This window comes from Sorangium sp. So ce362, assembly GCF_051519845.1.
Classification (GTDB): domain Bacteria; phylum Myxococcota_A; class Polyangia; order Polyangiales; family Polyangiaceae; genus Sorangium.
Window position 1 is genome coordinate 9,885,172 of record NZ_CP150332.1, and the last position, 230,686, is coordinate 10,115,857.

At 72.1% G+C, this 230,686-nt stretch carries 182 protein-coding genes and 1 other RNA gene (2 of these 183 running past the window's edge); 84 read left to right on the forward strand and 99 right to left on the reverse strand.

The window, feature by feature from the left end; genetic code table 11:
• The 6 genes in view from WMF17_RS38065 to WMF17_RS38090 are tightly spaced (at most 33 nt apart) and all read left to right on the forward strand, a layout consistent with a single transcriptional unit that may run on beyond the window.
• Nucleotides 1-1,952, forward strand: the 3' portion of a protein-coding gene (locus tag WMF17_RS38065; protein WP_437598295.1) for a type VI secretion system Vgr family protein. 247 nt of this gene lie to the left of the window's left edge; 1,952 of the gene's 2,199 nt are visible here — the last part of the coding sequence; its start codon lies off the left edge, out of view; its stop codon occupies nucleotides 1,950-1,952.
• Entirely contained in the window at nucleotides 1,949-4,105 is a 2,157-nt protein-coding gene (locus tag WMF17_RS38070) for a type VI secretion system Vgr family protein (RefSeq protein WP_437645896.1), read from the forward strand. Before WMF17_RS38065 ends, WMF17_RS38070 begins: the two co-directional genes overlap by 4 nt.
• The gene (locus WMF17_RS38075) at nucleotides 4,098-4,592 is read left to right on the forward strand and encodes a hypothetical protein (protein ID WP_437598297.1); all 495 of its coding nucleotides are present in this window, start codon (nucleotides 4,098-4,100) and stop codon (nucleotides 4,590-4,592) included. Before WMF17_RS38070 ends, WMF17_RS38075 begins: the two co-directional genes overlap by 8 nt.
• Nucleotides 4,589-7,129, forward strand: coding sequence for a type VI secretion system Vgr family protein (locus WMF17_RS38080; protein WP_437645898.1), 2,541 nt, complete (start codon nucleotides 4,589-4,591; stop codon nucleotides 7,127-7,129). The genes WMF17_RS38075 and WMF17_RS38080 overlap by 4 nt, the downstream gene beginning before the upstream one ends.
• Nucleotides 7,126-9,573 (forward strand): hypothetical protein, encoded by a 2,448-nt coding sequence (locus WMF17_RS38085; RefSeq protein ID WP_437645900.1) that lies wholly within the window; start codon nucleotides 7,126-7,128, stop codon nucleotides 9,571-9,573. The genes WMF17_RS38080 and WMF17_RS38085 overlap by 4 nt, the downstream gene beginning before the upstream one ends.
• A 33-nt stretch (nucleotides 9,574-9,606) precedes the next feature.
• Nucleotides 9,607-13,668 (forward strand): DUF6531 domain-containing protein, encoded by a 4,062-nt coding sequence (locus WMF17_RS38090; protein WP_437598300.1) that lies wholly within the window; start codon nucleotides 9,607-9,609, stop codon nucleotides 13,666-13,668.
• Between the two features lie 11 nt (nucleotides 13,669-13,679).
• Here the strand turns inward: WMF17_RS38090 and WMF17_RS38095 are convergent, their stop codons facing one another.
• From WMF17_RS38095 to WMF17_RS38125, 7 genes are all read right to left on the reverse strand, one after another.
• Nucleotides 13,680-14,675, reverse strand: a complete 996-nt coding sequence (locus WMF17_RS38095) for a hypothetical protein (RefSeq protein ID WP_437598301.1) — start codon at nucleotides 14,673-14,675, stop codon at nucleotides 13,680-13,682.
• A gap of 49 nt (nucleotides 14,676-14,724) precedes the next feature.
• Entirely contained in the window at nucleotides 14,725-15,921 is a 1,197-nt protein-coding gene (locus WMF17_RS38100; protein ID WP_437645902.1) for a hypothetical protein, read from the reverse strand.
• Nucleotides 15,914-16,903 (reverse strand): DUF2169 family type VI secretion system accessory protein, encoded by a 990-nt coding sequence (locus WMF17_RS38105; protein ID WP_437645904.1) that lies wholly within the window; start codon nucleotides 16,901-16,903, stop codon nucleotides 15,914-15,916. Before WMF17_RS38105 ends, WMF17_RS38100 begins: the two co-directional genes overlap by 8 nt.
• A gap of 262 nt (nucleotides 16,904-17,165) precedes the next feature.
• Nucleotides 17,166-18,497, reverse strand: a complete 1,332-nt coding sequence (locus WMF17_RS38110) for a monooxygenase (RefSeq protein WP_437645906.1) — start codon at nucleotides 18,495-18,497, stop codon at nucleotides 17,166-17,168.
• A gap of 19 nt (nucleotides 18,498-18,516) precedes the next feature.
• Nucleotides 18,517-19,224: a potassium channel family protein gene (locus WMF17_RS38115; protein ID WP_437598306.1), complete on the reverse strand. Its 708-nt coding sequence runs from the start codon at nucleotides 19,222-19,224 to the stop codon at nucleotides 18,517-18,519.
• Between the two features lies 1 nt (nucleotide 19,225).
• Nucleotides 19,226-20,752 carry a cation:proton antiporter gene (locus tag WMF17_RS38120; RefSeq protein WP_437598307.1) on the reverse strand — a complete coding sequence of 509 codons (1,527 nt, stop codon included), beginning with the start codon at nucleotides 20,750-20,752 and terminating at the stop codon, nucleotides 19,226-19,228.
• 317 nt (nucleotides 20,753-21,069) lie between these two features.
• Complete coding sequence (locus WMF17_RS38125) at nucleotides 21,070-22,908, reverse strand: SLC13 family permease (RefSeq protein WP_437645908.1); 1,839 nt, start codon at nucleotides 22,906-22,908, stop codon at nucleotides 21,070-21,072.
• 146 nt (nucleotides 22,909-23,054) lie between these two features.
• Between WMF17_RS38125 and WMF17_RS38130 the strand changes: the two genes are divergently transcribed.
• On the forward strand, nucleotides 23,055-23,918 hold the full coding sequence (locus WMF17_RS38130) for a class I SAM-dependent methyltransferase (protein WP_437598310.1): 864 nt from the start codon (nucleotides 23,055-23,057) through the stop codon (nucleotides 23,916-23,918).
• A 136-nt stretch (nucleotides 23,919-24,054) separates the two neighbouring features.
• Here the strand turns inward: WMF17_RS38130 and WMF17_RS38135 are convergent, their stop codons facing one another.
• The gene (locus tag WMF17_RS38135) at nucleotides 24,055-25,350 is read right to left on the reverse strand and encodes a hypothetical protein (protein ID WP_437598312.1); all 1,296 of its coding nucleotides are present in this window, start codon (nucleotides 25,348-25,350) and stop codon (nucleotides 24,055-24,057) included.
• 360 nt (nucleotides 25,351-25,710) lie between these two features.
• On the opposite strand from WMF17_RS38135, the gene WMF17_RS38140 reads away from it, so the two are divergent.
• From WMF17_RS38140 to WMF17_RS38155, 4 genes are all read left to right on the forward strand, one after another.
• On the forward strand, nucleotides 25,711-25,923 hold the full coding sequence (locus WMF17_RS38140; RefSeq protein ID WP_437598313.1) for a hypothetical protein: 213 nt from the start codon (nucleotides 25,711-25,713) through the stop codon (nucleotides 25,921-25,923).
• 259 nt (nucleotides 25,924-26,182) lie between these two features.
• Complete coding sequence (locus tag WMF17_RS38145; protein WP_437645910.1) at nucleotides 26,183-26,707, forward strand: hemerythrin domain-containing protein; 525 nt, start codon at nucleotides 26,183-26,185, stop codon at nucleotides 26,705-26,707.
• Between the two features lie 182 nt (nucleotides 26,708-26,889).
• Nucleotides 26,890-27,153 (forward strand): hypothetical protein, encoded by a 264-nt coding sequence (locus WMF17_RS38150; RefSeq protein ID WP_437598315.1) that lies wholly within the window; start codon nucleotides 26,890-26,892, stop codon nucleotides 27,151-27,153.
• A 313-nt stretch (nucleotides 27,154-27,466) separates the two neighbouring features.
• Nucleotides 27,467-28,417 (forward strand): CAP domain-containing protein, encoded by a 951-nt coding sequence (locus WMF17_RS38155; RefSeq protein WP_437645912.1) that lies wholly within the window; start codon nucleotides 27,467-27,469, stop codon nucleotides 28,415-28,417.
• Nucleotides 28,418-28,432: 15 nt separating this feature from the next.
• Here WMF17_RS38155 and WMF17_RS38160 read toward each other — a convergent pair whose 3' ends face one another.
• Both WMF17_RS38160 and WMF17_RS38165 read right to left on the reverse strand, forming a co-directional pair.
• Complete coding sequence (locus tag WMF17_RS38160; RefSeq protein WP_437645914.1) at nucleotides 28,433-29,134, reverse strand: tRNA-uridine aminocarboxypropyltransferase; 702 nt, start codon at nucleotides 29,132-29,134, stop codon at nucleotides 28,433-28,435.
• Nucleotides 29,135-29,297: 163 nt separating this feature from the next.
• The gene (locus tag WMF17_RS38165; RefSeq protein ID WP_437645915.1) at nucleotides 29,298-29,867 is read right to left on the reverse strand and encodes a hypothetical protein; all 570 of its coding nucleotides are present in this window, start codon (nucleotides 29,865-29,867) and stop codon (nucleotides 29,298-29,300) included.
• Nucleotides 29,868-29,879: 12 nt separating this feature from the next.
• Between WMF17_RS38165 and WMF17_RS38170 the strand changes: the two genes are divergently transcribed.
• Nucleotides 29,880-30,440, forward strand: coding sequence for a hypothetical protein (locus tag WMF17_RS38170; RefSeq protein ID WP_437645917.1), 561 nt, complete (start codon nucleotides 29,880-29,882; stop codon nucleotides 30,438-30,440).
• Between the two features lie 115 nt (nucleotides 30,441-30,555).
• On the opposite strand, the gene WMF17_RS38175 is transcribed toward WMF17_RS38170, so the two are convergent.
• From WMF17_RS38175 to WMF17_RS38185, 3 genes are all read right to left on the reverse strand, one after another.
• Entirely contained in the window at nucleotides 30,556-31,752 is a 1,197-nt protein-coding gene (locus WMF17_RS38175; protein WP_437598322.1) for an alpha/beta hydrolase family esterase, read from the reverse strand.
• A complete protein-coding gene (locus WMF17_RS38180) occupies nucleotides 31,742-32,740 on the reverse strand; it encodes a hypothetical protein (RefSeq protein ID WP_437598323.1) in 999 nt (332 codons plus the stop codon). The genes WMF17_RS38175 and WMF17_RS38180 overlap by 11 nt, the downstream gene beginning before the upstream one ends.
• A gap of 164 nt (nucleotides 32,741-32,904) precedes the next feature.
• The gene (locus WMF17_RS38185) at nucleotides 32,905-34,179 is read right to left on the reverse strand and encodes a hypothetical protein (RefSeq protein WP_437645919.1); all 1,275 of its coding nucleotides are present in this window, start codon (nucleotides 34,177-34,179) and stop codon (nucleotides 32,905-32,907) included.
• A 377-nt stretch (nucleotides 34,180-34,556) separates the two neighbouring features.
• Between WMF17_RS38185 and WMF17_RS38190 the strand changes: the two genes are divergently transcribed.
• The 4 genes from WMF17_RS38190 to WMF17_RS38205 are packed head-to-tail and all read left to right on the forward strand — an operon-like array spanning nucleotide 34,557 to nucleotide 38,161.
• A complete protein-coding gene (locus WMF17_RS38190; protein WP_437645921.1) occupies nucleotides 34,557-35,675 on the forward strand; it encodes a hypothetical protein in 1,119 nt (372 codons plus the stop codon).
• A gap of 6 nt (nucleotides 35,676-35,681) precedes the next feature.
• Entirely contained in the window at nucleotides 35,682-36,032 is a 351-nt protein-coding gene (locus tag WMF17_RS38195) for a hypothetical protein (RefSeq protein WP_437645923.1), read from the forward strand.
• 12 nt (nucleotides 36,033-36,044) lie between these two features.
• Entirely contained in the window at nucleotides 36,045-36,686 is a 642-nt protein-coding gene (locus WMF17_RS38200) for a hypothetical protein (protein ID WP_437645925.1), read from the forward strand.
• Nucleotides 36,671-38,161, forward strand: a complete 1,491-nt coding sequence (locus WMF17_RS38205) for a hypothetical protein (RefSeq protein WP_437645926.1) — start codon at nucleotides 36,671-36,673, stop codon at nucleotides 38,159-38,161. The genes WMF17_RS38200 and WMF17_RS38205 overlap by 16 nt, the downstream gene beginning before the upstream one ends.
• 410 nt (nucleotides 38,162-38,571) lie before the next feature.
• Here the strand turns inward: WMF17_RS38205 and WMF17_RS38210 are convergent, their stop codons facing one another.
• Nucleotides 38,572-39,483 carry a Uma2 family endonuclease gene (locus WMF17_RS38210; protein ID WP_437645927.1) on the reverse strand — a complete coding sequence of 304 codons (912 nt, stop codon included), beginning with the start codon at nucleotides 39,481-39,483 and terminating at the stop codon, nucleotides 38,572-38,574.
• Nucleotides 39,484-40,272: 789 nt separating this feature from the next.
• Here WMF17_RS38210 and WMF17_RS38215 point away from each other — a divergent pair.
• Nucleotides 40,273-40,800, forward strand: a complete 528-nt coding sequence (locus WMF17_RS38215) for a hypothetical protein (protein WP_437598326.1) — start codon at nucleotides 40,273-40,275, stop codon at nucleotides 40,798-40,800.
• A 688-nt stretch (nucleotides 40,801-41,488) separates the two neighbouring features.
• Here the strand turns inward: WMF17_RS38215 and WMF17_RS38220 are convergent.
• The 7 genes from WMF17_RS38220 to WMF17_RS38250 all read right to left on the reverse strand — a co-directional run bounded on the left by WMF17_RS38220 (nucleotide 41,489) and on the right by WMF17_RS38250 (nucleotide 53,260).
• Nucleotides 41,489-42,436, reverse strand: coding sequence for a formylglycine-generating enzyme family protein (locus tag WMF17_RS38220; RefSeq protein WP_437645929.1), 948 nt, complete (start codon nucleotides 42,434-42,436; stop codon nucleotides 41,489-41,491).
• Nucleotides 42,436-43,404, reverse strand: a complete 969-nt coding sequence (locus WMF17_RS38225; RefSeq protein ID WP_437645931.1) for a PEGA domain-containing protein — start codon at nucleotides 43,402-43,404, stop codon at nucleotides 42,436-42,438. Before WMF17_RS38225 ends, WMF17_RS38220 begins: the two co-directional genes overlap by 1 nt.
• A gap of 350 nt (nucleotides 43,405-43,754) precedes the next feature.
• Nucleotides 43,755-44,159, reverse strand: coding sequence for a hypothetical protein (locus tag WMF17_RS38230; RefSeq protein WP_437598330.1), 405 nt, complete (start codon nucleotides 44,157-44,159; stop codon nucleotides 43,755-43,757).
• Between the two features lie 154 nt (nucleotides 44,160-44,313).
• Nucleotides 44,314-45,036, reverse strand: a complete 723-nt coding sequence (locus WMF17_RS38235; RefSeq protein ID WP_437598331.1) for a hypothetical protein — start codon at nucleotides 45,034-45,036, stop codon at nucleotides 44,314-44,316.
• Nucleotides 45,037-45,199: 163 nt separating this feature from the next.
• Nucleotides 45,200-47,935, reverse strand: a complete 2,736-nt coding sequence (locus tag WMF17_RS38240) for a hypothetical protein (protein WP_437645933.1) — start codon at nucleotides 47,933-47,935, stop codon at nucleotides 45,200-45,202.
• Nucleotides 47,932-51,360, reverse strand: coding sequence for a poly-gamma-glutamate biosynthesis protein PgsC/CapC (locus WMF17_RS38245; RefSeq protein WP_437645935.1), 3,429 nt, complete (start codon nucleotides 51,358-51,360; stop codon nucleotides 47,932-47,934). The genes WMF17_RS38240 and WMF17_RS38245 overlap by 4 nt, the downstream gene beginning before the upstream one ends.
• 82 nt (nucleotides 51,361-51,442) lie before the next feature.
• Entirely contained in the window at nucleotides 51,443-53,260 is a 1,818-nt protein-coding gene (locus WMF17_RS38250; RefSeq protein WP_437598334.1) for a S53 family peptidase, read from the reverse strand.
• A gap of 507 nt (nucleotides 53,261-53,767) precedes the next feature.
• Between WMF17_RS38250 and WMF17_RS38255 the strand changes: the two genes are divergently transcribed.
• Nucleotides 53,768-56,197 carry a hypothetical protein gene (locus WMF17_RS38255; RefSeq protein ID WP_437645937.1) on the forward strand — a complete coding sequence of 810 codons (2,430 nt, stop codon included), beginning with the start codon at nucleotides 53,768-53,770 and terminating at the stop codon, nucleotides 56,195-56,197.
• Between the two features lie 69 nt (nucleotides 56,198-56,266).
• Here the strand turns inward: WMF17_RS38255 and WMF17_RS38260 are convergent, their stop codons facing one another.
• From WMF17_RS38260 to WMF17_RS38290, 7 genes are all read right to left on the reverse strand, one after another.
• On the reverse strand, nucleotides 56,267-57,325 hold the full coding sequence (locus tag WMF17_RS38260) for a tellurite resistance/C4-dicarboxylate transporter family protein (protein WP_437645939.1): 1,059 nt from the start codon (nucleotides 57,323-57,325) through the stop codon (nucleotides 56,267-56,269).
• Nucleotides 57,326-57,340: 15 nt separating this feature from the next.
• Entirely contained in the window at nucleotides 57,341-57,565 is a 225-nt protein-coding gene (locus tag WMF17_RS38265; protein WP_437645941.1) for a DUF6755 family protein, read from the reverse strand.
• Nucleotides 57,562-58,116: a Rieske 2Fe-2S domain-containing protein gene (locus tag WMF17_RS38270; RefSeq protein WP_437598338.1), complete on the reverse strand. Its 555-nt coding sequence runs from the start codon at nucleotides 58,114-58,116 to the stop codon at nucleotides 57,562-57,564. The genes WMF17_RS38265 and WMF17_RS38270 overlap by 4 nt, the downstream gene beginning before the upstream one ends.
• Nucleotides 58,117-58,124: 8 nt before the next feature.
• Nucleotides 58,125-58,760 carry a 4Fe-4S dicluster domain-containing protein gene (locus WMF17_RS38275; protein ID WP_437598339.1) on the reverse strand — a complete coding sequence of 212 codons (636 nt, stop codon included), beginning with the start codon at nucleotides 58,758-58,760 and terminating at the stop codon, nucleotides 58,125-58,127.
• Between the two features lie 18 nt (nucleotides 58,761-58,778).
• Nucleotides 58,779-61,094, reverse strand: a complete 2,316-nt coding sequence (locus WMF17_RS38280; protein WP_437598340.1) for a molybdopterin oxidoreductase family protein — start codon at nucleotides 61,092-61,094, stop codon at nucleotides 58,779-58,781.
• On the reverse strand, nucleotides 61,091-62,257 hold the full coding sequence (locus WMF17_RS38285) for an MFS transporter (RefSeq protein ID WP_437645942.1): 1,167 nt from the start codon (nucleotides 62,255-62,257) through the stop codon (nucleotides 61,091-61,093). Before WMF17_RS38285 ends, WMF17_RS38280 begins: the two co-directional genes overlap by 4 nt.
• 321 nt (nucleotides 62,258-62,578) lie before the next feature.
• Entirely contained in the window at nucleotides 62,579-63,148 is a 570-nt protein-coding gene (locus WMF17_RS38290) for a response regulator (RefSeq protein WP_437645944.1), read from the reverse strand.
• A gap of 118 nt (nucleotides 63,149-63,266) precedes the next feature.
• Between WMF17_RS38290 and WMF17_RS38295 the strand changes: the two genes are divergently transcribed.
• Entirely contained in the window at nucleotides 63,267-64,175 is a 909-nt protein-coding gene (locus WMF17_RS38295; protein ID WP_437651435.1) for a membrane dipeptidase, read from the forward strand.
• Between the two features lie 309 nt (nucleotides 64,176-64,484).
• A complete protein-coding gene (locus WMF17_RS38300) occupies nucleotides 64,485-64,844 on the forward strand; it encodes a hypothetical protein (protein WP_437645946.1) in 360 nt (119 codons plus the stop codon).
• 97 nt (nucleotides 64,845-64,941) lie between these two features.
• Here WMF17_RS38300 and WMF17_RS38305 read toward each other — a convergent pair whose 3' ends face one another.
• The 4 genes from WMF17_RS38305 to ppdK form a co-directional block, all read right to left on the reverse strand.
• Nucleotides 64,942-65,385, reverse strand: a complete 444-nt coding sequence (locus WMF17_RS38305) for a hypothetical protein (protein ID WP_437645948.1) — start codon at nucleotides 65,383-65,385, stop codon at nucleotides 64,942-64,944.
• A 31-nt stretch (nucleotides 65,386-65,416) separates the two neighbouring features.
• The gene (locus tag WMF17_RS38310) at nucleotides 65,417-66,166 is read right to left on the reverse strand and encodes a PspA/IM30 family protein (protein ID WP_437598347.1); all 750 of its coding nucleotides are present in this window, start codon (nucleotides 66,164-66,166) and stop codon (nucleotides 65,417-65,419) included.
• A gap of 109 nt (nucleotides 66,167-66,275) precedes the next feature.
• The gene (locus WMF17_RS38315; RefSeq protein ID WP_437645950.1) at nucleotides 66,276-67,826 is read right to left on the reverse strand and encodes a hypothetical protein; all 1,551 of its coding nucleotides are present in this window, start codon (nucleotides 67,824-67,826) and stop codon (nucleotides 66,276-66,278) included.
• Nucleotides 67,827-68,023: 197 nt separating this feature from the next.
• Nucleotides 68,024-70,789 (reverse strand): pyruvate, phosphate dikinase, encoded by a 2,766-nt coding sequence (gene ppdK / locus WMF17_RS38320; protein ID WP_437645952.1) that lies wholly within the window; start codon nucleotides 70,787-70,789, stop codon nucleotides 68,024-68,026.
• Between the two features lie 157 nt (nucleotides 70,790-70,946).
• Here ppdK and WMF17_RS38325 point away from each other — a divergent pair, with 157 nt between their 5' ends.
• From WMF17_RS38325 to WMF17_RS38335, 3 genes are all read left to right on the forward strand, one after another.
• On the forward strand, nucleotides 70,947-71,873 hold the full coding sequence (locus WMF17_RS38325; RefSeq protein ID WP_437598352.1) for an FKBP-type peptidyl-prolyl cis-trans isomerase: 927 nt from the start codon (nucleotides 70,947-70,949) through the stop codon (nucleotides 71,871-71,873).
• A 66-nt stretch (nucleotides 71,874-71,939) separates the two neighbouring features.
• A complete protein-coding gene (locus WMF17_RS38330) occupies nucleotides 71,940-73,169 on the forward strand; it encodes an AAA family ATPase (protein WP_437598354.1) in 1,230 nt (409 codons plus the stop codon).
• A gap of 218 nt (nucleotides 73,170-73,387) precedes the next feature.
• On the forward strand, nucleotides 73,388-74,011 hold the full coding sequence (locus tag WMF17_RS38335; protein ID WP_437598356.1) for a PE-PGRS family protein: 624 nt from the start codon (nucleotides 73,388-73,390) through the stop codon (nucleotides 74,009-74,011).
• Nucleotides 74,012-74,026: 15 nt separating this feature from the next.
• Here the strand turns inward: WMF17_RS38335 and WMF17_RS38340 are convergent, their stop codons facing one another.
• From WMF17_RS38340 to WMF17_RS38360, 5 genes are all read right to left on the reverse strand, one after another.
• Nucleotides 74,027-74,677: a hypothetical protein gene (locus WMF17_RS38340; RefSeq protein ID WP_437598358.1), complete on the reverse strand. Its 651-nt coding sequence runs from the start codon at nucleotides 74,675-74,677 to the stop codon at nucleotides 74,027-74,029.
• A gap of 120 nt (nucleotides 74,678-74,797) precedes the next feature.
• Nucleotides 74,798-76,534 carry an ABC transporter substrate-binding protein gene (locus WMF17_RS38345; RefSeq protein ID WP_437645954.1) on the reverse strand — a complete coding sequence of 579 codons (1,737 nt, stop codon included), beginning with the start codon at nucleotides 76,532-76,534 and terminating at the stop codon, nucleotides 74,798-74,800.
• Between the two features lie 273 nt (nucleotides 76,535-76,807).
• A complete protein-coding gene (locus WMF17_RS38350) occupies nucleotides 76,808-78,613 on the reverse strand; it encodes an acyl-CoA mutase large subunit family protein (protein WP_437598360.1) in 1,806 nt (601 codons plus the stop codon).
• A gap of 71 nt (nucleotides 78,614-78,684) precedes the next feature.
• Nucleotides 78,685-79,191: a hypothetical protein gene (locus WMF17_RS38355; protein ID WP_437645956.1), complete on the reverse strand. Its 507-nt coding sequence runs from the start codon at nucleotides 79,189-79,191 to the stop codon at nucleotides 78,685-78,687.
• An 89-nt stretch (nucleotides 79,192-79,280) separates the two neighbouring features.
• Nucleotides 79,281-81,350, reverse strand: coding sequence for an OmpA family protein (locus tag WMF17_RS38360; protein WP_437645958.1), 2,070 nt, complete (start codon nucleotides 81,348-81,350; stop codon nucleotides 79,281-79,283).
• A gap of 404 nt (nucleotides 81,351-81,754) precedes the next feature.
• On the opposite strand from WMF17_RS38360, the gene WMF17_RS38365 reads away from it, so the two are divergent.
• Nucleotides 81,755-82,531, forward strand: a complete 777-nt coding sequence (locus tag WMF17_RS38365) for a DUF4215 domain-containing protein (RefSeq protein WP_437645959.1) — start codon at nucleotides 81,755-81,757, stop codon at nucleotides 82,529-82,531.
• Nucleotides 82,532-82,556: 25 nt separating this feature from the next.
• Here the strand turns inward: WMF17_RS38365 and WMF17_RS38370 are convergent, their stop codons facing one another.
• The 4 genes from WMF17_RS38370 to WMF17_RS38385 all read right to left on the reverse strand — a co-directional run bounded on the left by WMF17_RS38370 (nucleotide 82,557) and on the right by WMF17_RS38385 (nucleotide 86,999).
• Complete coding sequence (locus WMF17_RS38370; protein WP_437575966.1) at nucleotides 82,557-82,814, reverse strand: BolA/IbaG family iron-sulfur metabolism protein; 258 nt, start codon at nucleotides 82,812-82,814, stop codon at nucleotides 82,557-82,559.
• A gap of 120 nt (nucleotides 82,815-82,934) precedes the next feature.
• Entirely contained in the window at nucleotides 82,935-84,116 is a 1,182-nt protein-coding gene (locus WMF17_RS38375; protein ID WP_437645961.1) for a thiolase family protein, read from the reverse strand.
• A 9-nt stretch (nucleotides 84,117-84,125) separates the two neighbouring features.
• Nucleotides 84,126-86,498 carry a 3-hydroxyacyl-CoA dehydrogenase/enoyl-CoA hydratase family protein gene (locus WMF17_RS38380; RefSeq protein ID WP_437598366.1) on the reverse strand — a complete coding sequence of 791 codons (2,373 nt, stop codon included), beginning with the start codon at nucleotides 86,496-86,498 and terminating at the stop codon, nucleotides 84,126-84,128.
• A 222-nt stretch (nucleotides 86,499-86,720) separates the two neighbouring features.
• Nucleotides 86,721-86,999: a hypothetical protein gene (locus tag WMF17_RS38385; protein ID WP_437598367.1), complete on the reverse strand. Its 279-nt coding sequence runs from the start codon at nucleotides 86,997-86,999 to the stop codon at nucleotides 86,721-86,723.
• A gap of 482 nt (nucleotides 87,000-87,481) precedes the next feature.
• Between WMF17_RS38385 and WMF17_RS38390 the strand changes: the two genes are divergently transcribed.
• Complete coding sequence (locus WMF17_RS38390; protein WP_437645963.1) at nucleotides 87,482-88,411, forward strand: hypothetical protein; 930 nt, start codon at nucleotides 87,482-87,484, stop codon at nucleotides 88,409-88,411.
• 191 nt (nucleotides 88,412-88,602) lie between these two features.
• Nucleotides 88,603-89,667, forward strand: a complete 1,065-nt coding sequence (locus WMF17_RS38395; RefSeq protein WP_437645965.1) for a hypothetical protein — start codon at nucleotides 88,603-88,605, stop codon at nucleotides 89,665-89,667.
• Nucleotides 89,668-89,691: 24 nt separating this feature from the next.
• On the opposite strand, the gene WMF17_RS38400 is transcribed toward WMF17_RS38395, so the two are convergent.
• The 9 genes from WMF17_RS38400 to WMF17_RS38440 all read right to left on the reverse strand — a co-directional run bounded on the left by WMF17_RS38400 (nucleotide 89,692) and on the right by WMF17_RS38440 (nucleotide 100,456).
• Nucleotides 89,692-90,738 carry a hypothetical protein gene (locus WMF17_RS38400; RefSeq protein ID WP_437645967.1) on the reverse strand — a complete coding sequence of 349 codons (1,047 nt, stop codon included), beginning with the start codon at nucleotides 90,736-90,738 and terminating at the stop codon, nucleotides 89,692-89,694.
• A gap of 27 nt (nucleotides 90,739-90,765) precedes the next feature.
• The gene (locus tag WMF17_RS38405; protein WP_437645969.1) at nucleotides 90,766-91,512 is read right to left on the reverse strand and encodes a hypothetical protein; all 747 of its coding nucleotides are present in this window, start codon (nucleotides 91,510-91,512) and stop codon (nucleotides 90,766-90,768) included.
• Between the two features lie 442 nt (nucleotides 91,513-91,954).
• Nucleotides 91,955-93,025, reverse strand: coding sequence for a hypothetical protein (locus WMF17_RS38410; RefSeq protein WP_437645971.1), 1,071 nt, complete (start codon nucleotides 93,023-93,025; stop codon nucleotides 91,955-91,957).
• Between the two features lie 16 nt (nucleotides 93,026-93,041).
• The gene (locus tag WMF17_RS38415; protein WP_437645972.1) at nucleotides 93,042-93,914 is read right to left on the reverse strand and encodes a hypothetical protein; all 873 of its coding nucleotides are present in this window, start codon (nucleotides 93,912-93,914) and stop codon (nucleotides 93,042-93,044) included.
• Nucleotides 93,915-94,189: 275 nt separating this feature from the next.
• A complete protein-coding gene (locus tag WMF17_RS38420; RefSeq protein WP_437645974.1) occupies nucleotides 94,190-94,417 on the reverse strand; it encodes a hypothetical protein in 228 nt (75 codons plus the stop codon).
• Between the two features lie 229 nt (nucleotides 94,418-94,646).
• Entirely contained in the window at nucleotides 94,647-95,717 is a 1,071-nt protein-coding gene (locus WMF17_RS38425; protein ID WP_437645976.1) for a hypothetical protein, read from the reverse strand.
• A 28-nt stretch (nucleotides 95,718-95,745) separates the two neighbouring features.
• Nucleotides 95,746-96,678, reverse strand: coding sequence for a hypothetical protein (locus tag WMF17_RS38430; protein ID WP_437645978.1), 933 nt, complete (start codon nucleotides 96,676-96,678; stop codon nucleotides 95,746-95,748).
• A 110-nt stretch (nucleotides 96,679-96,788) separates the two neighbouring features.
• Nucleotides 96,789-98,996 (reverse strand): hypothetical protein, encoded by a 2,208-nt coding sequence (locus WMF17_RS38435; protein WP_437645980.1) that lies wholly within the window; start codon nucleotides 98,994-98,996, stop codon nucleotides 96,789-96,791.
• Nucleotides 98,993-100,456, reverse strand: coding sequence for a hypothetical protein (locus WMF17_RS38440; RefSeq protein ID WP_437645982.1), 1,464 nt, complete (start codon nucleotides 100,454-100,456; stop codon nucleotides 98,993-98,995). The genes WMF17_RS38435 and WMF17_RS38440 overlap by 4 nt, the downstream gene beginning before the upstream one ends.
• A gap of 312 nt (nucleotides 100,457-100,768) precedes the next feature.
• On the opposite strand from WMF17_RS38440, the gene WMF17_RS38445 reads away from it, so the two are divergent.
• Nucleotides 100,769-101,563 carry a hypothetical protein gene (locus WMF17_RS38445; RefSeq protein WP_437645984.1) on the forward strand — a complete coding sequence of 265 codons (795 nt, stop codon included), beginning with the start codon at nucleotides 100,769-100,771 and terminating at the stop codon, nucleotides 101,561-101,563.
• A gap of 280 nt (nucleotides 101,564-101,843) precedes the next feature.
• Here WMF17_RS38445 and WMF17_RS38450 read toward each other — a convergent pair whose 3' ends face one another.
• The 4 genes from WMF17_RS38450 to WMF17_RS38465 all read right to left on the reverse strand — a co-directional run bounded on the left by WMF17_RS38450 (nucleotide 101,844) and on the right by WMF17_RS38465 (nucleotide 107,766).
• Nucleotides 101,844-103,010: a trypsin-like peptidase domain-containing protein gene (locus WMF17_RS38450; protein ID WP_437598381.1), complete on the reverse strand. Its 1,167-nt coding sequence runs from the start codon at nucleotides 103,008-103,010 to the stop codon at nucleotides 101,844-101,846.
• The gene (locus tag WMF17_RS38455; protein ID WP_437645985.1) at nucleotides 103,007-104,836 is read right to left on the reverse strand and encodes a hypothetical protein; all 1,830 of its coding nucleotides are present in this window, start codon (nucleotides 104,834-104,836) and stop codon (nucleotides 103,007-103,009) included. The genes WMF17_RS38450 and WMF17_RS38455 overlap by 4 nt, the downstream gene beginning before the upstream one ends.
• Nucleotides 104,837-104,885: 49 nt before the next feature.
• Nucleotides 104,886-106,862: an NADH-quinone oxidoreductase subunit NuoH gene (nuoH, locus tag WMF17_RS38460; RefSeq protein ID WP_437598383.1), complete on the reverse strand. Its 1,977-nt coding sequence runs from the start codon at nucleotides 106,860-106,862 to the stop codon at nucleotides 104,886-104,888.
• A gap of 97 nt (nucleotides 106,863-106,959) precedes the next feature.
• Entirely contained in the window at nucleotides 106,960-107,766 is an 807-nt protein-coding gene (locus tag WMF17_RS38465; RefSeq protein ID WP_437651437.1) for an ABC transporter ATP-binding protein, read from the reverse strand.
• 87 nt (nucleotides 107,767-107,853) lie between these two features.
• Here WMF17_RS38465 and WMF17_RS38470 point away from each other — a divergent pair, with 87 nt between their 5' ends.
• The 6 genes from WMF17_RS38470 (at nucleotide 107,854) to folK (ending at nucleotide 112,286) form a co-directional block, all read left to right on the forward strand.
• Complete coding sequence (locus tag WMF17_RS38470) at nucleotides 107,854-108,594, forward strand: polyhydroxyalkanoate synthesis regulator DNA-binding domain-containing protein (RefSeq protein ID WP_437598384.1); 741 nt, start codon at nucleotides 107,854-107,856, stop codon at nucleotides 108,592-108,594.
• Nucleotides 108,595-108,628: 34 nt separating this feature from the next.
• Entirely contained in the window at nucleotides 108,629-109,315 is a 687-nt protein-coding gene (locus WMF17_RS38475) for a sigma-70 family RNA polymerase sigma factor (RefSeq protein ID WP_437598386.1), read from the forward strand.
• Complete coding sequence (locus WMF17_RS38480) at nucleotides 109,312-110,196, forward strand: anti-sigma factor family protein (RefSeq protein ID WP_437645987.1); 885 nt, start codon at nucleotides 109,312-109,314, stop codon at nucleotides 110,194-110,196. The genes WMF17_RS38475 and WMF17_RS38480 overlap by 4 nt, the downstream gene beginning before the upstream one ends.
• An 85-nt stretch (nucleotides 110,197-110,281) precedes the next feature.
• The gene (gshB, locus tag WMF17_RS38485) at nucleotides 110,282-111,244 is read left to right on the forward strand and encodes a glutathione synthase (RefSeq protein ID WP_437598388.1); all 963 of its coding nucleotides are present in this window, start codon (nucleotides 110,282-110,284) and stop codon (nucleotides 111,242-111,244) included.
• A 177-nt stretch (nucleotides 111,245-111,421) separates the two neighbouring features.
• The gene (locus WMF17_RS38490) at nucleotides 111,422-111,682 is read left to right on the forward strand and encodes a hypothetical protein (protein WP_437598389.1); all 261 of its coding nucleotides are present in this window, start codon (nucleotides 111,422-111,424) and stop codon (nucleotides 111,680-111,682) included.
• A gap of 106 nt (nucleotides 111,683-111,788) precedes the next feature.
• Nucleotides 111,789-112,286 (forward strand): 2-amino-4-hydroxy-6-hydroxymethyldihydropteridine diphosphokinase, encoded by a 498-nt coding sequence (gene folK / locus WMF17_RS38495; RefSeq protein ID WP_437598390.1) that lies wholly within the window; start codon nucleotides 111,789-111,791, stop codon nucleotides 112,284-112,286.
• Between the two features lie 39 nt (nucleotides 112,287-112,325).
• Here folK and WMF17_RS38500 read toward each other — a convergent pair whose 3' ends face one another.
• Genes WMF17_RS38500 through WMF17_RS38510 form a run of 3 tightly spaced genes read right to left on the reverse strand, consistent with a single transcriptional unit; the run spans nucleotide 112,326 to nucleotide 114,503 of the window.
• Nucleotides 112,326-112,892 (reverse strand): hypothetical protein, encoded by a 567-nt coding sequence (locus WMF17_RS38500; RefSeq protein ID WP_437598391.1) that lies wholly within the window; start codon nucleotides 112,890-112,892, stop codon nucleotides 112,326-112,328.
• A 4-nt stretch (nucleotides 112,893-112,896) separates the two neighbouring features.
• Entirely contained in the window at nucleotides 112,897-113,673 is a 777-nt protein-coding gene (locus WMF17_RS38505) for a 3'-5' exonuclease (protein WP_437598392.1), read from the reverse strand.
• Nucleotides 113,670-114,503 (reverse strand): DsbA family protein, encoded by an 834-nt coding sequence (locus tag WMF17_RS38510; RefSeq protein ID WP_437598393.1) that lies wholly within the window; start codon nucleotides 114,501-114,503, stop codon nucleotides 113,670-113,672. The genes WMF17_RS38505 and WMF17_RS38510 overlap by 4 nt, the downstream gene beginning before the upstream one ends.
• A 278-nt stretch (nucleotides 114,504-114,781) precedes the next feature.
• Between WMF17_RS38510 and WMF17_RS38515 the strand changes: the two genes are divergently transcribed.
• Nucleotides 114,782-115,567, forward strand: a complete 786-nt coding sequence (locus WMF17_RS38515) for a response regulator transcription factor (RefSeq protein ID WP_437645988.1) — start codon at nucleotides 114,782-114,784, stop codon at nucleotides 115,565-115,567.
• A gap of 48 nt (nucleotides 115,568-115,615) precedes the next feature.
• On the opposite strand, the gene WMF17_RS38520 is transcribed toward WMF17_RS38515, so the two are convergent.
• On the reverse strand, nucleotides 115,616-116,986 hold the full coding sequence (locus tag WMF17_RS38520) for an OmpP1/FadL family transporter (RefSeq protein WP_437645990.1): 1,371 nt from the start codon (nucleotides 116,984-116,986) through the stop codon (nucleotides 115,616-115,618).
• Nucleotides 116,987-117,350: 364 nt separating this feature from the next.
• Here WMF17_RS38520 and WMF17_RS38525 point away from each other — a divergent pair, with 364 nt between their 5' ends.
• A complete protein-coding gene (locus WMF17_RS38525; RefSeq protein ID WP_437598398.1) occupies nucleotides 117,351-117,818 on the forward strand; it encodes a hypothetical protein in 468 nt (155 codons plus the stop codon).
• A 13-nt stretch (nucleotides 117,819-117,831) separates the two neighbouring features.
• Here WMF17_RS38525 and WMF17_RS38530 read toward each other — a convergent pair whose 3' ends face one another.
• The 4 genes from WMF17_RS38530 to WMF17_RS38545 all read right to left on the reverse strand — a co-directional run bounded on the left by WMF17_RS38530 (nucleotide 117,832) and on the right by WMF17_RS38545 (nucleotide 124,474).
• Entirely contained in the window at nucleotides 117,832-119,028 is a 1,197-nt protein-coding gene (locus tag WMF17_RS38530) for a metallophosphoesterase (protein ID WP_437598399.1), read from the reverse strand.
• Between the two features lie 90 nt (nucleotides 119,029-119,118).
• Nucleotides 119,119-119,832 carry a hypothetical protein gene (locus WMF17_RS38535; RefSeq protein WP_437598400.1) on the reverse strand — a complete coding sequence of 238 codons (714 nt, stop codon included), beginning with the start codon at nucleotides 119,830-119,832 and terminating at the stop codon, nucleotides 119,119-119,121.
• A gap of 459 nt (nucleotides 119,833-120,291) precedes the next feature.
• Nucleotides 120,292-122,397: a hypothetical protein gene (locus tag WMF17_RS38540; protein WP_437645992.1), complete on the reverse strand. Its 2,106-nt coding sequence runs from the start codon at nucleotides 122,395-122,397 to the stop codon at nucleotides 120,292-120,294.
• A gap of 61 nt (nucleotides 122,398-122,458) precedes the next feature.
• Nucleotides 122,459-124,474, reverse strand: coding sequence for a SpoIVB peptidase S55 domain-containing protein (locus tag WMF17_RS38545; RefSeq protein WP_437645994.1), 2,016 nt, complete (start codon nucleotides 124,472-124,474; stop codon nucleotides 122,459-122,461).
• A 130-nt stretch (nucleotides 124,475-124,604) separates the two neighbouring features.
• On the opposite strand from WMF17_RS38545, the gene WMF17_RS38550 reads away from it, so the two are divergent.
• From WMF17_RS38550 to WMF17_RS38630, 17 genes are all read left to right on the forward strand, one after another.
• Nucleotides 124,605-124,847, forward strand: a complete 243-nt coding sequence (locus WMF17_RS38550) for a hypothetical protein (RefSeq protein ID WP_437575997.1) — start codon at nucleotides 124,605-124,607, stop codon at nucleotides 124,845-124,847.
• Between the two features lie 10 nt (nucleotides 124,848-124,857).
• A complete protein-coding gene (locus WMF17_RS38555; RefSeq protein WP_437645996.1) occupies nucleotides 124,858-125,838 on the forward strand; it encodes an aldo/keto reductase in 981 nt (326 codons plus the stop codon).
• 41 nt (nucleotides 125,839-125,879) lie between these two features.
• A complete protein-coding gene (locus WMF17_RS38560) occupies nucleotides 125,880-126,665 on the forward strand; it encodes a phytanoyl-CoA dioxygenase family protein (RefSeq protein ID WP_437651439.1) in 786 nt (261 codons plus the stop codon).
• Nucleotides 126,666-127,008: 343 nt separating this feature from the next.
• On the forward strand, nucleotides 127,009-127,704 hold the full coding sequence (locus tag WMF17_RS38565) for a cytochrome c3 family protein (RefSeq protein ID WP_437598404.1): 696 nt from the start codon (nucleotides 127,009-127,011) through the stop codon (nucleotides 127,702-127,704).
• The gene (locus WMF17_RS38570) at nucleotides 127,701-130,697 is read left to right on the forward strand and encodes a TAT-variant-translocated molybdopterin oxidoreductase (protein WP_437645998.1); all 2,997 of its coding nucleotides are present in this window, start codon (nucleotides 127,701-127,703) and stop codon (nucleotides 130,695-130,697) included. The genes WMF17_RS38565 and WMF17_RS38570 overlap by 4 nt, the downstream gene beginning before the upstream one ends.
• Nucleotides 130,694-132,127 carry an NrfD/PsrC family molybdoenzyme membrane anchor subunit gene (gene nrfD, locus WMF17_RS38575; protein ID WP_437598407.1) on the forward strand — a complete coding sequence of 478 codons (1,434 nt, stop codon included), beginning with the start codon at nucleotides 130,694-130,696 and terminating at the stop codon, nucleotides 132,125-132,127. Before WMF17_RS38570 ends, nrfD begins: the two co-directional genes overlap by 4 nt.
• Complete coding sequence (locus tag WMF17_RS38580; protein ID WP_437646000.1) at nucleotides 132,117-132,884, forward strand: DUF3341 domain-containing protein; 768 nt, start codon at nucleotides 132,117-132,119, stop codon at nucleotides 132,882-132,884. Before nrfD ends, WMF17_RS38580 begins: the two co-directional genes overlap by 11 nt.
• The gene (locus WMF17_RS38585) at nucleotides 132,881-133,486 is read left to right on the forward strand and encodes a c-type cytochrome (RefSeq protein WP_437598412.1); all 606 of its coding nucleotides are present in this window, start codon (nucleotides 132,881-132,883) and stop codon (nucleotides 133,484-133,486) included. Before WMF17_RS38580 ends, WMF17_RS38585 begins: the two co-directional genes overlap by 4 nt.
• Nucleotides 133,483-134,688 (forward strand): hypothetical protein, encoded by a 1,206-nt coding sequence (locus WMF17_RS38590; protein ID WP_437598414.1) that lies wholly within the window; start codon nucleotides 133,483-133,485, stop codon nucleotides 134,686-134,688. The genes WMF17_RS38585 and WMF17_RS38590 overlap by 4 nt, the downstream gene beginning before the upstream one ends.
• A gap of 10 nt (nucleotides 134,689-134,698) precedes the next feature.
• Nucleotides 134,699-135,343: a hypothetical protein gene (locus WMF17_RS38595; RefSeq protein WP_437646002.1), complete on the forward strand. Its 645-nt coding sequence runs from the start codon at nucleotides 134,699-134,701 to the stop codon at nucleotides 135,341-135,343.
• Complete coding sequence (locus WMF17_RS38600) at nucleotides 135,343-136,182, forward strand: SCO family protein (protein ID WP_437598416.1); 840 nt, start codon at nucleotides 135,343-135,345, stop codon at nucleotides 136,180-136,182. Before WMF17_RS38595 ends, WMF17_RS38600 begins: the two co-directional genes overlap by 1 nt.
• Nucleotides 136,183-136,213: 31 nt before the next feature.
• Nucleotides 136,214-137,158, forward strand: a complete 945-nt coding sequence (gene coxB, locus WMF17_RS38605; protein WP_437646004.1) for a cytochrome c oxidase subunit II — start codon at nucleotides 136,214-136,216, stop codon at nucleotides 137,156-137,158.
• Nucleotides 137,159-137,177: 19 nt separating this feature from the next.
• On the forward strand, nucleotides 137,178-138,815 hold the full coding sequence (gene ctaD, locus WMF17_RS38610) for a cytochrome c oxidase subunit I (protein ID WP_437598418.1): 1,638 nt from the start codon (nucleotides 137,178-137,180) through the stop codon (nucleotides 138,813-138,815).
• Nucleotides 138,812-139,498 (forward strand): cytochrome c oxidase subunit 3 family protein, encoded by a 687-nt coding sequence (locus tag WMF17_RS38615; RefSeq protein ID WP_437598421.1) that lies wholly within the window; start codon nucleotides 138,812-138,814, stop codon nucleotides 139,496-139,498. The genes ctaD and WMF17_RS38615 overlap by 4 nt, the downstream gene beginning before the upstream one ends.
• A gap of 15 nt (nucleotides 139,499-139,513) precedes the next feature.
• Entirely contained in the window at nucleotides 139,514-140,002 is a 489-nt protein-coding gene (locus WMF17_RS38620; RefSeq protein WP_437598423.1) for a cytochrome C oxidase subunit IV family protein, read from the forward strand.
• Between the two features lie 247 nt (nucleotides 140,003-140,249).
• Nucleotides 140,250-141,674: a sensor histidine kinase gene (locus WMF17_RS38625; protein WP_437646006.1), complete on the forward strand. Its 1,425-nt coding sequence runs from the start codon at nucleotides 140,250-140,252 to the stop codon at nucleotides 141,672-141,674.
• A gap of 7 nt (nucleotides 141,675-141,681) precedes the next feature.
• A complete protein-coding gene (locus WMF17_RS38630) occupies nucleotides 141,682-142,254 on the forward strand; it encodes a response regulator transcription factor (protein WP_437598426.1) in 573 nt (190 codons plus the stop codon).
• Here WMF17_RS38630 and WMF17_RS38635 read toward each other — a convergent pair.
• Nucleotides 142,251-143,447 (reverse strand): trans-sulfuration enzyme family protein, encoded by a 1,197-nt coding sequence (locus tag WMF17_RS38635; protein WP_437598427.1) that lies wholly within the window; start codon nucleotides 143,445-143,447, stop codon nucleotides 142,251-142,253. The two genes, WMF17_RS38630 and WMF17_RS38635, sit on opposite strands and share 4 nt — an antisense overlap.
• A 91-nt stretch (nucleotides 143,448-143,538) precedes the next feature.
• On the opposite strand from WMF17_RS38635, the gene WMF17_RS38640 reads away from it, so the two are divergent.
• Complete coding sequence (locus WMF17_RS38640; RefSeq protein WP_437598428.1) at nucleotides 143,539-145,209, forward strand: nitrite/sulfite reductase; 1,671 nt, start codon at nucleotides 143,539-143,541, stop codon at nucleotides 145,207-145,209.
• 31 nt (nucleotides 145,210-145,240) lie between these two features.
• On the opposite strand, the gene WMF17_RS38645 is transcribed toward WMF17_RS38640, so the two are convergent.
• From WMF17_RS38645 to WMF17_RS38665, 5 genes are all read right to left on the reverse strand, one after another.
• Entirely contained in the window at nucleotides 145,241-147,358 is a 2,118-nt protein-coding gene (locus WMF17_RS38645; protein ID WP_437598429.1) for an ATP-dependent helicase, read from the reverse strand.
• A gap of 87 nt (nucleotides 147,359-147,445) precedes the next feature.
• The gene (locus WMF17_RS38650) at nucleotides 147,446-148,438 is read right to left on the reverse strand and encodes a hypothetical protein (protein WP_437646008.1); all 993 of its coding nucleotides are present in this window, start codon (nucleotides 148,436-148,438) and stop codon (nucleotides 147,446-147,448) included.
• A 51-nt stretch (nucleotides 148,439-148,489) separates the two neighbouring features.
• Nucleotides 148,490-149,896, reverse strand: a complete 1,407-nt coding sequence (locus WMF17_RS38655; RefSeq protein ID WP_437646010.1) for a serine/threonine-protein kinase — start codon at nucleotides 149,894-149,896, stop codon at nucleotides 148,490-148,492.
• Nucleotides 149,893-150,885 carry a serine/threonine-protein kinase gene (locus tag WMF17_RS38660; RefSeq protein WP_437598432.1) on the reverse strand — a complete coding sequence of 331 codons (993 nt, stop codon included), beginning with the start codon at nucleotides 150,883-150,885 and terminating at the stop codon, nucleotides 149,893-149,895. Before WMF17_RS38660 ends, WMF17_RS38655 begins: the two co-directional genes overlap by 4 nt.
• A gap of 186 nt (nucleotides 150,886-151,071) precedes the next feature.
• On the reverse strand, nucleotides 151,072-152,433 hold the full coding sequence (locus WMF17_RS38665; RefSeq protein ID WP_437646012.1) for an extensin family protein: 1,362 nt from the start codon (nucleotides 152,431-152,433) through the stop codon (nucleotides 151,072-151,074).
• Between the two features lie 196 nt (nucleotides 152,434-152,629).
• On the opposite strand from WMF17_RS38665, the gene mrtC reads away from it, so the two are divergent.
• Nucleotides 152,630-153,442: a myxosortase MrtC gene (gene mrtC, locus WMF17_RS38670; protein ID WP_437646014.1), complete on the forward strand. Its 813-nt coding sequence runs from the start codon at nucleotides 152,630-152,632 to the stop codon at nucleotides 153,440-153,442.
• Nucleotides 153,439-154,191: an HAD family hydrolase gene (locus tag WMF17_RS38675; RefSeq protein ID WP_437646016.1), complete on the forward strand. Its 753-nt coding sequence runs from the start codon at nucleotides 153,439-153,441 to the stop codon at nucleotides 154,189-154,191. Before mrtC ends, WMF17_RS38675 begins: the two co-directional genes overlap by 4 nt.
• Before the next feature lie 40 nt (nucleotides 154,192-154,231).
• On the opposite strand, the gene WMF17_RS38680 is transcribed toward WMF17_RS38675, so the two are convergent.
• Nucleotides 154,232-155,359 carry an AI-2E family transporter gene (locus WMF17_RS38680; protein WP_437598438.1) on the reverse strand — a complete coding sequence of 376 codons (1,128 nt, stop codon included), beginning with the start codon at nucleotides 155,357-155,359 and terminating at the stop codon, nucleotides 154,232-154,234.
• Between the two features lie 195 nt (nucleotides 155,360-155,554).
• Here WMF17_RS38680 and WMF17_RS38685 point away from each other — a divergent pair, with 195 nt between their 5' ends.
• Nucleotides 155,555-156,319: a TM2 domain-containing protein gene (locus WMF17_RS38685; RefSeq protein ID WP_437598439.1), complete on the forward strand. Its 765-nt coding sequence runs from the start codon at nucleotides 155,555-155,557 to the stop codon at nucleotides 156,317-156,319.
• Nucleotides 156,320-156,501: 182 nt separating this feature from the next.
• Here the strand turns inward: WMF17_RS38685 and WMF17_RS38690 are convergent, their stop codons facing one another.
• From WMF17_RS38690 to WMF17_RS38735, 10 genes are all read right to left on the reverse strand, one after another.
• Nucleotides 156,502-158,652: a beta-galactosidase gene (locus WMF17_RS38690; RefSeq protein WP_437646018.1), complete on the reverse strand. Its 2,151-nt coding sequence runs from the start codon at nucleotides 158,650-158,652 to the stop codon at nucleotides 156,502-156,504.
• A gap of 102 nt (nucleotides 158,653-158,754) precedes the next feature.
• Nucleotides 158,755-160,275 carry an NADH-quinone oxidoreductase subunit N gene (locus WMF17_RS38695; RefSeq protein WP_437646020.1) on the reverse strand — a complete coding sequence of 507 codons (1,521 nt, stop codon included), beginning with the start codon at nucleotides 160,273-160,275 and terminating at the stop codon, nucleotides 158,755-158,757.
• 3 nt (nucleotides 160,276-160,278) lie between these two features.
• A complete protein-coding gene (locus WMF17_RS38700) occupies nucleotides 160,279-162,525 on the reverse strand; it encodes a complex I subunit 4 family protein (RefSeq protein WP_437646022.1) in 2,247 nt (748 codons plus the stop codon).
• Between the two features lie 7 nt (nucleotides 162,526-162,532).
• The gene (locus tag WMF17_RS38705) at nucleotides 162,533-165,118 is read right to left on the reverse strand and encodes an NADH-quinone oxidoreductase subunit L (protein ID WP_437646024.1); all 2,586 of its coding nucleotides are present in this window, start codon (nucleotides 165,116-165,118) and stop codon (nucleotides 162,533-162,535) included.
• A gap of 211 nt (nucleotides 165,119-165,329) precedes the next feature.
• On the reverse strand, nucleotides 165,330-166,097 hold the full coding sequence (yihA, locus tag WMF17_RS38710) for a ribosome biogenesis GTP-binding protein YihA/YsxC (RefSeq protein WP_437646026.1): 768 nt from the start codon (nucleotides 166,095-166,097) through the stop codon (nucleotides 165,330-165,332).
• A complete protein-coding gene (locus WMF17_RS38715; protein WP_437646028.1) occupies nucleotides 166,094-166,435 on the reverse strand; it encodes a gamma-butyrobetaine hydroxylase-like domain-containing protein in 342 nt (113 codons plus the stop codon). Before WMF17_RS38715 ends, yihA begins: the two co-directional genes overlap by 4 nt.
• A 129-nt stretch (nucleotides 166,436-166,564) precedes the next feature.
• Complete coding sequence (locus tag WMF17_RS38720) at nucleotides 166,565-167,554, reverse strand: Gfo/Idh/MocA family protein (protein ID WP_437646030.1); 990 nt, start codon at nucleotides 167,552-167,554, stop codon at nucleotides 166,565-166,567.
• On the reverse strand, nucleotides 167,551-167,952 hold the full coding sequence (locus tag WMF17_RS38725; RefSeq protein ID WP_437646032.1) for a hypothetical protein: 402 nt from the start codon (nucleotides 167,950-167,952) through the stop codon (nucleotides 167,551-167,553). The genes WMF17_RS38720 and WMF17_RS38725 overlap by 4 nt, the downstream gene beginning before the upstream one ends.
• A gap of 63 nt (nucleotides 167,953-168,015) precedes the next feature.
• Nucleotides 168,016-168,969, reverse strand: a complete 954-nt coding sequence (locus WMF17_RS38730) for an acetyl-CoA carboxylase carboxyltransferase subunit alpha (protein WP_437598451.1) — start codon at nucleotides 168,967-168,969, stop codon at nucleotides 168,016-168,018.
• Between the two features lie 157 nt (nucleotides 168,970-169,126).
• Complete coding sequence (locus tag WMF17_RS38735) at nucleotides 169,127-171,037, reverse strand: adenylate/guanylate cyclase domain-containing protein (RefSeq protein WP_437646034.1); 1,911 nt, start codon at nucleotides 171,035-171,037, stop codon at nucleotides 169,127-169,129.
• Nucleotides 171,038-171,277: 240 nt separating this feature from the next.
• Here WMF17_RS38735 and glpK point away from each other — a divergent pair, with 240 nt between their 5' ends.
• The gene (gene glpK / locus WMF17_RS38740) at nucleotides 171,278-172,789 is read left to right on the forward strand and encodes a glycerol kinase GlpK (RefSeq protein WP_437646036.1); all 1,512 of its coding nucleotides are present in this window, start codon (nucleotides 171,278-171,280) and stop codon (nucleotides 172,787-172,789) included.
• Nucleotides 172,790-173,064: 275 nt separating this feature from the next.
• Nucleotides 173,065-173,862, forward strand: coding sequence for a UPF0158 family protein (locus tag WMF17_RS38745; protein WP_437598454.1), 798 nt, complete (start codon nucleotides 173,065-173,067; stop codon nucleotides 173,860-173,862).
• A 98-nt stretch (nucleotides 173,863-173,960) separates the two neighbouring features.
• On the opposite strand, the gene WMF17_RS38750 is transcribed toward WMF17_RS38745, so the two are convergent.
• On the reverse strand, nucleotides 173,961-175,388 hold the full coding sequence (locus WMF17_RS38750) for a carbohydrate porin (protein ID WP_437646038.1): 1,428 nt from the start codon (nucleotides 175,386-175,388) through the stop codon (nucleotides 173,961-173,963).
• Nucleotides 175,389-176,611: 1,223 nt separating this feature from the next.
• Nucleotides 176,612-177,328: a hypothetical protein gene (locus tag WMF17_RS38755; RefSeq protein ID WP_437646039.1), complete on the reverse strand. Its 717-nt coding sequence runs from the start codon at nucleotides 177,326-177,328 to the stop codon at nucleotides 176,612-176,614.
• 87 nt (nucleotides 177,329-177,415) lie between these two features.
• Here WMF17_RS38755 and WMF17_RS38760 point away from each other — a divergent pair, with 87 nt between their 5' ends.
• On the forward strand, nucleotides 177,416-177,904 hold the full coding sequence (locus WMF17_RS38760) for a nitrate reductase associated protein (protein ID WP_437646041.1): 489 nt from the start codon (nucleotides 177,416-177,418) through the stop codon (nucleotides 177,902-177,904).
• A gap of 84 nt (nucleotides 177,905-177,988) precedes the next feature.
• On the opposite strand, the gene WMF17_RS38765 is transcribed toward WMF17_RS38760, so the two are convergent.
• From WMF17_RS38765 to folP, 3 genes are read right to left on the reverse strand one after another with little or no spacing between them, the layout of a single operon-like run.
• On the reverse strand, nucleotides 177,989-178,927 hold the full coding sequence (locus tag WMF17_RS38765; RefSeq protein ID WP_437598461.1) for a CdaR family protein: 939 nt from the start codon (nucleotides 178,925-178,927) through the stop codon (nucleotides 177,989-177,991).
• Nucleotides 178,924-180,264, reverse strand: a complete 1,341-nt coding sequence (cdaA, locus tag WMF17_RS38770) for a diadenylate cyclase CdaA (protein WP_437646043.1) — start codon at nucleotides 180,262-180,264, stop codon at nucleotides 178,924-178,926. Before cdaA ends, WMF17_RS38765 begins: the two co-directional genes overlap by 4 nt.
• Nucleotides 180,257-181,195 (reverse strand): dihydropteroate synthase, encoded by a 939-nt coding sequence (gene folP / locus WMF17_RS38775; protein ID WP_437646045.1) that lies wholly within the window; start codon nucleotides 181,193-181,195, stop codon nucleotides 180,257-180,259. The genes cdaA and folP overlap by 8 nt, the downstream gene beginning before the upstream one ends.
• A gap of 342 nt (nucleotides 181,196-181,537) precedes the next feature.
• Between folP and WMF17_RS38780 the strand changes: the two genes are divergently transcribed.
• The 3 genes from WMF17_RS38780 to WMF17_RS38790 all read left to right on the forward strand — a co-directional run bounded on the left by WMF17_RS38780 (nucleotide 181,538) and on the right by WMF17_RS38790 (nucleotide 186,692).
• Nucleotides 181,538-183,385, forward strand: a complete 1,848-nt coding sequence (locus WMF17_RS38780) for an HDIG domain-containing metalloprotein (protein ID WP_437646047.1) — start codon at nucleotides 181,538-181,540, stop codon at nucleotides 183,383-183,385.
• A 57-nt stretch (nucleotides 183,386-183,442) separates the two neighbouring features.
• Complete coding sequence (locus WMF17_RS38785; RefSeq protein ID WP_437646049.1) at nucleotides 183,443-185,170, forward strand: acyl-CoA dehydrogenase family protein; 1,728 nt, start codon at nucleotides 183,443-183,445, stop codon at nucleotides 185,168-185,170.
• A gap of 316 nt (nucleotides 185,171-185,486) precedes the next feature.
• On the forward strand, nucleotides 185,487-186,692 hold the full coding sequence (locus WMF17_RS38790; protein ID WP_437646051.1) for a serine/threonine-protein kinase: 1,206 nt from the start codon (nucleotides 185,487-185,489) through the stop codon (nucleotides 186,690-186,692).
• A 118-nt stretch (nucleotides 186,693-186,810) separates the two neighbouring features.
• On the opposite strand, the gene WMF17_RS38795 is transcribed toward WMF17_RS38790, so the two are convergent.
• Together WMF17_RS38795 and WMF17_RS38800 are read right to left on the reverse strand one after the other, a co-directional pair.
• On the reverse strand, nucleotides 186,811-187,440 hold the full coding sequence (locus WMF17_RS38795) for a hypothetical protein (protein ID WP_437646053.1): 630 nt from the start codon (nucleotides 187,438-187,440) through the stop codon (nucleotides 186,811-186,813).
• A gap of 190 nt (nucleotides 187,441-187,630) precedes the next feature.
• The gene (locus tag WMF17_RS38800; protein ID WP_437646055.1) at nucleotides 187,631-188,635 is read right to left on the reverse strand and encodes a DUF362 domain-containing protein; all 1,005 of its coding nucleotides are present in this window, start codon (nucleotides 188,633-188,635) and stop codon (nucleotides 187,631-187,633) included.
• A gap of 473 nt (nucleotides 188,636-189,108) precedes the next feature.
• Here WMF17_RS38800 and WMF17_RS38805 point away from each other — a divergent pair, with 473 nt between their 5' ends.
• The 10 genes from WMF17_RS38805 to WMF17_RS38850 all read left to right on the forward strand — a co-directional run bounded on the left by WMF17_RS38805 (nucleotide 189,109) and on the right by WMF17_RS38850 (nucleotide 199,860).
• Nucleotides 189,109-189,711, forward strand: coding sequence for a ComEA family DNA-binding protein (locus tag WMF17_RS38805; protein ID WP_437646056.1), 603 nt, complete (start codon nucleotides 189,109-189,111; stop codon nucleotides 189,709-189,711).
• A gap of 354 nt (nucleotides 189,712-190,065) precedes the next feature.
• Nucleotides 190,066-191,553, forward strand: coding sequence for a UDP-N-acetylmuramate--L-alanine ligase (locus WMF17_RS38810; RefSeq protein ID WP_437646058.1), 1,488 nt, complete (start codon nucleotides 190,066-190,068; stop codon nucleotides 191,551-191,553).
• The gene (locus WMF17_RS38815; protein WP_437646060.1) at nucleotides 191,550-192,428 is read left to right on the forward strand and encodes an inositol monophosphatase family protein; all 879 of its coding nucleotides are present in this window, start codon (nucleotides 191,550-191,552) and stop codon (nucleotides 192,426-192,428) included. The genes WMF17_RS38810 and WMF17_RS38815 overlap by 4 nt, the downstream gene beginning before the upstream one ends.
• Nucleotides 192,429-192,616: 188 nt before the next feature.
• Nucleotides 192,617-192,809: non-coding RNA, 6S RNA (gene ssrS, locus WMF17_RS38820), on the forward strand.
• A gap of 188 nt (nucleotides 192,810-192,997) precedes the next feature.
• Nucleotides 192,998-193,840, forward strand: a complete 843-nt coding sequence (locus tag WMF17_RS38825) for a hypothetical protein (RefSeq protein WP_437646062.1) — start codon at nucleotides 192,998-193,000, stop codon at nucleotides 193,838-193,840.
• 3 nt (nucleotides 193,841-193,843) lie between these two features.
• Entirely contained in the window at nucleotides 193,844-195,610 is a 1,767-nt protein-coding gene (locus WMF17_RS38830; protein WP_437646064.1) for an MXAN_5187 family protein, read from the forward strand.
• 33 nt (nucleotides 195,611-195,643) lie between these two features.
• Complete coding sequence (locus WMF17_RS38835) at nucleotides 195,644-197,206, forward strand: OmpP1/FadL family transporter (RefSeq protein WP_437646066.1); 1,563 nt, start codon at nucleotides 195,644-195,646, stop codon at nucleotides 197,204-197,206.
• Nucleotides 197,207-197,327: 121 nt separating this feature from the next.
• Entirely contained in the window at nucleotides 197,328-198,287 is a 960-nt protein-coding gene (gene trxB, locus WMF17_RS38840; protein ID WP_437598479.1) for a thioredoxin-disulfide reductase, read from the forward strand.
• Between the two features lie 9 nt (nucleotides 198,288-198,296).
• On the forward strand, nucleotides 198,297-199,355 hold the full coding sequence (locus WMF17_RS38845) for a uracil-DNA glycosylase family protein (RefSeq protein ID WP_437646067.1): 1,059 nt from the start codon (nucleotides 198,297-198,299) through the stop codon (nucleotides 199,353-199,355).
• Nucleotide 199,356: 1 nt separating this feature from the next.
• A complete protein-coding gene (locus WMF17_RS38850; RefSeq protein ID WP_437646069.1) occupies nucleotides 199,357-199,860 on the forward strand; it encodes a DUF2085 domain-containing protein in 504 nt (167 codons plus the stop codon).
• 30 nt (nucleotides 199,861-199,890) lie between these two features.
• Here the strand turns inward: WMF17_RS38850 and WMF17_RS38855 are convergent, their stop codons facing one another.
• Nucleotides 199,891-201,237 carry a hypothetical protein gene (locus tag WMF17_RS38855; protein WP_437646071.1) on the reverse strand — a complete coding sequence of 449 codons (1,347 nt, stop codon included), beginning with the start codon at nucleotides 201,235-201,237 and terminating at the stop codon, nucleotides 199,891-199,893.
• 332 nt (nucleotides 201,238-201,569) lie between these two features.
• On the reverse strand, nucleotides 201,570-202,346 hold the full coding sequence (locus WMF17_RS38860; RefSeq protein WP_437646073.1) for a biopolymer transporter ExbD: 777 nt from the start codon (nucleotides 202,344-202,346) through the stop codon (nucleotides 201,570-201,572).
• Between the two features lie 62 nt (nucleotides 202,347-202,408).
• Here WMF17_RS38860 and WMF17_RS38865 point away from each other — a divergent pair, with 62 nt between their 5' ends.
• From WMF17_RS38865 to WMF17_RS38875, 3 genes are all read left to right on the forward strand, one after another.
• Entirely contained in the window at nucleotides 202,409-204,034 is a 1,626-nt protein-coding gene (locus WMF17_RS38865; RefSeq protein ID WP_437646075.1) for an AMP-binding protein, read from the forward strand.
• 44 nt (nucleotides 204,035-204,078) lie between these two features.
• A complete protein-coding gene (locus WMF17_RS38870) occupies nucleotides 204,079-204,696 on the forward strand; it encodes a hypothetical protein (protein WP_437646077.1) in 618 nt (205 codons plus the stop codon).
• A 174-nt stretch (nucleotides 204,697-204,870) separates the two neighbouring features.
• Nucleotides 204,871-206,757: a hypothetical protein gene (locus WMF17_RS38875; RefSeq protein ID WP_437646079.1), complete on the forward strand. Its 1,887-nt coding sequence runs from the start codon at nucleotides 204,871-204,873 to the stop codon at nucleotides 206,755-206,757.
• 67 nt (nucleotides 206,758-206,824) lie between these two features.
• Here WMF17_RS38875 and WMF17_RS38880 read toward each other — a convergent pair whose 3' ends face one another.
• The 6 genes from WMF17_RS38880 to WMF17_RS38905 all read right to left on the reverse strand — a co-directional run bounded on the left by WMF17_RS38880 (nucleotide 206,825) and on the right by WMF17_RS38905 (nucleotide 213,885).
• Entirely contained in the window at nucleotides 206,825-208,153 is a 1,329-nt protein-coding gene (locus tag WMF17_RS38880; RefSeq protein WP_437646081.1) for a hypothetical protein, read from the reverse strand.
• Nucleotides 208,153-208,689, reverse strand: coding sequence for a hypothetical protein (locus tag WMF17_RS38885; protein WP_437646083.1), 537 nt, complete (start codon nucleotides 208,687-208,689; stop codon nucleotides 208,153-208,155). Before WMF17_RS38885 ends, WMF17_RS38880 begins: the two co-directional genes overlap by 1 nt.
• A complete protein-coding gene (locus WMF17_RS38890; protein ID WP_437646085.1) occupies nucleotides 208,686-209,282 on the reverse strand; it encodes an RNA polymerase sigma factor in 597 nt (198 codons plus the stop codon). Before WMF17_RS38890 ends, WMF17_RS38885 begins: the two co-directional genes overlap by 4 nt.
• A gap of 325 nt (nucleotides 209,283-209,607) precedes the next feature.
• Nucleotides 209,608-210,525: an alpha/beta fold hydrolase gene (locus WMF17_RS38895; RefSeq protein WP_437646087.1), complete on the reverse strand. Its 918-nt coding sequence runs from the start codon at nucleotides 210,523-210,525 to the stop codon at nucleotides 209,608-209,610.
• A 78-nt stretch (nucleotides 210,526-210,603) separates the two neighbouring features.
• The gene (locus WMF17_RS38900; protein WP_437598488.1) at nucleotides 210,604-212,229 is read right to left on the reverse strand and encodes a multiheme c-type cytochrome; all 1,626 of its coding nucleotides are present in this window, start codon (nucleotides 212,227-212,229) and stop codon (nucleotides 210,604-210,606) included.
• A 183-nt stretch (nucleotides 212,230-212,412) separates the two neighbouring features.
• Nucleotides 212,413-213,885, reverse strand: coding sequence for an MlaD family protein (locus tag WMF17_RS38905; protein ID WP_437598489.1), 1,473 nt, complete (start codon nucleotides 213,883-213,885; stop codon nucleotides 212,413-212,415).
• Nucleotides 213,886-214,091: 206 nt separating this feature from the next.
• On the opposite strand from WMF17_RS38905, the gene WMF17_RS38910 reads away from it, so the two are divergent.
• The 6 genes from WMF17_RS38910 to WMF17_RS38935 all read left to right on the forward strand — a co-directional run bounded on the left by WMF17_RS38910 (nucleotide 214,092) and on the right by WMF17_RS38935 (nucleotide 222,217).
• Nucleotides 214,092-215,249: a CAP domain-containing protein gene (locus WMF17_RS38910; protein WP_437646088.1), complete on the forward strand. Its 1,158-nt coding sequence runs from the start codon at nucleotides 214,092-214,094 to the stop codon at nucleotides 215,247-215,249.
• A 220-nt stretch (nucleotides 215,250-215,469) separates the two neighbouring features.
• On the forward strand, nucleotides 215,470-217,944 hold the full coding sequence (locus WMF17_RS38915; protein ID WP_437646090.1) for an Hsp70 family protein: 2,475 nt from the start codon (nucleotides 215,470-215,472) through the stop codon (nucleotides 217,942-217,944).
• Nucleotides 217,944-218,327: a hypothetical protein gene (locus tag WMF17_RS38920; RefSeq protein WP_437646092.1), complete on the forward strand. Its 384-nt coding sequence runs from the start codon at nucleotides 217,944-217,946 to the stop codon at nucleotides 218,325-218,327. Before WMF17_RS38915 ends, WMF17_RS38920 begins: the two co-directional genes overlap by 1 nt.
• Nucleotides 218,324-219,862 carry a hypothetical protein gene (locus WMF17_RS38925; RefSeq protein ID WP_437646094.1) on the forward strand — a complete coding sequence of 513 codons (1,539 nt, stop codon included), beginning with the start codon at nucleotides 218,324-218,326 and terminating at the stop codon, nucleotides 219,860-219,862. The genes WMF17_RS38920 and WMF17_RS38925 overlap by 4 nt, the downstream gene beginning before the upstream one ends.
• Before the next feature lie 70 nt (nucleotides 219,863-219,932).
• A complete protein-coding gene (locus tag WMF17_RS38930; protein ID WP_437646096.1) occupies nucleotides 219,933-220,706 on the forward strand; it encodes an ABC transporter ATP-binding protein in 774 nt (257 codons plus the stop codon).
• Entirely contained in the window at nucleotides 220,703-222,217 is a 1,515-nt protein-coding gene (locus tag WMF17_RS38935; protein ID WP_437646098.1) for a glycine betaine ABC transporter substrate-binding protein, read from the forward strand. Before WMF17_RS38930 ends, WMF17_RS38935 begins: the two co-directional genes overlap by 4 nt.
• 24 nt (nucleotides 222,218-222,241) lie before the next feature.
• Here WMF17_RS38935 and WMF17_RS38940 read toward each other — a convergent pair whose 3' ends face one another.
• Both WMF17_RS38940 and WMF17_RS38945 read right to left on the reverse strand, forming a co-directional pair.
• Nucleotides 222,242-223,330, reverse strand: coding sequence for a cation diffusion facilitator family transporter (locus WMF17_RS38940; protein ID WP_437646100.1), 1,089 nt, complete (start codon nucleotides 223,328-223,330; stop codon nucleotides 222,242-222,244).
• Entirely contained in the window at nucleotides 223,327-224,559 is a 1,233-nt protein-coding gene (locus WMF17_RS38945) for an acetyl-CoA C-acetyltransferase (RefSeq protein WP_437646102.1), read from the reverse strand. Before WMF17_RS38945 ends, WMF17_RS38940 begins: the two co-directional genes overlap by 4 nt.
• A gap of 121 nt (nucleotides 224,560-224,680) precedes the next feature.
• On the opposite strand from WMF17_RS38945, the gene orn reads away from it, so the two are divergent.
• The gene (orn, locus tag WMF17_RS38950) at nucleotides 224,681-225,244 is read left to right on the forward strand and encodes an oligoribonuclease (RefSeq protein WP_437646104.1); all 564 of its coding nucleotides are present in this window, start codon (nucleotides 224,681-224,683) and stop codon (nucleotides 225,242-225,244) included.
• Between the two features lie 405 nt (nucleotides 225,245-225,649).
• Here the strand turns inward: orn and WMF17_RS38955 are convergent, their stop codons facing one another.
• From WMF17_RS38955 to WMF17_RS38965, 3 genes are all read right to left on the reverse strand, one after another.
• Nucleotides 225,650-226,915, reverse strand: coding sequence for a serine/threonine protein kinase (locus tag WMF17_RS38955; RefSeq protein WP_437598498.1), 1,266 nt, complete (start codon nucleotides 226,913-226,915; stop codon nucleotides 225,650-225,652).
• 265 nt (nucleotides 226,916-227,180) lie between these two features.
• Entirely contained in the window at nucleotides 227,181-227,633 is a 453-nt protein-coding gene (locus tag WMF17_RS38960) for a helix-turn-helix domain-containing protein (RefSeq protein ID WP_437598500.1), read from the reverse strand.
• A 56-nt stretch (nucleotides 227,634-227,689) separates the two neighbouring features.
• A complete protein-coding gene (locus WMF17_RS38965; protein ID WP_437598501.1) occupies nucleotides 227,690-229,504 on the reverse strand; it encodes an ABC transporter ATP-binding protein in 1,815 nt (604 codons plus the stop codon).
• A gap of 150 nt (nucleotides 229,505-229,654) precedes the next feature.
• Between WMF17_RS38965 and WMF17_RS38970 the strand changes: the two genes are divergently transcribed.
• Both WMF17_RS38970 and WMF17_RS38975 read left to right on the forward strand, forming a co-directional pair.
• Complete coding sequence (locus WMF17_RS38970) at nucleotides 229,655-230,032, forward strand: hypothetical protein (RefSeq protein ID WP_437598502.1); 378 nt, start codon at nucleotides 229,655-229,657, stop codon at nucleotides 230,030-230,032.
• Between the two features lie 517 nt (nucleotides 230,033-230,549).
• Nucleotides 230,550-230,686: the 5' portion of a hypothetical protein gene (locus tag WMF17_RS38975; RefSeq protein ID WP_437598503.1), read on the forward strand. The gene runs 301 nt beyond the window's last position; 137 of the gene's 438 nt are visible here — the first part of the coding sequence; it begins with the start codon at nucleotides 230,550-230,552; its stop codon lies beyond the right edge, outside the window.

Here is a 230,686-nt window from a genome sequence, read left to right on the forward strand (position 1 = left end):
GCGAGCGGGTCTGCTCGCTCCGCCTCTCGGATCCCCCGTGGCTCCTCACGCTGCGCGGCGGCTACCGGGTCTTCCTCGAGAAGACCACCGAGCAGATCGTGACCGAGGTGCTGACGGGCGCGGGCATCCCAGCGGCGGCGATCGAGCCCCGGCTCGCGGGCGCGTATCCGGCGCGGCTCCAGTGCGTCCAGTACGCCGAGGCGGAGTGGACGTTCATCGAGCGGCTGCTCGCCGACGAGGGGATCTCGTACTGGTTCGAGACCACGCCCGAGGGCGAGCACCGCATCGTCCTCGGCGACGGCGCGGGCTCGCACGACGGGCTCGAGGGCGGGGCAGCGCTCCCCTGCGCGGGGACCCCGGGGGTGAAGCTCGGGGCGCGTGCCCTCTCCTCGCTCGAGTGGGAGGAGCGAGCCGTGACCGATCGGGTGACCGTGCGGGACTTCGACGTGCGGCACCCGGACGTCTACATCGACGGTCACGCCGGCGAGGGCGAGCTCGCGTGGCTCGAGTACCCGGCCGGCGTCCCCACGTCCGAGGCCGCGAGGGCGCGGGCCGAGCGGCGGCTGGAGCAGCTCCAGCGGGACAAGGTCATCGTCACCGGGGAGAGCGACTGCGCGCGCCTCAAGCCGGGGCGCCTCGTGGAGATCGCGGGCGTGGACTTCTTCGAGCAACGGATGCTCGTCACCGAGCTCTCGCACCGCTATGCGCGGCCGAGCCGGGACGGTGGCCGGGCCGTGCCCTACGGCAATCGAGTCACGCTCAGGCCCACGAGGGCCGCTGACGGGGCCGATCACCCGCCCTTCCGGCCCGCGTTCCGCCCAGGGCCCGCGGTGGAGCACATCGAGAGCGCGGTGATCACCGGCCCAGCCGGCGAGGAGATCCACGTCGATGATCTCGGCCGGATCAAGCTGCGCTTCCTCTGGGATCGCTCCGGGATCGCAGACGACCGCTCGTCGCACTGGACCCGCTGTCTCCAGTACCCGCTCGGCGCCTCGATGTCCCTCCCTCGCGTCGGCTGGGAGGTCCACGTCGCCTACCTCGACGGCTCGCCCGATCGTCCCTTCGTCCTCGGTCGCGTCTACAACGCGACCGCCGTCGCGCCGCTCCCGCTCCCCGCGGCGTCGGCGACGACGTCGTTCCAGTCCTGGACCACGCCGAAGAGCGGCAAGACCCAGGGGATCACGATGGTCGACGACGCAGGCGCGGAGGCGCTCTCCCTCCACGCCTCGAGGGACCTCTCGGTCAAGGTCGGTGGCCCGGAGACGACCCGGATCGATGGCGACGAGGAGCACCTCGTCGGCCTCTCGCTCACCAGCAACGTGCTCGGCAGCCACACCGCGAGCATCGGGGCGACGCAGCGCATCGACGTGGGGCAGGAGATGCTCCTCTCCGTCGAGGGGTCGAGCTCCGAGCTCATCGGCGGCGCGGAGCTGATCAACGTCACCGGCAACCGTGCCGTGCTGGCCGACGGGTCGTGCGTCGAGGTGGTCGGCGGCGGCTACGCGCTGCTCTGCAATCAATCCAACGTCAGCGTCAGCGGCGCCTGCACCCGGGTGGTGCTCGGGACGAAGTCGATCGCGAGCGGCCTCGGTGTCTCGGAGTCGGTCGCGGCGGCGCGCACCTACGTCTGTCGCGGCTCCAGGACGATCACCTGCGGCGGCTACGCCGAGTCGATCCACGGCGGCAAGCGGAGCGAGGCGGGCGCCGTGAACGAGCGGGCCGCGGGGGACGTCGGCGTCAAGGCGTCGAGCGGCACGATCGCGGCCGGGAACGTCTCGATCCGCGCGGGCGGGAAGGTCTCGATCTGCGCGCCGGTGGTGACGATCGAGGCCAGCGGCAGCGTCGTGGCGGGCACGATGACGCTGGGCGGCGGCAAGCTCAAGACGACCGGCGGCATCACCCATGTGGACGGCGGCACGACCAGGCGACCCAGCGGAAAGGCGGGCAGTTGAGCGAGCAAAGCATCCTTCTGGAGATCCCCGGCGTGAACGCCGAGCTCCGCGTCCACGCGTGCGAGGTGGAAGAGCGCGTCGGCGCCCCGACGGCGGCCCACGCGCGTTGCGCGGTCTTCGTCGACGGAGAGCCCGCCGAGCTCGCCGCGCTCGATCCGATCGGCCGCGCCGCGACGCTCGCGCTGCGCTTCCACGGCGTCGAGCGGCGCTTCGCGCTCGCGGTGGAGGCCGTCGAGGAGCGCGACGCCCACGCGCGCGTGACCCTCGCCTCGCCGGTGGCCCGGCTCGATAACACACGCGACTACCGGGTCTTCGTCGACGAGAGCGCCACCGAGATCGCGGCGAGCGTCCTCGGGGAGCACGGCGTCCGCCTCGACCTTCGCGCGCGCCGCACGGCGGCGAAGCGGCCCCACTGCGCGCAGGTATTCGAGAGCGATCTCGCCTTCTGCGCCCGCCTCCTCGCCGAGGAGGGGATGAGCTGGTTCCCCGCCGAGGACGATCCCGCGCTCCTCCACGTCGCCGACGCGCCCGAGACCTTCCTCGACACCGGGGTGGCGATCCCGTGGCGTGCCGAGGGGGGCTTCGAGCTCGGACGAGCGCTGCACGCGGCGCGGATCCGGAGGCGGGTGACGGTCGAGAAGGTCGCGCTCAAGACGTACGATTTCGCGCGGCCGATGCTCGATCTGAGCGGCGCCTCGGGCGACGGCGCGCTCGAGTGGTACGAGTACCCTGGCGGCTTCGGCGATCCGGACGCGGGCCGCGATCTCGCCGCGATTCGCCTCGCCGAGCGTCAGGCCGGGGCGACCGTGCTCGAGGGGGAGGCCACCGAGCCGGAGCTCCGCGCCGGCGCGATATTCGAGGTGAAAAGCCCGCCCGAGGAGCTCGGCGACGCGCGCTGGCTCGTGCTCGCCATCGTGCACGAAGCGAGAACGACGGGCGGTCCGGAGGAGCTCACCTACCGTGCCACCTTCGAGGCGGTCCCGGCACGCCAGGGCTTCCGCCCGGCGCGCCTGTCTCCCGGTCCTCGCGGCGGCGCCGGCACCGCGGTGGTCACCGGCCCGCCGGGCAAGGAGATCGCCCTCGACGAGCACGGTCGCAGCCGGGTCCTCCTCCGCTGGGATCGTCGCCACAGCCCTGAAGACCGGAGCTCCGGCTTCGCCCGCGTGACCCAGCCCCCGCTCTCGGGCGCGATGCTCAACCCGCGGGTCGGCTGGGAGGAGCTCGTCGGCTTCGGCGATCGGGGCGGGGAGGTCCCGGTGATCCTCGGCCGGGTGTACAACGCCGTCCAGGCGCCGCCCGCCGCGCTGCCCGCGAAGAAGGTGGAGACCCGCTTCGGCACGCTGGCCACGCCCGGGGGTTCGGGCGGCAGCGGTGTCCGGATCAGCGACGCGGCCGGGGACGAGCGGCTCGGGCTCGATACGTCGGGCGACTACGAGGAGCAGACAGGGAACGACAAGCGGACCGAGATCGTCGGGCAAGCCGCGCGCGCGGTCGGCGGCGCCCGGGTGGTCGACGTCAAGGAGCGGAGGGTCGAGAAGGTCGCCGGCGAGCAGTCGATCGAGGTGGGCGGCGTCCGCAGGGTGACCGTCGACTCGAACTACGGGCTGAAGGCGGCCTCCGAGACGATCACCGTGGGCGCTGCCCGCGTCATCCGCGCCGGCGGCGACTACATCACCGCGACGCCGAGCTTCGTCCGGATGGTGGGCGGCGCCAAGCAGGAGGTCGGCATCGAGCACCAGAGCGTCTTCGCCAGCGGCGCGTCGACGCTGCTCGTCGGCGGCTCGATGAGCGCCACCGCCGGCCCGTCGGAGTCGGTGGGCGTGGCCGGCGCCGCGATCATCAAGGTCTCCGGGGCGCAGACCATCAACACCGGGTCCTACAGCCTCACCGTGCGGGGGCTCTATGCCGAGAGCTTCGGCTCGCGCAGCGTCACCGCGGGGGGCAACGTGGCGGAGAGCTTCGGCAGGGTCACGTACACGTCGCGGGGCGCCGCCGACGTCACCGGCTCCGAGGTCGCGATCGAGGCGGCCGCGAAGCTCACGATCAAGGCGCAGGGGGTGACGATCACCATGACCCCCGGATCCATCACCATCTCGGGCAAGCTCGAGGGCCCGACGTCGAGCGTGGAGGAAGGGGTTCATCATTATGGCTAGGTCGCGCACGGTCCAGCAGTCGGTCGCTCGCCCCGCGCGGGGCAAGGCGGAGCCCCTCGGCCCTGGGCTCCACCCGGGCGTCGTGGAGATGGCCACGGCGCGCGAAGGCGAGGCGCGCCCCGCGTTCCAGGTGCGAACGAGCGACGGCCGCCGGCGCCTCGCGACGCTCGCCGCCGGCGTCTCGCCCGCGTTCATCGAGGAGTGCACGCGCGAGGGCCGCACCGTGGTGCTCGCGGACGCGCACGGCGGCGTCGCCATCCTGGGCGCGCTCCAGACCGCCTCGGCGCCGGCGCCGGACGCTCACGGGACGCTCGCGCTCGATGCCCGCCACATCCGGCTCCGCGCCAGGGAGACGCTGGAGCTCGAGGTGCCCGGATCCAGCCTACGGATCGAGCCCGGCGGCGCGGTGCGGATCGAGGGTGACCGGCTCGTGCTCGACATGGCGGCGCTCGTGCGGATCTTCTCGGCGCGGGTGGAGCTGCCGTGAGCGGCGTCGCGCTGACGATCGAGGGCGCTCCGGGCCTCCTGCCCACCCGCATCCGCGGGGTGGAGCGGCTCGGTGAGGCCTCGACCTTCGAGATCGACCTCCAGGGCCCGAGGGACGCGCTCGTCTCTCCCGGAAGCGTGCTCCGCAAGGCGGGGCGCCTCGTCCTCGACGCTCCGGCGGGGAGCCGGACCGTCCTCGGCGTCGTCACCCGCTTCGTCGTGGTGGCGAGCGACCACGAGCACCTCCGGGCCTACCGGCTGACGCTCGCATCACGCTTCGCCCTGCTCGCGCTCACCCGGAGGGCGCGCGCGTTCCAGGAGCTCACGGCGCCGGAGATCGTCGAGCAGATCGTGCGCCAGGGCGGCTACAAGGCCGTGCGCAAGGACCTCCGCGCGTCGTACGCGCAGCGCCGTTACGTGGTGCAGTACCAGGAGAGCGACGCGGCCTTCATCCGGCGCGTCTGCGAGGATCACGGGCTGTACTTCCGCTTCGAGGCGGACGGCGACGACGAGGTCTTCGTCCTCGAGGACGACTCCGCCGGCGCCGGGGCCCCCTACCCGGACGGCATCTCGCTCGTCGCCCGCAGCCCCCTGGACGAGCCGCGGCCCGTCGCGGTGGACACGGCGCGGCGCCTCCGGCGCGCGGCCGGCAAGGTCATCCTCCGCGACCATGGCCCCGATCAGCCGCGGCTCTCGCTCGAGGGCAAGGCCTCCGGCGGGCTCGAGGCGGAGCAGGACGTCGAGGTCTACGAGGCGCCCGGCAGCTTCGCTTCTCCGGCCGAGGGCGAGGCGCGGGCGAAGATCCGGCTCGAGTCGCTGCGCGCCGAGGCCGCACGCCTCTCGTTCGACACCAACGCGCTCGCGCTCTCGCCCGGCGCTCGCTGCCGCCTGGTCGAGGCGCCGGACCACCACGGCCTCGTCCAGGCCGCGGGCGAGCACGTGGTGACCAGCGTCGAGCTCCGCTGGGAGGCCGTCGAGGCGGTCTTCCGCGCCGGGGTCGGGGCGATCCCTGCGCGTGTGCCGTTCCGCCTGCCGAAGATCACGCCGAGGCCGCGCATCGCCGGGGTGCAGTCGGCCTGGGTCACCGGGGAGCGCGGACAGGAGATCCACCCCGACGCGCTCGGCCGCGTCCACCTCCGCTTCCACTGGGATCTGCACGGCGAGGCCGATCAGCGGAGCAGCCTCCCGGTGCGGGTGATCCAGCCGCAGCTCCCGGGTCCGATGATCGTGCCGCGCGTGGGCTGGGAGGTCTTCGTGATGTTCGAGGACGGCGATCCCGATCGTCCCGTCGTCCTCGGCCGCTCGTACAACGAGAAGCAGCGGCCGCCGCTGGCGCTGCCCGCGAACAAGACGGTGACGTCGATCGCGACCGACAGCTCGCCCGGCGCGGGGGCGCGGACGGCGATCCAGATGGACGACGCCGCCGGCCGCGAGCACGTCCTCGTCAACGCGCCCTTCGCCATGGAGACGAGGGTCCAGGGTGACCACAAGGCGCAGGCGCTGAAGAACGAGGACCTCCAGGTCGGCGCCGCGCTGAAGGCCGAGGTCGGCGGCGACGAGTCGATCTCGGTGCGCCTCGGGTACATCGGCGGCTACGGCTCCCGCAGCGTCAAGGTGGGCGCGGCGCAGCACCAGAGCTCGGGCGGCAACTTCGTGAGCGAGGTCGGCGCCGAGACGGACCTCGTGGCCGGGATGCTGGTGGAGCAGGTCGGCGACCCCGTGAAGGGCGCCGCGAGCCTCGCGACATCCGCCCTGCTCTCGAAGGTGAGCGCGCGGGGGGTCGCCGGGCAGATCGCGGCGTCCACGATCGGCGCGTCCCGCGCCGCCTACGAGGCCTACCAGGCGAAGGGCGCGGAGGGCGCGCTCGCGGCGGTCAAGGACAGCGCGCTGGGCAGCGCGATGTCGCTCCTGCCCGGGGGCGAGTCGATCATGGCGGCGGTGCGGGGCTCGTCCAGGCCGATGCCCTGGGATCACGGCCGCCCCGCGCAGGGCGAGGCGGCGCCGGGCGGAGGGGCCGCGGGCGCGGGCGGCGCAGGCGGCGGCCCCGCGGGCCCCGGCCCCGGGCACCGCAGCGTCGTGGCGGGCGCGTCGTACACCGAGGCGGTCAGCGCCCTCTATGCGGTGACCACGCCCGGCCCCGTCTCGTGGGTCACGGCCGGCCCGGCGACGACCCTCATCAACGGGAGCCACACGAGCAGCGCCGCGAGCGCTGGCGTGCAGGTGGGCGGCGGCCTCGGCGAGTGGCTCGGCTCGCTGAACATCAGCAGCCGGGCGGCCATCGCTCGGAGCGTCGCGGGGGTCATGACCTCGGACGTGAAGGGCGCGCTGCGCGTCGGCGCCGGCGGCTCCTTCACGCTCACCGCGAAGAGCGCGCTCACGCTCGAGGTGAACGGGAGCCTGCGGCTCGGCGGCAGCCCGATCACCTTCACGTGCGGCGCCTCCGAGATCTCGGCGACGCCGGCGGGCGTCACGATCAAGTCCCCCTCCATCACCATCACCGGGAGCTCGAAGCAGTCGGGCTCCCTCACGCACCGATGAGCCTCTCCGTCCTCGGCCTCGGCCTGATCTCGCCCGCCGGCGCCTCGGCGCGAGATCACGTCTTCTTCCCGCGCGCCGGGGCGCCGCCGCCCCCGCCATCGCCCTTCGTCGGCCCCGACGGGCGCCGGATCGCCGCGCGCTACTGCCCGTGGATGAGGCCCTCCCAGGCCGACGCGGGCCGCCTCCTCGCGCTCGCCCGGGGCGCCGCTGCGGAGGCCCTCGCCGCGCTTCCCGAGGACGCCGCGGCGGCGGTCCCGCGCTTCCTCGTGACCCCGGCGCCCCGCCCGGACCTGCCCGAGGAGGCGCTCTCCGAGATGGCCCGTGCCTTCTCGCCGTCGGCGCGGCGCTTCACCGGGGCGGCCGGCGCCTTCGCCGCGCTCGCGCAGGTCGCGGAGCTCCTCGCGAGCCGCGCGATCGACGCCGCGCTCCTCGTCGGCGTCGACGCCTTCGCCGGCCTCGACGCGCTCGCCGAGCGGCAGCGGCGGCCCCCGAGCCCGTGGCTGCTCACGCCCCCGCCGCCCTCCGAGGGCGCGGGCGCGCTCCTCGTGGCGTCCGCCGAGCAGGCCTCGCGCTGGCGTGCCGCGCGCCTCGGCGAGATCGTCGCTAGCCGGCACGCGCCGGGACGCGCGACCGACGAGGACGACGATCCTGTCGACGCGGCGGCGATGACCGCGCTGCTCCGGAGCTTGCCGGCCGCGGGGCCGATCCAGGCTGTCTTCGGGCAGGGTCGCGTCGACGCGCTCCGGTGCCGCGAGTGGCAGTTCACCACGGCGCGGTGCTCCGAGCGGTTCTCGGCCAGCTACTTCGATCGCTGCCTCGAGGTGGAGGTCGGCGAGCTCGGCGCCGCCGCCGGCGTGATGAGCCTCGCCTGCGCCTTCGCGGCGTTCCGCCACGGCACGACGCCGCCCGATGCGGGCAGGTCCTTCGTGGCCTGGGCCATCTCCCGCGACGGCACCCGCGGGATCGCCCTCGGCGCCGCGCCTCGCGCGGGAGCGAGCCAGGTCGCGGCCGGATCAGCGGCGTCCCTTCCGGTGCTCACGCCGCTCTCGGGCGCGGTGATCGCGCGGCGTGTGGACCGAGAGCCCTTCGTGCCTCCGCCGGTCGACGCGGAAGCGACGGAGGACGAGGCGTGGATCGACGAGGACGTCGCGGGGACGCCGGCGACCGTGGGCGCCGCGAATGACATTGCGCCGCCGCTCCCGGCGCTGCCGCGCGAGGGCGTCCTCGCGCCGCCGGTGCGGCTCGATGCGGAGCGGGTGATCGAGCTCACGTTGCCCGGATTCTACGCCTCGGTCGTGGACCACTGCGCGGAGCTCGCCGCCGCGCTCGCCCGCGACCGCCTCGAAGGCCGGCGCGCCTGGCTCCCGGAGACGGAGGCGCGGTTGCTGCGCCGGATCGACGCGATCGTCGCCGCGGGCCCCCGCGCGCTGATCGAGGTGGCCGCCTTCTGGGAGCGCTGGCTCGACGATCCCTGGAAGTCCTTCGCGAGCGCGCTCGCGCTGGCCGCCTTCGCGGGTGACGACGCCCTCGCGGCGATCCACCGCGCGGCGCACCTCCTCCCGCCCGACGCCGAGGACCATGTGCTCGCCGTCGCCGAGGCCCTCGCGCTCGTCGATCGCCCCGGCCTTGCCGGCCTCGCGCGCGCGCTCTCCGCGTCGGCGCACCCGATCGCGCGCGCCATCGGCGTGACCCTGCGCTCGCTGCGCGGCGAGCTGCCCGTCGACGCGCTCCCCGCCGTGCTCGCCGAGGATCACGACGCGGTGGTGCGCGCCGGGATCTGGGCCTGCGAGCGCCTGCCCGGAGCGCAGCGCGCCCGTTTTTCGGAGCGCCTCCGGGAGCGCTCTCGCGCGGCCTCCCCGGCGGTGGCCTGGTCGGCCGCGCGGGTGCTCGTGATCGGCGGCGAGACGGACCTTCTCCGCGACGAGGCCCTGTGCGCGCGCCTCGGTCCGCTCGCCGCGGAGCTCTTCGCGCTCGCCGGAGAGCCGGCCGACTGGACCCGGCTCGAGGCGCTGCTCGGCCGCCATCGCCCGACACGCGCGGCGCTCGCCGCGGTGGCGCGCTTCGGCTGCGCTGCGAGCGCCGCCTGGATCCTCCAGCGCCTCGACGACGAGGCGCTCGCCGACGACGCCGCGGAGGCGCTGCGCACCCTCTTCGGGTCGCTCGTTCCAGAGGCGCAGGAGCTGGAGGCTGGCGCCTGGCGGGATGCGATCGCGGCGCGACGCCTCGATCCGAAGGCGCGCTATCGCCGGGGACGTGCGTTCTCGACCGCGGTGGTGGTGGAGGAGTGCGCCTCGGGCGAGCTCTCGCGCCTCGCCGTCGAGGCGCGCATCGACGAGCTGCGCGCACGCCTGCGCCTGCCGGAGCCGGTCGACCTGAGCGGCTTCTGGGCGCGCGCCGAGGCGAACCTCGTGACCTTCCTGAACCTGGCGCGGAGTCGAAGCTGAGCACCGGGGCCGACCCGGAGACGAGAGATCACCGTGGCGACGATCAACTACAAATACATCGCGACGACGCGGAGCAATCACTTCTGCGCCGCCTTGGTGCCGGGTTTGAGCCATGCGCCGCCAGTACCGCCAACAGGGCCGGTACCGGCCCCTTTCCCGTACGTTGCGCGCTCGGCGACCGCGACGAACACCGGTGAGCGGGTCGAGATCGGCGGCGCGCCGGTGCTCTTGCAAAACAGCGCGCTGGATATCGACAAGCCGGGGAACATCCCCTGCCAGTCCACCGGCGGCGATGTGGTGACGACAGCCGTGAACGGGGGGTGCAATGTATACACCTCGTCGATAGCGGTAATATCCAGCGACCGTGGGCTCATCTGCACCGGCGACAACGTATGGCTCAACATCAAAGGCCTGAAAGCAAACATCGCCCAGGTCAGCGGGGTGCTCCTGGCGGCGGACATCATCCGGGCCACCACGGCCGACAACACCACCGTCAACATGACGGTCGTGCTCGATCCGATCTCCGTCGCGTCCGGCGCCATGGTCGATGAGACCGTGGATCTCTCGATCCCAGGCCTCATTCCGATCGATTGGAAGCGACTTTATAGCTCCGCGCGCGCCCGCGAGCACACGCCGCTCGGGCGCGGCGGCTGGACCCATGCGTACCACCAGTGGACCGAGATCCACGGCGACGCGTTGCACCTCCGGGACGCGGACGGCGCGACCATCACCGTGCACAACACGAGGCCGCGCGAGCCAGCCTTCCACCGCGGCAAGCGCCTCGTGATCACCCGCGATGCCCGCGGCGGCGCCACCGTCTTCTCGCTCGACACGCGCCTCACCCGCACGTTTCGTCCCACCAGCGGCGGCCGCGCGTTCCTCCGCGAGATCTCCAACGAATCCGGGCACAAGGTCGTCCTCGAGTACGAAGCGGAGCGGCTCGCACGGATCGTCGACACCGCCCATCGCACGGTCGCCCTCACCCACGACGGAGACGGCCACATCGTGCGCCTCGAGGTTTTCCCTCCGGGCGGCGAGAAGCGCGCTCCAATCCACGCCGTCTCGTTCGCGTACAGCGACGGCGGCCAGCTCGTGGGGGTGACCGATCCGCTCGGCAACGCCGAAACGTACGGCTACGACGAGCAACGCCGCCTCAATCGCAAGACGCTGCCGACCGGCCTCTCGTTCCACTATCTCTACGACCCCGAGTCCGGCCGTTGCGTCCGTGCCTGGGGGGACGGCGATCTCCACGCCGGCGACCTCATGTACGATCCCGGACAGGGAATCACGCATCTCACCGGCAACCCCGAGCCCCGCGTCTTCACGTGGCGGCCCGAGGACGGTTCGGTGGTACGCGAGGCCTCGACCGACGGCCTCTTCGTGCGCGATCTCGAGTTCGACGCCGACGGCCTTCTCCTCAAGGCGAAGAACGCGGCGGGGGACACCATGACCTTCACCCGCGACATGCAGGGCAACCTCACGCGCGTCACCGATTCCCTCGGCCCGCTGGTCGAGATCGAGTACGTGGACAATCTCCAGGTGCGGCGCCGCGCCGGCGGCCTGGTCACCGAGTTCGGCTATGACCACCAGAGCCGACTCACCTCGGTGAAATATGCGTCCGGCGCCTTCCTCACGCTGACGTACGACGAGCATGGGCGCCTCGCCACGGTGCACGGGCCGGACGGGCTCCGCGGCGGCTTCGTCTACGATGAGCAGCACAACGTCATCGAGGAGCGCACGCCCCGCGGTGGGGTGCGCCGCTGGCGCCACGACGCGCTCGGGCGGCCGGTGGTCTACGTCGATCCTCTCGGCCGGATGACGCGCCGCGAGCTCGACGCCCTCGGCCAGCCGGTCGCGCTCCATCTGCCCAATGGGAGCTCGCTGCGCTTCGAGCACGACGCCCTTGGACGCCTTACCCGCCGCACCGATGCGCTCGGACGCGTCCAGACGTTCCGCTACGCCGGCCTGAAATCCCCGGTCGAGGTGACCCAGCCCGACGGCGGACTCTGGTCCCTGTCATTCGATCTCAACGAGCGTCTCCAGCAGGTGAAGAACCCGAAGGGTGAGACGTTCGATTTCCGCTATGACCGCGCCGGCAACCTCCGCGAGTACCGCTCGTACGATGGCCGCATTTCCCGCGCCCGGCACGGCAAGAACGGCCGTCTGGCGCGGGTGGAGAACGCCGATGGTTCCTTCCGCGCGCTCCGCCACGACGGGGCGGGAAGGATCCTCACCGAGGAGACGCCGCACGGAGCCGTCAAGGTCGAGACGCCCGACGACCTCACAGTCGAGTACATCTTCGAGGATCCAGCCGGGGAGGTCCGCCTGCGCGTCGAGCGCGATCCGCTCGGCCGCGTGGTGGCCGAGGCGCAGAACGGCCGGACGATCCGCTACGAGTACGACGCGCAGAACCGCTGCATCGCGCGCCATCTCCCGACAGGGCACGTCACCCGTTATGTTTACGATGAAGAGGGCAACGTCTCGTCGCTCGATCACGACGGCCACCGCGTGGAGATCCAACGCGATCTCGCCGGCTCGGTGGTCCGCAAGGTCTTCGCGAGCGCGGGCGTGGAAGCGCGGCGCGAGGTCGACCCGATGGCGCGCCCCACCCGTGACTGGGTCGGCACTGCCGAGCGCACGATCGTGGATCGCCTCTACGCCTACGATGCCTCCGGCGCGCTCGTCGAGCGCAACGACCTGCGCTGGGGCATCGCGCGCTACCGCTACGATCGGCTCGGAATGCTGCTCGAGGCGAGCTCTTTGAGGAAGCGTGAGTCCTTCGCGTACGACGCGGGAGGCTCGCTGAAGCCCGCGGGCTCGGCCTGGGAGATAGGGCCCGGCGGGTTCTTGCTCCGCACCGAGCAGGCCGCATATGGCTACGACGCCGCGAATCGACGCACCCGCGAGACGCGGTCCGACGGCGAGACGGAGTACCTCTGGGACTGCCGCGGCCAGCTCCGCGAGGTCCGACGCCCAGACGGCACCCGCGTGCTCTTCGCGTACGACGCATTCAGCCGCCGGATCAGAAAGGAGATCGTCCCGCCCGCCGACCCGAGCACGCTCGTCTCGGCAGAGGCGCCGAAGCCCCGCGTCGTCGAGTACCTGTGGGACGGCCTCTGCCTCGCCGCCGAGATCGACTCCGAGCGCGGCACACGCGTCTTCGTGCACGAGCCCGGGACGATGAGCCCACTCCTCCAGCAGGAGGGCGCCGTGACGTACGCGGTGATCACAGACCACATCGGCACCCCAACCGAGCTCATCGGTCCGGAGGGTGAGGTCGCGTGGTCAGCGCGTCACTCTGCGTTCGGCATCATCGTCGAGGCCGCGCGGCCCGAGGGTGGCCCGCTCGTGGCGTCCCCCTTCCGGCTGCTCGGGCAGTACCACGACGAGGAGACGGAGCTCTGCTACGTCCGTTACCGCTACTTCGATCCGAAGACGGCGCGCTTCTTGAGCCCGGATCCGCTCGAGCTATTCGGCAGCCGCAACCTGTTCGCATTCGATGGCAGCCCCACCACCCATGCGGACCCGCTGGGCCTCTCCTGTCTGATCATCGGCAACCCGCTGCACGACGCTGCCGTCCGCTATGGCATTCTGCACATGGAGCCGAACCCGCAAAATTATCGCGTCATGATCCACGGCGAGCCCGGCCACGTCGGGTCGTCGGACGTGAACGGAATGGACACCAGGCATACGCCAGCTCAGCTCGTGCAAATGATCCACGCTGCTGGGAACTATAACGGCGCGCAGCTCATCACCCTCAATTCGTGCAACACCGGCCGCATGGAGAACGGCGTGGTCCAGCAGGTCTCCGCCGCCTTTCCTAACCGCGACGTCCGCGGCCCGAACGATCTCGTCTGGGGGGTCGGCCAGTACATCGCACCTCCCGTGGGGGTAGCCAACAGCGTGACCTGGGCGCCGACTCCTGATGAGTTGAGCAACAGCAAACCCGATCAAACGCGCCTCGGCCAGTGGAATTATTTCAGAGACGGCAAACCGCACGCGGCCAGCCAGAACGTGTACGACCAGCACACGGGGCTGACCAGGACGCAGCCCATCAACGTGCCGCCGCTGAAAGATCCACTCCCCTTTCGGTGATCCGTTCCCGGTCAGCTGCGTGCGTGGTAAAGGATGACATCATTCTTGTGACCGATGCCAAAGTCGAGGGCGAGCCAGAGCTCTCCCTCCTCGCCGGCGACGAAGGTGTAATCGGATGGAAAGCACCGGTTCGGATACAAAAAAATGGGAATTGGCTCCCACGCATCTCCTCGCACCAGCCGGCAAATGGAGAACGAAGACAAGCGGTGAAATGAGATCATGAGAAGCTCGCCCGATGGCGTGACTCTCACGTCGAGCTGCTCCCATTTGTTTTTTGTCGGAAATGGCGGAAGCGGCTGCCATCTCCCCTCGACACGGTAAGCGCGGAAGGGCTCCCCGGATTTCAGTTCACCTTCTGCGATCAGGTCATAGGGCGCGTGACCGATGCTCAGCGAGATGCTTGACTCATCCAGCTCGGGTGGCCATGCAAACCTCTCCCCTTCGCATTCTCCTCGCGGGAATATCCACCACCCAGGCTCCAGAGTCGGGGATCCTTGCACCTTCGCGATGACGTCGCCGGATTTCGACACTTTGTGGAAGGGCATATGCGTCGAGTTCAGGAGCCCCTGGACGAGCACGGGAGGGAGAGGCCTGTCCGATCCATCCACCCATCTGTTCGTGCCGTCGGCGCCCCCGGCGAGCACCCCGTCCGCCCACCCATGGACCGACGAGATCCCCGGCTGCTCGACCCATTGGCCGCGCTCCGCATCCCAGCGTGCTACCCCTTGCCGTGGATAAGGCGAGGTTCCCGAGAACGCCCATCCCACCTCGGCGACAGTCCAGGCGCAGTCGGGCCACCGGCCCTCCAGAGTGGCGATATCCCTTGGGACCATGGGCGACGGAAACATCCCCTGGGCATCTGGTGCGCCCACCGCCTCCGTCCTCCGCTGATCCTGGAGCAGCCCTCCCTGGGCCCGCGCGATGTAAGCCCCCGTGGAGGCGATGACCGCTCCCTGGAGCCGATGCAGCCGGATGCGCTGCTGCGATGTTGCGATGGCCGTGAACATACCGTGCTCCACTCCTTCTCCTCCCTCGCCCCCTCGCCCCCTCGCCCCCTCACCGCTTCCCGCGGACCCGCTCGCCCGCCGCGACCAGCTCCCGCATCCACTCCATCCGCAGCGCCGGCTCCGCCGCGAACCTCGCCTGCCACGCCGCGTCCTCGACGCGTTTCGCCTCGCGGGTGAGCCCGTGCCGCGCGATGATCTCCGTCGCGGTCGCGGGGCTCGCCGCGATCTCCGCGAGCATCGCAGCGTAGTCCTCCAGCGAGAGCCGCGGCACGGAAGCAGCCGCTGAGCGCGCAGCGCCGCCCGGCGACGGGGCGAACGGGAGCGACGGCTTCACGCCCTCGAACATCACAGGCGCCGTCCCGGTGACCGGCGGCTTCGAGGCCCCAGCGCCCCCCGGCGGCGCCGCCGCGGCCGGCAGCCGGGAGCGCTGCGCAACCTCCTCGCCCGCGCGCGAGGAGAAAGGCAGCGCCGGCTCGCTCGGCGTCGAGAACATCGGCGCCGTCTCGGTGATCTCCCTCGGCGGGATCACCGGCGCAGGCTGCACCGGCAGCGGCTCGAACCGCACGATGGGCGCGGACAACACCACCACCGGCGCGCTCCCCGGCTTGACGAAAGGCAGGATCAGCTTCGGAAGATCCGCCAGATCCGCCGTCTCCCCCGGCACGCCCACCACCGCCGCCGGTCCCTTCTTCGCGGGCGCCGCCGCGCCGCCGCGAGGCCCCCGCGCCGGCGCCTCCAGCACCGGCGGCTCCGGCCGGACCTCCGGCACCGGACCGGGCGCCGCGGCGAGGATCGCCGTCGCCTCGCCGCGCACGCCGTCGTCGGCCATGATTCGCGCCTGCCAGAAGCCGAGCAGGCGGAAGACGTCGCCCTCGCCCAGCCCACGCGCTCCGAGGAACCCGAGCGGATCCCCCGACGCGGTGAAGGCGCGGAAGAAATCGAGCCAGGCGCCAAGCTCCTCATCGAGCGGAGGCACCTTGCGCTTCACGTGCGCCTGCGCCGCGACGCGGTGCTCGTCGCAGGTCGCCATCAGCGCCCCGTCCCCCATCGCGCTCTCGGCGAGACGCGCGGACCACGCCTCCTCCACCGCCGGCCACACCCCGGCCGGGATGGCGGCGTGGGCCAGGCTCTCGTCCAGCGAAACGCCCTCGGCGGTGTACGCCAGCACGGCCGCATAGGCCGAGAGCGGCACGCCCGCGACCTCGGGGTCCGACGGCTCCGCCCGCTCGCCGCCCGCCTCACACATCGCCGCGCACCACCACCTCGCGCAGCACCCGCCGGCCCCGGCCGATCGGGAAGACGGCGCGCGCCACGAGGTCCACCCGCCGCGCCTCGGGCTGGATGAGCACCGTGTCGATCGACGGCCGCGCGACCACGCGCTCCCCGGTGTCGTAGCGCGCGCTCACCGCCACCGGGAGCGCCGGGAGCGCGAACACGAGCGGATCGAGCGACATACCGTGGATGCCCACCGGATCGCCCGGCGCGAGGTGCTCCTCGAACTGGAGCGACGGGTGGGCGACATTGCCGAAGCGAAGGTCCTGGTCGGCGGGCGGGATCGGCATCCGGGTCGCCTTCCACCGCTCGTCGAACGTGCCGGCGTACTCGAGGCGCGGGGACCAGTGCATCATGATCGCGCCGAAGCCCACCGGCGGGTGGCGATCCAGGGCCGAGGTGTGAGGCCGCTCCGGGTGCTCGATCTGCGGGGCGAGCCGATCCACGAGATCCGCCGCGCTCTTCGCCGCGCCGACGCCCGCCGGGTTCCGGAGGTCGACCACCGAGAGGTCCTCCGACATGCCGCCATAGGCCCGCTCATAGACGATCGGCATCCGCTCGAAGGGCGCCGCCGGCCCGATCGCGACGCCAAAGGCGCCCTTGAAGAAGACGCGTACTCCGTGGACGCGCAGCGGCGTCAGCCGGTCCCGGACCTTCACCGCGACGTCGAGCACCCGCACCTTCTCCGGGGCGATCGCGTCGCCGATCACCACGACGTCCGTGCCGAGCTTGGCCACCCCGAGATCCGACGGGACGCGGAGGCTGCTCCGGGGGCTCTCGGGATCCCAGGGCTCGTCGACGATGCGGACCGGGGCCGGATCGTCGGCGGGCCTCGAGCTCCCGCTCCGACCGAGCACGAAGGTGCCCTTGATGATGGCGACAAGGACGTCGTTCCCGTCGCGGTCGATGAGCGGCACGGGCTGGACGGTGAAGGGGGATTGGTTGGCGATGCTCACGGAGAGGGCCCGATGGATGCTCGTGTATACAGCATGTGCAGGTCGCAACGCCCTCCGTCGAGAACGCGACACGAGAGCTCCCGACGCGCGGGGTGATGGTCAGATTGGACCATGAAGGGTCGTCGAGGAGCGACGCTGACGCGCGGACGAGCAGGATCTCGCCGGCAGCCTTCGCGCACGAGCAGGATCTCGCCGGCGGCCCGCGGCATCGCGACGCTTGCGTCATGGCGAGCGGTCGCGTCAGAGGCGCAGCGGCCGGAGGTCAGCGCTCCGTCATGTAGAAGGTGCTGAGACACATCTCGTCGTTCGTGCCCTCTCCCCACACGACATCGCCGGGGACCCGCGGCTTTCCGTCGATGATCGGCTGGTTCTCGGGCGTGTTGTCCCAGTGGCACTCGAGCGACAGCCTGTCGCCCGGATTGAGCACCTTGGGCTGGGCGAGCTTGTAGCTCCCTTGCCAGTGGAAATCCCAGCGCGGGATGTCGAGCACGCACTCCGAGCTGCCGTCGGCGCGCTCGATCTCGAGGCGCGCGCGCGTGCCGAGCGTGTGCATGTGGAGGCCCGCGACGTGGAGCTCGATCGGCGCGTCGCCCGCGAGCGCCCGGGTGGGCTGCGCCCCCCAGCGGTGCACGACGTCGCCCTCGAAGGCGGGGATCGTCATGGCGTCGCCGACGAGCCAGGCCGGGTTCGTCCACGGCTGCGTGGAGCCCTCCCGCTCGACCGAGCTCTCGAGCATCACATCGATCGCGGAGCGATCCGGCAGCTTGCCCGCCGCCAGCGTGTTGTAGTGGACCTGCACGACCAGCCGGGAGCCTGGCTCGACCCGGGTGCCCGTCCCCGGGGGGAAGGTCATGCTCCCGCCGCCGGGCACCCAGCCGCCGAGCCAGCGCGGCCTGATCCCCGGGCCCCCGAAGCAGGGATAGCCCGGGCCCGGGTCGGACGCGTCGAGGGCCTCGACGTCGGCGACCAGCTCCGGCGCCGCGATGTAGGCGATGACGTGGTGGACGATGCGCTCCTCGCCGGGCCTGACCCCGAAGCCGGTGACGTAGCGCGCGCTCTCCTCCGGCCAGTCGATCACGAAGCAGCGGTAATCGTCGGGCCCCGCCTGCGGGGTGTACTCGACCGGCATCTCGAGCGTCAGGTCCACCCGCGCGAGCTCGTTGCTCGCCGGCGGATCGAGCGGCGCGCCCTCCTCCGCCGGGTCGCCCAGGGCCGCGCCGCCGTCGACCCAGGCGGCGATGGTCTGGATCTGCTGCTCGGACAGGGAGCGATCGCCCACGTACTCGGCGCACGCGCTGTCGGCCGGCCAGGGGGGCATGGTGCGCTCGACGACGGCCTGCTGGATGAGCGGCGCCCAGGGCACCGCCGCCTCGGGCCCCTCGAGCGAGAACGGCGCGATGCCGCTGCCGCTGTGGCACCCCGCGCACCTCGCGTCGAAGATGGGCTTGACGTCCCGGTAGTACGAGACCGCGGCCTGGACGCCGCCGCCCGCCGCCCCCCCGGCGTCGTCGTCGCCGCCGCACCCGGCGACGACGACGGCCAGCGCCACGCCCACCCATGCCGATGCGCCCATATAGCCTGCCCACCTCATCATAGGAACACCTGCCCTCGCCTCAGCGACGCTCGTGAACCCCGCCGTTCGTCGCCGGCTCGCGCCGGAGGAAGAACGCGATGACCTCGGCGAGCTCGTCGCGCGCGGCCACGAGGAGCACCGTGGCGCCCCCCGCGACGATGGAGGAGCCGCGCGGCGCCTCGACGCGGCCGTCGGGGCGGTAGACGCCGGCGAAGACGCACGACGCGGGGAAGCCGGCGCTGCCCGCGATGACGCTCACGGAGCGGCCGGCGACCATCGAGTCGACGGGGATGTCGAGCTCGAACGCCACCGACTCGCCGGCGCCGAGCACCATCGCGTGGCGGACGCCCGGGTGCTCGATGGCGGTGGCCATCGCGCCGATGAAGACGTCGATCTCGGAGAGGATCCGGTGGACGCCCGCGCTGACGTAGACGCTCCGGTAGTCGGAGTCGCGCATGCGCACCATCACGCGCTTGGCGCCCGCGGCCTGGGCGAGGAGCGCGACGGCGAGGTTGTCGGCGTCGCGGCGGAGCATGGCCACGACCACGTCGGCGCGCCCCACCTCCGCCTCCTTGAGGAGCCCGGCGTCGGTCGCGTCCCCCACGAGCGAGACGAGGCCGTGGCGCTCGAAGGCGCTGTTGGCGATCGACTCGTCGCGATCGATGATGGTCACCTCGTGGCCCGTCTTCGCGAGGTGGACCGCGACGCTCAGCCCTGCGCGCCCGGCGCCCGCGATGAAAACGCGCATGTCATCCGCCTCCTTCGTGCGCCGAGAGCTTCACCATCTCCCGGTCGATCTCGTTCGCGTGGGCGTCCGCCGTCTCGGAGTCGATGAGCCCGCGCCTCGCCGCGTCGAGCACCGCCGCCTTCTGCGCCGTGAGCAGCGCGGCGTCCGTGAGGTGGTCGCGCACCTCCTGGCCCCGCGGCGACTGGAGCGCCGCCTCCGCCGCGATCACGCGGCGCTGGAACGCGGCCCGGCGCTCCGCGTGCTCCTTGCGGGAGAGGAGGCCCGAGGCGAGCAGGTCGTCGAGCTCCGACTGGCCACGCCGCGCGGCGATGAGCGTCGCCTTCGCGGCGTCGAGCGTCGGGTCGGCGCTCGGGGTCGCGACCCCCAGGAACTTGAGCAGCCGCGCGAACGGCAGCGCCTGCACCACCAGCGTCACGAACGTCACGCCGAAGACGATCGTGACCAGGCGGTCGCGGTACGGCATGTCGTGCGGGAGGCTGAGGACGGCGGCCATCGAGAGCGCGCCCTTGATGTTGCCGACCAGCATCACGTGCTGCCAGCGGAGCGGCACGACCTCCCGCGTCATGGCCCGGAGCACGCCGAAGCAGCCGTAAACGGCCACCGCCCTGCCCGCGTGCAGGGCGATGAGCGCGAGGCCGATGGAGGCCGCCTCGCGCACGAGCATCTCCGCGTGGATCTGCATGCCGACGAGCAGGAACAGCAGCACGTTGAGGCCGAAGCCGCCCGTCTCCCAGAACCCCTCGAGGGCGAGCACGCGCGAGGGCTCGAGGTGGCGGCGCGCCGCCTTGCCGACGACGACGCCGACGACCACGACGGCGATGACCGGCGAGGCGTGGAGCCGCTCGGTGACCAGGGCCGTGGCGAACACGAGCACGAGGGAGGCGAGGATCGCGGTCAGGTGGTCCGGCGTGCGGCGGAGGAGGGCCGTGCCGACGGCGCCGAACGCCCCGCCGAGGACGGCGCCGCCGGCCACGCCCATCGCGAGCTGGCGGAAGGTCTCGATGGCGTCGAACGTGCCGCTCGCGAGGACGCGCGAGGCGAGCACCACGAGCACGAGCGCCGTGCCGTCGTTGAAGAGGCTCTCCCCCTCCATGATGGCGGCCAGCCGGTGCGGGACGTGGACGCTCCGGAAGGCGAGCAGCACGCTCACGGTGTCGGTGATGGAGAGCACCGCGCCGAGGAGGAGCGCCGCGGCGAACGGGAGATCGAGCACCAGCGTCGCCACCGCGGCGGTGCCGAGCAGCGAGATGAGCACCCCCGGCACGGCGAGCGCGAGGATGGGCCGGCTCGCGGCGCGCAGGCTGTCCGCGTCGGCGAACAGGGCGCCCTCGAAGACGAGCACCGGGAGGAACGCGATGAGGATGACCTCCGGGTCCATCGGCGTGTTCGGCAGCACGTCGACGACGACGAGGAGGAGCCCCACCAGCACGAGCGCGACGTTGTACGGGATCCCGACGCGCTTGGCGCCGATCGCGACGGTGGAGCCGACGGCCAGGACGAGGAGCAGGCTCTCGAGCCGCTCCCTCATGCGTCTCCTCGCGGCGGCGACACGAGGGCGATGGCAACCGGCGCACGCGGCGGGCACGCCGCGATGTGCGTGGGGTCTCTAGGGGCCATCACCGTAGATCCTGCGCTACAGGATCGCACCGGGATCCGCAAGATAGGAGAGACGCCGCCGGAGCCGTCGGGCGGGCGCCGTGCGAAGGCAGGCGAGACGGGAGCGTGCCTGTGCCCGGAAAGCGGGGAGATGTCCGAGATCACATGACACGACAGCCGCAACGCTCTCGCGTCCTCCGCGGGCGGCAGTCCCCCGGCGAAGCGCGACGGAGGAGCGTTGACCCGCGATCAGAAGGGCCAGACGAGCGGGACGACGATCAAGGCGGTCGCCAGCACGAGCAGCTGCAGCGGCAGGCCGACCCGGGTGAAGTCTTTGAACTGATAGCCTCCGGGTCCCATGACGAGGATGTTCACCGGGGAGGCGATCGGCGTCGCGAAGGCGGCCGAGGCCGCGAACGCGACCCCCATGAGCAGCGGCTCCGGCGTGAGGCCGAGCGCGCCGGCCAGGCGGACCGCGAGGGGGGCCATGAGCACGGCGGTCGCGGTGTTCGAGAGGACCATGCCGATGGCCGAGGTGAAGAGCATGAGCACGCCGAGGACCACCGTGGGGCGCGCCCCCGCGAGGAGCCCCTCGGCGGCGGAGACGGCGGCCCCCATCGCGCCGGTGCGCTCGAGCGCGGCGGCGAGGGGGACCATGCCGGCGATGAGCACGACACTCTCCCAGTTCACGGCGCGGTAGGCGTCCACCGGGCGCACGCACTGCGCGAGCACGAGGAGGAGCGCGGCGAGCAGCACGGCGATCACGTTGGGCAGCCACCCGAACGCCATGCAGACGAGCATGCCCAGGGTGATGCACACCGCGACGACGGCGCGCTCGCGATCGACGAGGACGTCGCCGCGCGCGTCGGGCTCGGCGACGAGCACGAGATCGCGCCGCTCGTCGCGCAGGTTCTTCAGGTGCTTGAGCCGCCCCTTCACGAGCAGCGTGTCGCCGGCGCGGAGCTTGAGATCGCGCAGCTCGGGCGTGGCATCGAACACCGGGAGCCAGCCGTCGCCCCGCCGGATCGACAGCACGCTCGCGCGATAGCGGTCGCGGAACCTGGCCTCCCTCAGGGTCTTGTCCGTCAGGCCGGAGCGCCGCGGCAGCACCACCTCGGCGAGGGACTCCTCGGGCGGCAGCGAGAAGACGGGCCGCGCCGAGAGCGCCTCGAGCCCGAAGCGATCGGCGATCGCCGCGATCGCCGCGTCGCTCCCGAGCAGGCGCAGCTCGTCGCCGACGGCGAACACCGCCTGCGGCACCACGCGCTGCGCCTCGAGGCCGTGGGGCCCGGGGCGCGCGATGCCCACCACGGTGGCGCCGAAGTCCGCCCGCAGGTTCGCCTTTCCGAGCGTGAGGCCGGCGAGGTTCGCGCCGGGCGCGACGCGCACGGCGCGCAGGGCGCTGCCGAGCCCGTACTCCATCGAGAGGTCGTCGAGCGAGAGCGCTCGCGGCGCGCCCGCCTCGCCCCTGTCTCCTTTGCTGGGCAGCGCGCGGCGACCGATCGCGACGACGTACGCCGCGCCGACCGCGAGCACGACGAGTCCGGGGACGGTGAAGCTGAAGAAGCGGAACGGCGCTCGCCCCGCCTCGCGGAGCGCCTCGCTCACGAGCAGGTTCGGCGGGGTGCTGATGAGCGTCAGGTTGCTCCCGAGGTGCGCCGCGAACGCGACGGGCATGAAGAGCCGCGCCGGCGCGATCCCGCGGCGGAGCGCGAGCGTCCCGACGACCGGCAGGAGGATCGCCACGGTCCCCGTGGAGCTCATGAAGGCGGACAGGAGCGCCGTCGCCCCCATCACCACGACGGTCACCTGAGCTTCCCCGCCGCCGGCGAAGCGCTCCAGGCGCTGGCCCAGCCAGTCGGCGACCCCCGTGTCGGTCAGCGCGGCCCCGACGATGAACAGGCCGGCGATCATGAGCACCGCGGGGTTCGAGAACCCGGCGAGCGCGTCCGGGACCGTGCTGACACCGGAGATCGTGAGCGCGAGCAAGGACATCATCGCCACGACGTCGAGCCGCAAGCGATCGCTCACGAACAGGACGATCGCGAACCCGAGAATGACGAGCGCGAGAATGGCCTCAGAGGTCATGGGGGGGGCGCAGCCTAGCGGGACTTGCGCGAGGCTGCATCACGTGCGGGTCGGATCACCGCGCACGTCTCGGCAGCGCGCTTCCGTGGCGTCGCTCGGCGTCGCTCGCGCATTGAAATGTCGGCGGCTGACGCTATTCACGAGGCATGCGTGAGCGTCGTCCCAGCCAGACCGCCGCCACTGTCGCGCTCATCCGGGCGCTCGCGGACCAGGGCCTCACCGATGTGCCGGGCTTCGAGGACCCCGTCGTGCACCGGCTCCTGTCGCGCGGGTGGAGCGCCGCGCTGACGCTGATCGCGCGGCAGCTCCGGCGCATGGCCCCCGCGAAGCGCGCGCGCATCCTGGCCCGGCTCTCCTCGGTCCCGCTGCGGGTGCGGGCCATCGACGTGGAGCTGGAGGGCGCCGTGGCGCTCGGGTGCCGGCAGGTCGCGAGCCTGGGGGCCGGCCTCGACACGCGCGCATTCCGGATGAAGGCGCTCTCGGCGACTCATTTCTTCGAGATCGATCACCCGGCGACACAGGCGTTCAAGCAGAGCAAGGCAGCGGGGCTGTCGCCGGTCGTGGAGAAGCTGACGTACGTGCCGGTCGATTTCGAGCGCGACGCGCTCGCCACGTGCCTTCTTTCGGCCGGTCACCGGCCGGACGAGCCCACCGTGTGGATATGGGAGGGGGTCGTGATGTACCTGTCGGACGACGCGCTCCGGGCGACGCTGCGGTCGCTCGCCGACGCCTCGGCGCCGGGCAGCGTCCTCCTCGTGAACTACATGGAGCCCGAGGCGCGGCGCCGCCTGGGCCTCGTTGGCAGCCTGATCGCGCGGATCTGGAGCGAGCCGCTCGTCGGCTTCCGCCGGCGCGAGGTGATGCTCGCCGAGGTCGAGCGGGCCGGGTTCCGCGCATTGCGCGACACCGGCGGGGAGGACTGGGCCCGGCAGTTCGGAGCCCCCATCGCCTCGTCCAACCCGGCCGCCAACACACGGCTCCTCGTCGCCGAGCGCTCCGGCGCGAGCTGACCCCGGGCTCTCCTTCGCGCGTCACCGCCCGACGAGCCCCGGAGCCCGCCGCGTCAGCGACGCGGCTCCCCTCGCGGGAGCGCCGTGGATACCGCACCTCGTCAGGAGACCGCACCTCGTCAGGCGGAGCCCGGCGTCAGCTCCACGTCTCCGAGCGCCGCGGGTTGCGGGTCTCGATGGCCTCGGCGTGGCCCCGCAGCCCGCGCGCGGCGGGCAGGTTGCCGTGCGTCTCGAAGACGTCGGCGAGGGCGAGCCCGAGGATGACGATCTGCTGGGGTTTCTCCAGCGCGCCGACGGTCGGCGCCGCGGATCCGAGCAGCTCGAAGGCCCGCCGCCACGACTTCGCGGCGGCGTCCGGCATGTCGGCGTTCAGCGCCGCGTGCCCGGAGCAGCGGTGCATGTCCGCCGCGAACTGGTGGCTGCCGCGGCGGTCCGCGAGGTCTCCGGCGCGGGCGTACGCCTCCGACGCGTCGAGGAAGCGGCGTTGCTTGCTGTGCAGGCTGCCGAGCGAGGCATAAGCCTCGGGGACGATCGCGAACAGCCCGCGCCGCTCTGCCTCCTTCAGCGCGGCGATGAACACCCGATGTCCCTCGTCGACAACGCCCGCGCCGATGAGCGAGCGCGCGCGCTGCATGGCGACGTGAATCGCCTCCTCGCCCAGCCCGCGGCCCATCAGCATCTCCTCGGCTTGCTGCTGGAGCTGCGCAGCCTCGGTGTGCCGTCCCGCGTGAAAGCACTTGTCGGCCTCATGCAGGAGGCGCCGCGCCTGGAGGAGCTCCGGAGCGCGAAGGGGGGAGTCGGGCGCGATACGGTTCTCGAGGTCGACGGGGAGGCGCTGCCCGCGGGCCGAGAGATCGGTGAGCAGGCGCTCGAGATCGACCAGGGCCGCGCTGTCGGCCTCCGGCCACACGACGCGGGACGCGCCGTCGCCGAAGCGCGCGAGCAGGTCGCCGACGCTCGAGTGGACCGGATCGACGAGGACCCAGCGCACGAGCGCGAGCTCGGGCCCCTGCGCGAGCCAGAGGACGTCGCGGGCATACGCGCGGGGATCGTCGATGTGCTGTGGCGCGAGCACCACGACGGCGCCCGCGTCCGGCGCGCGGGCGGCGAGGTGGGCCGCGAGGGCGCCCGCGAACGCGTCGAGCGGCTCGCGCAGGGGCCCGGGCTCGGGCGTCGCCGTGGGATCACCGGGCATCGCCGGGGCGCCGAGCTCGCGCGCCAGCGCGCGTTCGCGGGCGGCCCAGCCCTGGCTGGGCCCGTAGAAGGGGTCGGCCAGGACCCACACGGGACGGGGCGCCGGGCCTGCTTCGCCGAGCGCCCGCAGCAGCGCCAGCGTGTGCCCGTGCACGTGCGCCGGAACGATCACGTGCAGCAGGCGGGCTCGCTCGCCTGTGAAGATGGCGCTGAGCGCGCGGGCGATGTCGTGGATCATGTCGCGTTCCAGGGCGGAGTCTTGCGCCGATCCGCGCCGAGGCCAAGCGAATGCGCCCGCGCCGCGGCGCGGGACCTCGCCGGCGCCTGCGCTGAACGCCTTCGCGGGGCGCCGCGCCCCCGGCGAGCGAGCGGCCGTTGCGCGTCGCAGGACGCCACGGTCGAGGCGATATGTCTCAGGGTTTTCGCTCCGGAGCGCGGGCGCGGCGCGGAGGAGTACGCGCGGGGGCTTGATCCTTGCTGGCCCGGGCATTGCTGGGCGGAAGAAGCTGAAGCAAGCGTCGAGGGTCGTTGGAGAACCGCTGAACGCGCCCGGGGGTAGACGCCGCCGGTCGCGCTCGATCTCGGAGGAGATGGTACCGTGAAAACAGTGTATCTGTCGCTGCTCTTGGGCGGCATGGTGATCGTGGGTTGCGGTGGCAGCAAGCCTCAGCCGGAGGGGCCGGCCGAGAAGGCGGGCGAGGCTGTGGACGACGCTGCGCGCGACGTCAAGGACGAGACGAAGGACGCGGCGGAGTCGGCCGGTGATGCCGCCGAGGAGGCGGGCGACAAGGTCGAGGAGAAGACGGACTAGCAGGGCCGGCCTCGTCTGCCGGCGCGCTGGTCGAGGACCGGCGCGCCGGCAGAGGGGCGCGCAGCGCCGAGGTGGTCTCCTGCTGTTCGCGCGGTGGCGGCTGGGCCAGGCCGCTCGCCCCCACCGCGCGTTGCGCTGCGCTGCGAGGAGATCCGACCGGAGGGTCCACGCGCGAGATGCACGAGATCCTCCGCGGCCTTTCGTGAACCCCAAAGACCCGGCCGCGCCGAGGCGCGGCTCGCAAGGTGGAGGCAGGAAGATGAAAGCAACGTCATTGCTCGAGAAGCAGCATCGCAAGGTGGAGTCTCTCTTCAAGCAGCTCGAGGGCGGCAAGTCGGAGCCGGCGCCTTTGCTCGCCGAGCTCGCCAACGAGCTTGTCGCGCACATGGCGATCGAGCAGGAGCGCTTCTATCCCGCCGTGCGGCAGGTCAAGGAGGACCTGATCCTCGAGAGCTACGAGGAGCACGCCATCGCCGAGCTCGCCCTGAAGCGGCTGCTCGCGACGGACCCGGAGGACATCTCGTTCAAGGCTCGCGTGACGACGCTGAAGGAGCTCATTCAGCACCACGTCGAGGAGGAGGAGAAGGAGCTCTTCCCCAAGGTCGAGAAGGCCATCGACGAGAAGCGCCTCACGGAGCTCGGCAAGGAGATGAAGGCGGAGTTCGAGCAGCGGCTGGCCGAGGGCTACGAGGCGCTCCTCCCGGCGGGTTACAAGAAGACATCCGCGGACAGGGCGAGCCACGCGAGGCACGCGAGGCGCGCGAACGGCGCGAACCTGGGCTGACGGGGCCAGCTCTGGCGGAGAGCGGGAGCGCGATAGACCGGGGTTGAGCCGCGGAGGCAGGCGAGGGCGCGGGGCGGCGGAGGCCCTGTGCCCTCCCAGCCCTCGCGGCTCTTCTTCTTGTGTTCGCGGCGGCGCGCGGCGCGCCGACCCGGGACCCGCGAGCGGCAGTTCGGCGGTCGACCATGGTGGAAGCAATCGGCTGGATCAGCTCCGTCATCCTCGTCCTGACGGTCGGCAAGCAGGTCCACAAGCAGTGGAAGAGCAAGACGAGCGAGGGTGTTTCCAGGTGGCTCTTCCTCGGCCAGCTGGCCGCCTCGACCGGGTTCGTCGTCTACAGCTGGCTTGTCGGGAACTGGGTCTTCGTGGCGACGAACTCGCTCATGGTGGCGAACGCGCTCGCCGGGGCGCTGATCGTCTTTCTCCAGCGGAGGCGCGGCGCGCCGTGATGGGCGTCGTGGTGCGCTCGTCATCCTCCAGCGGAAGCGGATTGAACCGCCAAGGCGCCAAGGACGCCAAGAGAAGAAGAAAGATCTCTTCTCCTGGCATCTTGGCGCGTTTCTCTTCGCCTCAGCCAGTCGGCATTATCCCGTCCGACTGGAATTGAAAGCCGGCCAACACACCCCTGTGCGATACCGACGCTTCTCTCCGCACAGAAACGCTGCAAGCTCACCGACTGCGCCTGAACCGCTCTCAGCATGCAAAAGTGCAGCATGATCGGTATACGTTGAGCGTGAATCCAAAGCCTCATAGCATCGACAGATGCTTGATACTTCGACGCGCTCATGCACCATCGCGCTCGCCGCGACGTTCATTGCCTCTGTGCTGTCGGGCTGCATTGGCGAGCTGGGCAGCGTGCTGACCGAGGGCGAAGAGAGCGGCCCGACGAGCGGCGCCGGTGTCGGCAGCGATAACGGACCGCCGGGCGGCGGGCCGACCACCAGCACCGGCGGCTCGACCGCCGCGGGCTCCGGAGACAGCGATGGCACCGGCGGCTCACCCGCCGGCGGCACCGCCGGCTCGACCACCGCGGGCACCGGGGGCAGCGCCAGCTCGACCACCGCGGGCGCCGGGGGCAGCGACGGCTCGACCACCGCGGGCACCGGGGGCAGCGCCGGCTCGACCACCGCGGGCACCGGGGGCAGCGCCGGCTCGAGCACCGCGGGCGCCGGGGGCAGCGCCGGCTCGACCACCGCGGGCACCGGCGGCTCCGGCGGCTCCGGCGGCTCCGGCGGCTCCGGCGGCTCACCCGCGGGCGGCACCGGCGGCTCCGGCGGCGGCGGCACCGGCGGCTCCGGCGGCGGCGGCACCGGCGGCTCCGGCGGCTCCGGCGGCTCGACCGGCGCGGCGCAGCTGTGCGTCGATACGATCAACCAGCACCGCGCCACGCTCGGCTTGCCTCCCCTGGCGCGCTGGAGCGAGGCGGAGTCGTGCTCCGATGGAGAGTCCGAGTCCGACGGGAACGCCAACAAGCCGCACGGCGCGTTCGGCGCTTGCGACGAGCGAGCTCAGAACGAATGCCCCGGCTGGGGCGGCCCCCCCGAATCCATGATCGTCCCGTGCCTGCAGCTCATGTGGGACGAGGGGCCCGGCGAGGATTTCAATGCCCACGGCCACTACCTCAACATGAGCAACACCGAGTACACAAAGGTGGCTTGCGGATTCCACACCTTCCCGGATGGCAGCGTCTGGGCGGTGCAGAACTTCCGGTGACCGGCGCGCGAACGCTCACCCGCTCTCCGAGCCGTCGAGCTCCCGCCCCACGAGGACCTCGGTGCCGTCGCCTTCTCCCCGGCCCGCCGCCCCGTCCTCCAGCTTTCCGGTGAGCCGCACGCGCGTCGCGCGGTGCACCCACACGTCGAACGCCTCCATCATCCGCCGCTCGACCGCCGCGCCCTCGAGCACGCCGAGCGCGCGCGCGACGGCCTCCAGCGTCGACAGGGCGCCCTCGCGCGGAGCGCGCCGCAGCCCGTAGCGGCTCGGCGCGCCCTGCGGCAGCGTGACCGGCTCGGCGCCCTGCGCGTCCGCATCGCGGTGAACCGCCCGGCGCGCCTGGTTCCAGCTGCCGTCCGGGACGAGCAACACCACCGGCTCGCCGCGCGCGTCGTCGGGCGAGAGGGCGCGCGCCCCGGGCGACGGGAACAGCACGAGCCGGCGCCCCTCCGGCAGCGGCAGGCGCGGCCGCGGCTCGATCTCGCCGCGCACGCGCACCTCCGCGCCCTCGACAAGGCGCGCGACGAGCCGACCCGTGTTGGTGCTCCTCGTGCGCTCGATCCGGTGGGTGAGCAGCACGACGCGCGTGCGCACCGCGAGCCGGGGCAGCGCGGCGCAGAGGCACATCGATCGCGGCAAACCGCAGCCGCGGCAGCGCGGCGTCCCCCGCGCGCGGATGGGGGGCAGATCGGGCGGCTGCAGCGGGACGAACGTCATCGGCCGAGGACCGGGCGTTCTCCCACGCGCAGGCCTCCCCGGTCAAATGGCCCCGCCCCCCGGCCCGAGGAGCGCCCCCGGAGCGCTCCCGCCGCGGGAAGGCGCGTCGACCCGGCGCCCGGGAACCTCGACGCCCCCCGAGATGTCATGACACGCATGCTGGTCAGTCTGACCCCGGCTCGCCGTCGAGCCGTCGCGCTCTGCATTCTCGCGCTGAGCGCCGGATGTCACGTGTCGCCCGCGGCCTCGCCGGACGCGCCGCCGGCGCTCCCCTTGAGGGAGCACCGGCGAGAGCGAGGTCCTCAGCATCGGCAACCTCGCCGACCTCGCGCAGGCGGCCGGCGTCGAGAACGGCGCGCTGTTCACGTACCGGCTGGCCGGGGGGCTCCACCTGCGCCCCCACGGCTCGGCGCTCGTCCCCTTCACGCAGCAGGACGTCGAGACGCAGCGGCTCACGTGGTTCGGCGGCGAGGAGGAGCGGGGCCGCAGCGGCGCGCGGCTCGCGAACACGACCCGGCAGACGCTGCCCGCGGGGCCGATCGCCGTCTACGAGGCGAGCGGCTTCGCCGGGGAGACGGGGCTCCCCCGCCTCAAGCCGGGCGAGCGCACGTTCCTCCTGTTCGGCGCCGATCTCGACGTCGAGCTCCGGGCGGCCGACCGGCGCGCGGAGGACGTCACGCAGAAGCTCGTCTTCCAGGGCGAGGCCCTGAAGGAACACTTCGTCCGCAAGCACAGGCGCAGGTACGTGGTCGAGAACCGCGGCGGCCAGGAGCGGCGCGTCTACGTGGCGCTCGACATCGTGAAGAACGCCAGCGTGCGCGGCTTCGACGCGGTGGACTTCGACGAGGCGAGCGAGAAGCCGCTCGGCGTCCTGCGCGTCGCGCCGCGGAGCAAGCTGGAGCGCGAGGTGACCCTCGACGAGGCGCTCCAGCGCTCGGTCAGCGTGCGCTCGCTGTCGGCGCGCGTGCTGCGGGAGAAGTCCGACGTCACCGCGCTGTCCGCCGCGGACCGCGTCACGCTGGGCGCCGCGGCGAGGCTGTTCGAGGACGTGGAGCGGACCGACAAGGAGACGGCGGCCGAGCGCTCGCGCATCGACCGGATCGAGAGCGATCTCGCGCGCTTGCGCGAGCACCTCGAGGCGCTCGGCGACAAGAGCGGCTCGCCGGCGGGCGCGAATCCGCTGGTCGTCCGCATCCTCGCGCTGGAAGACGAGCTGTCCGGCGCCCGGCGCCGCGTCGAGCAGCTCGGGGCGCAGCGCGAGGCGCGCCTCGCGGCCGTGAAGGGCGAGCTCGAGCGGCTCCGTTGATGAGGGAGGTCACGCCGTGCGTGCCGTTCTGAAGGGGGCACCGATCCGCTCGAAGAGCGAGAATGAACCCCAGAGGACACAGAGGAGAGGCAGGGAAATGTCGTCCGTTACGCGCTCACGGCAGCGAATGCCGCTTCAGCGTGGCCCACCCGATCTCGGGGCTCCCCCAGGCCATGCCGCCGCCCTGCGTTGTGCACAGCGTCACCTCCGCGCCGCCCGCGCAGCTCGAGTAGGTCGAGCAACCGTTGCTGTCCGCCGCGCTCGGGGTTCCCGTGCACCGGTTCAGCTCGGCCCACCGCTCGAAGGTGCCGACGGCGCCGAGAAAGGTGATGTTCGCGCCGTTCGGCGCCTGCTGAGCTCCGCCCTCGTAGGGCACCAGCACGTCCGCGGTACCCCGGAACGAGATCTCGGTCACCGGCCGCGCCGGCTGGCAGGGCTGCTCCGACTCGGCCAGAAGGTCGAAGGCGCTGGGAGCGACTCCGGCAAAGACGTCCGCCGCGTTGCAGGCCAGGTGGTAGGCCATCCCGCCGCCGTTCGCGACGCCCACGGCATAGACCCGCTTGACGTCGACGCACGCCTCCGTCTGGACTTGCTGGACCAGGGCACGCGCGAACCCCACGTCGTCGACGTCGCGTGACGTCGTGCAACACGGACCGATGTTCCACGCGCCGTCGATGCCCTGCGGCCACGCGACGATGAATCCTTCGCTCTCGGCGAGCTCGCGGTACCCCGAGGCCTCGGCCTCCGCCGCCGGGGTCCCGCCGAGCGTATGGTAATCGAGCACCAGCGGCATGGGGCTCGCCCCCGTGTAGCTCGCAGGGAGGCGAACGACGTAGCTGCGGGTCGTGTCCCCGACCGTCACCGTGCGGTCGTTGTCGCCGGGCGCGAGGGTGGTGACCGGGCAGGCGGTCGCCGTGCCGCCACCGCCGGGCGCTCGGCAGAAGCCGCCCTGGCAACGGAACGGCGCGCCGCCCGGCTCACCGAGCGACTCGCAGGCGGCATCATCGCTGCAGGAGAGATCGCAGAACGCAGCGCTCTCGGTCGCGGCGCACGCCGCCTCGGTAGGCCGCTCCGCCACGGCCACGCACTCGGCGCCGGAGGCGAGCCCCGTGCATTCGTCGGCGACCGAACAGGCGCGCGTGCAGACGCCGCAGATGCAGGCGAGACCGTCCCCGCAGCTGGCATCGCAGCTCGTGAGAAAGTTGGTCTCGCTCCCGGTTTGCGGGCCCACGCCCTTGCAGGCCGGGGCCAGCAGCGCCGCGCCCGTCACGCCCGCGAGGAGGCACGCCGTCGCGACCCCACTAGGCCTCATCGCCGCCCCCCATGTCCTGCTGGATCAAGCACTGTCCGACGTACAGCACGACCTGCGTGTACCTGTCCGGCGTCTCGTGCGTCGCGTTGAATGCTTCGATCTGCTCGCGCAGCTCGACAAGCTGGGCGCGCAGGCGCCCCAGCGTCTCGTAGGCCCGCTGTTCGTGCGGATGGCCGGGCCACACGTCGAGAGTATAGGTGCTCCCCCCGACGCGGTCGGCGAGGCCGGGCGCGGTGCGATCCTCGCGCAACCGGCACAGGATGGTCTTCACCATCGCCTGGTAGTGATCGAAGATCGCCGCCTCCCACCCCACGGGCGAGCCGAGCAGCACGTAGAGGCTCGCGGCGCTGTACGTCGCTCCGGCATCTTCACCGGTCCGCTCGACTCGCGCCGATTCCACCAGGCGCTTCAGGGCGCCATCGAGCTCCGAACGATCGATGTGCGTCCGCTGCGCCAGATCGTCGCGCGTGAGCGGGCCCTCCCGATAGATGATCGCCACGACGAGCTCGTCCACGCCCTCGCCGGAGCGAATCGCGCGAAGCGCGCCGAGCTCGTCGTCGGACACCGCGCGATACACCACCTGAGCTCCCTGCCCCGCCTGGAAGATCAGGCGGCTCTCGCAGAGGTCGAAGAGCACCCCGCGCAGCAGGACATCATCCTCGGCGGCGAACGCCCGCAGGATCTCGGCCCGCGGCGTGATCCCCCGGCGGCGGATGTGGTCCAGCACGGCCTCCCAGAGCGAGCGGCCGCGCTCGACCGAGCTCTCGGTGATCCGCCGGACCCGTCGCTGATAGCTCCGGAGCCCCATGCCGAACATGTCGGCGCCCACCTTGCGGCTGACTCCCTGTCGCTCGAGCTCGGTCGCCAGGTCCTGGAACACCTGGTCCGCGAGCTGGGCCAGGGGGGCACGCCAGCCCCCCGAGGTCGCCAGCTGAGCGATGAGGACAGTGGTCTGGCGAACAATTGCCTGAATCAGCTCGACTGTCATACGTTCCGGCGAGAAACCTCGTAGCTCGCCGAGAGTATCGTGGCGCCGGACAGCTGGGGAGTGACAAACCCGACGCCCCCCGGGCGTGGAGAGGGGTCGACGCCGGCTCCGCCGGCTGCGCAGGAACACGTGGACTGCACACCTGGCTTACTTCACGACATGTCTCATGGGTCTTCCCACGAGGGCTCGACCGCGGGCCGCTCCCGCTCGATGCTCCCGCTCCCCTCCTCCTGCCGGTCGCGGAACGGGGTCACGCGCGGCGGGAAGTCGCGGAGGCCGCGGCCGGCGGTGGTGTCGTAGCGGGCGAAGAGCAGCGCCGAGAGGCGGGGGGACGTCTCTGCGGGGCTCGGGATGTCGAACAGGAACGTCCCTTCCGCGCCCAGCGACACGCGGTGTCCGCGCGAGAGCCAGCTCCAGAACGTGAGCCCCGCGGTGAACGCGTCACGCAGGAACGCCTCGTCGCGCGTCTCGTTCTCGGGCCGGTAGCTCGCGAGCCAGCCGAGCTGGATCCACGGGAACAGCCCGCGGCCGGGGAGCAGATCGAGATCGAGCGTCGCGTCGATGCGGTCGAGCGTCGACGGCACCGGGCTCAGGCGCAGCGACGTGCCCGCCGTGACGAGCGCGTCGACGAACGGCCGGTGCCGCAGGCGCGCGCCGACCGAGGCCTGCGTCCGGTGCTCGGCGGCGTACGGGGTGAAGATGTCCTTGTCGGCGCCCGGGAGGCCGCGGAGCGACTCGTCGACCGCGAGCAGCGTGAAGCCTGCCCAGGGCGAGAGCGTGAGCTCGCCCAGCGGGATCGACCAGAACGCGCTCGCGCTCGCCCTGCCACCCAGCGCGCCCCCGGCGCCCGGCTGGAGGACGAGGCGACCGCTCAGCGCGACGCCGGGGACCCAGCCGCTCGAGCCGAGATCGAAGCGCGCCTCGGCGCCGACGCTCTCCGGCCCGTCGCGCAGGCGCCCGAACCCCGCGGCCGCGACCCAGGCGCGCCGCTCGATGAGCTCGCGGTGCACGTCGACGCCGAGCTCGAGGAAGCGGAGCGGCAGGCGGAGATCTTCCTCCGTGAGCTCGCTGTCGACGAGGCGCGCGTAGGCGCCGACGGAGAGCGGCCCCACGTCCGGGTCCTCTCCCACCGGGGGCGCCGGCCGGAGCGGCTCGTCGGCGGGCGCGAAGGGCGCGGGCGACGGCGGCGCGGGCGGCGGCACGCGCGGGCGAGGCGCGCCGTTGGCGACGGCGAGCTCGACGCGGAGCAGCGCCCTGCCGCCGGGCGAGGCGACGCGCAGCACGTGCGGGCCCTCGGGGAGGACGGCGACGCGGGACTCGACCTCGCCGCCGAGCCAGAAGAACGGCTCGCGCGTGACGCCCAGGCGGCGCGCCTCGCGGTCCTCGGAGGCGTCGAGCGCGATCGTCCCCTCCTCCAGCGCGCCGGGGGGGGGCCGCACCGGGCGCGCCGGGAGGGGCCGCGCCGGGCGCGCCGGGGGGGGCCGCACCGGGCGCGCCGGGGGGGGCCGCGACGTCGAACGGTGTCACCGAGAAGCGCAGCTGGCCGGCGGGCGTGGCGGCGGCGACCTCGGGATGGCAGGCCGGGTCGCCGCCGTCCGCGAGCGCGGCGCGCGCGCGGGGCGTGGCGGCGCACTCGTAGGCCGCGCGGGCGCGGATGCGCACCACCGTCGGGCCGACGAACGCGAGCTCCAGGGGGCGGGCCGGGTCGATGTCGTTCCAGGTCGAGAGGACGCGGCCCGAGTAGGGCTGCGCTGCACCGGCCGCCGTCGCGCGGATCCAGCCGAGGACGCTCCGATCCGCCGGAGGCCGCGCCTCGATGCGGTGGCTGCCCCTGGGCACCTGCACGACGCAGCGGCCGGTCATCGGCGCGGACGCAGCCGTCGGCGCGGACGCCGCGGAGCACGCGACCGGCGCGCCGTCGAGCGTGATCGAGAACGCGCAGGGGGTCTCCTCGCGGTCGAGCGCCCGGCAGACGCCGTCGAGCACGATCGCGCCCGGGGCGGCGCGGTCGAGCCGGAACTCGGCGCGCGCGCCGTCGGTGATGAGGAGCGACGCCTCCGGCGCGTCGACGAGCGCGCGGCGCACCCGCACGCGGAGCGGCAGATCGCGCTCGGCCCTGGCCCGGATCTCGAGCGTGGCGGTGCCGGCCGTGGCGTCGGCGCGCGGCGGCACGGCCCAGCCGGTCGCCGGCGCCAGCCGCGCGAGGGCGGCCGGCGGGAGCTGGAGCGGCGGCGACGTCGCGGCCGGCGCGAAGCCGGCGGGAGGCGCCGCGCCCGGGGCGGCAAGCGCGGTGTTCCCGGAGGACGCCGGCGCCGCGCCCTGGCCCGCGTCGGCCTCGCGGGCGGCCGCCTGCACGGCGAGCTCGGCGAGCGCGAAGGCGCGCAGGGTGAGCAGGCGATCGGGCGCCGGCGCGGCGGCGGCCACGTCGGTGGCGAGGTTCGCGGCGCGGGAGAGCGCGGCGGAGGAGCCGTGGGCGAGCCCGATCCGGGTGAAGGCGTCGGCGGCGATCCGCGCCTCGCCGGAGCGCTCGGCGAGGAGGCCGAGCAGGAGCGCGTCCGCGCCCGAGCTGCCGCCCGCGGGGCCGGCGAGCAGCGCGACGCCGCGCCGCGGGTCGCCGGCGATGCCGGCCGCGCGCGCGGTAGCGAGGGGCGCGCGGTCGTCGGGCAGCGGGAGCGGCGGCACGCGCGCGAGCAGGCCGAGCGCGACCGCCGGCGGGCTGCCCGGCGGCAGGGCGAACACGGTCGACGGCGGCGCGCCCGCGGCCGGCGCGCCGGGGAGCTGCCCGGCGTCCCCGAGGTCGTCCTCGGCGGCGCGATCGAGCGCGGCGAGCGCCGGGAAACCGAGCACATCGAGCGCCTCGGATCGCTGCGCGTGGAGCGGCGCGCGGGCAGCCGAAGGCGCGGCGCGGAGGGCGCGCGTGGCGCTCCGGATTTGATCGAGCGTGCCGTCGACGGGCGCGCCGGGCGGCGGGCGCGCCGGCCTGACGACGCGCGGCGCGGCGGGCGCGGCAGGGTGCAGGCGCACGGCGGCGCGGAGCAGCGCCGGCGCGGCGGTCTCGACGCGCAGCTCGCCCGCGCCGACGGGGACCGGGATCTCGATGGATCCCGTGGCGCCCGCGCGCACCCAGGCCTCGTGGACGACGGCGCCGGCGCTCACGCGCAGCACGCGCGCTGCGCCGCCGGCTGCGGGCGGCGCGCCGGCGCCTGCGGGCGGCGCACCCGTGCCTGCGGGCGGCGCGCCGGCGCCTGCGGACGGCGCCCCCGTGCCTGCGGGCGGCGCGCCGGCGGCCTGAGGAGCTCCCCCCGTGGCGCCTTGCCCTTGCGCTCCGGGCGCTCGCGCCGCCTCGCTCATCACGGCGGCCGGCGCGAGGACGACGCGCGCCACCGTGGCGCGCTCCGGGTCGGGGAGCGCGAAGGTCACGGCCCCATCGACCCGGGCCCACTGCACGATCTCGCGCAGCGACCGGCAGGGAGCTCGCCCGCTGCGCGGGATGCGCGCGAGCACCGGCGGCGCGTCCGCCGGCCGCTCGAAGGTGCGCACCCCGGGCGCCACCGCGACGACCGAGGTGAGGCCGGCGCCGCCGTGCACCGCGGCCGGCGTGCCGTCGATGAGCACCGACGACTCGCGGACCACCTCGCTCGCGGCGCTCCGGAGGAGCACCCGCGCGTGGGCGCCCGGCGGCGCCTCGACGTCGAGCTGCGCGCGCGGGGCGTCGAGGAGCGTCCAGCGGAGCCCGGACGCCGCGTTCGCCTCGCAGAGCGCGTCCGCGGCGGCGCGCGGCGATGCGCCGGCTCCCCCGGGCGGCGGCGCGTCGCGCGGCGGCGCGATCGAGCTCCACGCGATGACGCCCTCGGGGATCTCGAGCGTGTCCCACGGGGCCTCGCGCGCCCAGGCGGTGCGCGCGAGCGGCGCCGCGCTCTCGATGTCGCCGTGGCCGAGCGCGTAGCGCTCCGCGAGCGGCGCGCCCGCTGGCCGGCGGCCATCGAGCGGCGGCGACAGGGCTGCGCCCAGCGCGGACACGGCCGCGGCGTCGTCCGGGTGCGCGCGGTCGCCGGCGCGCTCGCGCGGCGCGGCCGCCCCGGCGGGGCTGGACCGGGGCGCGGCCCCGGCGCCGGTGCTCGCGCGCGCCGCCCCCCCGGCGGCCCCCGACCAGGGCGCGGCCCCGGCGCCTGGGTCGGCGTGCGCCGCGGCGAGCCGCGCGAGGGCGGCGCGCTGAAGGGGAGCGGCGCTCGCCGCCGGCACGCCCTGCGCCGCCGCGTAGGCCTGCGCTGCGCGCGCGAACGCCGCGGCGGGAGAGGGCGCCCACCGGACCGCCTCGGCGAGGAGCAGCGCCCGGAGCGGCGGCGGCACGGCCGGCCGGGCTGCGAGATAACGCGCGGCCTTCGCGGCGTCCGGCGCGGCGGCCCGATCTGCGGCGGCGAGGAGCCGCGGCGCCTCGGCGTGGGCCGCGCGATCGCCGGCCGGCTCGCGCTGCGCCGCGCGATCGAGCAGCGCGGCGCGGTCGCGCTGCGGCGCGAGGAGCTCGGCGACGCCGGCGCGTTGCCGGTACCCGCCGGCGGCGACGGCGATCTCTCCCTCGACGACGTCGACGGTCGCCGCGCGCGCGTCGACCGGCAGCGGCACCCGGATCCACCGCGGCTCTCGCCAGCGCGCGGCGTCCGCGAGCCGCGGCCCGGTGCGCCAGGCGATCTCGCGCACGACGGCGCCGCCGGCGCGGATCACGACGCGCGTCGCCCCGTAGGCGCGCGGCCGGAGGGCGATGCGCAGCACGTCCGCGCCGGGCGCGTGGAGCCCGAGCCGCGCCCCGGCCCCGAGCGAGCGCCATGGCGTGGCGCGCTCGACGGCCGGGAGATCGGGACCTGCGCGGCCTCCGCGCAGCTCGACCTCCCGCGCGATGAAGTAAGGCTCGACGAGCGGCCGGAGGAGCAGCGATTCCTCGAGGTAGCGCGCGGTGAGCCATGCGGCCGCGGCGGGCGCGAGGCGCGCGGAGGCCGGCGCGGCATGCGCGCCCGCGGCGCCCGGCGCCGACAGCGCGGCGCGCGCGGCGTCGACCCACCGGAGCAGCGCGCCCGCCTCGCCCGGCGCGGTGGCCGGCGCGGGCGCGCGGCCGCCGAGCCACGCGGCGACGTCCTCGTCGAGGCGGTACCAGGCGAGCGGCGCGCTCTCCCGCGCCGCGACCCGCACCGCGACCGGCGAGCTCTCCGCGCCGCGCGGGACGGCCGCGCGCACGGCGACGAAGCGCGCGCTCGACCAGGCCGGCACCGCGACGTCGCGCGCCCCCCCCTTGAGCGGGGGCAGCGGCATCCACGTGATCACGTCCGGCGTGTCCCCGACGCCGGAGCCGAGGCCGATGCCCGCGACCTCTCCGCGCACCTCCAGCCGGTCGCCGGGCTCCACGGGCACGAGGAGCAGCTGCTGTAGGGTGAGCGCGACCGGCCTGGTCGGGTCGGCTGCGACGGGCGCGGCGCGCGTCCCTTCCGGAGCAGGCGCGCCCTGCTCCGGGCCATCCGTCCACGAGACGACCCGCGCGCTGTCGGGTGTCACCCAGGCGAGCGGCTCTGCGGCCGCGGCCTCCCGTGCGCCCGGGGCCATGCCGAGGGCGAGCGCGAGCGCCGCGCCGAGCAGCGCGCGGCGGGCGGCGGACGCGGCCAAGGCGTCGAGATCCACGGCGATTACCCTTGCACCATGCCCACCGTGCGCCCCGTGCGCCGTGAGCTATCGGGCTAACCGATTTCCGGCATCGAGCGCAAGCGCGCCATCGACGAGCGCGCGGCGCGCCCCTCGCGGTGGCGGGGCGCGCCGCACTCGCTGTAGGGGCAGCTCTCCGGGCGTCAGGGCAGGGGCCAGCGCCGCTCGCGCTTCAGCCGCTCCAGCAGCGCTGCGAGGGCCGTCCCGTCGAGCTCGATGAGCGACGCCTGCTCGTCGAGCGACAGTGTGATGCCGAGCACGTCGCACACGTCCCTCACGGCCTGCTGGAGACCCTCTTTGCGTCCCTCGCGGAGGCCTCTGTCGCGGAGCGACTCCAGGCTCGCGTGGCCCTCGCGCTGCAGCAGGTTGGTGAGTGTGGCCTGCTGCGCTGCGGCCCGCTCGTAGAGCGCCTCGACCTGCAGCGGGTTCTGCAGCACGCCGGGCGCGTGCAGCAGCTCTCCCGGGAGCGCGCGCCGCGGCGGCGCGCTGGGCGCGTGCACCTCGACGTGGCGCGGGGCTTCGAGGCGGACCACCCAGACCCAGCGCGTCCCGGCGGCCAGGAGGTCGTGGATCTTCTGCGCGAGGCTCGCCTCGTCCTCGCCGAGGTCGGCGTACTCGATGGCCAGCGCCGGCGCGCCCGCCACCCAGCCCGGCGACTCGGGCACGTTGCCCACGGCCACGTGCGGCGCGCGCAGCTGCTCGGGCGCGGGGCTGTAGCCCGTGTCGACGCCCGCCTCGCGGACGGCGGGATCCCAGGCGACGACCGCGCCGCCGAGCAGGTGGGCGACCGAGGCACGTCCGCCGCTGGGCGAGCAGAAGATGGGGTGTCCGTGCGACAGCTCGTACGGGTCGCCTGGCCGGACCTGAGCGGCGCGGAACGGCCCGCGCGGGTCGGGGCGCCCGGCGGGGAGGTCCGGCGCCGCGGTGTCCAGGCGAGGCGGGGGCGCCGGGGCCGGCGCGGGATCGAGGTGGACCGGCGCGGGGGCTCGGGTCGCTGCGGGGTCGGGCGGAGGCGCGAGGAGCTCTGGAGCTTGCACGGGATATTTGGGTCGCATGCAGTGGATTCCGGGCTCCCCGGAGGGCTGGTCACGGTTTCGCCCTCCGGCGGGCTCGGCGGGGTGCTGGCGGGCAGCGGGCAGGGGCGCGATGCAGAGGATTGGGGTGGCCCCATGACCCTGCGAAAAACGCCGTCAGGTGACCCCATGAGGCTGCGAGCTGGCCAGACGCCGAGTCAGACCGAACAGAACTTTTCAGCGACGCTCCCCTCGGAGAAGCGGGCATCGTGATGGCTCTCGAGGTCGACGAGGGGGGGTGACAGATCTGTCCAAGGGGGGCGACGACGATCTCGCCGTCTATTCGCGCGGGTCGCAGCGGCAATAGAACAAGGACGGTCGGACGCGAGCCGAGGGTCCTCGCAGGTCCTGACCAACGCCCCCTAACAGAAGGTGACGACGATGAATTCTCCTGTTCTTTCCTATCGATTGTTGGCCCGCTGCGCTCTCGGGATAGCCGCGCTCTACCTCGGAGCTTGCGCTTCGGAAGGTGACCCGGACGACGGTTCGGGGTCGGGAGGCGCCGCGACCGGAGGGACGACGGGCACCAGCGGTCCCGCGATCGGAGGTTCGACGGGTGGTGGGACAGGTGTCGGAGGCGCCAGCACCAGCGGAGCGAGCTCGGGAGGAGCCCTGAGCGGCGGCACCGGCGGAGGTGGCACCGGTGGCGCAGGCGAGGGCGGAGCAGCGACGGGTGGCCATGCGACAACGAGCAGCAGCGCCGGAGCGGGTGGAGGGGGTGACGACCTGCCTCCGACGGGAGAGAACTCGGTCGCGTACACTGGCTGCTCGATGGCCAACAACATCGGCACTGGCTACAAGCGCGTTGGCGGCAAGGTCATGTGGAACGCTGACAGCTATCAAACGGGGGCCATGGTGGTCCAGAACTGGACGAACCCCAACAGCTCTTCCTGGCAGCTCTTCGACCGGAAGATGGAGTCGATTGGAGGGAAAGACGTCGTCAAAGCCATCATGGTGCAGATCTGCATCTTGTCCCAGAAGGCGACCGACACAGAGCTCCGTGACATGGTCAACGCGGCGCGCCAGCACGTCAACCCGGGCACGCATATCTACATCGTGGGTCAGCCAGTCTACAATGCAGGACACGACTGCTTCATCGCGGGAGCAGGCGGCGCCGACTGGACTGACATGAAGGCACGAGAGCTGGCCAACGACTCGACGATCAACGAAAACATGAGCTACCTCGGGAAGTTCATCCTCGACAATGACGCGGGCGAAGTCAGCGACGGCTGCCACGCCAGCAGCCCGAAGGGCGAGGACGTGCTGGGAGAGCAGGCAAAGGCATTCTTCGGGGGCTGATCGGAGCACAGGCCGAGCGAAACCGAGCTGCGATGTCGACGGGCGCGCGCCATGCGGAGGGGCGCGCGCTCCGCTGGCGAAGCCCCGTGGCGAAGAGGGTCGATGATGAGGCGCTTCAATGGACGAACCGTGACGTCGCTTGCCCGTCGTTACCACACCGTCGGCATCGCGCTTTTCGGGCTGCTGCTCTCGGCAGGTTGCACCTGCGGAGGCGATGAAGGGACCGCGGCGGGCGAGTGTCTGGATTGCGGGTGGCGCCGATGTGGTTCCGGACATCACCGGTTCGACCCCCCTCGGGACACCGGAAACGGCCGCGAGAGACCGGTTCGACCCCCCTCGGGACACCGGAAACGGCCGCGAGAGACCGGTTCGACCCCCCTCGGGACACCGGAAACGGCCGCGAGGGACCGGTTCGACCCCCCTCGGGACACCGGAAACGGCCGCGAGAGACCGGTTCGACCGCCATCAGGGCACCGGAAACGGTCGCGAGGGACCGGTTCGACCGCCCTTCCGAGCTGGCAACGGGCGGCGGGTACGACCTGGATGGTCTTCGCTCTGCCCGTGCTCCCGCTTTGACTTTGCCGCAGGCGCACCTGGCCAGTGATCTCAGCCGCGTGCCCATGTGGCGGCCAGGCTGCCTACTAGCCCTGTCCGATGTACCGGCAGGAGCGCTGATGCAGTGAGCCCGCTACTCGTCTCGCGCGCAGCGGAGACCGTAAAAGGACAACGTCCTCTCCGGCAGCTCGCCGATGCGGTACGTCGGGCTGAGCGTCTCCTCGGTGTGAGAGAACGCTCCTCCGCGGGAGCCCCTCCCGAAGCCTCCGTCGCTCAGGGCCGCGCAGTTGCTGCACGCCCCCGTCAGATCGGCGTGGTAATCGAGGACCCACTCGAACAAGCTCCCCGCCAGATCGGCCTGCTCCCATCTCCCGTCCCCCGCCGGGGACTTGGACCCGACACCCGGGATCGGGCACACCGTCGTCGTGGTCTCGCAGCCGAACACGGCCAGCTCCTGGCTCGGGGCCTCTTCTCCCCACGGGTAAGCCCGATGCTGGTTTCCCCCGACGGCAGCGTAGTTCCACTCCGCCTCCGTGGGCAGCCGGCCCTCATCCCAGGCGCAGAAGGCGAACGCGAGATACCAGCTCACGCAGTTGATGGGCGCCGCCTCATTGCCGGTGGGCTCGTCGGTCCACGTCCGGAAATTGGCGTCGCACTGGAGCGACGCCCGCAGCTCGCCCTTCCCCGCGGGCAGCTTCGCGTCCCATTCCGGGTCCCAGCCGCTGCCCTGGATGAGCGGGTGCGCGCCCGCGCCCGCCTTCGGCCGGGCCGCCGGATACCCCTCCACGAACTGCCGGAACCGCCCCACCGTCACCTCGAAGCGATCGAGGTGAAAATCGGCCACCGTGGCCGGAAAGCCCGCGTCGTTCAGGCGGTTGAACTGGCCGCCCACCACCTCGCTCTCCGCGCAGCAGCTCTCGCCGGCCTCCGGACCGCAGCTGGGCGCGACCTGTTCGCAGCGCGGCAGGACGAACACGTTCGGCTCCACGTCAGGGATGCACGCGCCCCCGGCGACCAGCGAGATCGCGATCGCGACCAGAGACCTGAAGAAATGCATTCGCACGCCCTCCCCTGTGCGCATCAGAAGCTCCCGGAGATGCTGGCGCCGGCGCCGGACGGCGCGATCCAGGGCAGCGCGACGGCTCCCTGCGCCGGCGCAGACTCCTTATCGCCGTCCGACCGGACGATCCCGTAGACCGCAACCCCCATCGCCACGAGCCCCGCGCCGCCGAGGCCGACGAAGAGGCCGAGATCGCGGTTCTTGCGCGCATTGTCGGCCGCGAAGTCATAGCCGGGCTTGCAGTACGTCCCGCCCGGGACCTCGCGGCAGCTCTCGCGCAATGCGCTGATCGCGGACAGATCATCGATCAGGAACCCGACCGACGCGCCGACCAGGGCGATCCCGGCGGCCCCCGAGGCCCAGGCCCAGGCCGGGACGCCCCCGCCCCCCGGCGCTTCGCTCGCCTTCGCGGGCGCCGCCGCGGCCCCGGCCGCGGCCACCGGCCGCAGCGTGAGCGCGACCGTCTCCGTCTGGCCCTCCGCGAGCGTGATCGCGCGGGCCTCCGTCTGGTGCCCGGGGGCGCTCGCGCGGATCTCGTGCGGGCCTGGATCGATGGGCAGCGGCTCGCCCAGCGCGGCCGCCGGGAGCGTCGTGCCGTCGCGCTGCACCTCCACGCCGGAGGGCGCGCGCTCGACCACGATGCTGAGCTTCGGCATGCGCGGCTCGAGGGCCGCGATCTCCTTCTGCGCGATCTCCTCGAGGCTCCGCCGCCGCTGCTCCCCCGCCGTCTCGCGGTTCAGGACGAGGGCGCGATTGTAATCGTGCCACGCCGTCGCGAGCTTGCCTTCGCGCTCGTGGCACCGCGCGAGGTTGATCATGGTGCTCGCGGAGGGGTTGAGCGCGAGGCTCGCCTCGAACTTCGGGCACCCCGCCGCATAATCGCCCTTGTCGACCAGCGCGCGCGCGGCCTTGAAGAGCGCCTCGGCGGCCACCGGGTCACGCGCGGGCTCCTGCGCGCGCGCCGCCGAGCCGCCGAGAATGACCGCCACGGCCGACGCGAGCCCGGCGACAGCGCTCCTGCCCGGCGTGAGACCCGCACCACGGCGAGTGTCGGCGAGTTGAGGGATCGCCGCTGAAAGGAGGCCTCTCCCGAGCGGGCTCGTTGTCGTTTCCGCCATGTGTGCTCGTTCCGCTGCGGCGACCCCGGGGCCGCGCGGGGAAACCCTACAGCAAACGCCGCCGAATCACCAACCGGCCAATGATCCAGCGAGGTTTCGCTTGACGCGAAGAGCCCCGTCCGCGAGGAAGACGTCGGCGAGGTGAGCGGCTTGCCGCCTCTGCGAGCGCCAGCAAAGTGCGTGCCCGCCGCCCCCGCTCGGCCACAGAAAGTGGAGCAGCGTCAGAGATCCCCACGCTCCGCGCGTTCCAGGAGCGCGAACAGATCCGCGCGCCGACCGACCGCGCCGACGAGCTCGCGCTTCAGTCGCTCCGCCGTGACCACGCGATAACCGCCCTTCACGATGCGGGACGCCGGCAGCTCGCCCACGATGCACGCCAGGAGGCGCGGCGGGCCCGGCCAAGGGCGAATCAGGACGGTATCGCGGTGAGGCTCGGCGCTGACGAGCCCAGCCGCGGCGAGGCGGTCGAGCGGTGCGGTGTCGAGCAGGTAGGCCTGGACGTCTTGGCTCGAGAGGAAGCCATGCCCGCGCGAGAGGCGCATCGCCGTGTCGAGCGCGAACGCCGCGTCATCGCGTAACGCATCGATGACGGTCTCCCGGTCAGCAACCATGACGCGCGCCGCCAACGTGCCCTCGAGGCGAAAGGCGATGGGGACGATGCCAACCATCCGATTCCACAGGGGGCCAGCGAGCTCGCGCTGGAGGCGCTCCCTGCGAAGCCGGACCCGCGCGCGCCGCAGCTCGGCGAGGCGCTCTTCCGCGGTGAGGGCTCTCCGCGGCTCAGGCATGGATCCGCGCCAGCATGGCCTCGAGACGCTCGAGCCCTATCTCGATTTCACGCTTCGTCGAGACATACCCCTCGGCTCCGGCGTCAGAAAAGAGAGGATCATGAGCCAGGGCTATCAGGGCGTCTTGCGCGGCGCCGCGGACATCTTCGAGGCGTACTGGCTCGATGGTTCCCAGGAGGCGTACGACGTCGGCCTCGAACCGCTCGTCGCCCGCGCGCTCCGCGATGACCAGGAGCGCCTGGATCTTGTCCTTCGTGCCCTTGTGCGCGCGCTCGGTGAGCAGCTTGGTCACCACGAAGCCCGCCGGTGTGAGCGCTCGGCCGCCCTGCGGCAGCGCCGTCGTCGCGTTCAGCTCGCCGACGACGCGAGACAGGTCCTCGAACACCATGACACGCAGAAGCCCCCTCCCTCCGATGTGATCGCCGGCCTCCGGTTCCCCGTGCCCCAGGAGGTCAAAGACGTCTCCGTCCGGGCCCAGGAAGGTCGCCGTCCCCGCCTCGTGCGCGAAGCCCTGCTGCGCGAGCGCGTCCACGATGTCACGCCCGTGCTGCTCTACCAGCGGTTCAGGGATCGAGATGTCGATGTCCTCGGTCAGCGCCGGGACGCGCGTGTCGAAGCCGAAAAGACCAGAAGAACCGACCAGGACGGCATCGTCGCCGACCGGGGTCTGCCGGAGTGCGGCGAGGACGCGAAGCGCGGCCGGGCGGCTGGTCACGGGAGTGAGCATAGCGCAGCCGCCAGATTCGGACGCCCACTCTCGACGTCATCGGATTCGACGCCACTCGAGGGAAGGGACCGCCTCACGGCGCACACGGGAAACCTACCCTACGGGGCGCCCCCCTGCGCCCCGGCGCCCCCCGTTCCCACCCGCTCCCTCGTCACGGATCGTCCTCCACCCACAGCCGCGGTCCGTTGTCCCGACCCGGCGCCCGCTGCCCGACCAGGACCGCCCCGACCCACACCGCCTTCGCCGGCTCGCCCGCGTCGCCCGCCTGCGGCCCGAGCAGCGACAGCCGCACAACGCGCTCTCCCGGCGCGAGATCGTCGCCCAGCCGGATCACCCCGCGCCCCACCCCGTCCGTGCCGCGCCGGTCCGTCGCCGCCTCCCACAGCGTCGCGCGCGTCAGATCCCCGCCCCGGCCCGCCAGCACGCCGTCCAGGATCGTCACCCGCCGGAAGAACGCCGCCTCCCGCGACGCGGGCCTCGCCCCCTCGAGCCGGTAGCGGATGCGGTAGTCCGCGTTCTCCCCGGGCGTCACGACGAACAGCACGAGGTGCAGCGTCTCGCCCGCCCCCTGCTTGAACCGGTACGTCATCGGCCGGGCGCGCGTCAGCTCGAACACGTCGCGCCGGCGCACGATCGCCCCGCCGTTCGCCGGCGGCGCGTCCGTGTACGCCGCCCCCGCGTCGCCGAGCCCCTCGATCTCGACCCGGCGCGCGCCCGCCGGCGCCGCCACGCGCAGCGCGCCCGACAGCGCCACGATCGGCTCCTTCAGCGCCACCTCGCCGTCCACGCGCACCGCGACCTCCTTGCCCAGCGACGCGCGCGCGGCCCGGTAGATGACCGACAGCCGGCCGGCCCGCGCCCCCTCCCCGTCCACGCGCACGTCCTTCGCCACGAGCAGCGGCGTCCACGCGTCGCCCGGCGACGGCTCCCCCGCCGACTGCCACGCCGGCATCAGCAGCCGCCGCCGCACCGGCGCATGCTCGGGGGTGAGGATCCGCTCCGGGCGATCGGCGTCCGACCTCGCGCCCTCCCCCGAGCGCTCGATCCGCACCTGCTCGCGAAGATCCGAGAGGCGCTCCTTCCGCTCCAGATCGTCGAGGTTGAACGCGCGCACGTCGGTCCACGTGCTCACGTCGAACGGCGCGTAGCGCCACGTCTCGTCCTCGGCCAGCGTCACCCGGTAGGGCAGCCGGTACAGCGTCTCGTTCACGCCCGGCTCGATCGTGCGCAGCCGCATGCGCGTCCTCGCGTCCCCCGTGATCTCGATCCGCTCCACCCCCGCCGGCGGCCGCAGGATCGCGAGCCGCGGCTCGGACGCGTCGAGCCCGTCGTTCCACCACTCGAAGCGCGATCGCGGGAGCGTCACCTTGAGCTCGGCGCGCTCGGACGGGCCCGGCCCCCACCGCGCCACCACCGTCGCCTCGCCCTGGTTCGCGCCGCCGCCCGTCTCGATCTCGGTCCGGATCAGCAGCCCGAGGAGCTCCTGCCCGGGCGCCATCCGCGCGATGACCGGATCGCTCGGATCCAGCACCAGGTAGCGCACGATGCGCACGTCCGGCGGCGTCTGGAGCCGCACCGGCGCGGCCTGCGCGGCGCCGGGGGCGTCCGCCGCCGGCCCCGGCGCCGCGCCGGGGGCGTCCGCCGCCGGCTCCGGCGCCGCGCCGGGACCGCCCGCGCCCGCGGGCGGGGGCATCGCTGGATGCACGATCTCGCCGATCTGCTGCATCGCGTGCGCCTCCGGCGCGCCGAACCGCACGCCGAAATCCGGGCCGACCCCGTCGATCACCACCGTCCGGATGTCCTCCCGCGACAGCCGCACCGTCGCCCGCCCGAGCGGGCCGAGCTCGACGCTCGCGGGCGCGCTCGCGCCGTCCGCGACGCGCACGGTGCGGCCCGGCGGGCCCTCGATGTCGAGCGACAGCGGGCCGCGGAAGTTCAGCGCCGCCGCGTGGCGCTCGCCGATCACGAACTCGGACGCGCCGCGGCCCTCCGCCCGCGGGAACGGCATCCGGAACCGCCGCAGGAGCAGCCGCGACATCTCGTAGTCGATGCCCTCGCGGCCCCCGGCCTCGAGCCGGCGCGCCCAGCCCCGGAGCAGCTCCTTCCGCGCCGGCTCCGGCAGGTCGGCGAAGCCGAGCGCCGACACCCGGCGCCCCAGCTGCCGCCGCTCCTCCGCGTCGAGGCTCTGCTCGTAGAGCGCGCGCGACGTCTCGCTGCGCTGGTAGCGCCCCTCCAGCCGCGACAGGATCGTGAGCTCGATCGGCTTGCCGTCGCTCCCCACCGCGGGCTTCGCCCGGAGCCGCACCTGCCCGCCCTGCGGGAGCACGTCGTGCGTGATGAGCAGCGTCGAGCGCGGATCCGTCACCGCGCCGCCGCCGCGTTCGAGCCGCGCCGCGTACTCGCCCTCGCCGAGCGGGCGATCCGGATCGCAGCTGACGCGGCTCTCCAGGTCGTACACGTGCCGCGCGACCTCCTTGCCCCGCTCGTTCACGAACGCGGCGACGAAGCCGTAGGGATAGCGCCTCGCCGAGTCGCAGATGTCGGCCTTCACGGCCGCCCAGGTCGTCACCTCCACCGCGTCGATCTCGGCCGGGATCTTGATCGCGAGGTCCCGCTCCGGCTCGATGTGGTAGGCGAGGATCTCGTCCTCGGCCGGCAGCGAGCTCCCCAGCGGCGGCGCGCCCGGCAGGAGCGAGAGCGCGAACGCCGTCACCCCGAGCAGCGCCATCGCGATGAGCCAGCGCGGGTTCAGCGCCTTGCGCGGCGCGCCCACCCGCGCGCGGAAGCCCCCCGTCGCCGAGCGCGCCCGGAGCGGCGGCCGCGCGGGGCGCGGCGGCGCGGGCGCGTCGTGGCTCGGCGGCTCGCGGCGCTTCGCCGGGGCGGTCACGGGGTCGCCTCCTGCGGGGCCGCGCCGGGCGCCGCCGACCCGGACGCAGGCGCCGCCGACCCGGACGCAGGCGCCGCCGACCCGGACGCAGGCGCCGCCGATCCGGACGCAGGCGCCGCCGATCCGGACGCAGGCGATCCCGAGGCCGCCGCGCCCGGCGAGGCCGCCCTGGCCGCCTCGACCCTGAGCGCGCTCGTGCCGACGGTGACCGCGCGCCGCAGCCGCACGCCGCCGGGTACCGCAACGCCCGGGATCGCGACGAGCGCACCGTCGATCGGCAGGAGCTGCGCCTCCCCCGGCCGGGCCGCGATGACCCACGGGCGCCCCGTGATCACGTCGCGCCCGAACTCCACATGACACCGCGCCTCGACCCGCGCCGAGAAGTGCTCCCTCAGGTAATACGGGTTCCGCTCGGTCGTGTAGCGGCGGAAAATTTCCATCGCAGAAAAAAGATCGCACTCCGCCGTCACGCCCCGGGTCGGGCACGCTTCGTCCCCGCTCGCGCCCGCGCCCGAGCTCCCCGCGCACGTCGCGAGCGCCTGCGCGCGCCCGGCCACGTCGAGCGGCGCGGGCGCCACGCCGAGCCGCGTGAGCCGCGCCTCGAGGCGCGTCTCCCCCTGCCCCGGCGCAGCGAAGCGCCGGAGCTCGAAGAAGCGCCGGATCGCGCTGCCCAGGTACACGATCGCGAACCGCCCCTCGGCGAACCGCTTCGCGTAGGCCATCGCCATGTCCGTCGCGCCGCTGAACGGCACCTGCTCGCGCGTGCCGTCGAAGATCCCCACGCGCAGCTCCAGATCGCGCAGCGTCTCCAGCAGCGGCCCCGCGAAGGTGGGCACGTGCTCTGGCCGCACGACCTCGTACCCGAACGAGATCACCGCGTCCCGCTCGTAGGTCCGATCCGCCTCGATCGCCTGGACCGACAGCGCGTTGCCGCCGTCCCCGATCCAGACCTCGTGCGCCCGCTGGAAGAAGCTGCGCAGCCCCTCGGCGCGCCGCACGTCGGCGGCGCCGTTCGGCTCCGCCGTGGGCACCGCCCCCGCGAGCAGGAGCGACTGCGCCGAGAGCGCGTCGGCGAGCGCGAGCCCCGCGCCGAACGCCCCGATCTGCCACCGCGGCGCGGGCACCTCCACGAGCATCGCGCCCGTGAGCGGCGACCTCACCGCGTCCGGCGACGGCGACACGGGCAGGACGCCGCCGATCGATGACGCCGGGCCCGCCGGGCCCGCGCGCGGCGGCACCGCGGCCTGATTCGCCAGCACGAGCCACGCGGGGTTCCCGCGGCGCTCCGGGCCGCCCTCGGCCGGCCCAGGCTCGGCGATGCCCCACACTGCAGGCGCGGCGTCGCTCCCGCCGATGCGGATCTCGCGGAAGCCGAGGCGCCCGAGGAGCGCCCGCTCCCACGCGGTCGGCGGCGTCGCGCTGGCGGCGTCGCCGGGGCGCGTCGCCGCCGCGATCAGCCGCGGCGCCACGACGCTGTCGAACAGCCGCAGCTCCTCGAGCGACGGCGGGCGGAACCGGCCCGGCTGGACCTCCGTCAGGGACACCATCCGCTTCGCGAGCTCCTCCTCGAGGGTCCCGCTCCAGCGCACGACCTCCGGCGCGCCGAGCATGCGCGCGCCGACCGCCTCCGCCACGTGGCGCGGCACCCGGAGGCGCGGCGCGTCGGCGAGGAGCGCGTGCTGCTCGGCCGCCGGTCGGAACCTCATCGCCGTCTCGGCGCCGAGCCCCTCGCCGATCGACACGACCGGCAGCCCCGCCGGCGTGCCCACCACGCTGAGCTCCGGCCCGTCGCCGCCGCCCGGCTCGACGATCAGCACCTGGGGGCCCTCCAGGGCCTCGATCATCGAGGCCGCGAACGCCTCGTCGTGCCGCCGGATCGCGCCGTGGCGCGACAGCAGCACGACCCCCGCGGCGTCGAGCAGCTCCGCGACCCGGAGCGCCACCGCCGGCAGCGCCGAGCCGACCTCGGTGGGCGCCGCCAGCACAAGCCACTCGGGCGCCGACCCCGGGCTCCGGCCGGCGCGCTTGCGGATCGCCGCCCGCGGCGCGCTCGGCGTGTCCTCGGGGTCGTCGAACCGGGCGCTCAGGACGTACCACGGCCGCTCGCCGTCGCCCTCGCGCACAACCGAGAGCCGCGCGCGCTCCGCCACGCCGAGGACCTCGTCCTCCGGCCGGCCGTCGTGCAGCACGCTGCGCGCGAGCCGGTGGGCGATCCGCCGCGACTCGATGTCGGCGGCGATCGCGGCCGCCCTCGGGCGCGGGCCGGGCCGCGGCGCCGTGTCCGAGAGCACGAGCGCCAGCGCGGCGCTCTCGATGCGCGGCGGCGGACGGGCCTCGGCCGCGGGCGGCGGCGGCGCGCTGCCCCACCCGAGCGCGACGAGCGCGTAGCCGACCCCGTTGCCGACCAGGAACGCCGTGAACGACACCTGGAGCGTCGGCATGATCACGATGCCGACGTGCTCCTTGTTCCACATCTTCACGGCGAGAAGGCTCGGGAGCAGGTAGCCGAACCCGAAGTAGTCGACCATCTGCAGCCCCGGCGCGAACCGCACCATGGCGAAGCCGAGCGCCATCTTCAGGACGAAGCCGAGCACGTACACGAAGATCATGCGCCTCGGCCCCACGAGCAGCATCCGGGAGAAGGGGCGGACCGAGATGATCCAGCGCGAGAGGTAGTAGACGACAAGCGCCTCGATCGTCGTCGTGAGCAGCTTCGTCGGCTCGTACCAGGCCACGGCGAGCAGGCCGGGCACGAGGATGCCGTTGTAGTCCCAGCCGTAGCGGACGTTGTTGCGGGCGCCGAGCAGCGCGCCGATGACCAGGATGATGTGCGCCTTCGGCAGCTCGAGGAACTCGAGCGACAGGCTCTCGTTGAGGACCTGGAAGCGCGAGACCGAGAGGTTCGTCGTCCGGAGCAGCACGCCGAGCACGAGCGCCGTCAGCGTCGTGACGGCCGCGAGCCGCGGCGCCGCGCGCAGCAGGCCGCTGTTCCAGAAGGCGTTCGCGATGAGCGGCACGAGCACGAGCCCGATGCTGTAGAGCTCCCGCGAGTGCACGAAGTCGTAGCGCGCCGCGGCCTCGGGCACGACGAGGCCCTCGACGAAGAGCCGCACGATCACCGCGCCGACGATGAACAGGTAGAACCGCTCGCGCCCGAACGCCGTGGACCAGGCGCCCGTCCGGGTGATCCAGCGGCCGATCAGCGCGACGAACAGGTACGTCACGATCGACTCCGCGATGATGAACACCGCGGTGACCGGCGCCGCGAAGAACACCGTCGCGAGGTAGCCGGGCACGACCAGCCCCGCGTACGTCCAGCCGAGCGTCTCGGTGAAGAGCGTCCCGAAGACGAGCCCGATCAGGACCGCTGTATGGAGGCTCCGATCGAGCCCGTTCGGTGGGAAGAGCGGCAGGTTCTCGAGCATGCGGCGGGGGCGGCGGGACAGCGGCGGCGTGCGGTCGGATCGAGCCGGCGCGCGGCGCCGCCCGGCCCGGCGGGCCGCGCCGCTACGGCAGCGTGGTGGCGAGGCCGATCGCGCTCGGCGCGCCCCAGCCCGTCGGGTAATCCCAGCCGGGCCCCGCGGCAAAGAACTCCGTCTCGCCGCTCACGATGTCGCGGAACGTCGCTTGCACGTCGGGGGTCGTGTAGAGGATCGAGTTGAGGAACCCGACGCGCGGCAGGCCCTGCGCCTCGCGGTAGCTGTTCACCACGGCGATGATCCCCGCGAACGCCGGCGCCGAGAACGACGTCCCGCCGTAGCGCTTCCACTCGCCGAGGTAGTAGACCCAGTACGGGGCCGGCGAGAGCGCGGCGTGCATCGCGACGTCGGCGACCGCGCGCTTGCCGCCGGAGCCCTCCACGACCCCGACCTGCCAGGACGGGATCGGGAACGAGAGCGTCGGGCCGGAGCCGGAGCCGGACCAGGCGACCTCGCTCTCGACCTCGCCGTTCCGGGTGAGCCAGAGCGACGTCCCGCCGACCCCGGTCACGTACGGGCTCGCCGACGGCGTGTCGGTCTGCGCCGAGTCGCCCGTCGCCGCGACGACCGTGATCCCGAGCGCCGCGGCCATCCGCGCCGCGTGGTGGTACTGGAGCCGCACGGCCGGCGGCTCGGAGTCCTCGCGGTGGGCGAACGAGTCCGTGATGACCGACACCTCGCCGCGGGCGATCGCCTCGTTGAACGTGTAGACCATCGACGTGTTGCGCGCGTCGGGCCCCTGATACACAACGAGCTCCGCGCCCGGCGCGAGGCTCCCCGACCACGCGACGTCGAGCGTCGACTCCAGGTAGCGCGTCGCGACAGGCTCCATCGTCACGACGACCGCCGGGTTCGCCCGCTGCACGCCGAGCGCGCGCCAGAACGACTGGAGGTCCCTGTACTTGAAGGTGGCGCCGACCGTGACCCCGAGCTTCACGCCCTGGCCCGTGAACCCGAGCTCGTAGAGGTCGTCGAGGTCGTACGCGCCCGCGATCTGCGCGGGGGTCATCCCCCGATCGACGTCGGGCGGCGGATCCGGCTCGATGCTGCCGCCCTCGGGCGGGAGCGGCTTGGTGCTCGCCGCGAGATCCGCCGTGATGATGCCGGTCGTGCGGTCGGACACCCACGTCGGCACGGTGAGCTTGCCGAGGGTGCCGTAGACGTCGAACGGGGGATTGCCCGCCTGCGGGTTCTCCCGCTCGAAGACCCTGAGCTCCGTCTTGAAGGCCTCGTTGAACTGGGCCACCGTGCCGGTGAACTGGATCAGCAGCCGGTTCGTGGCCGTGAAGTTCACCGTGAGCCCTTGCTCCTCGAGCCAGAGCTTCACGAGGTGCACGTCGAGCTCCCGCGGCGCGTACGCCGCGATCCACGCCTCCGGGGTGAGGTACTGGCGGAACCGCGGGCTCGCCGGGTCGTAGATCTCCTCGATCGCCACGTCGAGGAGCCCCGCGTTGCGGATCGGGAAGCCCATCAGCGCGCGGACCACCTCGTCGCCGCCGGCCGTGCCCTTGTCGTCGTACACGCCCGGCAGCGGGCTCGGGATCCCGTCCACGGCCTCGGCGGGCTCGATCTCTTCCTCGGTGAAGTCGGGCAGCTCGTCCGGCAGCGCGACCCCGCCGGCCCCGCCGCCGCCGTCCGCCGTCGCGCCCCCGCCGCCGCTCCCGGACACCGCCCCGCCGCTCCCCGTCGCGCCGCCGGCCCCGCCGCTCCCTGTCGCGCCGCCCGCGCCGCCGCTCCCCGTCGCGCCGCCGGCCCCGCCGCCGCCCGACAGATTTGCGAGCTGTGGATCCGACTCGCAGCCACAGCTCGAGGCCGAGAAGGCCACGCTGTTTGCGAGAACGAACAACCCGAGGACAGGAGCGGCCCGGAGAACAGATGAAGTGCGGCGCATACCCAGGAGGGATTCAAACCCCTTCCGACAGGCCGATCCAGCCCAATCGTCAGGGTGCGCTGACGTGGCATCACACGGGCGCCGCCCGCAACACAACGCGCCTCGGCGGAGGGTGCGGAGCACCACATCGCACCTTGTCTCGAACAGATCCGCCGCTGCGCCGCGGCGCGGTGGCTCGGTCGGAGCGCGGCGCGGCGGCTCGCTCGGGGCGCGGCGCGGCGGCTCGCTCGGGGCGCGGCGCGGCGGCTCGCTCGGGGCGCGCGCTGTAGGGGGCGTCCTTCTTCTCGAACAGCAGATGTTTTTGGCGCAGCGGACCTCGCCAGACAATTGTATCGATGCGACCACGATGCGACGCTCCGGCTGCCCGGGCGTCCTGCGCCCCCTGGCGCGCTGCGTTCTTCAGCGATTATGGCGAAGACTTACCGTCCGCGGATCCCCAAGCCCTTTCGCATCCCGCGACCGATGACCTCGCAGGGGGACGCGGCGCGCTTCGGCTGGCTCCGGCCCGATGTGCTCTCGATCGCCGCGGGCGCGCTGATCGCGGCCGTGGCGCCGCTCGATCGGTTCGACTACGTGGCGCGCGGCCTCACCGCGTCCGCGCTCGCCGACGCCGCGCCCTCCACGCAGGTGCTGCTCGTCACGGCCTCGCCCGAGGCGCTGCGCGACGGGCTCTGCGCGCGATCGCTCCCCGGGCTGCTCGAGCGCGGGCGCGCGCGCGGGGCGCTGCTGGTCCCCCCGGCGGACGCGTTCTGCGGCGGCGACGCCGCGGGCCGCGCCGCGGGGGCGGCGCCCGTCGTCCGGATGCCGCCGGGGCTCTTGCGCCTGAGCGCGGGCGAGGTCGTCGGCTTCTTCCCGCTGGCCGCCGAGGAGCGCGCGGCGGAGCTCGGCGCGCTCGGCGTCTCGGCGGCGCCCTGGGTGCTCAAGAAGGCGCCGCAGAGCGTCCCGGCGGTCAGCCTGCGCGATCTCGCGGACGGCCAGGTCCCGGCGGCCGCGCTCGAGGGCCGCGTCGCGGTCGTCGGGGTCGGCGCGGGGGGCGTCGCGCCCCAGGCGGTCGCGACGTCGGCGCTGCCGCCGGCGAAGGGCATCGCCGCGGTCCTCGGCGGGCTGCTCGACGGCGGCCGGCGCGCCTCGGCCCCGATCTGGGCGCCGGCGCTCTTCGTCCTGCTCGCCGGCGGGCTCGTGTGGCTCGCGCGCCGCCGCCACGGGAGCCTTGTCGCGACGACCGCGCTGTTCCTCGCCACGTTCGCGCTCGCCGCGGGCCAGAGCGTGCTCGCCGCGCGGGCGGAGGCGAGCCTCTTCCCGCTGCCGAGCACCCTGTTCGGCCTCGCCGTCGCGTTCGCGGGCGTGATGATCCTCCGCGGGCTCGCCGTCCAGCGCTCGGTCGATCGCGCCGCGGAGCTCATCCAGCGCGCCGCGCTGTTCCGCATGCAGGGGGTCCACACGCTGCGGGACGAGGAGTTCTGGCCGCGCGTGGCGCGCCTCGCCGAGCAGGCGCACCCGGCCGATCTCGTGCTCATCGCGGAGCTGCCCGCGGGCAGCTGGCACCTCAGGTTCTGGAACGATCGGAGCGACCCTCGCGGCGGCGAGAGCCTCGTCGCGGAGCGCCGCCACGACGTCCGCCGCCCGCCGTACAGCAGCGAGCAGGGCGTGCCGGCGATCCGCCTGGCGCGCCGCTTCCTGACGAAGCAGGACATGCCGGCGGTCGTGGTCCCGCTCATCGCGTTCGGCGAGATCGAGGGCTACGTGTTCTTCTGCGGCCCGGTCGCGGAGCAGACGTTCTCGCGCGAGCCGGAGCGGGCCGAGCACGTCGGCCGCGAGCTCGCGCTGCTCCTGCGCCGGAAGCGCCTCGCGCGCACCGCGGAGGCCGACGCGGGCGGCGCGGGCGACGAGCGCGCCGGCCGTGCGCCGGAGGACGATCTGGTCGAGGGCGCGCGCGTCGCGCTCGACGACCTCCAGCTCTTCGGGTCGATGCTGCGCAGCGCGCCGGTCGGGCTCCTGTACGCCGACGCCTTCGGCGACGTCCGCTTCGTCGCGCCGGAGTTCGCGAAGTGGCTGCGCGCGCGCGACGTCGTGGTCCCCGCGGAGAGCGCGAGCGCGGCGCTCCCGCCCGGCTCGCTCACGCTGGGCGACGTCCTCGGCGCCACGTCGGCCGGCAGCGCCGCGGTGTCGCTCTCCAGCGTGATGGCGAGCGACGAGGGCATCGAGCTCAGCGTCAGCGCGCCCGAGCCGTATGTGCTCTCGGTGCGCCCGCTCCGCCGCGAGTCCGACGGCTCCACGTGGATCGCGGGCTACGTCGCCGCGCTGATCCCGGTGAAGCAGCCGGCCCCTGGCTCGGGCAACGTGCGGCCGCTCGCGGCGCGCGACGCGACCGATCCGCTCTGCGCCTTCCAGCTCGGCGACGTCGTGGCCGACGCCGTCGCGAGCGCCGCCCGCGCCACGGGCCGGGCGGTGCGGCTCGAGCCGATCCGCGGCGCGACGCACGCCCTCGGTCACCGCGGCGAGCTCGGGCAGGTGCTCGAGGCGTTCCTGACCGACGTCGCGGGCCGCGGGCTCCCTGGGCACGGCCCGGTGGTGTCGGTGCGCGAGGCGCCGCAGGGCGTGCAGCTGTCGATCCTGGACGTCGGCTTCGGCCTGGGGCTGCCGGAGTCGGCGCTCCAGCGCGTGCTCACGGCGCCCGGCGCCGCGCCGGCCGGGCTCGAGCCGCTCGGCCGGCTCATCCTGGCCGTGGAGGACAGCCACGGGCACGCGGAGCTCAAGACGAACGACGGCTGGGGCATCACGCTGACGGTGACGCTCCTCAGGGCGCACCCGCGCGTCGGCGGGTCCGCGCACGAGGGCGGCAAGCCGGCGGCGCAGAACGTCATCGCGATCGGCAGGGCGAGCCCGAAGTAGGAGCGGGCTCCCGCCGTCCTCGGCCGGCCTGCGCCGCCCGCGTGACAGCGCGACCCGCGCCTGCGGTCCTCAGGCGGATGGCGCTCGGGCCTGCGCCTTAGCCGAGGCCAGCAGCGAGAGGATCATCGCGACGAAGACAACGATCCACGACAGGAGCGCCACGTAGCTCGAGTAGCGGGGGATGATCAGCAAGAAATCCAGATCGACGGCCCGCGCCAATCGAATCGTACAGACGGTGTACATCCCCAGCGGGAACACCATTCCCCAGTACTGGGGATCGTAACGGAAGGGAAACCGGCGGACGGCGTGGCGCCAGATCCCCAGGATGATCAGGAGCGGGATCCACCAGGTCGCGGCGCCCCAGAAGAAGAGCGTGAAGCCTGTCAGGAACGCCTCGATCCTCGCGATCAGCGGCGACGCCTCCCGAGCGAGCAGCAGCGTCGACCCCGCGAGAGTCGTGATGGCCACCGCCCCCATGTTGATCCAGTAGGGCGGCGTCAACCGTTCCATCGTCATCGGGAGAAAGGTGAAGCGGTAGAAGATCAGCGTGATGATCGTGAGGTAGAGCAGGGCGCCGAGCAGGAACATGCACAGCGCGAAGAACAGCACCGGGGCGGGCGCCGTCATGCCGGGAGCGAGGAGCGAGCCGAGGACGGAGACCCCCTGCGTGGCGACGATCGCGATGAGCCAGGCGCCGTTGATGCCCTCTTCGAGCGAGGGTTTCTGCTCGCGCACGATGACCGCGGTGAGGAAGCTGTACATGACGACCCCCCACAGCGCGATCCCCGCGAACCAGAGCACGCGCGCGGCGGAGGGCTCACCGCCGACGACGAGGAGCTCCGTTCCGAGCACGCAGGTCCCGGCGACGAGCGTGAAGAACCCAGGACCGCGGCCGTGATCGCGGAGGTCGCCCAGCACGCGCCCGGGGTAGACGGCGAGGCGCATGAGCAGGAGCAGGCTCAGGAGCGCGTAGATCGCGATGTTGACCAGGAGCAGGGCGCGGGCGGTCCATGACAGACCGACGAGCTCGCACGCGATCGAGACGATGCCTGTCGCCATGACGAGCGCGAAATAGCCGGGATACAGGTCCTCGACACCGCGCGCGATCCGGCGGGTCAGCGTCGTCATGCCTGAGCCGTCCATCTATTCGAACCGGACCAGGTACCGGAGGAGTCCTATGTTGAGACCCAGGCACAAAAGGCTCACGAGCGCCGCGGGGAGCGCGACCGTCGTGTCGCCGCCCAGGGTCGCGTTCACCGTCGCCGTGAGGAGCCAGAGCTGGAGCACGACGATCAAGATCACGAAGACGAGCATTCCGTTGATGATCGTCATGCGCTGGGCGCGGGCGATGCGGTTCCTCGGCTTCATGTCGCCGAGTCCTCGACGCCGGTCGCATAGACGGTCTCGTCGCGCACCTCGAGCAGCACGCGGGGGAGCCGTCGCTGCGGCGGACCGGCGAGTGGAGCCCCTGTGTGCAGGTCGAACCAGCCGTTATGGCAGGGGCAGTGGAGCTTGCCTTGCGCGACCGCGGGGATGACCGGGCACTGGAGGTGCGTGCACTGCTGATCGTAGGCCACGAAGGCGCGCGGCCCCGTCTTCACCAGGAGCCGCGGCGTGCTGCCCTCGGGATAGGTGAACGTCTTGGCCCCCCCCACGGGGAGCTCGCCGACGGAGGCCACCGGGAGCGCCGGCGCCCTCGCCTCGCGCCGGCCGAACAGGCTCTTGTAGACGAGCCAGAGCTGCCCCACGGCGAAGGCGCCGCTCGTCAACACGACGTATTTGATCAGATCGCGGCGCGAGACATAGTCGTCCTCCGCCCAGTCGATCGGGAAGTCGCGCCGCCAGCGCGGTTGCTGGGTGTCCGGGGCCCGGTCCGGCGGCACCGAGCGCGGCTCGAGAGGGCCTCGATCGCCGGTCATGGGCTGGCTCATGCTCCCCCTTCGCCCGCGAACACGTCGTCGAGCACGTCATGGCCGATGGTGGGCTCGTACATCGCCGCGGTGACGTCGATGATCTCCTGCGCCGAATCCGCCGGGACCATGACGTTCACCTTGGTCCGGATCGTCTGCGCCCCGAAGCGGAACGTGTTCACCGGCCTGGCGCGCGGGCGGAGCCTGGCCATCTCCTCGCGCGTGCCGAAGGCGAGCGCCTGGCTCGGACACACCGAGGCGCACATCGGCTTGAGCCCGACCGACGTGCGGTCGTAGCACATGTCGCATTTCATCATCAGGTTCATCCGGGTGTTCATCTTCGGGACACCGAACGGACACGCGAGCACGCAGTTGTTACAGGCGATGCAGCGCGGCTTTCGCGCCGTCTGGACGACGCCGTCCTCGGTGCGCTTGATGGCGTCGGCCGGGCAGACCTCGGCGCAGGTGGGCGAGTCGCAGTGCATGCAGATGACCGGCAGCGTCTGCGTCGAGCGCTCTCGATCCACGTAGTCGAGCTGGATCATCGATTGCCCCTTGTGCGTGTCGCACTCGGTGCAGGCCTGGATGCATGACTGACAGCCAATGCAGCGGCCGGGGTCGACGAAGAATTCGTGCGTCTCGGGGACGGGCATCGTACGAGGAGCCTCCGCTCACTGCTGGGGTTCGAGGATCATTGCGTGGTTCGGAGGAGCGTCGGCCTTGCTCACCCGGACGGCGCAGACCTTGTATTCGGGGATCTTCGAGATCGGATCCTGAGCGGAGATGGTGAGCTGGTTGGCGCTCTTCCGGCCGCCCCAGTGGTAGGGGACGAAGACGGTGTCCGGCCGGATGGTCTTGACGACGGACGCGCGCAACGTGACGCTCCCTCGACGACTCTCGACCTGGGTCCAGTCCCCTTCGGCGATCCCGAGCTGCCCGGCGAGCCGCGGGTGGATCTCGACGCGCGGCTCCGGGCAATGATCGACGAGCGGACCGATGCGGCGCGTCTGGTTGCCGGACAGGAACTGGCTGACGACCCGCCCGGTCGTGAGGATGACCGGGTACGCGTCGTCGACGTCCTCGGCGGGCCCGACGTAGGGCGTGGGGTTGAAGCGAGCCTTCCCGTCGGGGAAGTAGAACGGACCGCTCCCCTTGGCCACGGGGTTCCACGAACCGGGCTCGAACAGGCGCACGGTCCCCTGGGGGCCGGGGTCGGGCGCTCCCTCCGGCGTCTCGCTCCGGCACGGCCAGAAGACGCCGAAGTTCTCCTCGATCCGCTCGTACGTCACGCCAGAGTAGTCGCAGACGCCACCCTTCGAGGCGATCCGGAGCTCATCGAACATCTCCCGCGGGCTCTCGAAGGTGAGCCCGCGCTCCCGGCCGAGGGCCTTCGCGATGTCCTGGATGATCCGCCAGTCCTGCCGCGCCTCCCCGGGACAATCGACCGCCTTGTTGATGCGAACGATGCGCCCCTCCACCTGCGTCACCGTCCCTTCGTCCTCCTCCTGGAGCGACCCCGGCAGCACGATGTCCGCGTAGCGCGCCGTCTCGCTCATGAAGAAGTCGATCGCGACGAAGAAATCGAGCTTCTCGAGCGCTGCGCGGACGAAGTTGTTGTCCGGGAGCGACACGACCGGGTTGAAGCAGATGGAGAGCAGGCCGCGGATCTCTCCGGCGTGGGCCTTGCGCATGATCTCGTACGCATCGACGCCGGGCCGCGGGAGGTCGTCGGGGCTCATGCCCCAGACGCTCGCCACGTACGCCCGATGCTCGGGATTCCCGAGATCGCGGCCGCCCGGCAGCTGATCGCACTTCTGCCCGTGCTCGCGGCCGCCCTGCCCGTTGGCCTGACCCGTGATGGTGGCGTAGCCAGAGCTCGGCCGCCCGATGCGCCCCGAGGCAAGGACGATGTTGATCGTGCTGAGGACGTTCTGCACGCCGTGGCTGTGGTGCTCGATCCCGCGGGCGTGCAGCAAGAAGCTCGTCTTCGCCGTGCCCCACCACTCGGCGGCCTGCCGGATCGTCTTCTCCGCGATCCCGGTGACCTCCGCGGTCCTCCGCGGCGTCCATTCGCGCACCAGCTCGGCCACCGCGTCGAAGCCCACGGTGTGCTGCTGGATGAAGTCGTGATCGAGCCAGTCGTTCTCGATCATCAGCTGCAAGATGCCGTTGAAGAGGGCGGCGTCGCGCCCCGGTTTGACGGGGAGGAACAGGTCGCACGTCCGGGCGATCGGCGTGATGCGCGGATCGACGACGATGATCTTCGCCCCGTGCTCGCGCGCCTGCCAGAGGTAGTCCGTGGTGATCGGCGCGCACTCTGCCACGTTGGCGCCGGCGACGAGGATCACCTCGCTGCCCAGGATGTCGCTCCACGGGTTCGCCGCGCGGTCGACGCCGAACGCCTTCTTGTTGCCCGCCCCCGCGCTGACCATGCACAGCCGACCGTTGTAGTCGATGTTGGCCGTCCGCAGGCACATGTGGGCGAACTTGCCCATCAAGTACGTCTTTTCGGTCGTCAGGCTGGCGCCCGACAGGAGGGCGAACGCGTCCCGGCCGTGCTCCCGCTGAATACGCTCGATGGCGTCCGCGACCCGGCGGATCCCGTCTTCATAAGCGAGCCTCCGGAAGCCCGAAGGCGCCGCCGGGTCCTTCTCGTAGGCGGAGAGCAGGCGATCGGGGTGCGCCTGTTGCAGGTAGCGCTTGACCCCCTTCGGGCAGAGCATGCCGCGGTTGAAGGGGAACTCGTACCACGGCTCGATCCCGACGATCGTGTTGTCCTTGACCTTGAGCTGCATTCCGCACTGCTGACCGCAAAAGCAGCAATGCGTCTTCACGAGCTTGTCGGGCTCGACGCCGCTGTCGACGCGGAGGTCGCTCGCATAGGCCCGGTGAGGCCCGAACTCGCGGATCACGCCGAGATCCAGCTCCGGCGTCGGCAAGGCGGGCCGCGCCGCAGCATTTCCGGAGGTGTCCTTCGATCCGTTCATGGGTGAAAATTCTCCGCGTCTTCCGTGTCCAGGGGGCCTTCGCCGAGCCCAGGATTGGCATACACCGGCATGGGGAGAGGCCCCTCGCCCGGCAGCGGCGCGCCGCCGCGGCGGCCATGCCACGACAACCCCTGCGCCAGCGCGAACGACGCGCGCCGGCAGGGCGGGCAGATCCATTGGTAGTGCTCGGCCTCGCTGCCAGGGATCTCGTAGCGGTATCCCAGCTCTCGCTCCACCTGGATCAGGTCGAGCACGTGCATCCGCGAGGTGAAGGCGTGTCCACAGCGCCGGCAGTGCGCCTTCTCCTCGGCGCGCCCCATGTCCTTGTAGAAGCCGACGCCCAGCTGGGCGGGGCGCTGGAAGATGTGGAAGAACTTGCCGAACGGCAGCCAGACGAACGTCATGATCACGGTGACGGCGTGCAGGATGGAGATGAACGTGAACCCGTACCCCTTCATCCACGTATAGCTCGCCGTCAGCATGAGCCCCGTGACGCTCACGGCGAACAGCAGGAGGAGCGGCATGAGATCCTCGGCGAACCGCTGCAGCGCGCCCGCGCCCTCTTCCCGCATCCGGCGCCGCATGGCCAGCATGACCCCCGCGATCACGAGGAACGACGCCCACACGAGGCCGTGGAACAGGAAGAACCCCAGCGCCGAGTCGTGGGGGAACTGGAACGCAGGAAATCCGAAGACCACCGCTTCATAGAGCGCTGGATCGGAGGGCACCGGGCGAAAGTGGAGCCAGCCGAAGACGAGCGGAAACGTGATCGCCACGGCGAGGGTGCAGCCCCACATGATGAGCAGGTGCGTCAAGCCACGCAGCCCTCCGCGCCGCACGATGAAGCGGTTCAGGAGGACGTCCAGGCTGAAGCGCGACAGCCAGAAGCGGGCGTTGCGGAGCCGGAAGCCGCGCCGGAGGAACGCTTGCCAGCCGCGCCGCCAGTAGAGCGCGGTCGGTGGACGCGATAGCCACATCGCGTAGCGGTACGTGAGGCCGAAGGTCGCGAAGAGGATCGAGAATGTGTAGGCCACGAGCGCCGCATCGAAGTGGGCGAGGTTGCGGGAGCCCACCAGGATGAGGACCCCGAGCAGGGTCGTCGCGACGAGGCCCCACGTCACCGAACGTGCGACTTCGCCGGTCGTGGTTCGTGTTCGAGTCATCGCCTGATGTCCCTCTCGAATCTGCGTGAACTTGCGTGAGCCGAGGCCGAGCGTCGAGCTGAAGCGTGGATTGCGTCTTTTTTGCGCCGCTCCGTCCGGCGTTCTCGTGCGGCGCTTTCGCGCTGTAGCACAAGCACGCGTCGGACATCGCCGTATTTTCGTGGCGCGGGTCTCCTTTCGTGGCGCGGGTCTCCTCAGCGAACTGAGCCGCCGTCAGCGACCTATCTCATCCGCGGGACGCCGATCACGTCGTGATGGATCCCTGTACCCACCTGGGAAGGACGCCCGGGTCACAGGACTTCACCGAGCGCGAGTCTCCTCCTACGACCGCCGCCGGAGGATGTGCTGGAGCAGCTGGCGCGAGATGTTCAGGAGCTGCGCCGCCTTCCGCCGGCCCCCTCCGGCGCGCGCGAGCGCCTCGTCGACCATGATGGTGCGGACCTGCTCCTCGACCTCCTGGATCGATGTCTGCCCCACGGCTGCGCGCACCTGCGGGCGGAGATCGGGCGGGCGGGCCAGCGCGTCGTCGATCGCGCGATCCAGCTCCTCGAGGCGCAGCGGCTTGGCCAGGAACGAGCGCACGCCCATCTGGGCGAGGCGGAACGATACCGCCGGGCTCGCCGATCCGCTGATGGCCACGATGGCCGGCGCGACAGCACAGGCCATTGCCCGCTCCACGACGTCGACGGCGCTCCCGTCGGGGAGCGTCACGTCGGCGATGATCCCTTGAAACGCCCCGTCCGCGAGCGCGCGATACGCCTCGGCCACCGACGCGCAGGCGACGACCTCGACGCCGCGCACCTCGAGGGCCTCGCCCAGCTGTGCTCTCCGCGGTCGTGCTCCTCGTGGTCGACCGCGTGCTGAACGGCGGCCGCGACAATTTCTGGGCAATGGCCTCGCTGTTCTTGATGCTGCTCCTGACCACCGCCTGCGCGGCTTTCCTCGTCACGCGGCGCCCCCTCCGCGTCGGCTTGCGCAGCTCCGCGAGAGTGAAGGTCACAAGAACCGGCTGGGGCTCTTGCCCCTGGGCCGCGTCGCCATCAACGAGATGATGAAGCTCGGGATGATCATCGACATCGATCACATGTCCCAGAGGATGGTGGGCGACGTGCTGGCGTTCACCCGATCGACGCCCGGCGGCGCGTATCCGCTCGTCTCGGGTCACAATGGGCTCCGCGGCTCGAGCGGCAACGAGAACGGCCGCACGGACGCCCAGTACACGGAGATCGCCGCGCGCGGCGGGCTCGCCGGCGTCGGCTTCGGCGGCTCCAGCGCACGGAGCTTCCTGCGGGATGCTGCCGCCGTGGCGGCGATCACGTCGGGCGGCAAGCGGCTCCAGATCACCCTCGGCTCGGACATCAACGGGATGGTCGTCATGCCGCGCTCTCCCGAGTGCCAGGCGCCCCGGAACCAGGTGGTGATGGTGCCTGGCGACGCCTGGGGGCACCCGCCCGCCCAGCTCCGGTGCACAGGCCGCGAGATCGACGTGCGCTCCGCGCGGCTCGGCTGCCTCGACATCCAGACCAGCGGCAACCTCACGGGCCTCGTCGGCCAGGCTTGCGACGGCAGGCCGTCCTGCTCTTACAAGGCTCCGACTCCCGCCGAATACAGCCGAGCCGGTGTCCGGACCGCGACGCGCACGTTCTGCACGCAGGCCATGGAGATCGTCTACCGATGTGTCGATCCGGCCGCGGACGCGTGCGTCGACTACGCAAGCTTCCCCAGGGCCCGGATGGGGAGCCGCTCGTGGAATTACAACGAGGAGGGGGTCGCCCACATCGGGCTCTTCCCGGATTTCCTCAAGCACGTCGAGGCGCTCCCGGGTGGGCAGCAGCTCATCGACGGGCTCTACAACGGGGCCGAGGGCGTCGCGCAGATGTGGGCGACGGCCGAGGCGGTCGGCCGCTCCGTCCCCTGATCCGTACACGCCCGGCGCACGACAGCCACGCCCCCCGCTCGCGGCGGGACGTCTCGTCAGAACTCGAAGGGACAGAAGCCATGAGCTCGCGACGACCCATCTCGAGCCACATCGCCCTCGTCATCGCCTTCGCGACTCACAAAACGCAGTCAACATGAACGGAGACAGCACATGACACACGACATCAAGAGCAAAAACGGCATGTTCCTCGAAGGCCAGGACGGTCTCACCGTAGCCCGGTCGAGCGGGAAGGGGCGAGGCATGCTGCTTCTCATGAGAGCGAGCGGAGCTCTCGCCCTCACCGCTTCCATGGCGCTCACTGGCTGCATCGCGCAGGAGGGCGACGAGGCCCTGGGAGAGTTCGCGCAGGAGGGCGATGAGCCCGTGGGAGAGGCGGAGCAGGAGTTCAGCATCGCTGTCGTGCCGGTGACCTGCAACAGCGGCTGGCCCGGTACGCGGGGCTGCTACAAGCGGCTCGGAGATGGGAAAAAAATCATCCCCGGCACGGTCTCCGTCCAGATCGATGGCCACAATGGCTCTATCGGGCACAGTGCGTCGCTGATCGACAACAACCGAGCGATCAATTTCACGGCGAGCATCCACGAGGGGAACGCGTTCGATCCGGGGAGCAACACGACAAAGTTCCTCGTCCTGTGGGCGTACGAGTAGCATCGTTCGTAGCCCTCGCGGCTCTCGACGGTCGCGGTGAGCACGGGGACACCTCGTCGCTCGCCGCTCCCGCCGCCCGTTCCTCGGAGGACGAGCTCTACTCGATGGAGAGGGTGACGGTATCGCCCGTCTGGTGCGTCACGGTGAGGCTGCCGGAGAAGATCTCCTCGAAGGTGAAGTTGAGGAGGACGAGCGAGTAGCTCGTCTCGTATATCGACGCCGCGGCGGTCGAGAAGCTGTGCTCCAGCCTCTCGAAATGGATGTCGCCCTCGAACTCGCGCGACGAGATCCAGGAGGGCTCCCCGTCCGCCATCACGGGCACCAGGGCGCACTCGCCGTTCGTGGGCTCGCCGTCGATGAAGTCGGTTTCCCCCACGCCCCAGGCCCCGGCGACGAACGTCGCGCAGCCCGCCGTCGCGTATTCGTCCGCTGCAATCGCGAGCTCCACCGAGCCGAGGCCGCTGCCGCCCGCGCCGCCGCCGCCCTCGGCAGGGCTGCCGCCCACGCCTGCGCCGCCGCCGCCCTCGGCATGGCCGCCCACGCCGCCGCCCCCCGGCTCTCCCCTCAGCCGCTCAGGACCCGATCCGGATCTTCTTCTTCAGCGCGGCGAGCTCATCATCGACCGCCGCGCCGCCGGGCCTGTCCGCGCCGCCGGCGCTGCTTGCGCTGCCGCGGCCGTGCTCGAGCTGGGCGAACTTCGCCTCCAGCTCGGCCGCCGACAGTCCGCCGCCGGAGATCGCCTCCTCCACCTCGCGCGACGCCGCGACCTGCGCCACCTGCCCCTCGACCTGCTCCTCCATGCGCCGGAACTCGGAGAAGGCGCTCTGGCCGCTCCGCGACCCGAGCCCCTCGGCGCCGCCGCCGGCGCGGCTCTGCTGGATCTGCGCCGCGAGCGTGCCCTTCCGCGCCTGGAACTCCTCCTGCTTCGCCTCCATGCGCTCGAGCTCGGTCTTCATCGAGATGACCGCGGAGCGCTGCTCCGCGCGCATCGCCTCGGCCCGGTCGCGCTCGCCCACGACCCGCTTCTTCTGGACGAGCGCCTCGCGCGCGAGCTTCTCGTCGTCCGCCTTCAGCGCGAGCTCGGCGCGCTTCTCCCACTTCTCCGCCTCGGCGTCGAGCTCGTCGACCTTCTTGCGCAGCACCTTCTCGGCCGCTACCGCGTCGACCAGCTCCTTCCGCGCCGCGCGGACCTGGTCCTTCATCTCCTCGACGATGAGATCCAGCGACTTTTTCGGATCTTCCGCCTTGTCGAGGAGCGCGTTGACGTTGCTCGAGATGACCTTTCCCATCCGGTCGAAGATGCCCATGCCGGTAGCGTGCACCGCCCCGCCTTCCCTGTAAAGCGCCCGCGCGCCGCGCTGCCGGCGCCCCGCGCCGGCCCGCCGGCGCCCCCTCCGAGCGCGCCCGCCGCCCCGCGCCGGGGCCCGGCGCTCAGGGCGGGGGCGGGTACGCCGGACCGACGCTCGACTCCACGAACGACCGCGTCGTGAGCAGCGGGATCTTCACCGCCTCGTCCTCGTACAGCGGCCTCACCACGCAGGTGTCCTCCCCGCACTCGCCCCCGTCGACGAACGCCACGTCGGCGACGAGCCAGTACCGGACGCTCCCGTCGCTCGACGAGAACGTGACCGGCGCCTCCGGGTCGTAGAACCCCGTCGGGCCGAGATCTGCCCCGAGGGCGCCGTGGCAGAAGATCTTGACCCGCGGGTGAACCGCGTAATCCCGGCCGTGGCTCGAGTAATAATGGACGCCGATCCGCATCCACTGCCCGAGCGGCGGGAAATCGACGTTGATGTTCTCGGGCGCGCAGAAGTCGTCGCTGTTCGGGTCCGTGACGCCGGGATCGCACGTGATGTTGTCGATGTCGAGCCGCGGGTTGTGGCACCCCCGGCCGAGGGTGCGCCACGCCTCCCCGGCGTCGCGAGGGGCGGAATAGCAGGTGTTCCTGGCCTCCACCGGGTCCAGGAACCAGCTCACCGGCTCCGGCGGCGACGCCGTGTCGCTGAACCAGCGGATCTCCGGATCCGACTCCAGCATCTGCACCGTGCAGTTGTTGTAGCCGCAATCGCTCGGCGAGCCCCCGACCCTCCACGGCTGCGTATCGTTCGGCTGGTGCAGGTGCAGATCGAGATCCACCCCGTCGCCGCCGAGGTCGTGCTCCCACTCGAGCTCGACCCGCAGGCCGGGCGCGCCGACGTAAAGGGCATACTCGCAGGAGCCGGTCGTGCCGTCCGCGAGGCGCTTCGTGTAAACGACCTTGTACTCCCCCGACTGGAGCGGTTTGTAATCATCCGCCGGGTCCGCTCCAGACACCGCGGGACACGGCTCGATGCCCGCCGGGCAAACGACGGACCACGTCTCCGAGCCGGGCTCCGCGTCCACGCTGAACGTGCCTGTCCCCTCCTTCAGGTCCACGTCGGCGAACGGCGGCGCCTGCAGCGCGTGGCAGCCCGCGGGGCTCTCGTTGAAGCAGGCCTCGGTCGCGTGGCGGCCGCCGATGCACGGCCCCCACACGCCGACCTCGTTGCACAGCTCGGTCCCCGAGAAGCACCCCTCCACGGCGCGGTACGACGGATCGCCCATGAAGCACGCGTGCGCTTGCCCCGCGACGCAGGAGCACGTCTCGTCGACCTGACCGTCGCAGTCATCGTCGAGGCCGAGGTGGTTGAGATCGCAGAGCTCCTCCGGTCCGCACTCGGTCCCGCACGGGTTCACGGCTCCATCGACGACCCCGGCGTCCTCGCCGGAGGAGATCGTCCCGCCGAAGCCGGGCTCCGGAGAGGCGCCCCCGCTGTCGCCGGCGGCGGCGCCGCCGTCGCCTCCTCCTCCACCTCCTCCGCGTCCTCCGCCGCCGGCGGCCGCGACGCCCGCGCCGGGATCGTCGCGCGAACCCGAAGCATGGCAGCCGACCGCGACGAACGCACCCGAGGCCGCGGCCCCCAGAACAGCGAGGAGCGCAGAGGAGACGCCGAGATGACGCATGAGACCTCCAGTCGCCAGCGCGCGGCGGAGCAGCTTGGGCGCTCAGGCGCGCCAAGCCGGACACCGGCGATGAACAGCGAGGTGCGTGTCTTAGCAGAACCGGCGCGACACCAAAGTACGCTCGCAAACGCGCAAAGCACGCTTGTGAGAACGGATGTCGCGCCGCCCGATCGGCGTATGTCCTGGAAAGGAGATGGTCAGTCCGTCGCGCGCGGACCCCTCGAGGACTCGGCCGCGAGCGCCGCCTGCGCGGCCGCGAGGCGGGCGACGGGGACGCGGAACGGCGAGCAAGACACGTAATCGAGCCCGGCCCGCTCGAAGAACGCAATCGAGCTCGGATCGCCGCCGTGCTCGCCGCAGATACCGAGCGTCAGCCCGGGCCGCGCCGCGCGCCCCCGATCCCGACCCATCTCCACGAGCGCCCCGACGCCGACCACGTCCAGCGACTGGAACGGATCCTTCGTGAAGATGCCGGCCTCGACGTACGCCCCGAGGAACCGGCCCGCGTCGTCGCGCGAGATCCCGAGCGCCGTCTGCGTGAGATCGTTCGTGCCGAAGCTGAAGAACTCCGCCTCCTCGGCCAGCTCGCCGGCCACGATCGCGGCGCGCGGGAGCTCGATCATGGTCCCGAACCGGACATCGACCCTCCGGCCCTTCTCGGCGAACACCTTCTCCGCGACCCCCTCGACGAGCGCGCGCGTGATGGCGAGCTCGCGCCGGGTCATGCTGAGCGGGATCATGATCTCGGGCTCGACCTCGATGCCCGCCGCCGCGACCTCGCACGCCGCCTCGAGGATGGCGCGCGCCTGCATCTCGTAGATCTCCGGCGACGTGATCGCCAGCCGGCAGCCGCGGTGGCCGAGCATCGGGTTGTACTCGGCGAGCTCCTCGTTCTTGCGCTGGAGCTCCTTCACCGGGACGCCCATCGCCCTCGAGAGCTGCTGGAGCTGCGCCTCGTCCTGCGGCAAGAACTCGTGCAGGGGCGGATCGAGCAGGCGAATCGTCACGGGCAAACCGGCCATCTCGCGGAAGACACCCACGAAATCGCTGCGCTGGAACGGGAGCAGCTTCGCGAGGGCGCGCCGCCGCCCCGCCTCGCCGTCCGCGAGGATCATCTCGCGCACCGCCTGGATGCGCTCCTCGTCGAAGAACATGTGCTCGGTGCGGCAGAGCCCGATGCCCTCCGCGCCGAAGTTGCGCGCCGTCCTCGCGTCGTGGGGCGTGTCGGCGTTCGACCGCACGCGCAGGCGCCGGACCGCGTCGGCCCAGACCATGAGCTCCTCGAACTCGCCGCTCAGCGCCGCCGGGACGGTCGGCACCGCCCCGAGGTAGACCGTGCCGGTGCCGCCGTCGAGCGTGATCACGTCCCCGGCCTTCACCGTGATCGTGTCGGTCGGGTGCCCGTGATCGTCGTAGATCGTCACCGCCATCTGGCCCTGGCTCACGCTGACGGCCGAGCAGCCGGCCACGCAGCTCTTGCCCATCCCCCGCGCCACAACGGCCGCGTGGCTCGTCATGCCGCCGCGGGCCGTCAGGATGCCGCGCGCCGCCTTCATGCCGTGGATGTCCTCCGGCGACGTCTCGGACCGCACGAGGATCACCGCCTTGCCCTGGCCGGCGCGCCGCTCCGCCTCGTCCGCGCTGAACACCACCTGCCCCGTCGCCGCCCCCGGGCTCGCCGGCAGGCCGCGCGCCAGCAGCTTCTTCGGCGCGCTCCCGTCGATGCTCGGATGGAGCAGCTGATCGATCGAGCCCGGGTCCACCCGCAAGATCGCCTCGCGCTCGCTGATCAGGCCCTCCTTGGCCATCTCGACCGCGATGCGCACGGCCGCCCGGCCCGTGCGCTTTCCGGTGCGGCACTGGAGCAGATAGAGCTTCTTCTGCTGGATCGTGAACTCCAGGTCCTGCATGTCGCGGAAGTGCTGCTCCAGCTTGCCCTGCACCTCGACGAGCTCCGCATACGCCTCGGGCATCTTCGCCTCGAGCGAGCAGTCGTCCTCTTCGTTCGCGCCGCCCGATCCGGACCTCGACAGCGGGTGCGGCGTGCGCACCCCCGCCACGACGTCCTCGCCCTGGGCGTTGGGGAGCCACTCGCCGTAGAAGCGCCGCTCCCCGGTCGACGGATCGCGCGTGAACGCGACGCCCGTGCCGGAGTCATCGCCCAGGTTGCCAAACACCATGGCCTGGACGTTGCACGCCGTCCCCCAGGCCTCCGGGATATCGTGCATCTTGCGGTACACCTCGGCCCGGTGGTTCTTCCAGCTATCGAATACCGCCCGGATCGCGCCCCAGAGCTGCGCGTAGGGATCGTCGGGGAACGGCCGCCCCGTCGCCCCGAGGACGATGTCCTTCTGCCGCTGGATGAGCGCCGCGAGCGACTCCGGATCGAGCAGCGAGTCGGGCACCTTGCGCTCGAGCTCGGCGGCGTTCAGGCGCGTCGCGTCGACGCCGAGCCGCGCGGCGGCCTGCTTGCGCGCGCGGCCGAGCGCCTCCTCGAAGCGGTCGCGGGGCACGCCGAGCACGATATCGGCATACGCCAGGATGAACCGCCGGTAGGCGTCCAGCGCGAATCGCTCGCTGCCCGTGCGCCGCGCGAGCCCCCGCGCGATCTCGTCGTTCAGGCCGAGGTTCAGGATGGTATCCATCATTCCCGGCATCGACGCGCGCGCGCCCGAGCGGACCGACACGAGCAGCGGCGCCTCGACGCTCCCGAGCCTCGCGTCGAGCAGCGACTCCAGCCGGCCGATCGCCGCCTTGATCTCGTCCTCGACGCCGGCGGGGAGCACCCTCCCCGCGGCGTAATACGCGTTGCAGACCTCGGTGGTGACCGTGAAGCCGGGCGGCACCGGGATGCCGAGGCGGGTCATCTCCGCGAGCCCCGCCCCCTTGCCGCCGAGCAGCTCCTTCTGCTGTGCGTCCCCGTCCGCCTGCCCCCCGCCGAAGAAGTATATCGGTTTCCGCATGGCGGGCACACGCTAGACCGTCCGCGCAGTCGGGTCGAGATCCCTCGAACGCAGCACACGGGCGGCCTGCGGCGACGCTGGATCCGCGACCGACGGAATCGGTGCGCACCTCACAAAAATACCAGCCCTCGACGGCGGACGAGCTATGAAGCGGCGCATGAAGCGCGGATACCTCGTCCTTGTTGCGATGCTTGCCGTCCCCCTCGCCGCCTGCGACCAGAAGCCAGCCCCACAGGCGATCGCCGACGCACCGGCGCCCGCGTCGGCCGAGCCTGCCGCGCCGCCGACGCCCACCGCCGAGCAGCAGGCGCCCCCTGAGCCCGCCGCCCTGCCCGCGCCGCCGGACGTCGCCGCGCCGCCCGCGGACGCGCAGAAGACAGCCTCGGGCCTCGCGTTCAAGGTGCTGACGCCGGGCACGGACAAGGCGCATCCAGGCCCCGACGACAAGGTGAAGGTCCACTACACGGGGTGGACCACGGACGGGAAGATGTTCGACAGCTCCGTCCTCCGCGGCGAGCCGGCGAGCTTCGGGGTGGGCGGCGTGATCAAAGGGTGGACGGAGGCGCTCCAGCTCATGAGCAAGGGTGAGAAGCGCCGCCTCTGGATCCCGGGGAGCCTCGCCTACGGCGACCGGCCCACGCGCCCAGGCGCCCCGGCCGGAATGCTCGTGTTCGACGTCGAGCTGCTCGATTTCTCGCCCGCGCCGCAGCCTCCGCCCGTGCCGAAGGACGTGAAGGCGGCGCCGAAGACCGCGAAGAAGACCGCCTCCGGGCTCGCGTACCAGGTCCAGCAGAAGGGCACGGGCACGGAGCACCCCAAGCCGACGAGCCGCGTCACCGTGCACTACACGGGCTGGACGACCGACGGGAAGATGTTCGACAGCTCCATCGTCCGCGAGGAGCCGGTCACCTTCCCGCTGGGCGGCGTGATCAAGGGGTGGACCGAGGGCGTACAGCTGATGGTGAAAGGCGAGAAGACGCGCTTCTGGATCCCGGCCGAGCTCGCGTACGGCGAGAAGCCGACCCGCCCCGGCGCGCCCTCCGGCATGCTCGTGTTCGACATCGAGCTCATCGACTTTCGTTGATCGGTCGGCCGGCGCTTTACATCCGGCCGACTGCCTGGCTACATGGAGAGCTGCGAGCGGCCAGGCATGCTGACATCCATTCGACTCAAGAACTTCAAGAGTTTCGCCGATCAAACGGTGGAGCTGTCCCCCTTCACGCTGCTGCTCGGGGCCAACGGCTCGGGCAAGAGCAACTTCCTCGACGCCCTGCGCTTCTTGCAAGGCGTAGGGCTGGATCTCCCCTTGTGCGACATCTTCCGCGGCCGCGTCGACGGCAGGCGCGAGGTCTGGCCGGGCCTGCGCGGCGGCACGCAGGGGGCCACGTACAGGGGCGCCAAATCGTTCACCATCGAGAGCCGATGGACGATAGGGAAGGAGGAGCTCACACACAAGCTCACGTGTCAGGTCGAGCCTGACGTGATCGTCGAGCACGAGTCGCTCGAGGCGAAGTCGGCGGGGGGTCTGCTCTTCGACACGCCCGCGTCGGCGCTGAGGGGCCTCGAGGGGTTCTCCACGGGCGGCGCGATGAAGGCGGCGTCGAAGAAGGGCCGCTCGATGAGGCTCGCCTCGATGGATCGCAACCCTGGGCGGCGCAGCCTGCTCGGCCAGATCGAGCACCACCGCGGGCGCGGCGACGACGTGAGCCTCTCGGACGTCATCGCGCTCTGCAACGCGCTCCAGGTCGCGATGCGGAGCACGCTGTCGCTCGACATCGATCCTTCGCGGATGCGGGGTTACGTGCCGCACGAGATCGAGAACCTCGGCGCCGGGGGGCAGAACCTCTCCGCCGTGCTCCGCTGGCTCTGCCAGGAGGCGGATCACAAGGCCGACGTGCTCGGCTGGGTGAGCTCGATCTTCGCGCCCGAGATCGGCGATATCGAATTTGCGGAGACGGGCCTCGGCGACGTGATGATGGTGCTCGTCGAGAAGGACGGCACCCGCGTCCCGGCGCCGAGCCTCCCGGACGGCGCGCTGCGCGTGCTCGGCAAGATCGCCGGCGTGCTCACCGCGCCGGAGGGCTCGCTCCTCCTCGTGGAGGACCCCGACGCCGGCATGCACCCCGATCGCGCCGGCCTGCTCGCGCAGCTCCTGGAGGGGGCGGCGCGGCCCTCCGTCTGCCAGATCGTGGCGACGACGCACTCGCCCGCGCTGCTCAGGGGCGTGTCGAAGCAGGGCCTCAGCCGCGCGATCGCGTTCGACCGCGACCCCGAGACCTGCGCCACGACGGCGCATCGGCTCGCCGATCTCCCGCGTTTCGAGGACATGGCAGAGCGCGATCCGGGAGAGCTCCTCTCCTCGAAGGCGCTCGCGGGATAGCGCGCGACGAACAGCGCAGTACAGCGCTGCCATTGCATTGCAGTGCTGCCATTTCGCGATGCGTGGACATCCGCCTTTCTCGCGAAATGCGTTGTGAACACCCACAGGGCCATCTAGGCTACCGGCGCGTCCATGGCGCGGCGAGCGCCGCGCAAGTCCAGCGACTGATGAGGTCTTCCATGCTTTTTCACAAAACTACACTTCAACTGGCCCTCTGCTTGACCGTCGGGCTATCGGCGGCTGCCTGCTCCGATGACGACCCCGGCGGCGAGGGCGGCGGCACGACGAGCTCGACCAGCAGCGCCTCCACCGGCGAGGGCGGCTCCACCGGCGAGGGCGGCTCCACCGGCGAGGGCGGCTCCACCGGCGAGGGCGGCTCCACCGGCGAGGGCGGCTCTACCGGCGAGGGCGGCTCCACCGGCGAGGGCGGCTCCACCGGCGAGGGCGGCTCCACCGGCGAGGGTGGCTCCACCGGCGAGGGTGGCTCCGCCCCCGGCGATCCGGCGTGCGGCGCGGACACCGCGGCCTTCGCCGACGTGCAGGCGATCCTGACCGCGACCTGCGCGGGGTGCCACGGCAACGCCGGCCCGCCGTCCGGCGGCCTCGATCTCCGCGGGAACGGGTCCCATGGCAGGCTCGTCGACCGCAACAGCACGACCTGCGCCAGCCGGGTGCTCGTCGTGCCGGGCAAGCCGAGCGAGAGCTACCTCATCAACAAGCTGCGCAACGTCGACCTCTGCGCGGACGGCAAGCGCATGCCCCCGCCCCCGGACGCGAGCCTGCCGGAGGCGAGCCTCAAGAAGATCAACGACTGGATCTGCGCCGGCGCTCCCGGCATCTGAGCTCGGCCGCCGGGCTCAGTACACCTTGCAGCGCGCGCCGCCGGCGGCGCGCGCGTAAGGGACCTTCGCGCTCCGCCCCTTCACGTAAACCGCCCCGCCCGAGGCGGGCTTCGGGATCACGGCGCCGGTCGCGAGCGGCCGCCCGGGCGGCAGCTCCTCGACCTCGATGATGATGTCGTTCCCCTCCTGATCGACCGCCGAGATCGAAGGCCGCCGGCTCTCCTCGTCGGCGGGGCCGCCCGGACAGGGCACCCCGCGCGCGCTCAGCGCGACGGCGAGCGTGTTGTCGGCCGTGCTCTCCGGGGCGCCGGCCGCCCACTGGAACCTGGGATCGCGCGCCCCCCCCACCTCCACGGCCAGGCAGCTGCACCGCTCGGTCCGCGACGCGGCGCGCGCGAGCGCGAGGTCGTGCCGCACGCCGACCCACGACGAGGGGCCTCGCTCCTGCGGCGTGGAGGGAGCGCCATCGAAGTCGTCGGGCGCGCCGAACGCCCGGCGCGACGCCTGCAGCTTCGCGGCTTCAGGGTCCACCGGCCTGGCGGGGTCGACGGTGTCGCCCTGCCAGAACGCCGCGGCGCCTGCGTGCTGGTTGCCGCCGCAGGCGGCGAGGACGGCTCCGGAGAGGAGCGCAGCAAACCGTGCGATCTGGACGGCCGAGGGGAGCATGCGGTGCGATCTTCGCACCGGCGCCGGCTGCGGCCAAGGTTTGTGCTGAGATGGAGGGGAAGAGCTAGGCCGGGAGACGCGCGCAGCGCGCCGGGTGTCCGGCGCGCTGCACAGGGAACGTCACTTCGGCTTGATCTCGGTCAGGACGATGAGGTAGTCCGGCGAGTTGTTCGGCGACAGCTTGGCGTACGGGTTCTCCTTGCTGGGCCACCCGACGAAGCGCTTCGTGCTGTACTCGCCCCAGGACGGGTTCTTGAACAGCGGGATCACCGGCACCTGCTGCGCGTAGATCATCTGCAGCTCGTCGACGATGCTCTTCTGCTCCGCCGGATCCGTCGCGGCCGCGAACTTCTTGAACAGCGGCTCGGCCTCCTTGGCGGAGAAGCGATGCCAGTTGCGGTTCGAGACCTCGCCGACGGGCTTCACGAACTCCGGGGCCATGAGATCGCGGTAGTAGTTGAACGGCGTGGGCTCGGTGTTGGTCCAGCCCATCGACATGTCGAACGTGCCCTTCTGGAGCGCCTCGAAGAACGCGCTGAAGTCGTACGTCTTCAGCGTGGCCTCGATGCCGACGGCCTTCAGGCTCTGCGTGGTGATCTGGACCGCGCGCACCCAGTCGGACCAGCCGGTCACGACGTTGATGTCGAACTTCAGCGGCTTGCCGTCCTTCGCGCGGATCCCGTCGGAGCCCTTGGCGTAGCCGGCCTCGTCGAGGAGGGCGTTCGCCTTGGCCACGTCGAAGGTGGTCCAGTCGCCGGCCGCGGCGGCCTTCTCGTTGCGCCAGCGCCCGTAGGCGTCGTCGAGCCCGGTCCCGTCCGCGCCGACCGTGTAGCCGTTGACCGCGATCTTGGCGATCTGCGCCCGGTCGATGGCCATGCTGATGGCCTTGCGCAGCTTGATGTCGTTGAACGGCTTCTTCGTGGCGTTCGGGTAGAGCGTCACGGTGCCGCCGACGAGCGGGAACCAGTAGTGGTTGTTCTCCGGGTCCTTGGCGACGTAGGTCTTGTCGATGTCGGGGACGAAGTTGCCGGCCCAGTCGACCTCGCCGTTGATGAGCGCCAGGTTCGCCTGGTCGTTGCCCGGGTACGCCGGGAAGCGCAGCCCCTCGACCGCCGGCTTGCCCTTCTGCCAGTAGTTCGGGTTCTTGCCGAGCTCGTAGATCTGGTTCTGGAACGTCTTCACCTCGGTGAAGGGGCCCGTCGCGACGGGGTTCTCGTTCGTGAACGTGACCGGGTCGGCGACGTCCTTCCACGTGTGCTCCGGCACGATCGGCTGGTGGCCGATGTAGTGGAGCCCGGGGACGAAGGCCTCCTTGAAGATGAACTCGACGGTGGTGGCGTCCTTGGCCTCCACCGACTCGACGAACTTCCACACGCCCGTCTGATCGAGCGCCGGGAACTTCTTGAGGAGCCCGAACGTGAAGGCGACGTCCTTCGCCGAGAAGGGTTGTCCGTCAGACCACTTGACCTCGGTGCGGGCCGTGAAGGTGAGCTTCTTGTTCGCGTCGCTCCACTCGTACTTCGTGGCGAGCCACGGCACGAACTCGCCCTTCATCGTGTTGTACACGATCATGGGCTCGTAGATGCCCGCGACGGTGGGGAAGCGCGTGGCCCCCTCGCCGAGCAGGGGGTTGAAGTTGCGTACCCAGGACGCCTGCTGCTCCCTGGAGATGGTGACGAACTTCGTCCCGCCCTTCGCCCCGCCCTGGGCCCCGGCACCCGGGGTGCCCGACGCAGCCCCCGCCGAGTCCTTCCCGGCGGTCTCGGAACCCTTGTTGTCGCAGGCCGCCGTGGCGCCGACGGATAGGACGAGCGCCGAAAGGGCAAAAATGCGGCGCGACATGGATCGACTCTTCATAAGCTTGCTCCCTCGCGGCGACCTCGGTCGCCCGCGACGATCCTCTCACTCGACCGACAGCACGCAGCGCCGCAGCGCAGCGACAACAGCAGACCGTACGGCGGCGCCACGGATGAGCCGCGACTGCGGCACCCTGACGCCGGCGCACTCTACCGGCCGAGGTAGAGAAGTGTCAACCTGACGAGGAGCGGGGTTGCATGGGCCACCGTGAGGCCGCGACCTGATCGGATGCGCACGCCGGGGCGGGCGGCGCTCCGGGCCCTTCTCGGGAGCTCAGAATTCCGCCGGGTCGCTGTACGTTCCCATGACGTCGCGCAGCACGTCGCAGATCTCCTGCTCGGTCGCGTACGCGCTGGCCGCCGCGATGATGGGGGGCATGAGGTTATCGCGACCGCGCGCGCTGCTTCGCACCTCGGCCAGCGCGCTTCGCACCTGGTCCTGATCGCGCTGGGCCTTGACCCGGGCCAGGTTCTGGCATTGCACCCGCTGCACCTCCTCGTCGATGCGGAGGAGGGGGATCGTCTTCTCGGCGGCGCCGGCATAGCGGTTGACGCCCACCATGATCCGCTCGTTCGACTCGAGCTCTCGCTGGAACCGGTAGGCCGAGGCGGCGATCTCGCGCTGCGGATATCCCTTCTCGATGGCGGGCACCATCCCGCCCATCTCGTCGATCCGCTGGATGTACGCGAGCGCCTCCTGCTCCAGGCGATCGGTGAGCCACTCGACGTAGTAGCTCCCCCCGAGCGGATCGATGGTGTTCGCGACCCCGCTCTCGTGGGCGATGATCTGCTGCGTCCGGAGGGCGATGGTCACGCTCTCCTCGGTCGGGAGCGCGTAGGTCTCGTCGAGCGAGTTCGTGTGGAGCGACTGGGTGCCGCCGAGCACGGCGGCGAGCGCCTGGAGCGAGACGCGGACGACGTTGTTGTAGGGCTGCTGGGCGGTCAGCGAGACGCCGGCCGTCTGCGCGTGCGTGCGCAGCTTCATGCTCTCGGCCCGCTTCGCCCCGTAGCGCTCCTTGAGGAACCGCGCCCACATGCGGCGCGCGGCGCGGAGCTTCGCGATCTCCTCGAAGAAGTCGTTGTGGACATCGAAGAAGAACGACAGGCGCGGCGCGAACGAGTCGACGTCGAGGCCGCGCTCGACGCAGCTCTCGACGTAGGCGAGCCCGTCCGCGAGCGTGAACGCGAGCTCCTGGGCGGCGGTCGAGCCGGCCTCCCGGATGTGGTATCCGCTGATCGACACCGAGTTCCACCGCGGCACCTCGCGCGCGCAGAACTCGATCATATCGGTCACGATGCGCATCGCCGGGCGCGGCGGCACGAGCCAGGCGTGCTGGGCGATGAACTCCTTCAGGCAATCGTTCTGCACGGTCCCGCCGATCCGCTTGCGCGGGATCCCGCGCTTGTCGGCGAGCGCGATATAGAACGCGAGCAGCACGACGGCGGGGCCGTTGATGGTCATCGACGTCGTCACCTGGTCGAGCGGGATGCCGTCGAAGAGCACCTCCATGTCGCGGAGCGTGTCGACCGCGACACCGCACATCCCCACCTCGCCGAGCGACCGCGGAGAGTCGGAGTCGTAGCCCATGAGCGTCGGGAAATCGAAGGCGGTCGACAGGCCCGTCTGCCCCTCGGCGAGCAGGTATTTGAACCGCGCGTTCGTCTGCTCCGGCGTGCCGAAGCCGGCGAACATCCGCATCGTCCAGAGCCTGCCGCGGTACATCGTCGGCTGGACGCCCCGCGTGAACGGGTACTCCCCGGGCAGCCCGAGGTCGGCCGCGTGGTCGACCGGCGCGTCGGCCGGCGTCGCGAGGTCGGGCACGTCGACGCCGCTCCAGGTGGTGAAGCTCTCGTTGCGCGGCGGGAAGCGCGCCGACGCCTCGGCGACCGGGCCCTCGCGCCACGCGGCCACCGCGCGCCGGAGCGCCGCGAGCCCGTCCTCGTCGAGCCCGAGCCCCTCGCCGCCTCCGCCGTTCGTGGTACGGGGCGCGTCGGCGCGGCTCTCGTCGGCGTGGCCCGGTGACCCGAGCGCGCGATCCGCTTCGGTCTCCGGAGGGGGGGTGGGCTCTCGGTGCGCCATGGCCCGCATTTTAGCGCGGCGCGCGCGGGATGGCGCCGGTGAACGCCGAGATCGCCGGCGCAGGCGGCGCGTCACGGGCAGCGCGCGTGGAACACCTCGGAGGCGACCGGCGTCGCCCCGTCCTCCAGCGAGTCCTCTATCGCGCCCGTGATCCGGATCCCCTCCGCGGCGCAGAGCGCCGCCGCGGCGTCGCCCGGGAGCGTCGCGCCCCCGGCGCTCGTATCCACGGTGAACGCCACGGTGACGTCGCTGTCCGGAGCGACCTCGACCGGCAGCACCGTTGCGGTCTTGACGGGCAGCGGCGCCACGATCGCCGTCGTTCGATCGGCGCTCACGATCTCGAACGTGCGCACCGCGACGCGGCTGGGCCCGCTGGCCCGCGGGCCCAGGTGGAGCTTCAGCGCGAAGCTCGCCTGAACGCCGGTCCCGAGCGCGCTCGACGAGACGGTCGCCTCGGGCGCGGCGATGGATGGATCGACGAACACGGCGGCGTCGGTGTCGATGCAGCCGCTCGCCAGGGCGGCGAGCGCCGCCGCCGCGAGCGTCGCGGCGGCGGAGAGCGTGGCGCGGGCGTTCATGGGGTCACTCTCCCCCGGGCCGACCTGTCCTGTCCAGATCGGCCGTGCCGCGCGCGGCTGACGCCCGCGCCGCGCGCGGCGCGCTCCGCTCAGGGCGGCGGCGGGACGACGCCCTTGGCCCGGGCCGTGTCGCAGCCGAGCTCCACGTTGGTCGGCCCCTTGTCGGTCCGCACGACCTTGAACTCGACGCGCCGGTTCTTCTCCCAGGCCGCCGCGTTGTGGGCCGGATCGAGCGGGCAGTACTCGCCGTAGCCCATCGATCGCACCGCGTTCTTGTTGACGCCGCGCTGCACGAGCGCCGCGGCGACCGCGTCCGCGCGGGCCTGGGTCAGCTTGAGGTTGTACGCGTCGGCCGAGCGCTCGTCGGCGTGCCCCTGCACCTCGATCAGCGAGAACTCCGGGTGGTGCTTGAGCGTCTCGGCGACCGCCTGCACGATGCCGAACGACTCCGGGAGGATCTCGGCGCTGCCGGTCGCGAACTGGATCTTCTCGAGGATGACGATGTTGTTCTCCTCGATCACGACGCTGCCCTTGTCCGGGCACCCGTCCTCGTCCTCGAGGCCGTTGAACGTCTCGGGCTCGTTCGGGCACTTGTCGACAACGTCCGGGATGCCGTCCCTGTCGTTGTCGGGGTCGGGGCAGCCGTCCTCGTCCTCGAAGTCGTCCTTGTCCTCCGGATCGTTCGGGCACTGGTCGGCCTTGTCCGGGATGCCGTCCTTGTCGTTGTCGGGGTCGGGGCAGCCGTCCTTGTCCTGGAAGCCGTCGCGGTCCTCCGGCTCGTCCGGGCACTTGTCGCGCGAGTCGAGGATGCCGTCGCCGTCGCGATCGCCGTCGCTCCCCTCCGGGCAGCCGTCGTCGTCCTCGTCGCCGTCGCGGTCCTCCGGGTTGTTCGGGCAGCGGTCGTCGACGTCGAGGATGCCGTCCTCGTCGTTGTCCGGATCCGGGCAGCCGTACTTCCCCGGGGGCGAGTCGGCCTTTGTGTCCTGGAAGCCGTCGTAGTCCTCCGGCTCGTCGGGGCAGTCGTCCTGATCGTCCTTGATGCCGTCGCCGTCGCGGTCGCCGATGGACGGCTCGAAGACGAACCCGATGGTCGCGCGCTGCTCCGCGGCCTGGAAGCCGGGCGTGTACCCGACCCCGGCGCCGAGCATGAGGAAGCTGTTCCGCTCGATGAAGAGCTTGATGCCCCCGACCGCCTCGGCCGACAGCTTCTGCTTGCTGCTCTCGCCGCCGCCGACCTGCTGGGTCAGGTAGGTCTCGGCCACGAGGTCGAGCGGCGTGAGGACGCGGTAGCTCATCCCGAACCCGCCGGTGAGCAGGTCCGAGTACTTGAAGTCCCCGTGCTTCAGCTGGAAGGTCGTGTTGTCCGAGCGCAGGCCGAACGCGGGGTTCTCCCCTGTATGGCCGCGGTAGCCGACGTTCGCCGCGATCCGGAACGGGTTGGTGATGCCGAACCGCTTCTCCAGCACGAGCTGCGGCCAGAAGAAGAAGCCCGGATCCGAGGCGAAGTCCTCGGTCCCGCCGACGCCGACGCCGATCTGGGCGATCAGGGCGAGCCCGATCACGTCCTGATCGGGGCGGAGCAGGCGCACCTTGGCGTGGACCGCCAGGTTGCCGAGCGACTGGGCGTCGAGCGAGTCGTCGTCGTAGTTCTGGCCGGGGCCCGGGCCGATGTCGTTGATCGGGTCGGCCGCGTTGAGCACCACCGGGGCGGAGAGCCCGACGACAAGGAAGTTCGCGATGCCGTAATCGAACTGGAACGTGCCCTGAAACGCGTGATTCAGCATCACCTTCGTTTCTGTGCCGTTGTCGGTGATCGGCAGGATGTTGCGCCCGTAATCGAGCACGAGCCCCAGGCTGATATCGTTGGCGCCGAGGACGTCGGCTCCGTTGACCGAGAAGAGCCCTTTGGAGTCGACCGCCGGCCGGAACAGGTGCAGGTCCATGCCGTCGCCGTTGGTGCCGCCCGCGCGCGTCTGGGCCGCGGCGTCGCCGGCGCCGGCGGCGGTCATCGCGGCGCCGAGGGCGAGGGAGAGCAGCGCGGCGCCCGGGCGGCGGGCCCGGTCGGTCCGACCGCGGGCGGGCAGCGCGCGCCGGTCGTCGGGCGTGTCGGGGGCGCCCGGGCGCGGTTCGGCGGGGAGCAACGGAGAGCGAGGCGTCATGGCAGGGTCCTCGGGCTGGTGAGGTCGCGGTGGGGCAAGCGCACCTGGAGCTGGCGCTCGGCGCCACGTACCACCGCGTGAATTCCGGTGTCAAACAGACGGCGCTGCGGGCTTCGGCCGCTGGCGGGCGCGGGGCCCCTCCGGCGCGGGGGCGCCCTCGCCCGCGGCGCTCCGGCGACGGGCGCCGAGCGCCGCCACCCGTCGCCGGAGCGCCTGCGATTTGCCGGGGAAGCCCGCCCTCGCCCGCGCGATCCGTGCGTGGCGGGAGCCGAGCGCGTCAGTGGCGCTAGAATTGTCCTGGCGATTGCAGACGGGTATTCCGTGAGAGGTTGCGGCGACAGGTGCTCGGTGCGGAGTCGGGGGGAGGCCACCGGCGCTCGCGGACCTCGCTGCTGGAGGGACAGATGCTGCTAACGAGGTGGACTGGGTTGGTCGCGGCGCTCGCGGCCGTGGCGCTCCTTTCGTGCGGGGAGGAAGCCCCGAACGACAGCAGCGGTGGGGCCGGCGGGGCCGGGTCGGGCGCAGGCGGGGCCGGGTCGGGCGCAGGCGGGGCCGGGTCGGGCGCAGGCGGGGCCGGGTCGGGCTCCGTGTCGAGCACGACGGCGGCCGGCACCGGCGGGACCACGAGCGCAGGCGGTGGCGGCGGCGATGGCGGTGGTGACGCCGGCGGCGGCGTGTGCGGCGACGGCGCGGTGGCCGGCGCCGAGGGCTGCGACGACGGCAACACCGCGGCGGAGGACGGGTGCGGCGAGGACTGCGCCCTCGAGCCCGGTTACACCTGCTCCGGCGCTCCGAGCATCTGTTCGACGATGTGCGGCGACGGCCTCCTGCGCGGCGCCGAGATCTGCGACGACGGCGACGTCATGAGCGAGGACGGCTGCAGCCCGGTCTGCGTGGTCGAGGCGGGCTACGAGTGTGCCGGCGAGCCGAGCGCTTGCGGTCCGGCCTGCGGTGACGGCCTGCTCATCGGCAACGAGGGGTGCGACGACGGCAACACGGCCGCGGCGGACGGCTGCAGCCCGGATTGCGAGGTCACGTACGGTTACATCTGCAGCGGCGAGCCCAGCACCTGCGTCTCCGTGTGCGGCGACGCCATCCAGACCGCGCGGGAGGAGTGCGACGACGGCAACACGGTGAGCGGCGACGGCTGCAGCAGCACCTGCGAGGAGGAGCGGCGCTAGCGCGCGACCCCCACCAGCCCCCCGCTCAGGGAGTGCGCGTTTTCAGGCTGTCGATCGCGTGGACCGGCGCCTGGTCGCCGGCCATGAGGTGGGAGATCGCGCCGTAGACCAGCCGCTGGCTCTCCAGCATGCTCTTGCCGGCGAACACCGGGGCGGTCACGACGAGGTTGAAGTGCCCTCCGCCGCCGGTCACCTCGGCGGTGGAGCCCTCGATCTTCGCTTCGATGGCTCGCTTCAGGGCTTCGGGGATCGACCCTTCAAAGGTCGTCAGGTGGCTCGGCATGGGCGATCTATAGGCCATCGCCCCGCCGCAGGAAAGCCGGAGCGCGGCGCTCGGGCCGTGAACGGGACGCGCGGGGCGGGCCGTGGACGGGACGCGCGGGGCGGGGTCAGCGCGCCGGGATCAGGCGCTCGCGGTCGCCCTGGCCAGCTCGATCAGGCCGGCCGCGCCCATGCCGCCGCCGATGCACATCGTGACGATGGCGTACCGGCCGCCGCGCCGGCGGAGCTCGTGGAGGGCGGTCGCGGTGAGCTTCGCGCCGGTGCACCCGAGCGGGTGGCCGAGCGCGATCGCGCCGCCGTTCACGTTGAGCTTCTCCTCGGGGATCTCGAGCGTCCGCTGCACGTAGACGGCCTGCGACGCGAACGCCTCGTTGACCTCGAACAGATCGATGTCGGCCATCTTCAGCCCCGTCCTGGCGAGCAGCTTCCGCACCGCGGGCACCGGGCCGATCCCCATGATGGCGGGGTCGACGCCCACGGTCACGAACGCCCGGAAGTACCCGAGCGGCTTCACGCCGAGCGCGTCCGCCTTCGCCTTGCTCATCACGAGCGCGGCGGCGGCGCCGTCCGACAGCGGCGAGCTGTTGCCCGGGGTGACGCTCCCCTTCGCCGCGAAGGCCGGCTTCAGCCCCGCGAGCGCCTCCACCGTGGTCTCCTTGCGGATCAGCTCGTCGGTGCGGAAGTCGAAGGTCACGCGCTTGCCGCTCTCGTAGCGCACGCCCTTCACGGTGACGATCTCGTCCTCGAAGCGCCCGGCCGCGCGCGCCGCCGCCGCCTTCTGGTGGCTCTTCAGCGCGAACGCGTCCTGGTCGGCGCGGCTCACCTGGAACTTGTTCGCCACGTTCTCCGCGGTGATGCCCATCGGCGTGTACACCGTCGGACAGCGCTCCATCGCCTCCGGCGACGCGCTCAGCTTGTTGCCGGTCATCGGGACCATCGTCATCGACTCGACGCCGCCGGCGACGGCGATGTCGAGCGACCCCATCGCGATGCTGCCCGCCGCGTTCGCGATCGCCTGGAGCCCGCTCGAGCAGAAGCGGTTGATGGTGATCGCGGATGCGTCCTGCGACATCCCGCCGAGGAGCGAGACGACGCGCGCGACGTTGAGCCCCTGCTCGCCCTCCGGCATGGCGCAGCCGAGGACGAGGTCCTCGATGTCCTCCGGCTTCACCTGCGGGACGCGCTTCAGCAGCGCGGCGACGACCTCGCCGGCGAGCTCGTCGGGGCGCTTATTCGCGAGCGACCCTTTGTGGGCCCGGCCAACGGCCGAGCGGACGGCCTCTGCAATTACGACGTCGACCATGGCGTTCACCTAGTTCCGGAGGGGCTTGTTGTTCATCAGCATGTACTGCATCCGCTCAGCGCTCTTGGGCTCACCGCACAGGCTGACGAACGCCTCGCGCTCGAGCTCGAGGATCTCGTCCTCGGTCACCTCGCGCGCCGCGCCGCCCACGCCGCCGCAGAGCACCTCGGCGAGCTTGCGCGCGATCTTCGCGTCGTGCTCGCTGGCGTGGCCGCCGGCGACGAGCGTGTCGATCATCATCTGCAGCGTCGCGATCCCGCTCTCGCCCGGGAGCTTGTAGGCGCGCGGCACGGGCGCGTGGTACCCGGCCTCGGCGATCCCGACGGCGCGCGCCTTCACCTCGTGGAGCTGGCGCGCCCGGTCGAACGAGACGCCGTCCGTCTTGCGGAAGAAGCCGAGCGCCTTCGCCTCGTCCGCGCTTGTCGCGACCCTGGCGAGGGCGATGTTCTTGAAGACCTGCGTCACGAGGTCGTACGAGTTCACCGGCACGCCCTCCGGGATCCCCTCGAACGCGCGCCAGAGCATGTTGAGCGTCCCTGCGCCGCCCGGGATCAGCCCGACGCCGACCTCCACGAGCCCCGCGTACGTCTCGGCCGCGGCCTGCACCGCGTCGCAGGCGAAGCAGAGCTCGAGCCCGCCGCCCAGGGTCATCCCGTAGGGCGCGGCCACGACCGGGACGCTCGCGTACTTCAGCCGCTGCGTCGCGTCCTGGTACGCCTTCACCATCTTGCGGATCGCGTCCCAGTCCTGGTTGCCCGCGGCCATCGCCACGAGGAACAGGTTGGCGCCGACGCAGAAGTGCTCGCCCTGGTTGAAGACGACGAGCGCGCGGAAGTCCTGCTCGGCCTTCTCGGCGGCGAGCGAGAGCATCCCGATCGAGTCCGGATCGAGGCTGTTCGCCTTGGTCTTGAAGGTGACGCCGAGCACCCCGTCGCCGAGGTCCCACGCCTCGGCGCCGTCGTTGGCGAGCACGGCCTTCACGCCGCGGCGCGCGCCGGCGAGCGTGACGTTCCGCGGATCGATCGGGCGGGCGACGTACTCTCCCTTGAGCAGATCGAACACCGCCCCGTCGGCGCGGTAGAACGAGGTCGCGCCGCTCTGCTTCATGCGGACGATCGACTCGGGCAGCTGGATGCCGTCCTTCTGCATGCGCTCGACGGTCTCGGCGAAGCCGAGCGCGTCCCAGGTCTGGAACGGCCCGAGCTCCCAGTTGTACCCCCAGCGCATGGCGTCATCGATGGACACGATGCTGTCGGCGATCTCGCCCACGCGCCGCGCCGTGTACGCGAGCGAGCGGGAGAGCACCTTCCACGCGAACTGCCCTGCCTTGCCGGGGTCGCTGGCGAGCTTCTTCACGCGCGCGGCGGGGTCCTCGATCTTCTCGCACGACCGCGTCGCCTTCTTGATCGCCTCGTCGCCGCCGTGCGGGCGGTACTGGAGCTTCGCCGGGTCGAGCGTCTCGAGCCCTTCCTTTGTCTTGCGGTAGAAGCCGCCCTTGGTCTTGTCGCCGAGGAGCTTCGCCTCGATCATGCTGCGGATGTAGGCGGGCACCTTGAAGACGTCGCGGTCCTCGTCGCGATCGAGCGCCGTGTAACAGTTCTCGGCGACGTGGGCGAAGGTGTCGAGCCCGACGATATCGCCTGTCCTGAAGCTCGCGCTCTTCGGGTGCGCCATGGCGACGCCGGTGATGGCGTCGACGTCTTCGGGCGCGAGGCCCTCCTCGAGCATGAGGTGGATGGCGGTGAGCATCGCGTGGGTGCCGATGCGATTGCCGACGAAGTTCGGGGTGTCCTTGCCGAAGACGATGCCCTTGCCGAGCACGTCCTCGCCGAGCTTCCGCACGCGGGCGACGACGGCCGGGTCGGTGTCGGGTCCGGTGACGAGCTCGAGGAGCTTCATGTACCGGACCGGGTTGAAGAAGTGCATGACGAGGAATCGCTTGCGGAAGTCCGCGGAGCGCCCCTGCATCATCTCCTCGATGCGCAGCCCGGAGGTGTTCGACGCCGCGATCGCGTCCGGCCGCATGACCTGCTCCAGGCGGGCGAAGAGGGCGCGCTTCGGCTCCATCTTCTCGATGATCGCCTCGATAACGAGGTCGCATTGGGCGAGCTCGGCGAAGTGATCTTCCGTGTTGCCGGTGCGCACGAGGCGGGCGTGGGACGGGTGGAAGAAGGCGGCGGGCTTGGCCTTGAGGGCCTTCTCGAGCCCGCCTGCGGCGAACCGGCTCCTGGCGGCCGGGTCCTTCCGCTCGGCGTCGCTGAGGTTCGGGGGCACGATATCGAGGAGCAGGACCTCGATGCCGGCGTTCGCGAAGTGGGCGGCGATGCCGCTGCCCATGACGCCCGCGCCGATGACGCCCGCGCGGCGGATTGGTTTCGTCATGCAGATCCTCCGAGATGAATGGGGCGCAAACCATTGGCGCAAAGGGCGCCGAGCGCAAGCGTATCCGGGGTGGACGGCCGCCGGGGTGAGCTGGAGAGGATGTGTGCTGACGATTGTCCAGACCGTCCGTCTGTGGTGCGCTGTGGTGCGAGCGACCTCAGGCGTTGCCTCTGGCGTTGCCTCTGGAGTTACCAGACGAGCTGGAGCGCTGTGATTTCGCGCTCAGTGCCAGGCCTGGGCGGACTGCACCGGTTGTCCTGTGCGGTCGTGCTCGGCCAGGAGGCGCTTCGACATCTCGACGCACTGGGTGCAGGAGGCGAAGCGCGACCGGTGCAGGCACTGGATCCATGTCGCTGTCCCTTGCACCCCGAACTCCACCGCATCGAGGTGTTTGCCGCAGGCGACGCAGTGGATGTGTTGATGCCCGTGCTGCTGCGCCGCCGGGCGCGCCGGCGCGAGCGCCTTCCGCTCGCGCTTGGTCAGTCGCTTTTCTCGCTTCATGATCTCCTCGGGGACGGGGGTGACCGCACGGATCGTGCTGGCGCGGCTCACGCTATCATGCGTCGCGCGGCGCGGGCGCCGGCGGGCTGCGCGGGGGCGCGGCGATGCGCGCGGGGGCACAGCGACGCCGCGGAGAGGGGTGGGGCCAGGCGGCGACGTCGCGCGCGGGCGTGCGGCTTGACTTCCTGCCGCGCGGGCGTGCACGGCTTGACACCCTTCAATTGCTGTGCATACGAGGCTTGCGCGGAGCGCCTCTCCGTGCCGCCGTTGCTTTCGCGAGGACGCTCGGTCTGTTCATGGAGGCTGCCGGCGCGCGGTTCGAGCTGGCCTTGGCGCGCGCCAGAGCCCGGGCTCCGGGCGGGGAGGTCACACCTGTGCACGGGAACGTTCGTCTTGGCATTCGGCTGGGGCTCGGGTTTGCGCTCTTCACGCTCGCGCCGGGGGCAGTCGCCGAGCGTCCTTCCGAGACGAGCGCTCGTCTCATGGCGCAGGCGCACGCCGCGGTCGACGAGGGGCGGCTCGCCGACGCGCGCGACCTGTGGATGGCGGTATGGAAGGTCGAGCGCTCCCAGGTGGCCGCCTGCAACCTCGGTGCGCTCTCGTTCCGGCTCGGCGAGGCGCCGGCCGCGGTGCGCTGGCTGTCCTTGTGCAAGGAGATCATGCGCAAGCCCAGGACCCCCGGCGAGCGCGAGCTCTACGAGTCGCGGCTCGCGGATCTCGCCCGCGCGCGCCAGCTCGTCGGCGAGCTCCGCGTCGTCGCGCCCGCGGGGGCGGCGGTCACGATCGACGGCGAGCCCGTCGAGCTCGAGGACGGCGAGCCCGTCCCGGTCCTGCCTGGGCGCCACGTCGTGCGGGCGTCGTTGAACGGCAGGGCAGCGGTGGCGGAGATCGACGTCCCGCGCGGCGGGACGCGCGAGGTGACGCTCACGTTCGCCGCGCCTTCCGGGGAGCCCGGCGCCGCGGGCGGGACTGGCGCCGCGGGCGGGACTGGCGCTGCGCCTGACGCCGCGGCCGAGCCTGGCGCCGCGGTGGGGGCGGGCGGCCCGCGGCCGAGCCCCTTGCCTCCCCGACCCGGACCGCGGCCGGACGTGATCGTCGGCGGCGTGGGGCTATCCGTCACGCTCGCCGCGCTCGGGGGCGTGATGATGATGGCCGCGGAGAAGAAGGAAGCGGCAGGCCGAGCGGCGGCCCGCGCCGCGGGCCCGAGCGGATGTTTCCGGGTGACCTGGCCGATGTGCCGCGACTCCGCCTCGGCCTACGGCGACATGCGCGCCTTCCGGACCGTCGGCGTCGCCGCGTTCGTCGCGGGGGGCGCTGCCCTGGGCGCCACGCTCACCTACGCCCTGGTTCCGCGCGGGCAAGCCGAGCTCACGGTGTCGGCCGAGGGCATCGCGGTGACGGGCGTCTTCTGATCGCGGCCCGCGGCCGGCCCTGCCGTGACGGCGCGCCGGCGGTGCCGCGGCGGCGCTGGCGAAAACTTGCGTGACGAACGCGCGCCCGGCGCGGCATAGTCGGGAGGTCGAACGACCTGGCCAACGACACCTCGGCGGATTGGGGCCGCCGGGGTGTCCGCGACTCAGCCTCGTGCCGGAGGACTGGACGCATGACGACGCGTTTCACGCATTACATTACCGCATCATTTTTTCTCAGCAGCTCGACACTTTTCTTCGCCTGCGGTGGGCCTTACCAGGGAGCGACCTGCGAGGTCACGGACGACTGCCAGTCGGAGCACCAGAACGTGCCGGGCACGATCTGCGTCGATGGGCTGTGCGAGTGCTGGGAGCCTGGCAAGGTCGTCTGCTGCGCGCGCGGCGAGAAGGAGCCTGGGTGCATCCTCCAGTGCCGTCCGTGTGACGAGTGCGGCGAGGACAGGCCGGCGGAGTGCTCGGGGGAGCCCGAGCCGTCAGGGGGATGCAAGAGCGACGCGGCGTGCCCGGGTCCGCCGGATGCGCGGTGCGGCGCGGGGCGGTGCGTGGACGGCGCGTGCGAGGTCGAGATCGCGGTGGGACCGCTGGTCTCGCAGATCCGCGGCGACTGCAAGCAGGACGAGTGTACGAAGGACGGCCGTGTGGTCAGCGTGGCGGCGTACGACGTCTACAATGATGGGAACGAGTGCACGAACGACCTCTGCGATTACGACACGCCGATCAATGCGCAGCTCACCGGCGTGCTCTGCCCCATCTCGGGGGCGGGGCGCTGTCATGAGGCGCAGTGTGTCGAGTGCATTGATAGCGATCCGACGATGCCGTGCCCGAACGGTCTGGTGTGCGACGGCACGCTGTGCGTGCGAAACCACTGTGTGAACAATCGGCACGATCCGGGCAGCGGGGAGACCGATTACAACTGCGGGGGCCCGTGCAAGCCGTGCCCGATGGGATTCGATTGCGCGACGGGGGACGACTGCCTCGAAGGCGTGTGCGACGCCGGGATCTGCCGGGCGCCCACGTGCACCGACGGCGTGAAGAACGGCGCCGAGACGGGCGTCGACTGCGGCGCGCCGTGCCCGCGCTGCGCTCCGGACGGCGGCTGCACGACCGGCGCGGACTGCACGAGCGGCGTCTGCTGGGCCGGCGCCTGCATGCCGCCCACCTGCACCGACGCCGTGAAGAACGGCGGCGAGCGGGGCGTCGATTGCGGTGGCGAGTGCGACGCGGAGTGCCCTGGCTGAATGGCGGGGAGCCATTGCTTTCACTCACGGCATCAGGCCGAGCGCGAACAGCGCATCCGCCCAGAGCGGCCAGAGCGTGCGGTACGGGTGGGTGCCCAGCACCACGCCGCCGCTTGGCAGGCGCCGGACGTAGAACCGCGCGTGGTCGACAAGGAAGTAGACGTGGTCGCCGGTCAACTCCACCCGAGAGAGGACCTGCTCGCCGCTCTCCCTGCTCTGGAGGGTCCGCTCGTAGATCTCCCTCGCGCGCGGCTCGGCGGCGCGCCACGCGTTGTCGGGCGCCTCCGCCGATGCTTCGAGAGCCTCGAGCAGAGCGGTGGGCGGTGTTGCGAGGGCCTTGATGACGGTCTCGCGGGAGAGCGAGCTCGAGCGCCCGCTGCCGTCTCTCATCGTTACGCGCGCCCCTGACGGGGCGGCGTCGACGCGTGCGTGGAGCGCCTCCAACGACATGCCCGCGATGAGCGACACCTTGTCCTCGTCGTGGAGGCTGACCCACGACAGCGCGAGATCGCGCACGATTTCTCGCGCGTCCGCATTATATGTCGCGCACATGGCGACCGGCGCGAGCCAGGTCCACGCGGTCGTGCAGCCGCCGGTCGAGACGCGCCCGCTCACGTCCGGCGCGCACAGGCGAACCAGGACGTCGTCGATGTCTTCCAGGGCCATGTGCCACGCGAGCATGGCTTCGGCCTTCACGGAGCGCGGGCCGCTGCCCAGGGCGAGGTCCATGTGCATGGGGGTAAAGTCCTCGATCTCGCGGGGGTGCATGTGGATGGGTCCCCACGGCTTGATGCGTTCGCTCTCGTCGGTGTAGCAGCGCATGATGCAATGGACGAAGTGTTCGTAGCTCAACGACGCGACGAAGTAGGTTTCAGCGTCGGTGCGGCCGAAGTGAGCGCGGATCTTCGCGACCACCTCGCCGACGGAAGTCGTGTGGCATTCCGCCTCGGGGCGCATGTTCGCTCCCATACTGTACTGTTCCACCTTGACGAGAGCCGACAGCGCCGCACCGAACGCGTCGACCCTGTCTGCCTCGTCACACCAGGCGAAAAAGTAAGGCCCTGATTTCATACCGGATCCCCTGATGAATTTGCCGGGTCAGGGCATGAGGTCAAGCAGGAAGAGCGCGTCGGCCCAGAGCGGCCAGAGCGAGCGGTACGGGTGAGTCGCCAGCAGCACGCCGCCGCTCGGGAGGCGACGCACGTTGAACGGGGCGTGCTTTTTCAGGAAGCGGGTGTGGCGGCTCGTGGCCGTGTAGACCCGCCAGGTAGGTGGGCCTTCACCGGTCTCCGCGATCTGGCTTGTCAGCTCCAAAATCTCGCCTGCGCGGCGGGCGGCCGCGCGCCAGGCGTCGTCGGTCACCGCCGAGGCTTCGAGCGCCTCGAGCAGCTCGGAAGGCGGTGCTGCCAGCGCCTTGAGGACGGTCTCGCGAGAGAGCGATTCTGCGAAGTCAATACCATACTTCATCGCTACGCGCGCCCCGTGCGGGGCGGCGTCGACGCGCGCGTGGAGCGCTTCCTGCGACATGCCCGCGATGCGCGATACCTTCTCCTTGTCGTGGAGGTGCACCCACGACAGGGCGAGATCGCGCGCGATCTCTCGGGCGTCCGCGTGGTACGTCGCGCACATGGCGGCCGGCGCGTCCCAGTGCCACGCGTTCGTGCACGCGCCGGTCCGGACGCGCCCGCTCGCGTCCGGCGCGCAGAGGCGGAGCAGGAGGTCCTCCAGGTCGACCTGGATCACGTGCCACGTCACCTCGGCTTCGGCCTCGAGTGATCGCGGACCCCTGCCCCAGGCGAGGTCGAGGTTAAAGCGGAAGAAGTCCTCGCTGGCGGACGGGGACATCTCGATCGGGCCCGTCGGATCGCGATGTTCGTACGCTTCGGTATAGCAGCTACTGCCAAAATCGACGATCGGTACGCCGAGAGAATAATCTGGTCCGCGTTGATCCGGGAAGATGAAATGGTTCGAAGAGCTCAGCAGCATGCGGGACCCTACGTACGCGCGGCCGCTTCCGAAGTGGGCGCGAATCAGCGCAACCGCCTCGTCCATCGAGGTCGTGCGGAGTTCCGTGCCGCAATCCACGCTGATGAGAGCCCCGGGGCACACGAGCGCCGAGAGCGCCGCTGCGTACGCGTCGACCCTCGCGGTCTCGTCACACCATGCGTAGAAGCGAGGACCTGATTCGCTCATAACCGGATCACCTTGATGGACTTGTTGAAGCCCTTTGGTGTGGCTTTCTTGCCCTGCAGTACCCGTCGACGCCGATGGTCCCCGAGGCTCTGGCTCAGGACATCAGGCCGAGCGCAAGGAGAGCATCGGCCCAGAGCGGCCAGAGCGTGCGGTAGAAATGGGTCGCCATCATTACGCCGCCGCTCGGGAGGCGGCGAATGGTGAACGGGGCGTGGTCGACGAGGAAGTAGACGTGCTCGCCCGTCATCTCGACGTACCACAGAGGTGGCCCCTTGAGGCTCTCGGGGAGCTCCTCGCCGCGCGCCTTGGCCTGCACCGTCATGTTGTGGATCTCCTCGGCGCGCGGCTCCGCGGCGCGCCACGCCTCGTCGGGCACGTCCGCGGCGGCCATCAGCGCCTCGATCAGGGCGGAGCCCGGCAGGGCCAGGGCCTTGAGGACGGTCTCGCGGGAGAGCGGGATCGAGCGCCCGCTCTTGTCCGTCGGAACCACGCGCGCCCCGGCCGGCGCGGCGTCGACACGCGCGTGCAGCGCCTCGAGCGACAGGCCCGCGATCCGCGAGACGCTTTCGCCGTCGTGGAGGCTGGCCCACGACACGGCGAGATCGCGCGCGATGTCGCGGGCGTTCGCGTGGTACGTCGCGCACATCGAGACCGGCGCGAGCCAGGTCCAGGCGGTCGTGCAGCCGCCGGTCGAGACGCGCCGGCTCGCGTCGGGCGCGCAGAGGCGGAGCAGGAAGTCCTCGATGTCGGTCACGACCTTGTGCCATGCCAGCACGGCCTCGGCCCCGACCGAGGACGCGCCGCTGCCCAAATCGAGGATCATGTACTTGGGGGCGAATTCCTGGAGATGTTCAGGGTGCAGGTGGAGGGGCCCCCACGACGTGGAGCGTTCGCTCCTGTCGGTGAAGCAGCGAAGCATGCAACGGACGAACTGTCGGGAGCTCAAGGTCGAGCAAAGGACGACCTCCGCATCGGCGTGTCTGAAGTGGGCGCGGATCGTCGCGACCGCCTCGTCGACAGAAGCCTCGTGGGGCTCCGGGCCAGGGCACAGGCCAACGCCGACCGTATACGGAGGGTCGTCGACGAGCGCCGACAGCGCCGCGCCGAGCGCGTCGACCCGCGCGGCCTCGTCGCACCAGGCATAGAAGTAAGGTCCTGCTCTCATCTCTCGACGTTCCTTGTCAGCCCATCAGGCCGAGCGCGTCGAGCGCGCCGGCCCAGAGCGGCCAGAGCGAGCAGAACGGATGGGTCGCCAGCACCACGCCGCCGCTCGCGAGGCGGCGCACGAGAAACGGCGGGTGCTTTTTCAGGAAGCGGAAGTGACGGTGCTTGTCTGTGTCAACCGGCCAGGTCGGTGGACCGTCACCGGTCTCCGCGAGCCTTCGTGTCCGCTCCAGGATCTCGGCGGCGCGCGGCGCGGCCGCGCGCCACGCGCCGTCGGGCACCGCCGAGGCTTCCAGCGCATCGAGCAGCGCCGAGGGCGGCGCGGCCAGCGCCTTGAGGACGGTCTCGCGGGAGAGCGACCACGCCCGCGCGCCGCCCCCTTTCCTGGCGACGCGCGACCCGCGCGGCGGCGCGATGGCGACGCGCGCCCCGCGCGGCGCGGCGTCGACGCGCGCGTGGAGCATGGACAACGGGATGCCCGCGATGCGCGACACGCTGTCCTGGTCGTGGAGGTGCACCCACGACACGGCGAGGTCCCGCGCGATCTCTCGGGCGTCCGCGTTGTACGTCGCGCACGTGGTGACCGGCGCGTGCCAGTGCCATGCGTTCGTGCACGCGCCGGTCCGGACGCGCCCGCTCCCGTCCGGCTCGCAGAGGCGGAGCAGGAGATCCTCGAGGTCGATCTGCAGGAGGTGCCACGCCAGCTCGGCCTCGACCTCGAAGGAGCGCGGTCCCCTGCCCCAGGCGAGCTCGAGGATGAAGCCGAAAAAGTGCATGCAGTTCTCCGGGTACATCTCGAGGGGGCCTCGCGGCTCGTGGGGGCCTCGCAGCGACCAGCGAAGCTCGTACGCTTCGGTGAAACACTGAAGATCGACAAGGATGCTGCGCATGGCAGGGGAGTCGGGTCCACGCTGGTCCGGAAAGGCCAAGCGCTGGACGCCGGGAAGGATCGTGCTGCACGTGGCGTGAGCAGTGCCGGTGCATGGATACTGGGTGCGGATCATGGCGACGGCCGCCTCCATGGATTTCGTGGCGCATCTCACGTCGAAGTTTGCCCACGCATCCACGAACCCCCCTGGGCGCGCGAGCGTCGACAGTGCCGCCGCGAGCGCGTCGACCCGCGACGCCTCATCGCACCAGGCGTAGAAGCGAGGGCCCGGAGTGCTCATAGCCGGATCACCTTGATCAGCTCACCCAAGCCCTCTGGCGCCGCCTTCTCGCCTGGCAGCGCCAGTCGACGCAGATCGCCGCCCGGAATTTCCTGAACCTCCGACCAGCAGGGTCCGTCCCGACGCAGCGCCCATCCCTGTAGACCCCGTGCGCGCAGGCAGAAGAGCACCGCGTCCGCGAGAAAAAGCGACGAGACAACGCAATGCAGGTTCGCGTGAACCATAGGTACAGTCTTTCGGCACGAGGGCTGCAGGCGCCCCGGGAGCCCAGCCTCGCCGGAGTGCCTGTCTGCCAAGCGAGAGCGCCCTATAGCAGGCGCCGGGCCATGCACCGAGGGTGTCGCGACGATCCGTCTCGCATCGGCGCGCGCGGCGAAGCAGCGACGCGTGCACCGGCGCGGTTGGCGAGCTCCTGCGCTCTACGGGCGGAATGGGATGGGCTACGTCGCTGGCTCAGGACATCAGGCCGAGCGCGAAGAGCGCGTCGGACCAGAGCGGCCAGAGCGTGCGGTACGGGTGCGTGGCCAGCACCACACCGCCGCTCGGCAGGCGGCGCACATGGAACGGGGCGTGGTCGACGAGAAAGTAGACGTGCTCGCCCGTCATCTCCACCCGCCAGAGGGGTGGGCCTTTGCCTGTCACCGTGACCCGCTCGCCTCTCGCCCTGCTCTGCGCCGTCAGGCATAAGATCTCCTTCGCGCGCGGCTCGGCGGCGCGCCACGCGTCGTCGGGTATCCCTGCCGAGGCTTCGAGCGCCTCGAGCAGCGCGGAGCCCGGCATGGCCAGCGCCTTGAGGACGGTCTCGCGGGAGAGGGAGATCGCTCGCCCGCTGTTGTCTCTCGGAACGACGTGCGCCCCGGCCGGCGCGGCGTCCACTCGCGCATGCAGAGCCTCCAGCGACATGCCCGCGATGAGCGACACCTTGTCCTTGTCGTGGAGGCTGAGCCACGACAGGGCGAGATCGCGCGCGATGTCGCGGGCGTCCGCGTGGCACGTCACGCACATCGAGACCGGCGCGAGCCAGGTCCACGCGCTCGTGCAGCCGCCGGTCGAGACGCGTCCGGTCGCGTCGGACACGCAGAGGCGGAGCAGCACGTCCTCGATGTCGGCCACCACCATGTGCCACGCCAGCACCGCCTCGGCCTCCACCGAGGGCGGGCCGCTGCCCAAGGCGAGGTCCATGCGCATGCGGCCAAGGTCCTCGTAGTCGCCGGGGTGCATGTGGATGGGGCCCCTCGGCGTGATGCGTTCGCTCTTGTCGGAGTAGCAGCGAAGAATGAGATCGACGGACTCTCCGGAGCTCAACGAGGTGCCGATGTAGGCTTCAGCATCGGCGTGTCCGAAATGGGCTCGGATCTTCGCGACCGCCTCGTCGACGGACGTTGCGCCGAAACTCACGTTGGGGTGCATGTCCACGCCGATACAGTACGGCGGGTCGTGGACGAGCGCCGAGAACGCCGCGCGGAGCGCGTCGACCCTAGCTGCCTCGTTACACCAGGCGAAGAAATACGGTCCTGATCTCATACCTGGATCACCATGATGAAGCTCCTTGTCAGGACATGAGGCCGAGCGAGCAGAGCGCGTTGGCCCAGAGCGGCCAGAGGGAGCAGTACGGGTGGGTTGCCAGCACCACGCCGCCGCTCGGGAGGCGGCGCACGTGGAAGGGGGGGTGCTTTTTCACGAAATGGATGTGACCGTGCGTGGACGTGCAGACCGGCCAGGTGGGTGGCCCTTCGCCGGTCTCCGCGATCTGGCGTGTCAGGTCCAAGATCTCGGCCGCGCGCGGCGCGGCCGCGCGCCATGCGTCGTCGGGCGCCGTCGAGGCTTCCAGCGCGTCGAGCAGCGCGGAGGGCGATGCTGCCAGCGCCTTGAGGACGGTCTCGCGGGAGAGCGAACGTGAGTGCTCGCTCTTGCCTTTCATCGCAACGCGCGCGCCGCGTGGTGCGGCGTCGACGCGCGCGTGGAGCGCTTGCCGCGACATGCCCGCGATGCGCGACACGCTGTCCTTGTCGTGGAGGTGCACCCACGACAAGGCGAGATCGCGGCCGAGCTCCTCCGCCGTCGCGTTGTACGTCGCGCACATATCGACCGGTGCGTTCCAGTGCCGTCCATGCGCGCACGCGCCCGTCGGGATGCGCCCGCTCGCGTCCGGCGCACAGAAGCGGACGAGGAGATCCTCGAGGTCGTCCCGGATGAGCTGCCACGCGACCACGGTCTCGACCTGGATCGAGCGCGGGCCTCTGCCCCAGGCGAGGTCGAAGTTAGAGGAAAGAAAATCCTGCTTTCCCCATGGATTCAACGTGAGGGGGCCGTGCGGCACGTGACGTTCTCTTTCTTCGGAGTGGCACCAGATGTCGATGAGGGCGCGCTTGGAGCCGCTCAGCATCATTCGAAACGACAGGCGAGCACTCGTCTGTCCTCCGAAGCGGGCACGGGCGATCGCGAGCGCCTCGTCCACGGAGCCCGCTTCGAAGTCCTCGTCCATCAGCACATGAATGAGAGCGCCCGGGACAATGAGAGCCGATAGTGTCTCCGCGAGCGCGTCGAGCCGTTCTGGCTCGTCGCACCATGCGAAGAATTCAGGTCCTGATTCCCTCATAGCCGGATCACCTTGATAAATTTGTTGAAGCCGTTCAGGGTCGCCCTCTTGCCCTTGTTCTTGTCGAAGAGATAACCGTCCTTCTCGATGTACGTGTCGCCACCGAACTTCCCGCCCCGCTCCATGATGAGCTCGACCTCCTCGACATCTCCCACGAGCCCCCTCTGCCGTAGCCCCTCCATGCCGCTCGACAACTGCTCGATCACCCTGTCCCCCTCGACGTTGCGGCCCTCTTTCACCTCGCTCAGGATGAGCTTGTTCCGCGCGGACACCGTCACGAAGTCTGGTGCCTTCAACGCGGCGCGCGCATCGTCCGATAACTCACGCCAGAGCACCCAGCGCACCCCGTCGTCGCCCACCCCGAGAAGCGCCCGCCCGTCACGGATCAGGAAGCTCAACGCCGTCTTCTCGAACGGGAAGAGTCTCTTCGTCGCCACCGCGCCGCGTAGCCCCTTGTACCCGTGCTGCAGGCTCGCGCGGAAGCTCCTGCCAAAGACTTCATCGAGGTCCGCCACCTTCTCGGCGACCACTGCCGAGTCGAGGCTGATGCCGGCGCGCTGAATGCCGCGCCAGAACGGCCCGATGGCGGCCGCCGCCACGCCGAGGCCCGAGAAGATCCGCTCCTCGGTGCTTAGCTCCTCGCCCGATGGCAAGCACCACGCCTTGCCCGTCACCGCCTCGCACAGGTCGAGCGCCGGCCCGACCACCGGCACGAACCCCACCCCGATGCGCGTCGTCGCGTGCACCAGCGTCTGCATCACCTCCGCGTACGCCTCGAAGCCCTCGCCGACCGTCGACATCGCCCCCGCGAACGCGCTGATCGTCTGGTAGAGCTGCGTCTGCTCCAGGTCGAGCCCGTCCCCCGTCCACTGGTTGAGGCTGTCCTTCATCTGGTCGGCCAGCGCATCGAACCGCGGCTTGAGCACCGTGTCCACCTGCGCCCGCAGGTACGCCGGCACCGGCGTATCCACGAACCAGTCCGACGCATCCATGAACTGCCGCACGTGCGCCGTGATCCGGTTCTGCGCCTTCAGGAACGCGTTCGTCTCCGCCAGCGACACCCCCATCCGGTCGCGCAGCGCGATCTCCAGCGCCGCGCTGTTTGCCCGCCACGCCCGCACGTTCGCCACGAAGTCCGCCCGCGCGACCACCACCCCGCCGCTCACGTCGGCCTCCAGCGCCGCGATCACCGTGTCCGCGTACGCCGCGTACGGGTCCCTCCCCTCGTCGAACGCCCCGTCCACCTCGGCGATATCCGGCACCTCGACCCACGGCACCTCGCTCTCCCCGAGCGCGTACGCCCCCGCGTCGTCCGGGTTCCACCCCTCGTCGCGCGCGTCCTGCGTCGCCAGGTCCGCCACCTCGTCCGCCTGCGCGCCGAACTCGTCGAGCAATCGCCCGAGCTCGTCCTCGAGATCGCTGACGCTCTTCTTCAGGTCGTCGATGAGCTGCTCCATCGCCGCCCGCGTCTCCGCGTCGACAACGTCCTTGTACCGGTCGAGGATCGCGTCGAGGTCGGTCCGCGAGATCTCGGCCAGCGGCCGGCTCACCAGGTCGTGCAGCTCGGTATCGAGCTGCCGCAGCACATCCATCCTCGCCCGCAGGTCCGCGACCTTGGCGGCGTCGCGGAGGATCGCCACCATCAGCCTGGCGAGCACGACCTCCAGCTCGGCGATGTCGCGCGCCAGCGCCGGGTTGATCTCCGCGAGGCGCAGGTCGACGTCGGTGCTGCCCTCGAAGCCGGTCCCATCGCGGCGGAGGTTGAAGAGCGGCTTGTTCAGCCCGAGCGGCTCCGAGACGAGGTGCACCACCTCCTGCTCGTGGGTACACCAGTTGCCGCCGTTCACGGTGTGGACCCCGAAGTGGAACTCGTTTCTGCCCATGCGGAGCAGCACCGAGTCGAACTCCGCCTCGAGCGTGTTGCTCCGCGAGCCGTCGCCGTGGATCTGCAGCGCGCCCGGCACCCCGTAGGTGGGCAGCGGGGTCTGGTTCACCTCGAACATCGCGCTGCCCTCCGTCTCCAGCTCGGTAGAACCGCACGAATCGGCATCACCGTGGCTGCTCCACAGCACGGTGTACGGCGTGCGGGTGCCAGCCCACGCCGGCGACGGCGCCAGCACCGCCAGCGCCGTCATCAGCGCGACAACCTTCTGGAACACCGCGGCGCTCCGCCCGCGCAGCGCGACATCCTTCGACCGGTTCATGTCCCCTCCGCGCCGCGCACGGCGGCGTCATACGCGATCGCGGCGCCCTTCACGTCGCCCGCGTCGAGCCTCGCCTGCGCGGCGTCGAGCGCCGCCGCGGCCATCCCCTTCTCCCGCAGCGCCGCCAGGCCCGCCGCGATCGCCCGCGGCAGGCCCGTCCTGAGCTCCGCCTCCGCGGCGTCGAACCGCCCGCGAAGCGCGGCGCACCCGGCCTCGCGCCACGACGCCCCCGCCGCCTCGCAGAGCGGCCGCATCTGCACCAGCGCCAAGAGCTCCCCGCACCGCTCGGCCAGCAGCGGCAGCCCGACCTTCTCGCTCACCGGCGGCGCCGCCGACAGCGCCGCCGCCCGCGCCCGCGCTCCCTCGCCGAACACCTCCGACGCCTTGCGGATCCGCGATCGCGCGATCGCCTCGCGCGCCCCCTCGTCCGCCTGGCGTAATTCGAGCGCCTGCCGGCGCAGCGCGACGCCGCTGAGCAGCCCGGTCGCGGTCGCGTCGCTCCGGGCGACGCGCCGCTGCGCGTAGCCCAGCATCGCGCCCAGCGAGCGCAGCGCCCCCGACGTCATGTCCGGCACCACCGCGCCGTGCGTCGCGAGGACCTCCTCGTGCGGCGCGATCGTCTCCTCGAACGAGACCGCGAACGCCTGGAGCTCCGCCGACAGCGTCATCACCTCCGCGGCGAGCTCGTTCGGCGCCCGGCTCGCCTCGCGCGCCGCCGCGAGCACCGCCCGCTCCGCGCCGTCGAGGCCTTCGATGTCCGACCGCGACGCCTGCTCCGAGAGCGCCACGTACGCCGCCGTCTCCGCCGCCTCGGTCGCCCGGTACGCGGCGAAGCGCACCGCGGCGGCCGCGTACCGGGATCGAAGCGGCGCGGCGTCGCTGCGCGCCTGGTCGAAGATCGCCTGCACGACCGCCATCTCCTGCTTGTCCGCCGCGATCCTGCCAGCGAGCGGCTCTTTCTCGGCGCTCGCCTTGTCGGTCATCGCCTGCGTGAAGTTGTCGGCCGCGCGGACCGGCTCCTCCTCGAGGAGCTTCTTCTGGTAATCGCTGAAGTTCCGGAGCAGCCTGCGGAGCTCGCCGTTCAGGGTCGCCCGGAGCGACTCGGCGTTCTTCTCCTCGTCGCGCACGTAGGCCACGGCCCGATCGAGGTTGTCGAACCAGGCCGTGAGCTCCGCCTCGCTCGCGGCGAGATCCTCCGCCATCACGCTGTTCAGCCTCAGCGCCCACATCTGGATCGGCAGCGCGCCGCTTTTCTCAGCCTCGCGCCACGCGCTTCCCGGGCCCTCGCTCGCGTCCACGCAGTACTCGACAGTGCTGGTGTTGGCTTGCGCGCAGAAGCTGCCGCGTGCGTCGTCGTCGCGATCCCACAAGCACCCGCACGCCATGGCGCCGAGCGCCAGGGCGGCGAAGGCGGCGACAAGAATCGTCCTCCCTCGCCACGGTCTCGATCTCTCGCTCATGCTCATTCCCTCCACCCCGCGATTTTTCTCGCCCGCGCACGCTCGCCCGCAGGACCCCCAGAGACAAGCGTCCACACGGGCGTGCTCGGACATGGCTCAGCCGAGCATCGCGCCGGCGCGCGCCCCGAGCTCCGTTCCGTCCGTCCTCAGCGCACAGGCCACCGCCCCGGAGCGCCCCGCCGGGAGAGCAAGAATCCGGCGGCCGGAGCACGGCGAGAGCTCAAATCCCTCTTCCCATCCCCGAAACTACCCTTGTAACTTCTATCTCATTGCCGCCGTCCGGATTTCCCGGCCGGCAGGGAGGAAATCAGCATGGAGTATTCGGATGCGGTCCTGGAGACCACGCCGGAGCGCGCGACAAAGTTCCTGATGGGGATAGGCGCCGTCGCCGCGATTCGCACGTTGATGGCCGGGGCGGGGATGACCGATGACGATATCATCGAGGGCCGTGCGCTCCTCCTCGATGTCCTCGCCGCTCCCCGCAAGACCGGCGCGTCGGCCGATACCGACGATGCCAGGGCGCAGCGCGCCGCGACGGGGGAGCTCGACCAGTGGGACGAGCCCAACTTCGCCCGTTATGCCGCCGCGCTCCGCCGGCGTTTTCCCGAGGTGCACGCTCATGTCTTCAAGGACCTCGCGCCCTCCACCGGCACCGCCTCCGTCCAGGGAGTGGCCACCTTCCTCGCGCGGCTCGACGCCCTCGAGAATGGCGCCGCTCCGGACCGCGCCGGGATGAAGCAGAGCGACAAGAAGGCCGTCGCTTTCCTCGCCACCCGTGGCCTCGAAAAGGCAGAACGCAAGCGCCTCCAAGGGCTCGTCGACGTGGCGCTCGGCCCGACATCGCCTCTGCCCGCGCCCACCGAGCTCCCGGAGGCCGCGCACCGGCGCGAGGCGCTCGTCAAGCTGCGCGCCTGGTTCGACGAGTGGGCGACCACGGCCCGCGCCGTCATCAAGAAGCGCGGCTATCTCATCCGCCTCGGCCTCGCGAACCGCAAGGTGCGCCAGCGCAAGCCCGCCGCCACGCCGCCCAGCCCGGGCAAGCCCGGCGCCACGCCGTCCAGTCCGGCAGCGCCGGGCGAAGTGACCGGCGAGACCGATTTCGAGTAACCCACAACACCCATCCACACCTCCGGCGCGCGTCCGAGCCCTTCCTGCGCGCTCCGAGAGCTTCCCGCGCGCTCCGAGAGCTTCCCGCGCGCTCCGGAACACGAGATTTCGCGTACTTAGCAGCGTCCGCCGTGCCCCCGGCGCCGTCCGGCGCGCGCCGGGGGCCGAATTTCCCGGGGAATTTTGCCTACCGCCCCCGCGCGGGAAGCCTTCGGAGCGCGCGGGAAACCTCCGGAGCGCGCGGGAAGCCTTCCAGAGCGCGCCTTCCCGCGCCGCCGACTCAGCGCCCCGCCGACTCGAACCTCGGCGCCGCCTCGAACCTCTCCGCGAGCGTCCGCCGGTACTCGTCCGCGATCTGCACGAGCCCGTCGATGAGCAGCGCCGCATCGTGATCCGAGAAGCCCTCCAGCGACGCCACGCACGACACCGCGACCTCGTCGCCCGCGATCGACACGCGGAACTCCCCCGTGGTCTGGTCGTTCATCGTGAGCAGGAACCGGTAGAACGGCTCGTGGTTCGCCGCCGGCAACCCCACGACCGGCGCGCGAAGCGACAGAAGCCCCCCCGCCTCGTCGATCTCGATGTCCACCTGCGTCGCCGTCTCCGCCGCCGGGAACGGCCGCTGCGCGATCCGCCAGGCCCTCGGGCCGACGCGCGCCCGGTTGGCGATGATCCCGAGCGCCGACAGGCCCTGCCGGATCACCCGCTCGACGCCCGCGCGGGCCGGAGACGGCGCGAACGCGTGCGGCAGCAGCCGGCCGCAGCCCAGGCAGCGGTCGCTCTCGATGTCGAACGGCTCCTCGCACACCGGGCAGCGGTACACCGGCGCCCGGTCGCGGAGCTCGGCGAGCGGCCGATCCACCGAGGCGAGCAGCGGCTGGAACGCGCCCGCCGGGAGCACGGCGCTGTGGCCCGGCAGCTCCCCCAGGGCGCCGGACACCGCCGCGACAACCCCGATCACGCGCCCCTCCGGATCGAGCACCGGCGCGCCGAGCGGCGCCGCCACGTCGAGCTCGAACCCGGGGAGCTGCCCGTCGACCTTGCGCGCCGCGTGGCAGACCCGCGCGACCGCGAGGCGCAGGCTCTGCCCCGGGAGGCAGCTCAGCACCGCGGCGCGCTCGCCGAGCCGCGGCTCGGCCGGCGCGCGGACGGCGAGCGCCGCGACGCCCAGCGGCTCGCCCGGCGCGACAAGCGCCACGTCCCGGCCCACGTCGACCGCGATCACGCGCCCCGCCATGCTCCGGCCGTCCTCGAACGTCAGCGTGACCTCGGTCGGGTAGCCGAGCCCCCGCCGGCTCGTCACCACGACGCCGTTGCCGAGCGCCACCCAGCCGGTCGTGACGAGCGCGCCGGCGCGGATCGCCACGACCGAGCGGCGGGCGCGGGCGACGCGCTCGTGGAGCAGGGCCAGATCGCCGTCGCCGTGCGCCGCGAGCTGCGACGTCATTGGGCGACGATCCTCGAGAGCGCCGTCATCAGCAGCTCGATCGTGCCCGGCTTGGCGCCGTCGCGCTGCGCGTAGGCGACGATGTCGCGCAGCCGCTGCTCCGTCTTGGCCGGCAGCTTCGTGCGCACGAGCAGCTCCGAGAGGGCGCCGAGCGCGAGGAAGTGGCGGAGCACCGGATCGGCCGGGGCGCGCTCGATCTCGCGCAGGTAGCGGCCGAGGTGCTCGCGCGCGAGCGCCGCCGTGGTGAGCGGATCGATGTGCAGCCGCTTCTCCTCGGGCACCTGCCCGCGCAGCGTCACGAGGCGCTCCATCACGAGGAACGCCGGCTCGGCGACGCCCGCGGTGTTCGCGCGGCGCGAGCCGCCCTCCGCCTGGACGAGCTCGCGGGTCGCGGCCGCCGTGCAGCGGTAGAGGTGCGCCACCGCGTCGGGCATCGCCTCGCCGTGCTCGTAGATCGCCCGGAACACGGTGCACCGGATGAGCAGCACCATGACGCCCGGCCGCTCCTGGAAGCTGAGCGCCGCGCCGAGCACCTGCGCGTCCCGGAGCAGCTGGCAGAGCCGATCGGCCGGCGTGTTCGGCGCCTCGGGGCGCGACGGGATGCTCTGGCGCGACGGAGGCTCGATCTCGACCTCCGGCAGCGCGGGCGGACGCACCGACAACGGCGTCGTCACGGCGGCCATGACGGAGGAGGTCGAGCGGCGAAACGGGACGGTGCGCGCGCTGCGGCGATCGCCGGCCTGCCCCGGCGTGTCCGCGGCCGGCGCGGGCTCGCCCGACAGCGGGGCCGCCGCCGCCGGGCCCGCCGCCGCCGGCTTGGCGGCGCCGCCGTCGGGCCCCGGCATCGCCAGGCTGCTGAGCGCCTTGGACGCGGCGCCGCCGTCGTGGGCCGGCGGCAAGATGCCGGCCTTGGGCGTGAGCGCGCCGCCGTTTTTCACCGACAGAGCGCCCGACGCGACGCCCGGCGACGCCGGAGCGGACACGAGCGAGGGGGACAGGATGTCGGGGATCACGTCCGCGTCGCGGATCGTGCGCGCGACCGACTCGGGCAGGCGCGGCAACGGGGGCGCCGCCCACGCCGAGAGCTCCTCGAGCGGCGCCCGCGCCGCCGAGGCCGGCGTCGGCGGACCGGCGGCCCGCACCGACGGAGCGCCCTGAGGGCGGCCAGGCGCCGGCGGGCTGGAGAAGCTCTTGAGCGGCCGCGCGCGGCCGGCCGACGCCCACGTCAGGCTCGCCCGCTGCTCCTCCGAGAACGGCGGTCGCGCGTCGAACCAGGCGGTCATCGTCGCCGCGAGCCGCTGCGCCGCCTCGCCGCTCTCGCGCAGCGCGCCGCGCAGCGCCTCCGGCGTGAAGGCGGCGACGCGACCGACGCGGCGGAGCAGCAGCAGATCGTCCCGGAGGCAGAGCCGGAACGGCTCGGGGCCGCCGGAGAGCTCCAGCGCGGTCCGGAGGAGCGGCACCCGCTGCCGCTCCGCGACGCGGACGACCGGCACGTCGATCGACATCCGCTCGTTCGCCGCGTCGAGCGCGACGAAGAGCGTCGTCGCCCCGAACGGAACGATCCACCCCACGCCTTCCTGCAGCGTCGTCGCCTGGACGTTCGTGCCGGCCTCCGCCGAGGCGCAGTGGGCCACGAAGCGCACCGGGTCGCGCGTGCGCCACGCATCGATCGAGCTGCCGTCCCAGTCGGCGTCCGCGGGCGGCGGCCTGCGCGAGAGCGAGAGCGCCGGCGACCGGTCGACCCCGCACGCCTCGCACCGCGGCCCGCGCAGCGGGAAACCGCACGCTGCGCAGAAGTCGGAGGCCGGGCTCGAGGGGACCGCCACGCCGACAGCATACCTCAGCGCAAGGCCGAGGTGGCACCGGGGTTTGCTGTCACAGGAACGGATTCAGGTGGAGCGCGACCTTGGCCTGCCGCAGGTTGTACTGGACCCTGCGGATGAAGTGGATGAGCAGGTAGGCCCAGACGGCGAAGGTGACAACGCTGATGACGAGCTGGACCGTCTTGCTGACGCCGATCACCATCCAGAGCGCCGTCAGGAGGAAGGCGAGGAACGAGAGCGGGACGAACCACTTCCAGCAGAGGTTCATCATCTGGTCGATCCGGACGCGCGGCAGCGTCCAGCGGATCCAGATCACCACGAAGACGAGCGACCAGCTCTTCAGCAGGAACAGGAAGACGCCGAGGAGCTGGAGACCGAAGCTCGCCTCCTGCTGCGACGGCGAGACGCCGGGGATCTGCCAGCCGCCGAGGAAGAGCGCGCTCGCGATGCCGCACATCACGAAGACGTTCGCCCACTCGGCGAAGAAGAAGAAGAGGTACCGCATCCCCGAGTACTCGGTCGAGTAGCCGGCGACGAGCTCGCTCTCCGCCTCGGGCAGGTCGAACGGCGCGCGGTTGCCCTCCGCGAGCGCCGTCGTGAAGTAGAGGAAGAACAGCGCGAACGTGATCGGGTTGCGGAAGACGAACCAGTGCCAGGGCCAGCCGCCCACGTCGAGGAACGAGGCCCCGGTGCCGCCCTGCGCGGCGATGATGTCCTGGAGCCGCAGCGAGCCGGTCATCATCACGATGCACACGATCGCGACCGCGCCCGGGATCTCGTAGCTGATGATCTGCGCCGCCGAGCGGATCCCGCCGAGGAGCGACCACTTGTTGTTCGACGCCCAGCCGCCGGTCATCAGCCCGATCGTGACCAGCGAGGTCACGGCGATGACGAAGAGGATGCCGATGTCGAGGTCGGCCGCGATGAGGTACTGGCCGAACGGCATGACCACGAACGTGGCCGACACGCCGACGAAGACGAGGTAGGGCGCGAGCCGGAAGAGCGCCCTGTCGGCCTCGGCCGGGATGACGTCCTCCTTGAGGATCGACTTGATGCCGTCGGCGATCCACACGAGGAAGCCCTGCGGCCCGGCGCGGTTCGGCCCGATGCGCGACTGCATGCGCGCCGAGACGCGGCGCTCGACCCAGGTGATGATCCCCGCGGTCGGCGCCATGAAGAGCAGGATGATCGCGGCGGCCACGCCGAGGAGGATCCCGGCGCCGAGCAGATCGGTCGGGGCGCTCGAGTGGAACCCCTCGGTCGAGAGCTTGACCTCGGACGGGGCCGCGCCCCGCCGGATCCCGACCGGCGACAGCCGCTCGTGGCCGCCCGGCCTCACGTCGCCCTTCGACAGGACCTTCACGCCCTCGAAGCTCGTGATGACGTCGCCGGCGAGGAGCTGCGCCCGGCTCGCGGGGCTCCCGTCGCGCACGCCGGTCACGACGAGCCCGCCGGCGGGCGGCGACTCGGCCGCCACCTCGATGCCGAAGAACGCGAGCGCGCGCGCCCCCTCCTTCTCGCGCGCCTCGATGATGGCGCGGCGCGGGGTCGGCGGGATGAAGTCGAGCGTGACGCCCCTGACCGTGCCGGACACGGGGAGCCCTCCCTGCGTGGCCGAGGGGATCTCGACGGTCACGTCCCCGTGGAAGGTCGTGTGCACCGCGTCGTCGCCGCGGCCGGCGAAGCGCGCCTGCAGCCCGTCGGAGAAGACGAGCGACACCTTGTTGCTGCTGAGCTGCGCGCCGTCGATCTCGATGCTCTGGCCGGTGAGCGGCGCCTGGCCGGGGCGCCTCAGCGTCCCGCGGAACGTGACGACCGCTTCCTTCGCCTGCGCCGTGGGCAGGTTGGTCCCGAGGATCTCGATGCGATCGCCGAGGTCCACCTCGCGCGGCACGACGTCGATGACGCTCAGGAGCTCGGGCGCCGTCCTGCTCTGGCCGCAGCCGGCCGCGCCGAGCAGGGCCAGGAGGGCCAGGAGGCACGGCAGGAAGCCTCGAGAGAGAGCTCTCCAGGGTGGAGATCCGCGCATGGCGCCGCTTATAAACCGCGCCGCGCGGGCGGTCGAGATTGCGGAGAACGTCGCCCCGCGCCGCCCCCTGCCCGCGCTGCCCCGCGGCGATTCCTCCCTACCCCCGCGGCTCGCGCGCGCCCCGGACGGGGAGGAAGTACCGGCTGCCGTCGAGCTCGTTCACCCCCACGTAGAGCTCCGCCTCGAACACGTCCTTGAGCCGGCGGTAGGTCATCACCTCCTCGACGGTGCCCTGCGCGACAAGCAGCCCGGCCTTGAGGAGCGCCACGCGGTCGGCGTACTGGGCGGCCGCGTTGAGGTCGTGCAGCACCGCGACGCAGGCGAGGCGCCGCTCGGCGACCTCCCGGCGCACGACCTCGTGGATCTCGATCGAGTGGCGGATGTCGAGGTGGGCCCCGGGCTCGTCGAGGATCAGCACCTGCGCCTCCTGCGCGAGCGCCCGCGCGATGGCGACCCGCTTCTGCTCGCCGCCGGAGAGCTCGGCCACGGGCCGCCCCGAGAGCTCCACGAGATCGCAGGCCCCGAGGGCGCGGGCGACCGCCTCCTCGTCCCGGCCGGAGGGGCGCATCCAGGCGCCCTGGTGGGGCGCGCGGCCCATCATGACGACCTCCCGCACCGTGAAGCCGGGCGCCGAGGCGATCCCCTGCGGCACGACCGCCACGCACCGCGCGATCGCCCGCCGGTCCATGGCGTCGAGGGGCCTCCCCAGCAGGGTCGCCCCGCCCCGCGCCGGCCGCAGGGCCCCGGAGAGGACCCGGACCAGCGTCGATTTGCCGGCGCCGTTCGGCCCCAGGACGGCGCAGAGCTCGCCCGCGCGCACCTCCAGGTCGATCCCCTCCAGCGCCAGCCGCCCCGTGGGATAGCTCGCGGCCACGTTTCGCAGCTCGATCGCCGGCTCCTGCACGTCGTCCAATTTATCGAGTGATATCGAGTGATCTTCCCTTGCGCGAGGTTTCTAGCGGTGGTCCAATCAACTCGAGGCGTAGAGGAGATGGAAACGGCGAAGGAGACTCTGGTAGGCGGCGAGGTACCGCGTCGCGTTATTAAGCGCTACTCCAATCGGAAGCTCTACGACACGAAGGACAGTCGTTACGTCACCCTGCAGCAGATCGGGGAGATGGTCCGGGCTGGCGAAGAGGTCCAGATCATCGACAACGCGACCAAGGAGGACAAGACCGAGGTCACGCTGGCGCTGATCATCTCGGAAGATCTCAAATCGCAGCCGCGCTCGGTCCCGCTCGGCACGCTGAGAGATCTGATCCAGGAGCGCGGCGAGCGGCTGCTCTCGCAGCTGCGCGAGGGCCCGATCGGCCGGCTGATCCCCGGCGCGGTCCCAGGGGAGGGCGGGACGGTGGCGCCGGGCACGGCGCAGGTCCCCGCGCCGGAGCCCGCGGCGTCCGCGTCGCCGTCGCAGCCGCCCCCGCCGCTCGACGCCGACAAGTCGAGCCACGCGAAGGGGCGCCTGAGCGGGATCGTCGAGAGCTCGAAGCAGACGCTCGATCAGTGGCAGCATGCCGTCGACGAGCGCATCCGCGCCATCCTCCCGGGGCTCGGCCTGGTCCGCGATCTTCAGTCCGATGTCAAGCGTCTATCGCAGCGCATTGACGAGCTGGAGGCGAAGCTCCAGGGACACAGCGGGGAACCCACCGAGGGCGCCGCTCCTCTCCAGGCTGGCTCTGCCGCGGACGAATCCGCGGGCGAGGGTCAGGGGGGCGAGAGCAGGCTGGAATAGCCCTGGCCGCTCCCCTGTTGCCCCCGTCGAGCCCATGCCGTTCTTCTTCAGCAAGAAACCTGCGTCCGTAGCGCAGGACCTGTCGCTGGCCAGCAGCGAGGGAAGCCGCGCTGACGCCTTCGAGGTCGAGCTCCTCGGTCATCTGGACACGCTTTACGGCGTGAGCTGCCGGATGACAAAGAGCTCGACGGAGGCGGAAGACCTGGTCCAGGACACCATCGTCAAGGCGATGCGCGCCCGGGATCAGTTCGAGCCCGGAACCAACCTCAAGGCCTGGCTGCTCCGGATCCTGACGAACACGTTCATCAACCGGTACCGCCGGGGGGGCCTCGAGCGGGGCATCTTCGAAGGGCCCGACGCCGAGCCGCTCACCGACGGGTGGGTCGGGGCGACGACGATGCGTGCGATGCGCGATCCGGAGACCCAGGCGCTCACGCCCCTCGTCGAGGCGGAGGTGCAGCGCGCCCTGGACGAGCTGCCCGAAGAGTTCCGCCTGGCGGTGGTGCTGTCGGACATCGAGGAGCTCTCCTACAAGGAGATCGCCGAGGCGATGGGGTGCCCGATCGGCACGGTGATGTCGCGGCTGCACCGCGGCCGCAAGCTCCTCCAGAAGACGTTGCGCGAGCACGCGATCCTGATGGGCATCGTCAGCGCCGACCCGGCGAAGGACGCGCCTGCCGATCTGGACGCGTACCGCAAGCGAAAGCGGGGTGTCGCATGAGCGCCGCGAAGTCGATCGAGAGCTGTGCGCGGTTCGACTACGCGCTGTCGGCCTACGCCGACGGCGAGCTGGATCCGGACCACGCGCTCGACCTCGAGTCCCACCTCGTCCAGTGTCCTCCGTGCTTCGAGCAGGTGAAGCTGCTGCGCTCGCTGCGGGGGAGCCTGAGGCGGGCGAAGCCGGCGGCGTGTCCGGACCTGCTGCGGGCGCGCGTCGCCGCGGCGATGGCGCACGAGCACGCGCGCGGCGCGGCGCGCGAGGCGGCGCAGGCGGCGCAGGCGGCCGATGCGAGGCCGCGCCTCGTGCACAAGGGGTACGCCGCCGCGCTCGCCGTGGCGGCGGGCGTCGTGTTCATGATGGGCGTGACGCGGCAGCGGACCGCCGCCCCCGCGGACACGGCGAAGGTGGACACGAAGCTGGACGTCGATCTCGCGCGCGGCGAGAGCGTCGAGGTCCTGCTCGACGATCTGGTCACGCAGCACGCGCAGCCGCTCCCGCCGGAGACGACCGACCCGGCGGACCTGCCGCGCTTCGATCCGTTCGTCGGCGTGCCGGTCCGCAGGCCGGAGTTCCAGTCGATGCACGCGAACTTCATGGGCGCCCGCGTACACACGATGCGCAATCGGCGCGCCGCCCTGCTCCAGTACGTCGTGAGGGGCAACCACCGCGTGACGGTCTACCTCTTCAACTCGCGCGCGGTCCCGGTGCAGAAGGCGCAGCCGATCCTGAAGCCGCGCGTCGTGCGCGAGCGCCCCGTCTACGTGGGCAAGATCAACGGCTACTCGGTCGTCGCCGCCGAGCACAGCGGCGTCGGGTACGCGCTCGCCTCGGACCTCGGCGACGACCTCAGCACGCAGCTCGTCCTCGCTGCGATGCAGTGAGCGCGCCCGCGCGAGCGGCGCCCCGTTTCTCCCCTCCCGGCCCTCCCGGCCCTCCCCTCGACACCCCCACCCCGCGAGAGACCGCATGCGCTTCGTCTTCGTCATGGATCCGCTGAGCCGCGTGGCGCACGACAAGGACACGTCGTTCGCCTTCATCCGCGCGGCGCAGGCGCGCGGCCACGAGAGCTACCACTGCCTGCCGCGCGACCTCTCGATCGAGGGCGGCGAGGCGCACGCGTCGGCGACCCCGGTGATCATCGGCGACGCGCCCCCGTTCATCTCGCTGGACCTCGCCGGGGGCGCGCGCAGGCTCCGGCTCGCGGACGTCGACGCGATCTTCATCCGCAAGGACCCGCCGTTCGATCGCAGCTACCTGTACGCGACGCTGATCCTGGAGCGCGCGCGGCGCTGCCCGCTCATCGTCAACGATCCGCGCGGGCTGCGCGACGCCAACGAGAAGCTCTACGCGCTGAACTTCCCCGAGTGGACGCCGAGGACGCTGGTCACGGCCGACCGCGAGCAGATCCACGCGTTCGTGCGCGCCCTCGGCGGCCTGGCGGTGATCAAGCCGCTCGACGGCGCGGGCGGCCTCGGCGTCCTGCAGATCAACGAGCGCGACAAGAACGCGCGCGCCATCGCGGACATGATGACGAGCGAGGGGCACCGCCTCGCGATGATCCAGGAGTACCTCCCCGCCGTCGTCCAGGGCGACAAGCGCGTCCTCCTGCTCGACGGCGAGCCGCTCGGCGCCATCCTCCGGGTGCCGCGCGACGACGATCACCGCTCGAACATCCACGTCGGCGGGCGCGTGGTCTCGACCGAGCTGACGCCGCGCGAGCTCGATCTCGTCCGCGCGGTCGCGCCGCGCCTGCGCGCCGACGGCCTCCACTTCGTGGGCCTCGACATCATCGGCGAGCGCCTGACCGAGGTGAACGTCACGAGCCCGACGGGCATCCAGGAGCTCGGGCGCTTCACCGGCGCGGATCCCGCGGACACGGTGATCGCCTGGGCCGAGGAGCGGGCGCGCGGCCGAGCCGGCCGCGCGTGACCCGCCCCGCGCCGTGACCCGCCGCGCTCCCGGAAGTTGGCCCGGAGGCCCCGGGTCTGCGAAGGCTCCCCCATGGGCGACTCATTCGAGCGATGTGCCGTATGCGAGGACGGCGAGCTGGGCGATCGGGAGCGCGGTGCGCCCGGGGATCCTCGCGCGAGGACGAGGATGGCGCGCGTGGTCATCCAGGGACGCTCGCTGAGCCTGTGCCGGACGCACGCTGCGACCGTGGCCGCCGCCATGCCGGAGACGTTCGAGGAGATGCGCGAGCTCTTCGTGGGGCTCCAGCGCGGCGCGCAGCCGTCGCCGCGCGATCCGTCCATCGAGCGACGCTCGCCCATCCCGCGCCGCAACCCCGACGATCGGCGCGTCTTTCCCCCGCGGCCGGAAGGCAGGCGGCTCGGCGTAGGGCGCCGCACGACGGATCCAGCGGAGTGATGGCGAAGGTCGCACCGGCGCCCGGCACGCGCCGATCCGCGGCGCGGCGCTCGCCGGCGGCGCGGGGTGCCGCGAGCCGCCGGAAGCGGCGTGGCAGGGCCTCGCCATGACGTCCCGACGGCGCGTCGTCATCGGGCTGGGGTCGAGCCTGGGCGATCGCCTGGCGACCCTCCGCGCGGCGATCGAGGCGCTCGGCGCCGATCGCGAGCTCGACGTGGTCCGCGAGTCGTCGCGCTACGAGTCGCCGCCCGCGGGCGGCCCGCCGCAGGGCGACTACGTGAACGCCGCGGTGCTCGTCGCCACCTCGCTTCCCGCGCGCCAGATCCTCGAGCGCACGCTCGCGGTGGAGCGCTCGCTCGGGCGGACGCGCCCCGATCCGGTGCGGTGGGGTCCGCGCACGATCGATCTGGACCTGCTCTGGATCGAGGGCGAAGCGGTCGCCGAGCCGGACCTCGTGGTGCCGCACCCGCGGCTCTGCGAGCGCGCCTTCGCGCTGAGGCCGCTGCTCGACGTCGCCCCCGACGCGCGCGATCCGCGCACCGCCGTCGCGTACGCCTCGCTCCCCGAGGCGCGCGCGCCCATTCGCCGGCTCGATCCGATCTGAACGGCCCGCCGCGCGCCGCGGCTGCACGAGGCGCGACGCTCAGCTCGAGCGAGGCGCTCCGGCGGAGCGGGCCCGGAGGCCGGCGCGACCGCCGGCGTACGACGCCGCGCCGCCGATCGCGACCATCACGGCGAGCAGCAGCGCCCAACCGAGCGCGCCCGCCGGCGCGCCCTGGGCGAGGGCGAGCGCCCAGGCGAGCGCCGCGACCACGGCCCCGCTCGCGGCCGCCTCGCGCCGCCCGGCGCGCCCGCCGAAGCGCCCCACGAGGTAGCCCCCGGCGACGCCGGCGAGCGCGAACGCAAGCGCGTTGAGCCCCACCATCGCGAGCCGCACCGAGCCCTGCGCCCCGGCGTCTCCGGCGCGCTCGATCATCCGGCGCAGCAGCGTGTTCGCGAGCCCAGCGAGCGGCAGCCACGCGATGAACGTCGCCACCGTGCCGAGCGCGATCCAGTGCCACGGCGGGCGCTCTTCGCCCTCGTCATCGCCGCTGCTCTGCAGCACCGGGAGCCTGCGCTTCTCCGGCCCAGCCGTCCCGCCGCGGGGAGGCGCCGCGCCGGGCCCGCCGCCGACGACGACCGGAAGGCGCCGCTTCGGCCCGTCGACCATGGCGTCAGCTGGGCTTCGGGGTCTGCGGCGCCGCGGCGGCGGGAGCCTTCCGCCAGAGCTTCCGCGCTTCGTCCTGCAGGCGGACCAGGCGCCGCTGCTCCTGGATCAGGCCGCCGTAGGCGCGGGGCACCCGCGGATCCTTCGCCAGCGCGTACAGGACCTGCAGCGCCGCCTCGGCGTCGTCCGTCGCGCGGTGCGCCTTGTCCAGCGTGATCCCGAGCCGCGCGGCCATGTCGCCGAGGGCGCGGCTCTCCTCGTTCTTGTAGAGCTCGCGCGCGAACGTGAGCGGATCGATCCAGTCGACCTCCCGCCGCATGGCGGGCGGCGGCTCGTGCGGGCGCATGCCCACGCGCTCGAGCTCGGCAAGCAGGAACGAGCGGTCGAAGGAGGCGTTGTACGCGGCGGGGATCATCCCCTTGAAGCAGGCGAGGATCTCCTCGGCGACCTCGGCGAACGACGGCTTGCCTTCGACGTCCGCGTCCTTGATCCCGTGGATCGCGGTGCTCTCCGCCGGGATCGGCCGCCCCGGATGGATGAGCCAGTTGTAGCGCGTCAGGATCTCCCCGGCGCGGCCGATGACGATGCCGAGCTCGATGATGCGGTCACCCGCCGGATCGCGCCCCGTCGTCTCGACGTCGATGAACGCGATGGGCTGATCGATCCAGGCGCTGCCCGCGTCGATCTCGGAGGCGACGCCGATGGCGCGCACCTTGAGGAGGTGCGCGATCCCAGGGTAGTGCCGGCCCGTCGGGAAGCAGCCGCACGGGTCGGCGACCTTCAAGGCGTCCTCGGCTGAGCGGGCCCGGCGGAGGCCGCGGGGCGCGCCGCGCTGCCCGCCGGCGCGCTGCCGCTGGCGGCGGGGATCGCGCTGGCGGCGGGGGTCGTGCTGCCGGCGGCGGGCGCGTCGGCCGGCTTCGGCGGCGCGGGCCGCGGCTCCTTGCCGAGGAGCTCCAGATCGAGCTTCACCCACGCCTCGAGATCGTCGCCCGGGTTCGTGAGGAGCTGCAGGTCGACCTCGCGGCCGTTGATGAAGATGAGCGGCGTCCCCTCGAGCCCGACCTCTTCGGCCTGCTTCTTGTCCTTCTCGATGCGCGCCTTGGTCTCGGGCGAGACGAGATCGGCGCGGAACTTCACCATGTCGAGCTTGAGCCGCTGCGCGTAACGCTCGAGGTCGGCCTGCTCCAGCCTGTCCTGGTTCTCGAAGATGAGGTGGTGCATCTCCCAGAACTTGCCCTGGTTGAGCGCGGCGGTCGCCGCGCGCGCGGCGGACTCGCCGTGGACGTGCGCCGCGAGCGGGTAGAACTTGAAGACAAGCCGCACCTGCCCGTCGAAGCGCTTCACGAGCCCCTCGAGCAGCGGCGACATGAGCCGGCAGAACGGGCACTCGAAGTCGGCCCACTCGACGATCGTGATCGGCGCGTCGGGCGGCCCCATCTCCGGCGAGCCGTCGGTCGCGAGCGTCCTTACCTTGCTCGCGTCGAAGCGCATGCGGAACGCGTCCTCGCGCTCCTTCTTCGACCGGCCCTCCTTGACCTGCTTGAGCAGGAGCTGCGCGGCAGGGAGGCACGCCTTGCAGGGGCGCTCCTCCTTCACGCACTGCGCAATGCTCACGGGCGTGTCCGGGCAGGGGGAGAGGAGCTCGGAGACCTGGGCGGCCCACTCTCGACGCTCACGGGGCGTGAGCGCGGAGGTGTCCACACCGGAAAGCGAGACCGACACCTCGGGGCTCGGGGCCGGTTTGGGCTCGCTCGAGCCGGAGTTCCCAGGACAACCCGTGACGCCGATCGAAAGCAACGCGAGGATCGGCGGCATCCAGCGCAGGAATGACATCGCGGCGCGAGCTTAGTCGGACCCTTTGCGAGATGCTAGCGCGGGTGTAGCGTCAAGGTGTGCGGAGCGTCCTCTACCGCTTCCCGGATCTGCAACAGTTCGAGCAAATCGTGGGCGATCCGGAGGAGGGCGACCTCGAGCTCGGGCTGCCCGCGGCCGAGGTCGTCGCGGATGGCGAGTGGGTGCTCGCCATCTTCGAGCTGGGCGAAAACCGCCGCGCGACGTCGGCCGCGGCGTGCGCTTCCGTCTCGCCCGAGGGGGCGCGGCTCACGTTCGAGCCGCGCGACTGGCGCCGCCTCGCCGACTTCGCGCGGACGGAGGCGCCCCGCCCCGGCTCCATGCCCGACACCGACGCGGCGGCGCTCCTCCGGGCCGGGGGCGAGGTCCTGCCCGCCGCGCCGCCCGGCACCCAGGGCGCCGGCGCGACGGGCAGGACCTCGCCCCCTCGGCTGAAGGGCAAGGGCTCGCGGCTCCTCGTGGTCGACGACGATCCGCAGATCCGCCAGATGCTGACGACGATGCTCGAGGCCGTCGGGCTCGTCGCGGTCGCCGTCGCGAGCGCGGAGGAGGCGCTGGAGCGGGTCCGCAGCTCGCCTTTCCACCTCGTGGTCCTCGACTGGAACCTCCCGAGGATGACCGGCATCGAGCTCTGCCGGGCGCTGCGGCAGGACCCCGAGCTCCGCGATCTGCCGGTCCTCTTCCTGACGGCGAACGCCTCGTCGCAGGACATGGTCCACGCGTTCGCCAGCGGCGCCGACGACTACATGGTGAAGCCGTTCCGCGCCCCCGAGCTGGGGGCGCGCATCTTCAGCCTGCTCCGCCGGACCCGGCGCAGCGCCCCCTGAGCCGCCTCGCCGGGTCTCCGCGTCTCTCCGCGGCGACGCCCGGCGCGCTCAGAAGCCGACATCCACGTTGAGGTTGAGCACGCCGATGGTCTGCGTGTAGAGCCCGCCGGAGTCGGGAGCCCGCGAGTTGCCCGAGAGGCCCGCGGTGATGCCTCTCCCGGTGGTGTCCCGGCTGACGTAGAACAGGTGCGTGTACGACGCCCCGAGGTGCAGCTGCTTCGCGACCTGGAAGCGTCCCCCCGCGGCGAACGAGACATCGTGAAAATCGGTGGCCGAGGGATCCAGGGTGTCGTCCGGAACCGCGTTGGAGTCGTACCCGACGCCGCCGAGGAGCTCGATCGCAGGCTGCGGCCAGTAGCTGACGCCCGCGCGCACGCCGAACGTGTCGCGCCAGCGGCGGACGATGTTCTGCACCACGGTGGCAGGGTCGGCGGCGGAGCCGTCGCTCCGGATCTCGCACGCCGCGCCGACCTGGGTGAGGCACTGGTTTTCCATCGAGCTCCAGCGCGTCCAGTCGCCGAAGAGCCGGACCTCGAGGCGCTCCGCCGGGACGAAGCGGGCGCCGAGCCGCACGATGTCGGGCAGGTCCTGGTGCAGCTCGACGTCGGTCGCGCCGCTCGACACGCCGTTGAAGCGGTTGGTGAGCGTGCCCTCGAGCGTCTCTCCCCCCGTGACGTTCGGCCGTGACTGGTACGACGCGCCGATCCAGAGCTTCTCCGGCATCGCCTCGAGCAACGCGCCGACGCCGAAGCTCGCGTGGAGCCCGCTCACCTCGAGCAGCGAGCGCCCCTCGGTCGCAAGGGCGTTGTCGCCGGAGGCGTTGCGGGCGCGCACGGTGCTCACCTGAGCCCGAATCAGGTTCCCCGAGACGCCGAGGCTGAGGGGGAGCGCCGGGATCTTGTAGGCGGCGGCCAGCGTGAAGAACATCGCCTGGAGCGAGGACTCGATGGAATGCCAGCGCTGCACCCCGTCGACCGGCCCGGCGAGCTCGCCATTCTCCTCGAAGGCGCTGTTCGTGTCCCAGGACGCGGCGCCGCCGAAGGGCACGTAGACGCCGGCGCCGAGCGCCAGGTCGCCGAGCCTGGCCGACGCGCCGAGCATCGGCGAGGCAGCCAGGTTGAGCAGGCTCGCCTGCCCCGTGTTCGCCTCCGGCACCGTCACGTCATCGGACGCCGCCTGCGTGTGTGTGTAGGAGGCGGCGCGCAGCGCCAGATTTCCGTCCAGAAACAGGTGAATCCCCTCGCTCTCGGCGATGCCAGCGGGGTTGTAGTAGACCGCGGTCGGATTGCTGGTGATCGGGTTGCCGTGCTCACCGCCGAACCGCGCGGTCGCGAAGCCGCCGGCGAGCGCAGGCCCGGTCCAGACAAGGCCGCCGAGGAGGCCGACGGAGAGCGCGAGACAGGGGCGGTTGATGGGCATTGCCGGTGTTCTCGATTCTGGGGGGAGGAATACGGCGCCTGCGACAGACCCTGCATGGTAGGGTTGCATCACCTGCCAGGTCGCGGGATGTTCGACCCGCTCAAGTCAAATGTCACCTCTCGCACGGTGTCAAATGCTTTTCTCCCGCTCCACCCGGACAACGCTCGCATCCGCTGCGCTCCCCTGCTTCGCATCCGCTGCGCTCCTCATCGGATGCGCCGACCCGGGGGGCAGATTCCATGACTTCGAAGCTCGCGATACAGCGATCCGTGAAAGCCAGGCCGGCGGCGACGGTGGTGGCGACGGAACTGGCGGTGGCGGCGGGAGTGGCGGTGGGGACGGCTGCCTGCCGGAGGCAGGCGCCGTGGACGGCGACTTCTTCTTCAACCTATCGGTGTATCTCGCCCCGCAGGCGCCTATCGTCTTCGTGGCCAGCCTGACCACCGAGGCGAGCGACGGCGGCCTGAGCTTCTCAATGACGTTCCAGCCACTGGAGTCCGCCGATCGCCGGACGCCCACGGGCTCGCCGTTCGACGTGGGCCCCTACGAGCTGTCCGAAGACGGTACGTTCACCGCGGAGCTGCCCACGATCGTCGTGCCGGGCAACGCCAACCCCTTCTCGGGCAGCGAGCTCGAGGCCACCATCACGCTGGCCGGCACGCTCTGCGCGCCCGCCGACTTCGTCTGTGGTGATGTGACCGGCACCGCGGCGAGGCCGGTCCAGCTGGATCTCAGGGGCTCGGCCTTCGCCATGGAGCGCATCACCGACCCGAGCAGCTACCCGGCGGCGGTCATCAACTGCAAGAAGGACCCGGCGCGCCCGCTCCCGTGAGCGCCCGGTCGCGCTACGCCAAGGCCTCCGTCACGGCGGCGCCATCGAGCTCGATCAACGAGATCTCGGACGGCGCGCCGACGCGCATCGGCGGACCCCAGTAGCCCGTCCCGCGGCTCACGTAGATCTGGCTCTCGCCGCGCGAGGACAGCCCGGCGACGTAGGGCTGGTCGAGCCGCACGAAGAGCCCCCAGGGGAAGATCTGACCGCCGTGGGTATGCCCGCTGAGCTGGAGGCCCACCCCCCGCTCCGCGGCCTCGAGCATCTGCTTGGGCTGGTGCGCGAGCAGCACGAGCTCTCGAGAAGGGTCCCGCCCCGCGAGCGCGCGCGCGAGGTCGGGACCATGGTCGCCGCCCATGCCGCGGGAGCTCCAGTCGTCGACGCCGGCCAGATCGAAGCTGTGATCGCCGTCGCCGATCGAGACGCGCTCGTTGCGAAGCACCCGCACGCCGAGCCGGCCGAGCTCGGCGATCCACGCCTCGACGCCGGAGTAATACTCATGGTTGCCCGTCACGAAGAAGACACCGTGCCTGGCGCGCAGATCGGCGAGCGGAGCGGTGTGCTCGCGGAGCTCCTCCACGGAGCCGTCGACGAGATCCCCCGTGATCGCGATGAGATCCGGCTTGAGGGCGTTCACCCGCGCAACGACGCGCTCGAGCCACTCGCGCCCGATCGTGGGACCGATATGAAGGTCGGTGAGCTGGACGACGCGAAAGCCCGACATGGCCCCGGGGAGGCGGCGGAGGCGGACGCGCACCGGGCGGACGGCGACCTCGCCGAGGGCGCTCGCGACGCCGGCGAGGCCGAAGCCCACGGCGAGCGCTCCGGCCGTGCCCGCGATGGCGCGTGAGAGGAACGTCCGGCGATCGCCGTCGAGCGGCTGGTTCAGGAGCGCCGTGACGCCGTGGGCGCCGAGGCGAACGACCTCCGAGGTGAGCAGGAGAAAGAAGAGCAGGACGGCGAGCCCGACCCACGTGTAGACGACGCCGGCGACGATGCCCCCGATGTGCCGGGGCAGCGCGCGGGTGACGAAGAGGCCGACCGGCACCAGCACCGCGAGCACCACCAGGGCCACGCTGCCGACGCGCTGCCAGAGCGGGCCGAGCTCGGGCGCGCGGATCAGGCGCTGCCAGAGGTAGTAGTGAACGCCTGCCACGATGGCGCTGAAAATCGCGATGAAGAGAACGAAGGTGAGAAGGGGGCGCTGCACGCGTCCAGCATGACCACGGCCGCGTGCGCTCGCCGCTCCGATTCGCGCCGGAGCCGGACACGCCAACACTTTTTTACGAAGCGACCCGGGCTACGACGTGCTGACGCATACGCCGAACCCAGGGGGGTAGATCGTGCTGCCACCCTGGCACTTGGCGTTCATGCCGCAGTCCTGCGCCCCCCCGTCGATCCGGCAGAGCTGCTTGCACTGGTTGGTCAGCATCGAGCACACGAAGCCGGGCGCGCACGGGCAAGGACCGTCGGCTCGCCCGTCGCCGGGCACAACGCAGCTCGTCGTGCCGTCCTCGCGGACGATCGTGCAGGTCAGGCCCGTTGGGCACACGCTGTCGTCCAGGAGCTCGCAGCTCACCGCGGGGACGCAGACCGGGATCGGAAGCGGGGTGCTCCCCTCGGCGAGCGATTCGGCCATCGGACGCTGATCGCAGTACGTTCCAGGCGCGCAGCTCTCGACGTTGCCGCAACAGTACTGCCGGCACACGCCGCCCTGCCCGTCGGCTGCCGCGCACCCCAGCCCGGCAGCGCAATCCATGCCCCGGTGACACGGGCCGCCCGCCTGGTAGCGGCCCACCGGCCGGCAGCTCGGGATCGCGTCGCCCTCGCCGAGCACGAGCTGGCAATGCATCGGCTGCGCGACGGGGCCCCCCGTGCCCGACCCTGCAGCGTCGCTGGACGAGCATTCGGTCGGATCGCCCCCTGGCGTGCAGCCGTCGCCGCACAGGTGCGCGAAGCGCGTGGTGGGGTCCGGCGAGTCCGTGGGCGCCGGGATGTCGACGCTCTCGTCCACGGCACCGCCCCCGCCGCTCGCGAACGGAGCGGTGTCGCCCCCTCCAGTCGATGCGGCCGACGCACCCCCGCCACCCCATGTCTCCGCCCCATCGCCCGGGGTGATCCCACCGGCGGAGTCGCTGCCGGACATCCCGCACGCGGAGACCGCGAAGGCCGAGATCGCTGCGAGACCCCAATGCAGAACGGCGCGGGGTGAGCTCATTCCAGAAACACGGGAAAAGAACAAGTGGAGTGAGCTTATCATGTCGCCATCGGACATCCACAGAATGTGCCGTCCCGGCGTGTGTTTCCCAGGGCACCGATGCCCCTGCGGCCGGGGACGTCAGGTTGCATGCTCCGCGCGCGGGGGGGAGAACGCAGGTGCGCCGCGCCTGCCGGAGCTCCTGGCGCAAGCATGACGCCCGTGTCGCGCCGAGCGCCGGGCGTTGCGACCGGCGGCCACGGTGGGTGGCGGCGGCTACCGCGCCTCGATGTCGCGGGTGACCACGTTGCCCGCGCTGTCGTAGGCGCGCACCGCGAGCAGATGCGAGCCGGGCGGCACGATGGAGCCGAGGTCCGCCTCGAACGGCTCCACCGGCTCGTCGAAGATGCCGTCGCTCGGGAAGATGGGGCGCCACTCCTCCAGGCCGGCGATCGAGACCTCGATGCGCCCGACCGGGCCGAGGCCGTCCGCGACCTCGCCCGTGAGCCGGCGCCCCTGCAGCGCGAGCGCCCGGAACACCGGCGGCGTGTTGTCGACGAGCACGGTGCCCGACTCGAGGCTGTGGCGCTGCGTGCGCTCGGGCGGGTTCGCCAGCTCGTCGCTCGCCTCGACGAGGAGGCGGTACTCGCCTTCGGGGAGGGCGGTGGTGTCCCATACGTACTCGGCGCGCGTCACCTTCTCGCCCGGCTTCAGCAGGCTGCGCCAGGTCGACTGGCCCTCCATGCGGTACGAGAGGCGATAGCGCAGGTCGTCCTGATCTGGATTGTCGACCTTCCACGTCAGCTGGAGAGAGCTCACGGGCTTCGGCGCCTCCCCGCCCGACGACGGGAGGCTCGTGCGAGGGGGCTTCGTCTGCCCCTTCGGCGCCGCCTCGATCGAGGTGACCACGGCGCGCGCGTTGTCGGTGACGAACGAGAGCTTCACCTCGCGGAGCACGGCGCCGGGATCCCGGCCAAAGCGCGCGCGGATCTGCGCGAAGCGCGCCGGCGGGCTCTTCGCGTCCCCCGGGGCGGCGAGCGCCGGGGACCACGGGCTCCAGGTGCTGTCCGGCGCGTCGGTGTTTCCGCTGCGGGTCTCGAGCTCCAGCGCGCCGTCGGAGCGCCACGTCAGGCGTCCGAACGTGGCCCGCAGCCCGGCGTCGAGCACCTTGCTCGTCCACACCGCCGAGGCGCCGCCGACGCCCTTCACCTCGTGGAAGACCGCGGGGTCGGTGGTCGCGACGAACCTGCGCCTCCCGGCCATCATGAAGGCGCCGACCTGGCGCTCGTCGGTGTCGGCGACGAGCCGCGCCACGTGGTTGTCGCTCACGGTGTAGAGCTGGCCCTCCGCGCCGGTCCCGACGTAGGGCATCAGATCGTCGCCGAGGCCGAGCGAGACGTAGTGCGTGTCGTCGTCGCTCATCATCTTCTCCGCGACGCCGCTCCGATCGAAGCGCACGAGCACGCCCTTGCCGGGCTTCGGCGACCGCGCCGGCTGCGGCGACGGCGGCCCGCTCCGGTTGCGCTTCGGGGGGGCGAACGCCTCGGTGTACTTGTTGGCGATGGCGTAGATGGCGCCGCCCTTCGCGCCCGGCGCGATGGCGATGGCCTTGACGTCGTCGGCGTCGAAGTCGTGGAGCACGGTCGCGCGGCCGGGCGCCGTGAGCTTGTAGAGGAGCGCCTTGCCGTTCGAGCCGGTATAGACGGCGCCGTCGTCCGCGACGGCGACGCACATGAGGTGCGGCTCGTCGCTGTCGAAGTACACCTGGGCCTTGCCCGCGGCGTCGACGCGGAACAGCTTGCCCTCGGAGCCGGTCGCCGCGTAGAGCGCCTTCGCCCTCGGGTCGTAGGCGAGCCCCCACACGTCCTCGGTCTCGGGGAGCTCGGCGAAGAGCTTCGCCGGGCCGCCGTTGCCGACGCCGCGCGGCAAGCGGAAGAGCTTGCCCTCGGGGAACGTCCCCGCGATGACGTCGCCATCGAACGCGAGCGCGAGCGCGCTGACCGCCATCTGCCCGGTCGTCGCCGCGAGCGTCACCCGGCCGCCGGCGACGCTGTAGATCTTGCCCTCGTTGCCCGTGCCGAGCAGCACCGTGCCGTCAGGCAGCACCACGGAGCTCCAGATGGACGTCGCGTCCGGCAGCGGCGTCGCGCCGAGCGTCAGCCCGGCGCGCACGGCGCCGTTCGAGTCCACGCTGACCCCGGTGAGATCCCCGCCCTTCAGGTCCTCGAGCGACTTGAGCTCGAAGCTGCGCGTGCCGACCGCGTGGGCCGGGAGCGCCACGAGCCCCGCGGCGGCGAGGACGGCGGCGAGGAGCCGGCGCGGCGAGGGGACGGCGTGAGGGCGAGACGACAGGGAACGGGCAGAAGAGCGATCTGTGCTCATGGGGTCGCAGAGAGGAGGGGGTCAGGGAGGAGGAGGCGGCGGCGGGGAGAGCCGGCGCGGCTCAGCGAAGGATAGGCCGGACCGTGACGCTCACGGTGTCTTTCCCGACCAGGAAGCGCTTGAGGGAGATCGGCACCTGCACCTGCGCGCCGAAGGTCTCGGGCGCGTCGGAGTCGGAGCTCGGGCGCAGCGTGTCCATCGCGCCCGGAGGGAGCCGCGAGGCGACCTTGCCGCGGTACGCCGCGCCGTTCTCCCGGAGCTTGAACGTCGCGACGACGCTCTCCGCGTCGTGGTTCTGGTTCGGCAGCATCGCCACGAGCTCCGCGACGTTGTTCGGCGTCGCCATCGGGCGCTCGACCTCGTAGCCGGGCGCGAGATCGATGGCCACCTGGCTGCCGGCGAGCTCGCGCGGGATCGGCACCTCGATGACGCGCGACTCCATGGGGCCCTGGTGGGGCTGGAGATCCAGGCGGATGCGCGCGGGCGCGCCCGCGTCGACCTCGGGCTCGAGCACCTTCGCGCCGCGCAGCAGGACGACCTCGCGGTCGAAGGTGACCTTCACGCGGGAGTCGACGCGCTCGATCGAGACGTCCTCCCACGGGTTGTTGAGGAGGGCCCCCATCGATCGGACGAGCCGGCTGCGGACGAAGTCGTCGGCGCTGAGCGGGGTGCCGTTGCCGGCGCCGAAGTCGACGAGCGAGATCGTGCCGTAGCGCCCGATCCTCAGCTGGCTCACCGCCCGCCAGGTCATGTCCCGCCGCTCGGCCGTGGTCGCCTCGACGGCGTTGCCGAGCGCCATCGAGACGAAGGAGGGCGCGAGGAACTGATCGTGCGCGACCTCGACGTTCCACGTCGGGTGCGGGGCGCCCTCCACGCCGTCGATCTGGACGCGCATCGGGAAGACCGGCGCCCTGGCCGCGCTGTCGACGACGATCGCGGCCTGCCGATCGTTGACCATCGAGCCGACCGACCGCACGGCCTCGCCGATCTTGAAGCTGCGGTTCTGGCTCGCGAGGATCCAGTGGACCCGGGCGATCGCGGTGGGGAGGCTGGCGACGCCGCCGTTCATCATCGGGTGGCCGAACGCGACGAGCTTGTCGCCCGACACGCGCGTGACCGTGCCGATGCCCATGGCGGAGATGTCGCCGCGCACGAGCTCGACGCCGATCGCGCCCCCGTCGACGTACCGGGTCGGCACCCCCGGCTCCGGGTTCGCCGACGAGCCGCCGCCGGCCTGCATCGGCTCGAGCCCCATGGGGCCGAGCAGGTCGCTCGCGATGCGCAGCGACGTGCCCCCGAGCCCGCCGAGCATCACCGGCGTCGAGGCGCGCGCGAGGCCCGTCGACTGGGGCGGGGCGAGCGCCGGCGCGACGCGCACGGCGAGCTGGCTGGCGTGGCCGGCGAGATCGTAGGCGTCGACCGGCCCCACGAAGCCGCGGCCGCCGCGCAGCCGGGCCGGCGCGGCGGCGCGCGGCGGCGCGCCGCCGATGCCGCTCACCGGCGCGGGCAGCGGGCCGCCGACCTTCGGGGCGATCCCCCGCGGGAGCGGCCGCGCGAGCTCGTCGAGCATCGACTTGATCGGGGTGACGCCGGCGATCGCCTCGGCGCCGAAGAGCCAGCCGTACGCGTAGGCGCCGATCATCTTGCCGTTCAGGTAGATCGGGCTGCCGCTCATCCCCGCCACCGTGCGGGCGATCTCGAGGCGCGGGTGCTGGGTCTTGATGAGGATGAGGTCCTGGTTCGGGCGGAAATTGCGGAGCGTCGAGATGACCTCGACATCGAACTTCTCGGGCGTGGTGCCGGAGAAGACGGTGAGGCCGTATCCCTTCATGCCCGGCTTGACCTCGGCGATCGGCAGCGTATCGGGCGGTGTGGAGATCGCGTGAGCCGCGCCGAGGCCGACAGCGAGGCTGCACGCCGCGCCGGCGAGCAGGCTCAGGGGGATGAGGCGCCCCTCGCGATCGACGAGGGCGCGGGCGGCGCCCGCGAGCGCTGTCGCGCAGCGGGTCGCGAGCGGGACGGCGCGCGCGGCGAAGAAGGAATTCGGACGAAAACACGGTGTGTCGCGCAGAGGCACGGGCCCAAGCTTAGCCCGGATTTGGCAGCGCGACAGAGCCGGGGCTCGCCGAGCGCGGGAAGGTCGCCGCGCCGCCCGGGGTCGCTGATTTCCAGGGGCGGGGCGCGCCGGCGACGCTACGCTGCGCCCCGTGAAGGATATCGCGGCGACCGCGACGCTCATCCTGGCGTTCGCCACCTGGGTGACCACCCACGTCGCGCTGGCAGCGCGGCTCATGCTCCGGAGCGAGCCCCGATGGCGCGGGCTCGTGGCGCTCGTGGTGCCGCCGCTCGCGCCGATGTACGGCTTCCGGCAGGGGTGGCGCCGGATGAGCACGCTGTGGCTCGTGTGGCTCATCGTGTACGTGCTCGCGCTCCTCGTCGCGCGGGCGTGAGGAGCGTGGCGTGACGTCCGATGTGAAGGCTGGAATGACGGAGAAGCGGCGCCCGGGCGCGCCGCCCGGCGTCGTCGTCGGCACGATGAACTTCGGCGGCCGCACGCCGCCCGAGGAGGCCGAGCGCATCGTCGACCGCGCGCTCGAGCGAGGGATCACCGCGTTCGACACGGCCAACCTCTACCAGGACGGCGCGTCCGAGCGGCTCCTCGGCCGGGCGCTGCGCGGCCGCCGGGCCGAGGCGCAGATCGCCACGAAGGTCGGCCTGCGCCGGGTCCGGGGCAAGGCCGAGGGCCTCGGGCGCGAGCAGGTGATCCGCGCCGTCGAGGAGAGCCTCGGGCGCCTCGGCACCGACCGCGTCGACGTCTGCTATCTCCACGCGCCGGATCCCGAGACGCCCGTCGAGGAGACGCTCGCGGCGATCGACGCCCTGCTCGATCAGGGGAAGATCCTGCGCTACGGGGTCAGCAATCACGCCTCGTGGCAGATCCTGGAGATCATCGCGCGCCGCGACGCCGAGGGGAAGGCCCGCCCCGCCGTCTCGCAGGTGCTCTACAACGCGCTGATCCGCCAGCTCGACCTCGAGTATGCCGCGTTCGCGCGGCGGTACTCGGTGGCCACCGCGGCGTACAACCCGCTCGCCGGCGGGCTCTTGACCGGGCGGCACGCGGGGCCGGAGGCGGCGCAGGTGGGCTCGCGCTTCGAGGGCAACCGCCTCTACCAGCGCCGGTACTGGAGCGCGCGCATGTTCGAGCTCGCGGCCAGCTACGCGGCCGTGGCGGCGGCCGAGGGGATGAGCCTGCTCTCGCTGTCGTATGCCTGGCTCGCGGGGCGGGAGGTTGTCGACTCCATCCTGGTCGGCCCGGCGCGGGCAGAGCACCTCGACGCGGCCGCCGACGCGCTCCAGCGCCCGCTCTCGCCGGAGGCGGCGCGGCGCATGGACGCGCTCTACCGCGACCACCTGGGCACCGACGCGAGCTACGCGCGATGAACGACGGCGCGATGAACGACGGCGCGATGAACGGCCGCGCGATGAACGACTTCCTGCTTCCCGAGGCCAGGGCGCTCGACCTCGCGGGCCCCCTCGCCGACTACGCCGCCCGCGGGACCGCCAGGCTCGGTCGCGTGATGACCGACGCGGGGCTCGCGGCGCTCCGCGCGCGCTCGGACGACCTGATGCTCGGGCGCGTGACGTACCCCGGGCTCTTCTTCCAGCACGACGCCGCGTCGGGCCGCTACGAGGACCTGCCTTACGGCAAGGGCTACCAGGGGCCGAGCACGTCGTACCGGAAGCTCGAGAAGCTCGAGAAGGACCCGCTGTTCCTCGCCTGGATCGAGAACCCGCTCTTCGAGAGGGTCGCGCGCTCGCTCATCCAGGGGGAGATCTCCATCTACCGGGCCGTGCTCTTCAACAAGGCCGCGTCCGGTGGGACGGCGCTGCCGTGGCACCAGGACGGCGGCAGCTACTGGGGGCTGGATCGCGACCCCGAGCTGCAGATCTGGACGGCGCTCGACGATGCCCCCGCCGGCGGCGGCTGCGTGGAGGTGCTGGAAGGCAGCCACCTGGGCGGGCTCGCGACGCCGCTCGGCGGCGTCGTTCCGGGCGCGCTCGTGCGCGCGGCCAACGCCGACACCCGCAAGATCGCGCTGCCGACGCGCGCGGGCGAGGCGCTGCTGATCCACAACTACCTCTGGCACTGCTCCGCCGTGAACCGGAGCGGCCAGCCGCGGCGAGCCCTCACCGTCTGCTACATGAGCAGGGCGACCCGCTGCCTCAGGAAGAAAAAGGCGCCACGCGCGTTCACCCCGGTGTTCTGAGCTCACCCCCGGGAGAGCGGGCCCGGCGGCAGCATGGATCGCTCCCGCGACGGGCCCCCCGCCCTCTCCCGCGGCACGCGCCTCGCCAGGCGCTCGGCCGAGGTCGACGATTCGGCCGATTTTTTTCGATCCAGCGCCGGGCCGGGTTCACCCGCGCATCGTAAGGACGAACGCCGGCAGCCGCGGCAAGTTGCCGCGCCCAGCGTCGATTTGCCGCGCCACGGGGCTTCAGTTATCCACCGCGGCAATCTGCCGCGGTCACGCGGCACTTTGCCGTCTTGTCGCACCCCGCCAGCAAGCCATAACTGCGCCCGCGCGTCCCTCCGACGCCCCACACAACCCTATGGCTCGGTTCCTGTTCCCACGATGGGCCAACAAAGTGGTGCCGCTCGGGCTGCTCTTCGGAGTCCTGCCCCTCGGCACCGCTGTGATCGGCGGATTCTGGTACTACGGTACCAACAAACATCTCGAGGTCGGGTATCAGCCGGATCAACCGGTTGACTACTCGCACAAGCTGCACGCCGGCGACCTCGGTATGGACTGCCGCTACTGCCACAACACAGTGGAGGTATCCGGCTTCGCCGCCGTTCCACCCACCGAGACGTGCATGAATTGTCACGCCAAGGTGCGGAGGGACAGCGAAATGCTTCTGCTCGTGCAGGAGAGCTGGGCGAACGATCAACCCATCCCCTGGGTGCGCGTCCACAACCTGCCCGACTATGCCTATTTCGACCACTCAGCCCATCTGGCTGCAGGGGTCGGCTGCGTGAGCTGTCACGGCCGCGTCGACCAGATGCACACGGTCCGACAGGTCGAGCCGCTCTCGATGGGATGGTGCCTGGACTGCCACCGCAATCCGGGTCCCCACCTCCGCAATCCCGCCGACGTCACCAAGATGGATATGGCGCCATCGACGGCCGTCATGGCGGGCGCCGGGGTCCCCGCGACCGGGGAACCTTACAACGATCGTGTGCCAGCGGTCACGACCTCCGGGCGGCAGGTGCAGGCGCCGCTCCACTGCTCGGGGTGCCACCGATGAAACGAACTCCTCTCCCCCTCGCCCAGGACATCTCTGGGAAGACCTACTGGCGCAGCTTGAGCGAGCTCGCCGGCTCGCCCGACTTCGTCGACGCGCTCGGGCGCGAGTTCCCTCCGGCCGCGTTCGAGCCGCCGGAGGGCGTCGGGCGGCGCACGTTCCTCAGCCTCATGGGCGCGTCGCTCGCCCTCGGCGGCCTCGTGGGCTGCCGCCGGCCCGTCGAGCAGATCCTGCCGTACTCGCGCGCCCCGGAGGAGGTCATCCCCGGCCAGCCGCTGTTCTTCGCGACCGCGCTGCCGATGATGGGCACGGCCTTCGGCGTCCTCGTCGAGAGCCACGAGGGGCGCCCCACAAAGATCGAGGGCAACCCGAAGCACCCCGAGAGCCTCGGCGCGACCACCCTCTACACCCAGGCCGCGGTCCTCGACCTCTACGATCCCGACCGCAGCAAGTCGCCGCGCGAGGGCGCGGCCGCCAAGTCCTGGGACGACGCGGCCGCGTTCCTGCGCGCCGAGGGCGACAAGCTCCGCGGCCGCAGCGGCAAGGGGCTCACGATCCTGACCGAGGCGCACAGGTCGCCGACACTGGCCGCGCGCCTCGCCGATCTCCGCAAGACGCTGCCGGAGGCGCGCATCGTCCGGTACGAGCCGTTCTCCCGCGACGCCGCGCGCGAGGGCGCCCGGCTCGCGTTCGGCAAGCCGCTCGAGACGACGCTCGACCTGACGAAGGCGCGCGTCATCGTCGCGCTCGACGCCGACCTGTTCGGCACCGACGGCAGCCCGATCAAGCAGGCGCGCGCGTTCGCGGCGGGCCGCGCGGTCGACAAGGACCCGAAGGCGATGAACCGCCTCTACGCCGTCGAGAGCACCTTCACGATCACCGGCGCGGCGGCGGATCACCGGCTCCGGATCCAGAGCCGCAAGATCCCCGCCTTCACCTTCGCGCTCGCGACCGAGCTCGGCAAGCGCGGGGTCGCGCTCGACGCGGATCTGCTCAAGACGCTCGAGGACAAGTCGGACGGGCTCGACGCCAAGGCGACCCGGCACGTCGCCGCCATCGCCGCCGATCTCGCGGCGAACCGCGGGCTGGGCGCGCTCGTGGTGGGGCGCTCGCTGCCGAAGGAGGTCCACGCCGTCGCGCACCTCATCAACCTCGCCCTCGACAACACCGGCAGGGCCGTCCGGCTCGTCGCGCCCTTCGACGAGTCGCGCGAGGGCCCCGAGGCGCTCGTCGAGCTCGCGGGCGCCATCGAGCGCAACGAGGTCGAGACGCTGATCATCCTGGGCGGCAACCCGGCCTTCGACGCGCCCGCCGACGCGCGCTTCGCCGACGCGCTCGCCAAGGTGCCCGTGAGCGTGCACGTCTCGACGCACGTCGACGAGACGAGCGAGCGCTCCCGCTGGCACCTGAACCGCGCCCACCCGCTGGAGTCGTGGAGCGACGTCCGGGCGGAGGACGGGACGGCCAGCATCGGGCAGCCGCTCATCGCGCCGCTCTTCGGCGGCAGGACCGACGCCGAGGTCATCGAGCTGCTGCTCGGCGGCTCGCGGACCGCCTACGACCTGGTGAGGGCGACCTGGCTGAACGCCGAGGGCGCGAAGCGGACCGAGCAGGACCTCCGCCGCGCGCTGCACGACGGCCTCTTCGCCGGGAGCCAGCTCGCCGACGAGCAGGTGACCGCCACGACGCGGGCCGCGATCGACGCGCTGCGGGCGTTCGCGCCTGCCGCGGCCGAGGGCCTGGAGGTGACCTTCCGGCCCGACATGCACGCGTGGGACGGGCGGTTCGCGAACAACGGGTGGCTCCAGGAGCTGCCCCACCCGATGACCAAGCTCACCTGGGGCAGCGGCGCGAACCTCTCGCCGTCGACGGCGGCGCGGCTCGGCCTCAAGGACGGCGACGTCGTGACGCTGTCGGGCGCCGGCGCCTCGGTCCGGATCCCCGTCGTCGTCGCGCCGGGGCAGGCCGACGACTCGGTCGCCATCGGCGTCGGCCAGGGCCGGCGCGCAGAGCTCCGGGTCGGGCGCGGCGTCGGCGTCGACACGACCCCGCTCCGCAAGAGCGACGCCTTCGAGCTCGCCGGCGGCTTCTCGCTGGAGAAGACCGGCGCGGTGGCGGAGCTCGCGCGCACCCAGGAGCACTTCGTCATGGAGGGCCGCCCGCTCGCGCGCGAGGGGACGCTCGCCGAGCTCGAGAAGGACCCGACGTTCGCCCAGAAGCAGGTCCACGTGCCGCCGCTCCTCAGCCTGTTCAAGGAGCCGAACCGCCGGCAGGGACACGCCTGGGGCATGAGCATCGACCTCAACGCCTGCATCGGGTGCAACGCGTGCGTTGTCGCCTGCCAGGCCGAGAACAACATCCCGGTCGTGGGCATCGAGGGCGTGCGCGAGACGCGCGAGATGCACTGGCTGCGGGTGGATCGCTACTTCCAGGGCACCGACCCGAACGAGCCCGAGAGCATCCAGCAGCCGCTCCCCTGCCAGCACTGCGAGAACGCGCCGTGCGAGCAGGTGTGCCCGGTCGCCGCCACGGCCCACAGCCCCGAGGGGCTGAACGACATGGCGTACAACCGCTGCGTCGGCACGAAGTACTGCGCCAACAACTGCCCGTACAAGGTGCGTCGCTTCAACTTCTTCGAATACGGCCAGCCGGACTCGGAGTCGCGGAAGATGCAGTTCAACCCCAACGTCACCGTCCGATCGCGGGGCGTCATGGAGAAGTGCACCTTCTGCGTTCAGCGGATCAACACCGCCAAGATCGAGGCCAAGAAAGAGGGACGGGAGCACGTCAAGGACGGCGAGGTCGTGACCGCGTGCCAGGGCGCTTGCCCGACGCAGGCCATCGCCTTCGGCGACCTCAACGACCAGACGAGCCAGGTGTCCGTGACGTCCGCGAGCCCGCGCGGTTACAGGATGCTGGACGAGATCAACACCAAGCCGCGGGTCACCTACCTCGCCAAGATCCGCAACAAGAACCCGGAGCTCGCCGACGCATGAGCGCCACAGCACCTCTCCAGGTCGACCCCCCCCGGGTCTCCGACCGCGCCGCCCTCTTGGACGAGGCGCCGCTCGTGCAGGGGAAGGACGACTTCCGTTCGCTCACCGACAAGATCTCGGGGATCGTCCTCACCAAGCCGCCCTCGGGGTGGCTCATCCTGTTCTGCCTCGCCATCAGCCTCCTGCTCGTCCTCGGCGGCTCGCTCGTCCACCTCGTCGGGAAGGGCATCGGCATCTGGGGGCTGAACACCACGGTCAACTGGGCGTGGGACATCACCGGCTTCGTGTTCTGGGTCGGCATCGGCCACGCCGGCACGCTCATCAGCGCCATCCTCTTCCTCTTCCGACAGAAGTGGAGGACGAGCATCAACCGAGCGGCGGAGGCGATGACGATCTTCGCCGTCGCGTGCGCCGCCATCTACCCGGTGGCCCACCTGGGCCGGATCTGGTTCGCCCACTGGCTGTTCCCGATCCCGAACCAGATGAGCATCTGGCCGAACTTCAAGAGCCCCCTGCTCTGGGACGTCTTCGCCGTCTCGACGTACGCGACGGTCTCGGCCCTCTTCTGGTTCGTCGGGCTCATCCCCGATCTCGCCACGATCCGCGACCGGGCCACGAGCCGGACGAAGCAGATCGTCTTCGGGATCCTCTGCCTCGGGTGGCGCGGCTCGCACCGCCACTGGCTCCATTACGAGCGCGCCTACCTGATCTTCGCCGGGCTCTCGACGCCGCTCGTGCTCAGCGTGCACACGATCGTGTCGTTCGACTTCGCCGTCTCGATCGTCCCCGGCTGGCACACCACCATCTTCCCGCCGTACTTCGTCGCCGGCGCCATCTTCAGCGGGTTCGCGATGGTCGTCACGCTGATGGTGTTCGCGCGCAAGGCGTTCGGCCTCGAGGGCCTCATCACCATCCGGCACCTCGAGAACATGAACAAGGTGATCGTCGCGACCGGCACCATGGTCGGCTACGCGTACGCGATGGAGCTCTTCATCGCGTGGTACAGCGGCAACGGCTACGAGCGGTTCGCCTTCGCGAACCGCATCCTCGGCCCGTACTCGTGGGCCTACTGGACCATGGTGAGCTGCAACGTCATCTTCCCGCAGCTCTTCTGGTTCAAGAAGGTGCGCACCAGCATCCCCGCGATGTTCGTGATCTCGATCCTGGTCAACATCGGGATGTGGTTCGAGCGCTTCGTCATCATCGTGACGAGCCTCCACCGCGACTTCCTCCCGTCCAGCTGGACCTACTTCCGCCCGAGCATCTGGGACATATCGACGTTCTTCGGTTCGTTCGGCCTCTTCTTCACCCTCTTCCTGCTGTTCGTCCGCTACCTCCCGATGGTCGCGCTCAGCGAGGTGAAGGCGATCACGGCGGCGGCCGATCCTCACGGCTCGCACAGCAACGACGAGGCTCATCATGCAGCGTGACAGCGACCCTCCGAGCCGGAAGCGCTCCGGGGAGCCTGCCTCGACCGAGGAGGCAGGAGGGCTCAAGGACTCCGATCGCGAAAGCCCGCCCGACGACAAGCCGCAGGGCTTCGTGCCCGCGGACGAGGCGGAATACGAGAAGCCCCACGAGGAGGGGCCGCACGGGAGAGCGGTGCTCGCGATCGAGCGCAAGCTGGAGCACCGGACCGAGGAGGAGGCGGCCGCGGCGGCGTCCCCGTTCGCGCTGATGGGCTACTTCACGACCCCGAAGGACATCTATCACGCGTGCGAGGCGCTCCGGGACGCCGGGTACAGCCGCTTCGATGCGCACACGCCGTTCCCCGTGCACGGGCTGGAGAGGGCGATGGGGCTCAAGGCGTCGCCGCTGCCGTGGCTCGTGCTCGGCGGCGGGGCGGCGGGGCTCAGCGGCGGCATCCTGCTCGCCTGGTACACGCAGTTCTACGACTACCCGCTCATCATCAGCGGCAAGCCGGCCTTCTCGTACCAGGCCTTCATCCCGATCTTCTTCGAGCTCACGGTCCTCGTCGCGGCGCTCACGTGCTTCTTCGGGCTCTTCGCGCTCGGGCGCCTGCCGTCCTTCTTCCACCCCACCATGACGCACCCCTCATTTCCGCGCGCGACCGACGACGCCTTCTTCATCAGCGTCGAGGTGAGCGACCCGAAGTTCGATGCCTCGGAGACGCGCAGCCTCCTCCAGCGCGTAGGCGCGCAGGGCATCAGGGAGGTCTCCTCGTGAAACGCTGGTGTATTCCCCTCCTCGTCGTCCTGGCAGGCTGTCGCGGACAGGCGAGCAGCGACCCGCCGATCCACGTCTTCGGGGACATGGACTGGCAGCCCAAGTTCCAGCCCGAGGAGGGCAACCGCCTGTTCCCCGACGGCCGGTCGATGCGGCCCCTCGTGCAGGGCACCGTGCACCAGGGGGCGCTCGACGAGAGCGACGCCTACCGCACCGGCAAGGACGGCGAGACGTTCCTGGCGATGGCGCCTGTCACCGTCGACGAGACGGTGGTCCGGCGCGGCCAGGATCGGTTCAACATCTACTGCGCGCCCTGCCATGACCAGGCCGGCAGCGGGCAGGGCATGGTGGTGAAGCGCGGGTACCCGCCGCCCATCGACCTCGCGTCCGAGCGGGCGCGCGGCCTGCCCGACGGCGAGATCTTCCACGTCATCTCGAACGGCGTCCGGAACATGCCGTCTTATCGGAAGCAGATCCCGGCCCGGGACCGGTGGGCGATCGTCACCTGGGTGCGCGTGCTGCAGCGCAGCCAGCACGGGCGCATCGACGACGTCCCGGAGGCCCAGCGGGGCAACATCGCGAAGGAGAGCGGAACTCCATGAAGTCTCACGGAAGTGCTCTGGCCGAGGACACGAAGGTCCTCGATCGGGCGGTCGCGAAGCGGCTCGTCTCGAGGAGCATGGTGCTCGCCATCGCCGGCGTGGCGCTCTCGGCGCTGGCGGCGGTCGTCGACACGAAGCGTTTCGCGTTCTCGTACCTCACCGGCTTCACCTGGGTCGTGACGATCGGGCTCGGCGCCCTGTTCTTCGTGATCATCCAGCACCTGACGCGCGCGCGCTGGTCGGCGGCCGCGCGCCGTCACATGGAGTGGATGAGCGGCGTCCTGCCCGCGTGCGCCGTGCTGTTCCTCCCGGTCGCGGTGCTCGCCCACGACATCTACCATCACTGGATGGGGCCCCAGGCCGCGAACGACCACCTGCTCCAGCAGAAGGCGCCGTACCTGAACCCGACCTTCTTCTACATCCGCGCCGGGGTGTTCCTCGCGGCGTGGGCGGGCCTGTCGCTGTGGTTCATCAAGACCTCCCGCGCGCAGGACGAGAGCGCCGATTTCCGGCCCACGGCGAGGTTGCGGGCCTCCAGCGCGCCGGCCGTCATCGTCTTTGCCCTGACGATCTCGTTCGCCTCGTTCGACTGGCTGATGAGCATCGACCCGCACTGGTACTCGACGATCTTCGGCGTCTACGTGTTCGCCGGCGCGGCCACGAGCTCCCTCTCGGCGCTCGCGTTGATCACGATCGCGCTCCACAAGGCGGGGCTCTTGCGCAAGGTGAGCAACGTCGAGCGCCAGCACGACATTGGCAAGCTCCTCTTCGGCTTCACGATCTTCTGGGCCTACATCGCGTTCTCGCAGTTCCTGCTCATCTGGTACGCCAACATCCCGGAAGAGACGATCTTCTATCATCACCGCTGGGAGGGTTCGTGGAAGGTCGTGAGCCTGGTCCTGCTGTTCGGGCACTTCGTCGTGCCGTTCCTCGTCCTCCTGTCGCGGCACGCCAAGCGGAGCCCGCTGGTCCTCGGGGCGGCGTCGGTGCTCCTCCTCGTGATGCACTACGTCGACCTCTACTGGCTGGTCATGCCGAACGTGGATCACCATGGCGCGCACCTGAGCTGGATCGACCTCGCCGGCTTGCTCGGCCCGCTGGGCGTGGGAGCCTGGGTGCTCTCGCTTCAAGCGGCCAAGAGCCCGCTGTATCCTCTGAATGACCCTCACCTTGCCGAAGCGGCTCGGATCGACAACCCGTAAGGAGCCGGCCATGAGCGAAGCGACTGACAACACCGCGACCGAGCACGCCGAGACCGAGCACGCCGAGGCGGATCGGCCGAACAACTCGCTCATCTTCGTGATCGTGATCGCCACGCTGGCGTCCCTCGTGGCGACCGTGCTCTTCGTGAACGAGATCTTCAAGTCGACGATGGAGCGGGAGATCTCGAGCAAGGTGCTCGAGCCGCCGAGCAGCGCGCTCCGCGGCCTGCGGGCCATGGAGCAGGAGCGCCTCGGCCACTACCAGTGGGCGAACGAGAAGGACGGCGTCGTCCGCATCCCGATCGATCAGGCCGTCGCGCTCACCCTGAAGGACTATCAGGAGAAGCGCGTGGGGAGCGCGGCCGTTCCCGCTGCGACCACGCCCGAGCAGGCAGCGCAGCCCGAGGAGAGCAACACGAAGCCAGGCGAGGCCTCGCCCCCGAGCGCCGAGGGCGGCCAGCCGCCCAAGGACGCAACGAAGCCGGGCGACAAGGACGCGGTCAAGCCCGCCGACGCGGCAAAGCCCGCCGACGCGGCAAAGCCCGCCGACGCGGCCAAGCCTGCCGACGCAGTCAAGCCCGCCCAGCCCGCGCAATCTGGAGGCGCGGCGCCCAAGCCCGCCACCAGCCCGGCGCCGTCCACTCCGGTGCAGTGATGTCTCGCCCGCTGTACGCCTTGCTCGCTGTGCTCGCGCTGGTGGTGGCCACGGTCACCCCGGCGCGGAGCGCGCGGGCGGCGGACACAACCATTCCAACTGAGCTCGTCGGCGTCGACATCGAAGAGCGGCCGGGAGCCATGCTTCCGCGCGAGCTCCGGCTCCGCGATCAGTCGGGGCAAGAGGTCGAGCTCGGCCGGTACGCGACGGGCGACAAGCCCCTCGTCCTGGTGCTCGGTTACTTCGAGTGCCCGATGCTGTGCTCGCTGGTCCTCAACGGCGTGCTCCAGGCCATGAAGGAGAGCGACTGGAGCGCGGGCAAGGAGTACCGCACCCTCGTCGTGAGCTTCGATCCCCGCGATACGCCCGATGCAGCGCGCAAGAAGCGGGCGAACTATATCGAGGCTTACGGCAGGCCGATCCTCGGCGACGGCTTCGAGTTCCTCGTCGGGGACGAGGCCTCGGTGCGCACGCTCGCCAACACCGTGGGCTTCGGCTACCGATGGGACGAGACGACGAAGCAGTACGCGCACGCTGCGGGCGCGTTCGTCTTCACGCCGGACGGACGCCTATCGCGCACCCTGTACGGCATCTCCTTCCCGCAGAAGAACTTCGGCCTCGCGCTGCGCGAAGCGGGCAGCGGGCTGGTCGGGAGCGCCTGGGATCGGGTGCTGCTGTTCTGTTTCCATTACGATCCCAACGCCCGGGGGTACGTCCTGGCGACGAAGCGGCTGATGAAGGCGTCAGGCGCCGTCACCGTCGTGCTGATCGGGCTCTGGCTCATACGCTTCTGGCGGACTGAACGCACCCGCAGAGCGCGCGTAAACGAGGCTTCCTAAGACACAAGGTGGCGGAGCCACAACTATGGTGATGAATAACCCGATCGAACTCGGCTCATTCTGGCTGCCCCGCCAGGGCTCGACGCTCGCTGAGCACATCGACGCCGGCTGGGACGCGGCCTACTGGGTCTCCGTCTTCTTCTTCTTCCTGGTCCTCGGGGCGGTCGTGATGTTCGCCGTCAGGTACCGGCGGCGCGGCGAGCACGACAAGACGAGCCCCGTCGACCACAGCACGGTCGTCGAGGTCGTGTGGACGCTGATCCCGCTCGGCATCCTCATCGGCCTCTTCTTCGTGGGCATGCGCGGCTACGTGCACGCCTCCGTCGCCCCGTCCGAGTCCTACGAGATCAACGTCACGGGCGAGATGTACCTGTGGACGTTCACCTACCCCGACGGGACGACGACCGTGAACGAGCTCGCCGTGCCGCGGGGTCGCCCGGTGCGGTTGATCCTGAGCTCGAAGGACATCCTCCACAGCCTCTACATCCCGGAGTTCCGCGTGAAGCAGGACATGGTCCCGGGCTCGTACACGTCGGTGTGGTTCGAGGCGACGGAGACGCGCGAGACGGTGATCCTGTGCACCGAGTACTGCGGCTCCGGCCACTCCGACATGATGGCGACGGTCAAGGTGCTGGAGCCGTCGGAGTTCGAGAAGTGGCTCGAGGGCAACAACAACAGCGACCTCCCGCCCGAGGAGCTCGGCAAGGCGCTCTTCGTCAAGCGGAGCTGCGCGACCTGCCACTCGCTCGACGGCACGCGTCTCCAGGGCCCGTCGCTCAAGGGACTGTTCGGCCGCGAGGAGGAGCTCGTGGACGGCTCCAAGGTCATCGCGGACGAGAACTATTTCCGCGAGAGCGTCTTCAACCCGGCCGGCCAGGTCGTGCGCGGCTACCCGCCGGTGATGCCATCGTTCAAGGGGCTCCTCAAGGACAGAGAAGTGGATGCGCTCATCACTTACCTGAAGACGGTGAAGTGAGCGCCGGGGAGAAGCAGCCATGTCGCAGACCGTAACAACCCTTGATGTCAATACGGCGCCCGACGCCGGCCACGGAGTGGACTACATCCGGGCCAAGAGCGGGATCATGTCGTGGCTCACCACGGTCGATCACAAGCGGATCGGCCTGATGTACCTCGCCAGCACCTTCATCGCGTTCCTCATGGGCGGCGTCTTCGCGCTCATCCTGCGGCTCGAGCTCCTGACGCCGAAGGCGACGATCATCAGCGCGAACGCCTATAACCAGATGTTCACGCTCCACGGCGCGGTGATGACGTTCCTGTTCATCATCCCGAGCATCCCCGGCGCGCTCGGCAACTTCCTCCTGCCGATCATGATCGGCGCGAAGGACGTCGCCTTCCCCAAGCTGAACCTCCTCAGCCTGTACCTCTACTGGATCGGCGCCCTCTTCACGCTGTCGTCGCTCGTCACGGGCGGCATCGACACCGGCTGGACGTTCTACGTCCCGTACTCGAGCACGGTGACGACGACCTCGGTCCTGAGCGTCACGTTCGGCGTCTTCATCCTCGGCTTCTCCAGCGTGCTCACGGGGCTGAACTTCATCGTCACGATGCACAAGCTCCGGGCGCCCGGGATGGGCTGGTACAAGATGCCGCTCATGCTCTGGTCGCTCTACGCGACGAGCATCGTCCAGATCCTCGCGACCCCCGTCCTCGGCATCACGCTCCTCCTGCTCATCGCCGAGCGCGCGTTCAACATCGGCATCTTCGACCCGGCGCTCGGCGGCGACCCGGTGCTCTACCAGCACTTCTTCTGGTTCTACAGCCACCCGGCCGTTTACATCATGATCCTGCCGGGCATGGGCATCATCAGCGAGCTCATCGCCGTCCACGCGCGGCGCAGGGTCTTCGGCTACAAGGCGATCGCCTTCTCCAGCGTCGCCATCGCCCTGGTCGGCTTCCTCGTGTGGGGCCACCACATGTTCACCTCGGGCCAGAGCGAGTTCGCGGCGATCATCTTCTCGTTCCTGACCTTCCTCGTCGCCATCCCCAGCGGGGTCAAGGTCTTCAACTGGACCGCCACGCTGTGGCGCGGCTCGATCAGCTTCAAGGCGCCGATGCTGTACGCGCTGTCGTTCCTCATCCTCTTCTCGATCGGCGGCCTCACCGGCGTCTTCCTCGGGATGCTCAGCGTGGACCTGCACCTCCACGATACGTACTTCGTTGTCGCGCACTTCCACTACGTGATGGTGGGCGGCACCGTCATCGCCTTCTTCGGCGGGCTCCACCACTGGTGGCCCAAGATCACCGGGAAGATGTACTCCGAGAGGCTCGCCGCCATCGCCTGCGTGCTCGTCTTCATCGGGTTCAACGTCACGTTCTTCTCGCAGTTCGTCCTGGGCAGCCGCGGGATGCCGCGGCGCTACTACAACTACCTGGACCAGTTCCAGCCGCTGCACGCCTTCTCGACCGTGGGCTCGTGGATCCTGGGCGCCGGCGTCTCCGTGATGCTCGTCTGCTTCATCCGCTCGCTCCGGTCCGGCGCCCCGGCGCCGGTGAACCCCTGGGGCGGGCTCAGCCTCGAGTGGACAACCGCCTCCCCGCCCATCACCGAGAACTTCGTCCGCACCCCGATCGTGACCAAGGGCGCATACGACTTCAACACGGAGAACTCATGAGCGCGCACGCCGAGGCCGCCGATCGGCCGAACAAGGCAGGGGCGGTCCTGTCCCCGAATTTCCACGTCGCCCATCATTTCGACTCCGCGGACACGCAGTTCGACGCCGGCAGGATGGGCATCTGGCTCTTCCTGGTCACCGAGGTGCTCCTCTTCGGCGGGCTGTTCTGCGCGTTCGCCGTCTTCCGGACCTGGTTCTTCGACTCCTTCGTCGAAGCCCACCACCACCTCGACAGGGTGATGGGCGGCATCAACACGCTCGTGCTCATCTGTTCCAGCCTGACGATGGCGCTCGCCGTCCGGTCAGCGCAGAAGAGCGACCAGAAGACCACCACCCGGCTGCTGGTGGTGACCCTGCTCTGCGCGGCCGCGTTCCTCGTCATCAAGTACTTCGAGTACCAGCACAAGTTCCACGACGGCCTCCTGCCCGGGAAGTACTTCACCGCCGAGGGCTTCACCACGGCCCACGCGGGGATCTTCTTCGCGATCTACTTCATGATGACCGGCATTCACGGCGTGCACGTCATCATCGGGATGGGGCTCATCACGTGGATCCTCATCCGCAACACGCGGGGTGAGTTCTCGAGCCGTTACTACTCGCCGGTCGAAGGGGTGGGGCTGTACTGGCACCTCGTCGACCTCATCTGGATCTATCTCTTCCCCCTCCTCTACCTGGTGGGCTGAGGTCTAGAGGACAGCATGTCGACACACGCAGAAGCAGCCGGCGCGCACGGAAACGAGCACGGCCATGGCCACGGGCACGGCGCAGACCACGTGCCCCACGTCCTGCCGCTCAAGGTCTACATCGTCACGTGGCTCGCGCTGCTCGTGCTCACGGTCGTGACCGTGGGGGCGAGCTACGTCGACCTCGGCGCGGCCAACCTGGCCATCGCGGTCCTCATCGCGACGGTGAAGGCGGGCGTCGTGGCGCTCATCTTCATGCACCTGAAGTGGGACCATAAGTTCCACGCCCTGATCTTCGCCTCGTCGCTCATCTTCCTGGCGATCTTCATCGGCTTCACCATGTTCGACACGAACAACCGCGGGCGAGCCGAGCGGATCGAGGCCGAGCGGCCGGCGGACATCAAGGCGCCGTTCGACGGAAAGCGCGCCGTCGACAACTGGAACGTGAAGCGACCGCACAAGGTCGCCCCGCCGCCCAAGCAGGTCCATCAGGGGACCGAGTGACCGGCTGCGGGGCCGAGCGCCCCGCGGCACGCGTCGAATGTAAGCAAGATCACAATCAAAAGTCGCGGGAATCACGGGAGTTTTCCGTGCCAACCCCCCGGGAGTGGGCACGGACGCACCTCGCGCGTGCTCGCGGCTTTCGTGCGCGGTACAAGGGGGCGGATGCAGGGCAACGTCGAAAGGTGGCTCCGGGCTGAACGCCGGGCACCTCGACCGCACCCTGGAAAGCCCCCCTGTCCGCGCGCGGATGCAATCCTCCTTCCAACCATGGTCGTTTGACGCAGGTCCCGACCCCGCCAAGAGCGCCGCGCCGCCGGCGGCGCGGCGGCGGCTCGCGGTGCTGCTGTCCGGGCCGAAGCCCCCGTCGTGGGACACCGCCGATCGGTGGCTGATCCAGCTGCGCTGGGTGGCGATCGCGGGGATGATCGCCACGACGGTCGCGAGCAGGAAGCTCGTGCCCGACCTCAGGCTCGGGCCGCTGATCCTCGGCGTCGCGGCCATCACCGTGGCGAACCTCGCCTGGACCTTCCGGGTCCGGCGCGCGCGCCGGCTGGACGCGGCCGAGGCCTCGACGCGCGAGCCCGCGCCCGCGCAGGAGCTCGCGCGCGCCCAGCTCGTGGGCGACGTCGTCGCGAACGCCTGGATGCTCTGGTTCTCGGGCGGGCTGGAGAACCCGTTCGCCGTCTTCCTCGCCTTCCACATCGCCCTCTCCGGCCTGCTCTGCCCGCGGCGCACGACCGTGCTCCTGGGCCTCTTGACCCTGACCGCGATCGCCGTGCTGACCCACGCGGCGCCGCTGCCGCTCGACTCCGCGCCGCTCGGCGGCGACCGCATCCGGCAGCTCGGCGACCTCGTCTCGCTCACGTCGCTGACGGTGTTCCTCGGCTTCTTCGTCGTCGTCTACGCGCACAGGCTCGAGGAGCTCCGGCAGCAGAGCCAGCGCAACGAGCGGCTGGCGATGCTCGGGCGCATGGTCGGCGGCATGTCGCACGAGCTCAGCACGCCGCTCGCGACGATCCTCCTCGCGAGCAAGGACCTCGTCGACGTGGCGCGCGAGACGGGCTCCGAGGACGCGGCGCGCATGGCCGAGACGGTGGCCGGCGAGGCCAGGCGCGCGAGCGACATCATCAGCCTGATGCGCGGCCAGATCCGGCTCGACCAGCGGCTCGAGCCGCTGGAGCTCACCCGCTTCGTGCGCGACCTGGCGAAGGCCGAGCTCGCGCGGCTCGGCTACCGGGGCGAGCTCGCGTTCGACACGCCGCGGCTGGTCCAGGCGAACGTGCTCAAGCCGGCGCTCCGCCAGGTGCTCGTCAACCTGCTCACCAACGCCGCCGAGGCGACGGCCGACGGGGCCGAGCAGCGGATCGAGCTGAGCGTCGTCGAGCGCGGCGACGTCTGCGAGATCGCGGTCTCCGACACCGGGCCGGGGCTGAGCCCCGAGATCGCCGGGCGGCTCGGGGAGCCCTTCCAGACGACGAAGATGTCCCAGGGCGGGATGGGGCTCGGGCTCTACATCAGCTCGATGATGGCCTCGCGCATGAACGCTGTGCTGCGCATGGAGAGCGTCGAGACCGGCGGGGCGAAGGCGACCTTGCGCCTCCGCCTCGACGGGACCCCGGGCCCGATGGACGCAGATCTCTCCCCCGCGCTGAAGCGCGCCGGGGCGGCCTGAGGTGAAGATGGCGCGACGGATCGAGACTGCGCTGCTCGTGGACGACGACGACGCGTTCCGCACGACCCTGCAGGGAGCGCTGCGGCGCCGCGGCGTCGTGGCGAGGACCGCGGCGACGATCGACGAGGGGCTCGTGGCGCTCGAGTACGAGCCGGTGGACCTCGTGGTCATCGACTACCGCATGCCGCGCGGCGACGGGCTCAGCGCGCTCGCCAAGTACCGCAAGCTGCAGCCCGACGCGGCGATCGTGATGCTGACCGGGTTCGGGGACATCCCGCTCGCGGTGGCGGCGATGCGCGAGGGCGCGGACACGCTGCTCAGCAAGCCCGTCGACGCGGACAAGCTCCTGCGCGAGGCCGCGAACCTGCGCGAGGCCGCGAGCCTGCGCGACCGCCAGCGGCCCCCGCCGTCCTCGGCGGCGCCGACGCCTCCGCCCGGGAGCCTGAAGCTGGACGACCTGGAGCGCGAGGCGATCCGCGCCGCGCTCCGGGAGTCGGGCGGCGTGGTGGCCACCGCGGCGAAGCTGCTCGGGATCGACCGGCGGACGCTGCAGCGGAAGCTGCGGAAGCTCGGGAGCTAGGCCTTGCCGAGCGCGTCGAGCGCGCCGAGGACGTCCTTCACGACGTCCTCCGCCTCCTCGACGCCGACCGACAGGCGGATCAGCGCGGGGGAGATGCCGATCGCGGCGAGCTGCTCGTCGCTCAGCTCGTGGAAGCTCATGATGCACGGCTGCTCGATGAGCGTCTCCACGCCGCCGAAGCTCGGGGCGATCGCGGCGATGCGCGTGCCGTCGACGACGCGCGCGGCCGCCTCGCGCCCGCCGCGCACGATGAAGCTCACGACGCCGCCGAAGCCGCGCATCTGCTCGGCCGCGACCTTGTGATCCGGGTGCGACGGGAGCCCCGGGTAGAACACCCGCTCCACGGCGGGGTGCGCCTCGAGCGCGCGCGCCACCGCGAGCCCCGTCGCGTTCTGCCGCTCGACGCGGAGCGCGAGCGTCTTCATCCCGCGGCCGACCAGCGCCGCGGCGTGGGGGTCCATGATGCCGCCGAGGACGCTGCGCATGTCGCGGACCAGCGAGATCAGCGCGTTCGACCCGGACACCGCGCCGCCGAGGACGTCGTTGTGGCCGGACAGGTACTTGCTGGCGCTGTGGACGACGAGGTCGATGCCGCGCCCGATCGGGTCGGAGTTGTACGGGGTCGCGAACGTCGCGTCGACGATCGTCTTGACGCGCGCCTTCTTGCAGATCTCGGCGAAGCGGGAGAGGTCGATGCAGTGCAGGTACGGGTTCGTCGGCGACTCGCTCAGCGCGAAGCGGGTGCGCGGCCTGAAGGCCGCCTCGAGCTGGTCGAACGCGCCCGGATCGATCAGCGTGTGCTCGACGCCGAGCCGCGAGAGCACGTGGATCACGAACTGCCGCGTGCGGCGGTACACGTCGCGGAACAGGATGACGTGATCGCCCGCCTTGAGCAGGGCGAACGCCGTGGTCGTCACCGCCGCCATCCCGCTCGCGAAGAGCAGCGCGTCCTCGGCGCGATCGAGCGCCGCGATCCGCTGCTCGACCTCGCGCACGGTGGGGTTTCCGTAGCGGCCGTACTCCTGCCGCTCCGGGTCCACGTCGCCCCCGGCGAAGTAGCGCTCGAGATCCGCTGTGTTCGCAAACGTGTACGTCGCCGTCTGCGCGATCGCGGGCGCGAGGGTGTGGGACGGACGCTCGCGGAGCACACCCGCGTGCACAGCATCGGTCGAGGTCGGCAGATCGGTCTTCATGGGAGGCAGGAAGGGGCCCGGTGCTTCCCTTGCACCGGCTTTGATAATTGTCGCACTTGACGCGTCGGAAATATAGGGAATACCATCGGTCATGTTGCAACCAGTCGAGCGCCTTGCGGCGGCCATCGACGAACACGCCGAGAACGTCGCCAAATTCAAACGTGGTGAGCTGACCCCTGACCAGTTCCGCCCGCTTCGGCTGGCCATGGGGGTCTACGCGCAGCTCGCGCACGTTAAGCACATGCAGCGCATCAAGATCCCGGGCGGGCAGCTGACGGCAGCGCAGCTCGAAGCGCTCGCCGAAGTGACCGAGCGGTGGGGTCGCGGGCTAGCGCACGTCACAACACGCCAGGACATCCAGCTCCACTACCTGGAGATCGAGGAGACCATCGACCTGCAGCACGCGCTGGCGCGCGCAGGTGTGACCACGGTCGGCGCGTGCGCCGACACCCTCCGCAACGTCACCGCGTCGCACCTCGCGGGGGTCGTCGAGGACGAGGTGTTCGACGTGACGCCGTACGCGCACGCGGTCACGGAGCACTTCCTCTTCCACGAGCACAACCGGCGCCTGCCCCGGAAGTTCAAGGTGAGCCTGTCGGGCAGCGCGCGCGATCACGCGCAGCTCATGATCAACGACGTCGGCCTGCTGGCCAAGGTCGGCGATCTCGGCCAGGGCTTCACCGTCTACGTGGCGGGCGGGCTCGGCTCGACGCCCGAGATCGCCCATCTCTGGCGGGAGTTCATCCCGGTCTCGGACGTGCTGCTGGTGTGCGAGGCGGTGGTGAGCGTGTTCCACCGGGACGGCGAGCGGAAGAACCGGAAGAAGGCGCGGCTCAAGTTCCTGATCCGCAAGCTCGGCGAGGCCGAGTTCCTGCGCCGGCTCGACGAGGAGTTCGATCGCATCAAGGCGGCGCGGGGCGAGGCGCTCGCGGCCGAGGTGGCGCGGTACGTGTCCGAGTACCGGGAGAGCGACCCGCCCCCGCTCACGCCGTCGCGAGAGACGCTGGGCGACGGCGCCTATGCGCGCTGGAAGCGGACCAACACGATCGCGCAGACGCAGCCCGGCTACCGGGTGGCGACGGTCAAGCTGCCGCTCGGCGACATCACGAGCGAGCAGCTGAAGAGCCTGGCCGACCTCTCCCGGCGCTACGCCAACGGCGAGGTGCGGGCGACGAACACCCAGAACTTCGTGCTGCGCTGGGTGCCGGAGGGGCAGCTGCTCAACCTGCACCGCGAGCTCTCGCAGCTCGGCCTCGCCGAGGCGGACGCCGGGCACATCACCGACGTGGTGGCCTGCCCCGGCGGCGACTACTGCACGCTCGCGATCACGAAGAGCATGCAGGTCGGGGCGCGCATCCGGGAGCACCTGGTGCCGAACGGCAGCCGCCAGGAGGCCGACGATTTCGTGAGCGCCCTCGGCGAGTTCGACATCAAGATCTCGGGGTGCCCGAACTCGTGCGGTCAGCACCACGTCGCCGACATCGGGATGACGGGCCTGATGGTGAAGGGCAAGGACGGGGTCGAGCGCCCGCACTACTCGCTCCGCGTGGGCGGCTGCTGCGGCCCGAGCGCGCGCATCGGCGAGCGCCTCGACGGCCGCATCCCCGAGGAGGAGACGCCCAAGGTGATCGCCGCCATCGCGCGGCACTACATGGCCGGCCGCGCCGAGGGCGAGAGCTTCCGCGACTTCGTCACGCGCAAGGGCGTGCAGGAGATCACCCGCGCCGGCTTCGCTGCCGCCTCCGAGGGCTCCGCCATCTGATCCCCCGCCCCCCGCCGTCCCCGGCGCCCGCTCAGATGCGGCGGCGGGGGACGACGGGGGGATCCCCGGCGAACGGGTTTATCGACAGCGCGGCCAGCACGCCGGCAGCCCCCGCCTTGACCTTCTCCATCGCCGGAGCGACGGGCGCGAGCTCCTCGCGCTCGTCCAGGAGCTCGGGGGGGATGTCGAGCATGAACCTGCTCGGCGTCCTCGGCACCATCTTGCCGCGCGACCCGCGGTGCTTGGCCCGCATGAGGTAGAGCCGATCGCGGGCCCGCGTGACCGCGACGTAGAAGAGCCGGCGCTCCTCCTCGATGCTGTGCCCGCCCGCCTCTCCGCCCTCGGCGCTGATCGGGGCGGCGTCCGTGGCGCGCTCGTCGAGGCTGCGCTGGTGGGGCATCAGCCCCTCCTCCAGGCCGATCACGAAGACGTAAGGGAACTCCAGGCCCTTCGCGCCGTGCATCGTGGTGAGCGTCACGCGATCGGTGGCCTCGTCCTCCTCGGAGTCCTGCCGCAGGGCGAGCAGCCGCAGGAACTCGGCGAAGCTCGCGCGGTCCCCCTTCCCCTTCTCGTCGCGGCGCCCGAAGACGTTGAGCAGGCCCTCGAGGTTGCCCCAGCGGCGCGCGGCGGCGTTGTTCGTGGAGGAGCCGGTCATGATGTCCTCCTTGAAGCCGGCGTCGTCGAGGAGCGCGCGGGCGACCGCCGCGGAGGGCTCGCCGCGCTCGAGCCGCGCGCGCGAGGCCTCGATGATCCGGAGCAGCTGGCGGCACCCCTCGATCGCGGCGGAGCTCAGCTCGTGGATGGCGTGCGGCCGCGACACCGCCGTCCAGAGCGAGGTGTCGTGCGCCGTCGCGTAGGCGCCGAGCTTGGCGACCGCGGCGTCGCCGACGCCGCGCGCCGGGTAGTTCAGGATGCGCCGCAGCGACATCTCGTCGTTCGGGTTCAGCGCGACGCGCAGGTAAGCGATGAGGTCCTTGACCTCCTTGCGCTCGAAGAACTGCTGGCCGCCGATCATCCGGATCGGGATCTGCCGCTCCTTGAGGGCCGACTCGATCGCGGCCGCCTGGAGGTTCGAGCGGTAGAGCACGGCGATGTCCTTCGGCCGCGCGGCCTCGCGCTCCAGGAGGCGCTGCGCCTCCGTGGCCACGAAGCTCGCCTCGACGTCGGGGTCGGCGCAGATGATGGACCGCACCGTGTCGCCCTCCTCGCGGGTGGCGATGAGCGACTTCTTGTGCCGCCGGGCGCCGGACTTGGCGAGCACCGCGTTGGCGACGTCGAGGATGGGCTTGCGCGAGCGGTAGTTGTGCTCGAGCTTGACGACCTTCGCGCCCGAGAAATGCTCCTCGAAATCGAGGATGTTGCGCACGTCGGCGCCGCGCCAGGCGTAGATCGACTGGTCGTCGTCGCCGACGACGCACACGTTGCGGTGCTCTCCGCAGAGCAGGCGCAGCAGCTCGAGCTGGGCGCGGTTCGTGTCCTGGTACTCGTCGACGATCACGAAGCGGTAGCGCATCCGCCAGCGCTCGAGGACGTCGGCGCGCGCCTGCCAGAGGCGGACCACCTCGCAGATGAGGTCGTCGAAGTCGAAGGCCTGGAACGAGCGCAGCGCCGCGATGTAGCGCGGGTACACGAGCATCGAGATCTCGTCGTAATCGTCGATGCCCTTGCCCTGCCGCTGCGCCTCGGCCCACGTCTCGGCGTCGAGGAACGCGTTCTTGGCGTTCGAGATGCGAGAGAGGATCGCGCCGACGTCGTAGCTCTTGCCGGCGCGGAGCTCGCGGAGGATCTCGCGGATGACCCCCAGCGCGTCGGACTGGTCGAAGATGGCGAAGGAGCCGCCTCGCAGGCCGAGGGCGCGGGTCTCCGCGCCGAGCACGTCGAGGCCGAAGCGGTGGAAGGTGCAGACCTTGAGCTCGCGCGCGACCTTCGAGCCGACGAGCTTGCCGACGCGCTCGTGCATCTCGGCGGCGGCCTTGTTGGTGAAGGTCATCGCCAGGATGGAGCGCGCCGAGACGCCGCGATCGAGCAGGCGGGCGATCCGCGTGGTCACGACCCGCGTCTTGCCGGATCCGGCGCCGGCGAGCACCAGCATTGGCCCGAGCTCGTGCTCGACGGCCGCACGTTGAGACGGGTTCAATAAGCTCGACACCGTGCCGTGGACTAGCCCGGAGGGCGCCGGAGCGGGAGCTTGATTTTACCGGAGCGCAGCGCAGGCGCGGAATGCGGCTGGAAAGGCTCAATGTCCAGGCGGCGTGGCGAACTGCCCCGGGAACGGGTTCGCCTCCCGGCGGCGCCGGACGTCATCGAGCGTCCAGGGCGCCGTGCCGCGCTCGTGGAAGAGGGCCACGCCGATCACGCCGACGTTCCTCGTGTCGCCGTGCTTCTGGTTCGCATAGGAGCCGCGGACCGAGCCGAAGCGGAACGCCGCGACCGTGTCCAGGCTCTGACGGAAACCGTCGATCTCGAGCTCGCCGTGGGGATCGACCAGGTAACCGCGCTTGCCGAACGCCGCGGGCTGGCCGTCCATGACGTCGAGGCCGTCGACCGATACGACGCACTCGACCCGGTTCGGCGTGAGGTTGCGCAGCACGATGCTGTAGCGCTGGCCGGCCTCGCCGACGACGTGGCTCGTCTCGCCGGCGACGAAGCCGCTCAGGAAGCCGCGGCCCTCGCCGCGCAGCCCGATCGCGACGGCGCCGCCGGCGAGCGTGAAGGCCTGCGGCGACGTGCGGCGGAAGCCGGACGCGCTCGCCATGGCGCGGGCCCCCTCGGCGTCGTTGTAGAACAGGCTCGCGACAACGAACGGCCGCGCGGCGTCGGCGCGGACGAACGGCGCGGTCGAGATGCGGGACACGCGCGTCTCGCCCCACTCGGTGCCGAGGCCCGGGCGGTCGATCGGCTCCGGGGCGACCTGGCGGCTCGGCGCCTTGCGCGCCGCCCCCTCGGCGCGGCCTTCGTCGCGCGTGGACGAGGGGCGCTCGACCTCGGCGGAGGGCGCCATGGGCGAGGCCTCGCGCGGCGGCGGGGCCGGCGCGCCCGGATCGGAGGCGGCGCCGTCCGAGAGCCCGGGTGCGCCGGAGGCGGCGAACCCGGGCGCGCTGGCGGTCGCGCCTGCGCCCTTCGGCGCGGAGTCCGCCGGCCGCGTCGCGGTGCTGCCGCCGCACGAGGCGGCGCCCGCGAGGAGCGATATCGCCAAACAAGCCAGCCCGATTCGTCGCGTCCGGTTCATGGTCCCTCCACTCCGCATTGCGGCGTCGACAGGAGAACGGGCTCGACGAGGCTACCTTACAGCCGAGCGCGCCTGCGCCGCGGCCTGCGCGGACCGCGGCGAAGGCGCGGGGTGATCGCCCGCCACGATCCAGCGCTGCGCGAGCGTGAGCCCGAGCGCGGCGGACGCGAGGGCGAGCGCGCAGACGCCGAGGGCGGCGGCGCGCGACGCGGCGCGGGCGACGTGCTGCGCGGGCCATGCGCGCGGCTTCGAGCGCGCCCGCGGGCGGCGGGGGAGGAGCGCGGCTCCGGCGCTGCGGCGGCCCGGCGAGGCGAGCGCCGTCGTGCGCTGCGCGGCGGCGGGCGCGACGGCGCGGGCGCCCGCGCCGGCCGCGACGGCGTCGAAGGCGGTCGGGGTGAGCTCCGTCGCGCTGGCCGCGAGCGCCGCGCACGACGGCGCTCCGTCGTGCAGGCGGCGCGCAGCGGCCTCCATGTCGGCGGCCGTCTGGAAGCGATGCTCGGGCGCCTTCGCGATGGCGCGAAGGATCAGCGTATCGAGGGCGGCCGGGATGGGCTGCGGCGCGAAGCGCGACGGCGGGGGCGGCTCCCGCTCGCAGTGGGCGAAGCGGAGCTCATCGCGCCGGCCGCGCAGCTCGTCGAACGGGCCTCGGCCGGCGACGAGCTCGTAAAGGACGAGGCCCATCGCGTAGATGTCCGCGCGCGGATCGATCGGCCGGGCGGCGCATTGCTCGGGCGCCATCATCCTCGGCGTGCCGATGACCGCGTCCGGGGCGGTCAGCGAGGCGCCGGCGTGGAGGAGCTTGGCGATGCCGAAGTCGAGGACCTTGAGCGTGCCGTCGTCGCACAGAAACAGGTTCTCCAGCTTGAGGTCGCGGTGGACGATGCCGGCCGCGTGGGCGAGCGACAGCGCGGAGAGGGCCTGCAGGACCAGGCGGAGCGCGGTCGGGACGGCGACCACGCCGAGGCGCGCGAGCTCGGTCCTGAGGTCGCGCCCCTCGAGCAGCTCCATGGCGAAGTAGGGGCGGCCGCCTTCGGTGGTGCCGAGATCGAACACCTCGGGCAGGCTCCGGTGGCGCAGGCGGGCGATCGAGCGCGCCTCGGCGCGCATGCGCGCCGAAAGATCGCTTCGGCCAGCGTGGATGCGGTGCAGCAGCTTCACCGCGAACCGGCGGCCGAGCTCACGGTGCTCGACCTCGTACACCTCGCCCATGCCGCCCTGACCGAGCAGGCGCACCACGACGTACGGGGTACCGGGGAGCGATTCGCCCTCGATGAGCGCGCGGAGCGGCCACGCCTCCTCGGACGGCTCCACCTCGCCCAGCGCGTGGAGCAGCCGCGCGCGTTCGGACGGCTCCACCTCGCCCAGCGCGTGGAGCGGCCGCGCGCGAGGAGCCTGCGGCGCGAGCAGCGCGCCGCCCGCGTACAGGAGCGTGCGGCCCTCAGCGGACGCGCCGTTCATCGCGCCCCTCCGTCCGCGAGCTGCGCCCGCGCGCTGCCCGCGCCGCCGGGCGGGGCGGCCCGCCCCGGGTCGTCGTGAGCGGGCGTCTCCCTGCCTCCGTCTTCTCCCTGCGCCTCCGCGAGCGCGGCGGCCATCGCGTCCGCCGTTTGCCAGCGGAGCCCCGGGTCCTTCTCGAGGGCGCGCGCGACCGCGTGGTCGAGCGCCGGAGGTACCCAGAGGAGCGAGCGGAGCCGCGGCGCCGGCGTGCCGAGGTGCGCCCGCATCACCGCCATCGAGTCGACCACCGGAAACGGCCCTCGCCCGGTGATCGCCTCGAACAGCAGGAGCCCCACCGCGTAGACGTCGGTGCGCGCGTCGACCTCCTCGCCCCGGATCTGCTCGGGCGACAGGTAGCGCGGCGTGCCGAGGACGTTCGAGCCCGTCGACGGCCCGAGCGCCTCGCAGCTCACCTTGGCGATGCCGAAGTCGATAAGCACCGCGTGCTCGGCCTGGGGCGCGCCGGGCGCGCTCTCCAGGCCGGCCGCGCCCTGCTCGGCGCCGCTCGCCTGCGCGAGGAAGACGTTGGCCGGCTTGATGTCGCGGTGGACGATGCCGGCGCGGTGGGTCGCGGCGAGCCCGCCGAGCACCTGGATGGCGATGCACACGGCGGTGGGCGCCGCGAGCGGTCCGTGCGCGTCGAGCCGCTCGCGCAGCGTCTCGCCGAAGAGGCGCGGCATGACGAGGAAGGGACGGCCGTCGCTCGTCACGCCGACCTCCTCGACCTTCACGATGTGCGGGTGGCTCAGCGTCGAGAGCGCGCGCCCCTCCTGGACGAGGCGCGCGCCGACCTCGCTCGACCCCTCGTGCATGGCGCGGAGCAGCTTGAGCGCGCGCAGCTGGCCGCGGCGACCCGTCACCTCGAAGACCTCGGAGCACGAGCCTGCCCCGATCCTCCGGAGCAGGCGGTAGGAAGTCCCCGGGAGCGGCTGTCCGTCTTTCTTCTGCACCATGTCCGTCGACCTCCCTCGCGGGGGCGCGCGGCGGAGCGCCGGCGCCTTCGTTCGGGAAGGGAATCGTCGCTCTCGGGGCGGGAGTTGCGCGCAGAAACCGCTCAGCTCATCAAAAAACGCGCAATCAACGGATGTGCAGTGGGGCGCGGCGCCCCGTTCAGGGCTGTACAGGGGCGCGGCGCGCGCTCAGTGATAGAGAAACCACCGGACGCCCGGCTTGATCTCCATATGGTAATGGTCGGCGTGCGGCGCGTTGTAATTGGGCGTCAGCACGTACGTGAAAATCCCGAGATCCGCCGCCTCGCACACGATCGACCGGAGCTCGCGCGCCTCGGGGAGCTCGGGCTGGGGCGCCCCCTCGCCGCAGGTCTTGTCCCCGATGCGCCCGTGGAAGTGGCGAGCGACGCTGATCCAGGTGCCGTCGCGCTTCTTGAGCGCGCCGACGTCGATGGCCAGGCCCGCGGGGTGACGCGTGCCGGGCGGCGCCCACGCGCCGCGGGGCTTCTGGCCAGCGTCGCTACGCGGCGCCACGTCGCCGCGGGGCTTCTGGCCAGCGTCGCTGCGCGGCGCCACGTCGCCGCGGGGCTTCTGGCCAGCGTCGCTGCGCAGCGCGACGCCGCCGCGGCGCTTGGCCGGAGACGCCGTGGCCCGGGTCGACGTCACGGGCTCGCGATGGGCGGCGCGGCGCGCGCCGGTCTTGCCAGCGGCCTTGACGGGCGCACTGCGCGCTGCGGTCGTCCGCGCCGGTTTGCCCGGAGCGCTGGACGCCGCGCTTCGAGCGGCCGCCGTCGCGCCCTTCTCCTTCGCGCCGCCCTCCGCCGTGCCCTTCTCCTTCGCACCGCCCTCCTTCGCGCCGCCCTCCTTCGCGCCCTTCTCCTTCGCGCCCTTCTCCTTCGCGCCGCCCTCCGCCGCGCCCTTCTCCTTCAGGCGTCGCGGGCGCTCCTCGGGCGCCTTCGACGTCCCGTCGAGCGCGCCCTTCTTGCCCAGCTCGACCGGCGGTGCGGACCTCGTCGATTCCTTGCGAACGTCGCGGTCCGCGGCCTTTGCCTGCGCGGTCCCGTGCCCGTGCCCGTGCGCTGCCTCGTCGTCGCCCCCCCCGCGGCCCGGCATCGGCACGTTGGGTCGATACATCGTGTAATGGACGACCTCGTCGATATCGTGCCGCGAGAGCACGACCGCGAAATCGTCGAGGGCGAGCGCAAGGCGCGCGTCCAGGATCTCGAACATGCTCGCCACGCGCTGCTCGGGCGGGAGCACCGAATGGAAGTACACGCCGTTCAGCCGGCCCGTGAGCCGGATCGGCGCGCGCACGCCGGGCGCGCGGTCGACCCTGAGGTACAGGATCTTCCGGCGATCCAGCTCGGCCATCGCCTCGTCGTCCGTCATGTTGGCGTAGCGGTACGCCGGGGAGGCCTCGGCGACGCTCGCCGCCGGTGTCATGAGGAACGGCGAAGCGGCCAGCGCGGGCGCCGGACCGAGCGCCACAGAGGACGCAAGCAGCGCGCAGGCCAGCGGCTTCAGCAGACAGCGAAGTCGGGAAAACGCCACAGCGGCCGCACTCTAACGTGACTGGGCGGGAAGGCCAGAAAACGGGCGATGGCTGGACCTGTGAGCAGCGGCGGGCTCGCGAGCCCGCCGCGCTGGCCGTCGCGCAGCGCCGGGCTCGCGGTTACGCTGGGCGCGCGCGGCCGCGACGCCCGCGGCGCCGCCATCCCCGCGCGCATCCCTCCGCGACGAACACGCCTTGCAACCGCCGACGCCCATCGAACCGAGCCGCGACGTGCACCCCCGAGCCGGCGCCGAGGCGCCCGGCGCGCCGGCCGAGGTGGACGCCGCGGGCGCGCTCCACGGCGAGCGCCCACGGCCTCCCGAGCCGACCGCCGCGCGCACGCTCCTCGCCGCGGCCATCACGACCGCCGCCGTGACGGCGGTGTCCTACGCGGCGCCGAAGAGCTACGCCGGCACGCTCGTCGGCCTCACGTTCCTCGCGGCGACGTTCTGGCTCGTGCTGCGGTACGACGAGGCGACGATCCGCGCCCACGGCCTGTCGCTCGGGGGGATCCTCGAGCCCGTGCCGCTGTCGGCAGAGCGGCTCGCCCGCGCCGCGCTCCACGCCGTCGCCTGGGCCGCCCTGGCCGCCGCGCTCGTCTTCCCGGCGTTCTGGCTCGGCTACCGGATGTACTGGGGCGTGACCTCGCCGTTCGTGCTGCGCCCGCCGTCCGCCGACGAGATCGCCGCGCAGCTGCTCGTGGTCGCGCTGCCCGAGGAGGCGTTCTTCCGCGGCTACCTCCAGAGCGCCCTCGACCGCGTCTTCCCGGCGCGCGTCCGCGTCCTCGGCGCGACGCTCGGCCCGGCGTGGCTCGTCTCGTCGGCGATCTTCGCGCTCGGCCACGTGCTCACGATCCTGCACCCCGCGCGGCTCGCCGTGTTCTTCCCCGCGCTCCTCTTCGGGTGGCTACGGGCGCGCACCGGCGGCATCGGGGCGCCGCTGCTGTTCCACGCGGCGTGCAATCTCTTCTCCCTCACCCTCGCCAACGGCTACGTTCAATCGCCGTGAGCACCTCGTTCGACGAGACGGCGCCGGGCCCCGCGCGCAGCGCCGGCCCGCCGCCGCTGCAGGACGGCGCCGCGCCGCGGGACGGCCGCGCGGCGCGCCGGCGCGCGGCGCTGTTCGACATGGACCGCACGCTGCTGCGCAAGGAGACGGCGAGCCTCTACGTGAAGTACCAGCGCCAGATCGGCGAGGCGACGACGCGCGATCTCCTGAGGACCCTCTACTGGGTCGGGCAATACACGCTCGGCATCCTCGACGCCGAGAAGGTCGTCGAGCGGGCGCTGATCGCGCTCCGGGGCGTGCCCGAGACCGTCCTCGCGGCCCGCTGCGACGACTGGTTCCGGCTCCACGTCGAGCCGCACATCGCCGACGCGGGGCGCGAGGCCGTGCGGCGGCACCAGGCGGCAGGAGACCTCTGCGCCATCGTGACCGGCGCGACCCTCTATGCCTCGCGCCCGCTGGCCAGGCGGCTCAGGATCGAGCACCTCGTCGCGAGCGAGCTCGAGATCGACGAGCGCGGTCACTTCACCGGCCGCGCCGCGCCCCCGCTCTGCCTCGGAGAGGGCAAGGTCGCGCGCGCGGGGGCGCTGGCCGATGCGCAGGGCTTCCGGCTGGAGGACGCGACGTTCTACACGGACAGCATCAGCGATCTGCCGCTCCTCGAGCTCGTGGCGGAGCCGGTCGCCGTGAACCCCGACCCGCGGCTGCGCCGCGTCGCCGAGCGGCGGGGCTACCGCATCGAGCGCTGGTGAGGGCGCCGCGCGCGGCTCGCTCGCAGCGCGCGCCGTCGGCTCACGCGGGCGGCGGTCGAGAGCCCGGCGGCGGTCGAGAGCCCGGCGGCGGCCGCGATGTCGGCGAGCCCATCGAGGGCGGCGGCTGCGAGGTGTGCGGCCCCACCGGGAGGCTCGCGCGGGTGTTGACCGCCCAGATGACGAACGCGGCGACGACCGGACCGATGAAGATGCCTGCTGCGCCGAACAGCTCGAGCCCACCGAAGATGGAGAGCAGGGCGATGAGCGGGTGCATCCCGCCGTGCGAGCTCTGGACCCACGGCCGGATCACGTTGTCCGAGAGCCCGACGAGGACGGCCGCGGCGCACATGCCGATGCCCCCGCCGATGCGCCCGATGACGAACAGGTAGATGGCCGCGCCCAGCGTCACCGGCGTGGTGCCGATCATGGGGACGAGCGAGAGCAGCGTGGCGAGGAGGCCGAGCAGGAAAGCGCCCGGTACCTTGCAAACGAAGAGCGCGATCGTCGTCAGCGTCCCCTGGACGGCCGCCGTCGCGAGCAGGCCGAGGACGGCGCCGTTCACCGTGTCCTGGATCGACGCAAAGAGGACGTCGGTCTCCTCGTTCCTGAACGGCGACTGCTTGAGCAGCCAGCGCAGCAGCTGGCCGCCGTCGCGGAGCAGGTAGTACAGCGCCACGATGAACAGGAAGGCGTCGACGATCGTCTGCGGCACCGCGGCGACCATGCCCCCCGCGAAGCCCGCCATCGAGCTGCCCACCCGCTGGAACAGGTTGCTCACGTACGTGCGGACGTCGTCCCCGGACAGGCCGGCCCTGTTGAGGAGCCCCGTCAGCCGCCCGTCATTCAGGAGGCCCTGGACGCCCTCAATGGTGCTCGACCAGTCCCGGGAGAAGAAGCGGCTGATCGAGGCAGAAGCCTCGATGATGATCACGGCGAGCGGGATGCACACGAGGATCACCACGCCGATCGTGGAGATCGCAGGCGCGAGCTGGCGGAAGCGGCCGAGTCGAGGCGCGAGGCGGCGCTGGAGCGGGGAGACGAGGAGCGCGACCAGGCCGCCGAGCAGGACGGGGACGAGCAGCCCCTTCACCATCCAGAAGAACAGCGCGATGAGCCCCGCCCGGAGGGAGAACGACAGCCATCGATCGGACAGGGTATCTTGGTTCATCGCCGGTAGCGTTCGCCTGGTACGCCGCGCTCAGCGGCGCGCTGGGGGCCAAGGTAGGGTGGGCCTCCGGCGACCACCAGCGATTTCCGCGTTGCGCGAGCGCAGCGCGGCGGTTCCGGGATACAGTCAAGCTCGGCCGACGACCGCGGAGGCTCTCGGCAGCCTTCACCGCCGCGTCAGCTGGAGGGAGCGAGCATGAGCACGAGCGGTGGCGGGGTTCCGCCCGGGGGCGGAAGCTGGGGGAGCGGAGGTGGAAGCTGGGGAAACGGCGGCGGCTGGGGCTCGAGCCCTCCGGGCGGCCAGGGCGTGGCGCCGGGCGGGGGCGCGCCCTCGCCAGGCGGATACCCGCCGCCGGGCGGGGGAGCTTCGCCGCCGGGTGGGGGCTACCCGCCTCCCGGCGGAGGATACCCGCCGCCGGGCGCAGGATGGGGCGCACCGCCGGGAGGACAGGGCGGGCCGCCCGGAGGCGGCTGGGGGCCGCCGCCGGCGTACGGCGGCGGGCCGCCGCACCCCGGAGCGATGCAGCCCTACTCCGACAAGGATCAGGCGACAGCCTTCCTGCTCGCGGCCTTTCTCGGGATCTTCGGCGCCGATCGCCTCTACCTCGGCCAGACCGGGCTCGGCCTCCTGAAGCTGTTCACCTGCGGCGGTTTCGGATTCTGGACCCTCATCGATCTGGTCCTCATCGGCACCGGATCCATGCGAGACGCCCAGGGCCTCGTGCTCAAGCGCGACACGCCCGTCGGTTATCCGACCAAGAGCCAGTCCACGCTCTTCTTGCTCTCGTATTTCCTGGGGACCCTGGGCGCGGATCGCTTCTATCTGGGACAGACCGGGCTCGGCATCGCCAAGCTCTTGACGTGCGGCGGATTCGGCATTTGGTCGCTGATCGACATGCTCATGATCGGCATGGGCCGCTTCCGCGACGCCGAAGGCAACTCGCTGCGGTTCGAGCGCTGACCACGAGGCGGCGCGCCACCAAAGCTCGTTCCCGGTTCCCTGATGGAACGAATCAGGACCACAGAGCCTCTTTATTTTCTCCTCTGTGCCCTCTGTGGCTTCTTCTCTCACGAAACCAGGGACGAGCTTGGTCGATGCGATACGCTTGAGCCGAGACGGCGAGCTCTCTCCCTTGCGCGCCGTCACTCCAGCGCAAGCATCCGCACCGAGCGGGGCACGAGCCGAACCTCCAGCGCCCCTCGCCGCGCCTCGAAGTGCGCGTCGTCCAGGACGTCGCGCGCGCGCGACGCGCTCACGGTGACGCGCGCCACCACGTCCGCGTCCCCGGGGTTCAGCAGGAAAAGCACCCGCGGCGTGCCGGACGCGTCCTCGTGCAGCGTGGCGAACACGCTGTCGGGATCGCACGCGAAGGTCGGCAGGCCGAGCGCGTCGATGGCACGCGACACCGCGGAGTCCGCCGCGGCCGGGTCGTCCTGGAGGAGCGCCGGCAGGTTCTGCCCGGGGGCGAGGAGACGCCGCAGGTCGTACGGCTGCGGGAGCGGGCGGAAGGCGCCGTCGAACACGGGCTCGCGCGGGCCGAGCGTGATCAGCGTCCCCTGCCCCGCCGTCGCCTCGAGCCACGCGAACAGCTCCGGGCTCAGGCCGCCCGAGGTCGCGCAGATGACCCAGCGCGCCCCCACGAGCGAGATGTCGCGATCCTCGCCCCCCACGTGGGCGTAGGGGACGCCGCGCGCGTCGAGCGCCTCCTCGAACGCGCGCACGAACGTGTCGGGCTCCACCGCGAGCGGGTAGCCGAGCCCGAGATCGTCCTCCAGGCAGCGGTCGCGCGCGCCGAAGTTCATGATCGAGAAGAAGGCCCCGGTGAGCGGACCGAAGGCGTGCATCACGCGGGTGAGCCGGCGCTCGGTGCGCGGCGTGACGATGCGCACCGGCGCCGGGCGGCGGAGCGCGTGAAACCTCGTGGCCTCGAGCGCCGTGGAGAGCTTCCGCCAGAAGGCGGCGAACGGGCGCGGGCGGCCGTGCGGATCGATCGGCGCGCCGATCCAGCGATCGCGCTCGACCGCCATGTAGATGTTGTACCCGCGCAGCCCGTAGGCGAGCGCGGCCATCATCACGAAGATGCTGTCGCGCTCATCGAGCGGCGGGAAGAACGGCGGGAAGCCGGCGCCCATCTCGCACGCGAAGGGCGGCAGGGAGAGCGCCTCGCAGCGCACGGCGAGCTCGCTCGTCCGGCGGGCGATGATCTGGCGGCTGCTCGGGCTCGCGACGCTGTAGTAGTCGAGGCCGACGAGGTCGACGACGCGCGAGATGCGGGCCGGGTTGAGCGGCGTCGCATCCTGGCCCATCGGGAAGTTGTGCATCGTGGGCAGCCCGTCGAGCCCGGCCGCGGCGAGCGCCTTCGCGAAGCGGCCCATGGCGACCTCGAGGAGGTGCTCGTGGAACTCGCTCCAGTCGAGGTGGCGCGCGAGCTCGGCCGGCGCCTCGGCGTCGAACGCGACCGGCGGCGTGATCGTGGCGAACCGCAGGCCGCCCTCCTCGACGGGCGCGCGCTCGCGGGCCACCGCGCGCAGGAGCGCCGCGCCGGCGTCCTCGACCGCGGCGCCCTCCGGCGGGGGATCCGCTCGCCGCGCGTACACGCGCTGGAGCGCCTCGATCGTGCGGTACTTCTCGCGCAGGAAGTCGCGGTACAGGGAGATCGCGTCCGGGTGGTAGTCCTGGTCGTACGCGCCGTCGCGGAAGTAGAGCGCGCCCTCGTTGTCGATCTGGAGGAGCACGATCGGCCCGTCCGGATAGAGGTACGGCTTGAGCACAGGGGCGAGCGCGTGGAAGTAGCGGGCGACCTCGTCGTGGAATGCGTTGCTCGCGTAGCTCGGGACCGGGAACCCGTAGGGGAGCATCGGGAGCACGACCGGGTTGTTCCGCGCGGAGCGGGCCTGGCAGCTCGGGTCCCAGATGACGCGCTCGGGGATGCCGAAGCAGGTGAGCTCCGCGTTGATGTGCGGGCCCGGGCGGGCGATGACGTAAAAGCCGAGATCGTGCGCGAGACGGAGAAAGGCGCCGACGTCGCGGCGCAGATCGACTTGGCCGAAATCGAACTGGCCCGGACCGGTCTCGTGAACGGCCCAGGGCACATAGATGTCGATCAGGTGAACGCCGAGCGCCCGCGTGGCCTCGAGGCAAGCGCGCCAGTCCGACGGATCGAGGCGCCAGTAATGCAGGCTGCCGGCGTACAGCGGGACCAGCTTGCCGCCGATGTCCAGGCCGCCCGGGACAAGGCGCACCCCTCGCGTGAAACGGTTTTCTGGAGAGCTCGAGTCCTGCGTCGTCGCCACGCGCGCGCACACTAGCAAGGATCGCAGGGAGATCGATACCGCCGCGTGCGGCCGGGCGAGCGCGCGCCCGTCGAGGAGGGCGGTCGCCGCTCGGCGCGCAGGTCAGCGCAGCATCGAAAGCGAGCTCGCCACGAAATCGTAAACGGGCCCCCAGTAGACGCCGAGCAGCAGGGTCGGAACCGCGAGCGCGCATGTCGTCGCGCCGAGCAGCGGCCGCACGGCTGCGGGCTCGGTGCGCTCGCCCTTCTCGAGGTACATCGCGCGGAGGACGCGCGCGTAATAGAAGAGCGAGATCACGCTGTTCACCACGCCGACGATCGCGAGGACCCAGGGCCACGCGCCCCCGGCGGTGAGCAGCGCCGAGAAGAGGTAGAACTTGCCGACGAAGCCGGCCGTCGGGGGCAGGCCGGTGAGCGAGACAAGGAACACGGCCATCGCCGCGGCGACGAGCGGCGCGCGGCGCCCGAGCCCCCGGAAGGCGGAGAGCGTCTCGTCTCCGCCGCTCTGCTCGGCCACGACCATCACCACCATGAACGCGCCGAGGTTCATGAAGCAGTAGGTGACGATGTAGAACGCGATCGCGGCGACGCCGGCGTCGCTGAACACGGAGAAGCCGAGCAACATGTAGCCGGCGTGCGCGATGCTCGAGTAGGCGAGCATGCGCTTCACGTTCTCCTGCCCGAGCGCCGAGAGGTTGCCGACGGTCATGGTCGCCATCGCGAGGCACCCGGCGAGCACCGGCCACGGCGTCGCGACGGCCGGCGACGCGCCCCCGGCGCCGAGCGCGTCCGAGAAGAAGCGGACCAGCACCGCGAAGCCGGCCGCCTTGGGCCCGACCGAGAGGAACGCGGTCACCGGCGTCGGCGCGCCCTCGTACACGTCCGGCGTCCACATGTGGAACGGCGCGGCGCTGATCTTGTAACCGAAGCCCGCGAGCATGCAGGCCGTGCCGACGAAGACGACCTCGGGCACCTTGCCCTGCTGCGCCGTCAGCGCGGCGATCCGGGCCGCGCACTCGCCGAGGTGCATCGACGCGGTGATGCCGAAGATCCAGCTCATCCCGTAGAGCATGATCCCCGACGCGACGCCGCCGAAGATGACGTACTTGAGCGCCCCCTCGCTCGATCTCGCGTCGTTGATCTTGAAGCCGGCCAGCACGAAGCTCATCACGCTGACGAGCTCGATCGACAGGTAGATGAGCAGCAGGTGGCGGCTCGCCGCCATGAGGTTCATGCCCAGCGAGAGCACGAGGATCAGCGCGAAGAACTCCCCCTGGTCGCGGCGGAGCTCGGGCGCGACGCCCGGCCCCCGCGGGGGCACCGAGAAGAGGACGATCACCCCGGTGACGAACGCGAAGATCACGCGGAACAGGTTGGAGAAGCGATCGAACGCGAGCAGCCCGTGGAAGAGCTCGTGGGGGCCGGCGTCCTTCGCCAGGAAGTAGGCGCCCATCCCGCCCGACCAGGCGAGCGCCGCCAGGCTGATGACGACGAGGCCGACGATCTTGAGGCGCGCCGGCGACGCGAGGTCCCACACGACGAGCAGCAGGACGGCGGCGATCAGGCCGAGCTCCGGCGCGAAGTACGCGAGGCTCGCCACGTTGTCGAAGGTGCGGGTTTCCACGGCTTATCTGGCGCTGGCGAGGACGCTTCGGCCCGCCGCCGCGCGCTCCTCCGGGGCGGCCGCGCGGGCGGGCGCGCCGCTGTCCACGCCGGGCGCGCCGGCGATCTGGGACGGCCCCGGCCTGTCGACGAGGCGGTGCACCTCGAGGGCCCCGCGATCGATGAGGCGGAGGAGCGGGCGCGGCCAGAAGCCGAGGAGGAGGACCAGCACCGCGAGCGGCGCGATCGACGCGAGCTCTCGCCCGCTGATCTCCGGGAATTTCCCGCCGAACGGCTCGAGGTACTTGCTCTGCCGCCACGAGGCGCGGAACGTGCCGAGGAACATCCGCTGGAGCGCCCAGAGGTGATAGGCCGCGGTGAGGATGACGCCGACGGCGGCGAGGATCGTGAGGGCGCGGTAGCGCGGGAAGGCGCCGATGAAGGTCAACGCCTCGCCCCAGAAGCCGGACAGGCCGGGCAGGCCGAGCGACGCCATGAACGCGAAGCCCATGAACGCCGTGTAGAGCGGCATCTCCGAGGCGAGGCCGCCGAACTTGTCGATGTCGCGCGTGTGCACGCGGTCGTAGACGACGCCGACCAGGGTGAAGAGCATCCCGGAGATCAGGCCGTGGTTGAACATCTGGACGAGGCAGGCCTGGATGCCCTGCGGCGTCATCGCGCCGAGCGCGAGCAGCGCGAAGCCCATGTGGCTGACGGAGGAGTAGGCCACGAGCTTCTTCAGGTCGCTCTGCGCCATGGCGCAGAAGGCGCCGTAGAGGATGTTGATCACCCCGAACGTCGCCATGGCTGGCGCGGCCCACTGCGTCGCCTCGGGCAGCAGGGTGAAGTTGATGCGGAGGATGCCGTAGGTGCCCATCTTGAGGAGCACCCCCGCGAGGATCACGCTGATCGCCGTGGGCGCCTCCACGTGGGCGTCCGGCAGCCAGGTGTGGAACGGGAACATCGGGATCTTGATGGCGAACGCGACGAAGAGCCAGATCCAGGCCACCTTCACCGCGGCGACGCCGAGGATCTCGAGGCCCTGCGCCGCCCAGGCGACGCGCGAGAGCTCCGGGATCGAGAAGATGCGCTCGGTCGCCTGGCCGTCGACCAGGTAGGTGTGGCCAGCGTTCAGGTAGAACCAGATGAACGCGAGCAGCATGAAGACGCTGCCGGCCAGCGTGTAGAGGAAGAACTTGATCGCCGCGTACTCGCGCCGCGGGCCGCCCCAGATGCCGATGAGGAAGTACATCGGCAGGAGCATCACCTCCCAGAAGACGAAGAAGAGGAACAGGTCGAGGGCGATGAAGACGCCGAACATCCCCGTGACGAGGAGGTTGTACATGGCGAAGTAGCCCTTGAGCTGGTCATGGACGCTGTAGCTCGCGATGGCGCCCACGAACGAGATCAGCGCCGTCAGCAGGACCATCGAGATCGACACGCCGTCGACGCCGACGAAGTACTCGACGTTCAGCGAGCGGATCCACACGCCGTGCTCGATGAACTGGTAGCCGTCATTGCCGTCGGCGCGCGTGAAGCTCCGGTCGAACTGGGTGTAGAGCCACCCCGCGAGGACGAGGTTCACGCCCATCAGCACGACGGTCATCAGCCGGAGCTTCCGGTCGTCGTTGTAGCGCAGGAGGTGCGCGAGGAAGATCGCGACCACGCCGAGCAGCGGCAGGAACGTCAGGATCGACAGGATGTGGTCGCCGACGAAGCCGAGGCCGCGCCCGCGCTCCGCGTGGATGCCCATCGCCAGCGTCCGCCCCGGCGCGACCGCGCCGGCGGCGACCGCGTCCGACTCGACGATGACGTGCCCGTAGAGCTCGCGCGCGCGCACGCCCTCGGTCCTCCACCGGACCACGACCTTCCGGCGCGCGCCCGGCGGGAGGCTCGCCGCGGTGCCGCCGCCCTCGAGCTCCGCGCTGACGCCCGGCGGGACGCGCGGGTCCTCGGGCGACGTGCGCACGATCACCCGCGTCACCTTGAGGGGGCCGTCGCCGCGGTTCTCGATCGTGAACGAGCCGGCGTAGTCCGGCCCGCTCGCGGCGAGCTCGACCGGCGCGCCGGGCGCCTCCGCGCGCAGCGCGATCTGGCCGCGCGGCTCGAGCGCCCGCGGCGCCTCGAGGGTCTGCGCCGCCGCGGGCAGCGCCGCGCCGAGCAGGAGGGAGAGCGCGGCCAGGAGGGGAATCAGGAGCTTCATCGAGGTGGACCTGGCCGGGCTCGCGAGGGCGACGCCACGGCGCGTGTTGACGAAGGAGAGGTTCGACATCCGCCGTTCACCGCAGGAAGTAATGAACGATGCTGATCAAGGCGACCCCGCCCAGGAGGAAGTAGACGTAGCTCTGGATGCGCCCCGTCTGCAGGGTGCGGAGCCTCGCGCCCGCGCTCAGCGTGCCCTCGGCGACGAGGTTCACGACCCCGTCGACGAGGTACCGGTCGATGGCGCCCGTGACCCAGGCCGCGGCCCGGGCCAGGACCGCGACCCCGTTGACGATGCCGTCGACGATCCACCGGTCCATCTCGGCGAAGAAGAGGCGCAGCGAGAGGACGGCGCGCACCACCGTGGCGTCGTAGATCTCGTCGACGTAGTACCTGTTCGAGAGGAGCCGGAAGCCCGGGAACCGCCGCTCCTCTTCCGCCCAGCGCGCGGAGCGCCGCTCGCCGTAGCGGGCGCGGGCGCGCGAGAAGGCGAAGATCGCGCCGCCGACGGAGAGCGCCATGAGCGCGAGCTCGAGCCCCAGCCCGTGGCGCCGGAACGACACGTCCGCGTGGGCGAACACCGGATGGAGCCACGCTTCGAGCAGGGGCTCGCCGTGGCCGCCGACGAAGTGGCTGGAGAAGCCGAACACCGCGCCCGCGAACGTCGACAGGACCGCCAGCACCGCGAGCACCCAGGTGATCGCCGGCGGTGACTCGTGGACCTGGGTCTCGATCTCCTTGCGGGCGTGCGGCCCCTCGAACGTCAGATAGTAGCTCCGCCACATGTAGAACGAGGTGCAGAGCGCCGCCGCGAGCCCCATCCCGTAGATGAGCAGCCCCGGGATCGGGCCGGTATTCTCGGTGCCGAACGCCCTCCAGAGGATCTCGTCCTTGGACCAGAAGCCGGCGAAGAACGGGATGGGCGCGGCGGTGATGGCGAAACACGCCACCTGGTACGTCCGCGCGGTGAGCGGCATGACGCGGCGGAGGCCCCCCATGTTGCGCATGTCCTGCGCCGCGGCCTCGTCGTGCTCCACGGCGTGCATCCCGTGGATCACCGAGCCGGAGCCGAGGAAGAGGCAGGCCTTGAAGAAGGCGTGCGTCATCAGGTGGAACACGGCGGCCCAGTACGCCCCGACGCCGACCCCGATGAACATGAAGCCGAGCTGGCTCACCGTGCTGTAGGCGAGCACCTTCTTGATGTCGTACTGGAAGAAGCCGATCGTGGCCGCGAAGAGCGCCGTCGAGGCCCCGATCAGCGCGACGACCCCGCCTGCGACCGGGCTCAGCGAGAACAGGAAGCTGAGGCGCGCGATCAGGTAGACGCCGGCCGTGACCATGGTGGCGGCGTGGATCAGCGCGGAGACGGGGGTCGGGCCGGCCATCGCGTCGGGCAGCCAGACGTGGAGCGGGATCTGGGCGCTCTTGCCGGCCGCGCCGACGAACAAGAAGAGGCAGGCCAGCGTGATCAGCGCGACGCCCCACACCGTCTTCGACTCGAGCGCATCCTTCAGGAACGCCTTGCCGCCCGCGTCCTTGATCACGAGCTGGTCGTGGATCTCGCGGAACGTGACCGTCGAGCCCACGGTCGCCAGCACGACCTCCTTGCCCGGCTCGACGCGCATCCGCTCGATCGCGGCGATCTCGATGCCGTCGCCCCCGATGACGGCGCCGTCGCCCGGCACGATCACCACGGAGTGCACCCCGGCGTCGATCTCCCTCCGGATGAAGGGAGATACGCCGAACGGCCGCGGGTTCGAGGCGAGCTGCGCGGCGTCGGCGATACCGAGGTACACGCGCGCGCCGGGGTGACCGGTGAAGGTGAGATGGCCCTTCGCGCCGGCGCGCGGCGCCCTGCGCTCGCCCGGCTTGCCCGTCGGCCCGCCGTTCGTCCCGGCCGAGGCGCCGTGATCGCCGCGCGCCTCCGCGGCCACCGCGATGAAGCGCGCCCGGTAGTCGGACAGGAACCGTCCGTCGTCGAGCCACCTGGCGCCGAGGCCCCAGAAGAGGAGCATGAGACCGCACACGAAGCCGAAGTCGCCGATCCGGTTCACGACGAAGGCCTTCATGCCGGCAGAGGCCTTCTTGTAGTCGCTGTACCAGAACCCGATGAGCAGGTAGCTGCAGAGGCCGACGCCCTCCCAGCCAAAGAACATCACGATGAAATTGTCCCCGAGGACGAGGAGCAACATCGAGAAGACGAAGAGGTTCAGGTACGTGAAGAATCGCCAGTACGAAGGGTCCGCCTCCATGTACGACGCGGCATAAACATGGATGAGCGCGCCGACGCCGGTGATGATCAGCGTCATGAGGCCGCTCAGCGGGTCCATCAAGAACGCGAAGTTCGCGTCGAACGACCCGATGCGGACCAGCTGCCAGGCGAAGCTGTAGAGAGCGCGTTCCCCCGGAGCGAGCCCGGCGAGCTGGATGAAGTTCGCGAGCCCGAGGGCGAAGGCGCCCAGCATGGCGCCCACCGCGACGAGCGTGACGCCGAAGCTCCCGATGTGGAGCCGCTTCGACAGGCCACGACCGAACGCGCTCCGCTGCAGCGCGCGGCCGAACAGCGCGTTGATCACCGCGCCGAGCAAGGGCAGGAGCGGGATCCACCAGAGCGGCGTCAGCGACGCGTGGACGTGCGTGACCTGGCCGGAGTAGTCGGGCATCGTAGGGTCAGCCGGTGAGAACGTGGGCTGGCGCGCGCGCACTGCGCTGCGAGACGCGGCGCGACAGCGGGACTGTCGGCTCTTGTGACTCCCCCGCGAAGCCGGAGGAGCCGCACGTTAATGGAGGGCCAGAGGGCGGGTCAATACCTCCATCGGCCCCGCATCGGGGCGAGATGCGCCGTTTCTCCGCGCGTCTCGCACCCCGGCGAGATCATCCGTCGGTCGTCCGTCGGTCCTCGTCCTCGCCCGCCGCGCCGCTGTTCGGCGGCGGCGCCGCGCCGCCGAGCAGCGTCGCGCGCCGGAGCGCGAGCCACAGATCCCGCCTGCCCTCTCCGGTGATCGACGAGAAGCCCACCGCGCGGCGGAGCGCGCCGCCCGCTGTCCGCGGCGCCGCGGCGGACACCTGGTCGAGCGCGCGACGGACCGACGAGCGAGGCACCTTGTCGATCTTCGTCGCCACGAGGAGCAGCTCCACGGGCCGTCGCGCGACGTCGCGCGACGCCTCGACGAAGCGGAGGAGCTCGAGATCGTCCTCCTCGATGCCCCTGCGCGCGTCGACCAGGAGCAGCACCGCGGCGAGCGTGACGCGCCCGCGCAGGTATCCCTCGATCAGCGACGCCCACACCGCCTTCTCGGACTTCGAGCGCCTCGTGAAGCCATACCCCGGCAGATCCACGAGCTGGAACACAACACCGTCGCGCGCCCGGGCCTCGTAGAGGTTGATCTGCCGCGTCGAGCCGGGGTTCGAGCTCGTCCGGACGAGCCCCTTGCGCTCGACCAGCGTGTTGATGAGGCTCGACTTGCCGACGTTCGAGCGCCCCGCGAACGCCACCTCCGCGCTGACGGGCGGAGGGAGCGACGCGAGCGAGCCCGCGCCGGCGACGAAGGAGGCGTCGACGATCTGGAACGGATCGAGCTGCCGCTCGGCGCGCGCCGGCGGAGGAGCAGCTTGAGGCTTGTGTGCGCGGCGGGTGGTCACTTGGATCGGGGCGGTTGGAACTGCGGCTTGCACTCGTCGCACTGGCAGAGCGAGCGCAGGTACCGGAAGGTGTAGATCCCGGAGTCGTGCTGGTCTCCCCACGTGAACTGGATCGCGTAGTTGCCGACCTGCTCGATCTCGCGGACGTTCAGATCGCCTCCGGGCACGAAGTTGATCGTGCCGCCATGCCCCTGGCAGCTCGCGCACGGGCAGTACCCGCGCAGGATCTCGTGCGGAAGGACGCTGCGGTGGCCGTCAGCCCAGTGGATCTCCATCACGCGTGCTCCGTGCGGGGCCTTGAGCTGCGTGGGCGTGATCTTCGGATCCTGCGGCATCATATCCTTCCAGCGGAAGGCAGTACCACGCCGATCCGGCGCTGCAAAGCGCAGCGGGGCCCCGGCCGCGCGCCGCGCGCCTTTTCGCGCTGGCTTTTCGCTGTCCTCGCCTGTGATCGCCTGTCCTCGCAGCTACCCTGCGGCGACGGCCCGCGCCTCGACCGGCGCGAGCGTCGCCTCGACGCGCTCGAGGAGCCTCACGACCGCGGCGCCCTCGTCGAGCGGCGTCAGCGGCGGCGCGCGGTCCTCGACGCAGCGGAGGAAATGCTCGATCTCCACCGAGAGCGGCTCGCGCCACGGCACCTCTAGCTCGTGCCCGGCCGGCGCGAGCGCGTCGCGATCGCCGACCGCCGTGCCCGCCGCCGCGCCGCGCCCGTCGAGGAGCACGAGCCGGTCGGGCGCGCGCACGTCGTCGAAGACCGCGACGCGCGCGCTGCCGGCGAGCCGCAGCCGCCGCTCCTTGGTCGGGCTCGACGAGCAGAGCTCGATCTGCGCGGCGAGGCCGCTCTCTAGGCGCGCCGCCAGCGTGACGTGCTCGCCGCCGGGCGAGAGGTAGGCCCGCGCCTCGACGAGCGGGCTCGGGTCGAGGGCCGAGAGCACCGAGAGGTCGTGCGGCCCGAGCGTCCAGAGCGCCGAGCGGGCCCCGCCCGAGGCGCCGCCCGTCGAGAGGCGCGCCGCGCTGAAGCTCACGAGATCGCCGAGGCGCCGCTCGCGCGCGAGCGCGACGAGGTGCACGACCGAGGGGTGATAGCGGAGCAGGTGGCCGACCATGCCGATCCGGCCGAGCGCCGCCGCGCGCGCGGCGCAGCGGTCGGCCTGCGCCGCGGAGAGGGCCAGCGGCTTCTCCACGAACACGTCGGCGCCGGCCTCGAGCGCGCGCAGCGCGAGCTCGCCGTGGCTCGACGGCGGCGTCGCGACGAGCACCGCGTCCACGCGCGCGGCCAGCGCCTCGTCGACCGTGCGCACGAGCCGCGCCCGCGGCGCGAGCGCGCCCGCCCGCGCGAGGCGGCCGCGGTCGACGTCCGCCACCGCGACGACGCGCGCCCGCGCGTTCTCCGACAGCGCGCGGAGGAGCTTCTCCCCCCACCGCCCGCAGCCCACAAGCGCCACGCGGACGCTCACGGCGCCCCCCGCGCGGCGGCGGGCTCGGCCGGCAGACGGGTGAGCTCGCCGAGGATCGCCTCGCCCTCGCGGTTCCCCGGGTGGATCGACGGACCGTTGATGTCGACAAGGAAGTCGTACGCCGCGCTCGGCTCTCCCTCGATCGTCGCGCGCACGCGGACGTGCTGGAAGCAGGCCGACTCGGTGGCGGTGCTCCACACAGGCGCCTTGCCCGGGTGCCGCGCGCCGATCGCCTCAGGCACGCTCCGGCCGCCCTCCGGCCGGTACTGCTGCACGACGCCGAGCGCCGCCCTGCGATCCGAGGCGTTGAACCGCGACTGCACCTGGAGGACCACGCCGGCGGCGACGGCGCTGGTGCCCACGAGCAGCAGCGTCCGCATCGCCTTGCCGTAGTCCATCCGCGAGCCGTATAGCCCCGGCGCCCGGGGAGAGCCAGCCGGAGCGCCCGGGCGACGCGCCGCTCAACCCACGAACGACCCGAGCCCGCGGAACCTGCGGTACCGGTCGTCCACGAGCTCCTCCGGGCTGAGCCCGTCCATCGACGAGAGCGTCGCCCAGAGCGCCTTGTCGAGCCGCACCGCGGCCTCGTCGTGGTCCTGGTGCGCGCCGCCGGTCGGCTCCTCGACGATGGTGTCGACGACGCCGAGCTGCAGGAGGTCCGGCGCGGTGATCTTGAGCCGCGACGCGGCCTCGTCGGCCCGGCTCCCGTCCTTCCAGAGGATGGCCGCGCAGCCTTCGGGTGAGATGACGGAGTAGCAGCTGAACTCGAGCACCAGCACGCGGTTCGCGACGCCGAGCGCCAGCGCGCCGCCCGAGCCGCCCTCGCCGATGACGGTCGCCACGATCGGCACCCCGACCCGCGCCATCGCGGCGAGCGCGGAGCCGATCGCCTCGCTCTGACCGCGCTCCTCGGCGCCGATGCCCGGGTACGCCCCCATCGTGTCGATGAACGTCAGGATCGGGAGCCCGAACCTGTCGGCCATCTCGTAGAGCCGTATCGCCTTCCGGTAGCCCTCCGGGTTCGGCATCCCGAAGTTGCGCTTCACGTTCTCCTTCGCGCCGCGCCCCTTCTGGTGGCCCACGACCACCACGCTCCGCCCGTGGTACGTCGCGAGCCCGCCGACGATCGAGCAGTCGTCGGCGAAGCGCCGGTCGCCCTTCAGCTCGACCCAGTCCGTGAAGAGCCGCTTGATGTAGTCGAGCGTGTACGGCCGGTTCGCGTGCCGCGAGAGCAGCACCTTCTGCATCGGCGTGAGCCCGGCGAAGATCTCGCGCGCCAGCCGGCCCGTGTTGTCCTCGAGCTGGGCGAGCTCCGGCTCGAACCGCGGGTCGGCCGCGGCGAGCGACCGCAGCTCCCGCACCTTCTCGATGAGCTCTGCGACAGGTTTCTCAAAAGGTAGAATCGAAGCAGCCACGGCGCGGACCCTAACGCTGCAGCGGGCGGACGGCTACGGGGCTGTGCTGCCGCGCCGCATCACGTCGTTCACGCTCACACGCTCGCAGAGCGCACGCTCGCGGGCACCCACGCGCGCGCCGCGCCCGCCCGGGGCGGAGGCGCCGCGACCATGGCGCTCATTCCTGGGCGGCGTTGGCCGGCTCGACGTTGGCCGGGACCTGCGCCATCGGCCGGCTCCGGATCACGTTGTAGATCGGGATCGGCTTGTCCTTGCCCTTGACCTTGGCGGGCTGGAGCTCTTCGGTCTCGAACCTGCCCCCGAGCTGCGCGTACGTGGTCTCGCTGATGACGATCTGACCGGCCAGCGCGATCGAGCAGAGCCGCGCCGACGTGTTCGCCACGTCGCCGATCACCGTGTAGCTGAGCGCCTTCGAGCTGCCGATGTACCCCGCGACGAGCGGCCCGGTGTGGATCCCGATGCCGACCGCGAGCGGCTGCTCGTCCCGCTCGAGCCGCTCGCGGTTGAACTCGCCGAGCACCTCGCCCATCTTCAGCGCGCACTCCACGCTGCGGACCGCATCGTCCCGGTGGGCGACCGGCGCGCCCCAGAGCGCCATGATCCCGTCGCCCATGAACTTGTCGAGCGTGCCCTCGAACTGGAAGAGGGTGTCGACCATCCGCTCGAAGTACTGGTTCAGCATCACGACCAGCTCCTCCGGCTTCTTGCTCTCGGCCATGCGCGTGAAGCCGCGGATGTCGCTGTTGAAGACGGTGCACTCCTCGACGTGCTGGCCGCCCTGCTTCACGGCGAGCTGACCGCTGAGGACGCGCTCGGCGATGTTCGGCGAGAGCAGCCGGCGCAGCTGCTCGCGCGTGACGATCTCGTTCTCGATCTTCTTCCCGAGGATGTTGATCTCGATGAACATCGCCGCCTGGTAGGCGATGGCGGTCACGAGCTCGAGGTCCTTGGGCTGGAACTGGGCGAGCGTCTCCGAGTCGAGCCAGAGCACGCCGAGCACCTCGTTGTTGTGCTGCAGCGGCGCGACGAGCGGGGCGACGATGGCCGAGCTGATCCGGTTCAGGATCATGCTCTTGCCCTTCGACGCCGCGAAGTCCATCGCCGCGTCGTGCGTCAGCACCGCGGCGCGCTCGTGCACGACGTGGTTCAGGATCGTCGAGGACACGCTGATCGGCGCCGTCGTCCCGTCACGCCGCTGCATGGCCTGCGGCGTGAGCTCGCCGCTCTCGTTGCGCAGGAAGATCACCCCGCGGTCGGCGCGGATGAACTTGAAGACGCTCGTGAGGATCTTCTCGAGCAGCTTCGTCGTGTCGCGCTCGGCGGCGATCTCGCGGGACAGCTCGTGCGACAGCCGCAGCCGCTCGTAGTCCGCGCGCAGCTGGTTCATGTCGTTGGCGATCCGGTCGAACGCCAGGAACCCCTTGTCCACCGCGGCGATCTGCGTCCCGATCTGGCGGGCCTGATCGTTCACGTCGATGCGGGTGCCCTGCGCGACGTACGAGCCGCCGTGCGCCCCCGAGCGCCCCGGCAGCGGCGCGGTCCCGCCCGGCCCGGCGACCAGCGGCGGCGCGTACGGCGGCTGCCGCGTCACCGGCGGCGCCGCCGGCGTGCCCGGCAGCGGCGCCGGCTGCTGCTGACGCGCGTACGGAGGCTGCGCCGGCGCCGGATAGGAGGCTCCCTCGCGCGGCGGGTGTCCGTAAGCCCCCGGAGGCTGCGCCGGCATCGCGCCCTGGTGGTTGACCGCGGGAGGCCAACCCGGGACGAGCGGCGAAGCGACCGGGGCACCCGGGTCGTCGAACCGGCCGCGCGTGGACCCCAGGGCGATCTCGTCCCCGTGCTTCAGCGGCGCTTCGCCCCGGACACGCTCGCTGTTGATAAACGTGCCGTTCAGGCTCCCGAGATCGCGCAGGACGAAGTGATCGCCCCGCTGCTCGATGATGCAGTGCTCCTTCGAGACGATCTTGTCGAGCAGCTGGATGGAGTTGTTCGGGTGGCGCCCCAGCGAGTTCACGGGCCGCAGCTCGATCGCCTGCTGGCCCTCGGCGGTCTGCAGGATGAGGCGGGCCATCGGTCCTGGGAGATTACTCAGCCGGGCACGGACCGACAATCTTTCCGGCCGGAGTCCAGCACCGGCCAAGGTGAGCGACCGCGCGGATCTGCGAGAACGCGCCCGGAATCCAGCGCGATCGCCCAGGGCGGCCTCCGGTGGCCAGAACTGATCAAAAGATCAGTATTCCAGGCCGAGATCCGTGTGGAAGTGTCGCCTGGAACGGCTATGCGCCCACGGGCCGCCGCGTTAGTCGGCCGCATGGATTCCGCGTACCTCCTCGCGATCGATCAGGGCACCACCGGAACGACATCCCTCCTCATGGACACGGCGGGCGCGACGGTGGCCCGCGCCACGCGCGAATTTCACCAGCATTTCCCGGAGCCCGGGCTCGTCGAGCACGACCCGGAGGAGATCTGGCAGAGCGTTCAGGACGCCGTCGGCGAGACGCTCCGGGCGGCGGGCGTGGACGGCAGCGCGATCAAGGCCATCGGCATCACGAACCAGCGCGAGACGACGGTCGTCTGGGACCGCGCGACCGGCCGGCCGATCCACCGCGCGATCGTGTGGCAGGACCGCCGGACGGCGGCGCGCTGCGCCGAGCTCCGCGCCGCGGGCCACGAGCAGGCGGTCGAGGAGACCACCGGCCTCGTGCTCGACCCGTACTTCAGCGGCACGAAGCTCGAGTGGATCCTGGACAACGTGGTCGGCGCCCGCGCGCGCGCCGAGCGCGGCGAGCTCTGCTTCGGCACGATCGACAGTTTCCTCGTCTGGCGCCTCTCGGGCGACGTGGCCGGCGGCTCGCCGGTGCACGCGACCGACGTCACAAACGCGTCGCGCACCCTGCTCATGAGCCTCGCGTCGCTGAGCTGGGACGACGCGATGCTCGCGATGCTCCGGATCCCGCGCCCGCTCCTGCCGGAGATCGTCGGCTCGGCGGGCCGCGTCGCCGCGACTCGCGGCTTCCCGCACCTGCCCGACGGCATCCCGATCGCCGGCATCGCCGGCGACCAGCAGGCGGCCCTCTTCGGCCAGGCCTGCTTCGCGACCGGCGACGCCAAGTGCACCTATGGCACCGGCGCCTTCGTCCTGGCCAACATCGGCGATCGCCCGCTCCGGAGCCGCTTCGGCCTGCTCACCTCCGTGGGCTGGAAGATCGGCGCCGAGGTGGTCTTTGCGCTCGAGGGAAGCGCCTTTATCGCCGGGGCCGCGGTGCAGTGGCTCCGCGACGGCCTCGGCCTCATCAAGAGCGCGGCGGAGGTCGAGGCGCTCGCCCGCAGCGTGCCCTCCAGCGAGGGCGTCACGTTCGTCCCGGCGCTCTCCGGCCTCGGCGCGCCCTACTGGGATCCGGACGCCCGCGGGATCATCTCCGGGGTGACGCGCGGCACGACCGCGGCGCACCTCGCCCGCGCGACGCTCGAGGGAATCGCGCTCTCGGTGACGGATCTCGTGCAGGCCATGGCCGACGACCTGGGCCACCCCGTGCGCCGGATGCGCGTGGACGGCGGCGCCGCCGTGAACGACCTGCTCATGCAGTTCCAGGCGGACGTGGCGAACGTCGCTATCGAGCGCCCCGCCGACCTGGAGACGACGGCGCGCGGCGCCGCAATGCTCGCCGGCGTCGGCGCCGGCCTCTTCCGGACGAAGGAGGACTCGGCCCGCATGTCCCGTGTCGGGCAGAGCTTCCAGGTCGCGATGAGCGAGGCGGATCGCTCCTCCCACCTCCGCCGCTGGTCCGACGCCGTCGCCCGCGCGCGCTCGCAGCACGGATGATCACGCGCCGATTCTCCGAATTTCCACGCTGTTTTCCGCTTGAACCAGGTCTTCCGAAGCTCGCTCCCGAGCCGCCGTCGCGCCCCGGCTCGGCGGCCGAACGGGCTTCCGGATCAAGGAATCAACCCTAGGTTGCGAGAGTTAGGCCCAGAAGCCCCCAACCAGCGTAGAGTGCTATGACGACGGCGCATTTCCGTTCAAACTTGGTGCACTTGAACCGAGGCGCGCGGCCAGCCCACCGCCGCCTCGCTGCTTTCGATGGAGACGAGGAGGACATGTCGACTACCGAGAATGCTTCAGCCGGCGGGACGGCCGTTCGCGACATCCCGATCGACTGGGAGGCGCTGGAGGACGCCTTCGAGAACAACGCCCCAGAGGTGCACTCGTACCTGCACCTCGGCACGGGCGACGTGCTGCGAGTGGTCGACGGCGTGGCCGATCCGCAGATGCACGCGCGCATCGCGGCCGATGCCAACTACCTCCGGATCGATCCCGTGAGCTCCCGCGAGCAGTACCGGTGGATGGAGCGCTACATCCCGATGGTGGAAGACATGGATCTCCAGGCGAAGCTCAGCCAGGCGATCGACGGCAAGGGCGCGTTCCGGCGCTTCAAGGATGTGTTGATGTCCTACGGCCCCGAGCGGGAGCGCTGGTTCGCGTTCCGGAGCGAGCGGCTGCGCATCTTCATGGAGGCGTGGCTGAGCGCCCACGCGCTGAACCCGGTCCCCCGCCCGCTCTGGGTTCCGGAGGCGCCGGCTCGCCCGGAGGCGACCGCGCCCGCGACCCCTGCGGTCGAGGCGCCGCCGCGCGAGCGCGAGCGCGAGCGCGAGGAGGTGCGGGAGCCCCGCCGCGGCAAGAGCGTGGAGAGCCTGCGCAAGAACCTCCGCGACATCGCCGAGGCGCTCGGCCCGCGGGATCTCGACACGCTCACCGCGTTCGCGGAGTTCCTGAAGGCGCGCCGCGCGGCGCGCTCGTTCGCGCACCACTACCACGAGGCCCAGGGCCCGGCGGACGATGAGTCCGGGCCCGCCTCGCAGGAGATCGCGAGCGAGTCGCGCAGCGACACGGCGTGAGGGCGCGCCACCGGCGCCGCGATCGCGGCGCCGGGGCGCTGGCCTGAGGGTGGGACGGAAGGAACGGAGGGGAGCGGCGGGTTCGATCGCCGAGCGGTCTAGAAGTACCAGTCGGTGCGCGCGCCGATGTAGTGGCCGACGGTCGAGCGGACCCTCACGTTCGCGGGGTCCGTGGCATCCGCGAGGCCGAAGGCGCGGATGTAGGGCGACTGCCCGTTCAGGACCGCCGCATCGTTGTAGATGGCGGCCGTGTAGATGAGCTTGAAGTGCGGCCGCGCGCCGGTGCTCAGCTCGCCCGTCGGCACGAGGGTCGGGACGACCGAGAGCTTGATCGCGGTCCCCAGATCCTGCTCGCCGTCCTTGCGACCCTGGAACGAGGCCTCGACGACGGGGTGGAAGTTCTTGTGCGCGAAGATCGTGGCGTTCGCCTGGACCGAGAAGTCCATCTGCTTCTCGTGGGGGCCCGCGGCGACCGCGGCGCCCGTGGCCTCGTACGCCGCCTTCGTGTAGTGGAAGGTGCCGAGGCCTTCGAGGGCGGCGATGTCGCCGATCCGGAAGCCGACGTGCTCGACGGCCTCGATGGCGAAGGAGCCCGCGTAGGTGCCTTCGTCGTTCGGAGCGCCCCAGGTCTGGTACGTCTTCCCACCACCGGCGGCGCCGTTGGCGATCCCGGTGCCGAAGCGCACGGACGTATCGCTCCAGTTGCCCTGGCCGAGCCCGAGGTGGAGCTTCGCGCCGATGACGCCGCCGACGTCACCCTTGCCGTTGTCGGGCGCATCCTGATCCGGCCCCCGCGTCGCGGCCGGCAGGACGTGGAACTCGCCGTGGACCTTGACGTGGTGCTTGGCCTCGCCGCCGAACTCGAACTTGTAGTTACCGGCGAAGATGGTGCGGAAGCGCTCGACTCCGTTGGCGAAGTTGTAGACGGGGGGGCCGCCAAGGGCCTCGTCCGCCGAGCGCCGGTACCCGAGGATGGCGAGCTTCAGGTTCTCGTAGGTGATGCCGCCGCCCTGGCCGCTGAGGTCGTCGAGGTAGAAGTAGTCGCCGATGGGCGCGTACTGCTCGCGGAAGAAGCGCGCGCCGCCCCAGACGCTGAGGCCCGGGACGAGGAAGTTACCGGCCTCGATGTAGGCCTGGTTGAACTGCATCGTGATCGCCTGGCCGTCGTTCGAGCCCGGCTGCATGAACTGCCCGCCGTACTGACGCCAGATGGCGAAGGTCATCTCGGACTTCACGAAGAAGTCCTGCGGTGTCGCGCCCTTCACCACGTGCGCGACGAACGACGGCTCGGAGTAGTCATCCTCTTCGTAGCGGCCGCCGATGCCGAACCCGAGCAGGTTCAACGACTGGCCCTGGGCCTTCTGCCCGTGGAGCGACCACGCCATGCCGAGGCGCGAGTACCAGTGCCACTCGAAGTTCTCGCTGCCCACGGCGTGGGCCGACTTCGGCGCCGCCGTGAGGCAGATAGCGGAGACGGTAACCAGCCCGAGGGCTCGGACTGCGGCGCGCCGACCCGCGATTCGCATGCTGGGAACCGACGACCTGTCTCTCTTAAGTGATGTCATCGAACGACGCTCCTATCCATGTCTCTGGAGTGTGCTTGTGGTGATGGGGAGGTGATTTGGCCAGATGGCCAGCGCGGCAGAGGAAGCGGCCTATCAAGAGAATCTAAGGTTGGCTCTGTGGGACAGAGCCGCCCGCTGCCACACACGTGGGGCTCGCGGGGGGCACAGTTAACAGGAACGTTCTGTTCATGTCAAAGGTCTCCGAAGCACCCACAGCAGTTTGTTGCCTTCCGCGATGCGTTATTATTAAGTAACCGAAATCACTTGTGTTCGCCCACCCTCGCCGCTCCCTGGGCCAGGAGCCGAGGCGCCAAATGACGCATCGCGCCAAAAGCAGCTCGATCTGGATGAAGTGCTGCCGAAAGAATTTACGCGGCGCCTCGCACGTTGCGGCGAGTGCGGCGCGCGCGATGCGGACTGGAAGGCTGCATTCGCGAGCCTCGGCGACGCTGGGCTTTCGTGCGGCGGCGGAGCCACGTCGAGCGCCCTGGCGCGGATTGTTTCGGGACCTCGAACTTGGTTTTTCGTTTCGAGGCGCCGAGGACCGTCATTGACGATCGCGGGCGCGCCGCGCGCCGCGCCCGCGAGAGGCCCCTGCGCGCGCGCGCAGGGCCGGGCGGCGCCGCGCGGCCGCGGGAGAAGCCCGCCTGGGTACCCAATATAACGCAATGCGCCGCAACAGCGTAGCGCGCGACGCAGATCGCGAGCGGGTCAGTCGCGACTGCAGTGTACCGTGGGGTGGACGTGTTTCTGTCCAGGAAGGACGTTACGCGGTCGCCTCGATACACGTCATGTCGCTCGCCGCGTGCGGGCGGCGGCGCTCGGAGGACAGGCACGGTCCCTGGCGCGCGAGGCGCATTGGCGCGGATCGCGGGTCGGGAGAGCCGGTCGCGGTCCGCGCCGGGCGCTCAGCACGGGTCGGCGACTGCGACGCTCACGTCGGTGCTGTCGAGCAGGCGGCTCCAACCGATCTCGTCGAAGGGCTCTGGCGACCGCGCCTTCCGGCGGCTCACGGGTTGTCCCTCGATCTCGAGGGATGGAGTCTACCTGCGTTATCGCTTCTGCTGGCTTCGGGCAGCCCGGCCCGTGGGCTCTGGCTCTGTACCCGCCGCAGGCGCTGCAGGCGCTCCGTCGACGCGGCGTCCTTTCGCTCACGCGTCACTCGCGCGCACGCGCTCGCGTGCTCAGCGCGCGGACACGATGCTCAGGGACACCCGGGCCCGCGCGTTCTGGTAGTACGCGTCGAGCGCCTGGGCGAGCCGCTGCGCCACGTACCAGCGCTTCAGCGCCGGGACGACGTCCTCGTAGCGCTGATCCTTGAACGGCGTGGCGCCGGAGCGCAGGACGAGCTTGAGCTCGAAATCGCTGGGCTCGAGCATCGGCGCGACCATGCGGTCGAGGTACAGGCTCGCGCGCGCCTGGCGGCGCAGCAGCGCGTCCAGCTCGTCGGAGCTCACCCCCTCGGCGACCGCCGCGGCGAGGAGGCGCGCGCGGCCGCGGGCGCGCTGCTCCAGCGCGAACCGGGCCGCCTCGGCGCGCTGCGCCACCTCCACCGAGGTCGGCGCCGGCGAGATCGGCAGGCTGGCGAGCAGCGTCTCGGCGATGTGCCGATCGAGCGCGGCCCGGACGTGCCGGTCCCGGTAGAGCCCGGGCTCCGCGTCGGGATCGGCGAGCGCCTCGATGCGCGCCTCGAAGGCGAGCTCCCGCTCGAAGATGAACTGAGGACGACGCACGCCGCCCGTCTCCGGCGCATGCCAGCGCACGACGACGCGGTCGAGCGGCACGGGAGCCGCCGCGGGCGCCGGCGGCGCGGCCGCGGCGGGCTGGCCGTGGGCGCTCCGCACCGGCGACGCGAGCGCGAGCAGCGCGGTCAGCGTCGAGAGGAGCCCGAGGCGGCGCACGGCGGCAGGCTAGCGCGAACCGCGCCGCGCGTGCCAGGCGCAACCATGGCTCGCGGCAGGATCGGGGCGCAGCTATAGAAGGGAAGTATGTACAGGCAGTTCGCGCTCGAGGGCGAGGTCCACGCCTCGCTCGACTGTGTGCCGCTCTCGGTGCGGCGAAAGCTGGACCTCGCGGAGCTCAAGATCTCGCTCGCGGGATGGCAGGCGCTGTCGCGCGCGGAGCGGCTCGCCCTGTGTCACCTGCCGGTCGACACGGACGAAGAGCTCACCGTCTACGCCGACGTGCTCCGCGGCTTCGCGGCGCGCGCCGGGGTCGACCTCACCCCCCTCGCGGGCGCGCCGGTGCGCCGCGCCGCCTGGGACGCGGAGAGCGTCAGCGCGCGGCTGCGCGAGCGGCTCGGCCCGGACGGCGCGCTCGACGACGCCGCGCTCGGCCGGCTGGCGGGGCTGACCGAGGAGGAGCGCTACGCGATCGTCAAGCTCGCCGATCCGAAGCGCGGGCCCGAGAAGCTGCGCGCGCTGCTCGGCGAGCTCGGGCTATCCCGGGGCGACGGCGACGAGGGGCCGCCCGGCTGAGCCGCCGCGCGGCGCCGCCGTCGCCGCTCGAGCCCATGCCCGTCGCGCTGACCTCCGCCAGGGCGGAGCGTCCGCGCGCCGCGCTCACCACTTCACCATGACCTTCGCCGGGTTGACCTCGGCGGTGACGCGGGGGACGTCGACGAGCACGTCGAGGAAGTCGCTGCCCGGCTGGCTCATGTCGAGCTGCGCCGCCTTGGGCTCCACGCGCGCCATGATCGAGTCGGGGTTGACGGCGCTCACGTCCTCCGGCGTCCCCGTGATCCTCACCTGCACCACGGCCGGCGTGACCGTGGCGCGCGGGATCCCGACCACCTCGACCTTGCGATCGAAGGTCCGCGTGGCGAGCTCGCGCCCGATCTCGAGCGTCGCCATCACACTGTCGACGTCGTACGTCACGAGCTTCGGCGGCCGATCGAGGGCGAGCTGCCGCTGGTAGGTGCCTTCGGTGAGCCCGCTGATGTCGAACGGCGCGGTGCGCGCGAGCTGCATCACGTCGACCACCGAGCGCGGGCCGCGGGCGTTGACCGCCGGCGGCTCGACCGAGACCATCCCCTTCACGAGGAACCCCTGCGCCGCGTCCCCCGTGCGCGGCACGTGCACCGGGATGGCCCGCACGACCACGTCGTCCCAGCTGAGCTCGATCGTCGACGGGTAGATCTGCTCGACCACCAGCCCCGCGGGCACGTGAAAATCCGAGGGCTCGAGATCGTAACGCGTCACCGTGCCGTCGCGGAGGTCGAGCCGCAGCGTCCCGAGGCTCTCGGCGCGCAGGTCGTCGAGCTGGGTCCGCGGGCCCTGCACCGTGATCGCGACCTCGTTCGGGATCTGCGTCATGAGCTGCCGGTTGCTCGACTCGGGCGGGAGGATCGAGACGACGCTGAGCATCAACGTGCGCTGCGCGTTCTCCGCGCCGTGGATGAAGGCGTAGAGGCACAGCGCGAAGGTGATCGAGAGGAGCTTGAGGCCGAGGTTGTCGAACAGCGCCGAGCGGAGCGCCTCACGGATGCCGGCGAGCGTCATGGCTCATCTCGCGGAGGCATCCCCTCCGCGCTCCCCTTGGACGCGGCGGCCGTCGCGACCTGCCCCGTCGGAACGAAGGTGCGCTGCGATGGAACCGGGGAGTCCGTCGCGGCCGCCGCGGTGGCGTCGACAAGCGCCGGCCGGCCGCGCTCGGACGGGCGATCCCCGTCCTGCGAGGCGGTGGTGCTCCCCGGGCTCCGCGCGTCGGCGCCGGGCCCCGCCGCGGCGCGGAGGTCGGCGCTGGACCCCGGCGTCGTGCGCGCATCGGCGCCCGAGCGCATCGGCGTGGAGGTCGTCGTCATCCGCGCCGCCAGCCGCGCGTCGGCCTCGCCGGGCGGCTTGATCATCGACGATGTCTTCGTGATCGGCGCCGCGGGCTTGGCCTCCATCGGCGCCGGCTTCGCCGCGGCGGCGGCGGCGGGCTTGCCGGGCTGCTCGAGCCCCTGCGCGGCGGCGCCTTGCGCGGGGCTCACCGCGGGGCCGCGCGCCGGCGGCGTCGGCAGGCTCGCGCGGCCGCTCTGGGCCACCTTCTTCGCGAAGCGCCGCCTGCGCGACGAGCGGCCGAAGAGCCCGAGCAGCGCGTGCCGCAGCGACTGGCCGTCCAGGTTCGAGACGATGTTGCCGCTGAAGCAGAAGCTGATCGTGCCGCGCTCCTCGCTGACCACGACCACGACCGCGTCGGTCTCCTCGGTGATGCCGAGCGCGGCGCGGTGCCGGGAGCCGAGGCTCGCGTCGAGGATCTTGGTCTCCGGCATCGGGAAGAAGACGCCGGCGCGCGCGATCTTGAGGTCGCGGATCAGCACCGCGCCGTCGTGCAGCTTGTTCACCGACTCGGGGACGAAGAGCGAGACGAGCAGCTCCCGGGTCACCACCGAGTCGATGTGGATGCCGTCGCTCTTGACGAACTCCAGCACGTTGGCGTCCTGCTCGAAGGCGATGATCGCGCCCATGCGGTGACGGGCGAGCTCGGTCGCGGCCGCGACGACCTCGTCGATGACCCGCGACTGCTGCTCGCGGCCGCTCGTGAACCAGTTGCTGCCGCCCACGCGGATGAGGGCGCGGCGGATGTCGTTCTGGAAGACGACGACCACGATGAGGATGATCGACGAGAGCAGCCACGAGAGGAGGTTGAGGAGCGTCGTCAGGCCGAAGACCTTCGCCCCGAGATAGATGAGGAAGACGATGCCGAGCCCGAGGCCCATCTGCATCGCGCGGGTGCCGCGCAGCACGAGCAGCGCGCGGTAGACGACGTAGGCGACGATGAAGATGTCGACGAGGTCCCGGACGACCTGCGTCACCGGCCTCGCCGAGAAGAGGCGGAGGAACCCATCAACCATCGCCGCGCGCCCCCAGGGCGAGGGGTGCGCGGGCGCCGCGGCGGTCGCCCGGGCCCGCGCGCTCGATCGCGCGCATCACGTCGAGCGCCTGGCGCACGGGGCCGACGTCGTGGACGCGCACCGCCGCGGCGCCGCGCGCGGCGCAGGCGAGCGCGGCAGCGACGGTGCCGCCGAGGCGCTCCGGGGGCGACGCCGGCGGGGCGCCCGCGCGGTCGCCCCGCGCCGAGGCCTCCGCCGCCGCGGCGCGCGCGAGGAACGACTTGCGGCTCGGCCCGACGAGCACCGGAAAGCCGAGGGCGCACAGCTCGTCCAGCCTGGCGCACAGCTCGAGCGACTGCCGCGCGTTCTTGGCGAAGCCGAGGCCCGGGTCGAGGACGAGCTCGCCCTTCGGCAGGCCCGCCTCGAGCGCCCGCTCGGCGGCGCGCGACCACTCGCGCGCCACGTCGGCGACGACATCGCCGTAGGCGTCGTCCGGGTAGGCGGAGAAGCCGGCCATCGCCGACATCGAGCCGCGGCTGTGCATGAGCACGAGCGACGCGCCGCGGCGCGCGCAGAGCGCGCCGAGCTCTGCCGCGCTGTCGAGCGAGATCGTGTTGACCACCGCCGCGCCGTCGTCGAGCGCGCGCGCCGCGACGACGGGAGAGGTCGTGTCGATGGAGACGACGGCCCCCCTCCTCACCGCGGCGCGGACGCTCCCGCCGATGCGCGTGATCTGCTCGTCGTCCGCCACGGGCTGCGCACCCGGTCGCGTCGACTCCGCGCCGATGTCGATCATGTCCGCCCCCTCGGAGAGCATCGCATCGATCTGCGCGAGCGCCGTCCCTTCATCCGCGAAGCGACCGCCGTCGGAGAACGAGTCCGGCGTGCGGTTCAGTACCCCCATGATCACCACGCACCCGCGGCGTTCGAGCAGCATGCGCAGCGGGGACATTTCCTGTGGGTAGCAACTTTTGCGCCGAACGGCAATTGTCTGCTCGAATCGATGTTTACCGGGAGCAATTGGAACATCGCGAGGGTGATCCGGCGCCGACGCTCGGCGTCGCCGGCGTGGCCGGCGGGCGCGCGCCGGCGTTGGACGGCGCGCCGGCGCCGACATTCGCGCCCGGGTCGCGCGCCGCGCGACGCTGACTCGGCCGCGCTTCTTTGCTAGGGTCCCGCCCACACCTTGACATCGGCGACCGCCCGCGGCCGTCGGTGGCGGCGGGGCGACGCGCGAGCGCGCCCCGTCAACCGTTTCTCAAGCTGTATCCAGCGGACGAGACCGAGCGGTTCCATGCTGCGCACGCGTATCCGGGCAGGTCCCCTCGCCGGCTTCGTCTTGAGCGTCCTCTTCGCGGCGCTCTTCGCCGTGCTCTGCGTGGGCGAGCTCTTGATCCCGTCGCTCGCGCCCGAGATGGGCGAGCCCGCGCCGTTGACGCTGCGGGTCCCGTACGGGCCGCGGATCGTGCGCGACAGGCACGACGGGAGCTTCACGCTCTCGTACGAGCACGCGCGCGTCATCGTGCCGCGCGGCACGGTCCTGTCGGAGCACAACGAGGACCACGACGCCGCGATGGCGTACGAGACGGTGCGGCGCATGCGCCAGCCCGGGCTCGGCGCGCGCGTCGCGAGCACGTACGTCATCTATCTCATCGTCTGCCTGATGCTGACGGTCTACCTGCGTCGCTTCGGGCAGAACCGGGTGCGGCTGCTGCGCACGCAGGTGGGCATGTTCGTCCTGATGACGGGCTCGCTCATCGTCGCGAAGCTCCTCTTGCTCTTCACGGCGCTTCCCGAGTTCTGGATGCCCGTCGCCGCGCTCCCGCTCTGGGTTGCGATCGCGTTCGATCGGCGGACCGCGTTCCTCGTCGAGGTGGGCGTCGCGTTCATCGCCGCGTCGCTGCTCCGGTTCGACGTGGTCCTCCTGTCGGTGCTGCTCGTGCGCGGCATCGCCGCGACCATGTTCTTCTTCAAGCGCAAGGGCTCGCGGCAGCTGCTCGTCGCGGGCAGCCTCGCGGGCCTCGCCGGCGCGATCGGGTTCGTCGCGCTGACCGTGCTGTTCGAGGGCAGCTTCGACCTCGTCGCGGATCTGAAGCGCGGGTTCGGGTCGAACGTGCTGGCCTGCATCGGCGGGGGGCTGCTCGTCGGCGTGCTCGGGCGGGGCCTCAGGGAGCCGGCCGAGCGGGCGATGGGGCACGTGCCCCGCGACAAGCTGCTCGACCTCACCGATCTGGAGCAGCCGCTGCTCAAGAAGATGGCGGCGGAGGCGCCGGGCAGCTGGGAGCACGCGCGCGCGATGGCGAACCTCGCCGAGGCGTCGGCCGCGGCGATCGGCGCCGACGCCCTGCTGACGCGCGTGGGCGCCTACTACCACGACCTCGGCAAGACGGTGCAGCCCAAGTATTTCATCGAGAACCTCGCGCCCGGCGAGCGCTCGCCGCACGAGGATCTCGATCCGGAGGTGAGCGCCGACGCCATCATGGCGCACGTCGTGATGGGCACGAAGATCCTGCGGGAGGGCAACATCCCCGAGCCCGTTGTCGAGTTCGCGTACACCCACCACGGCACGCAGGTCGTCGAGTATTTCTGGCACAAGTGCGTCGAGCAGGGGAACCCGAAGGACCTGACGCAGGAGCACTTCCGTTACCCCGGCATGAAGCCGCAGACGAAGGAGACGGCGATCCTGATGCTCGTCGACTCCATCGAGGCGGCGTCGCGGACCATCTGGCCGCCCGAGCACAAGAAGTTCGAGGAGATGATCCAGCGCGTGATGTTCTCGAAGCTCGCGTCCGGCCAGCTCGATCAGTCCGGGCTGACGATCGAGGACCTGCGCATCATGACGAGCCGGATGGCGTCGACGCTGGTCAACATGTACCACGGGCGCATCAAGTACCCCTGGCAGCGCGAGAGCGATCGCGCCGGGCACACGCCGGCGCCGCCGACGGTCACGCCGCGCCCCGCGACGGCCACGCCCGTGCCGTCTTCCGGCGCGGTGGGGCGGGACGGGAGCGCCGCCCCGCCGCCCGCCTCGACGGCGCGGGGCGCGGCCGCGGCGGCGCCCGCGGTCAGAGACGACGCCGGGGGGGCCGCGAAGGACGAGAGCCCAGCGGAGTCCGTGCGGACGCCGAAGAAGACGCACTGAGCAGGCCGCGCGGCTCACGCGGAGGCGCGACGGCCTGCCCCTTGAAAGGACGGTCCGATGCCCCCGACGATCGAGCAGAGCTTCATGAAGGCCCTCTTCCACGGCATCATCGCCGAGGACATCATCTTCCCGTACCCCGAGCTGCCCGCCGAGGAGCGGGAGGCGACGTCGATGATGCTCGACAGCGTGCGGAGGTTCTTCGCGTCGAGCGTCGACAGCGCCAGGATCGATCGGGAGCACGCCATCGACCCCGGCCTCTTGGCCGAGCTGAAGAAGCTCGGCCTGATGGGCCTGCAGATCCCGTCCGAGCACGGCGGCGTCGACCTCAGCAACATGGCGTACGCGCGCGTGATGCAGGAGGTCGGCGGGCTCGACGCGTCGATCGCCGTCACGCTCGGCGCGCACCAGTCGATCGGCTTCAAGGCGATCCAGCTCTTCGGGACGGAGGACCAGCGGCAGCGCTACCTCCCGAAGCTCGCGACCGGCGAGTGGATGGCGGCCTTCGCGCTGACGGAGCCGGGCGCCGGCTCCGACGCGGCGGCGATCAGGACGCGCGCCGAGGTGTCGGCCGACGGCTCGTACTACACGCTGAACGGGTCGAAGATCTGGATCACGAACGGCGGCTTTGCCGATGTCTTCACGGTGTTCGCCCGGACCTCCGCGCTCGAGGAGGGGAACAAGCCGAAGCTCACGGCCTTCATCGTGGAGCGGGGCATGGGCGTGAAGAACGGCCCGGACGAGCAGAAGCTCGGGATCCGGGGCTCGTCGACGACGGAGCTCTTCTTCGACGACGTGAGGGTGCCGCGCGAGAACGTGCTCGGCGACGTCGGCAAGGGCTTCAAGGTGGCCGTCGAGGTGCTCAACAACGGGCGGCTCGGGCTCTCGGCGGGGTGCGTGGGTGCGTGCAACACCCTGATCCGCCTGGCGCTCGACAGGGTCCAGGAGCGGCGCGCGTTCGGCCGGAGCATCGGCGATTTCGGGCTCATCAAGGACAAGATCGCGACGATGCTGGCGCACACGTACGCGCTCGAGTCCATCACCTACCTGACGGCGAGCCTCGTCGACGCCAAGGTCCCGGACTTCTCGATCGAGAGCGCGATCTGCAAGGTCATGGGGAGTGAGACGCTGTGGTTCGTGGTCAACGAGACGCTCCAGATCGCGGCCGGCATCGGATACATGCAGGATTATCCCTACGAGCGGCACCTGCGCGACGCGCGGATCAACATGATCTTCGAGGGGACGAACGAGATCCTGCGCTGTTTCATGGCGCTCTCCGGGATGAGCGGCCCGGGCAAGGCGCTCGCGGACGTGGCGAAGGCGATGCGAGAGCCCATCAAGGGCTTCGGCCTGCTCAGCGACTTCGCGCTCCGCAAGGCGCGGTCGGTGCTCGGGCGCGAGCGGATGTCGAAGGCGCACCCGCTGCTCAGCCGGGAGGCGGTGATCTTCGAGGACTACACGGCCGAGCTCGCCACGCACAGCGAGGACATGCTCCGGAAGCACGGGCGCGAGATCGCCGAGATGCAGTATGCGCAGCGCCGCATCGCGGAGATGGCCATCGACCTCTACTGTATGGCCGCGTGCATCTCACGCACGACCCGGGCCATCGAGCGGCGCGGCGAGGAGGGGGCGCGGCGTGAGATCGACCTCACAACCGTGTTCATCGGCATGGCGCAAAAGCGGCTCAGGCAGCATGTCGCGGACTTCCAGAAGAACGACGACGAGCTGCGCAAGGCCATCGCGGTGCGCGCCTATGCGGATCGCGCCTACCCGTTCGATATTCTCTGATCGCCCCCCGGCGCACCTCGGCTGACATCCAGTTACACGGAGTCACCTCCAGGGACACGAGCGCCGCGCCGCTCCGGCGCACGCCGTCGACGCGCTCGCCCGCGCGTCACACGCAAGATGCGTATCGATCGAGTCCAAACGACACGCTCCATTTCAGGAAGTTTTCACCGCACGACCTGGACGGATTGCGATATCATCTACTGGGAGTAGCGTTGGCGTAGACCCTTCACAGGAATCGGGTGATCACTTGTCCCAGGCCTGGGCATCGGGTGGCAGGTGCGGAGCCATGAAGGAGACTGCTGAAGGTCGGGCCGTCATGGAGAAGTATCGCCTCGAGCGCCGGCTCGGCGGCGGTGGCATGGGCGACCTCTGGCTGGGCTTTGACATCAAGCTCAGGCGGCGGGTGGTCATCAAATTCATCCGGAGCTTCGCCGCCACGGAGCCGGAGCTGGTCGCCCGCTTCGAGCGTGAGGCGCGCGCGTCCGCCCGCGTCCGCAGCCCCTACGTCATCGAGACGTACGATTACGGGGTCGATCGCGGCTGCGCGTTCATCGTCATGGAGTACCTCGAGGGGGAGGACTTGAACCGCCGCCTCGAACGGGAGCCGAAGCTCCCGCTCGCGCAGGCGGCGCTCCTGTTCACGCAGCTCGGCAAGGCCCTCGATGCGATCCACGCCGCGGGGGTGATCCACCGGGATCTGAAGCCGGGGAACATCTTCCTCACGTGCTCGGGCGGCGATGAGCTGCTCAAGGTGCTCGATTTCGGCGTCGCGAAGTCGTCTTGCTCGCGCGACCGGATCACGAAGACAGGCATGGTCCTCGGGACCCCCCGGTACATGAGCCCCGAGCAGACCATGGCGCCCAGGCAGGTCGATTACCGGAGCGATCTCTGGTCGATGGCCGTGATCCTCTACCGCGCGATCACCGGCCAGTGCCCTTTCGCCGGCACCAACATCAATGAGCTGGTCAGGCACATCTGCCAGACCTCGTTCCCCAGGGCCTCCGAGCTCGCGCCGGAGCTCCCCCCCGGGGTCGATGCGTTCTTCTCCCGGGCGTTCGCCTTCGATCCCGACGCGCGGCACCAGTCGGGCAGGGAGATGATGGAAGCGTTCACCGCGCTCCTCCCTGCGCAGACGCTGGCCTCCATGCGGTCGCTGGAGGCGCTGCGCGCGATCCCCGGCGCGCCGCCGTCCGAGCGGAGCGCCATCATCAAGCGGGCTGCGCTGGGCGCGCCCGCGGCCCCGCCTCGCTGCGCCCTGGATCAGACGACCATGGCCGCCATGCTGGCGACGCCGGCGAACGATCTCGGCGGTGCGCCGGAGACGGGCGAAGCCGACCCTGCCCCGGATGACCGGCAGAGCGAGGTCGTGCTGGACAGCCGTGTCCTGCCGCCGCTTCGGGTCCCGTGGCTGGTCGCGATCGTGCTGCTCCTCGCGGCCGCTTCGGTCGTTTGCCACAGCATGGCCCAGGGCGCGTCCTGGTCGCCGGATACCGCGGAGAGCCCGGCGTCGATGGCTCCGTGACCCGGCGGGGCGTCGCGGCGGTCGCCGCGCCGACCTCGCGACGGCGACGCGGAGCGCCAGGCGCTGTCGGACCCGCGTGACGACCGCGCCTAGCGCGCGTCGGTCGTGACGACCGCGCCTAGCGCGCGTCGATCCTGGGCGCCTCGGTGATGCCGGACATCCACCGGAGCCTCGGGGCGCCCTCGTCGACCCAGCGGTCGCGCACCCGGCGCGCGAGCTCGGGGTGCTCGCTCGCCTTCACGGCCAGCACGGACACGAGGCACGTCCCCGGCCACGACTCGTAGACGGCGATCGCTCCGGCGTACTCGTCGCTCGCGAACACCGACGCGATGCTGCCGTCGAGTACCTTGAACACGAGCGGCCGCACCTCGCCGTCGATCTCCTGCGTCGTCCGGATGATCTGCGCCTCCCCGAGCCGCACGCCATAGCCGTCGGCGAGCGCCGCGTTCTTCGCCCAGAACTCGTCGAGGCAGCTGTCGGGATCGCTCGGCCCCGCGGTGCTCGAGTAGAGGACCGTCAGGGCGGCGTAGTGCTCGTCGCCGTACCGGAAGGTCGCCCGCGTCGGATGACTCCAGACCCGCACCCGGCGCCAGCTTTGCCAGTCGACGAGCGGCACCTCGAGCGTGTTGAACCGGTCCCGCCGCCTCCCCCACGGCTCGGCCAGCAGCCGCTCGAGCGCGGCCCGCTCGGGGTCGGCCGCGTCGCCCCCCGGGTTCTCGCGGGTGATCGACCCGGGCGTCGGGGGCAACCCCGGCGGCCTCGACGGGGGGGTGCTGCTGCAGGCGGTGACGGCGAGGAATGCGAGGAGAGGGACCGCCGACGCGATCCCCCAGCCTGTGGAAGAGCGCGCAGTCGGCCTGGAGCAGAGCATGGGCAACACGAGCCTCGGCAAGCGGTTCTCAGCGACGGCAGTCCCGCGAGCGGATCCCGCAGCGCCGCTACAATCGGACCTCGCGCATCGCGATTTTATTCTTGTCGAAGACGCCCAGCCCGAACTCGCCCGCGATGCGGATGTACGAGGGCTCCCGGCTCGCCTCCTTGAGCGTGGGCAGCCCGTTCTCCTTGCGCCACGTCTCGACCACGCCCCAGCCGATCACATCCATGGCGACCGGATCGGTCGTGGCATACACCGACTCGTGAAGGACACGCCGCTTCGGGTTCTTGTCGAGCGGGCCCTGGTCGTAGATGAGCTTGAAGCCGTCCGTGATGTGCAGGCGGACACGGCTCTTCACGACATTCTGCGCGTAGAGCTCGGCGATCTGCGGGCTCGCCGTGTGCTGGTGGAAAGAGTGCGGGTTGATGGTCGCGCCGTGGGTGATGTTCTTGAGGCAGCCGGTGTAGCCGCAGATCGAGTGGTCCTTGATCAGCGAGACGTTGATCACCGCGGTCGCCTCGGTGAAGGGGCGGACGAACTTGGTGGGGATGCCAAAGACCGAGATGCTCGGCATCACCGCGTCCTTGTTCTCGTGCACCGCGGCGCGGATCCCGGCCGGGAACTCGGCGGCCGGCTTGGCGGCGCGGTCGGCGCAGCGGGTGCCGGCGAGGAACGAGGGGTACTGCTCGAAGATCAGGACGTTCTCCGCGGGGACGCCCGCCGCGATCACCCCGCGCACGATCTCGAGCACGAGCTCCTTGTTTGTGGCCATGGTCGCGCCCTTCTGGCCGGCGATCCCGTTGGCCTTGATCGCCACGCGGTCGTCCCTGTGGACGAAGCGGCCGAAGGCGGCGCCGAGATCGCTCCTCCCGGTGAGCTCCGCCATGGCCCGCTCGAGCATCACCTTCGCCGCGGACGCCTCGGGCCACAGGCCGTTCGGCTGCATCGAGTTCGACTTCGTGACCTTCACGATCTTCCCGGGAATGGAGAGCGGCGTGAAGCCGGGAGGCGGCGTGGCCGCGAGGCTCGGCGGCGCGTCCGCGAGCGCTGCGGTCGGGCCCAGGAGCACGGCGCCCGCGGTGCCGGCAGCGAGGCCGCCGAGGAAGGCTCGGCGCGAGCGACCCGCTGGGCCGGGATCAACAAAGCGACGGGGATCGTGGGGCATGAGACCTCGTGGTGAGCGCCTTGCGGCGGGGTGGATGCCGCCGGGTCGCCGGGCGCCCGGGGCGCTGATGGTAGCCGAGCTTCGCGCTCGAGACACGGCGCCCGTCCTCCCCCCCGGGGGCGCCGGCCTGCCGGCGGCGGCGCCCGTCCTCCCCGGGGGGCCGCCCGGGCTCCCGGGAGGCGGGATCGACCGTACCGTTGCGCCTCCGCCATGGCGGCGCCACGCCGGGGAGCGCCGGACGCCCGCGATTTGCCCAGGGTTTCAGGCGATCGCGCCCCGGCATGCCGCTCGCTTGGCGGCGTCGCCGAGGAGACGAACGCCGTTCGCGTGCGCGGAGGCGACGTCCTTTGCACCAGGAAGGAAGGAGGCGCGGCACGATGCAAGCGACATCGGAGGGGACGGGCTCGCCCGGCGGGCGGGCTGAACCAGGGCAGGACACCGAGGCGTGTCCCCCGTGGCGGGAGCGGGCGCTGGCAGCGCTGAGGGACTCGGCCTGGACCGCGCTGGGCGGCAAGGTCGCGGCGTACGTCGCGGGGTTCTTCGCGCTTGCGCTCGTGGGTTCCGGGCACGCGCTGAGCCTGCTCCCGGAGCGCCCGGCAGACCCGGCCGCCGGGCTGGCGATGGTGGCCGGCGACCCGGCGCCGTTCGGCGCCGCCGAGAGCTCGACGCCCCAGGCCACCGCCGAGCCTGCCGCCGACGCGGGGGCCGCAGCGGCAGAGCCGCCGTCGGCCGGCGATGGCGGGGCGGGCGCTCCGGCGGGCGGCGGCGTGACCGCGGACGGAAAGGTCGTGCTGAACCTCGCGACCGAGGCGGACCTCATGCGCCTCCCGGGCGTCGGTCCGGCGAAGGCAGCGGCGATCCTGGCGCTCCGCGCCAAGCTCAAGCGTTTCCGGAAGGTCGACGACCTGCTGCGGGTCAAGGGGCTGGGCCGGCGGTCCCTGAAGCGGTTGAGGCCGCTCCTGCTCGTCGATCCACCTTGATTTGGCCACCTTGATTTGGCCACCTTGATTTGGCCACCTTGATTTGGCCACCTTGATTTGGACGTTGCTGCATCGAAACGCGGCTCGCTCTCCCGGTCGCACGCACCTCGGGCGCCTCGTGCACCGCAGGAGCCTGCCAGGATCGGTGAACGCGGCGAGCGGCGGATTGCGCGGAGCCCCGCATGGCGCCCGCGGGCGGCTCCGGACTCATGACCTGCAGGCACGCTGGGCTGCGCAGAGTCGATGTTCGATGGAGCGGAGGCCCCGTGCGGACACGGCGGGAGCCGCGGCCTGCCGAGCTCTCGCGCGGGAGCCCCCTTGCCCTCCGAGGGCGCTCGGGCACACTGCGCCGCGATGCACGTCCACTTCGTCGCCGTCGCGGGCACCGGCATGGGTGCGCTGGCGGGGCTCTTCCGGGCCGCGGGACACGAGGTCTCGGGGTCCGACGTCTCCTTTTACCCGCCCATGGGACCGGCCCTCGAGCGGTGGGGCATCCGGCTCATGACCGGGTTCGACCCCGCCCACCTCGACCCTCGGCCCGATCTCGTCGTGATCGGCAACGTCTGCCGCCCGACGAACCCCGAGGCGCGCGCCGCGATCGACGGAGGCATGCGGGTGACCACGATGGCGCACGCGCTCGCGGACCACATGCTCGCCGGCCGCTCCCCGCTCGTCGTGGCCGGCACGCACGGCAAGACGACGACCAGCTCGATGTGCGCGTGGCTCCTGCACGAGGCCGGCCGGGACCCCGGCTTCCTCATCGGCGGCCTGCCGAAGAACTTCGAGGCGAGCTTCCGGCTGCCCCGGAGCGCCTCCTCGGCGAGCGACCGCCGCGGCCTGCCGCTCCTCAACGAGGCGGGCGCCGATCGCCGCAGGACGCCGTTCGTCGTCGAAGGCGACGAGTACGACACCGCCTTCTTCGAGAAGACCCCGAAGTTCTGGCACTACCGCCCCGAGGTCGGCATCGTCACGTCGATGGAGCACGATCACGTCGACATCTACCCCGACGCCGCGTCGTACGAGGCGGCGTTCCGCGGCTTCGTCGAGCGGATCCCGGAGACGGGGCTCCTCGTGGCGGCCGCGCACGATCCGCGGGTCGTCGACGTGGTGTCGCGGTCGGCGCGCGCAGAGGTCGCCTGGTTCGCGCTCGAGGGCGACGACACGCACGGGAAGCCGCCGCACTGGCTCGCCGCGCCCGCGGAGGCTGGCGCCGAAGGCCAGTCGTTCGATCTGTACGCCGGCGGCGTCATGGCGGGGCGCGTCGCCCTGCAGATGCCGGGGCACCACAACGTGCGCAACGCCGTCGCCGCGATCGCGGCCGCGGCGCAGGGCTTCGGCGTGCCGCTCTCGACCGTGACCGCGGCGCTCGCCAGCTTCGAGGGCGTGCGGCGCCGGCAGGACCTCCTGTTCGAGGCGCGCGGGGTCCGCGTCTACGACGACTTCGCGCACCACCCGACCGCCGTGGACGAGACGCTCCGCGCGCTCCGGTCCCGGCACCCGGAAGGCGCGCTGTGGGCGGTGTTCGAGCCGCGCAGCGCGACCGCGTGCCGCGCCCTCCACCAGGAGCCCTACGCGCGCGCCTTCGGCGCGGCCGACCGCGTCGTGCTCGCGCCGCTCGGGCGGCCGGAAATCGCCGCGGGCGAGCGGCTCGACCTCGACCGGCTGGTGCGCGACCTGGAGCAGGCGGGCAGGCGCGCAGAGGCGGCGGGCTCGGTGGACGAGATCGTCGCCGCGATCGCGCGCGACGCGCAGGAGGGCGACACGATCGCGCTCCTGTCCAACGGGGCGTTCGGCGGCATCTACGACAAGCTCCGCGGCGCGCTGTCGACGAGGTCGCGATGAGCGGGCGCGGGCCAGCGGAGCTGCTCGAGCTGTCCGGGATCGCGCTCCGCGTCGCCGAGGAGGCGGCGGCGCTCGTGCAGGCCGGGTTCCGCGCGGGCCCGCGCGGCCTGCGCGTGGAGGAGAAGGCGCCGCGCGATCTCGTGACCCAGTTCGACAAGGCGAGCGAGGACCTGCTCGTCGCGCGGCTCGGCGCGCTCACGCCGGGCATCGCCGTCGTCGGCGAGGAGCAGAGCGCCGCGCGCGCCACGGAGCCGCGCGGCGGGCTCGTCTGGTACGTCGATCCGCTCGACGGCACGACGAACTTCGTCCACGGCCACCCGTTCTGGTGCGTCTCCGTCGGCCTGATGGAGGACGACACGCCCGTCGCCGGCGCCGTCGTCGCGCCCGTGCTCGGGATCCGCTGGACGGGCTTCCGGTCGCGCGAGCCGCAGCCGCTCGGCGCCGCGCCGGAGCGGCCCGCGACCGCCGGAGAGGCGCGCCGCAACGGCGAGCGTTGCACGGTCAGCGCCACGGCGTCGCTGGAGCACGCGATGGTGGCGACCGGCTTCCCGCCGGTGCGCGACCGGGCTCCGGACAACAACTTCGACGCCTTCATGAGCGTCAAACGCAACGCTCAGGCCGTGCGGCGCTGCGGCAGCGCGGCGATCGATCTCTGCATGGTCGCCGACGGGACCTACGACGCCTACTGGGAGCGCCGGCTCCACGCCTGGGACGTCGCCGCCGGGAGCGCGATCGTGCGCGGCGCGGGCGGCGTGATCACCGCGCTCGACGGCGGTCCGCCGGACTACCACGTAGGCGACATCATGGCGTCGAACGGCCTCGTCCACGATCCCATCGTTGCCCTCTTCTCGCATCCCGGCCCGCCGACCCGCTAGGCGGCTCGACGGCCGGCTCAGGGCCAGCCGTGGGGCGCTCGCGCACGAGCGGCGTCAACACGCGGGGCGACAGGCGCAGCAAGCGCAACAACAAACGACAGCGACGCTCGCGAGGCGAGAAACGCAAAACGTCGGAACCGTGCGGAGGAGCGGTTGACTGAGCCGCCCAGGGAACTATTCTATGGTCGTTCCCTCTGCCGACTTCGTGAGGCGTTGGACGATTGAATCCCGAGTAAGCGAGAACCAGGGAGCCAACAACGATACCGTGGTGAGCTAGGCCCGGAACCATTCACCGGGAAGCCTGAAGCGGTACTTAGGCTCCCACCTAGCAGCTATGCTAGGGGTTCAAGTCCTTCTGCCCACGTCCTCGGCGGTACGGAACATCTCTCCCCTGCGGGCCGCCCACGCGGCCCGCAGTTTTTTTGTGCGCGCGACACGCGCTGTGCCCTCGACATGGGTCCAGCGGTCGCCGCACCGCGGCGTCGCCGGGGGGCGCGGCGCCGGCGTGCGGACCACGGCCCGGCTTTTGTTTCCGTTCTCATCCCCCTTCCGGTAGCTTCGGGCCCGCGATGGACACGAGATCCCCTCGATCTGCAGGAGCGCAGCACGACGAGCAGGGCCCGCTCGCCGGCGCAGCACGGTTTGGGTCGTCGAGCCACCGCGGGCGCCGCACCCCCGGCCGCTCGCGCTTCGTGCGGCGCCTTGCCCTGACGCTCGCGATCCTCACGGTGCCCGGGGCGGCCCTGGCCGCGGTGACGATCAAGGGCAGGACCACGGGCATGCCCAAGCTCCTGAACCCGGTCTGGAACGAGGCCAAGGATCCGAAGGCGAACCGGTACACGTTCCGCGAGCCCTCCCCGACCGTCCGCGCCGATGTCCGGGCGCTCGTCGGCTACATGCCGAAGGAGCTGTGCGTCGTCGCGCTCGGCGAGAAGGGCGAGCCGCAGCAGACGCCGCGAACGGTCGTCATCTCGGGCGGCCGCACCACGCCCGTGACCCTCGTCGTCGCCCCGGGACAGCGGATCCAGTTCGAGAACCACGATCCGTTCCCGCACAAGATCTACGACGTCGGCAACAAGGGGCTCCCGCCGGTCGAGATCGCCGCCGCCAAGACCCGCGCCTGGACGCCGCCGGGGCCAGGCAAGTACGAGATCCGCGATCAGCTCGCCCCGAGCGTCCGGTCGTGGATCGTCGTCGAGCCGAAGGCCGTGGCGAGCGCCTACCCGGATCGTCAGGGGAGCTTCGCCATCGAGGTCGAGGCCGGAACGTACACGCTGCAGGGCTACTTCAACGGCGAGCCGGTCGGAAAGGCCGTCGAGGCCGTCGTGAAGCCCGGGCCGGAGCAGCAGTTCCTCAGGGAGCCAGTCGTCGTGGGCGAGGCCGGTGGACCGAGCGCGGAGGCAGGAAAGTAGACCATGCTGCTGTCGCGTTTCTGGTACGGGGTGCTCGCGCTCGCGCTCGGCGCCGCGATCTTCATCCTCTTCGTCGCCGCCCAGCTCTACAACCGCTCGAGCCACCGCGCGATGAGCGAGTCGCTCAGCGCCGACTCCAGCGCCGTCGAGTGGTTCCTCAACGACGACGCCCGGAAGCGATCGAGCGCGCTCATCCGCGTCGCGCTGACCCCGGCCCTGCGGACGGCGCTCGCCAAGTCGTCGGCCGAGGCCAAGCCGGGCGCCGACCTGCGCGAGAAGGCCCGCACCGCGCTGCGCAGCGCGGTCGCCGAGGTGCCGCCGGAGCTCAAGTTCGATCACGTGTGGGCCGTCGACGCGGCCGGCCGGGTGGTCGCGTCGGTGGACTTCGAGCACCGTGAGGACTGGGAGCTCGGCGGCTACTCGGTCGTCGCCGACGCCCTCCACGGCTGGATCCGCGACGACGCCTGGGTCTGGAAGGGCCGCATCCTGCGCGTCGTGGCGCGCCCCGTCGAGCAGGACGTCAACGGTGAGCCGGTCGGGGCCGTGATCGGCGCCAAGATCATCGACGACACCTTCGCCCGCGCGGTCACGAAGCGCACCGGCGCGGCCGTCGGCTTCTACGCCGAGGGGGCGCGCGTCGCCTCCGGCGCGCCCGAGGGGTTCGACAAGTCGAACCTCGACCAGATCACGCAGGATCTGAAGCTGCTCGACAACAACAAGGACTACGTCGAGAAGGGGCGCTCCGAGGTCCGCGTCATCGGCACGCACCTCGGCGTGGTGTACGCGCGGCTGCCCGGCGAGGCGTGGGAGCTCGGCGCCGGCTACGCGGTCGGCCGCCTCGCGGCGTCGGTCGACTCGCCGCTCAACTTCCTCGACAAGGCGAACAACGACGACAAGAGCCAGGTGCCCACGGCGCTGATCCTGGCGGGCATCCTCGCCCTGGCCGCGATCGGGCTGGTGTTCTCGTTCCTGGAGCACACGCGGCCGCTCAATGTCTTCCGCAACGAGGCCACGCGCCTCGCCAAGGGCGAGGTCGACGTGCTGGCGCCGAGCCGGTTCCGCGGCGCCTACCGGAAGATCGCGGCGGACATCAACGACGGCGTCGAGAAGGTGGCCGCGAAGGGCGGCGCGCCCAGGAAGGCCGCCGACCTCGAGCAGGTGCTCGGCCCGATCCCGGCGCAGCCGGCGATGAGCGCGTTCTCGGTGCCGCTCGGCCCCGGCGAGCCGCGCCCCGATTCGCGCCCGTCGTACCCGAAGCCCATGGTGAGCCCGCGCAGCCCGACGCGGCGGCCCGGCTCGCACCCGCTCAGCGGCCCGCCGCCGGCCCGCGAGGCCGAGGAGCAGGTCGAGGCGATCGAGGAGGTCTCGGACGCGAACATCGCGCTCCCCCCCCAAGGCCCCGCGGGCGCTCCGGGGCGCCCGCCGCCGCGGCGCCCGCCGCCGCCGCCGCCGCCGCCCAAGGCGCCGGCCGCGCCCGCCCTGGCGAACACGCTCCCCGAAGCGACGAGCGCGCCGGAAGCGCCGGCCGCGCGGCAGGACGGCGCCGGAGATCCGGACGAGCTCACCGAATGGAACGCCGTCTACGAGGAGTTCCTGTCGGTCAAGCAGCAGTGCGGGGAGCCCACGAACGCCCTCACCTTCGACAAGTTCAAGGGGACGCTGCAGCGCAACAAGGACGCGCTCGTGGCGCGCCACAACTGCTCGCGGGTGCGCTTCACGGTCTACGTGAAGGACGGCAAGGCGGCGCTCAAGGCGTCGCCGGTGAAGTAGCCGCCGGGGATCGCCGCGCGGAGACGGAGGCCCATGAAACGAGGAGCTGCGGGCGCCGCGGGCGTCGCGTTCGCTGCGATGGTGGCCGCCGGCGCGGCGCGCGCGTCGTCGGGGCTCGACTCGCCGGACATCGGGGTGCTCCAGCTCGGTCGCGGCGGGGCCTGGGTCGCGCGGGCCGACGATCCGCTCGCGGCCTACTTCAACCCGGCGGGGCTCGCCGCGCAGAGGAGCAGCGCGCACGGCGGCGTCCACTTCATCCAGCTCGCGCAGTGCTTCACGCGCCTCGGCCCCGATGGGCGGCCCGTCCCGCCGAGCTACACGACGGCGATCCCGGCGCCCGGCAGCCAGGGCGGCCCCGACCCCGAGGTGTGCGCCGAGGGCGGCCTGTTCCCGAACCCCCAGCTCGCCGCGACCCTCCGCGTGAGCGACGCGCTCGCCGTCGGCGTCGCGGTGCTCGGCCCGCACGGCGTCGGCGAGCGGTCCTGGCCCGAGTCGCTCCCGTACACGCACCCGAGCTTCGGCGAGATGACGCAGCCGTCGCCCCAGCGGTACCTGCTCACGTCGCTCGACGCCCTGATGCTGATGCCGACGCTCTCGGTCGGCTTCACCCCCGCGGAGGGGGTCTCGATCGGCGCCGGCTTCATCTGGGGCATGGCGGTCCTCGATTTCGTCAACTTCGCCGAGGCGACCTCGGCCGCGGGCGGCGACGACTTCAGCGCGCGCGGCGATCTGCGCACGCGCGCGAAGGCGGACGATCTCTTCATCCCGGGCTTCGTCCTCGGCGCGCGCTGGGCGGCGACGGCGCACCTCGACCTGGGCGCGTGGTTCAAGTGGCAGGACGCGGTGCGCGCGGAGACCGACCTCACGATCGAGTCGCGCTACTGGACGCCCGCCGGGGTCAAGAACGAGGACCCCTGCAGGGGCGAGCCGCCGGGGTGCAACGTCACCGAGGAGCGGAGCGCGGGCTCTCTCACGATGCCGATCCCCATGGAGGCGAAGCTCGGCCTCCGGTACCACAGGCCGCGCGCCGGCGCCCTGCGGGCCGCGCGGTCCTCCGCCGCCGAGCCCCGCGTCCGCGACCCGATGGTCGACGACCTGTTCGATGTGGAGCTCGACTTCACCTGGGCCAACAACAGCGCGGTCGATGCGATCGAGGTCCGGTTCCGCGAGGGCATCCCGGTGCGCGGCACGGTCGTGGGCACCGTGCCGCCCAACGCCGACGTCCCGCACCGCTGGCGCGACGTCTTGGGAGTCCGGCTCGGCGGCGATTTCGTCGTGCTCCCCGATCTCCTCGCGCTGAGGGCCGGCGGCTTCTTCGAGACGAAGGGGCAGGACGACGCCGATCTGAACCTCGATTTCCACCTCGGCTATCGGGTCGGCGTCGGGGCCGGCGTGACCGCGCGCGTCGGCCCGGTCGACATTTCGGCGGCGTTTCAGCACACGTCCTTCGGCCCGCTGGACAACGGCGGGAAGGGGCGCATCAAGGCCGTCTCCGGCGCTGTCCCGAGCGGCTACCGCAGCATCCAGAGCGTGAACGGCGGCCGCTTCGAGAGCAGCCTGGACGAGTTCGGTCTGAGCGGAACGATGCGCTTCTGAGCGGGCGGCCGCTCGGCGCGGAGGCGGCAGAACGCGCCGCGCTACAGCGCGGCGGGGGGGCGCGGCGGAGCGCCGGGGCGGTCGACGCGGAAGGCGGTCGCGCCTATAAGATGGCTCCACCATGAGCGAATCGAACGTCCGTAACCTGGTCATCATCGGCTCCGGTCCTGCCGGGCTCACCGCCGCCATCTACGCGGCGCGCGCCAACCTGAAGCCGCTCCTCATCGAGGGCTTCAGCGCCGGCGGCCTGATCCCGGGGGGCCAGCTCATGTTCACGACCGATGTCGAGAACTACCCCGGCTTTCCCGAGAAGGTCACCGGCCAGGAGCTGATGCAGCGCTTTCGCGACCAGGCCGCGCATCAGGGCACGGAGATCGTGACGGCGGACGTGACCCGGGTCGAGCTCACGGGCCACCCGTTCAAGGTGTGGGTGGATGACACGCTCTACCTGACGAAATCGGTGGTGATCGCGACGGGCGCGCGCGCCAACTACCTCGGCCTCGAGAGCGAGGAGAAGCTCAAGAACAAGGGCGTCAGCGCCTGCGCGGTCTGCGACGGCGCCCTCTTCCGCGGCCAGGACGTCGTGGTCGTCGGCGGCGGCGACACGGCGATGGAGGAGGCCTCCTACCTGTCCGGGCTCTGCAGCAGCGTCACGCTCGTGCACCGCCGCGACGAGTTCCGGGCGTCGAAGGCGATGATCCAGCGCGTGACCGAGAACCCGAAGATCAAGATCCTCTACAGCCACGTCGTGGAGGAGGTGCTCGACGTGAAGGCCGACATGGTGACGGGCGTCCGGGTCAAGAGCACGAAGACGGGCGACAGCCACCTCGTGCCCGCGGCGGCCATGTTCGTCGCGATCGGCCACACGCCGATGACGGATCTCTTCGTTGGGCAGCTCGAGACGCACCCGAACGGCTACCTGAAGACGGTGCCGGGCTCGACGCGCACGAACATCCCCGGCGTCTTCGCCGCGGGCGACGTGCAGGACTGGAACTACCGCCAGGCCGTGACGGCCGCCGGCACGGGTTGCATGGCCGCGCTCGACGCGGAGCGCTGGCTCGCGCAGCAGGGCGGCCACTGAGGGACGGCGATGGTTGAAGCGCTGCGCGAAGAGCTCGCCGATCTGACCGCCTCGGTCCGGGCGTTCCTGGAATGGCACGCAGCGACCGGCGCGGACGGGCTGCCGGGCCATCCTTCAGCGCTCCACGAGGCGCTGGGCGCGTCGTCTCCGGACGGCGGTCCGCCGGCCCCTCGCCGCGCGGAGCGGGGTTTCGCCGGGCTGGATGCGCCTTCACCGCCGGCATCGCGCGGGGGCAGCGGCGCGGCCTTCGCGCCGCCGGAGCAGCGCTCCGCCGCTGCCGCCGTCTCCCCGCCGCATCCGGAGCAGCGCCCCGCCGCTGCCGCCGTCTCCCCGCCGCATCCGGAGCAGCGCTCCGCCGAGGCCCAGGCGGCGCGGTCTCCGGTGCAGGCGCAGCGGGGTCCCGAGCCGTCCCGCCCTGCCGTGAGCGCCGCCTCGTCGCCGCGCGCCGAACCGGCTGCGCGCGCGAACGCACCGCAGCCGGTTACGCCAGAGGAGCGCGTGACGCGGCTCGCGCTCCTCGCGGAAGAGGTCCGCACCTGCCAGAAGTGTCCGCTCCACGAGGGCCGCACCCACACCGTGTTCTCGCGCGGCAGCCCGCTCTCCGAGATCGTGTTCGTCGGCGAGGGGCCCGGGGCGGAAGAGGACCTGCAGGGCGAGCCGTTCGTCGGCCCGGCCGGACAGCTGCTCGACAAGATGATCGCGGCGATGGGGTACCAGCGCGACGGGGTCTACATCTGCAACATCGTGAAGTGCCGGCCGCCGAAGAACCGCAAGCCCGAGCCGGCCGAGATGGCGACCTGCAGCCCCTACCTCGCGTCCCAGCTCGCGCTGATCAAGCCCAAGGTGATCGTGGCGCTCGGCGCCACCGCGGTGCAGGGGCTGATCGGCACGACCGAGGGGATCACGAAGCTCCGCGGGACCTGGAAGCTCTACAAGGGCTCGATCCCGATCATGCCCACGTTCCATCCGGCCTACCTGCTGCGCCAGCCGAGCGCGAAGCGAGAGGTCTGGAGCGACCTGAAAGAGGTGATGCGCCACCTCGGCAAGAGCGCGCCCGACCGAGGCTGACGTGACCGCCTGCGCTTCCGGGCGCGAGACCCCGGCGGCGCGGGCGTCCGGCGGGGCGCCTCCGGCCGAGCCGCCATCGCTGCTCTCGGCTGTGCGCTGCGCGCTGGCGCTCCTCGGCATCCTGCCCTGGTGCATCGCCCTGGCGCGGAGCCACCTGCCGCTCGGAGAGCTCGGCGCCGCGCTCGATCGCCTCTTCGTGCCGATATGCCACCGCATGCCCGGGCGGTCCCTCGCGCTCGAGGGCGTCGTGATGCCGCTCTGCAGCCGCTGCGCTGGCATCTTCGCCGGCGTCGCGGCGGGCGCCGCGATCGCGCGGCCTCGCCTGGCGATGACGACGTGGCGCCCGATCCTGATCGGCCTCAGCGCGTTGATGGCGCTCGACGTGGCGACCCAGGATCTCGGGTTGCGCCCGGTCTGGCATGCCACCCGCCTCGCCACAGGCCTGGCCTTCGGCTACGCCGTGGCCGCGGCGTTCCTCGCGCAGCTCGCTCGCCGCCCGGGCTGAACGCAGCTCGCCTGGCGCCCGGGCCGAGCGCTACTTGCGGCCCCCCATGGCCCTGCACTCGTGCACGGGGCCCTTCGTGGCATGGCGAACGCACTCGCTGTACGCCGCGACGCCATCCTTCCACTTGCCCGTGTCCTGGAGCGCCGAGCCCAGGTAGAGATAGGGCAGCGCGTCGGTCGGATCGGCCGCGATGGCGGCGCGAGACGCCTCGATCGCGTCCTTGTACCTGCCGCGGTTGAGGAAGCTCAGCGCTTCCTTCTTCAGCTTGCCTGCGTCCTCAGGGCTGACCGCGGGCGCCGCGGCCTCCGCGGCCTCGGCTGCCGCAGCCGTCTCGGCCGCAGCCGTCTCCGCCTCGGCCTTCTCCGCGGCTGCCTTCTCCGCCTCGGCCTTCTCCGCGGCTGCCTTCTCCGCCTCCGCGGTCGCCTTCAGCGGCTCGGGAGCGGCCTCCGCCCCCTTTGCCGCGGCCTCCGTCCGCGCCGGCTCGGCCTGCGCAGGCGCCTTCTCCCGTGCAGGCGCAGGATTCCCTGCCACGGCCAGGAGCTTCGCTTCCCTGTGCGCCGGCTTCGAAGCAGGCGCTGCCATCGCGACCGGCGCTTGCGAGGACGGCTTGCCCGAGAGCACCGACTTGGCGACCACCGCGACGGAGATCACCCCGGCGAGCCCCGCGACCGCCGCGACGATCCGGCGAAGGCGCGCCCGGCGGGCGAGGGTCTCGGGCGACAGCTGATGCACCACCACGAGGCGCTCGTCAGCGTGCTCGTCGGGATGATTGGCCACCTCGGTGAGCGGCGGGAACGACTCCTCCTCGCGCCGGAAGAACGCCGCCGTCGGCGAGGAAGGGTCCATCAGATCCAGCGCGTCCGAGTCGGGCGACGGCTCGTCGGGTGAGGACGCCGGGCCTGCCGGCGGCTCCGAGGCGCCGGCTCGTTCAGACGCTGTCGACGGGTCGGAATCCAGCGCCTTGAGAGGCGCCGCGTCGCTCGTGCTGCGTGGAGCGGCCGGCGGCGCGGCGGGCGCCTCGGAGATCCTCGAAACAGCGGGCGCCTCTTTCCGAGCAGCGGGCGCCTCCGCGGCCAGCGGAGCAGCGGCCACCCGGGCAACCGGCGGCGCAGCGGGCGCCGGCGCTGCCGACGGGGCTGCGGGCGCCTCGACGGCCGGCGGCGCAGCGGTCGCACAGACCTCGGCTGCCGGCGCAGGAGCAGCGGAGAGCTCCTCGGCCGCCCCGGCGACGTCCTGGCCGCTCGCCACCGGCTGCGCCGGATCCTGGGTCGCGAAGGTCGGCCCCTCGAGCGCCGCCGACCTGCGGGGCTGAGAAGCCCGGGGACGGAGGCTGCGGCCCCTGTTCGCGCGGGCCGATGCAAGAAGTCGCTTCGACATGTCCGAACCATCCTCCCGTGATCGTCACGCCCCCGATGGCGCAGGGGACCGGCGACTCGCCCTATTCATGATCCAGGCCGGCCCCAACGGCGAGCGCCCCCCCGCGGTTTCCGTGCGCTCGCAGCACCCCCCGTGTGCCGGATCGTGCCGCGCGGCCATGCCCCACCATGCCCGCGCTCGATGAGACCCCACCGAGCCTCTCCCCACCAGAAATTGATGGTCTTCTCGCAACGGCGCGCGCCGGGCGCCGGGCGCACCGGACGTTCCTTCCGGCGGACGCGCCCCTGAGGGTGCGGCGATCCAGGGTGATGGAGCCCCCGGCGCCGCGCACGTCAGCCTCCACCGAGCTGCACCGGCCGCCCCGCGACCGGGGCAGCGCGGAGCAGGACGAGCGTGTCGAGCTTCTTCTTCGCGTCGGAGCCGATGACCGTGCCCGCCAGGTTGTGCGCCATCTCCCAGGGCACATCGTCATCCGCCGAGAAGAAGGCCACCGTCGCGCTGCACGCGGCGATGTCCTTCGTGAGCTGCTCGCCGGTGTGCGACAGATCCGGGCCGGCGAGCCCCTTCCGCTGGCGCTTGCCCATGCCGCCGCCGAACGGCCAGATCGCCGTCGCGAGGTCCTTCAGCACCATCGCGCTGACGGCGCAGGCGGGGGGCTTCGACACGCGCCCCTCCGGCACCACCGTGATCTCCTTCGGGAGGTCGTCGCGGCCGTCGGTCTTGATGATGACCTTCGGCGCGCCGGCCGCGCCGAGCTCCGTCACGACGGCGGCGACCGCGCTCGGCTTCGCCCTCTTGTCGGCCAGCAACGTGACGGGCTTGCCGTCGATCGGCAGCGCGCGGACCACCTTCGCGAGCTTCTCGGCCCCGTCCTTCTGCGCCAGATCCACGCGCTGGCCGAGGTAGGGGCCCATGGAATCGACGAGCAGCTCGGGCATGCCCTTCGGCTTCGGCGGCTCGGCGGGCGCCGCGACGACCGGGGCCGCCGTGGCGGCGGCGCCGGGCTCGGACGGCTTCGGCGCGCTCTCGCACGCCGCCGCGGCCAGGATCAAGCCGGCGACGGCCGCGAGGCGGGGCAAGGCGCCGGAACGGAGGCAGGAGGCTCGCATGGCGCAGCAGTGTAACCAACCGGCCTGGCTCCGCGCACCTCCGCTGTGCGAGAGTTCGCGCGATGGCTTCACCGCTCGTCGAACGGCTGGCTGAGCTCGGATCGTCCGCTCGAACCGCCGTCGAGGACGACCGGGGGCCGACGACCTTCGCGGCGCTCACGGAGCGAGCCCTCCGCGTGCGCGGCGCGCTGCTCGCCGGCAGCCGGCGGCGCGGCGTGGACGAGCGCGCGAGCCCGAGCTCCCCGGAATCCCTGGGCGGGGAGCGGATCCTGCTCCTCGTGCCGCCCGGCGCGGCGTGGCTCTCGGCGTTCCTCGGCGTCATCCTCGCCGGCGGGATCGCGCTGCCGCTGTCGCCCCTCTATCCGCCGGCCGAGCTCGAGTGGCTCGCGAGCGACGCCGGCGTGCGGCGGATCATCGCCGGAGACGAGCTCGCCGCCGTTGTCGCCCCGATCGCGCAGGGCCGCGCCGTGCTCCGCGTGGAGGACCTCGAGCGCGCCGCCCCGCGGCCGGAGGGGGCGATCTCGGACATCGCCGCCGACGATCCGGCGCTCCTGCTCTACACGAGCGGCACGACCGGCAAGCCGAAGGGGGCGCTCCTCACGCACCGCAACCTGTCCGTGCAGGCGGAGCTCCTGCGCGCCGCCTGGGGCTTCTCCGAGCACGACGTGCTGCTGCACGCGCTGCCGCTGCACCACCTCCACGGCGTCGCCATCGCGCTCACGACGTCGCTGCTCGCGGGCAGCGCGACGAGGATGCTGCCGCGCTTCGACGCCCAGCGCGTCGCCGCCGAGATCGCGCGCCGCTCCGCCACGGCGTTCATGGCGGTGCCGACCATGTACCAGCGGCTGCTCGAGCAGCTCGACCGCGGCGACGCGCCCGGCTTCGCCGCGGGGGCGCGGGCCCTCCGGCTGGCGACGAGCGGCTCCGCGGCGCTGCCGGTGACGCTGGCCGAGCGCTGGCGCGACCTCACCGGCACGATCCCGCTCGAGCGCTTCGGGATGACCGAGATCGGCGTCGGCATGAGCAACCCGCTCGATCCGGGCGGCCGGCGGGCAGGCTGGGTCGGCTCTCCGCTGCCGACCGTCGAGGCCCGCATCACGGACGACGCGGGCAACGCGTCGGAATGGGCGCCGGGCGAGGCGTCGGGCGAGGCGGTGGCGCGACGCGGCGACGCCGCGGTCGCGCGCGGTGAGCTCTGGATCCGGGGGCCGAGCGTCTTCAAGGGCTATCTCGGGCGCGAGGACGCCACCGCCGCGGCCTTCCAGGACGGCTGGTTCCGCACGGGCGACGTCGCGGAGCGCTCCAGCGACGGGTGCTTCCGCCTCCTCGGGCGGACCTCGGTCGATATCCTCAAGAGCGGCGGGTACAAGCTGTCCGCCCTCGAGATCGAGGAGGCGCTGCGGGAGCACGGCGCGATCGCCGAGGTCGCGGTGATCGGCGTCCCCGACGAAGCGTGGGGCGAGCGCGTCGTCGCGGTCGTCGTCGCCGCGCCGGGGCGAGAGGCGGAGTGCGCGACCGGACCGCTCCGCGCCTGGGCGAAGGAGCGGCTCGCGCCCTACAAGGTGCCGCGCGAGTCGATCGTCGTACCGAGCCTGCCGCGCAACGCGATGGGCAAGGTCGTCAAGCCGGAGATCGCGAGGGCGATCGCGGCGAGCATGTCCGGCGGAAGGGCCCCGAGCGCGCGGTAGACGTCGCTTGACCGAGGCGCTCCGCTCCGGCCTACTCGGCCCCGATGCAGCCTGCCACCCCCATGGACCCCGCCGCGTACGGCGGCCTCGCGGTTCAACCCTTCGCGCACCCCACCTATACCATCAAGCGGCCCTTCTGGTCGCTGCTCGGCCGCAAGTTTCACGTCTATGCGCCCGACGGCTCCCTCGTGTGCTTCGTCAAGCACCCGCTGCTCAAGCTGCGCCAGGAGTTCACCCTCTTCGCCGATGAGTCGGAGTCGCAGCCGCTGCTCACGATCCGTTCGCGGCAGGTCGTCGCCCTCAATCGGTGTCTGGACGTCCTCGACGCGCGCACCGGCGAGCGGGTCGGGACCCTCCGCTCGCGCGGCCTCAAGTCGCTCCTCCGCGACACCTGGGACATCCTCGACCCCTCGGATCAGCCGGTCGGGCTGATGCAGGAGGACGGCGCCGCGCTGCTCCGCCGCATGTTCCCGCTCCTCACCGGCAAGTGGCATATCGAGCTCCACCAGCAGGAGGTCGCGAAGGTGACTCAGGTGTTCCGGTTCTTCGTCAAGGAGTTCACGCTCGACCTGTCGATGAACCAGGGGAGGGTCGACGCCCGGTTCGCCATCGCCTGCGCCCTGCTCGCGCTCATGGCCGAGACAGCGCGCGAGTCCCGCTGAGCCCGCGCCCCCGCGGGCGTCCCCCGGCGGCCTCCGCCCGCCCGATCGCCGAAACTTGGCCCGTTTCGGCGAGTTCTGCCAGGTTGCCGCGCGATGCGCCTCGATCCTGTCTCCCGCCTCGATGCCGCCTCCGAGGAGGGCCGATCGCCGTCCCCCCCTGTGCCTCCGTCCGGCATGACCCGCTTTGCCCCGAGCGGGCAGGGCGCCGACTCCGAGCGCGAGCTCAGGGCGCGGCGCTTCCTCTGGGCGAGCGCCCCGGCGGCGCCGGACGGGCAGCTCCGCGCGACGCTCGACGAGGCCATCGAGCTCGCGCTGGCGATGCGCGGCGCGCTGCCGCCGCGGGTCCAGGCAGGCGAGCCGCTCGAGGCGGTGATCGCCGACCAGATCTTCCGGGCGAAGGCGCTCGGCGCCGCGGGGCTCGCCGTCGCCCTGCCGCGGCTCGCGGGCGGCGCGCGGGGCGCGCTCCCTCCGGACGACAGCGCGACGCTCCTCGCCTGGCTCAGCGCGACGCGCGAGGCGCCTGTCGCCCTCGTCTTCGACGAGGACGACAGGTCCGCGCAGGTGCTCGCGCCGGTGCCCCTCGCGGACCTCGTCGCGAGGAACGCGCCCGAGGGGCCCGGCGCCATTTCCCACCTGCGCGTGCAGGCGCGCAGCCTCGCGGCGCGCGAGCCGGACCGCAGCCTCGCGGCGCGCGAGCCGGACCGCAGCCTCGCGGCGCGCGAACCGGAGCGCCCCGTCGGGCCGGCGCAGCAGGGCGCCGCAGCGCTCGCCCCGGACGAGGCGCTCCCGGCCGAGCCGGCAGCGCCCGGAGCGCCGGCGTCGCCCTCCGCCGCCGAGGGGCGGACGGAGGCGAGGCCGCGCGGCGTGCTGCCCCCCCGCTCGTCGAGGATCCGCCGCCCGGACGCACCGGCGGCCGTCTTCTCCGCCGGGAGAGGCCCAGGCGCCGCGCCGGCGCACGGGGCGGGCTCGCCGCCCGCCGCGAACGAGACGCTCGCGATGGCCCTGGCCAGCGCCGCTCCGGGCGCGCCGGCCGCCGATCCGGGCGCGGCGGCCGAGGAGCGCGGCGCGGCAACGACGCTCAGACCGCCGCGCGCCGCGCCCGAGGCCGAGCCCGCCGCGCCGAGCGCGCACGCCGCGCCGATCCTCGACGCCGTCCAGGCGGACGCCGACGCGATGCCGCCGGCGCGGACGGAGCGGAAGGCGCCGCGCAACCGGGTCCTCAGCGCGGCCGAGTGGCGAGCGCTCGCCGTCGAGCTCGACAACGCCCGCGGCCCGAAGCCGGTCCGGGTCATCGAGCAGCTGTTCGCCACCCACTACACGCCGCTGCTCGGCGCGACGCTCGCGGGCGAGACGGACGCGGCCGTGCGCGGCGTGGTCGACAGCTGGAGGACCAGCTTCGAGCACAGCTACCGGGAGGCATTCTCGGCGCTGCGCGTGACCGGCAAGCGGCCGCCCATGGTGTTCGATGCGCCGGACATCGCCGCCCGCATCGGCCGGCTCAACGGGGCGCGCGGGGTGAAGCTCCTGCTCGTCGACGCGATGCGCTTCGACCTCGGTGAGCGCGTCGCCGCCCACCTGAAGGAGATCTTGATGGATCGGGCCATCCTTGTGGAGCGCTCGCTGCTCTGGGCGGCGCTGCCGCCCACGACGACGACGCAGATGTCGCTGCTCGCCCGCGGGCCGGACGGGCTCCGCGAGACGATGCCCCCGACCGAGGCGGAGCCCGCCATCGCCCGCGGGCGCGCCGTGGCGACGCTGCGGCGCGAGCGGGTCGGGTCGCGCGAGCTGATGAAGCTCGACCTCGTGGAGGCGCGCCTGCGCGCCGCGGGGCCGCCGTTCGCCGAGCGGATCGAGGCCATCGCGGAGGAGGTCGCCGACGTCGTCGCGCGGTTCATGGCCAGCCTGCCGCCGCGGACCCTCCTGCTCGTGTTCGGCGACCACGGGTTCCGCATGACGTCCATGGGAGACGGCGGCGCGACCGGCCCGGCGTCGCAGGGCGGAGGCTCACCGGAAGAGGTGCTCGTCCCGGCGCAGGCGTGGCTCGTCGGCGGCGTGCACTGAGCGACAGCCGCTTCAGGCCGATCCGTGCCGGCGCGGCCGGCGCTGGCCGGCGCGCCGCGCGGGCCCGTCAGGGCGACGTGCGGTAGGGGCCCGCCGCCCCCTCGCTCCGCGCCTTCGGGCGGAGCAGCCCCGCGAGGCGGGTCGCGACGAGCGCCCCGGCACCGATCAGCGCGACGGCCGCGCAGAGCGCGCCGCCGATGTACGGGATCGCGCTGACGATCAGCAGGCCGAGGCAGCCGATCGCGAGGTGAGCGTAGGGGTTCTTTGTCCGGTGACCGAAGAGCCCCGCCCCCGCCGTCTCGAGCACGGCGCAGCCGCCCGCGACCACGGCGACGACGGCGAGCAGCAGGCCGAGCACCGCGAACGGCACGCCGATCAGCGTGACGCAGAGGGCGACGGCGATCGCGAGGGCGCCGAGGACGCCCACCACGCCGAGCGCGAACGATCGCATGGGCCGGGCGACGATCTCGACCTTGAGCGCCTCCATGCGCCTCGGCCAGAGCGCGAGCATCACGGCGCCGAACGCGAACAGGAACGCCGTGCGCGTCACCGCGTGGCCGGCCCTGCGCGCGAGCGTGGACGCTCCCTGCGCGCTCGCTCCGTCGCCTCCCGCGGGGCTCAGGTCGTTGTTCACGTCGCCCCGGATGCGCGCGCGCTCGCCCCGGTGGAGCGGGCCGCCCACGACGTCGACGTCGCCGTCGATGCGGGCTCCGTCGGCCACGGTGAGGGGGCCGCCCACCGTCGACACGTCGCCGCGCACGCGCGCGCCCTCGTGGATGTGCGTGGAGCCGCCCATCACGTCGATGTCGCCGGTGACGGTGCCCCACACGTCGAGCGAGCCGCCGATCACCGACACGTCGTTGACCACCTCGCCCTTTTCGACCCGGAGGCTGCCCCCGGTCACGAACCGATCCCGACCGCGCGAGGAGGGCGGCGCCTCCTCGGCGTCCTCGTCCTCCGCGTCGTCGGGCGACGCCGCGGGCGCGAGCGCCGCCGGGGGCCCGGGCGCGGGCGCCGCCTGCGCAAGCGTCGGCTGCGGCGTCGCCGGGGCGATCGCGATCAGGTCGCCGTCGCGGGTCGCGACGTAGCTCCCGTCGGCGAGCAGGAGCTCCAGCACCCGGTCCGCCGGCTGGTCCTTCACGTGGAGATCGACGGCGTCGCCGGGCGGCGCGTTGAGCACGAGGCTCCACCCGGCCGCCTGGGCGACGCGCTTCACCGCTTCGTTGCGCGGCTCGTTGCTCAGCTCGACGCTCACCTTCGGCTCGACGTCTGGCCAGGACCCCTTGCGGAGGATCTCCGCCGTGGCCGCGCCGCTGGTCGAGACCCCCAGCGCGGCGCCCAGCGCAGCGGCGCCGAGGCGCGAGGAGGAAAAGAGACGAGTCGAGACGATGCGCATCACATCCCTCCGTTCAGCGAGAGCTGCTTTCCCCTGGTCCACGCGACATAGACCCCCACGATCAGGAGCAGCGCCGCCGAGAGCCACGGCAGCGCCGTGAGCCACCCGGACAGGGCCCCGCTCCCCGCGAAGGCGCAGCCGATGCTCACCACCACCGAGCAGGCGTGCCAGAGCCCCGCCCACCCCTCCCGCAGGCCGCCCACCCCGGCCACGAGCGACGGCACCGCGCCGAGCGCCGAGATCGCCAGGGCGAAGGCGAGCGCGGGGACCGGCAGCGGGGCGCGCGCCGCGGCGGGCTCCCTCGCGCCGCCGGGCGCCGCCTGGGCGCGCAGCAGCTCCCCCGCGCGGAGCGACAGGAGCGCCGCCTGGCCGAGCTCCGCGGAGCAGCACGGGCAGCGAGCGACATGCGCGAGCGCGCCCTCGGGCAGGATGGCCTCCTCGCCGTCGCCGAGCGCGGTGAGCGCTATCTCGGTCAGATGGCCGTCGGCTTGCCACACGAGGTCCGGCGCGAGCTTGTCGTCATTCTGCATCATCACTCCCCGAGCGCCTCGGCCAGGCAGCGCCTGCCTCGCGCGATCCACGTCGCCACCGTCCCGAGCGGGATGTCGAGCCGGCGTGATATCTGCTGGTAGTTGAGCCCTTCGACATGGAAGGCCAGGAGCGCGCGGCGCTGGGGCTCGGCCAGCGTCTGCAGGGCCAGCCCGATCCGGCAGGCGCGCTCGGTCTGCGCGGCGCGCTCCTCCGGCCCGGGCGCCGGATCCGCCACCGAATCGAGGAGCTCGCCTTGCTCCTCGGCGCTCGCCTTTGGGAGCGCCTCGGCGCGCCGCGTGCGGCGGCGGCGGCGCAGCACGTCCAGCGCCACGTGACGCGCGATCCCGAGCACCCAGGGGCGCAGCGGCTCGCCGTCGCGGAGACGGCTGCGCCCCTCGAGGGCCCGGGCGAGCGCCTCGTGGGTGCAATCCTCGACGTCGGGGTGGTCGGCCCGCTCACCGAGCACGCAGGCGATCGCCGCGCGCACCACCGGCCGCAGGGCGGCCGTCTCGTCGAGAGACGCCCCCACCGTCACAAGCGACGCCGCGGGCAGCCCGTCGGACGCTTGGGGAGACGGCGGCGTGGTGGCTGGAATCATGCTGGACCCAGACAATTCGCGCGGACCCTCCCCAAAATTTCACGGGCCGGTCGAGAATGCGCCAGCAGCATCGAGATGGCCGAGGGCCGCCGCGGCCGGACCGAGCGCCTTCTTCGTTCCTGGACGGCGCCCCTCGCTTCCTGGACGGCCCCCCACCCTTCCTGGACGGCCCCCCACCCTTCCTGGACGGCCCCCCACCCTTCCTGGACGGCCCCCCTCGCTTCCTGGACGGCCCCCCTCGCTTCCTGGACGGCCCCCCTCTCTTCCTGGACGGCCCCCCACCCTTCCTGGACGGCCACGGCTGTGTCACGGCGCCGCACGAGGGCTACGGTGAGGGGGCTGCTCCGGGGGCGAGGAACGCGATGAGCTCGGGAAGCACGAGCGCCGGGTCCTCCAGGTGCGGCGCGTGGCCGAGCGGCACGATGCGCAGCGTGGCGCGGGGGATCGCGGCGGCCGCGGCGATGCCGAGCGGCGCCGGGAACACGTCGTCGCGCTCGCCCCAGAGCACAAGCGTCTCCGCGTCGATCTCGCCAAGCCGCGCGAGGCGATGGGGCACGGGGCCGACGGCGGGGAACAGCGCGTTGAACGCGGCGACGGGCGCGACCCGGCCGTCGGGCACGGCGTAGAGCTCGCCGTGCAGGGCCGCGAGGCGCTCGCCGAGCGGCGTGGGCCGCGGCGGGTGGATGCGGCGGAAGAGCGCGGCGCCGAGCACCCGCGCGAGGCGCTCCGGCGGGGCGCGGAAGTAGGCGCGGCTCCAGGCGGTCATGACCGGCCCGACCCCCATCGCGCCGAGGAGCGCGAGCTTCCGCGGACGCACGCGCCTGCGGAGCGCGATCTCCGCCGCGACGAGCGCGCCGAGCGAGTGACCGACGAGCGCGGCGTCGCCTAGACCCAGCTCGAGGAGCAGCTCCTCGACCGGATCGGCGAAGAAGCGGAGGCCCTCCTCGAAGCCGCCGCCCTCGAACGGGGGCGACGAGGCGTGGCCGAAGCCCGGCAGATCCACGGCGACGACGCGGTGGCGCCGCGCGAGCTCGGGGAGCAGCGGGAACCACGTCGTCGCGGCGTTCCCGCGGCCGTGCAGGAGGACCACCGGCGAGCCGTGGCCGCCCTCCAGGTAGCGGAGCGCCGAGCTCAGCGCGGCGCGGCGGTGCACCGCGAACGGCGGCGCGCCCGCGGCGAGCTCCGCGAGGATCGCGCTCTCGGCCGGGCCCAGGCGGGAGACGACGGCGTGGACATTCGTCACGGGCGCTCCCCGTAGCGCGATCGATACGGCGCGGAAATGCTGCAGCCCGCAGGGCCGCCGCCGCGCGCCGCCCCTGCGTCAGTACCGGCCGTGCCCGGGCCCGAGGATGAGCTGCATCTTGGACATGGGCTCGAACCCCTCCACGTGCGGCGGGTGGTGACACTGCGTGACGCAGCTCTCGGGCGCGGGCGAGAGCACGATGAGCCCCTTCTGCTCCGGGTCCTTCGCGTGCAGCGAGCCCGGGCCGTGACACTCCTCGCACTGCACGTTCTGCAGGGAGGCGTTGTGCGTCACCGTGGAGCCGCCCGGCTTGCCGTAGCCGGTCACGTGGCAGCTCACGCAGTCGAGGTTGTACTCCTTGAAGTCCTGCTGGAGCGTCGCGTAGGCCCGCGCGTGCGCGGTGCCGTCGAAGACCTTGCGCTCCTCCTCGTGGCAGTTCGTGCAGGCGTCGATGCCGATGTAGCTGGCCTGGCCCTTCGCCGGCGGCTCGGGGACGCGATCCGCGAAGGCCTCCTTGTTGTGGGCGTTGACCCGCTTGTAATAGGCGAGGAGCTGCCCGGCGACCTCCTTGTCGGCGCCGAGCTTCTCGCGCACCTCCACCGAGCTGTAGCGGAAGAAGCTGCCGGTCACCTTCGTCTCCGCCGCCTCGAGCTTCGCCTTCTCGGCCCGGAGCTTCTCCAGATCGGCCTTCCGATCGGCGATGTCCTTCTCGGCGACCGTCTTGCTGCCCTCCCAGCCGTTGAGGCGGATCTCGAGCTCCCGGATCCGCGCCGACAGGCTGATGAGCTCCTCGGCCTTCGCGACGCCGCCCGCGTCGGCGAACACGAGCGGGCCGTCGCCCTGACCGCGAACGAAGAGATCCACGACCGCCACCGACTGGAGGTGGTTCGGCGTCTCCACGACGAGCGTCGTTCCGATGAGCACCGGCGGCTTCGGGCCGTCGTTCATGTCCCCGCGCTCGCTGGGCTTGCCCAGCACGAGCACGTGCAGCTCCGGCGCGTTGTCCGCGAGCCGCAGCGCCTCGCCCCGCGGCAGGGCCGCGAGCCCCACGAACACCGTCGCGCCCTGCTTCTTCGCCTCCTCGACGCCCGCCTTCACCGCGTCGATCGCCGGGCCGGCCTTGACGCCCTCGGGATAGGCGCCGGTGCGGCCCTTCGGGTCGCTCACGCCGATGAGGCCCACCTTCACGCCGGAGACGTCGCGCACCACGACGCCCTGGACGCCCCCCGCGCCTTCGAGGTTCCTGGCGAGCAGGGCCGCCCCGGCCTGCGCCTTGTACTTCGCGAGCGCCTCGGCGCCGAGCGCCCAGTCGTTCTCGCCGGGCGCCCACGCCGCGAGCCCGATCTCCTTCGCCGCCAGCGCCATCGCCTCGGCCTTCCAGGCGTCCTGGGAGCGGCGCTCCGGCTTCACCTCGGGCTCCATGAAGAGCATCGGCCCCGCCCCGACCACGAGGCGATCCGGCGCCTCGTCGCGCTGGCTCTCGATCAGGGCGGCGAGGTGGTCGATGCCTCCGAGCTGGTCCTTCGTGCAGCCGCACGGCTCCAGCGCGCCGGCCACGGTGCTGAGCACGTAGAGCCGCACCGTCGGCCGGGTCGCGTCCGCATCGGCGCCCGCCTCCGCGCTCGCGGCGCCCGTCGCAGGGGGCTTGCACCCCTGACAGGCCGCCACGCCGGCGGCCGCGGCGATCGCGAGGAAAGGAATCAAGAATGCGTATCCCCGACGCACTCTGCGAAGAAGCGAGCGCTTCATGCCCGCGCTATAGCACACGGGCCCAGGCGCACCGGCGGAGGCCGCGCCGAACGCGCCGAACGCCGGCGACGCGCCCAGAAGAACGCGCCGAACGCCGGCGACGCGCCCAGAAGAACGCGCCGAACGTCGGCGACGCGCTCAGAAGCTCGTCGGCGCGAAGGGCAGGACCGTCTTCAGGTCGGCGTCGTTGAACCGGAGCTGCAGGCCGATGAAGTAATCCCGGCGATCGGTGTTCAGGATGTCGTCCATGCCGCCGAGCAGCCACAGCTTGCGGATGAACTCGTAGGCGAGCGCGACCCGCCAGCGCGGCGACAGCTCCTCGCCGAAGCCGAAGAGGTCCTGACGGAGCTCGAACCGGTCGTCGAGCAGGTGGAGATCGAGGCCGAGGCCGCCCGTCGACTCCTTGATGCCGAACCGGCCCGTGAACGGGCCCATCCGCTTCGCGAACTGGAACGAGAAGCGGAAGGCGTTCGTCGTGATCGTGCGGACTTCCCGGTAGTGCGCGGGGTCGTTCGGGTTTGTCGTGTCGACGTCGATCTGCTGGAAGTCCGTCTTGCCGCGCGGGTCGTTCACCAGCTCGACGACGTAGTACTTGTCCTCGGTCGGCTGGAGCCTGAGCTCGACGTAGCTCTTGATGGTGTTGGCCAGGAAGTTGTAGTCGGTCCGCAGCCCGACGACGGTCTGAAACCGGCTCATCCCGCCGACGAGCTCGCCGACGTCCTGAACGACCGTCTCGACCTCGTTGATCAGCGTCTCGTCCTTGGTGAGGCGGCCGAGCGTCCCCTCCCCGCGGTCGACGCGCGCGGCGATGCTGTCCACGTGCTTCAGCGCCGACTCGAGGTTCTCGGTCGCGCGGCCCACCCGCTCCGCGGCGCTGCGGAGCTCGCCGGGCTTCCCGTCGCGGCCGGGCACCTCGGCCGCCGCCGTCATCGTGCGGATGTCGCGGCTCACCTGCTCGACGTTGCGCAGGATCTCGCGCAGGCGCGGGCCCGACTCGCCCGTGATCTGGTTGATGTTGCTGATCGTCTGCGTGACGCCCGCGCGGTTCTCGCGCACGGTCGCGTTCATCTGCTCTGTGACGTCCGCGAGGTTGTCGAGGATCTGCGCGAGCCGCTCCTGTCCGTTCTCGGAGCCGACGGTGTTCCTCAGGGTCTCGGTGACGGTCTTGACGTCCTTCAGGATCTCGGCGACCTGCCCCTGCATCGACTGGATCGTCGGCTCGTCGATGTAAAACAGGACCCTCCCCTCGTCGGGGATGCGCGGCTTGCCCTCGGTGCCGGGCGAGAGCACGACGAACGACTCGCCGATGAGGCTCGTGGCGCGCTTGCCGATGGCCGCGTCCTCGTAGAGCGGGACGTCGGGGCTCATCTTGATGTCGATGCGCGCCTGGCCGTTGTAGAGCGAGATCCTGTCGACGACGCCGACCTGGATGCCCGAGATCATCACCCGCGACTGCGGGGACACGCCGATGGCGTCCGGCAGCGTGGCCCAGACCCGGTAGCCGTTCCCGCCGCCCACATCGCGCGAGACGAAGCGATACCCGCCGTAGGCTGCGCCTGCGAGCACGATCGTCATGACGCCGACCTTCGCGGCCCTGGAGACCTCAGCCATCCTGCGCGACGGCCACGGTAGCACGAGCCGACCGCGAGACTGCGCGGCTTTCGCCTCGATGCGAGGAAGCGCGCATCCGACAGGCGCGCAGCGGGCGCGCATCCGACAGGCGCGCAGCGGGCGCATCGGCCAACGGGCGCATCGCGCGCGCGCACCGGGGCGGCAGGAAAGAGGCGCCGGGGCGGGAAATCTGCTAGCCGAGGCGCATGAGGTCGTGGTGGGCCGCAGGGGTGTTCGGCGCGTCGCTCACCTTCGCCGGGGCGACGGCCGCGGAGCCGCCGGCGCTCACGTGGGCGGCGACCACGCGATCGCCGCAGCCGACCGCGGCGCTCGCGCCGGAGATCGCCGCGCTCGCGTCGCGCTGCGGGAGCGCGGACACGGCGCTCGCCGCCGTCGCCCGGCGCAACGTCGAGCGGCAGCTCCAGGGAGGGGAGATCATGCCGCCCGATGAGCTCGCATTCGCCCTGCGCGCCGCGGGCGCGCCGCACGCCTGGCCGCGGGGCTGGTCCATCTCGGGCCGAGGGCTCGGGCCGGCGGACGTCGGCGCGCGGCTCGACGGGTGGATCGCGGGCTGGACCGCGCTCGGGGTGCGGCGATGCGGGGTGGCCCAGGCGAAGAAGCCGGATGGGACGATGATCGTGGCCGCGGTCGGGGTGGACGCGCTCGCGGATCTGTCGCCGCTGCCGACGAAGGCGCGGGTGGGGCAGTGGGTGACCCTCGAGGGGACGATGCGGGTCCCGGCGACCGCGGCGAAGGTGGTGCTGCTGGGGCCGCGGGGCGGGCCCAAGACGGTGGTGAGCTCGCTGTCGGGCGCGCGGCTCCGCTCGAGCTTCGCGCTCGACCAGCCGGGGAGCTGGCTCGTGCAGGTGCTGGCCACGGTGTCGACCGGGCCGAGGCCCGTGCTGGAGGCGATGATCTTCGCGGGGAGCGCCCCGCCGGGCCGCTACGTCCGCGCGACCGCGCCCGGCGAGGAGGCCGCGAAGGGCGCGCAGGGCGACGAGCACGCGATGCTGCGGATGATGAACGCCGCGCGGGCCTCGGAGCACCTGCCGGCGCTCGCGCGCGACGCGGCGCTCAGCGCGCTGGCGCGGGCGCACTCCGAGGAGATGATCAAGGCGAAGATGGTGGGCCACGACGTGGGCTCGGGCGACCCGGCGGCGCGCCTCAAGGCGGCCGGCTACCAGGCCACGATCGCGGGCGAGAACGTGGCCAGCTCGAGCACGACCGCGGGAGCGCACCGCGCGATCTGGGCGAGCCCGTCGCACCGGGGCAACCTGCTCGACCGGCGCTACGGAAGGACCGGCGTGGCCGTCGTGCGCGACCCGGGCGGCCGGGTCTGGGTGACGCAGCTGTTCGCGGGGTGATCGCGGCCGTCAGGCGGCGGCAGCGCCGGGTCTGGCGCCGCCGATGCTCTCGACGGAACCGGCCGAGCGCCGCCAGCGCGTCCGCGAGCCGGCGCGCGGCTTCCACCGCTTCCACGGCGAGCAGGCGCCCGGAGCCCGGAGTCGCCGGCCCGCGGCCTCACCCGGCCTTCGGTCGGCTCGCCCGGGCGGCCGCCGTTCCGCGCGTGTATCCTTGCACGCGATGGTTGCACGCCCGCTTTACGTCGGTATCGACCTCGGCACCACGAACTCGACCGCGGCCGCCTTCGACGGCGAGAACGTCACCCTGGTCAGGAACGCCCAGGGCGCGACGCTCACCCCGAGCGTCGTGCGGATCGACGCGCGCGGGGCGACCACGGTCGGCGCGCGCGCGCGCCGGTTCCTCGAGAGCGATCCGCAGAACACCCGCGCGGAGTTCAAGCGGCTGATGGGGACCGCCCAGCCGATCGAGTTCGCGGCGGCGAAGGTGACGAGGAAGCCCGAAGAGCTCGCCGCCGAGGTGCTCCGCTCGCTGCGCGCCGACGTCGCCGAGCACCTCGGGGCCCTGCCCTCGTCGGCGGTGATCTCGGTGCCCGCGCTGTTCGAGCTGCCCCAGAGCTCGGCGACCTCGGAGGCGGCGCGGCTCGCGGGGTTCGAGCGCGTCGAGCTGATCCAGGAGCCGGTCGCCTCGGCGCTCGCGGCCGGCTGGACGGTCGAGGAGTCCACGGGCAGCTGGCTCGTCTACGACCTCGGCGGCGGGACCTTCGACGTCTCGCTGCTCGAGACGCGCGACGGGCTGCTCCGCGTCGTCGGGCACGACGGCGACAACTTCCTCGGCGGGCGCGACTTCGACTGGGCCATCGTCGACTGGGCGCTCGCCGAGATCGCGCGCGCCCAGGGCGTCACCGTGAGCCGCGCCGACCCGCGGCACGCCGCCGCGCTCCGCAAGCTCAAGCTCGCGGTCGAGGACGTCAAGATCGAGCTCACCCGCGCCGAGGACGCGGCGCTCGCGATCCCCGCGGCGTTCGAGGTGGACGGCGCGCCCGTCGACGTCGATCTGGTCCTGCAGAGGTCCACGCTCGACGCGCTCTGCGCGCCGATCATCGACCGCTCGATCGAGGTCTGCAGGCGGCTGCTCGCGGCGCACGGCCTCGACGCGTCGCAGCTCGCGCGCGTCGTGCTCGTGGGCGGACCGACCGTGATGCCGGCGCTGCGGGCGCGCGTCAGGGACGCGCTCGGCGCGCCCTTCGGCGAGGGGCTCGACCCGATGACCCTCGTCGCGCAGGGGGCCGCCATCTACGCGGCGACCGCCGGGCTCGACGCGCGCGCATCCGCCTCGCGCGCGGGGGCGAACGAGGGCAAGGAGGAGGGCCGGCGGCTCTGGCTCCAGTACCCGGCCATGTCGTCCGACCTGACGCCCCACGTGGTGGGCCGCGTCATGGAGGGGCCGGGGGCCGCGCCCGAGCGGATCCGGCTCGCGCGCGAGGGCGACGGCTGGACGAGCGCCGAGGCGCCGCTCGACGCCGAGGGGGCGTTCGTCGTCACCGTCGACCTGCTCCCGCGCCGGCCGAACGTGTTCCGCGTCGAGGCGACCGCGGCCGGCGGCGCGACGGTGCCGGTCCACCCGCAGGCGATCACCATCGTCCAGGGGCTCACGATCAGCGATCCGCCGCTGTCGCGCACCGTCGGGGTCGCGCTCGCGGACAACTCCGTGCGGGTCTACTTCGAGCGGGGCGCGCCGCTGCCGGCCCGGCGGACGTTCGTGCACCACAGCGTGGAGAGCGTGCCGAAGGGCTCCGGCGCGTGCGTGCTGAAGATCCCGATCGTGCAGGGCGAGCTCGACGTCGCCCACCTCTGCCGCGTGGTCGGGAACCTCGAGATCGACGGGAGCGGGCTCACCCAGGCCCTGCCGGCGGGCTCGGCGATCGAGCTCACGCTCGAGCTCGATCGGGGCGGGCACCTGTCGGCGCGCGCGCTGATCCCGTCGCAGGGGCTCGTGTTCGAGCGCGTCGCGCACCTCCTCGTGCCCGAGGCGGCGCCCGAGGTGCTCGACGCCTCGCTCGCCGCCATGCGCGAGCGGCTCGCCTCGGTGCGCGAGAGCGCCCTGCGCAGGGACGCGCCGCACGCGCTCGGCAAGGTCACCTACGTCGAGTGCGCGCTCGTCGAGGTGGAGCGCGACGCGGCCGCGGCGCGCGGCGGCGACGCCGACGCCGGGCAGAAGGCGCGCCGCGCGCTGCTCGAGCTCGACGTCCTGCTCGAGCAGGCCGAGGCCGACAAGCGCTGGCCGGAGCTCGAGGCCGAGGCGCAGGCCTCCGTCGCGAACGCGTCGGCGTGGATCTCGCAGCTCGGGTCGAGCACCGAGAAGGCGCTCCTCGAGGAGGCCGCGCAGGGCGTGGCGCGGGCGCGCGCCGAGAAGAACCAGGTCGAGCTCCAGCGGCAGCTCCGCCTCGTCCGCAACCTGAGCAGCGCGGCGTTCCAGCGGCACCCGAAGGCGTGGGTGTGGATGTTCGAGGACGCCGCCTCCGAGGCGCACCAGGCCTCGGATCTGGTCCGCGCGCAGAGGCTCGTGCGCGACGGGCGCGGCGCGGCGGAGCGCGGCGACACGGCCGCGCTGCGGGCGATCACCGAGGAGATCTGGCGGCTCTTGCCGGTCGACGCGCAGAAGCGCAGGCTCGGCCACGAGTCGGGGGTGCGGTGATGGACGGCGCGCTCGGGCGCATCCGCGACAACCCGTTCTACGTGCTCGGCCTGCGGCCGAGCGCGAGCCGCGCGGAGGTCGAGCGCGAGGGGCAGAAGCTGCTCGGGATGCTCGAGCTCGAGCTCGCGAGCGCCGCGACCTACCCGACGCCTGTCGGCCCCGGCGCGCGGACGGCCGACAAGGTGCGCCAGGCCATGGCGGCCCTCCGCGACCCGGAGCGGCGCCTCGCGCACGAGGTGTGGGCGCGGCTCGATCCGAGGCCCCCGCCGGTGGACGAGCTCGACGACGACCTCGGCGAGCTGCCGCCGCCGGAGCCGCCCGGCGAGGATCCGCGCGCGCCGTGGCCGGAGGCGCTGGCCGCGCTCGGCTGGAGGTCGCGATGAGCTGGGGCCTCCTCCTGGCCCTCGCGATCGCCGTGCGGATGATCAGCGAGGCGGCCGCGCGGAAGGCCTCGCCCGGAGCGCCGCCGCGCCCCGGCGCGCTCGGCGCGGGCACCTGGCACGCCGCCGTGCGGCTCGTCCTCGCGCCCGCGGCCGTCGTCCTCGCGATCGGCCTCGCCGCGGGTCAGCTCTGGTGCGCGCTGCTGCTCGCGCCGCTCGTGCCCTTCATCGCGCCCTGGCTCGTCGCGCGATACGCGTTCATTCCGCTGGGATTGCCGCGCGTCGCCTACCACGTGACGCTGCTCTCGGACTGGACCTGGCGCGCCGACCGGAGCGGCGGCGCGGCGCTCGCGGCCGCGTGGGCGCTCTGCCGCGCGCGGAGGCCGGACCCCGCAACGGAGGCCTGGGTCAGCGAGCGGATCGAGGGCGCCGACGAGCGCGGCGGGGCGGTTGCCGCGCCGCGCCCGGAGCCGCTCCGCGGGGCGGGCGTCGCCGCCGGCGCGCTGCTCGCGGCGCGCCGAGGCGACCTGGAGGGCGCGCGGGCGCTCTTCGACAGCGTCGCCGGCTTCGATGAGCGCGCCTGCCCCCGCGAGGCCCGCCGCATCGCCGCGGGCTGGCTCGCCGCCGACGCGGCCTCCCGCGGCGACTGGACGGCCGTGCACGATCGCGCGCGCGAGGGGGGCGGCCGGGCGCTGTCGCTGCTCGGCGCCGTCGCCGCGCGGGTGCTCGGCGAGGAGCCCGCGCCGGGCGCGCTCGCGCTGTGGCTCCGCTGGCTCGCCGCGCCCCGCCGCCGCGCCACGCTCCCGCTCTTGCGCCGCGCCCTGGCCGCGGGCGAGGGCGCGGCGCGCCCGGAGCCGGAGGAGCCCGAGCCGTGCGCCGCCAAGGTGGCCGAGGGCGACCTGTGGAGCCGCGCGGTGCTGCGCCACGCGACGCTGCTGCTCCGGCCGTGCGGCGAGGTCTCGGGCGACGAGCTCCGGCGCCTGGCCGGCGCGTGGGACGCGGCGCTCGACGACGAGCGCGCCCAGGCCGAGCTCCGCGAGCGCGCGCTGTCGCTCGGCGCCTCGGGCGCGCAGGCCGCGCTCGGCCCGCTCGCGCGCGCGGTCGAGGAGGACCTCGCGGCGGCGCTGCGGGCGGCGCGCGTGCCGCACGCGGCGTGGGACGACCTCGGCGCGACCCTCGGCCGCACGCGCCGGCGCCTCCGCGACGAGCTCCTGTCCGAGGTGGAGCTCGCGTGCGACGCCCTGCGCCGCCGCGTCGACGAGAGGCGCGAGCTCCCGGCGCTCTCGGAGTGGCGCGAGTGGACCTCGCTGCGCGCGCAGTACGAGGCCGCGGCCGAGCTCGTCGGCACGGAGCTCCGCCGCCTCGCGTTCCCCAAGGTGCACGCCGACGTCTGCCACGCGGCCGTCTGGCTGTTCAACACGCGCAAGGAGCGCGCGATCGCGAACGCGATGTTCCGGTGGCTCCTCGCCGAGGCCGAGGCGCTCGAGGACGCGCGCCTCGCGGGGCTCCAGCGCGCCAACGTCGGGTGCGGGGTGTGACGCGGGAGGTCACGCCCGCGCCGCGCGCCGGGGCGCGGGCGAACCCCTCCGGCGCAGCCGGGCTGACCGCATGATCGAGCTCGACAAGCTCACGAAGCGCTACGGCGGCACGATCGCGGTCGACGGGGTCTCGCTGCGCGTCGAGGAGGGCGAGCTCCTCGTCCTCCTGGGCGGCTCGGGCTCGGGCAAGACGACCACGCTCAAGATGGTGAACCGCCTCATCGAGCCCACGTCGGGCGCGATCCGGATCGGCGGGAAGGACGTCACCGGCGAGCCGCCGCACGCGCTGCGCCGGCGCATCGGCTACGTCTTCCAGCGGCTCGGGCTGTTTCCGCACCTCACCGTGGCGGAGAACATCGGCGTCACGCCGTCGCTGCTCGGCTGGGACGCGGCACGCATCCGGGCGCGCGTCGACGCGCTCCTCGAGCTCTGCGAGCTCGATCCGGCGGCCGTGCGCGATCGCCGCCCCGAGGAGCTCTCGGGCGGCCAGCAGCAGCGGGTCGGGGTCGCGCGGGCGCTCGCCGCCGAGCCCAGGGTGATGCTCCTCGACGAGCCGTTCGGGGCGCTCGATCCGCTGACGCGCGACCGGCTCCAGCAGTCGTTCCTGGCGATCCGGCGGCGGCTCGGCCTGACCGCGATCTTCGTGACCCACGACCTCGTCGAGGCCCTCCTGCTCGGCGACCGCATCGCCGTGATGCAGGGCGGGCGGGTCGCGCAGGTGGGGACGCCGCGGGAGCTCATGACCGCCCCCGCGGGCGAGTACGTGGCGCAGCTCGTCGGGACGCCGAAGCGGCAGGCGGCGGTCATCGATTCGCTGCTCCTGGAGGAGGAGCGCCGGCCGTGAACGAGCAGCTCGCCCTGCTCCCCGGGCGCCTCCTCGCGCACCTCGAGCTCACGCTCGTCGCGCTCCTCGTGGGGACGGGCGTCAGCGTGCCGCTCGGCGTGCTGATCTCGCGCACGCGCCGGCTCGAGCCGCCGGTGCTCGCCGTCGCGAGCGTCATCCAGACCGTGCCGAGCCTGGCGCTGCTCGCGTTCATGGTGCCCGCGCTCGCCGCGATCGGCGCTCCGAGCATCGGCACCCTGCCGGCGCTCATCGGGCTCGTGCTCTACAGCGTGTTCCCGGTCCTCCAGAACACGGTGGTGGGGCTCTCCAGCGTCGATCCGGCCCTGATCGAGGCGGCCGAGGGCGTCGGCATGACGCCGCGCCAGCGGCTCCGCCGCGTGGAGCTGCCGCTCGCCATGCCCGTGATCGTCGCCGGCATCAGGACGGCCACGGTGTGGACGGTGGGGACCGCGACGCTCTCGACGCCCATCGGCGCGGAGAGCCTCGGCAACTACATCTTCAGCGGGCTGCAGACGCGCAACACGGCGGCCGTGCTCGTCGGGTGCGTGGCGGCGGCGGCGCTGGCGCTGGTGCTGGACGGCACGGTGAGGGCGCTCGAGATCGGCCTCCGGCGGCGTCGCCGGGGGCTCGTGGCGGCGGCGATCGGCGCGCTCGTCCTGCTCTACGCGATCGCGGCGGTCGGCTTCGCGCGGGGGGCGCTCGGGGGCGGCGCGCGGCGGATCGCCATCGGATCGAAGACCTTCACCGAGCAGTACATCCTGAGCCGCGTCCTCGCGGGGAAGATCGAGCGGGACACGGGGCTGCCCACCGAAGCGGTGGAGTCGCTCGGGTCGATGGTGGCGTTCGACGCGCTGAGGACGGGCCAGATCGACGCGTACGTGGACTACTCCGGGACGCTCTGGGCGGCGGTCATGAAGCGGAGCGACGCCCCGACCGACCGGGCCGAGGTGCTCCGCGGCGTGAAGGAGTACCTGCTCGAGGAGCACGGGATCGTGGTCGCCGCCGCGCTCGGCTTCGAGAACACCTACGCGCTCGCCATGCGGCGCGAGCTCGCCGAGCGGCTCGGCGCGCGGACCCTCAGCGATCTCGTGCCCGCGGCGCGATCGCTGTCGATCGGGGCAGACTACGAGTTCTTCCAGCGCGCCGAGTGGAAGACGGTCGAGCAGCGCTACGGGATCGCGTTCGCGAAGCAGCGCAGCATGGATCCCTCGCTCATGTACGAGGCCGTGCGGGCGGGCGAGGTGGACGTCATCAGCGCGTTCTCGACGGACGGGCGCATCGTGTCGTTCGACCTGCGCGTGCTCGAGGACGACCGGCGGGCGATACCGCCCTACGACGCGGTCGTCCTCGCGAGCGCCCGGCTCGCGCGGGAGCACCCGGAGGTGATCGAGGCGCTGCGGGGGCTCGAGGGCAAGATCGACGCGGAGCGGATGCGGGAGCTCAACGTGGCCGTCGACGAGCAGGGGAAGTCCCCCGCCGAGGTGGCGGAGGCGCTGCTGCGGGGGCTCTGACGGGCCGGCGCGAGCCCGCCCCGCTCACCCGCCGCTCCGGTCGCCCGCGGGCGCGTCGCCGGCCGGCGCCCCGGCGCGCGGCCGCCTGAGCGTCACAAGGCGCTCTTCCTGGAGCGGCTCGGGCTGGATCGTGCAGTGGGTGAGCGCGTGCCGCTCGCGCAGCCGCCGGCTCACGGCCGCGGCCACGTCCGTCCCGTGGTGCCCCTTGGCGAGCACCACGTGCACCGTGAGCACGTTGAAGCCGTCGGAGATCGACCAGACGTGCAGATCGTGGAAGTCGAGCACGCCGGGCACGCTCCGGATCGTGTCCTCGACGTGGGCGAGATCGATCTCGATCGGGCTGCCCTCCATCAGCACGCGCGACGTGTCGCGCACGAGCCGCCAGCCGCCCCAGAGCACGAGCGCGCCGATGCCCGCGCTGATCGCCGAGTCGGCCCGCGTCCAGCCGAAGGCGAGGATGAGCACGCCGGCCGCCATGGCGCCGACCGAGCCGAGCGCGTCCGACAGCACGTGCGCCAGCGCGGCCCGCGTGTTGATGTTGTGCCCGCCCTCGCCGGTCGAGAGCAGCACCGCCGCGACAACGTTCACGAGCAGCCCCAGCGCCGCGGTGATCGCCAGCGCCTCGGCGTGCACCGCCTGCGGCTCGCGCCACCGGTGGACGGCCTCGAAGAAGATCCAGATCGCCGTCAGCGCCAGGGCGATGCCGTTGGCGAACGCCGCGAGCACCTCGGCGCGCCGGAAGCCGTACGTCCGCGCGCGCGTCCGCGCCTGCGCGGCGATGCGCTGCGCGATGATGGCGAGCCCGAGCGCCGCGGCGTCGGCGAGCATGTGCCCCGCATCGGCCAGGAGGGCGAGGCTCTTCGACCACCACCCGACCGCCGCCTCGACGACAAGGAACGACGTCGTGAGCGCGAAGGCCGCGATCAGCCGCCGGAGCGGCGCGCCCCGGTGGTCGTGGTCGTGGCCGTGGTGCCGCGGGTCGCCGTGGTCATGATCATGGTCGTGACCGGGCGCGCGGGGATGGCCGTGTCCGTCGCCGTGCCCGTGCGGGTGCTCGTGGGCGACGCCCTCGTGCTCGTCGGGCACCTCCATCGCAGCGCCGGCGCGGCTCACACCCGCTCGATGACGGTCGCCACGCCCATCCCTCCGCCGATGCACAGCGTGATCAGCGCGGTCCCCTTGCCGGCGCGCTCGAGCTCGTCGAGCGCCGTCCCGATGAGGCAGGCCCCGGTCGCGCCGAGCGGGTGGCCGAGGGCGATCGCGCCGCCGTTCACGTTGACGCGGTCGAGCTCGATGTCGAGCTTGCGCGCCGTCTGCAGCGGCACGGCCGCGAACGCCTCGTTGATCTCCCAGAGATCGATGTCGCGCGCCTGCATGCCCGCCTTCCTGAGGGCCCGCTCCGACGCGGGCGCCGGGGCCGTCAGCATGATCACCGGCTCCGCCCCGGCCGTCGCCGCGGCGCGGAGCCGCGCCCGCGGCTTGAGGCCGTGCGCCTTCACGTAGTCGCCCGACGCGAGCAGCACCACCGCCGCCCCGTCCACGATGCCGCTCGAGTTGCCCGCCGTGTGGACGTGCTGGATCGACCTCACCTGCGGGTACCGCGCGAGCGCCAGCGCATCCACGGTCTCGCCGCCGGGGCCCATCGGGGTCGCCCCGAGGCCGGCGAACGCCGGCTCGAGCTTCGCGAGCGCCTCCATCGTGGCGCCGGCCCGCGGGTGCTCGTCCCGGTCGAGCAGCGGCTTGCCGTCGAGATCGACGACCGTGAACAGGCTCTTCGCGAACCGCCCCTCGCGCGCGGCCCGCTCGGCCTTGTGCTGGCTCTCCAGCGCGAAGCGATCGACGTCCTCGCGCGAGAAGCCCTCGATCGTCGCGATGAGGTCCGCCGAGATGCCCTGCGGCACCATCGCCAGCTTCTTGCGGAGGGCGAGGTTGTTCCCGTCGAGGGGCGCGCCGTCCGAGCCCATCGGCACGCGCGACATGCTCTCGACGCCGCCGCCGACGGCGACCTCCTGCTGGCCGGACATGACCCCCATCGCCGCGAAGTTGACCGCCTGCGCGCCCGAGCCGCAGAAGCGGTTGACGGTCACGCCGGTCACGCCGTCCGGCCAGCCGGCCGCGAGGACGGCGGCGCGCGCGAGGCATGCCCCCTGCTCGCCCGCCTGGGTCACGCACCCGACGACGACGTCCTCCACGTCGTCCTTGCGGATCCCTGTCTTCTCGGCGAGGCGATTCAGCGCCTGCGCGAGGAGCTCCTGCGGATGCACGCCGGAGAGCGCTCCCTTGCCTGCCTTGCCGCGCCCCCGCGGCGTGCGAACGGCATCCACGATGAAAACGTCTCGCATGTCAGGCCTCCCGCGCTCGGTGTCCGGCCCGTCCTTAGCACACGACCCGTTCCCGGGGCAGCCCGCTCGCGCCGGGTCTCGGTGGACCTGAACCGGCGCGGATCGGCTATGCTCGCCGCCGATGACGGACCGCTCGCAGCGCATGGTTTGGGTCGATCTCGAGATGACGGGGCTCGACGAGAGCTCGTGTGCGATCGTGGAGATCGCGACCATCGTCACGGAGCCCGACCTGACCGTGGTCGCCGAGGGGCCGTGCCTCGTCATCCACCAGCCCGAGGACGTCCTCGCAGGGATGAGCGACTTCGTCCGCGATCTCCACGAGCGCTCGGGGCTCCTCGCGCGCATCCGCACCGCCACGCTCTCCGTCGGCGACGCCGAGTCCGAGACGCGCGCGTTCCTCGAGGCGCACTGCGACAAGGGCACGGCCGTGCTGTGCGGCAACTCCGTGTGGAAGGACCGCGCCTTTCTGCAGCGCTACATGCCGGCGCTCCTCGCCTTCCTGCACTACCGCATCGTGGACGTCTCCACCCTCAAGGAGCTCGTGCGCCGCTGGTACCCGACGCGCTCCGCGCCCAAGAAGCGCGAGATCCACCGCGCGCTCGACGACATCCGCGAGTCGATCGAGGAGCTCAGGTGGTACCGGGCGAACGTGTTCCAGCCGCTCCCGGGCGGCGAGCTCCGCTGAGCGGGCACGGCGACCCGCCATGCGCTCGATCGCGAGCGCATCCCCGAGCCCGCCTCCCCGCACGCAGCCCTCCGCGTGCCCACCCGGGAGGCGAGCTGCGCGCTCGACCTGCCCACCCGGGAGGCGAGCTGCGCGCTCGACCTGCCCACCCGGGAGGCGAGCTGCGCGCTCAACCTGCCGTCCGATGTCCTGGACCGTCCGAGGTCTGCTCCCAGCGGCCGACGCATCCGCGTCGACGGCAACGAGGAGAAAAATATCGGCAACGTGAGAAATCTAGATCGATCGAGGGAATGCATTTAGTAGGGTAGCCATGCGTCCAGGCCTCCGGCACGAGGTCTGCGGCGCGGACGCCCCGGCGGCCCCAATCCGCCGGGGTGTCGTTTGCCAGCTGGGCTGCGGCTCGCCTCAGAAAAGCTGGTCGCCGTACCACCGCTGCCGGGGGCTGCGGTTGACCTCCACGGCCGGGGTCGTGGCCATGGACGCGGGCCCGACGCGGCGTGTCACGCGGGACCTGAAGGCTGGCCTCTCGACGGCAGGGCTCACCGCCTCGGGAGCGCCGGGATCGCAGTGCACCGGTGGGGCCAGCACGGAAACGTCTTCCACATCACCGGAATGAGCCGACGGATCGGCCGGCTGCGGGGACGGCGTCTCCCGGCGGGCGACGTACGAGCTCAGCGTCGCCGCGACGCCGGCGCTCGCCAGCGCGACGATCAGGAGCGCCCCGCCGAGCCGCAGGAGGCGGCGGCGCGGGGCGGCGACCTGGACCGCGGGGTGCCGCATGGCCTCGGGGGGGAGGGTGCCGGTGGGCAGCGTGTTGCGCGACGCCGGGGCGGGCACGCTCCGTTCGGTGTCCGGCGGCGGCGCTCCGCCGGCGAGGGGCGCCGGGTCGGCGAAGAGCAGCGGTCGCACGGCGGTCATGAGCTCCTGGACGGTCTGGAAGCGCGCGTCCGGATCCTTCGCGAGCGCTCGGGCCAGCGCCTCGCTCACCGGGGCCGGCACGCCCTGGAGCGGCGGCGGCACCTCGTCCAGCGCGCACACATCCAGGTCGTCGCGCCCCTCGAAGGGGCGCCGGCCCCCGAGGACGCAGTACAGCAGCATCCCGAGCCCGTAGACGTCGGTGCGCTGGTCGATCCCACACCCACGCGCGCGCGTGTCGTCGAAGAGCTCCGGCGCCCGGTACCGCGCCGCATCCGCCACGGGGTCCGCGGGCGACCCGAACAGCCGGTGCAGCCCGAAAGCCCTGAGGACGGCGGCTCCCTGGCTGGTGATCACCACCGTGTGCGGGCCGACATCCCCGTGCGTGAGGCCCAGCTCGTGCGCCGCGCCGAGCGTCCGCGCGACGTCGACGCCGATGTCGTACACGACGGCGCGGAGCCGGGGCAGCAGATCCTCCACCGAGGGATCGTCGCTCGGCTGGGCGGCAATCCACCCGGCATTGCCCTCCATGCCGCCCGCGATCCCAGGCACGATGCCGTGCATCGCCGGAGGCAGCGAGAGGAGCCGATCGAGCTCGCCGCGGAACGCCTCCGCGTCGAGGCCGACATCCTCCTGGACATAAAGCGTCACCTCGCGACCGTCCGCGTCGAGCGCGCGATAGGCCTCGGCCGGAGCCGGGGAGTCCAGGCTGGCGACGATGGTGTACCCCGCGAACTCCTGGCCCAGGATCACCATGGGCCCTCCGCCGCGAGCCCCTCGAACGCAGCGGTTTCCAGGCTTCCGCGCGGAAAGACAGCAGAGCGAAGCGCGACCTGCGATGTTGAATCAACCCAAGAAGTTCTGCTCACTGCGTCGGACCTCCGGCACGAGGTTCGAGTCCATGACACCCCCGGATACGGCTCGGGGAACATCGATTGGCGCGAGGATAACAGAGGTCACCGGCGCGCGGAAGCCGTCGCCAGCGCGGATCGAGGATCACGAAGCGAGCGAGACGGCGGGCTCACTTTCCGGAACGACGGCTCGACGACGGGGTACGCCCGGAAGCGGCCCGCTCCGGCGGGCGCGACCTGGGCGGAGCCGCCAGGCGAGAGCGCTCGGGATCCTCGCCGGCCAGGGCGAGCATTGCTTGCTTTCTCGTCGAATCGTCAGGCTCCATGAGCAGAAAGAGGATCGCGTTCTGGAGCGTCTCCTCGGCCTGGTCAAAGAGCTCTGCCACGACGGACGCGACCGGGCTGCGCCCGTCGCCGGGCAGGAGGAGGCGCGGCTCGCACTGGAGCCCCTGGGCGATGAGGCCGAGCGCGCCGATCCCGAGATCCCGCTCGCCTCGCTCCACCTGCCGCAGGTACGTGGCCGAGAGCTGCGCGCGCTCGGCGAACTCCTGCATGCTGAGCCCGCGGAGCCTCCGGAGGATGTGGATCGCCTGACCGACCTCCCTGGGGAGCGTATCGCGCATGCGCGCGAGCCTAGCAGGCAGAGCTCGCCCGAGCCGGCGAGAAGGACCCGGGGGCGCTACAGGTACCCTTCGGCCTGCAGCGCGAACATGCGCGCATAGCGCTGGCCGCGGGCGACGAGCTCGTCGTGGGTGCCCTCCTCGACGATGCGCCCGCCGTCGAGGACGAGGATGCGGTCGGCCATGCGCACGGTCGGGAAGCGGTGCGAGATGACGATCGTCGTCCGCCCCTTGGACAGCGACCGGAACCGCTGGAAGACCGCGTGCTCGGCCTCGGCGTCGAGCGCCGCGGTCGGCTCGTCGAGCACGAGGATGTCGGCCTGCTCGCGCATGAAGGCGCGCGCGAGCGCGATCTTCTGCCACTGCCCGCCGCTCAGCTCGACGCCGTCCTTGAACCAGCGCCCGAGCTGCGCGTCGAGGCCCCCGGGCACGGCGGTCACGACCTCCTCCGCGCCGCCCTCGGACACCGCGCGCTCGATGCGCGGCTCGTCGGCGAGGTGCTCGAGGCTGCCGAGCCCCACGTTCTCGCGCAGCGTGAGCTGGTATTGGTTGAAGTCCTGAAACACGACACCGATCCTCCGGCGGAGCTCGTCGAGATCCCAGGCGCGGAGGTCCTTGCCGTCGAGCAGGATGCGCCCCTCGGTGGGCTCGTAAAGCCGCGTGAGCAGCTTGATGAACGTCGTCTTGCCAGCGCCGTTGTGCCCGACGAGCGCCAGGCTCTGCCCGCTCGGGATATGGAGATCGATCCCCCGGAGCGCCCAGCGCGACTGGCCGGGATACCGGTAGCCCACGCCCTCGAACCGCACGCCCCGCTCGAGCGCGCCGTCGTTCGACACCGAGGGCGACACCGAGGGCGAGTCGCCGCCCGGCAACGCGGGCGGCCCGTCGGTCGGGATGCTCAAATACTGAAAGAGATTCGACATGTAGAGGTTGTGCTCGTACATGCCGCCGACGCCGGCGAGGACGGCCTGGAACGCCTGCTGGCCCTGGCGGAAGGCGGCGACGTAGAGGACCATCTCGCCGAGCGAGAGCCGCCCCGCCGCGGCGGAGACCGCCATGGCGCCATAGCAGCCGTAGAACGCGGCGGTCCCGAGGAGCGACAGGCCATAGGACCACCCGGCGCGGCGGACCGCGAGGGCGCTGTCCTCCCGGTAGAACGACGCGGCGAGCGCCCTGTACCGCTCGAGGAACATCGGACCGAGCCCGAAGAGCTTCACCTCCTTGGCGTGGCCGTCGTTGGCGAGCACGTACTCGAGGTAATTGAGGCGGCGGGCCTCGGGAGAGCGCCAGTTCCGGAGGCGGAACGCCGCGCCGGAGAAGCGCGCCTCGGCGACCGTGGCGGGGATGGCCGCGAGGACGAGCGCGAGCACCGCGAAGCCGCTGAAGCTGACGAGCATCGCGGCGTACCCCGCGAGCGTGATCAGGTTCTGCACGAGCGAGAAGCTCTCGGTCACGATGGACGCGGGGCGCGACGAGGCCTCGCGCCGCGCGCGGGTGAGCTGGTCGTAGAACTCGGAGTCCTCGAAATGGCGGAGCTCCAGCGAGAGCGCCTTCTCGAGGATCATCGCGTGGATGTCGTTCGAGAGCCTGGCGCCGAGCAGCTGCCGCGTCAGCGAGAGCCCGCGCTGCGCGAGCGCGAGCGCGGCCACGAGGCCGAGCTCGACCGAGACCCACACGAGCGTCGCGCGCTCCTCGCGGGCGACCACCGCGTCCACGATCGTCTTGCCCACGTAGGCCACCCCGAGGGGCAGCACCGCCGCCGCGAGCGTGAGCGCGCCGAGCACGAGGCTGGCGGCCTTCGACGAGCGCCAGACGAGCTTGAGCGTCCGCGGGGTGTAGGCGAAGCTGTCCCGCAGGCGGGAGAGGCCGAGCATGACGGCGGATTCTAACCACGCCGCCGCGCTCCGCCCGCACAGGCCCGCGCCGCCGGTCGCGCCTCGCCGCAGGGAGAGCGCGCGGACGGCCGCGGTGGCGGGCGCGCGCCGGGCGCGGTATCCCGGGGGCTCCGAACCAGGAGGTTCTTCATGTCGAGCATGTCCAATTTGACGATAGGCTACGGAGCGCTGCTCACAGCGCTCGGCGTCGGCGGCTTCGCGGCGACGAGCGCGCCGACGGCGCTCATCCCGGCCGGCTTCGGGGTTGTCGCGCTCGGGCTCGGCCTGCTCGCGAGGAACGAGAAGTACCGCATGCACGCCATGCACGCGTCGGCGCTGATCGGCATCCTCGGCTTCCTCGGCTCCATCCGCGGCCTGTCCCAGCTGCCGGCGCTGCTCTCCGGCGGCGACGTGGCGCGCCCGCCGGCCGTCATCGCCCAGTCCCTGATGGCCGTCCTGTCCGCGGGCTTCGTCGCCCTGTGCGTGCGCTCCTTCGTCGCGGCGCGCCGCGCCACCGCCCGCCCCTGAGCGCGGCGCGCCCCCCCCCGAGAGCGCCGCCTGGGCCGGGAGCCCAGGCGCCCTCGCAGAACCCCTCTCCCCCCTCACCCCCCGGCCAGAGCGCTCCGAGCGATCCTGTCGGCCGCGCGCTCCACCGGCTCCACCGGCTCCACCGAACGATCGGCTCCTGTCGAATCCGTAGAGAACGGCCGGTGCGGCGGCGCCCTGCGCGCCGATGAGCTCCCCTCCCCTCCCCTTACTCTGCACGTCCCATCTCCGTATGTCCCATCTCCGCGCGTCGGAGCCAGACTCCGCGCCGCCGGCAAATCTCTCCATGTCGATTATTTGGCAATCTGATCCAGCAGTCCGGAATGCCAGAAATCCGCGCGCAAATGGCCAGATCGGTGCCCTCGATGGCCGTGCATGATGTACTGTCGTCGTCACCAGACCATCAACTACGAGAAGAGCGAGCACCATGCTTCGACGCGTCATTGCATTGGGGCTGACGGCGCCTTTTTTCCTGTCGTGCGGGGAGGATGGTGCCATCATGATCTGGAATTGCAACGAGTGCCCCGAGCGCTGGACCTGCACCGAGAATGCCTGTATACCGCCTCACTGCAGCAATGGCATCCAGGATGATCATGAAGGCGAGACCGACACCGACTGCGGCGGTTCGTGCGGGGC

What these genes read in the sequence shown, in the direction of transcription:
- WMF17_RS38075 (WP_437598297.1), top strand. Translation starts at nt 4,098, where the DNA reads ATGGCTAGGTCGCGCACGGTCCAGCAGTCGGTCGCTCGCCCCGCGCGG.
- WMF17_RS38085 (WP_437645900.1), top strand. Translation starts at nt 7,126, where the DNA reads ATGAGCCTCTCCGTCCTCGGCCTCGGCCTGATCTCGCCCGCCGGCGCC.
- WMF17_RS38095 (WP_437598301.1), bottom strand. Translation starts at nt 14,675, where the DNA reads ATGTTCACGGCCATCGCAACATCGCAGCAGCGCATCCGGCTGCATCGG.
- WMF17_RS38100 (WP_437645902.1), bottom strand. Translation starts at nt 15,921, where the DNA reads ATGTGTGAGGCGGGCGGCGAGCGGGCGGAGCCGTCGGACCCCGAGGTC.
- WMF17_RS38110 (WP_437645906.1), bottom strand. Translation starts at nt 18,497, where the DNA reads ATGATGAGGTGGGCAGGCTATATGGGCGCATCGGCATGGGTGGGCGTG.
- WMF17_RS38115 (WP_437598306.1), bottom strand. Translation starts at nt 19,224, where the DNA reads ATGCGCGTTTTCATCGCGGGCGCCGGGCGCGCAGGGCTGAGCGTCGCG.
- WMF17_RS38120 (WP_437598307.1), bottom strand. Translation starts at nt 20,752, where the DNA reads ATGAGGGAGCGGCTCGAGAGCCTGCTCCTCGTCCTGGCCGTCGGCTCC.
- WMF17_RS38125 (WP_437645908.1), bottom strand. Translation starts at nt 22,908, where the DNA reads ATGACCTCTGAGGCCATTCTCGCGCTCGTCATTCTCGGGTTCGCGATC.
- WMF17_RS38130 (WP_437598310.1), top strand. Translation starts at nt 23,055, where the DNA reads ATGCGTGAGCGTCGTCCCAGCCAGACCGCCGCCACTGTCGCGCTCATC.
- WMF17_RS38135 (WP_437598312.1), bottom strand. Translation starts at nt 25,350, where the DNA reads ATGATCCACGACATCGCCCGCGCGCTCAGCGCCATCTTCACAGGCGAG.
- WMF17_RS38145 (WP_437645910.1), top strand. Translation starts at nt 26,183, where the DNA reads ATGAAAGCAACGTCATTGCTCGAGAAGCAGCATCGCAAGGTGGAGTCT.
- WMF17_RS38150 (WP_437598315.1), top strand. Translation starts at nt 26,890, where the DNA reads ATGGTGGAAGCAATCGGCTGGATCAGCTCCGTCATCCTCGTCCTGACG.
- WMF17_RS38155 (WP_437645912.1), top strand. Translation starts at nt 27,467, where the DNA reads ATGCTTGATACTTCGACGCGCTCATGCACCATCGCGCTCGCCGCGACG.
- WMF17_RS38160 (WP_437645914.1), bottom strand. Translation starts at nt 29,134, where the DNA reads ATGACGTTCGTCCCGCTGCAGCCGCCCGATCTGCCCCCCATCCGCGCG.
- WMF17_RS38175 (WP_437598322.1), bottom strand. Translation starts at nt 31,752, where the DNA reads ATGAGGCCTAGTGGGGTCGCGACGGCGTGCCTCCTCGCGGGCGTGACG.
- WMF17_RS38180 (WP_437598323.1), bottom strand. Translation starts at nt 32,740, where the DNA reads ATGACAGTCGAGCTGATTCAGGCAATTGTTCGCCAGACCACTGTCCTC.
- WMF17_RS38190 (WP_437645921.1), top strand. Translation starts at nt 34,557, where the DNA reads ATGCGGTGGCTGCCCCTGGGCACCTGCACGACGCAGCGGCCGGTCATC.
- WMF17_RS38210 (WP_437645927.1), bottom strand. Translation starts at nt 39,483, where the DNA reads ATGCGACCCAAATATCCCGTGCAAGCTCCAGAGCTCCTCGCGCCTCCG.
- WMF17_RS38215 (WP_437598326.1), top strand. Translation starts at nt 40,273, where the DNA reads ATGGCCAACAACATCGGCACTGGCTACAAGCGCGTTGGCGGCAAGGTC.
- WMF17_RS38220 (WP_437645929.1), bottom strand. Translation starts at nt 42,436, where the DNA reads ATGCGCACAGGGGAGGGCGTGCGAATGCATTTCTTCAGGTCTCTGGTC.
- WMF17_RS38245 (WP_437645935.1), bottom strand. Translation starts at nt 51,360, where the DNA reads ATGCTCGAGAACCTGCCGCTCTTCCCACCGAACGGGCTCGATCGGAGC.
- WMF17_RS38255 (WP_437645937.1), top strand. Translation starts at nt 53,768, where the DNA reads ATGACCTCGCAGGGGGACGCGGCGCGCTTCGGCTGGCTCCGGCCCGAT.
- WMF17_RS38260 (WP_437645939.1), bottom strand. Translation starts at nt 57,325, where the DNA reads ATGACGACGCTGACCCGCCGGATCGCGCGCGGTGTCGAGGACCTGTAT.
- WMF17_RS38265 (WP_437645941.1), bottom strand. Translation starts at nt 57,565, where the DNA reads ATGAAGCCGAGGAACCGCATCGCCCGCGCCCAGCGCATGACGATCATC.
- WMF17_RS38270 (WP_437598338.1), bottom strand. Translation starts at nt 58,116, where the DNA reads ATGACCGGCGATCGAGGCCCTCTCGAGCCGCGCTCGGTGCCGCCGGAC.
- WMF17_RS38275 (WP_437598339.1), bottom strand. Translation starts at nt 58,760, where the DNA reads ATGCCCGTCCCCGAGACGCACGAATTCTTCGTCGACCCCGGCCGCTGC.
- WMF17_RS38280 (WP_437598340.1), bottom strand. Translation starts at nt 61,094, where the DNA reads ATGAACGGATCGAAGGACACCTCCGGAAATGCTGCGGCGCGGCCCGCC.
- WMF17_RS38285 (WP_437645942.1), bottom strand. Translation starts at nt 62,257, where the DNA reads ATGACTCGAACACGAACCACGACCGGCGAAGTCGCACGTTCGGTGACG.
- WMF17_RS38300 (WP_437645946.1), top strand. Translation starts at nt 64,485, where the DNA reads ATGGCGCTCACTGGCTGCATCGCGCAGGAGGGCGACGAGGCCCTGGGA.
- WMF17_RS38315 (WP_437645950.1), bottom strand. Translation starts at nt 67,826, where the DNA reads ATGCGTCATCTCGGCGTCTCCTCTGCGCTCCTCGCTGTTCTGGGGGCC.
- ppdK (WP_437645952.1), bottom strand. Translation starts at nt 70,789, where the DNA reads ATGCGGAAACCGATATACTTCTTCGGCGGGGGGCAGGCGGACGGGGAC.
- WMF17_RS38325 (WP_437598352.1), top strand. Translation starts at nt 70,947, where the DNA reads ATGAAGCGCGGATACCTCGTCCTTGTTGCGATGCTTGCCGTCCCCCTC.
- WMF17_RS38330 (WP_437598354.1), top strand. Translation starts at nt 71,940, where the DNA reads ATGCTGACATCCATTCGACTCAAGAACTTCAAGAGTTTCGCCGATCAA.
- WMF17_RS38340 (WP_437598358.1), bottom strand. Translation starts at nt 74,677, where the DNA reads ATGCTCCCCTCGGCCGTCCAGATCGCACGGTTTGCTGCGCTCCTCTCC.
- WMF17_RS38345 (WP_437645954.1), bottom strand. Translation starts at nt 76,534, where the DNA reads ATGAAGAGTCGATCCATGTCGCGCCGCATTTTTGCCCTTTCGGCGCTC.
- WMF17_RS38350 (WP_437598360.1), bottom strand. Translation starts at nt 78,613, where the DNA reads ATGGCGCACCGAGAGCCCACCCCCCCTCCGGAGACCGAAGCGGATCGC.
- WMF17_RS38355 (WP_437645956.1), bottom strand. Translation starts at nt 79,191, where the DNA reads ATGAACGCCCGCGCCACGCTCTCCGCCGCCGCGACGCTCGCGGCGGCG.
- WMF17_RS38360 (WP_437645958.1), bottom strand. Translation starts at nt 81,350, where the DNA reads ATGACGCCTCGCTCTCCGTTGCTCCCCGCCGAACCGCGCCCGGGCGCC.
- WMF17_RS38365 (WP_437645959.1), top strand. Translation starts at nt 81,755, where the DNA reads ATGCTGCTAACGAGGTGGACTGGGTTGGTCGCGGCGCTCGCGGCCGTG.
- WMF17_RS38370 (WP_437575966.1), bottom strand. Translation starts at nt 82,814, where the DNA reads ATGCCGAGCCACCTGACGACCTTTGAAGGGTCGATCCCCGAAGCCCTG.
- WMF17_RS38375 (WP_437645961.1), bottom strand. Translation starts at nt 84,116, where the DNA reads ATGGTCGACGTCGTAATTGCAGAGGCCGTCCGCTCGGCCGTTGGCCGG.
- WMF17_RS38380 (WP_437598366.1), bottom strand. Translation starts at nt 86,498, where the DNA reads ATGACGAAACCAATCCGCCGCGCGGGCGTCATCGGCGCGGGCGTCATG.
- WMF17_RS38385 (WP_437598367.1), bottom strand. Translation starts at nt 86,999, where the DNA reads ATGAAGCGAGAAAAGCGACTGACCAAGCGCGAGCGGAAGGCGCTCGCG.
- WMF17_RS38390 (WP_437645963.1), top strand. Translation starts at nt 87,482, where the DNA reads ATGGCGCAGGCGCACGCCGCGGTCGACGAGGGGCGGCTCGCCGACGCG.
- WMF17_RS38395 (WP_437645965.1), top strand. Translation starts at nt 88,603, where the DNA reads ATGACGACGCGTTTCACGCATTACATTACCGCATCATTTTTTCTCAGC.
- WMF17_RS38400 (WP_437645967.1), bottom strand. Translation starts at nt 90,738, where the DNA reads ATGAAATCAGGGCCTTACTTTTTCGCCTGGTGTGACGAGGCAGACAGG.
- WMF17_RS38405 (WP_437645969.1), bottom strand. Translation starts at nt 91,512, where the DNA reads ATGTCCCCGTCCGCCAGCGAGGACTTCTTCCGCTTTAACCTCGACCTC.
- WMF17_RS38410 (WP_437645971.1), bottom strand. Translation starts at nt 93,025, where the DNA reads ATGAGAGCAGGACCTTACTTCTATGCCTGGTGCGACGAGGCCGCGCGG.
- WMF17_RS38415 (WP_437645972.1), bottom strand. Translation starts at nt 93,914, where the DNA reads ATGCGCAGCATCCTTGTCGATCTTCAGTGTTTCACCGAAGCGTACGAG.
- WMF17_RS38420 (WP_437645974.1), bottom strand. Translation starts at nt 94,417, where the DNA reads ATGGTTCACGCGAACCTGCATTGCGTTGTCTCGTCGCTTTTTCTCGCG.
- WMF17_RS38425 (WP_437645976.1), bottom strand. Translation starts at nt 95,717, where the DNA reads ATGAGATCAGGACCGTATTTCTTCGCCTGGTGTAACGAGGCAGCTAGG.
- WMF17_RS38430 (WP_437645978.1), bottom strand. Translation starts at nt 96,678, where the DNA reads ATGGACGAGGACTTCGAAGCGGGCTCCGTGGACGAGGCGCTCGCGATC.
- WMF17_RS38435 (WP_437645980.1), bottom strand. Translation starts at nt 98,996, where the DNA reads ATGAACCGGTCGAAGGATGTCGCGCTGCGCGGGCGGAGCGCCGCGGTG.
- WMF17_RS38440 (WP_437645982.1), bottom strand. Translation starts at nt 100,456, where the DNA reads ATGAGCGAGAGATCGAGACCGTGGCGAGGGAGGACGATTCTTGTCGCC.
- WMF17_RS38445 (WP_437645984.1), top strand. Translation starts at nt 100,769, where the DNA reads ATGGAGTATTCGGATGCGGTCCTGGAGACCACGCCGGAGCGCGCGACA.
- WMF17_RS38450 (WP_437598381.1), bottom strand. Translation starts at nt 103,010, where the DNA reads ATGACGTCGCAGCTCGCGGCGCACGGCGACGGCGATCTGGCCCTGCTC.
- nuoH (WP_437598383.1), bottom strand. Translation starts at nt 106,862, where the DNA reads ATGCGCGGATCTCCACCCTGGAGAGCTCTCTCTCGAGGCTTCCTGCCG.
- WMF17_RS38470 (WP_437598384.1), top strand. Translation starts at nt 107,854, where the DNA reads ATGGAAACGGCGAAGGAGACTCTGGTAGGCGGCGAGGTACCGCGTCGC.
- WMF17_RS38475 (WP_437598386.1), top strand. Translation starts at nt 108,629, where the DNA reads ATGCCGTTCTTCTTCAGCAAGAAACCTGCGTCCGTAGCGCAGGACCTG.
- WMF17_RS38480 (WP_437645987.1), top strand. Translation starts at nt 109,312, where the DNA reads ATGAGCGCCGCGAAGTCGATCGAGAGCTGTGCGCGGTTCGACTACGCG.
- gshB (WP_437598388.1), top strand. Translation starts at nt 110,282, where the DNA reads ATGCGCTTCGTCTTCGTCATGGATCCGCTGAGCCGCGTGGCGCACGAC.
- folK (WP_437598390.1), top strand. Translation starts at nt 111,789, where the DNA reads ATGACGTCCCGACGGCGCGTCGTCATCGGGCTGGGGTCGAGCCTGGGC.
- WMF17_RS38500 (WP_437598391.1), bottom strand. Translation starts at nt 112,892, where the DNA reads ATGGTCGACGGGCCGAAGCGGCGCCTTCCGGTCGTCGTCGGCGGCGGG.
- WMF17_RS38520 (WP_437645990.1), bottom strand. Translation starts at nt 116,986, where the DNA reads ATGCCCATCAACCGCCCCTGTCTCGCGCTCTCCGTCGGCCTCCTCGGC.
- WMF17_RS38540 (WP_437645992.1), bottom strand. Translation starts at nt 122,397, where the DNA reads ATGAGCACAGATCGCTCTTCTGCCCGTTCCCTGTCGTCTCGCCCTCAC.
- WMF17_RS38560 (WP_437651439.1), top strand. Translation starts at nt 125,880, where the DNA reads ATGAACGACTTCCTGCTTCCCGAGGCCAGGGCGCTCGACCTCGCGGGC.
- WMF17_RS38565 (WP_437598404.1), top strand. Translation starts at nt 127,009, where the DNA reads ATGGCTCGGTTCCTGTTCCCACGATGGGCCAACAAAGTGGTGCCGCTC.
- WMF17_RS38570 (WP_437645998.1), top strand. Translation starts at nt 127,701, where the DNA reads ATGAAACGAACTCCTCTCCCCCTCGCCCAGGACATCTCTGGGAAGACC.
- nrfD (WP_437598407.1), top strand. Translation starts at nt 130,694, where the DNA reads ATGAGCGCCACAGCACCTCTCCAGGTCGACCCCCCCCGGGTCTCCGAC.
- WMF17_RS38580 (WP_437646000.1), top strand. Translation starts at nt 132,117, where the DNA reads ATGCAGCGTGACAGCGACCCTCCGAGCCGGAAGCGCTCCGGGGAGCCT.
- WMF17_RS38590 (WP_437598414.1), top strand. Translation starts at nt 133,483, where the DNA reads ATGAAGTCTCACGGAAGTGCTCTGGCCGAGGACACGAAGGTCCTCGAT.
- WMF17_RS38595 (WP_437646002.1), top strand. Translation starts at nt 134,699, where the DNA reads ATGAGCGAAGCGACTGACAACACCGCGACCGAGCACGCCGAGACCGAG.
- WMF17_RS38600 (WP_437598416.1), top strand. Translation starts at nt 135,343, where the DNA reads ATGTCTCGCCCGCTGTACGCCTTGCTCGCTGTGCTCGCGCTGGTGGTG.
- coxB (WP_437646004.1), top strand. Translation starts at nt 136,214, where the DNA reads ATGAATAACCCGATCGAACTCGGCTCATTCTGGCTGCCCCGCCAGGGC.
- ctaD (WP_437598418.1), top strand. Translation starts at nt 137,178, where the DNA reads ATGTCGCAGACCGTAACAACCCTTGATGTCAATACGGCGCCCGACGCC.
- WMF17_RS38615 (WP_437598421.1), top strand. Translation starts at nt 138,812, where the DNA reads ATGAGCGCGCACGCCGAGGCCGCCGATCGGCCGAACAAGGCAGGGGCG.
- WMF17_RS38620 (WP_437598423.1), top strand. Translation starts at nt 139,514, where the DNA reads ATGTCGACACACGCAGAAGCAGCCGGCGCGCACGGAAACGAGCACGGC.
- WMF17_RS38625 (WP_437646006.1), top strand. Translation starts at nt 140,250, where the DNA reads ATGCAATCCTCCTTCCAACCATGGTCGTTTGACGCAGGTCCCGACCCC.
- WMF17_RS38630 (WP_437598426.1), top strand. Translation starts at nt 141,682, where the DNA reads ATGGCGCGACGGATCGAGACTGCGCTGCTCGTGGACGACGACGACGCG.
- WMF17_RS38635 (WP_437598427.1), bottom strand. Translation starts at nt 143,447, where the DNA reads ATGAAGACCGATCTGCCGACCTCGACCGATGCTGTGCACGCGGGTGTG.
- WMF17_RS38640 (WP_437598428.1), top strand. Translation starts at nt 143,539, where the DNA reads ATGTTGCAACCAGTCGAGCGCCTTGCGGCGGCCATCGACGAACACGCC.
- WMF17_RS38650 (WP_437646008.1), bottom strand. Translation starts at nt 148,438, where the DNA reads ATGAACCGGACGCGACGAATCGGGCTGGCTTGTTTGGCGATATCGCTC.
- WMF17_RS38655 (WP_437646010.1), bottom strand. Translation starts at nt 149,896, where the DNA reads ATGAACGGCGCGTCCGCTGAGGGCCGCACGCTCCTGTACGCGGGCGGC.
- WMF17_RS38660 (WP_437598432.1), bottom strand. Translation starts at nt 150,885, where the DNA reads ATGGTGCAGAAGAAAGACGGACAGCCGCTCCCGGGGACTTCCTACCGC.
- WMF17_RS38680 (WP_437598438.1), bottom strand. Translation starts at nt 155,359, where the DNA reads ATGAACCAAGATACCCTGTCCGATCGATGGCTGTCGTTCTCCCTCCGG.
- WMF17_RS38685 (WP_437598439.1), top strand. Translation starts at nt 155,555, where the DNA reads ATGAGCACGAGCGGTGGCGGGGTTCCGCCCGGGGGCGGAAGCTGGGGG.
- WMF17_RS38700 (WP_437646022.1), bottom strand. Translation starts at nt 162,525, where the DNA reads ATGTCGAACCTCTCCTTCGTCAACACGCGCCGTGGCGTCGCCCTCGCG.
- WMF17_RS38705 (WP_437646024.1), bottom strand. Translation starts at nt 165,118, where the DNA reads ATGCCCGACTACTCCGGCCAGGTCACGCACGTCCACGCGTCGCTGACG.
- WMF17_RS38715 (WP_437646028.1), bottom strand. Translation starts at nt 166,435, where the DNA reads ATGATGCCGCAGGATCCGAAGATCACGCCCACGCAGCTCAAGGCCCCG.
- WMF17_RS38725 (WP_437646032.1), bottom strand. Translation starts at nt 167,952, where the DNA reads ATGGACTACGGCAAGGCGATGCGGACGCTGCTGCTCGTGGGCACCAGC.
- WMF17_RS38735 (WP_437646034.1), bottom strand. Translation starts at nt 171,037, where the DNA reads ATGGCCCGCCTCATCCTGCAGACCGCCGAGGGCCAGCAGGCGATCGAG.
- glpK (WP_437646036.1), top strand. Translation starts at nt 171,278, where the DNA reads ATGGATTCCGCGTACCTCCTCGCGATCGATCAGGGCACCACCGGAACG.
- WMF17_RS38745 (WP_437598454.1), top strand. Translation starts at nt 173,065, where the DNA reads ATGTCGACTACCGAGAATGCTTCAGCCGGCGGGACGGCCGTTCGCGAC.
- WMF17_RS38750 (WP_437646038.1), bottom strand. Translation starts at nt 175,388, where the DNA reads ATGCGAATCGCGGGTCGGCGCGCCGCAGTCCGAGCCCTCGGGCTGGTT.
- WMF17_RS38760 (WP_437646041.1), top strand. Translation starts at nt 177,416, where the DNA reads ATGTACAGGCAGTTCGCGCTCGAGGGCGAGGTCCACGCCTCGCTCGAC.
- WMF17_RS38765 (WP_437598461.1), bottom strand. Translation starts at nt 178,927, where the DNA reads ATGACGCTCGCCGGCATCCGTGAGGCGCTCCGCTCGGCGCTGTTCGAC.
- cdaA (WP_437646043.1), bottom strand. Translation starts at nt 180,264, where the DNA reads ATGGTTGATGGGTTCCTCCGCCTCTTCTCGGCGAGGCCGGTGACGCAG.
- folP (WP_437646045.1), bottom strand. Translation starts at nt 181,195, where the DNA reads ATGTCCCCGCTGCGCATGCTGCTCGAACGCCGCGGGTGCGTGGTGATC.
- WMF17_RS38780 (WP_437646047.1), top strand. Translation starts at nt 181,538, where the DNA reads ATGCTGCGCACGCGTATCCGGGCAGGTCCCCTCGCCGGCTTCGTCTTG.
- WMF17_RS38785 (WP_437646049.1), top strand. Translation starts at nt 183,443, where the DNA reads ATGCCCCCGACGATCGAGCAGAGCTTCATGAAGGCCCTCTTCCACGGC.
- WMF17_RS38790 (WP_437646051.1), top strand. Translation starts at nt 185,487, where the DNA reads ATGGAGAAGTATCGCCTCGAGCGCCGGCTCGGCGGCGGTGGCATGGGC.
- WMF17_RS38805 (WP_437646056.1), top strand. Translation starts at nt 189,109, where the DNA reads ATGCAAGCGACATCGGAGGGGACGGGCTCGCCCGGCGGGCGGGCTGAA.
- WMF17_RS38810 (WP_437646058.1), top strand. Translation starts at nt 190,066, where the DNA reads ATGCACGTCCACTTCGTCGCCGTCGCGGGCACCGGCATGGGTGCGCTG.
- WMF17_RS38815 (WP_437646060.1), top strand. Translation starts at nt 191,550, where the DNA reads ATGAGCGGGCGCGGGCCAGCGGAGCTGCTCGAGCTGTCCGGGATCGCG.
- WMF17_RS38825 (WP_437646062.1), top strand. Translation starts at nt 192,998, where the DNA reads ATGGACACGAGATCCCCTCGATCTGCAGGAGCGCAGCACGACGAGCAG.
- WMF17_RS38830 (WP_437646064.1), top strand. Translation starts at nt 193,844, where the DNA reads ATGCTGCTGTCGCGTTTCTGGTACGGGGTGCTCGCGCTCGCGCTCGGC.
- WMF17_RS38835 (WP_437646066.1), top strand. Translation starts at nt 195,644, where the DNA reads ATGAAACGAGGAGCTGCGGGCGCCGCGGGCGTCGCGTTCGCTGCGATG.
- trxB (WP_437598479.1), top strand. Translation starts at nt 197,328, where the DNA reads ATGAGCGAATCGAACGTCCGTAACCTGGTCATCATCGGCTCCGGTCCT.
- WMF17_RS38845 (WP_437646067.1), top strand. Translation starts at nt 198,297, where the DNA reads ATGGTTGAAGCGCTGCGCGAAGAGCTCGCCGATCTGACCGCCTCGGTC.
- WMF17_RS38855 (WP_437646071.1), bottom strand. Translation starts at nt 201,237, where the DNA reads ATGTCGAAGCGACTTCTTGCATCGGCCCGCGCGAACAGGGGCCGCAGC.
- WMF17_RS38860 (WP_437646073.1), bottom strand. Translation starts at nt 202,346, where the DNA reads ATGCGAGCCTCCTGCCTCCGTTCCGGCGCCTTGCCCCGCCTCGCGGCC.
- WMF17_RS38865 (WP_437646075.1), top strand. Translation starts at nt 202,409, where the DNA reads ATGGCTTCACCGCTCGTCGAACGGCTGGCTGAGCTCGGATCGTCCGCT.
- WMF17_RS38870 (WP_437646077.1), top strand. Translation starts at nt 204,079, where the DNA reads ATGCAGCCTGCCACCCCCATGGACCCCGCCGCGTACGGCGGCCTCGCG.
- WMF17_RS38875 (WP_437646079.1), top strand. Translation starts at nt 204,871, where the DNA reads ATGACCCGCTTTGCCCCGAGCGGGCAGGGCGCCGACTCCGAGCGCGAG.
- WMF17_RS38880 (WP_437646081.1), bottom strand. Translation starts at nt 208,153, where the DNA reads ATGCGCATCGTCTCGACTCGTCTCTTTTCCTCCTCGCGCCTCGGCGCC.
- WMF17_RS38890 (WP_437646085.1), bottom strand. Translation starts at nt 209,282, where the DNA reads ATGATTCCAGCCACCACGCCGCCGTCTCCCCAAGCGTCCGACGGGCTG.
- WMF17_RS38905 (WP_437598489.1), bottom strand. Translation starts at nt 213,885, where the DNA reads ATGGCTGAGGTCTCCAGGGCCGCGAAGGTCGGCGTCATGACGATCGTG.
- WMF17_RS38910 (WP_437646088.1), top strand. Translation starts at nt 214,092, where the DNA reads ATGAGGTCGTGGTGGGCCGCAGGGGTGTTCGGCGCGTCGCTCACCTTC.
- WMF17_RS38915 (WP_437646090.1), top strand. Translation starts at nt 215,470, where the DNA reads ATGGTTGCACGCCCGCTTTACGTCGGTATCGACCTCGGCACCACGAAC.
- WMF17_RS38920 (WP_437646092.1), top strand. Translation starts at nt 217,944, where the DNA reads ATGGACGGCGCGCTCGGGCGCATCCGCGACAACCCGTTCTACGTGCTC.
- WMF17_RS38925 (WP_437646094.1), top strand. Translation starts at nt 218,324, where the DNA reads ATGAGCTGGGGCCTCCTCCTGGCCCTCGCGATCGCCGTGCGGATGATC.
- WMF17_RS38930 (WP_437646096.1), top strand. Translation starts at nt 219,933, where the DNA reads ATGATCGAGCTCGACAAGCTCACGAAGCGCTACGGCGGCACGATCGCG.
- WMF17_RS38945 (WP_437646102.1), bottom strand. Translation starts at nt 224,559, where the DNA reads ATGCGAGACGTTTTCATCGTGGATGCCGTTCGCACGCCGCGGGGGCGC.
- orn (WP_437646104.1), top strand. Translation starts at nt 224,681, where the DNA reads ATGACGGACCGCTCGCAGCGCATGGTTTGGGTCGATCTCGAGATGACG.
- WMF17_RS38955 (WP_437598498.1), bottom strand. Translation starts at nt 226,915, where the DNA reads ATGGTGATCCTGGGCCAGGAGTTCGCGGGGTACACCATCGTCGCCAGC.
- WMF17_RS38960 (WP_437598500.1), bottom strand. Translation starts at nt 227,633, where the DNA reads ATGCGCGATACGCTCCCCAGGGAGGTCGGTCAGGCGATCCACATCCTC.
- WMF17_RS38965 (WP_437598501.1), bottom strand. Translation starts at nt 229,504, where the DNA reads ATGCTCGGCCTCTCCCGCCTGCGGGACAGCTTCGCCTACACCCCGCGG.
- WMF17_RS38970 (WP_437598502.1), top strand. Translation starts at nt 229,655, where the DNA reads ATGTCGAGCATGTCCAATTTGACGATAGGCTACGGAGCGCTGCTCACA.